The organism is Haloglomus salinum, from assembly GCF_024298825.1.
Lineage (GTDB): Archaea > Halobacteriota > Halobacteria > Halobacteriales > Haloarculaceae > Haloglomus > Haloglomus salinum.
In genome coordinates, this window is the sequence record NZ_CP101153.1 from 3977634 (window position 1) to 4190378 (window position 212745).

The 212745-nt window shown below is 68.9% G+C and carries 209 protein-coding genes, 3 tRNA genes and 1 pseudogene (1 of these 213 cut by a window edge); 97 read left to right on the forward strand and 116 right to left on the reverse strand.

The window, feature by feature from the left end; translation table 11 throughout:
* The 5 genes from NL115_RS19510 to NL115_RS19530 form a co-directional block, all read right to left on the reverse strand.
* Positions 1–56, reverse strand: partial view of a 30S ribosomal protein S13 gene (locus NL115_RS19510; RefSeq protein ID WP_254830987.1) — the 5' end (the start) only. 478 nt of this gene lie to the left of the window's left edge; 56 of the gene's 534 nt are visible here — the first part of the coding sequence; it begins with the start codon at positions 54–56; its stop codon lies beyond the left edge, outside the window.
* A gap of 21 nt (positions 57–77) precedes the next feature.
* Positions 78–159, reverse strand: a tRNA-Ser gene (locus NL115_RS19515).
* A gap of 150 nt (positions 160–309) precedes the next feature.
* Positions 310–1413, reverse strand: coding sequence for an HNH endonuclease (locus NL115_RS19520; protein ID WP_254830988.1), 1104 nt, complete (start codon positions 1411–1413; stop codon positions 310–312).
* Between the two features lie 53 nt (positions 1414–1466).
* Entirely contained in the window at positions 1467–1715 is a 249-nt protein-coding gene (locus NL115_RS19525) for a DUF7976 family protein (RefSeq protein WP_254830989.1), read from the reverse strand.
* Positions 1712–2770 carry an Mrp/NBP35 family ATP-binding protein gene (locus NL115_RS19530; RefSeq protein WP_254830990.1) on the reverse strand — a complete coding sequence of 353 codons (1059 nt, stop codon included), beginning with the start codon at positions 2768–2770 and terminating at the stop codon, positions 1712–1714. The genes NL115_RS19525 and NL115_RS19530 overlap by 4 nt, the downstream gene beginning before the upstream one ends.
* Before the next feature lie 209 nt (positions 2771–2979).
* Here NL115_RS19530 and NL115_RS19535 point away from each other — a divergent pair, with 209 nt between their 5' ends.
* Complete coding sequence (locus NL115_RS19535; protein WP_254830991.1) at positions 2980–3774, forward strand: Ntn hydrolase family protein; 795 nt, start codon at positions 2980–2982, stop codon at positions 3772–3774.
* Complete coding sequence (psmA, locus tag NL115_RS19540; RefSeq protein ID WP_286668378.1) at positions 3771–4529, forward strand: archaeal proteasome endopeptidase complex subunit alpha; 759 nt, start codon at positions 3771–3773, stop codon at positions 4527–4529. Before NL115_RS19535 ends, psmA begins: the two co-directional genes overlap by 4 nt.
* A 16-nt stretch (positions 4530–4545) precedes the next feature.
* Here psmA and NL115_RS19545 read toward each other — a convergent pair whose 3' ends face one another.
* Positions 4546–5715 carry a DUF7351 domain-containing protein gene (locus tag NL115_RS19545; protein ID WP_254830993.1) on the reverse strand — a complete coding sequence of 390 codons (1170 nt, stop codon included), beginning with the start codon at positions 5713–5715 and terminating at the stop codon, positions 4546–4548.
* A gap of 131 nt (positions 5716–5846) precedes the next feature.
* On the opposite strand from NL115_RS19545, the gene moaA reads away from it, so the two are divergent.
* Positions 5847–6842: a GTP 3',8-cyclase MoaA gene (gene moaA, locus NL115_RS19550; protein WP_254830994.1), complete on the forward strand. Its 996-nt coding sequence runs from the start codon at positions 5847–5849 to the stop codon at positions 6840–6842.
* Between the two features lie 3 nt (positions 6843–6845).
* Here moaA and NL115_RS19555 read toward each other — a convergent pair whose 3' ends face one another.
* From NL115_RS19555 to NL115_RS19565, 3 genes are read right to left on the reverse strand one after another with little or no spacing between them, the layout of a single operon-like run.
* Positions 6846–7925, reverse strand: a complete 1080-nt coding sequence (locus tag NL115_RS19555; protein ID WP_254830995.1) for a hypothetical protein — start codon at positions 7923–7925, stop codon at positions 6846–6848.
* Positions 7922–8578 carry a CAP domain-containing protein gene (locus tag NL115_RS19560; RefSeq protein ID WP_254830996.1) on the reverse strand — a complete coding sequence of 219 codons (657 nt, stop codon included), beginning with the start codon at positions 8576–8578 and terminating at the stop codon, positions 7922–7924. The genes NL115_RS19555 and NL115_RS19560 overlap by 4 nt, the downstream gene beginning before the upstream one ends.
* 46 nt (positions 8579–8624) lie before the next feature.
* On the reverse strand, positions 8625–10703 hold the full coding sequence (locus NL115_RS19565) for a PKD domain-containing protein (protein ID WP_254830997.1): 2079 nt from the start codon (positions 10701–10703) through the stop codon (positions 8625–8627).
* A gap of 126 nt (positions 10704–10829) precedes the next feature.
* On the opposite strand from NL115_RS19565, the gene NL115_RS19570 reads away from it, so the two are divergent.
* On the forward strand, positions 10830–12365 hold the full coding sequence (locus NL115_RS19570) for a sensor histidine kinase (protein WP_254830998.1): 1536 nt from the start codon (positions 10830–10832) through the stop codon (positions 12363–12365).
* A 35-nt stretch (positions 12366–12400) separates the two neighbouring features.
* On the opposite strand, the gene NL115_RS19575 is transcribed toward NL115_RS19570, so the two are convergent.
* The 8 genes from NL115_RS19575 to NL115_RS19610 all read right to left on the reverse strand — a co-directional run bounded on the left by NL115_RS19575 (position 12401) and on the right by NL115_RS19610 (position 18380).
* Positions 12401–13012 carry a response regulator gene (locus tag NL115_RS19575; RefSeq protein ID WP_254830999.1) on the reverse strand — a complete coding sequence of 204 codons (612 nt, stop codon included), beginning with the start codon at positions 13010–13012 and terminating at the stop codon, positions 12401–12403.
* A 134-nt stretch (positions 13013–13146) separates the two neighbouring features.
* Complete coding sequence (locus tag NL115_RS19580) at positions 13147–13596, reverse strand: DUF7960 family protein (protein ID WP_254831000.1); 450 nt, start codon at positions 13594–13596, stop codon at positions 13147–13149.
* Between the two features lie 90 nt (positions 13597–13686).
* Complete coding sequence (locus NL115_RS19585; protein WP_254831001.1) at positions 13687–14703, reverse strand: PLP-dependent cysteine synthase family protein; 1017 nt, start codon at positions 14701–14703, stop codon at positions 13687–13689.
* Between the two features lie 73 nt (positions 14704–14776).
* Positions 14777–16057: a sensor histidine kinase gene (locus NL115_RS19590; protein ID WP_254831002.1), complete on the reverse strand. Its 1281-nt coding sequence runs from the start codon at positions 16055–16057 to the stop codon at positions 14777–14779.
* 78 nt (positions 16058–16135) lie between these two features.
* Complete coding sequence (locus NL115_RS19595; RefSeq protein ID WP_254831003.1) at positions 16136–17053, reverse strand: 1,4-dihydroxy-2-naphthoyl-CoA synthase; 918 nt, start codon at positions 17051–17053, stop codon at positions 16136–16138.
* 67 nt (positions 17054–17120) lie between these two features.
* Complete coding sequence (locus tag NL115_RS19600) at positions 17121–17456, reverse strand: hypothetical protein (RefSeq protein WP_254831004.1); 336 nt, start codon at positions 17454–17456, stop codon at positions 17121–17123.
* A 199-nt stretch (positions 17457–17655) separates the two neighbouring features.
* Complete coding sequence (locus NL115_RS19605; RefSeq protein WP_254831005.1) at positions 17656–17949, reverse strand: DUF7521 family protein; 294 nt, start codon at positions 17947–17949, stop codon at positions 17656–17658.
* 74 nt (positions 17950–18023) lie between these two features.
* Entirely contained in the window at positions 18024–18380 is a 357-nt protein-coding gene (locus NL115_RS19610) for a winged helix-turn-helix domain-containing protein (protein WP_254831006.1), read from the reverse strand.
* A 131-nt stretch (positions 18381–18511) separates the two neighbouring features.
* Here NL115_RS19610 and NL115_RS19615 point away from each other — a divergent pair, with 131 nt between their 5' ends.
* A complete protein-coding gene (locus NL115_RS19615; RefSeq protein ID WP_254831007.1) occupies positions 18512–18949 on the forward strand; it encodes a universal stress protein in 438 nt (145 codons plus the stop codon).
* A gap of 17 nt (positions 18950–18966) precedes the next feature.
* On the opposite strand, the gene NL115_RS19620 is transcribed toward NL115_RS19615, so the two are convergent.
* The 10 genes from NL115_RS19620 to NL115_RS19665 all read right to left on the reverse strand — a co-directional run bounded on the left by NL115_RS19620 (position 18967) and on the right by NL115_RS19665 (position 35371).
* The gene (locus NL115_RS19620; protein ID WP_254831008.1) at positions 18967–20565 is read right to left on the reverse strand and encodes an Ig-like domain-containing protein; all 1599 of its coding nucleotides are present in this window, start codon (positions 20563–20565) and stop codon (positions 18967–18969) included.
* A 193-nt stretch (positions 20566–20758) separates the two neighbouring features.
* Positions 20759–22795, reverse strand: a complete 2037-nt coding sequence (locus NL115_RS19625; RefSeq protein WP_254831009.1) for a type II secretion system F family protein — start codon at positions 22793–22795, stop codon at positions 20759–20761.
* On the reverse strand, positions 22792–24843 hold the full coding sequence (locus NL115_RS19630) for a type II/IV secretion system ATPase subunit (RefSeq protein ID WP_254831010.1): 2052 nt from the start codon (positions 24841–24843) through the stop codon (positions 22792–22794). Before NL115_RS19630 ends, NL115_RS19625 begins: the two co-directional genes overlap by 4 nt.
* Positions 24844–25141: 298 nt before the next feature.
* Positions 25142–26875, reverse strand: coding sequence for an Ig-like domain-containing protein (locus tag NL115_RS19635; protein ID WP_254831011.1), 1734 nt, complete (start codon positions 26873–26875; stop codon positions 25142–25144).
* 25 nt (positions 26876–26900) lie between these two features.
* The gene (locus NL115_RS19640) at positions 26901–29426 is read right to left on the reverse strand and encodes a type II secretion system F family protein (protein ID WP_254831012.1); all 2526 of its coding nucleotides are present in this window, start codon (positions 29424–29426) and stop codon (positions 26901–26903) included.
* On the reverse strand, positions 29426–31276 hold the full coding sequence (locus tag NL115_RS19645) for a type II/IV secretion system ATPase subunit (RefSeq protein ID WP_254831013.1): 1851 nt from the start codon (positions 31274–31276) through the stop codon (positions 29426–29428). The genes NL115_RS19640 and NL115_RS19645 overlap by 1 nt, the downstream gene beginning before the upstream one ends.
* A 101-nt stretch (positions 31277–31377) precedes the next feature.
* Positions 31378–32106 carry a fumarylacetoacetate hydrolase family protein gene (locus tag NL115_RS19650; protein ID WP_254831014.1) on the reverse strand — a complete coding sequence of 243 codons (729 nt, stop codon included), beginning with the start codon at positions 32104–32106 and terminating at the stop codon, positions 31378–31380.
* Positions 32107–32163: 57 nt separating this feature from the next.
* On the reverse strand, positions 32164–34221 hold the full coding sequence (locus NL115_RS19655; protein WP_254831015.1) for a hybrid sensor histidine kinase/response regulator: 2058 nt from the start codon (positions 34219–34221) through the stop codon (positions 32164–32166).
* 157 nt (positions 34222–34378) lie between these two features.
* Positions 34379–35035: a triose-phosphate isomerase gene (gene tpiA / locus NL115_RS19660; RefSeq protein ID WP_254831016.1), complete on the reverse strand. Its 657-nt coding sequence runs from the start codon at positions 35033–35035 to the stop codon at positions 34379–34381.
* A gap of 90 nt (positions 35036–35125) precedes the next feature.
* Complete coding sequence (locus tag NL115_RS19665) at positions 35126–35371, reverse strand: DUF7511 domain-containing protein (RefSeq protein WP_254822582.1); 246 nt, start codon at positions 35369–35371, stop codon at positions 35126–35128.
* 135 nt (positions 35372–35506) lie between these two features.
* On the opposite strand from NL115_RS19665, the gene NL115_RS19670 reads away from it, so the two are divergent.
* On the forward strand, positions 35507–35692 hold the full coding sequence (locus NL115_RS19670; protein WP_254831017.1) for a hypothetical protein: 186 nt from the start codon (positions 35507–35509) through the stop codon (positions 35690–35692).
* 153 nt (positions 35693–35845) lie between these two features.
* Here the strand turns inward: NL115_RS19670 and NL115_RS19675 are convergent, their stop codons facing one another.
* Positions 35846–36046 (reverse strand): DUF7511 domain-containing protein, encoded by a 201-nt coding sequence (locus tag NL115_RS19675; protein WP_254831018.1) that lies wholly within the window; start codon positions 36044–36046, stop codon positions 35846–35848.
* Between the two features lie 79 nt (positions 36047–36125).
* A complete protein-coding gene (locus NL115_RS19680; protein ID WP_254831019.1) occupies positions 36126–36668 on the reverse strand; it encodes a multiprotein bridging factor aMBF1 in 543 nt (180 codons plus the stop codon).
* A 159-nt stretch (positions 36669–36827) separates the two neighbouring features.
* Between NL115_RS19680 and NL115_RS19685 the strand changes: the two genes are divergently transcribed.
* Positions 36828–38273, forward strand: a complete 1446-nt coding sequence (locus NL115_RS19685; RefSeq protein WP_254831020.1) for a prolipoprotein diacylglyceryl transferase — start codon at positions 36828–36830, stop codon at positions 38271–38273.
* Between the two features lie 153 nt (positions 38274–38426).
* The gene (locus tag NL115_RS19690) at positions 38427–39401 is read left to right on the forward strand and encodes a biotin--[acetyl-CoA-carboxylase] ligase (RefSeq protein ID WP_254831021.1); all 975 of its coding nucleotides are present in this window, start codon (positions 38427–38429) and stop codon (positions 39399–39401) included.
* A gap of 21 nt (positions 39402–39422) precedes the next feature.
* Here NL115_RS19690 and NL115_RS19695 read toward each other — a convergent pair whose 3' ends face one another.
* Together NL115_RS19695 and NL115_RS19700 are read right to left on the reverse strand one after the other, a co-directional pair.
* Positions 39423–40064 carry a hypothetical protein gene (locus NL115_RS19695; protein ID WP_254831022.1) on the reverse strand — a complete coding sequence of 214 codons (642 nt, stop codon included), beginning with the start codon at positions 40062–40064 and terminating at the stop codon, positions 39423–39425.
* A 17-nt stretch (positions 40065–40081) separates the two neighbouring features.
* Positions 40082–40543, reverse strand: a complete 462-nt coding sequence (locus NL115_RS19700) for a universal stress protein (protein WP_254831023.1) — start codon at positions 40541–40543, stop codon at positions 40082–40084.
* Between the two features lie 167 nt (positions 40544–40710).
* Here NL115_RS19700 and NL115_RS19705 point away from each other — a divergent pair, with 167 nt between their 5' ends.
* Positions 40711–41775 (forward strand): NAD(P)/FAD-dependent oxidoreductase, encoded by a 1065-nt coding sequence (locus NL115_RS19705; protein ID WP_254831024.1) that lies wholly within the window; start codon positions 40711–40713, stop codon positions 41773–41775.
* A gap of 96 nt (positions 41776–41871) precedes the next feature.
* On the opposite strand, the gene NL115_RS19710 is transcribed toward NL115_RS19705, so the two are convergent.
* The gene (locus NL115_RS19710; RefSeq protein ID WP_254831025.1) at positions 41872–42828 is read right to left on the reverse strand and encodes a zinc-dependent metalloprotease; all 957 of its coding nucleotides are present in this window, start codon (positions 42826–42828) and stop codon (positions 41872–41874) included.
* A gap of 308 nt (positions 42829–43136) precedes the next feature.
* On the opposite strand from NL115_RS19710, the gene NL115_RS19715 reads away from it, so the two are divergent.
* From NL115_RS19715 to NL115_RS19730, 4 genes are all read left to right on the forward strand, one after another.
* Complete coding sequence (locus tag NL115_RS19715) at positions 43137–44516, forward strand: DNA polymerase Y family protein (protein WP_254831026.1); 1380 nt, start codon at positions 43137–43139, stop codon at positions 44514–44516.
* A gap of 40 nt (positions 44517–44556) precedes the next feature.
* Complete coding sequence (locus NL115_RS19720; protein WP_254831027.1) at positions 44557–44832, forward strand: hypothetical protein; 276 nt, start codon at positions 44557–44559, stop codon at positions 44830–44832.
* Between the two features lie 60 nt (positions 44833–44892).
* The gene (locus tag NL115_RS19725; RefSeq protein ID WP_254831028.1) at positions 44893–45114 is read left to right on the forward strand and encodes a hypothetical protein; all 222 of its coding nucleotides are present in this window, start codon (positions 44893–44895) and stop codon (positions 45112–45114) included.
* 87 nt (positions 45115–45201) lie between these two features.
* Positions 45202–45423 carry a hypothetical protein gene (locus NL115_RS19730; protein ID WP_254831029.1) on the forward strand — a complete coding sequence of 74 codons (222 nt, stop codon included), beginning with the start codon at positions 45202–45204 and terminating at the stop codon, positions 45421–45423.
* A 9-nt stretch (positions 45424–45432) separates the two neighbouring features.
* Here NL115_RS19730 and NL115_RS19735 read toward each other — a convergent pair whose 3' ends face one another.
* The gene (locus NL115_RS19735) at positions 45433–47124 is read right to left on the reverse strand and encodes an acetate--CoA ligase (RefSeq protein ID WP_254831030.1); all 1692 of its coding nucleotides are present in this window, start codon (positions 47122–47124) and stop codon (positions 45433–45435) included.
* 142 nt (positions 47125–47266) lie between these two features.
* On the opposite strand from NL115_RS19735, the gene NL115_RS19740 reads away from it, so the two are divergent.
* The 5 genes from NL115_RS19740 (at position 47267) to NL115_RS19760 (ending at position 53541) form a co-directional block, all read left to right on the forward strand.
* Positions 47267–49741, forward strand: coding sequence for a helicase HerA domain-containing protein (locus NL115_RS19740; RefSeq protein WP_254831031.1), 2475 nt, complete (start codon positions 47267–47269; stop codon positions 49739–49741).
* Between the two features lie 89 nt (positions 49742–49830).
* Positions 49831–50637, forward strand: a complete 807-nt coding sequence (locus NL115_RS19745) for an enoyl-CoA hydratase/isomerase family protein (protein ID WP_254831032.1) — start codon at positions 49831–49833, stop codon at positions 50635–50637.
* A gap of 56 nt (positions 50638–50693) precedes the next feature.
* Positions 50694–51584 carry a beta-keto acid cleavage family enzyme gene (locus NL115_RS19750; protein ID WP_254831033.1) on the forward strand — a complete coding sequence of 297 codons (891 nt, stop codon included), beginning with the start codon at positions 50694–50696 and terminating at the stop codon, positions 51582–51584.
* A 101-nt stretch (positions 51585–51685) separates the two neighbouring features.
* Positions 51686–52000: a DUF7116 family protein gene (locus tag NL115_RS19755; RefSeq protein ID WP_254831034.1), complete on the forward strand. Its 315-nt coding sequence runs from the start codon at positions 51686–51688 to the stop codon at positions 51998–52000.
* Between the two features lie 326 nt (positions 52001–52326).
* Positions 52327–53541 carry an acyl-CoA dehydrogenase family protein gene (locus NL115_RS19760; RefSeq protein WP_254831035.1) on the forward strand — a complete coding sequence of 405 codons (1215 nt, stop codon included), beginning with the start codon at positions 52327–52329 and terminating at the stop codon, positions 53539–53541.
* 165 nt (positions 53542–53706) lie between these two features.
* On the opposite strand, the gene NL115_RS19765 is transcribed toward NL115_RS19760, so the two are convergent.
* From NL115_RS19765 to NL115_RS19785, 5 genes are all read right to left on the reverse strand, one after another.
* A complete protein-coding gene (locus NL115_RS19765; protein ID WP_254831036.1) occupies positions 53707–54207 on the reverse strand; it encodes an SCP2 sterol-binding domain-containing protein in 501 nt (166 codons plus the stop codon).
* A 346-nt stretch (positions 54208–54553) separates the two neighbouring features.
* Complete coding sequence (locus NL115_RS19770; protein ID WP_254831037.1) at positions 54554–55339, reverse strand: SDR family NAD(P)-dependent oxidoreductase; 786 nt, start codon at positions 55337–55339, stop codon at positions 54554–54556.
* Between the two features lie 158 nt (positions 55340–55497).
* Entirely contained in the window at positions 55498–56214 is a 717-nt protein-coding gene (locus NL115_RS19775; protein WP_254831038.1) for an HAD family hydrolase, read from the reverse strand.
* Between the two features lie 51 nt (positions 56215–56265).
* Positions 56266–56739, reverse strand: a complete 474-nt coding sequence (locus tag NL115_RS19780; protein ID WP_254831039.1) for a hypothetical protein — start codon at positions 56737–56739, stop codon at positions 56266–56268.
* On the reverse strand, positions 56736–57950 hold the full coding sequence (locus NL115_RS19785; protein WP_254831040.1) for an outer membrane protein assembly factor BamB family protein: 1215 nt from the start codon (positions 57948–57950) through the stop codon (positions 56736–56738). The genes NL115_RS19780 and NL115_RS19785 overlap by 4 nt, the downstream gene beginning before the upstream one ends.
* A 159-nt stretch (positions 57951–58109) precedes the next feature.
* Between NL115_RS19785 and NL115_RS19790 the strand changes: the two genes are divergently transcribed.
* From NL115_RS19790 to NL115_RS19800, 3 genes are read left to right on the forward strand one after another with little or no spacing between them, the layout of a single operon-like run.
* Positions 58110–59228: a hypothetical protein gene (locus tag NL115_RS19790; protein ID WP_254831041.1), complete on the forward strand. Its 1119-nt coding sequence runs from the start codon at positions 58110–58112 to the stop codon at positions 59226–59228.
* Entirely contained in the window at positions 59225–60292 is a 1068-nt protein-coding gene (locus NL115_RS19795) for an ABC transporter permease (protein WP_254831042.1), read from the forward strand. The genes NL115_RS19790 and NL115_RS19795 overlap by 4 nt, the downstream gene beginning before the upstream one ends.
* A 1-nt stretch (position 60293) precedes the next feature.
* Positions 60294–61019, forward strand: a complete 726-nt coding sequence (locus NL115_RS19800) for an ATP-binding cassette domain-containing protein (RefSeq protein WP_254831043.1) — start codon at positions 60294–60296, stop codon at positions 61017–61019.
* A gap of 22 nt (positions 61020–61041) precedes the next feature.
* Here NL115_RS19800 and NL115_RS19805 read toward each other — a convergent pair whose 3' ends face one another.
* Positions 61042–61707 carry an HD domain-containing protein gene (locus tag NL115_RS19805; protein ID WP_254831044.1) on the reverse strand — a complete coding sequence of 222 codons (666 nt, stop codon included), beginning with the start codon at positions 61705–61707 and terminating at the stop codon, positions 61042–61044.
* 197 nt (positions 61708–61904) lie between these two features.
* Entirely contained in the window at positions 61905–65042 is a 3138-nt protein-coding gene (locus NL115_RS19810) for an FAD-binding and (Fe-S)-binding domain-containing protein (RefSeq protein WP_254831045.1), read from the reverse strand.
* A gap of 136 nt (positions 65043–65178) precedes the next feature.
* Between NL115_RS19810 and NL115_RS19815 the strand changes: the two genes are divergently transcribed.
* A complete protein-coding gene (locus NL115_RS19815) occupies positions 65179–65580 on the forward strand; it encodes a DUF5518 domain-containing protein (RefSeq protein WP_254831046.1) in 402 nt (133 codons plus the stop codon).
* A 47-nt stretch (positions 65581–65627) separates the two neighbouring features.
* The gene (locus NL115_RS19820; protein ID WP_254831047.1) at positions 65628–66287 is read left to right on the forward strand and encodes a DUF4352 domain-containing protein; all 660 of its coding nucleotides are present in this window, start codon (positions 65628–65630) and stop codon (positions 66285–66287) included.
* Positions 66288–66297: 10 nt separating this feature from the next.
* Here NL115_RS19820 and NL115_RS19825 read toward each other — a convergent pair whose 3' ends face one another.
* From NL115_RS19825 to NL115_RS19840, 5 genes and pseudogenes are all read right to left on the reverse strand, one after another.
* Positions 66298–66486: a hypothetical protein gene (locus NL115_RS19825; protein WP_254831048.1), complete on the reverse strand. Its 189-nt coding sequence runs from the start codon at positions 66484–66486 to the stop codon at positions 66298–66300.
* Positions 66487–66512: 26 nt separating this feature from the next.
* A pseudogene (locus NL115_RS20745) lies at positions 66513–66986 on the reverse strand (hypothetical protein); the annotation flags it as partial.
* Between the two features lie 30 nt (positions 66987–67016).
* Positions 67017–67760, reverse strand: coding sequence for an FAD-dependent thymidylate synthase (gene thyX / locus NL115_RS19830; protein WP_254831049.1), 744 nt, complete (start codon positions 67758–67760; stop codon positions 67017–67019).
* 53 nt (positions 67761–67813) lie between these two features.
* Positions 67814–69250, reverse strand: coding sequence for a hypothetical protein (locus tag NL115_RS19835; RefSeq protein ID WP_254831050.1), 1437 nt, complete (start codon positions 69248–69250; stop codon positions 67814–67816).
* 117 nt (positions 69251–69367) lie between these two features.
* A complete protein-coding gene (locus NL115_RS19840) occupies positions 69368–71455 on the reverse strand; it encodes a hypothetical protein (protein WP_254831051.1) in 2088 nt (695 codons plus the stop codon).
* A 128-nt stretch (positions 71456–71583) separates the two neighbouring features.
* Between NL115_RS19840 and NL115_RS19845 the strand changes: the two genes are divergently transcribed.
* Both NL115_RS19845 and NL115_RS19850 read left to right on the forward strand, forming a co-directional pair.
* The gene (locus NL115_RS19845; protein ID WP_254831052.1) at positions 71584–72378 is read left to right on the forward strand and encodes a creatininase family protein; all 795 of its coding nucleotides are present in this window, start codon (positions 71584–71586) and stop codon (positions 72376–72378) included.
* A gap of 61 nt (positions 72379–72439) precedes the next feature.
* Positions 72440–72862, forward strand: a complete 423-nt coding sequence (locus NL115_RS19850) for a dual specificity protein phosphatase family protein (RefSeq protein ID WP_254831053.1) — start codon at positions 72440–72442, stop codon at positions 72860–72862.
* Positions 72863–72994: 132 nt separating this feature from the next.
* Here the strand turns inward: NL115_RS19850 and NL115_RS19855 are convergent, their stop codons facing one another.
* Positions 72995–73885, reverse strand: a complete 891-nt coding sequence (locus NL115_RS19855; RefSeq protein ID WP_254831054.1) for a DUF7537 family lipoprotein — start codon at positions 73883–73885, stop codon at positions 72995–72997.
* A 96-nt stretch (positions 73886–73981) separates the two neighbouring features.
* Between NL115_RS19855 and NL115_RS19860 the strand changes: the two genes are divergently transcribed.
* The 3 genes from NL115_RS19860 to surE all read left to right on the forward strand — a co-directional run bounded on the left by NL115_RS19860 (position 73982) and on the right by surE (position 77283).
* Entirely contained in the window at positions 73982–74854 is an 873-nt protein-coding gene (locus NL115_RS19860; RefSeq protein ID WP_254831055.1) for a prephenate dehydrogenase/arogenate dehydrogenase family protein, read from the forward strand.
* Positions 74854–76383, forward strand: a complete 1530-nt coding sequence (locus NL115_RS19865) for a DUF8157 domain-containing protein (RefSeq protein ID WP_254833121.1) — start codon at positions 74854–74856, stop codon at positions 76381–76383. The genes NL115_RS19860 and NL115_RS19865 overlap by 1 nt, the downstream gene beginning before the upstream one ends.
* A gap of 93 nt (positions 76384–76476) precedes the next feature.
* Positions 76477–77283: a 5'/3'-nucleotidase SurE gene (gene surE / locus NL115_RS19870; protein ID WP_254831056.1), complete on the forward strand. Its 807-nt coding sequence runs from the start codon at positions 76477–76479 to the stop codon at positions 77281–77283.
* Between the two features lie 153 nt (positions 77284–77436).
* Here surE and NL115_RS19875 read toward each other — a convergent pair whose 3' ends face one another.
* Positions 77437–79230 (reverse strand): CocE/NonD family hydrolase, encoded by a 1794-nt coding sequence (locus NL115_RS19875; RefSeq protein ID WP_254831057.1) that lies wholly within the window; start codon positions 79228–79230, stop codon positions 77437–77439.
* Positions 79231–79342: 112 nt separating this feature from the next.
* On the opposite strand from NL115_RS19875, the gene NL115_RS19880 reads away from it, so the two are divergent.
* On the forward strand, positions 79343–80077 hold the full coding sequence (locus NL115_RS19880; RefSeq protein ID WP_254831058.1) for a proteasome assembly chaperone family protein: 735 nt from the start codon (positions 79343–79345) through the stop codon (positions 80075–80077).
* A gap of 389 nt (positions 80078–80466) precedes the next feature.
* Here NL115_RS19880 and NL115_RS19885 read toward each other — a convergent pair whose 3' ends face one another.
* The 3 genes from NL115_RS19885 to NL115_RS19895 form a co-directional block, all read right to left on the reverse strand.
* Entirely contained in the window at positions 80467–81330 is an 864-nt protein-coding gene (locus NL115_RS19885) for a hypothetical protein (protein WP_254831059.1), read from the reverse strand.
* Between the two features lie 194 nt (positions 81331–81524).
* Complete coding sequence (locus NL115_RS19890) at positions 81525–82082, reverse strand: hypothetical protein (protein WP_254831060.1); 558 nt, start codon at positions 82080–82082, stop codon at positions 81525–81527.
* A gap of 169 nt (positions 82083–82251) precedes the next feature.
* Positions 82252–83382: a DUF7345 domain-containing protein gene (locus tag NL115_RS19895; RefSeq protein WP_254831061.1), complete on the reverse strand. Its 1131-nt coding sequence runs from the start codon at positions 83380–83382 to the stop codon at positions 82252–82254.
* A 456-nt stretch (positions 83383–83838) separates the two neighbouring features.
* Between NL115_RS19895 and NL115_RS19900 the strand changes: the two genes are divergently transcribed.
* Genes NL115_RS19900 through NL115_RS19915 form a run of 4 tightly spaced genes read left to right on the forward strand, consistent with a single transcriptional unit; the run spans position 83839 to position 87327 of the window.
* Positions 83839–84003 carry a DUF7331 family protein gene (locus NL115_RS19900; RefSeq protein ID WP_254822626.1) on the forward strand — a complete coding sequence of 55 codons (165 nt, stop codon included), beginning with the start codon at positions 83839–83841 and terminating at the stop codon, positions 84001–84003.
* Complete coding sequence (locus NL115_RS19905; protein ID WP_254831062.1) at positions 84004–85188, forward strand: DUF6517 family protein; 1185 nt, start codon at positions 84004–84006, stop codon at positions 85186–85188. It abuts the gene before it with no gap.
* A 42-nt stretch (positions 85189–85230) separates the two neighbouring features.
* Positions 85231–85689 (forward strand): hypothetical protein, encoded by a 459-nt coding sequence (locus tag NL115_RS19910; protein WP_254831063.1) that lies wholly within the window; start codon positions 85231–85233, stop codon positions 85687–85689.
* Between the two features lie 24 nt (positions 85690–85713).
* Positions 85714–87327 carry a tail fiber domain-containing protein gene (locus tag NL115_RS19915; protein ID WP_254831064.1) on the forward strand — a complete coding sequence of 538 codons (1614 nt, stop codon included), beginning with the start codon at positions 85714–85716 and terminating at the stop codon, positions 87325–87327.
* Between the two features lie 216 nt (positions 87328–87543).
* Here NL115_RS19915 and NL115_RS19920 read toward each other — a convergent pair whose 3' ends face one another.
* Positions 87544–89187: a class I adenylate-forming enzyme family protein gene (locus NL115_RS19920; protein WP_254831065.1), complete on the reverse strand. Its 1644-nt coding sequence runs from the start codon at positions 89185–89187 to the stop codon at positions 87544–87546.
* Positions 89188–89316: 129 nt separating this feature from the next.
* A complete protein-coding gene (locus NL115_RS19925) occupies positions 89317–89799 on the reverse strand; it encodes a metal-dependent hydrolase (protein WP_254833122.1) in 483 nt (160 codons plus the stop codon).
* Positions 89800–89930: 131 nt separating this feature from the next.
* On the opposite strand from NL115_RS19925, the gene NL115_RS19930 reads away from it, so the two are divergent.
* Complete coding sequence (locus NL115_RS19930) at positions 89931–90305, forward strand: hypothetical protein (protein WP_254831066.1); 375 nt, start codon at positions 89931–89933, stop codon at positions 90303–90305.
* A 24-nt stretch (positions 90306–90329) separates the two neighbouring features.
* Complete coding sequence (locus NL115_RS19935; RefSeq protein WP_254831067.1) at positions 90330–90938, forward strand: peroxidase-related enzyme; 609 nt, start codon at positions 90330–90332, stop codon at positions 90936–90938.
* A gap of 101 nt (positions 90939–91039) precedes the next feature.
* Here NL115_RS19935 and NL115_RS19940 read toward each other — a convergent pair whose 3' ends face one another.
* Positions 91040–91687, reverse strand: a complete 648-nt coding sequence (locus tag NL115_RS19940; RefSeq protein ID WP_254831068.1) for a hypothetical protein — start codon at positions 91685–91687, stop codon at positions 91040–91042.
* A gap of 126 nt (positions 91688–91813) precedes the next feature.
* Positions 91814–92299, reverse strand: coding sequence for a DUF456 family protein (locus NL115_RS19945; protein ID WP_254831069.1), 486 nt, complete (start codon positions 92297–92299; stop codon positions 91814–91816).
* A gap of 186 nt (positions 92300–92485) precedes the next feature.
* Here NL115_RS19945 and NL115_RS19950 point away from each other — a divergent pair, with 186 nt between their 5' ends.
* On the forward strand, positions 92486–93013 hold the full coding sequence (locus tag NL115_RS19950; protein ID WP_254831070.1) for a hypothetical protein: 528 nt from the start codon (positions 92486–92488) through the stop codon (positions 93011–93013).
* A gap of 21 nt (positions 93014–93034) precedes the next feature.
* Here NL115_RS19950 and tmcA read toward each other — a convergent pair whose 3' ends face one another.
* Entirely contained in the window at positions 93035–95392 is a 2358-nt protein-coding gene (gene tmcA, locus NL115_RS19955; protein WP_254831071.1) for a tRNA(Met) cytidine acetyltransferase TmcA, read from the reverse strand.
* A 186-nt stretch (positions 95393–95578) separates the two neighbouring features.
* On the opposite strand from tmcA, the gene NL115_RS19960 reads away from it, so the two are divergent.
* The 3 genes from NL115_RS19960 to NL115_RS19970 all read left to right on the forward strand — a co-directional run bounded on the left by NL115_RS19960 (position 95579) and on the right by NL115_RS19970 (position 97236).
* Positions 95579–96487, forward strand: a complete 909-nt coding sequence (locus NL115_RS19960) for a nucleotidyltransferase domain-containing protein (protein WP_254831072.1) — start codon at positions 95579–95581, stop codon at positions 96485–96487.
* Between the two features lie 131 nt (positions 96488–96618).
* A complete protein-coding gene (locus NL115_RS19965; protein ID WP_254831073.1) occupies positions 96619–96888 on the forward strand; it encodes a hypothetical protein in 270 nt (89 codons plus the stop codon).
* 57 nt (positions 96889–96945) lie between these two features.
* Entirely contained in the window at positions 96946–97236 is a 291-nt protein-coding gene (locus NL115_RS19970; RefSeq protein WP_254822639.1) for a DUF7545 family protein, read from the forward strand.
* Between the two features lie 25 nt (positions 97237–97261).
* On the opposite strand, the gene NL115_RS19975 is transcribed toward NL115_RS19970, so the two are convergent.
* Together NL115_RS19975 and NL115_RS19980 are read right to left on the reverse strand one after the other, a co-directional pair.
* Entirely contained in the window at positions 97262–97933 is a 672-nt protein-coding gene (locus tag NL115_RS19975; RefSeq protein WP_254831074.1) for a 2,5-diamino-6-(ribosylamino)-4(3H)-pyrimidinone 5'-phosphate reductase, read from the reverse strand.
* Positions 97934–97986: 53 nt separating this feature from the next.
* Positions 97987–98721 carry a GNAT family N-acetyltransferase gene (locus NL115_RS19980; protein WP_254831075.1) on the reverse strand — a complete coding sequence of 245 codons (735 nt, stop codon included), beginning with the start codon at positions 98719–98721 and terminating at the stop codon, positions 97987–97989.
* A gap of 151 nt (positions 98722–98872) precedes the next feature.
* Here NL115_RS19980 and NL115_RS19985 point away from each other — a divergent pair, with 151 nt between their 5' ends.
* Positions 98873–100678, forward strand: a complete 1806-nt coding sequence (locus NL115_RS19985; protein WP_254831076.1) for an acyl-CoA dehydrogenase family protein — start codon at positions 98873–98875, stop codon at positions 100676–100678.
* Positions 100679–100855: 177 nt separating this feature from the next.
* Here the strand turns inward: NL115_RS19985 and NL115_RS19990 are convergent, their stop codons facing one another.
* The gene (locus NL115_RS19990) at positions 100856–101011 is read right to left on the reverse strand and encodes a hypothetical protein (RefSeq protein ID WP_254831077.1); all 156 of its coding nucleotides are present in this window, start codon (positions 101009–101011) and stop codon (positions 100856–100858) included.
* 154 nt (positions 101012–101165) lie between these two features.
* Here NL115_RS19990 and NL115_RS19995 point away from each other — a divergent pair, with 154 nt between their 5' ends.
* A complete protein-coding gene (locus tag NL115_RS19995) occupies positions 101166–104123 on the forward strand; it encodes a penicillin acylase family protein (protein ID WP_254831078.1) in 2958 nt (985 codons plus the stop codon).
* A gap of 120 nt (positions 104124–104243) precedes the next feature.
* Positions 104244–107195 carry a penicillin acylase family protein gene (locus tag NL115_RS20000; protein WP_254831079.1) on the forward strand — a complete coding sequence of 984 codons (2952 nt, stop codon included), beginning with the start codon at positions 104244–104246 and terminating at the stop codon, positions 107193–107195.
* A gap of 83 nt (positions 107196–107278) precedes the next feature.
* On the opposite strand, the gene NL115_RS20005 is transcribed toward NL115_RS20000, so the two are convergent.
* The 5 genes from NL115_RS20005 to NL115_RS20025 form a co-directional block, all read right to left on the reverse strand.
* Complete coding sequence (locus tag NL115_RS20005; RefSeq protein ID WP_254831080.1) at positions 107279–108277, reverse strand: PAS domain-containing sensor histidine kinase; 999 nt, start codon at positions 108275–108277, stop codon at positions 107279–107281.
* A 77-nt stretch (positions 108278–108354) separates the two neighbouring features.
* Entirely contained in the window at positions 108355–108945 is a 591-nt protein-coding gene (locus NL115_RS20010; RefSeq protein ID WP_254831081.1) for a DJ-1/PfpI family protein, read from the reverse strand.
* A 109-nt stretch (positions 108946–109054) separates the two neighbouring features.
* Positions 109055–111325, reverse strand: coding sequence for a PAS domain S-box protein (locus NL115_RS20015; RefSeq protein WP_254831082.1), 2271 nt, complete (start codon positions 111323–111325; stop codon positions 109055–109057).
* Between the two features lie 69 nt (positions 111326–111394).
* Positions 111395–112300 carry a mechanosensitive ion channel family protein gene (locus tag NL115_RS20020; RefSeq protein ID WP_254831083.1) on the reverse strand — a complete coding sequence of 302 codons (906 nt, stop codon included), beginning with the start codon at positions 112298–112300 and terminating at the stop codon, positions 111395–111397.
* On the reverse strand, positions 112297–113331 hold the full coding sequence (locus NL115_RS20025; RefSeq protein WP_254831084.1) for a hypothetical protein: 1035 nt from the start codon (positions 113329–113331) through the stop codon (positions 112297–112299). The genes NL115_RS20020 and NL115_RS20025 overlap by 4 nt, the downstream gene beginning before the upstream one ends.
* Positions 113332–113480: 149 nt before the next feature.
* Here NL115_RS20025 and NL115_RS20030 point away from each other — a divergent pair, with 149 nt between their 5' ends.
* Positions 113481–114251: an MBL fold metallo-hydrolase gene (locus tag NL115_RS20030; RefSeq protein ID WP_254831085.1), complete on the forward strand. Its 771-nt coding sequence runs from the start codon at positions 113481–113483 to the stop codon at positions 114249–114251.
* Positions 114252–114305: 54 nt separating this feature from the next.
* Positions 114306–114725, forward strand: coding sequence for a hypothetical protein (locus tag NL115_RS20035; protein ID WP_254831086.1), 420 nt, complete (start codon positions 114306–114308; stop codon positions 114723–114725).
* A 3-nt stretch (positions 114726–114728) separates the two neighbouring features.
* Here the strand turns inward: NL115_RS20035 and NL115_RS20040 are convergent, their stop codons facing one another.
* Positions 114729–115796, reverse strand: coding sequence for an mRNA surveillance protein pelota (locus NL115_RS20040; protein ID WP_254831087.1), 1068 nt, complete (start codon positions 115794–115796; stop codon positions 114729–114731).
* Positions 115797–115894: 98 nt separating this feature from the next.
* On the opposite strand from NL115_RS20040, the gene NL115_RS20045 reads away from it, so the two are divergent.
* Positions 115895–117235 (forward strand): hypothetical protein, encoded by a 1341-nt coding sequence (locus tag NL115_RS20045; protein WP_254831088.1) that lies wholly within the window; start codon positions 115895–115897, stop codon positions 117233–117235.
* Positions 117236–117357: 122 nt separating this feature from the next.
* Here the strand turns inward: NL115_RS20045 and NL115_RS20050 are convergent, their stop codons facing one another.
* Both NL115_RS20050 and rqcH read right to left on the reverse strand, forming a co-directional pair.
* The gene (locus NL115_RS20050; RefSeq protein WP_254831089.1) at positions 117358–118062 is read right to left on the reverse strand and encodes a DUF4013 domain-containing protein; all 705 of its coding nucleotides are present in this window, start codon (positions 118060–118062) and stop codon (positions 117358–117360) included.
* A 162-nt stretch (positions 118063–118224) separates the two neighbouring features.
* Complete coding sequence (rqcH, locus tag NL115_RS20055; RefSeq protein ID WP_254831090.1) at positions 118225–120402, reverse strand: ribosome rescue protein RqcH; 2178 nt, start codon at positions 120400–120402, stop codon at positions 118225–118227.
* Between the two features lie 398 nt (positions 120403–120800).
* Here rqcH and NL115_RS20060 point away from each other — a divergent pair, with 398 nt between their 5' ends.
* Both NL115_RS20060 and NL115_RS20065 read left to right on the forward strand, forming a co-directional pair.
* Entirely contained in the window at positions 120801–121055 is a 255-nt protein-coding gene (locus NL115_RS20060; protein WP_254824751.1) for an MTH865 family protein, read from the forward strand.
* A 198-nt stretch (positions 121056–121253) separates the two neighbouring features.
* The gene (locus NL115_RS20065; protein ID WP_254831091.1) at positions 121254–123269 is read left to right on the forward strand and encodes an AMP-dependent synthetase/ligase; all 2016 of its coding nucleotides are present in this window, start codon (positions 121254–121256) and stop codon (positions 123267–123269) included.
* A 323-nt stretch (positions 123270–123592) separates the two neighbouring features.
* Here the strand turns inward: NL115_RS20065 and NL115_RS20070 are convergent, their stop codons facing one another.
* The 3 genes from NL115_RS20070 to thiC form a co-directional block, all read right to left on the reverse strand.
* Entirely contained in the window at positions 123593–124243 is a 651-nt protein-coding gene (locus NL115_RS20070; RefSeq protein WP_254831092.1) for a helix-turn-helix domain-containing protein, read from the reverse strand.
* Between the two features lie 635 nt (positions 124244–124878).
* A complete protein-coding gene (locus tag NL115_RS20075; protein ID WP_254831093.1) occupies positions 124879–126072 on the reverse strand; it encodes a pyridoxal-phosphate-dependent aminotransferase family protein in 1194 nt (397 codons plus the stop codon).
* Between the two features lie 76 nt (positions 126073–126148).
* Entirely contained in the window at positions 126149–127819 is a 1671-nt protein-coding gene (thiC, locus tag NL115_RS20080) for a phosphomethylpyrimidine synthase ThiC (protein ID WP_350355263.1), read from the reverse strand.
* Here thiC and NL115_RS20085 point away from each other — a divergent pair.
* Both NL115_RS20085 and NL115_RS20090 read left to right on the forward strand, forming a co-directional pair.
* Positions 127713–128660: a thiamine-phosphate synthase family protein gene (locus NL115_RS20085; RefSeq protein WP_254831095.1), complete on the forward strand. Its 948-nt coding sequence runs from the start codon at positions 127713–127715 to the stop codon at positions 128658–128660. The two genes, thiC and NL115_RS20085, sit on opposite strands and share 107 nt — an antisense overlap.
* 358 nt (positions 128661–129018) lie before the next feature.
* Positions 129019–129399, forward strand: coding sequence for a DUF7522 family protein (locus NL115_RS20090; RefSeq protein WP_254831096.1), 381 nt, complete (start codon positions 129019–129021; stop codon positions 129397–129399).
* A 12-nt stretch (positions 129400–129411) separates the two neighbouring features.
* Here NL115_RS20090 and pyrI read toward each other — a convergent pair whose 3' ends face one another.
* Together pyrI and pyrB are read right to left on the reverse strand one after the other, a co-directional pair.
* Positions 129412–129879, reverse strand: a complete 468-nt coding sequence (gene pyrI / locus NL115_RS20095) for an aspartate carbamoyltransferase regulatory subunit (protein WP_254831097.1) — start codon at positions 129877–129879, stop codon at positions 129412–129414.
* Positions 129876–130793, reverse strand: a complete 918-nt coding sequence (pyrB, locus tag NL115_RS20100) for an aspartate carbamoyltransferase (protein ID WP_254831098.1) — start codon at positions 130791–130793, stop codon at positions 129876–129878. Before pyrB ends, pyrI begins: the two co-directional genes overlap by 4 nt.
* A gap of 224 nt (positions 130794–131017) precedes the next feature.
* Here pyrB and NL115_RS20105 point away from each other — a divergent pair, with 224 nt between their 5' ends.
* From NL115_RS20105 to NL115_RS20115, 3 genes are all read left to right on the forward strand, one after another.
* Positions 131018–131644 (forward strand): RAD55 family ATPase, encoded by a 627-nt coding sequence (locus NL115_RS20105; protein ID WP_254831099.1) that lies wholly within the window; start codon positions 131018–131020, stop codon positions 131642–131644.
* An 86-nt stretch (positions 131645–131730) separates the two neighbouring features.
* Positions 131731–132153, forward strand: a complete 423-nt coding sequence (locus NL115_RS20110) for a DUF488 family protein, N3 subclade (RefSeq protein ID WP_254831100.1) — start codon at positions 131731–131733, stop codon at positions 132151–132153.
* A gap of 67 nt (positions 132154–132220) precedes the next feature.
* Positions 132221–132646 (forward strand): TlpA family protein disulfide reductase, encoded by a 426-nt coding sequence (locus tag NL115_RS20115; protein WP_254831101.1) that lies wholly within the window; start codon positions 132221–132223, stop codon positions 132644–132646.
* Between the two features lie 116 nt (positions 132647–132762).
* On the opposite strand, the gene NL115_RS20120 is transcribed toward NL115_RS20115, so the two are convergent.
* A complete protein-coding gene (locus NL115_RS20120) occupies positions 132763–134973 on the reverse strand; it encodes a thioredoxin domain-containing protein (RefSeq protein ID WP_254831102.1) in 2211 nt (736 codons plus the stop codon).
* Positions 134974–135083: 110 nt separating this feature from the next.
* On the opposite strand from NL115_RS20120, the gene NL115_RS20125 reads away from it, so the two are divergent.
* The 5 genes from NL115_RS20125 (at position 135084) to NL115_RS20145 (ending at position 140544) form a co-directional block, all read left to right on the forward strand.
* Positions 135084–135980 carry an esterase/lipase family protein gene (locus NL115_RS20125; protein WP_254831103.1) on the forward strand — a complete coding sequence of 299 codons (897 nt, stop codon included), beginning with the start codon at positions 135084–135086 and terminating at the stop codon, positions 135978–135980.
* Positions 135981–136037: 57 nt separating this feature from the next.
* On the forward strand, positions 136038–137354 hold the full coding sequence (gene purD, locus NL115_RS20130; RefSeq protein ID WP_254831104.1) for a phosphoribosylamine--glycine ligase: 1317 nt from the start codon (positions 136038–136040) through the stop codon (positions 137352–137354).
* 182 nt (positions 137355–137536) lie between these two features.
* Positions 137537–139456, forward strand: a complete 1920-nt coding sequence (locus tag NL115_RS20135; protein ID WP_254831105.1) for a DEAD/DEAH box helicase family protein — start codon at positions 137537–137539, stop codon at positions 139454–139456.
* A 1-nt stretch (position 139457) separates the two neighbouring features.
* Positions 139458–139916: an SRPBCC family protein gene (locus tag NL115_RS20140; protein WP_254831106.1), complete on the forward strand. Its 459-nt coding sequence runs from the start codon at positions 139458–139460 to the stop codon at positions 139914–139916.
* A 79-nt stretch (positions 139917–139995) separates the two neighbouring features.
* The gene (locus NL115_RS20145; RefSeq protein WP_350355330.1) at positions 139996–140544 is read left to right on the forward strand and encodes an acyltransferase; all 549 of its coding nucleotides are present in this window, start codon (positions 139996–139998) and stop codon (positions 140542–140544) included.
* A gap of 12 nt (positions 140545–140556) precedes the next feature.
* Here the strand turns inward: NL115_RS20145 and NL115_RS20150 are convergent, their stop codons facing one another.
* Positions 140557–141354 (reverse strand): mechanosensitive ion channel domain-containing protein, encoded by a 798-nt coding sequence (locus tag NL115_RS20150; RefSeq protein ID WP_254831107.1) that lies wholly within the window; start codon positions 141352–141354, stop codon positions 140557–140559.
* A 3-nt stretch (positions 141355–141357) separates the two neighbouring features.
* Positions 141358–142167 carry a diadenylate cyclase DacZ gene (gene dacZ, locus NL115_RS20155; RefSeq protein WP_254831108.1) on the reverse strand — a complete coding sequence of 270 codons (810 nt, stop codon included), beginning with the start codon at positions 142165–142167 and terminating at the stop codon, positions 141358–141360.
* Positions 142168–142301: 134 nt separating this feature from the next.
* On the opposite strand from dacZ, the gene NL115_RS20160 reads away from it, so the two are divergent.
* Complete coding sequence (locus NL115_RS20160; RefSeq protein WP_254831109.1) at positions 142302–143123, forward strand: alpha/beta fold hydrolase; 822 nt, start codon at positions 142302–142304, stop codon at positions 143121–143123.
* Positions 143124–143153: 30 nt separating this feature from the next.
* Here the strand turns inward: NL115_RS20160 and NL115_RS20165 are convergent.
* Positions 143154–143238: transfer RNA gene (locus tag NL115_RS20165), tRNA-Ser, on the reverse strand.
* 58 nt (positions 143239–143296) lie between these two features.
* Complete coding sequence (locus NL115_RS20170; protein ID WP_254831110.1) at positions 143297–144058, reverse strand: hypothetical protein; 762 nt, start codon at positions 144056–144058, stop codon at positions 143297–143299.
* A 59-nt stretch (positions 144059–144117) separates the two neighbouring features.
* On the opposite strand from NL115_RS20170, the gene NL115_RS20175 reads away from it, so the two are divergent.
* Both NL115_RS20175 and NL115_RS20180 read left to right on the forward strand, forming a co-directional pair.
* On the forward strand, positions 144118–144333 hold the full coding sequence (locus NL115_RS20175) for a hypothetical protein (RefSeq protein WP_254831111.1): 216 nt from the start codon (positions 144118–144120) through the stop codon (positions 144331–144333).
* 222 nt (positions 144334–144555) lie between these two features.
* The gene (locus NL115_RS20180; RefSeq protein ID WP_254831112.1) at positions 144556–145005 is read left to right on the forward strand and encodes a hypothetical protein; all 450 of its coding nucleotides are present in this window, start codon (positions 144556–144558) and stop codon (positions 145003–145005) included.
* Positions 145006–145012: 7 nt separating this feature from the next.
* Here NL115_RS20180 and NL115_RS20185 read toward each other — a convergent pair whose 3' ends face one another.
* The 3 genes from NL115_RS20185 to NL115_RS20195 form a co-directional block, all read right to left on the reverse strand.
* Entirely contained in the window at positions 145013–145981 is a 969-nt protein-coding gene (locus NL115_RS20185; RefSeq protein WP_254831113.1) for a ferritin family protein, read from the reverse strand.
* A 141-nt stretch (positions 145982–146122) separates the two neighbouring features.
* A complete protein-coding gene (locus tag NL115_RS20190; protein ID WP_254831114.1) occupies positions 146123–146590 on the reverse strand; it encodes an RNA-binding protein in 468 nt (155 codons plus the stop codon).
* A 10-nt stretch (positions 146591–146600) separates the two neighbouring features.
* Positions 146601–146813 carry a DUF1918 domain-containing protein gene (locus tag NL115_RS20195; protein ID WP_254831115.1) on the reverse strand — a complete coding sequence of 71 codons (213 nt, stop codon included), beginning with the start codon at positions 146811–146813 and terminating at the stop codon, positions 146601–146603.
* A 299-nt stretch (positions 146814–147112) separates the two neighbouring features.
* On the opposite strand from NL115_RS20195, the gene NL115_RS20200 reads away from it, so the two are divergent.
* Positions 147113–147682: an NUDIX hydrolase gene (locus NL115_RS20200; protein WP_254831116.1), complete on the forward strand. Its 570-nt coding sequence runs from the start codon at positions 147113–147115 to the stop codon at positions 147680–147682.
* 8 nt (positions 147683–147690) lie between these two features.
* On the opposite strand, the gene NL115_RS20205 is transcribed toward NL115_RS20200, so the two are convergent.
* Both NL115_RS20205 and NL115_RS20210 read right to left on the reverse strand, forming a co-directional pair.
* Complete coding sequence (locus NL115_RS20205; protein WP_254831117.1) at positions 147691–148086, reverse strand: Ig-like domain-containing protein; 396 nt, start codon at positions 148084–148086, stop codon at positions 147691–147693.
* A gap of 106 nt (positions 148087–148192) precedes the next feature.
* Positions 148193–149035: a hypothetical protein gene (locus tag NL115_RS20210; RefSeq protein WP_254831118.1), complete on the reverse strand. Its 843-nt coding sequence runs from the start codon at positions 149033–149035 to the stop codon at positions 148193–148195.
* 273 nt (positions 149036–149308) lie between these two features.
* On the opposite strand from NL115_RS20210, the gene NL115_RS20215 reads away from it, so the two are divergent.
* Together NL115_RS20215 and NL115_RS20220 are read left to right on the forward strand one after the other, a co-directional pair.
* Entirely contained in the window at positions 149309–149797 is a 489-nt protein-coding gene (locus NL115_RS20215) for a DUF5796 family protein (RefSeq protein ID WP_254831119.1), read from the forward strand.
* Positions 149797–150039 carry a DUF7508 domain-containing protein gene (locus tag NL115_RS20220; RefSeq protein WP_254831120.1) on the forward strand — a complete coding sequence of 81 codons (243 nt, stop codon included), beginning with the start codon at positions 149797–149799 and terminating at the stop codon, positions 150037–150039. The genes NL115_RS20215 and NL115_RS20220 overlap by 1 nt, the downstream gene beginning before the upstream one ends.
* Positions 150040–150462: 423 nt before the next feature.
* On the opposite strand, the gene NL115_RS20225 is transcribed toward NL115_RS20220, so the two are convergent.
* Entirely contained in the window at positions 150463–151362 is a 900-nt protein-coding gene (locus NL115_RS20225; RefSeq protein WP_254831121.1) for a KaiC domain-containing protein, read from the reverse strand.
* A 186-nt stretch (positions 151363–151548) separates the two neighbouring features.
* Here NL115_RS20225 and NL115_RS20230 point away from each other — a divergent pair, with 186 nt between their 5' ends.
* Positions 151549–152373, forward strand: coding sequence for an NAD(+)/NADH kinase (locus NL115_RS20230; RefSeq protein WP_254831122.1), 825 nt, complete (start codon positions 151549–151551; stop codon positions 152371–152373).
* Positions 152374–152469: 96 nt separating this feature from the next.
* Positions 152470–153405, forward strand: coding sequence for a GTP cyclohydrolase MptA (gene mptA / locus NL115_RS20235; RefSeq protein WP_254831123.1), 936 nt, complete (start codon positions 152470–152472; stop codon positions 153403–153405).
* Between the two features lie 30 nt (positions 153406–153435).
* On the opposite strand, the gene NL115_RS20240 is transcribed toward mptA, so the two are convergent.
* On the reverse strand, positions 153436–154641 hold the full coding sequence (locus NL115_RS20240) for a methionine adenosyltransferase (RefSeq protein WP_254831124.1): 1206 nt from the start codon (positions 154639–154641) through the stop codon (positions 153436–153438).
* Positions 154642–154731: 90 nt separating this feature from the next.
* Positions 154732–155331, reverse strand: coding sequence for a class IV adenylate cyclase (cyaB, locus tag NL115_RS20245; RefSeq protein ID WP_254831125.1), 600 nt, complete (start codon positions 155329–155331; stop codon positions 154732–154734).
* A gap of 118 nt (positions 155332–155449) precedes the next feature.
* On the opposite strand from cyaB, the gene NL115_RS20250 reads away from it, so the two are divergent.
* Positions 155450–156445 (forward strand): FKBP-type peptidyl-prolyl cis-trans isomerase, encoded by a 996-nt coding sequence (locus NL115_RS20250; protein ID WP_254831126.1) that lies wholly within the window; start codon positions 155450–155452, stop codon positions 156443–156445.
* Positions 156446–156702: 257 nt separating this feature from the next.
* On the opposite strand, the gene NL115_RS20255 is transcribed toward NL115_RS20250, so the two are convergent.
* Complete coding sequence (locus tag NL115_RS20255) at positions 156703–157584, reverse strand: homoserine kinase (RefSeq protein ID WP_254831127.1); 882 nt, start codon at positions 157582–157584, stop codon at positions 156703–156705.
* Positions 157585–157729: 145 nt separating this feature from the next.
* On the opposite strand from NL115_RS20255, the gene NL115_RS20260 reads away from it, so the two are divergent.
* The 8 genes from NL115_RS20260 to NL115_RS20295 all read left to right on the forward strand — a co-directional run bounded on the left by NL115_RS20260 (position 157730) and on the right by NL115_RS20295 (position 165639).
* On the forward strand, positions 157730–158200 hold the full coding sequence (locus NL115_RS20260) for a DUF7283 family protein (RefSeq protein WP_254831128.1): 471 nt from the start codon (positions 157730–157732) through the stop codon (positions 158198–158200).
* Positions 158181–158609, forward strand: a complete 429-nt coding sequence (locus tag NL115_RS20265; RefSeq protein ID WP_254831129.1) for a DUF7285 family protein — start codon at positions 158181–158183, stop codon at positions 158607–158609. The genes NL115_RS20260 and NL115_RS20265 overlap by 20 nt, the downstream gene beginning before the upstream one ends.
* Complete coding sequence (locus tag NL115_RS20270) at positions 158606–159505, forward strand: DUF7284 family protein (RefSeq protein WP_254831130.1); 900 nt, start codon at positions 158606–158608, stop codon at positions 159503–159505. The genes NL115_RS20265 and NL115_RS20270 overlap by 4 nt, the downstream gene beginning before the upstream one ends.
* Positions 159499–162585 carry a DUF7286 family protein gene (locus tag NL115_RS20275; protein ID WP_254831131.1) on the forward strand — a complete coding sequence of 1029 codons (3087 nt, stop codon included), beginning with the start codon at positions 159499–159501 and terminating at the stop codon, positions 162583–162585. Before NL115_RS20270 ends, NL115_RS20275 begins: the two co-directional genes overlap by 7 nt.
* A gap of 103 nt (positions 162586–162688) precedes the next feature.
* On the forward strand, positions 162689–163114 hold the full coding sequence (locus tag NL115_RS20280; protein ID WP_254831132.1) for a DUF5791 family protein: 426 nt from the start codon (positions 162689–162691) through the stop codon (positions 163112–163114).
* Between the two features lies 1 nt (position 163115).
* Positions 163116–163994 (forward strand): SDR family oxidoreductase, encoded by an 879-nt coding sequence (locus NL115_RS20285; protein ID WP_254831133.1) that lies wholly within the window; start codon positions 163116–163118, stop codon positions 163992–163994.
* 120 nt (positions 163995–164114) lie between these two features.
* Positions 164115–165428 carry a DHH family phosphoesterase gene (locus tag NL115_RS20290; protein ID WP_254831134.1) on the forward strand — a complete coding sequence of 438 codons (1314 nt, stop codon included), beginning with the start codon at positions 164115–164117 and terminating at the stop codon, positions 165426–165428.
* A 61-nt stretch (positions 165429–165489) separates the two neighbouring features.
* Positions 165490–165639 (forward strand): 50S ribosomal protein L40e, encoded by a 150-nt coding sequence (locus tag NL115_RS20295; protein ID WP_254822701.1) that lies wholly within the window; start codon positions 165490–165492, stop codon positions 165637–165639.
* Between the two features lie 151 nt (positions 165640–165790).
* Here NL115_RS20295 and NL115_RS20300 read toward each other — a convergent pair whose 3' ends face one another.
* On the reverse strand, positions 165791–167272 hold the full coding sequence (locus tag NL115_RS20300) for a sensor histidine kinase (RefSeq protein WP_254831135.1): 1482 nt from the start codon (positions 167270–167272) through the stop codon (positions 165791–165793).
* 97 nt (positions 167273–167369) lie between these two features.
* The gene (locus NL115_RS20305; RefSeq protein WP_254831136.1) at positions 167370–167990 is read right to left on the reverse strand and encodes an MBL fold metallo-hydrolase; all 621 of its coding nucleotides are present in this window, start codon (positions 167988–167990) and stop codon (positions 167370–167372) included.
* Between the two features lie 123 nt (positions 167991–168113).
* Here NL115_RS20305 and NL115_RS20310 point away from each other — a divergent pair, with 123 nt between their 5' ends.
* The 4 genes from NL115_RS20310 to NL115_RS20325 all read left to right on the forward strand — a co-directional run bounded on the left by NL115_RS20310 (position 168114) and on the right by NL115_RS20325 (position 171837).
* Positions 168114–169934: an ABC1 kinase family protein gene (locus NL115_RS20310; RefSeq protein ID WP_254831137.1), complete on the forward strand. Its 1821-nt coding sequence runs from the start codon at positions 168114–168116 to the stop codon at positions 169932–169934.
* Between the two features lie 80 nt (positions 169935–170014).
* A complete protein-coding gene (locus NL115_RS20315; protein ID WP_254831138.1) occupies positions 170015–170365 on the forward strand; it encodes a DNA-binding protein in 351 nt (116 codons plus the stop codon).
* Position 170366: 1 nt separating this feature from the next.
* On the forward strand, positions 170367–171128 hold the full coding sequence (locus tag NL115_RS20320) for a DUF7411 family protein (RefSeq protein WP_254831139.1): 762 nt from the start codon (positions 170367–170369) through the stop codon (positions 171126–171128).
* A gap of 22 nt (positions 171129–171150) precedes the next feature.
* Positions 171151–171837, forward strand: coding sequence for a potassium channel family protein (locus NL115_RS20325; protein WP_254831140.1), 687 nt, complete (start codon positions 171151–171153; stop codon positions 171835–171837).
* 341 nt (positions 171838–172178) lie between these two features.
* Here the strand turns inward: NL115_RS20325 and NL115_RS20330 are convergent, their stop codons facing one another.
* From NL115_RS20330 to ybiA, 4 genes are all read right to left on the reverse strand, one after another.
* The gene (locus NL115_RS20330; RefSeq protein ID WP_254831141.1) at positions 172179–172508 is read right to left on the reverse strand and encodes a cupin domain-containing protein; all 330 of its coding nucleotides are present in this window, start codon (positions 172506–172508) and stop codon (positions 172179–172181) included.
* Between the two features lie 88 nt (positions 172509–172596).
* Entirely contained in the window at positions 172597–173988 is a 1392-nt protein-coding gene (locus NL115_RS20335) for an APC family permease (protein ID WP_254831142.1), read from the reverse strand.
* Between the two features lie 125 nt (positions 173989–174113).
* Positions 174114–174911: an SAM hydrolase/SAM-dependent halogenase family protein gene (locus NL115_RS20340; RefSeq protein WP_254831143.1), complete on the reverse strand. Its 798-nt coding sequence runs from the start codon at positions 174909–174911 to the stop codon at positions 174114–174116.
* 113 nt (positions 174912–175024) lie between these two features.
* Complete coding sequence (gene ybiA / locus NL115_RS20345) at positions 175025–175495, reverse strand: riboflavin biosynthesis intermediates N-glycosidase (protein WP_254831144.1); 471 nt, start codon at positions 175493–175495, stop codon at positions 175025–175027.
* 136 nt (positions 175496–175631) lie between these two features.
* Between ybiA and mre11 the strand changes: the two genes are divergently transcribed.
* Together mre11 and rad50 are read left to right on the forward strand one after the other, a co-directional pair.
* Positions 175632–177068 (forward strand): DNA double-strand break repair protein Mre11, encoded by a 1437-nt coding sequence (mre11, locus tag NL115_RS20350; RefSeq protein WP_254831145.1) that lies wholly within the window; start codon positions 175632–175634, stop codon positions 177066–177068.
* The gene (gene rad50 / locus NL115_RS20355) at positions 177065–179791 is read left to right on the forward strand and encodes a DNA double-strand break repair ATPase Rad50 (RefSeq protein WP_254831146.1); all 2727 of its coding nucleotides are present in this window, start codon (positions 177065–177067) and stop codon (positions 179789–179791) included. Before mre11 ends, rad50 begins: the two co-directional genes overlap by 4 nt.
* Before the next feature lie 91 nt (positions 179792–179882).
* Here rad50 and NL115_RS20360 read toward each other — a convergent pair whose 3' ends face one another.
* From NL115_RS20360 to NL115_RS20370, 3 genes are all read right to left on the reverse strand, one after another.
* On the reverse strand, positions 179883–180317 hold the full coding sequence (locus NL115_RS20360; protein WP_254831147.1) for a DUF7346 family protein: 435 nt from the start codon (positions 180315–180317) through the stop codon (positions 179883–179885).
* A gap of 65 nt (positions 180318–180382) precedes the next feature.
* Positions 180383–180796, reverse strand: a complete 414-nt coding sequence (locus tag NL115_RS20365) for a DUF7322 domain-containing protein (RefSeq protein ID WP_254831148.1) — start codon at positions 180794–180796, stop codon at positions 180383–180385.
* A gap of 46 nt (positions 180797–180842) precedes the next feature.
* Positions 180843–181019, reverse strand: a complete 177-nt coding sequence (locus NL115_RS20370; RefSeq protein WP_254822715.1) for a DUF7331 family protein — start codon at positions 181017–181019, stop codon at positions 180843–180845.
* 195 nt (positions 181020–181214) lie between these two features.
* Here NL115_RS20370 and NL115_RS20375 point away from each other — a divergent pair, with 195 nt between their 5' ends.
* The 6 genes from NL115_RS20375 (at position 181215) to NL115_RS20400 (ending at position 191661) form a co-directional block, all read left to right on the forward strand.
* Entirely contained in the window at positions 181215–185297 is a 4083-nt protein-coding gene (locus tag NL115_RS20375; RefSeq protein WP_254831149.1) for a DNA polymerase domain-containing protein, read from the forward strand.
* Positions 185298–185541: 244 nt separating this feature from the next.
* Positions 185542–186459 carry an ABC transporter ATP-binding protein gene (locus NL115_RS20380; protein ID WP_254831150.1) on the forward strand — a complete coding sequence of 306 codons (918 nt, stop codon included), beginning with the start codon at positions 185542–185544 and terminating at the stop codon, positions 186457–186459.
* A 58-nt stretch (positions 186460–186517) separates the two neighbouring features.
* Positions 186518–187948 carry a Fe-S cluster assembly protein SufB gene (gene sufB / locus NL115_RS20385; RefSeq protein ID WP_254831151.1) on the forward strand — a complete coding sequence of 477 codons (1431 nt, stop codon included), beginning with the start codon at positions 186518–186520 and terminating at the stop codon, positions 187946–187948.
* Positions 187948–189162, forward strand: a complete 1215-nt coding sequence (sufD, locus tag NL115_RS20390) for a Fe-S cluster assembly protein SufD (protein WP_254831152.1) — start codon at positions 187948–187950, stop codon at positions 189160–189162. Before sufB ends, sufD begins: the two co-directional genes overlap by 1 nt.
* 178 nt (positions 189163–189340) lie before the next feature.
* Complete coding sequence (locus NL115_RS20395; protein ID WP_254831153.1) at positions 189341–190684, forward strand: right-handed parallel beta-helix repeat-containing protein; 1344 nt, start codon at positions 189341–189343, stop codon at positions 190682–190684.
* Positions 190681–191661, forward strand: coding sequence for a hypothetical protein (locus NL115_RS20400; RefSeq protein ID WP_254831154.1), 981 nt, complete (start codon positions 190681–190683; stop codon positions 191659–191661). The genes NL115_RS20395 and NL115_RS20400 overlap by 4 nt, the downstream gene beginning before the upstream one ends.
* A gap of 24 nt (positions 191662–191685) precedes the next feature.
* Here NL115_RS20400 and NL115_RS20405 read toward each other — a convergent pair whose 3' ends face one another.
* Positions 191686–192144 (reverse strand): DUF7992 family protein, encoded by a 459-nt coding sequence (locus tag NL115_RS20405; protein WP_254831155.1) that lies wholly within the window; start codon positions 192142–192144, stop codon positions 191686–191688.
* 117 nt (positions 192145–192261) lie between these two features.
* On the opposite strand from NL115_RS20405, the gene NL115_RS20410 reads away from it, so the two are divergent.
* Both NL115_RS20410 and NL115_RS20415 read left to right on the forward strand, forming a co-directional pair.
* Positions 192262–193518 (forward strand): glycosyltransferase family 87 protein, encoded by a 1257-nt coding sequence (locus tag NL115_RS20410; RefSeq protein WP_254831156.1) that lies wholly within the window; start codon positions 192262–192264, stop codon positions 193516–193518.
* Between the two features lie 29 nt (positions 193519–193547).
* The gene (locus NL115_RS20415) at positions 193548–193964 is read left to right on the forward strand and encodes a DUF8146 domain-containing protein (RefSeq protein WP_254822724.1); all 417 of its coding nucleotides are present in this window, start codon (positions 193548–193550) and stop codon (positions 193962–193964) included.
* Between the two features lie 33 nt (positions 193965–193997).
* Here NL115_RS20415 and NL115_RS20420 read toward each other — a convergent pair whose 3' ends face one another.
* The 10 genes from NL115_RS20420 to NL115_RS20460 form a co-directional block, all read right to left on the reverse strand.
* Complete coding sequence (locus NL115_RS20420) at positions 193998–194237, reverse strand: hypothetical protein (RefSeq protein WP_254831157.1); 240 nt, start codon at positions 194235–194237, stop codon at positions 193998–194000.
* A gap of 58 nt (positions 194238–194295) precedes the next feature.
* Positions 194296–195342, reverse strand: coding sequence for a hypothetical protein (locus NL115_RS20425; RefSeq protein ID WP_254831158.1), 1047 nt, complete (start codon positions 195340–195342; stop codon positions 194296–194298).
* A gap of 155 nt (positions 195343–195497) precedes the next feature.
* Positions 195498–195570, reverse strand: a tRNA-Gln gene (locus tag NL115_RS20430).
* Positions 195571–195606: 36 nt separating this feature from the next.
* The gene (locus NL115_RS20750; RefSeq protein ID WP_350355331.1) at positions 195607–195834 is read right to left on the reverse strand and encodes an HNH endonuclease; all 228 of its coding nucleotides are present in this window, start codon (positions 195832–195834) and stop codon (positions 195607–195609) included.
* Complete coding sequence (locus NL115_RS20435; protein ID WP_254831159.1) at positions 195816–196373, reverse strand: hypothetical protein; 558 nt, start codon at positions 196371–196373, stop codon at positions 195816–195818. The genes NL115_RS20750 and NL115_RS20435 overlap by 19 nt, the downstream gene beginning before the upstream one ends.
* Positions 196374–196433: 60 nt before the next feature.
* Positions 196434–196889 carry a metal-dependent transcriptional regulator gene (locus NL115_RS20440; protein ID WP_254831160.1) on the reverse strand — a complete coding sequence of 152 codons (456 nt, stop codon included), beginning with the start codon at positions 196887–196889 and terminating at the stop codon, positions 196434–196436.
* Positions 196886–197371, reverse strand: coding sequence for a ferritin-like domain-containing protein (locus NL115_RS20445; RefSeq protein WP_254822730.1), 486 nt, complete (start codon positions 197369–197371; stop codon positions 196886–196888). Before NL115_RS20445 ends, NL115_RS20440 begins: the two co-directional genes overlap by 4 nt.
* 602 nt (positions 197372–197973) lie before the next feature.
* Positions 197974–198120: a rubrerythrin-like domain-containing protein gene (locus NL115_RS20450; protein ID WP_254831161.1), complete on the reverse strand. Its 147-nt coding sequence runs from the start codon at positions 198118–198120 to the stop codon at positions 197974–197976.
* Positions 198121–198246: 126 nt separating this feature from the next.
* A complete protein-coding gene (locus tag NL115_RS20455; protein ID WP_254831162.1) occupies positions 198247–198798 on the reverse strand; it encodes a class I SAM-dependent methyltransferase in 552 nt (183 codons plus the stop codon).
* A 79-nt stretch (positions 198799–198877) separates the two neighbouring features.
* Positions 198878–199474 carry a YbhB/YbcL family Raf kinase inhibitor-like protein gene (locus NL115_RS20460; protein ID WP_254831163.1) on the reverse strand — a complete coding sequence of 199 codons (597 nt, stop codon included), beginning with the start codon at positions 199472–199474 and terminating at the stop codon, positions 198878–198880.
* 90 nt (positions 199475–199564) lie between these two features.
* Here NL115_RS20460 and NL115_RS20465 point away from each other — a divergent pair, with 90 nt between their 5' ends.
* Positions 199565–199753, forward strand: coding sequence for an HEWD family protein (locus tag NL115_RS20465; protein WP_254831164.1), 189 nt, complete (start codon positions 199565–199567; stop codon positions 199751–199753).
* A gap of 30 nt (positions 199754–199783) precedes the next feature.
* Complete coding sequence (gene cutA, locus NL115_RS20470; protein WP_254831165.1) at positions 199784–200095, forward strand: divalent-cation tolerance protein CutA; 312 nt, start codon at positions 199784–199786, stop codon at positions 200093–200095.
* Positions 200096–200102: 7 nt separating this feature from the next.
* Here the strand turns inward: cutA and NL115_RS20475 are convergent, their stop codons facing one another.
* Positions 200103–201290: a DUF7973 family transport facilitator gene (locus tag NL115_RS20475; protein ID WP_254831166.1), complete on the reverse strand. Its 1188-nt coding sequence runs from the start codon at positions 201288–201290 to the stop codon at positions 200103–200105.
* Between the two features lie 101 nt (positions 201291–201391).
* Here NL115_RS20475 and NL115_RS20480 point away from each other — a divergent pair, with 101 nt between their 5' ends.
* Positions 201392–201568, forward strand: coding sequence for a hypothetical protein (locus NL115_RS20480; protein ID WP_254831167.1), 177 nt, complete (start codon positions 201392–201394; stop codon positions 201566–201568).
* Between the two features lie 192 nt (positions 201569–201760).
* Here the strand turns inward: NL115_RS20480 and rpl12p are convergent, their stop codons facing one another.
* The 6 genes from rpl12p to NL115_RS20510 all read right to left on the reverse strand — a co-directional run bounded on the left by rpl12p (position 201761) and on the right by NL115_RS20510 (position 205707).
* Positions 201761–202123, reverse strand: a complete 363-nt coding sequence (gene rpl12p, locus NL115_RS20485) for a 50S ribosomal protein P1 (protein ID WP_254831168.1) — start codon at positions 202121–202123, stop codon at positions 201761–201763.
* A gap of 5 nt (positions 202124–202128) precedes the next feature.
* Positions 202129–203211, reverse strand: a complete 1083-nt coding sequence (locus tag NL115_RS20490; RefSeq protein WP_254831169.1) for a 50S ribosomal protein L10 — start codon at positions 203209–203211, stop codon at positions 202129–202131.
* Positions 203211–203852 (reverse strand): 50S ribosomal protein L1, encoded by a 642-nt coding sequence (locus tag NL115_RS20495; protein ID WP_254831170.1) that lies wholly within the window; start codon positions 203850–203852, stop codon positions 203211–203213. Before NL115_RS20495 ends, NL115_RS20490 begins: the two co-directional genes overlap by 1 nt.
* Before the next feature lie 191 nt (positions 203853–204043).
* A complete protein-coding gene (locus tag NL115_RS20500) occupies positions 204044–204745 on the reverse strand; it encodes a TMEM165/GDT1 family protein (RefSeq protein ID WP_254831171.1) in 702 nt (233 codons plus the stop codon).
* A 221-nt stretch (positions 204746–204966) separates the two neighbouring features.
* Complete coding sequence (locus NL115_RS20505) at positions 204967–205455, reverse strand: 50S ribosomal protein L11 (RefSeq protein WP_254831172.1); 489 nt, start codon at positions 205453–205455, stop codon at positions 204967–204969.
* Positions 205456–205539: 84 nt separating this feature from the next.
* On the reverse strand, positions 205540–205707 hold the full coding sequence (locus NL115_RS20510; RefSeq protein ID WP_254831173.1) for a hypothetical protein: 168 nt from the start codon (positions 205705–205707) through the stop codon (positions 205540–205542).
* Positions 205708–205862: 155 nt separating this feature from the next.
* On the opposite strand from NL115_RS20510, the gene NL115_RS20515 reads away from it, so the two are divergent.
* Together NL115_RS20515 and NL115_RS20520 are read left to right on the forward strand one after the other, a co-directional pair.
* Positions 205863–206975 (forward strand): OBG GTPase family GTP-binding protein, encoded by a 1113-nt coding sequence (locus NL115_RS20515; protein WP_254831174.1) that lies wholly within the window; start codon positions 205863–205865, stop codon positions 206973–206975.
* 138 nt (positions 206976–207113) lie between these two features.
* Positions 207114–208277 (forward strand): NAD(P)/FAD-dependent oxidoreductase, encoded by a 1164-nt coding sequence (locus tag NL115_RS20520; RefSeq protein WP_254831175.1) that lies wholly within the window; start codon positions 207114–207116, stop codon positions 208275–208277.
* Between the two features lie 23 nt (positions 208278–208300).
* Here the strand turns inward: NL115_RS20520 and NL115_RS20525 are convergent, their stop codons facing one another.
* Positions 208301–208867 (reverse strand): Hsp20/alpha crystallin family protein, encoded by a 567-nt coding sequence (locus NL115_RS20525; RefSeq protein ID WP_350355265.1) that lies wholly within the window; start codon positions 208865–208867, stop codon positions 208301–208303.
* Positions 208864–209016, reverse strand: a complete 153-nt coding sequence (locus tag NL115_RS20530; protein ID WP_254822747.1) for a DUF7559 family protein — start codon at positions 209014–209016, stop codon at positions 208864–208866. Before NL115_RS20530 ends, NL115_RS20525 begins: the two co-directional genes overlap by 4 nt.
* A 99-nt stretch (positions 209017–209115) precedes the next feature.
* On the opposite strand from NL115_RS20530, the gene NL115_RS20535 reads away from it, so the two are divergent.
* The 4 genes from NL115_RS20535 (at position 209116) to NL115_RS20550 (ending at position 211637) form a co-directional block, all read left to right on the forward strand.
* Entirely contained in the window at positions 209116–210027 is a 912-nt protein-coding gene (locus tag NL115_RS20535; protein WP_254831176.1) for a DUF429 domain-containing protein, read from the forward strand.
* A 161-nt stretch (positions 210028–210188) separates the two neighbouring features.
* Entirely contained in the window at positions 210189–210386 is a 198-nt protein-coding gene (locus NL115_RS20540; RefSeq protein WP_254831177.1) for a DUF5786 family protein, read from the forward strand.
* Position 210387: 1 nt separating this feature from the next.
* A complete protein-coding gene (locus NL115_RS20545) occupies positions 210388–210966 on the forward strand; it encodes an endonuclease dU (RefSeq protein ID WP_254831178.1) in 579 nt (192 codons plus the stop codon).
* Between the two features lie 59 nt (positions 210967–211025).
* Positions 211026–211637 (forward strand): uracil-DNA glycosylase, encoded by a 612-nt coding sequence (locus NL115_RS20550; RefSeq protein ID WP_254831179.1) that lies wholly within the window; start codon positions 211026–211028, stop codon positions 211635–211637.
* Between the two features lie 20 nt (positions 211638–211657).
* On the opposite strand, the gene NL115_RS20555 is transcribed toward NL115_RS20550, so the two are convergent.
* Together NL115_RS20555 and NL115_RS20560 are read right to left on the reverse strand one after the other, a co-directional pair.
* The gene (locus NL115_RS20555; RefSeq protein ID WP_254831180.1) at positions 211658–212290 is read right to left on the reverse strand and encodes a hypothetical protein; all 633 of its coding nucleotides are present in this window, start codon (positions 212288–212290) and stop codon (positions 211658–211660) included.
* A gap of 71 nt (positions 212291–212361) precedes the next feature.
* Positions 212362–212652 carry a winged helix-turn-helix domain-containing protein gene (locus NL115_RS20560; protein WP_254831181.1) on the reverse strand — a complete coding sequence of 97 codons (291 nt, stop codon included), beginning with the start codon at positions 212650–212652 and terminating at the stop codon, positions 212362–212364.
* Positions 212653–212745 lie beyond the last annotated feature (93 nt).

Consider the following 212745-nt stretch of genomic DNA (forward strand, 5'->3'; position numbering starts at 1 on the left):
TCCTCCTCTTCCTCGGACTCCGTGTCCTCCGCCGCGTCTGGGTCTTCTGCACTCATGTCTTGTTGTGGTGTGGCTAGCGCGGCGGCGGGGATTCGAACCCCGGAGGCTTGCGCCACAGAGTTAGCAACCCTGCGCCTTAGACCACTCGGCCACCGCCGCTCAGCCGTTGTGTGTGTTAATTTCGCCCCGGTCGAGCCGGAACTCGCGGGTGCCAGACACCCGCTACAGTGTTTGCGTCTCCTCGTACCGGGCAGGTGCATAAAAACGTAGTGATGCTGCCCGCGTGTGCGAGGGCGTCTCTCGGGACAGTCACGGCTGTAGTCGGCGGTATCGCTCCCGGGAGTCAATGGCCCACTTGTAGGCGAACCCCGGTGGGGCTGGACCCAGCCAGTCGAGTAGTTCCTGGTGTTCCACCTTCGGGAAGCGCAGGCCATACGGCTCCACAGTGGGGTGAAACCCGTGACTTTCGAACAGTGAGCGTACCCGCACTGGGGCGTGGTCGACGTAATCGGCACAGTAGAGTCGGAGGCTGACACCGTCCCCCCACGAGAGTGATCCATCAGAGACGTACCATACCATAGCTGCCACAGGAGTAAGAGTGTAGGTCTCCGGAACGATCGTCCGGCCGTTGCGGTACCAGTCGTGGTATCGGTCGAGCCAGGGGAGCGACCGTGTCCGGATGGAGTGGACGGCACATCGGTGATCGGTTGCCTTCCGGTTGAGTCTAGCACCAGTCGAGATACCGCCGAACTGTCGGTCGAGCCAGGCGACGAACCTGGAGTTCGTCATCCTGACCTGGAGGTAGCCGGGGCGTTGAGAACCAGGAAAACGTACATGTCCATCACCGAGAACTAGCCCATCAACCAGCTTCCGAATAGACGGAGACGGGGTCGGAGGGTCGCACTCCGTCCGGTTCCAGTGCGTCCCGACCGAGAGGAACCGTTCCTCGCAGTCCGGACAGACCGTGGTCGCGCGTCGGGTCGTCGGCTCGTGTGAGTCTCCAGAGCGCTCCGGTGAGTGGATGCGTCCGTGCTCGGAGGGACCGACCAGCGCGAGGTTCTCCGGACGGTTATCCCAGTGAACGCCGTTGCGGTGGTGAACCTCGCAATCTCGAATGCTGCTCAGCCCGTACTCCGCGACGGCGAGTAGTCGGTGGTGACGGACGCAGTGGTCGTCGTGCCAGACGAGTTCGTACCCCTGGTTGGTCGAACCCGGGGAGGTGACCGTCAACGGCCGCGGGAGCCGTTCCGATTTCTGGGTACGTCGCTCGATGTCGTGTTTCTCCATCCAGTTGAGAACGGTCACGTCCGAGCAGCCCAGACGGTCGGCAATGCCGTCGAGCGACAGTCCCTCGCCCCAGTAGAGCCGTTCGAGCGTCGCGGCATCACGCCAGGGGGCGTCGGCCTCGGACACACGGGCGAGTGCTGCGCGACCGGATATGAATCTACGCCCCGCCGAGCAGACTCCTAGTCCCGGTCCCGCTCCAGCGTCCCCCGCTCGCTCACCTGCAGGATGGTCCGCATGTTCCGGTAGATGGCCTCGGGGTCGGTCTCCTCGTCGGGGTCGTAGAGGTCCGACACCCGGAACAGGACGGCCGCGACCCGCTCGGACTCGTCGCTGTCGCCCCGAACCTCGCGGGCCACGTCGCGGAGCATGGCCGCACGCTCGGGGTCGTCGCTGGGCTGCTCGGGACTCCCGGAACCGTCGTCGCTCACTGCTCCGGGGCGCCGGCCTGCTGCTGGTGTCGCCGCCGGTGGACGATGCCCTGCATGTCGGCGGTCGTGCGGACGAAGTCACGGAACGACTCGCCCGTGTCGCTGTCGTCGTCGAGGACGACCGGTTTCCCCGCGTCGCCGCCCTCGCGGACGGACGTATCGAGCGGGATGCTCCCGAGGAACGGCATGTCGTTCTCCTCGGCGAAGCGCTCGCCGCCGCCCGAGCCGAAGATGTCGTGCGTGCTGCCACAGTCGGGGCAGTGGAACCCGGCCATGTTCTCGACGATGCCGAGGACGGGGGTGTCGTGCTTGCCGAACATCCGGAGCCCCTTGCGGGCGTCGTCGAGCGCGACCTCCTGGGGGGTCGTGACGATGACCGCCCCCGACACCGGAACCGACTGGAGCATCGTCAGCTGGGTGTCACCCGTGCCGGGCGGCAGGTCGACTACCATGTAGTCCAGCGCGCCCCACTCCACGTCCTCCCACAGCTGGGTGATGACCTTGTGGACCATCGGCCCCCGCCAGATGACGGGGTCGTCCTCGCCCAGCAGGAAGTCCATCGACATCAGCTTCATGCCGAACTTCTCGGGGGGGACCATCGTCTCGTCCTGTGTCGCCTTCGGTGCCTCGCCGGCGTCCAGCATCCGTGGGACGTTCGGGCCGTACACGTCGGCGTCGAACAGCCCGACACGGGCTCCGCGGTCGGCGAGGCCGGCTGCGAGGTTGACGGCCACCGTCGACTTGCCGACGCCACCCTTGCCGGAGGCGACGGCGATGATGTTCTTGACGCCCGGGAGAATCTGGTCCTCGGCCGCGACGCCGCGGTCGACGTTCGCGGACAGTTCGACCGACAGCCCGAACCCCGAGAGCGCTGTCCGGACGTCCTCGGCGATGCCGGTCTCGGTCGGCGAGTACGGGGCCCCGAGCGCCAGGTCCACATCGATGGCGTCCCCGACGGTCACGTCGTTGACGAGTCCGAGCGAGACGATATCCTCCCCGAGGTCGGGGTCCTCCACGGAGCGCAGCGCATCGAGAACCTCGTTCCGGTCTACCATTACCGGCGATAGGCCCCGTGCGGGCGATAAGGATTGTGACGCCGACCGGACAGGGGCGACCGGCACTGGGGAGACAGTATCCCACGGGAAGCACAGACAAAGGTCGAGAGACAGATGTTCGGATGGAATGTGCTGAGTTACTGACCAACCCGCAGCTAAATGAAATTTTAGCGAGAAGATATCCCTCCCTCGGCCTTCCCCTCGGGTGCATGAACCCCAACGACCGCCCGAGCCTCGACCTGGACGGGTCGCTCGACCCGCTCGGCGTAGCGCCGGGCACGAACGCGGCCGGCAGCAGCGGTGGCGGCATCCCCGCAGCTGGCGGGAGCGACACCCCCGCGGCCAGCGGCGAGAACGCGGTGGAGTACAGCACCGGGACGACGACGGTCGGCCTCGTTGCCCACGACGGCGTGGTCCTCGCGACGGACCGACGAGCGTCGCTGGGCGGCCGCTTCGTCTCCAACAAGAACGTCGTGAAGGTCGAGCAGGTCCACCCGACCGCGGCCGTCACCATCGCCGGCTCCGTCGGCGCGGCACAGGCGTACCTGAAGCAGCTCCGTGCCGAGGCCGACCTCTACGAGAACCGGCGCGGGCGCCGGATGAGCATGGAGGCGCTCTCCACGGTCGGGAGCGCCATCCTCCGCGGGCTCCCGGTGAGTCCGCTCCTCGGCGGCGTCGACCCGGCACGCGACGCTGAAGCCGACGCCGAACCTCGCCTCTACCAGCTCGACGGCGCGGGCGGCCGCATCGAGGAGTCGGCGTTCGCGGCGACCGGCAGCGGGATGACGGTCGCGACGGGTGCCCTCGAACGCGAGTACGACCCCGAGGGCGATGTCGAGTCGGCCGTCCCCACGGCCGTCGACGCCGTGCTGGCGGCCAGCGAGCGGGATACGGCCTCCGGGAACGGGGTCGTCGTCGCGCGCGTGACCGCCGACGGCGTGGAGACGGAGCTACGTGACGCGACCGGTGCTCTCATGAACGGGGCGGCCGGAGGTGTCCGATAATGCAGAACAGCCAACAGCAGGCGTACGACCGCGGTATCACCATCTTCTCGCCGGACGGCCGGCTCTACCAGGTGGAGTACGCCCGCGAGGCGGTGAAGCGCGGCACGGCGGCGGTCGGCATCCGAACGCCCGAGGGCGTCGTCCTCGCGGCGGACGGCCGGCTCCGCTCGGAACTGCAGGTCGCCGAGAGCGTCGAGAAGATCCACAAGGCCGACGACCACCTCGGTGTCGCGACCGCCGGCCACGCGGCCGACGCGCGCCGGCTCGTCGACATGGCCCGCCGGCGTGCACAGGTCGAGAAGCTCCGCTACGGCGAGGCCGTCGACACGGAGACGCTCACGAAGGCCATCACGGACAACATCCAGGAGTTCACCCAGACCGGCGGGGCGCGCCCGTTCGGCTGTGCGCTCCTCATCGCCGGCGTCGACGACGGCGGCGAGCCCCGCCTGTTCGAGACGGACCCGTCCGGCACGCCGTACGAGTGGAAGGCGGTCGCCGTCGGCGGCAACCAGCGCGAGGCACAGGACCGTCTCGAGGAGGGCTACGACGACCTGCAGACGGTCGACGACGGCCTCCGACTGGCGTTCGAGGCCCTCGCCGCCACGGCCGACGGCGACCTCACGCCCGAGGGGATGAGCGCCGCGACCATCGACGCCGAGACGGCCACCTTCGAGGCGCTCGAGCGTAGCGAAATCGGCGACCACCTGGACGAGCACGGCCTGCTCGACGAGGAGAACGGCAGCGAAGAGGAGTAACGGCCCGACGGGGAGCTCACGCGGTCGCCGAATCCGGCTCGCCGACGGCGGGCTGGTCGGCCCCCGCGTCCGTATCTTCTGTCTCGCCGCCCGCGCTCTCGACCGACTGGTCCGCCCCAGCACCGGCGCCCGGAACGTCGGCGCCGGAGCGGCGGCCGTCGCCGTCGTCGTCCGGCGTGACGCGGTCCGTGTAGACCACCGAGAGGTCACGGCCGACGAAGCAGGCGAGTTCACCATCCCCGACCTGCGCGGTTACGCGGACTGCGAGCGGGTCCGTCGAGACGACGCACTCGCGCCACTCCGGGCCGACGTTCCACAGTGGTCGCTCCGAGAGGTCGATACCGGCGGCGTGGAAGGCCGCGACGACGGCTGGCTCGTCCAGCACCGTCAGCGTCACTGGACAGCGGAGCCGATAGCCACACGCGTCGCAGGTCATGCGCGCGTGGGCGACGGGCTCCCCGTCGTGGTCGTCGGAACGGTCGTGTGTGTCGCCACCGTCGGCGCCGGGACCGTCCCCGCGGTGGTCGTGCCGGGCCAGTTCGGCGGCTGTCTCGACGACCCCTCCGCACTCCGGGCAGGTCCCGTCACGCATCGTCGCGATTCGGCCCCGATAGTAGCTGTCCACGGCGGCCGGGAGGGAGCCGTCGTCGTGAGCCCGATAGCCGGCCGGCGGGAACGGCAGCGCGAGGACCTCGCGCTCGCACGCCCCACAGGCGACCGTGAGGACCGTGTCGTCGCCGGCAGCCACCAGGTCCGTCTCGGCACAGAACGGACAGGGGGCCTCGAGGTCGACCGGGTCCCGGTCGGCGCTCTCGGTCAGCGTGCCGGCCGCGATGGCCCGGGCGACCCGGCGACCGGCGGCCGTCAGGCGGTAACCCGCCTCGTCGTCGGCGGTGTCGGCCGCCGTCGGTTCGGTCTTCCGGAGGTACGTCTCGGGGAGCTCTCGCAGGTGGTAGGCGAACCCGGCGGTAGTCTCCTCGTCGCTGGCCTCGAACAGTGCCGAGAACGAGCACGTCACCGGGCGTCCCGCGTCGCGCTCGGCCTCGAACAGCGTCCGGACGATACCCATCCGCGTCTCGCCGCCGAGTGCGGCGAAGGCGTCGCTCGGAGCCACGACGGGGCCGGTTGCGGCCGACCGCTCCCCATCGTCACCGGTTCCGGCTTCGTCCGAAACGGCGTCACTCATTGCCACGGATTGGGCGGCGAGTCGGTTAAGCAGCGTGGCACCCGCAACCCCCACCTCGATGTGACCGAATCCGGTTACGTATTGTCGAATCGTGGCCACACGATTAAGCGTCGTCGGGCGAACGGTCAGGTATGCTGGTCGACGGGCACGGGCGCGAGCTGACGGGGGTCCGGGTATCACTGACGGACCGCTGTAACTTCGACTGCGTCTACTGCCACAACGAGGGCCTGGGGGACACGCGAGGACCGATGGAACCGGCCGACGGTGAGATGAGCACCGACGACGTGGTTCGGTTCCTTGAGGTCGCGGCGGAGTTCGACGTGGACAGCGTGAAGTTCACTGGCGGCGAGCCGATGCTCCGCGAGGACCTGGAAGAGATCGTCCGACGCGCGCCGGACGAGATGGAGACCTCTCTTACAACGAACGGGACCTTCCTACCCGGTCGTTCCGAGGCACTCCACGAGGCCGGGCTCGACCGCGTCAACGTCTCGCAGGACGCACTCGACCCAACTGCCTTCCAGGAGGTCACCCAGAGCACCCAGTACGACGCGGTGCTGGAGGGTGTGCAAGCGGCCGTCGATGCCGGACTCACGCCGGTGAAGCTCAACATGGTCGTCTTCGAGCAGACCGCGGGCTACGTCCCCGAGATGGTCGACCACGTCGCCGAGAACGAGGGACTCCAGCTCCAGCTCATCGAGTACATGCCCGAACTGGCCGGGCGCCCGGAGTGGGCGGTCGACATCGACCGCGTCCACGACTGGCTGGCGGACCAGGCCGACCACATCGAACACCGCGAGATGCACGACCGCCGTCGCTACTGGGTCAGTCCCGACGACTCGGAAGCGACCGAGACGGGGATGGTCGAGATTGTCGACCCCGTCGGCAACGAGGCGTTCTGTGCCAACTGCCACCGCGTCCGCGTCACGCATCAGGGCTTCCTGAAGGGCTGTCTCAACCGCAACGACGACCTCAAGCCGATGGGCGAGATGACGAAACCCGAAATCCGCGAAGCCCTCCGCGAGACCGTCGACGAGCGCGTCCCCTACTACGGCGAGTACATGGTCCGCGACGACGACGGCGAGTGGGTCGTCAACGAGGAATACCTCGACGACTACGTGAAGGCGTAGCGCTCAGAGATCGATTCCACACTCGGCTTCCGTCGCCTCCAGCGCGTCCTTTGCCGCCCGATACCGCTCGCGACCCGTCTCCGCCTGCCCCTCACGGTACGCTCGCGCTGCCGACTGGTAGTGCTCTCCAGCGGTGTGCAGTCCGTCACAGAGACAGCGGTCCTGCTCGAACACGTCCCGGAAGTGCCGAACGTCCCGCTCGAACGCGGTGGCGGTGAACCGACGCCCGTTCTCCGCCGCAGTCACGGCGTTGGTCGCGAACTCCTCGGCCTGTGCGTACTCGCCGCGCTCGATAGCCGGGGCCGTCGCACTCGTGAGCCCGTACGCCCGTAGCATCGAGCGCGTGCCCGCGAACGCCGGTTCGAACTCCCGACCGATGGACTGGAACACGCGCTGTCGCTTCCGGGCCGACCGGAGGTCGAACCCTTCGACGCCGAGCGCATCGGCTCGCGGTTCGACACGGTCCAGTAGCTCCCCGGCGGTCCGCGCCCGCTCCTGTAGTGCCTGCATGTCTCCGATAGCCGCCGACGCAGCATCCAGTTTCAATTCGGCCGGGAACGCCCGGTTCGCCTGATAGAACGACGAGAACCCGTCGACGATACGGTCGTGTTCGACGGCCCGCGTATCGAGGTACTCACAGAGGAACAGCAACCCGTTCACGCTCCGTCCGCGGTCACCGGTCGCCCGGTCGGAGACGAAGTCGAGGCGCTCGCGCGCCTCCCGAACCGGCGACCGCGGGTCCTTCGCCGCGGCGTACTCGGCGAACGCGTCCTCCGTCACGAGCGCGACCCGCCCGTCCGCGACGACCGCAGCCGACTCGAGTCGAGCGATCGCCGTCTCGATGTCTCCTCGGGCCGCTGCGAGCGCCTCCGCGACGGGGTCGGGCGTCTCGGTCGGCTCGTCGGTCGGAGTCTCGGTGGGTGTCGCTGTGTCCTCGGCAGTGGGCGTGGGCGTCGTGAAGGTGACCGACGGAGTCCCGCCGTCGCGGGTGGGCGTACTCTCCCGTTCGGATGCACCACACCCGCCGAGCAGGGTCGCGCTGCCCGCCAGTGCGGTCAGCAGCGAGCGCCGACTGCGCGTCACGGGCGCTCACCCCCGTAGTAGCAGTCCTCCGAGGGGGTTCCCGTGGCAGCGTCCTCGGCGTCGGCCGGGTCGTGCGTGCAGAACAGGTTGGTGACGTAGATATCGTTGTCTCGGGTGATGTAGCAGCCCACACCGGCGACTTCGACCGGTTCGCTCCACATTGCTCGCCGATGTGGTGGCGATTCTTCCCACCAAGCTACCGCTTCTCTACCTATGGGAAGTATATCATGGTTATACTCCGAATAATATCGATAAATTCGGAATATATTCTCTGAAAAGGAATGCTGGCACCCGTACCGAAATCCGCGAATCCTATCCCCGGGGCCCCTACCTGACGTATCCTCGTGGGCCAAGTACCCGTTCCTCGCCATATTCCGGCTATGCAGTCGAGAGATGTAGGCCAGCACTTCGTCCCACTCAACGGGCTCGATTCCCTGTGACCGACGCGATTCGTTCACCCGCTCGAAGACGGCTCGCTCGAACGGTTCGATACGGTCGTACTCGTCGCTGGCGACGGCATCGAACCGGGGCATCGGACAGGGGGTGGGTTGTTCGGTAGTATCGTCACCGATACCGAAGCGCTCGGTACAACCGCTGGCGAGTCCGAACGCTACGCTCGCTCCGGACGCACGGAGGAGTGCCCGCCGTTTCATACGATTTCACCCGGTTGAGGTACTGGCTGTGCGAATCGGTGTAGAATCATATGATGCCACCCCAGCTATCGCTGCCGTCGATGGTCGGTTCGTCGGACGAGTCGGATGAGCCGGACGAGTCGGATGAGCCGGACGAGTCGGATGAGCCGGACGAGTCGGATGAGCCGGACGGGTCAGATGAGCCGGACGAATCCGAACCGATGCCGTCGGATTCGTCCGCGGAGGTGTCGACGATACCGTCGAGTGCAGGGACGGTGCCTCCTCCGGAGGAGCCAGAATCGTCGTCCGCGGCGGACTCCGAACTGTCAGCAGACGAGGCTTCGGTCTCCGGGTCCCGGCTCTCGGTGTCGCTGCCACCGCTGCCCGAATCAGATTCCGCATCGTCGCTCCCGAGTAAGCTCCCGACACTCTCAACTGCGTCTCCAACTGGATCAGTGATATCCGACACGGTATCGGCGATTCCGGGGTCGTTGTCGATTACGGTCTGGTCAGTGTTGGAAGACAGCTCGGGCGAGGGCGACTCACCCGATTGGCTGGCCTGGGAGCGTTCGGACGACGAGTCGACGGCTGCAGCGGGGTCACTATCAGTCCGATTCTCTCCGGTGAACCGGTCCGGATTTCCGGTGTTATCTTTCCCGAGGCGAACGACGACCTTGACCCTGCCACGCTCCGTCTCCACTCGGTCCTCGACACGGGCGTTGCGCAGCCGTTCGTGTTCGTTGATCCGAGGACCATTCGCCCCTGCGACGACTTCGTCGTCAGGGGTCGTGCGGATGTTCTGACCTAATCGACTGGCATTCTCAGCGGACATGTAGAAGACGAGCGTCTCCTCGTTCCCAGTCGCGTGCTCGGCGGCCCCCTCGCCGACACGACCGAGACCCGCGCCGACGTCAGCAAGTTTCTCGACCGGACCCGAGTCCGGTACGTTCCCGCGTGCCCGCATGACCGAGGAGATTCTGCTACCTTCCACCAGGTTGTCATCGGCAGCTCTGATGAGGAGTTTGTCTGTGGCGTTGTTCCCACCGCCAGTACGGCCACCGAGAGGTTCACACACCCGCTTCTCTCGAACCGCCACGGTATGCTGGGTACGCGCCGTCTGAGCCTGCGTGTCCTGCGCGGAGAACCCGACGACGTACTGTCCGGGATGCTGTGGGACGAACGTCGGGTCGCCGTGCCATGTCGTCTCGACGACCTCGTCGTGTTGCTCGGAGGCGATAGCGTACCCCTCGAGTTCGACCGGTTCGCCGACACAGGTCGCGACTGGGCCCTCGATACGGACCTCCGGCGGAGCGTTGTCCGTGACGACGTGGACGACGACGGCATCCGAGGAGGTGTGCCCCTCGCCGTCGTCGACGGTGGCTGCGATGCGGACAGTCGACCCCGGTGGCTCCGTGAAGAGGTGGGTCGCCGAGTACCCGGAGCCGAGGCCACCAGACCAGGAGATATCGGCGATACCCTCCGGAGGGTCGCTGACGGTCGCAGTGTAGGTATGGACGCTTCCCTGCCGGACGTAGAGTGCCCCGGAGACCTCGACCGTGGCCGGTGGGTCTCCCTCCAGACAGTCGGACTGGCCGTCTGAGGTCGCTCCTTCCGGACAGACGCCCGTGCCCGCCGCGCCACTGCCGTCGGAATCAGCCGGGTCGACCGAGAGCGGCGCGTCCGGGGTGGCCGGGTCGACGACGCCGTCGGAAGCCGGCTCTGCAGAGTCCGTGAGTCCGGGCGTCGTGTCCGAAGCCGCCGGGGACGACGGGGATGTGGCAGCTGGGTCCACGTCGACGTACAGCGTGTCCGATGCCGTCTGTCCCTCGTCGTCGGTGACGGTGACGGTCACCTCGTACCGACCAGTCCGTTGGGCGACGAACGATGTCCGGGGCGCATCCGCGTCGCGAGGCTGGACCGTCCGGCCGTCCGGCGTCTCGATGGTCCACCGGTACGAGCGGATGGTTCCATCGGCGTCGCGAGAGCCGGCAGCGTCGAGCAGGACCGTCGCGTTCCGTTCGACCTGCTGGTCGAGGCCGGCGTCGGCAAGCGGCGGTTCACCCCCTGCAGCGACACCACCTCCACCCAGCAGAAGGACCGTGAGGAGCAACAGGTACGCAACCTCCCGAAGGTGTGTTGATTTCATCGAAGGTCTGCGCGATTTTACTGACGGCACCTCTTATAAGATTTCACACTCTGGCGCGCGAGTACAACGTCGGACAGTGACCACTAGGGTTTAGACGGCGTGGTCCAGAGTGAGACGTAACGCGAGATGGGGACGGGGATCGTACTGCTTCCGGCGACCGCCGCGATGGACGACGTGGCGGCGGCGCTGGACGTGTCAGCAGCGCGCTACGAGGGCGTCCACGACGCGAGGGCCCGACTTCGGGCCGGAGGCGTCATCTGCGTCGTGGTCGATACGGGGGCTGACAGCGGAGCGGCAGACGGGAGGGTCCGGCGGTTCCGCCGGGAATCGAGCGCGGCAGTGGTGCTGGCCGTCGACCCCGACGGCGGTGCCGCGGCGATCGGCGCCGACGCGGCAGCCGTCGTCGACCGGACCGCGCCAGCAGCAACCGCCCGGAGGCTCGAAGAGATTCGCTCCGACGAACTGTTCGACCGCTCGGCACGCCGGAGCGCCGGAGCGGAGACACTCCTGCGAGCGGCGGCCGAGACCATCCGGAGCGGCGACGAGGACGACATCGAGCCGCTGGCGGACGACATCGTCACGTCGATCGGTGGAACCCGTCCGTACCCAGTGGTCTGGGCCGGCCAGCACGATGCCGAACGGCAGGTGGTTCGACCGCTGGCCGCCGTGGGAACGCCGAGGAACCATCTCCGGGCTGTTCCAGTCGGAGGCAGGGCCGGCAGCGACGGCGGCATCGGGGACGAAACCGACGGGGAGGGGGCCACGTGGGCGACGAGGAACGCAGTGACCGCTGACGGCGGTGCAGCGGTGTTCACCGTGCCGCTCGATGGGAGCGACCGTTCGTCCACCGACGGTGGCGGAACCCATCTGGTGGCGTTACGGGTTCCCACCAGCCCGGTGGTGGTGCTCCATCTCGTCGCCGAGCGGCACGGGGGCATCCCGGTAGTGGAGCGGCAAGCGCTCACGACCCTCGGGTCGGCACTGGCGGCCGCCGTGGCAGACGGCGCGGCCGGCGGAGGAAACGAGGACCGACTCCGGCTGCTGGCCGACGTACTGGCCCACGAGTTGAGCAACCAGCTCGGTGCCGCGAGCCTGCAGCTCGACCTCGCGCAGGAACACGGTGACGACGAACATTTCGACCATGTCGCCCGAGCGCTCGACCGACTGGAGGGGCTCACCGCGGAGACCCGAGCGCTGGCCCGGCCCGAGCCCGACCGCGAATGGACCGACCTCGGGACGGTGGTCGACTCGGCGTGGGCGGCGATATCGACATCGAACGCGACGCTGCAGGTAACGGACGCCACACTGAACGTCGACACCCCGCTCGTTCGCCTGGCGGCCATCAACCTCCTGCGGAACGCGGTGGAGCACGGGCGGGCGGACACCGGAGCCGGCGACGAGGACGACGACGCCCCGGGTCTCCGGGTCGAGGTCGGCCCCGTCGGCGACGACGAGGGGTTCTACGTGGCCGATAACGGCCACGGTATCCCGGAGGCCGAGCGCGACCGGGTACTGGAGTGGGGGTACTCGAGTGGCGACAGCACGGGCGTCGGACTCGGCCTGGTCCGTGTCGTGGCGGAGCGACACGGCTGGGAGGTCGCGGTCGAAGAGAGCGAGGCAGGAGGGACACGTGTGGCGCTGGGGCCCGAAGAATCGCTGTGACATCGGGGAGCGCTCTCCTATCGCGGCGTGACCACTCAGTCACCGCCCGCGCACGGCTCCCGGCCAGTCCGCTCTTCGGTGACGATATCGTCGACGGCGACGGCGTATCCCTCGGTCGTCCGGAGTTCGTCCAGCGTGTCGTCCAGGTGGGAGCGGAGTACCTGCCGCCGGTCAAGGAGCCGCTGGTATGCCTCGTTCCCGTCGAGTTCCTGTGGGTCGTGGTCGGCCTCTATCAGCGCGACACGGCGCGCGACGGAGTAGAACTCCCGTAGCCCCGCGTCGTAGGCCTGCCGCGCGACGAGTTTCTCCACGACATCGAACAGTGAGGCCTCGTCGACGGGTTTCCTGATGTAGTCGTCGAACCCCATCTCGGCGATGTCGAACGAGGGCTCGACCCCCGTGAGCATGGCGACCCGACAGTCGTATCCCTCCGAACGGAGGCGCTCCAGCACCTCGTCACCGGAAAGATCCGGCATCCGACGGTCGAGAAGGGCGACATCGACCGTCTCGTCCAGCCGTTCGAGTGCCTCACGCCCCCCGTAGGCCCGTCGGATTCGGTACTGTCGCTCCAGCCGGGAGGCCTGGCCGTCGACGATGGCGGGCTCGTCGTCTGCAATCAGGACGGTCGGGGGTTCACCATCGGACATGGGCGGAAGGCTCCTGTGAGAACCACCTGCACGGCGACTGGATAGTTCTTCCGTCAGACAAATGTAATATATATTGAAGTTAGACAATAATAGCCGCTTCAGCCCGGGGACGTGGCCGATATTATTTCACGGCATCAGGCGGTCGGCTGGTGGCCGAGTTCGTCGAGTGCCCACTGGACCACCCGGGCCTCGACGAGGTCACGTTCGGAGTGGAGCGCATCCGGGTCGTCGTACTCGTCGACGACCCGCTCGGCGTCGGCCAGCATCTCCTGCTCCAGCGGGGTCTGGTCCGGCTCGTCACGGACGTCGTTCAGTAGCGCCTCGAAGTCCTCCCGGAGGACGAAGTCGGCCCGGGCGGCGTTGCATCGAGGGAGCGGCGTCATCCCCGCATCCAGCACCACGTCATGGACCGTCGTCCAGTCGGACTCACAGAAATGCAGCGAGACATCCCCCTCGATGTCACGCCAGGCGATGGGACCCGAGTTGTCCAGCAGCTGGACCGCCCGCGGCGGGATATCCATCCGGACCGCCGTCTCCTCGCGGCCACAGAGACAGCACGGCTGCTGGGTCTTCCCCGTGTACATACGTAGACGAAGGAGCGTCGGGCGCAAAGGTCCCGCGCTCCCGGCGGGGACCACCCGTTCCGGAATCGACATCCGCCACCGGGACGCGGCTCAGTCCTCGTGGTCGAACAGGCCCGTCGACATGTAGCGCTCGCCCGAGTCCCAGAACACCGTCACGACGAGCGGGCAGTCGTCCGGGATGCTCGCACCGCCGGCGGTGCCGCCGATGGGCGACGGGTCGTCTTCCAGCACCCGGGTCTCATTGTCCGGTTCGGGGCACTCGCCACCGGCCGCCGGGTCCATGTCGACGAGGGCTCGAGCCCGTCGCTTCGCGGCCAGGTTCGACGCCGCCGAGGACTGGCCCACGAGAATGCCCTCCTCGCGGGCGAGACGCCGGACCTCGGCCTCGGCTGCCTCGATGCTAACCGTCTCGACGCCGTCGAGCAGGTCCGTATCGAGGTTCGGGCTGACGAAGCCAGGGCCCATCCCCTGGAAGTCGTCGTCGCTGGGCTCGTCACCCGTCAGAACGGCGTTCTCGGCCGGCTCGACGCCGAGGATATCCATCTCCGGGAACTCCTCGCGAAGCCGCCGGCCGATACCAGTGATGGTACCGCCCGTCCCGATGCCGGCGACCAGTGCGTCGATCTCGGCGTCGCCGACCTGCTCCAGTATCTCCGGGCCGGTCGTCCGGTAGTGTGCCTCGGGGTTGGCGGGGTTCTCGAACTGACGCAGCTGGACCGCCCCCTCCTCCGCTTCGATCTCGTCGGCGCGCTCTTTCGCCGCGGAGATGTCCCCATCGACGAGTTCGAGATCTGCACCGTAGGCCTGCATGATATTGCGCCGCTCGGGCGATTTCGAGCCGGGCATCACGAGCGTCGCGTCGTACCCCTTCGCGGCCGCGACCAGCGCGATGCCGATACCCGTGTTCCCGGAGGTCGGCTCGACGATACGGTCGCCGGGTTCGAGCTCCCCGTCTCGCTCTGCGGCCTCGACCATCGCCACGGCCGGGCGGTCCTTCGCGCTCCCGCCGGGGTTCTTCGATTCCACCTTGGCGGCGATGACGCTCCCCGGTGGCGACCGGACCTGTACCAGCGGCGAGCCGAGCGTATCGAGGATTCCGCGCTTCATGATGATGCGCCGGTTCGGGACCGGGAGGTTTGAACCCGACGGAGGCTGACGCGGGAGGCGATGGTCCGTCCCGTCACTCGGTGCGCTGGAACTCGAAGACGAACGCCGCGCCACCCAGGTCGGCGTCCTCGATGCGTAGGCCACCGCCGTACTGCTCCATCATCCGGTCGACGAAGAAGAGACCGAAGCCGCCATCACCGCTGGACTCGCCGCGGTGGAACACCTCCGACTTCCGGTCGTCGTCGATTCCCGGCCCGTCGTCGGCGATGCGGACCGTCACCGTCTCCTCGTCCTCGGTGACGGTTATCTCGACGGTCGGGGCGGTCCCACCGTGGTGGACGACGGCGTTGGTGAGCACGTTTCCGAGCACGTCCGGGAGGACCTGATTGGCGAGGACGGACGGCCCGTCACCGTCGTCGAGGCCGTCGACTCGGAGGTCCACGTCGAACGAGTTCCGGACGGTCGTCGCCTGTTCCTCGATGGCAGCCCCGAGGTCCGTGGTCTGCAGGTCCGGGTCCTCGTCGGTGATGGTCTCGATGACCGCACCCGTCCGCTCGACCTCGCGCTCTATCTCCTCTGCCTGCGCGACGATGGTATCGAGGAACTCCCCGGCCCGGTCGTCGATATCGTCGGTCGCCGCGCCCTCGAGGTCGTCACCGAGGAACTCCGCCCGCGACTCGATGACCATGATACTATTCTTGATATCGTGGCGGAGGACGCGGTTGATGAGCCGGAGGTCGTCCCTGGTCTTGCGGGCCTCCGCGAGCAGGCGCTCGGTCTCGGCCTGTGCCTCCTCGAGCTGTTTCCGGTTCTCCTCGGCGTCAGCGCGGGCACGCTCGGCACGGTTCTGTGCCTGCTCGGCCTCGGCACGCGCGAACTCGGCGACGCGAGCGTCCCGGCGGGCCTTGGCGTAGAGGCCCCCCACGAGGCTTCCCGCGATGCCTCCACCACCGGTGGACGCGAGCAGCACGAACGGCGCCTCCGAGACGGGACGCCCCTCGGCAACCCGGATGAGCATGGTCAGGATGATGATGCCGGCGAAGACGGCGCCACCGCCGAGCGTGCTCTGGGCGACCAGCCAGCGTTCGTCCTGGTCGAGCCCGGACCGTGCCAGCCTGGTGCCGGCGTACAGCAGCCCGCTCGCCAGCACGAGGCCGAGAAGCGCCGCAGCCAGCGGCGGCAGGTCGGCCGAGACCGTCCGCTGCTCACGCAGGAAGTTCCACGCTGTCACGGTCAGTATCCCGAGCCCGAAGGCGACGACCGTCAGCGACGGGGTCCGCGCCTGAACCGACCCGACGGGCCCCTCCGGGTCGACATCGTCGGGCGACGTGTTCGTCTCGACGCGGGTACCCATTCGGTCCAGACCACTGCCCGACACCACTTCAGACCTGCGGCCGCCCGTGGACCGGGGACACAGCCGCCGAACGACGCCTCAGTAGTGCCAGGGGAATCCGGAGAAGTCGGGTTCGCGCCCCTCGTTGAACGCGTCCCGGCCCTCGGCGGCCTCCTCGGTCATGTACCCCAGCCGCGTCGCCTCGCCGGCGAACACCTGCTGCCCCACGAGTCCGTCCGTGTCCATGTTGAACGCGTACTTCAGCATCCGCATCGCCATCGGTGACTTGCTGGTCATCTCCGCGGCCCACTCCAGCGCGACCTCCTCCAGTTCCTCGTGCGGGACGGCGGCGTTGGCCATCCCCATGTCGACGGCCTCCTCCGCGGAGTAGGTCTTCCCCAGGAAGAACACCTCGCGGGCCCGCTTGTGGCCGACCTGATTGGCGAGATAGGCACTCCCGAAACCGGCGTCGAAGCTCGCCACGTCGGGGTCCGTCTGGAGGAACTTCGCGTGCTCCTCCGACGCGAGCGTCATGTCACAGACCACGTGCAGCGAGTGACCGCCGCCGACGGCCCATCCCGGCACCACGCACAGGACGGGTTTTGGGATGTGCCGGATGAGCCGCTGAACCTCGAGGATGTGGAGCCGAGGGGCCTGCTGCTGGCTCTCGGTCGGCGCCCCGCCGGCATCCGGGTCCTCCCCGGCGGTGTACTCGTACCCCGCGTCGCCGCGGATGGCCTGGTCGCCGCCCGAGCAGAACGACCGGCCGCCGTCCTTCGGGGCGGGACCGTTCCCGGTGAGGATGACACAGCCGATGTCGGTCTGGCGCTTCGCGTGGTCGAGCGCGGTGTAGAGTTCGTCCACCGTCTCGGGCCGGAAGGCGTTGCGCTTCGCCGGGCGGTCGAAGGCGATGCGGACGGCCGCCACGTCCGTACCGCGGTGGTAGGTCAAATCGCGGAAGTCGAAGTCCGCGACGGGCTCCCATCGGTCGGCGTCGAACGTCTCCGAGACTGACATACAGTCTCTGGTGCCGGGACGGACCAAAAGCACCCGGACGGCGGCGATTCGGGCCGGGGTCGGGCCGTCACCGAGTGGACCAACGGTCCATCAGCGACGGGCCAGTGAGCCAGACGGCGAGCAGGAACAGGCCGCCGGCGAGGGCACCGAGCGCCGGGCGCCCCGTGAGCGCCGCCTGCAACGCCACGGCCAGTTCGACGGCGACCACCGCCGGCACCGCACGCACCGGTACGGTCCCGACGAACCCGTTCGGCCCGTGCGCTCGCTCCCCGGCGACCACGAGCGACCCGACCAGCACCGCGACCAGCGGCCGCGCGACCACCAGCCAGTAACAGGACGTGAGCCCCCCGACCGCGAGCCCCGCCGCCCAGCGGTCGTCCGTCCCGGTCGCGGTGACGCCCATCGGTCCGGAGTCCGGCCCACCCGAGCAAAACCGTACTGCCGAAGGCTTCCGGCGGTTTATCCAGCATCGCGCGATACGGCTCCGGTATCTTCAGCAGGAGCAACGATTAGCTTCGAGGACGCCAGATACACAGATTGTGAAACAGTTACTACCTTTATTGGCGACCCCCAGAGATAATCGGGTAGACAAGGTGGTTACGTCACCGGTACAGCGAGAGATATATCATCGCGAACCCGATGATGAAGGGTACCGTCTCGGAGATCTGGATCAGGACCAGTTCCGTCCCGGCGGCCGCCCCGGAGGTTCCGATCTGTGTCGAGAGGTTCGTGACCGCGACGCCCATGCTGATGAATGCAAAGCCGATGAAGGCGTACTGGAGCCGCTGCGACTGGCGGCGCTGGTAGGACTGGAAGCTGATGACGGTCAGGCCGAGTGAGAGGCCGAACAGAATCAGTCGCATCAGCACCAGCACCGCATTCAAGATATTGACCATCCTTGCGGGGTAGGCGGCGCAATACCTCAAAAAACCCCCGTTCGGTTACTCGTCGTGAGAGAGCCGGTGTCGGGTCACTCCGACTCCGAGCCGAGCTCGTCCCAGAGCTGGCCGAACCGGTCGGGGAGGTTCTCCTTCCGGTAGATGCGGACCTTGTACTCCTGGTCCTCCAGCGTGATGACCGTGGAGTCGAAGTTGCACTCGTAGATGTTGTAGTGGTTCCCGTCCTCCGCGACCGCAGTGCGCTCGGTGATGAGGTCGTGCTCCTGGAGGAGCTCCAGTCGCCGGTAGATGGTCGGAAGCGAGAGGTCACACTCCTCTGCGAGCTCCTTCGCAGACCGAGGGTTACGACTGATGGCCGCGAGGACCGTCCTAGCGTGCTCGTCGCCGATGGTATTCAGTATCTCCTCGATACTGCGGTTCTCGTCCACGAGCACCCGTCGGGTGGCGCCGGACAAAGGCTTTTCTCCCACGGCCAGCACGCCGCCGCCCGCCGGCAGCCGTTTCCCGACCGCCGGCAGCGAGAGTCGGTTTCAAGTACGCCCCCGGCCTGCCGTTCGGTATGTACGACGCCATCCTGTTCGCGACCGACGGGAGCGAGGCCGCCGCGACCGCCCTCGACCACGCGATTTCGACAGCCGACGCCCACGGCGCGACGCTCCACGTGCTCTCCGTGGCCGACGAACGCCTCGCGCTCGCGGCCGACGACACCGAGGCGACACGCGATGACCTCCGCGAGCGCGCACAGGAGGCCGTCGATGACGCCGCCAACGCGGCCAGCGGCTCCGGCGTCCACGTCGAGACGAGCGTCACCGACGGGGTGCCGTTCCGGGAGATTCTGGCGTACGCCGAGTCCGAAGGCGTGGGATTAGTGGTGGTTGGCACGCACGGGCGCGAAGGGCGCGAGAAGCGGGTGAATATGGGGTCGACGGCGGAGCGGGTGGTGAATCAGGCTGACCGACCGGTGCTGGTGGTACGGGAGACGGAGGAATCGGGGTAGTAGATTCGGGGGCGGGTCTACGACTGGCCGTCCGGGACCACGAAGTACCGGGAGATGGACCCGTCCTCGAACTCGATGGAGTAGATGAAGAAGTCGCCTTCATCGACATCGAACGGGTTACCGTCCTCGTCCCAGAACTCCATGCGGTAGGTCTTCTCCTCGCCCGGCTGGTAATCGATCTTGAACCCGGTGGCGAAACTGTTGATGTAGTCGCCCCCGACGAACACCTGCGTCCCGTTGATGACGGCGTAGTCGGGGTGCTTCTTGTTGCTCGCGGACTGGGAGTTATCGACGAACGAGTTGATACGGACGGCCTCGATGCTCACCTGGTCCCCCTTGTTCTCGAACGTCACGTACGCGACGCCGATGTTGTTCTTGTTCCCGACCTTCTCCTGGGTCAGGGTGGCGGACTTGAGCTCGAAGGCCTCACTGGCGGCCGGGTTGATCTCCGAGTCGCCCCCACCGTCACCACCGCCGCCGCTGATGACTGCGATATCCTCGAAGATGATAATCTCGTTGTCGTCGGGGTTGGCCCCGGGGTAGCCGAAGTCGGCCGTCGCGGAAATCGTGGCGGTGGTGCCGCCGGTCGGCTTGAACACGACTTTCGCGAGCCCGTTCTCGTCGCTCGTCACGACGTGGGTCCCGCCGACGTTGGTTCCCTGGCTGTCGATGAAGTACCCCTGTCCGTCGTCGAGGTTGTAGGTCACGTCGACACCGGGCTTGACCGTGTTGAACTGGTCGCGGACCTCGACCGAGATGGTGTTCCCGCCGAGTTCGACGAACCGCGGTGCCACCGCGCCGTTCGCGAGATAGATCGGCTGTTCGTCGGTGTAGCCGCTCCCGACGCCGATCTTCGCCAGCCGCATGTCGTAGATGACGTCCTCGTCGAGAACGATGGTGAGCTCGCCACCCGAGAGGGACCAGCTATCGATGTTGTTCGGTTCGTCATCGAGGAGTTCGGACCAGGCCTTCTGGGTCATTCCCGTCTGTAACGTGAGGATGATATTGTCGCCCGTAACGTCCGGGTTATCGCGTACGCTGACACTCTGCATAGGAGCACTCAGCGGTTCCGATTCCAGAGCCAGCGCCGAGGCGCTGGCCGTTGAGAGGGACCCGTTCACCGCGATGAGGGTGATTCGGTTCCCGTCGATGACCTCGGCAGTCCCCATTAGCGTCGTCTCACCGTTCGGGTGCCTGTTGTAGGCGACGCCGTGCTCGTAGGCAGTCTCGGGCGCACTGTCGTAGACGTTGTAGTTCGGGCGGAAGACGACGACACTCGAGTCGTACTCCCGGAGGCTACCTGCCCAGAACTGTGCGGTCTCAGAATCGACCGCCCGGGCGTTCTCGATGCTGAAGCCCGAGACCTCGGTCGTGATGCTTCCAGCTGCCTCGGGAGGGTTCCGGAGCAGGAACCGGTTCGGGTAACGGGTGCCCGCCTCGACGTTCACGGACCGAGCGGACCCCTGCGTCGCGGTCACGTCGGCCGCCTGCTGGAACTCGAGGAAGTCGTTCTGCACTCGCTGGTTGTGATTGAACTCCACCTCCTCGTTCGCGGCCGGGACTCCGCTGAGCTGCACGATTGCAAGCACTGCAAGGACGAGGCCGAAGATCAGCATCGAACCGAGGACTTCGGATACACCTCGCAAGTCACTCTGATCGACATCGAATGTCGAGAATCGAATATTCATGAGATACTATCGCCTTCTGTATTAATAGCACTTGCTATCCAAATGAATACCAGAATCGGCGAGATAGCCCCCGTAGGGGACAATACTGCAGAAGGGCCGAAGCGCGGTAGCCGTCCTCGTTTCAGACGAGGATGAACACGACCATCGTCAGCACGACCAGCCCGATGGCGTATTTCAGGCCCGCGAGGGCGTCGTTCTCGGCGAGTTTGCCTGCCAGCAGCCCGCTCCCGATAGCCTGGATGAGTGCCGAGTGCAGGAACAGCATCCGGTAGAGGTCCACCGGGATGTTCTCGAACGACAGCGGCAGGTCCTGACCCGTGCCGCCCGTGTCCAGCGTGGCGATGGGTCGGAGGTAGCTGGCGTCGAGGATGACGATCACCATCAGGTAGACGAGGAAGCCGATGACGACGACGGCGATGTAGGCCGTCAGCTCGCGGCGGCGCGCACGCTCGATGCGGGCGCGGTCGCGGGCGTCCTCGGCGGCGATGCTGAGGACCCGCGCGAGGTCGCCGGACGAGCGCAGGCCGTCCGCGAGGAGCTTCATGCTCCGGGAGAGCTGCGGCGTCTTGAGCCGAGCGCCGAACGATATCAGCGCGCGGCTCACATCGTGGTTCCACGCGATGTCGTTCTTGACCGACCGGAGCTCCTGGGCGACGGGGCCGGTCTGGTACCGGGAGATGAGCTCCAGCGCGTCCGGGAGCGGGATGCCCATCTTGTTCGCCGAGGCGAGGATGTTCAGCGTGTCCGGGAAGCGCTCGGTGATCGCCTTCTGCCGGGCCGCTCGCATCTCGACGAACACCGAGAGCGGGACCGCGACCAGCAGGAACGGCGCGACGACGAGCCAGCCGGTCGTACTGACGGGGTCACTGCTGAACGCCGCAATCGAGGGCTCCACGAGTCCACCGAGGATGGCCCCGGCTACCGCCAGCACCGCGAGCGGGACCGTCAGGAACAGCGTGTTCACGGGTTCGTCCTTGAACGTCGCTGCCGGGTCCGAGAACATCTCCCGGAACGCGAGTCGGCGCGCACGGCTCTGGTAGGAGCCATATCGCTGGTCCTCGTCGAGGTTCTCGTGGTCGAACGGCAGTTCCTCGGTGGGCTCCGGGGGCGTGGTCGTCGAGGGCGTCTCGAACGGTGCCGAGAGCACGTCGATGAAGACGAGGAACGCCAGCATGCCCACGGGCAGGACCAGGTAGATGAGCGAGCTCATCGCGCTGATGGTGCTCCCACCGATGAGGCTGATGACGACCATCGTCACGACGAGGAACAGCGGCGCGGCGACGAAGCCGACGACGAAGACCTCGGCCATGATGGCCAGCGTCTCGAGGAAGTCCGACTGCTCCTCCTCGGCGGCGCGGAGGTAGGACTCGGCCTCGCTCTCGAAGAACGTGGTGACGTCACCACCCGCATCGAGGACACCGAGCATGTCGTCGAGGAAGCCCTCGAAGCGATCCGAGGGCGTCAGGTTGCGCGCACTCTGGAGCGCGCTGTACATGTCGCTGCCGAACAGGTCGATGTCGTTGACGACCATCTCGAACTCGTTGGCGACCTCACCGTACACCTCCTCTGCGTCCGCGATATCCCGCAGCACACTGAGCAGGTCCTGCCCGCCGTACGACAGCGCGTACATGTAGACGATGGCGTGTGGCAGGGTCACGTCGATGGCCTGGCGGCGTGAGGTGACCACGCTGGCTGGGTAGTAGTACCGCCCGAACCAGATGCCGGCTCCGACGAGCCCGGTCAACACGCTGGTGATGGCGACGCCGGCGAACAGCGACCGGTTGGCCTCGATGTAGCGCGCGAGCCCACCGCTGAACTGGATGGGACTGCGCAGGTCAGAGAGCACGCCGAACTGGACGAGGAGGGCCGTCAGGAACACACCGAACACGGCGCCCAGGAGGCCACCGAAGAGGGCGAACCAGAGACTCCGTGCGAGGTACTCGTCGTAGGTCGCCCCGATGCGAGCCTGGTTGAGGGAGCGCTGGATGCCTGCGTAGCGGGATGGGTGCAGCTTGAAGTACGTACGGACACGGCCGTACTCGGCGCGCATCCGGCGACGCTCCTCGGCCGTGACGGGGCGGTCGCTGGGCCGGGAGACGAGCCCGATCTCGGTCATCTCCGTGTCCTCCAGGGGCGTCCCCTCGAACTCGCTGCTCATCGCTCCTCACGCTCTTGGCTGTCGGTGCCGTCGTTCGCGACGCTGGCGCCGTCGGTGGCGGACTCCGGTTCGAAGAACCCGTCGTCCGCCGGCGTGTCAGACGACGCTCGGCCGTCACCATCGGTCTGCTCGGCGTCCGTCGTTTCTGGACGGTCCTCGGAGACGTCTTCGGACGTGGCCTGGAGCAGTTCCTCGTAGGTCGTGGCGTCCAGCGCCGGCGCGGTGCCGGCACCGGGGGGAGCCGCTCCGTCGCCCGTGACCATGTCGTGGACCGCGGCACCAGCCCCACCGTGGGAGCGGACGTCGAAGTCGGTCGGGTCGAAGGTCCCCTCGATTACGGCCTCGAGCACCTCGTCGGGGCTGCGGGCGTAGGTCTGGACCGCGGTCGCCACCGCCTCGTACTCCCGGATGTCCTCGTCGACGAGGTACTGGAGGATGCGGCGGCGGGCGTCGAACTCGGCGTCGAGTTCGTCGTCGGTCCAGCCGCGCTCGCGAGCGATGTCGGTCAGGACGTCGGAGTCACCGACACGGTCGTGCGTGTCGGTCTCCGGGTCCCACTCGAAGATCTCCTTCCACGCGACGCGGTCCTGGTCCGTCTCGTCGACCTTGATCTCCGCGACGGTGGCGTTCCGGCGAACGCGGCGGTCGCCGAGGAACGTCTGCCGCTGGATACTGATGACGTCGAGGTCCTGCAGCATCTGCGTCGGCACCGACAGCGGCGGGTTCTGCAGCCGCGAGATGGCTGTCTCCACGCTGTCGGCGTGGATGGTCGTGTACGCGGTGTGTCCGGTCCCCATCGCCTGGAAGAACGTCAGGGCGACGTTCTGCTCGGTCCGTATCTCGCCGACGAGGAGGTACTCGGGCCGCTGGCGGAGCGCGGCCTGAAGGAGGTTGTACATCGTGACCTCGCCGCGGCCCTCGCCGCTGGCCGAGGACCGGGTCACGGACTGGATCCAGTTCTGGTGGGGCAGGTCGATCTCGCGGGTATCCTCGATGGAGACGACCTTCGAGTGCTGCGGGATAAAGAAGGACACCCCGTTCATCGAGGTAGTCTTCCCCGAACCGGTGCCGCCGGCGAAGACCAGCGACTTGTTGTTCTCGATGGCGAGCCAGAAGTACGCCATCTCCTCGACGCTGAACGTGTTCCACGACGCGAGGTCGACCGGCGTGTACGGCACGTCGGCGAACTTGCGGATGGTGAAGTTCGCGCCCCGGGTGGAGATGTCGCCGCCCAGCGTGAGCTGGACCCGCGAGCCGTCCGGGAGCGAGGCGTCGACGAGCGGGTCCGCGATGCTCACCGACCGCCCGGAGCGCTGGGCCAGCTGGACGACGAACGCGTTGAGCCGGCGTTCGGTGAACGTGACGTTCGAGGGCAGGTCGCGGTACTCGCGGTGGTAGACGTACACCGGGACGCCGGTCCCATCACAGGAGATGTCCTCGATGTTCGGGTCCCGCATGATGGGGTCGATGGGGCCGAAACCGAGGAACGTTCGTCGGAGATGGTAGAGGACCTTGTGGAGCGTTCCAGGGGCGACCGTGGCCGCGTGCTCGTCGATGAGGTCGCGGGCCTGGGCCATGAAGGCGCCCTCCCGGTCGCCGGGCGCGAAATCCATGTAGATGAGCTCGTTCCGGAGCAGGGTCACCAGGTCCGCACGGACGTACTGTTCGAACTGGTCGAGCGTCGGCTCGACAACGTGGTAGCGGTACTCGTTGCGGTTCGCGTCGTACAGCACGGAGATGTAGGCGAACGGCTCCCTGACCCACTGGCGGTCGACCTCCTCGTACCGTTCGAGGTAGGAGAAGTCGAAGAACGACGCCGAGACGAACGCGTCGGTAGGCGCGCCGAACGGCTCGGCGCCCTCGTCGGCGAAATACTCACGCACGTCCGCGAGAACGGCCTCGACAGTCGGGTGGAGCGGCTCCATCTCGGGCTGTGGCTCAGGGTCGACGACCACCTCGTCGGCCGGTTCGACCCGCCGGATGGCCGGCCGGGGAATCTCGTCGACCCCACCGTCGGTGAGTGACGCGGGTGGCTCCCGGACCGTCATCGCCGGAAACCCCCCTCTCCACGTAGATTTTGCGAAGTAGACATACCTGTTTTAAGTCATCAGTGGGTAGTAAGCATTGCGGCGTGGTATGTCCCCACACAGGGACAGAATGGCCGTATTGGTCCTTCAATTTCCCATTCTGCCCCACGTGGTACAAGATATTACAGAGGGCAGCCCTCCCTGGATGGACCGCTGGAGCGGTAAGCGAGAAGTCCCCCGTGGTCGTCACCCGTCACCTCGTCGGACGACTGCCGCGAGGGTACTCTCTTCACGGTCGCGGCGTCACCATCGTCTCGTCTCACCCGGAGTCGGCAGTGAGTGTCACCGCCCCGTCGTTCTCGACGACGCGGATGGTGACCGTGTTCTGCCGCAGGAAGTTGCGGAGTTCGACGATGCCCGGGTCGGTCCTCCGATAGGAGCTCCCGTCCAGAAGGTCGAGCGAGCCCCCCTGATAGAAGTTATCGAGTGCGCCGTCGGTCAGGTCGGTGTCGGCGATGCGTCGATACTTCCCGTCGCCGGCGCGCTTGAACACGTGTACCTTCTTGTTGCCCCAGTTGCCGTCGTCGAACTGGCGCGAGACGCCCTCCCTGTTGTCCGGGACCTCGAGCAGGTACGTGGTGTTGCCGTCCGTGACCACCATGGCGAGCCGGAGGTACTGCTTGCCCGGGTCGACCGTACCGTCCGCCTTCAGCGGGGTCATTGCGGGGTTCGAGAGCGACAGCCTGTCGACGCGCCCCACGCCGCTCCAGGTGCACTCCTCTGCGTTCTCGAGACGCAGGCTCGTGGTGGTGCTCGACCAGTCAGGGACCGAACAGGCCGCCCCGGCGCTACCGCCGCCGCCATCGCGACCAGCCGAACTGGCGGTCAGGTCGTACACGACACTCAGCGGGTCACCATCGGCGCCGGTCCCGCCATCGACGGTCGCCGTCACCGTCACGGACTCTGACGGCGTGTACGAGAGACTCGCACGCCCCTCGTCGTCCGTAGGCACCGTCTCCGTCGTGGGGGCGCCGTCGCCGTCGTCCACGGAGAAGGTCACCTGCTCGCCGGCCACGGGCGCGTTGTACTGGTCCCTGACCTCGACGGTCAGGTCGGTCGCCGTACCGACGGTGACCGTCCGGGTCGTCGGGCCGACCGAGGTGACGTACGCCGGCGTCGCGGTGTACGGTGCGGACCCGACAGAGACCCGGGCGAGTTCGAGCTCGTAGGTGACGCCCTCCTCGAGGACGACCTTGACCGTTCCCGGCTCGACGTCGGGGGCGTCACCGGCACCGAGGACCGCCTCGACGTGCTCCTCGTCCTCGAGGAACCGGGTCCAGTTGGTAGCCGTCGCCTCCGTCCGGAGCGTGAGATTGACGTTGTCGCCTCCCGGGCCGTCGCTGACGCGGACGGTCTCCGTGGGCGCGGCCTGTGCCGTGACCGGCACCGAGACGACACCGACCCGTGACTCGTTGCGTCGGCCATCGAGTGCGGTCAGTTCGATGGAACGGCCGTCGACGAGGCCACCGGCATCGATGCGGCGGGTCGGCCCGTCCTCGAAGCGGTCGTAGACGACGCCGTGGGCGAGGACGGTCTCCGGCGCCTCGTCGTAGACGTTGTAGTCGACGCGGTAGACCAGTCGCCGGGAGGTGTACTCGTGGGGAACCGATGACTCGGTACTGTTCCAGTAGTCGTCGGTCTCGTTGTCCTCGACTGCGACCGCGTTCTCGATGGTGAATCGCGAGGTCTCCGTCGTGAGGCTGCCGGAGACGGGTGGCGGGTTCCGGAACAGGAACCGCGTCGGGTAGTCCATCCCGACGGTGACGACGGCGGTGCCGCCGTGACCGCTGGCGGCCGCGTCGCTCAACTCCGCGTCCAGACCGATGAGGTCGGACTGGACCTCCTGGTTGTGGTCGAACTCCACCTCCTCGTTGGCCGAGGGGACGGCGTTGGTCTGGAAGATGACCAGCGAGAGGACGACCAGCCCGAACACCAGTATCGCCCCGATTATCTCCGAGACACCCCGGTTGTCGGTTTTAGCGCGCAATTTCATTGATATGAACGTATTCTGGATGTTGTCAGATGATTGCGAACACGACCACGGACAGCGCGACGAGTCCGAGCCCGTACTTGAGCCCGCTCCGGATGCTGTTGTCGGCCAGTTTCCCCGCGAGGAGTCCGCTCCCGAACCCCTGGATGATGGCCGAGTGGAAGAAGAGGAGCTGGTACTCCTCGATGGGGACGTCGCTGAACGAGATGGGGGCGCGCTGTTCGCCGACGTACTCGACCTGTTCGGCCGCGGTCTCGGAGACGGGGGCGAGATAGCTCGCCTCCAGCGCCACCACCACGAGCAGGTAGACGAGGAAGCCGATGACGACGATGGCGATGTACGAGACCATCTCGCGCTGGCGGTCGCGTTCGAGCCGATAGCGGCCGCGGGCGTCCTCCGCCGCCACCGACAGCACCCGTGCGAGGTCGCCCGAGGAGCGCAGCCCCTCGGCCAGCAGGCGCGTAGTGCGGGCGAGCTGGGGGACCTCCAGTCGGGAGCCGAACGCCAGCAGCGCCTCTCCGGTGGAGGCGTTCCAGATGATGTCGTTGCGGACCTTCCGGAGCTCCTCGGCGACCAGCCCGGACGAGGAGCGGACGACCAGCCCCAGCCCCTCCGTCAGCCCGATACCCATCTTGTTCGCGGAGGCGAGGATGTTCAGCGTGTCCGGAAACCGCTCGGCGAGTTTCCGCTCGCGCCGGGTCTTGCGCTCGTGGTAGTAGGTCAGCGGGAGCGTGGCGAGGAACAGCGGGAGCACCACCAGCCCGGTGGTCGTGAAGACAGGAGCGTCCAGCAGCGCCCCGTAGGTCGTCTCGACAACCCCCGTGACGACCAGCGCGGCGGCAACCAGAACCGCCACCGGGACCGAGACCAGAAGCGTCGCGTTGGGGCGCTGGCGGAACAGGCCCATCGGATTCGACGCGATGCTCCGGAGCGAGTCCAGTTGCCGCGCACGCCGGTACGACCGGATGCGCTCGTCTGGTGGCTCGGCGGCGGCCTCCTGCTGGTCCGCTTCCCCCTCCCCGGAGCCGTCCGTGGCTCCGTCGGCGGGGCCGTCAGCGGTCGGACCGGACCGGTCGGCCGGTCTCGCCGGCATCGAGGGGGGTCCCCCCTCGTCACTCACGGCCGCTGTGGTCCGTTCCAGCAGCGACTGCTCGTGTGTGGTCGGCTGGTCCGCCGCGGTCCGTTCGAGCCGTTCCGTGTCGGCCGTCGGTGCGGTATCCCCGGCCTGTGAACCCGAGAACGGCCCCCGATGGGGCTCGTCCTCGTCCGCCCAGGCAGCGGCGCCGATGGGCTGGAACTCCCCGGCCCCGGCCCCGCCGTCGAACGCCCCCCTGTCGGGCGCCTCCACGTGGCCCGTCTGGACGAACGGCGAGGAGAGCACGTCGACGAGGACGATGAACGACGCCATCCCCACCGGGATGACCAGGTAGACCAGCGAGGCCACCTGCAGGAGCGTCTGCCCGCCGACCAGACTGATGACGACGAGGATGACGATGAGGAAGAGTGGCGCGGCGACGAAGCCGACGATGAACACCTCGCTGAGGATGGCCAGCGTCTCGAGGAAGTCCGCCTGCTCGTCGCGGGCCTCCTCGAGGTAGTCCGCGGCGGCGTCCTCGAGGAAGACCGTCACGTCGCCGCCCGACTCCAGCAGGCCCAGCAGGTCGTCGAGGAACTCCTCTAGCCCGTCGCTGGGCGTGCTGTTCCGGAGGTTCTGGAGCGCGGTGAACGTGTCGTTGCCGAACAGTTCGAGGTCGCGCAACACCGTGTCGAACTCCGCTGCGACCTCGCCGTAGGTGTCGTCGGCCTCGGCCACGGCCCGGAGTATCTCGGTCAGGTTCATCCCCCCGTACGAGAGGGCGTACATGAACACGATGGCCTGTGGCAGGGTGATCTCGATCTCCTGCCGGCGCCCGGAGACGGTCAACACCGGCGCGTAGTAGAAGCCGGCGAACGTGAGCCCGCCGAGGACCGCGGCCAGGACGACACCGAGGCCGACGGCCGCGAACGGGAGGCGGTACTGCCCGACGAACGTCCCGAACTCGCCGCCCAGCCCCGTCGTGATACCGGCGAGGACGCCGGTTCGCGCGAGCAGGACGGCCAGCAGCACACCCAGCAACGCACCGGCCAGCCCCGCCGCCAGCGAGACCAGCGTCGCCCGGGTGAGATACTCATCGTAGGACCGGGCCATCCGGGCCTGATTGAGGAGGCGCTGGTAGTCGGCGAACTCCCGATGCCGGGACCGGAAGAACGTCTCGAGGTAGCCGATGTCGGAGCGGTACCGCTTCTGGAAGGACTCGTCCGGGCCGCCCGGGCCGGGGAGCCCCTCGATTATCTCCTCCGGGTTCTCCTCGTCAGGCGTCGACGGGGGGGATTCGTCGTCCAGTTGGGGGTCCTCCTCCCGGTCACCGTCCGGGCGACGGCTCCCCGCGCTCGCGTGGCGGGACGAGAGCCCGTCCGGGTCACCGGGAACGGGGTCCGCCGTCGGCGCGCCGGGGCGATCGTCGACGGGGTCATCCGGCGCTGGCTCGTCCTCTGGTGCTGGCTCGTCGGTCATCAGGCGACCTCGTAGCCGCGGCTGCGCACCTGGTCGAGGACGTAGTCAGGGTCCTTCTGGTAGAGGTGGATGACGGAGGCCACGTCGCGGTAATCGGTGATGTCCTCCTCGACGAGGAACTCCAGAACAGCCTCGCGGCGGTCGATCTCCCGGCGGAGTTCCGCGTCGGTCCACCCGCGCTCGTCGGCCACCTGGGCCATCACGTCGGACTCGCCGACCCGCTCGTGGGTGTCGGTCTGGGCGTCCCAGTCGAAGATGTCGCGCGTCCGCACGCTCGTCGGGTCGGGCTGGTCGTCGACCACCTCCACGATGGTCTGGTTGCGCCGGACGCGCTCGTCGCCCAGGAACGACTGCTTCTGGATGCTCACGATGTCGAGGTCCTGTATCATCGCCGTCGGCACCGACAGCGGCGGGTTCTGGAGCCGGTTCAGCACCGTGTCGATGCCGTCCGCGTGCATCGTCGTGTAGGCGGTGTGGCCGGTGCCCATCGCCTGGAAGAAGGTCAGTGCGACCCGCTCCTGGGTCCGTATCTCGCCGACGAGGAGGTACTCGGGGCGCTGGCGGAGCGCGGCCTGCAGCAGGTCGTACATCGTGACCTCGCCGCGGCCCTCGCGGGTCGTCGACGAGCGCGTGACCGACTGTATCCAGTTCGAGTGGGGGAGGTCCACCTCGCGGGTGTCCTCGATGGAGATGACCTTGCTGTTGGGCGGGATGAAGAAGGAGATGGCGTTCATCGAACTCGTCTTCCCCGACCCCGTGCCACCCGCGAAGATGAGCGACTTGTTGTTCTCGATGGCGAGCCAGAAGTAGACCATCTCCGCCAGCGAGAACGTGTTCCAGTTTATCATGTCGACCGGGGAGAACGGCACGTCGGAGAACTTCCGGATGGTGAAGTTCGCACCCCGGGTGGCGACCTCGCCGCCCAGCGTGAGCTGGAGGCGCGAGCCGTCCGGCAGCGTCGCGTCCAGCAGCGGGTCGGAGACGCTGATGGTCTTGCCGGCCCGCTGGGCCAGCCGGACCGTGTACGAGGAGAGCCGCCGGGCCTCGAAGACGACGTTCGTGTCGAGGTCTCGGTAGGCCCGGTGGTAGACGAAGACGGGCACCCCGGCGCCGTCACAGGAGACGTCCTCGATGGCGGGGTCCCGCATGATGGGGTCGATGGGACCGAACTCGAGGAAGTCACGGCGGAGATAGTAGAGCAGTTTCCGCCGCGCCAGCCGGGATGCGCTGCGGGCCCGGTCGGCGACGATATCGGTCACCTCGGACTCGAACACCTCCCGCCGGTTGGCCACGGAGTCGACGTCCTTGTACAGCAGCGTGTTCCGGAGGTACTCGACGAGGTCGGTCCGGACGTAGCTCTCGAACTCGTCGAGGTCCGGCTCGGTCACCCGGTAGCGGTACTCGCGCTCCGACGGGTCGTACACCACGGAGACGTACGCGTACGGCCGGTTCACCCATCGCCGCTCGACCTCCTCGTACCGTTCGAGGTAGGAGAAGTCGAAGAACTCGGAGATATCGAGCGAATCGGCATCGATTTCTGGGTCCTTCAGGAGCGACTCACGGACGTCCGACAGTACCTCCTCGCGGACCGCCTCGAGGTCGCTGTCGAACGAGTCGGGTTCGTCCGGCGTCTCGTCACCCAGGACGCGGGCCGCCCGCTGGCCACCGATGTCGGCGTCCTCGTCGGGAACGTCCCCATCGCTGTCGAGCGAGGCCTCGGCCACCCCCGGCAGTGGTTCCTCACCCACGGCGCTCCCGCCCTCGCCGTCGGCAACGACGCCCCGGGAGTCAGCTCCGACCTCGCTGCCGTCCGGCGAACTGCCATCACTCGCCGGGTCCTCGTTACTCATTGGAGGGTACGGACACGGAACGCTGATAAAGACTGGCCCACGCCCGGTTTCGACCCGTTCCACTATCCCCGGGTAGCGTCGTGCGGGACCGACGGAACCGGTCAGGCGTCCCGCTCGTCGACCGTGTTCCGGAGGGTGCCAATCCCCTCGTAGCGGATCTCGATGGCGTCGCCCGGCTCGACCAGTCCCGGGTTGGCCGGCGACCCGAAGGAGATGACATCGCCCGGCTTCAGCGTGAACCGCTCGGACATGAACGCGACGACCTCGCGGGGCTCGATGAACATGTTCTCGGTGTTGTCGTGCTGGCGGCGCTCGCCGTTGATGTGGGTCTCCATCTCCAGCCCCACCGGGTCGACATCCGTGTCGACGACCGGCCCCAGCGGGCCGCTCGCGTCGAACGCCTTCCGCGCGGTGCGGCGCTCCTGGTCGAGGCAATCGAGGTCGTTGAGGATGGTGTACCCCTCGACCACGTCGTCGACCTCGCTCTCGTCGACGTCCTTGCAACGCTCGCCGATGACCGCGGCCAGCTCGCCGGCGTAGGTGAGTTCGTCCGAGAACGTCGGGTACGGGATGGGCTGCTCGGGTGGGTGGAGCGAGACGGGCGGCTTGATGAAGAAATCCGGCTCGTCGGGGATGTCGTAGTCCATCTGGTCGACCTTCTCGCCGAAGTTCCGGCCGACACAGTAGAACACCGACGGCTCACAGGGCGCCAGCAGTGTGGCCTCGTCGGTCGTCGTGTCGTACGTTCCGGAGTCGACCGTGACGACGCCGTCCTCGTACTCGCCGCGCTCGACACCCGCGTCGGTTTCGATCCGTGCAAGCTTGGGCATTGTCGGCCTGCCGACCGACGCGGGTACGAGTCTGTCGGTTTCCGGTTCGGACCGGTGTCAGTCGATGACATCGACGCCCGTGAACTCGAACCGGGCGCCGCCGGCAGCCGAGTCGGTCACGGCGACATCCCAGCCGTGAGCCGCCGCGATCCGCTGGACGATACGGAGTCCGAACCCGGTCCCGTCGTCGCTGGTCGAGTAGGCCTCCTGGAAGACGAGCTCCCGGCGCTCCGGCGGGATGCCGGTGCCGTTGTCGGCCACGGAGAACCCGGAGCGTCCCGGGGCGAGTGGCTCGACGGTGACGACCAGGCGGTCGCCGCATGAGTCACCTCCGCCGGAACTCCCGCCGGCCGGGACCGCCGGGGTCGACTGGCCCGCATCCTGTGAGGACCGGCCGTGGTCGACGGCGTTGGCGAACAGGTTCTCGAACAGTTGGCGGAGCCGGGTCGCGTCGGCGAACACGGTCTGCTGGGAGTCGATACGGAACTCGACGGCCGGCGCCTCCACCAGCCCGGCCGCTTCCGTCGCAACCTCGCCGAGCGCGACCGGCTCGAACGTCGAGACCGCCTTGCCCTCCTGCGCCAGCGTCAGGAGGTCGTCGATGAGCGTCCGCATCCGTTCGACCCCCCGGCGGGCCCGGTCCAGTTCGTCCACGTCGTCCGTGGCCTGCGCGAGGTCGACCGAGCCCCGAACCACGTTCAGCGGGTTCCGGAGGTCGTGGCTCACGACGGACGCGAACTCCTCGAGCCGTTCGTTCTGTCGTTCCAGTTCCCGCTCGCGTTCCTTCCGCCGCGAGATGTCACGGACGACGCCGACCGTCCCCCGGAACGACTCCTCGAACGGGAGTAGGGAGACGTGGTTCTCGCAGGCCCGGCGCTCCCCGTCGGCCGTCACGATGGTCATCTCGTAGGTGCCGCGCTGGCCGCCGCTCTCGAGCAGCGACCGGATGAGCACCTCCCCCTGTGCCACGTCGTCCGGCGGGAGGACGATATCGACCGTCTCGCCGACGAGCGTCGCCTCGTCGTATCCGGTCATCTGGACCAGCCGGTCGTTCACGTAGCGGAACCGCCCCTCGTCGTCGATGACGTACACGGGGTCGCCCGAGGCCTCGACGATGTTCTCGTAGCGCTCCAGTTCCCGCTCGCGCCGTTCCAGGCGGCGTCGGGCCGCGGCGCCGTCGAGGGCGCCAGCGATGGTGTCGGCCAGTTCCTCCAGCACCGTCAGTTCGCCCTCGTCGAAGGCGTCACGGCGGTCGGCGTACACCGCGAGGATGCCGTGCCACGACGCTGGCCCCTGCAACGGCAGCACGGCGACGGACCGGAACCCGTAGTCCGCGGCCGCGTCCCGCCACGGGGCGAACGTCGGGTCCTCCGGAATCGCCTGCGCGACCTGCGTCTCGCCGGTCCGAACGGCCCTGCCGGCCGGGCCACCACCCTGCGGGCTCTCGTCCGCACGGATGTCCACGGCGTCCACGTAGTCGGTCGCGTCACCTCCGGTGGCCCGGACGCGTATCTCGTCGGTCGGCTCGTCGCGGTCACCGAGCCAGGCGAAGCGGTACGGCTCCGCCCCGGCGATGGTCTCGCAGATGGTCCGCTCGATGCCCCCGGCGCTGTCGAGCCGGGCGATTCGACGGTTGAGGCGGCGGATGAGGCGATTGACACGTTCGAGGTCGTCCGCCCGTGCGCGCTCCCGTGCCCCGTCGACGGCGTTACGGATGCGGTTCGCGAGCACGGCGTACTGTTCGGCCTCCCGACCCTTCTGGATGTAGTCGGTCACCCCCGCGGCGATGGCCTCGCTGGCGACCGCCTCGCTGCCGCTCGCCGTGAACAGGACGAACGGGAGGTCCCCGTGCGACGCCCGGACCTCGCGAAGCAGTTCCAGCCCGGTCAGCCCGGGCATCTCGTGGTCGCTGACGACCGCGTCGAACGACTCGTCCGCGAGTCGGTCGAGGACCCGGGTCGGGTCGGCCTCCGCGACGACCGTCAGTGACCCATCGGCTCGTTCGAGCTGCCTGGCGGTCAGGTCGGCGAACGTCGCATCGTCGTCCACGTGGATGACGCGAACGTCCTCCCCGGCCCCCGAGATGGACCCATCCCCCACGCTCGAGTGGCGCATGCTCCGACCGTTTCGGACAGTGCAGTATAAACGAGCCGTCTATCCCGGGGAGGCTCGCCGGGACGCGGCATACTCCGGTGGAATGTCGTTCGACCGCCCGCCGGCGGCGGGTCGAATGGGGACCGCCGCCGCGGACCGGATACCGCCTGGCACCGGATTACAGCGGCGCGACGAGGTCGGCCAGCGCCGCCCGCGGGTCGTCGGCCTTCGCGACGCCCGAGGCGAGCAGGACGCCCTCCGCACCGAGGTCACGGGCCGCGACCACGTCCTCGCCGGTCGAGATGCCCGCACCACAGAAGACGGAGACGTCCTCGTCGACGGCGTCCACGGCGGCGACGGCGTCCTCGACGATATCGGGGTCGGCGGCCGAGACGGGCGTGCCGGTACCGATGAGTTCGGGCGGTTCGACGGCGACGGCGTCCGGCCCCAGGGCCGCGGCGGCGGCGACCTGTTCGGGGGTGTTCCCGCAGACGACCGTCTCCAGGCCGACGCGCTCGGCGGCCGCCACCGCGCCGTCGATGCGGTCGAGCCGGAGGCGGCGCTCGGAGTGGTTACAGAGCGTCCCCGTGGCACCAGCGTCGGCGACCGTCTCGGCCAGGGTGTGGCCGGTGTTGCTCCCCGGCTCCACGGGGTCGACGTGCTGGGCGAACGCCTCGGCCGCGGTCCCGTCGAGCACTGTCGCGACCCGCCGGAGGTCGGTCGCCTCCGGCGCGACGGCGACGCGCGCGTCGGTGTCGGCGGCGACGTCGGCGGCCGCCTCGGCCACCGCGACGGGGTCACACGGGTACGTCTTGAGGTTGACCAGAACGAACATACCGGCAGCCCGGCCGCTCGGCGCAAGTAGATACCGCTTCGGGACCGGCGGGAGCGCCCCGCGGCCCCGACACGACCGCGTCCGGAGCCGTTACCGCATCTCCGACGGCTCCAGACAGTCGTCGGCGTCGACCGTGATCCAGGTGGACATCCGCTCGATGCTGCTCATCCCCGGCGGGTAGACCGTCACCTGGTCGGGTTCGCCGTCGTACCGCACCAGGGTACTCGCGAGCTGGGGGAGTTCCTCGGCCGCCGGCTCGCCGGTCGCGTCCCCCGCCTCGCTCGCGGCGCTTCCGTCGTTCGTCCACTGTTCACCCGTCTCGTTCGGTTCGTTCATCGACATACGTCCCGTGTCCCTTCCCCCACGGTCGGCTGGGGCCGCTCCCCGCACGACCGCGAGTTGGTAGGAGGTTCGGGCCGCCGGGTAAGGCGTTGGCGCTTGATATTTACGGGTCGCGACCAACGACCTGCCATGACCGACCTCGACGGGGCGACAGTCGCGGTGACCGTTGACGGGCAGCAGCGGACGGGTACGGTCCTCCGGACGACGTACACGACGAAGTACGGACAGCCGCTGGTCGCGGTGGCGCTCGACGAACCGCTTCCCGACGGACGCGAGCAGTACCTCGCGCGGGCGGACACGGTCGAGCGAGTGTAGGAACCCGCAGACAGGAGAATTAGTGTCGATATACGCCGACAAGTCACTGTACAGTGCTTCAAACCCGCAGATATCTGGATAACCGATATCGTTCGGTCCGGGCGCCGGCGAGCACCGACGCGACTGGCCGGCACCGTTCCGGTCGATGCCGGCCTACCGCATCGATTCGAGGGCGACGAACGCGTCGGCGTCGGCGGTGAGCCAGGTCGACATCCGGGCGACGCTCGTCGTTCCGTGTGGGTAGATGGTTCGGCGGTCGGGACGGTCGGTGTACGCCACGAGCGTGGCGGACAGCCGTTCGACGGGGGGCGAGTCGTCGGGAGCCTCCACTTCCGTGCGGCGGGACGCGGGCATCGGGTGCACCTCCCGAGGGGGTGCTGATAAGCGCTGCTAGGAGGGCTATGGACCGCTCGATACGAGTGGGGACACCGGGTCAGTCCTTGCGTTTGACCACGTCGCCGAGCGTGGTGGTCCCGGCCGAGGAACTCCCCTCCCACTCCGTCTCGCCGTCGTCGCCACCCTCGGTCAGCGTGATGTCGAGGGCGCGCTCGAGCTTGTTCTGGACGGAGTCGCTGGGGAGGACATCACCGCGCTCCAGCTTGCGGATGAGGCTGGCCTTCTCGTTGAGCTGGTTCGCGAGTTCCTCCTGGCTCAGCCCCTCGGACTCCCGGGCCGAGCGGATACGCTGGTCGTAATCCTGTGCGACCTCGTCCATGTCGTCGAACATGTCCCGGCGGCGCCCCTTCGAGGAGCCGCCGCCCGAGGACGACGAGCTGGAGCTCGAACCGCCCCCGCCGGAACTGGACGAGGACGAGGACGACGATGTCGAGTACTTCGTCGACCCGCTGGAACTGCTCTCGGTGCGGACCTCGGTCCCGAAGTCGGCGCAGTCGGCACAGACCTCGAGTTCGGCCCCCTCGACCTTCACCGTCTTCGGGGCGCCAGTCTCGGCCCCGCACATCTCACACTGGACCATACCACGGGGTTGGCCACGCCGACGCATAAAACGTGTGCCGCCGGGTCGACGGCTTCCGGCAGACGAGCGTCCGACATAAACGCCCGTCCGATTCCGGGGGCTCCCGGCCACGCCCGGGTACGCCAACGGTACATCACCAAGCGGCGCCTGCGTCGTGGTATGTCATCCAGTGCGACCGGTGCAACGGGGCGGGATTCGGGGGACGGGACTGACGGGGGGCCGGTGACGCTCCACCGGACGGTCGAGCGGCTCGACCAGGGAATCGTGGTCACCTACGAGCTGACCGCCGAGGCGGACACACCGGTCGCGGTCGACCTGACACAGCCCCTCCCAGACGAGCTGGCGATGGCCGATGTCGGCTTCCGGACGGACGCGGCGCCGGGGGAGTGGTCGGTGGACGGGGAGACGGTCCACGGAACCGGGACGGTCCCCGACGACGAGGCCGTGGAGTACGTCCTGGGGCTGAAACTTCCCGAGGCGCCGGACCGCCTGCCGACGTTCCCGGAGCCGGACCTGTCGGACGCGGACGCCGGAACGGCGGCGGCCGATGCCACAGCGGACTCGGAGCCGGGCGCGGCTGCGGAGTCGGACGACGACACGGAGCCCGAAGCCGGGGCGTCGACGGCAGCGACCGACGAGACACCGGACGACGAGGGAACCGACACGGGGGACGATGACGGCCCGGCGCTCGTCGGGAACACCGACGGCGCGCTGGCGGAGTCCGTCCGGCAGGTCATCGGGGACGATTCCGACGAGGGGAACGGTACGCCCGGAACAGCCGCGACGGACGGCGGTCCGGAGACGGTGGGGGCGGGCGGCTCCGGAGACACCCCAGCACCCCGGGGAACCCCCGAGGACACCGACTCCGGACTGGAAGCGGCCGTCGCCGCCGTGGAGTCCGAACTGGACGAGGCGGCTGATGACCCGCTCTCGGCGGGTAACGATACCGCCGACGAGGACCCACCCGAGCTGGACCTGTCGCCGCCCGAACCGGATGCCGCGGAGGGGGACGAGGAGGCGGAGACGACGGAGAAGGAAGGCGGGGCAGCCGAGGAGCCCGACGCCGGCGGCTCGACGGCCGACGCGCCCCACGACGGCGAGTCGACCGGGACTACCGCGGCAGCCGGGGCGAGGGTCGACGAACTGGCCGACCGCCTCGCGGCCGCGGACGAGGCCGACCAGCGCGCTATCCGGAGCGCGCTTGGACTCGACGACGAGGGCGGAGCCGACCACGGCGGGACGGTGACGGTCCGGCTGGAGCAGCTGGAGTCACGGCTCTCGGCCTTCGAGGCCTACGAGGACGCGCTGGCCGACTTCATCGAGGATACCGGAACGGTCGAGTCGGTGGCGGCGACGGCGACCGAGGCCGCCGAGGCCGCCGAGGAGCTCCAGGCCGAGGTCGCCGACCTTCGCGAGGAGGTGGCGGCGGCGCGGGAGTCGGTCGAGGAAGCCAGCGAGGAGCGTGCGGCACTCCGCGAGGACGTGGCCGCGCTCCGGGCCGATGTCGAGGAGGCACGCGGCCTGCGCCAGCAGCTCCTCGGAGCGCTCCAGAACGCGGGCAGCACGGACGACGCCGCCTCGGGGAGCGCCGGCGGCGGAGAGTAGGCAGCGGAGAGTAGGCAGCGGAGAGCACCGGCGGCAGCGAGCAGGCGGCGGAGAGCGAACGGCGGTTTCGGGGAGTACCGTCTCCCGAACGGACCACGGCTCCAGCTCGTCACGCGGGCTACCATTACAACCCATCCCCCTGTAGCGGCGCGTATGCAGGAGACACGGAGGCGGGTGCTGGACGCACTGTCGGCCGGCCCAGTGACGGGGCCGGAGCTGGCCGAGCAACTCGATGTCTCGCGGGCCGCCGTCTGGAAACACGTCGAGGCGCTCCGCGAGGCCGACTTCGAGGTCGAGGGGACCGACGATGGGTACGTCCTCCAGTCCATCCCGGAGTACGGGGGGGCGGCCATCGAGTACGGCCTCGAGGCCCCGTTCGAGGTCGAGTTCCACGACTCACTGGGGTCGACCAACGAGCGGGCCCGCGAGCTGGCGGCCGACGGGGCCACGGACACCGTCGTCGTCGCGGCCGAGCAGACCGGCGGCCGGGGGCGACTGGACCGGGAGTGGTCCTCGCCGGCGGGCGGCGTCTGGCTCTCGGTTGTCTGCCGCCCGGACCTCCCGCCCGCACAGGTGCCCGTCTACACGCTCGCGGCCGCCGTGGCCGTCGCGCGGGCGGCCCGCGAGGCCGGCGTCGAGGCGCGCATCAAGTGGCCCAACGACGTGCTCGTACCGGTCGGCGACGGCGAGGACGCCGAGGAGCGAAAGCTCTGTGGTATCCTCACGGAGATGGAGGGCGAGGCCGACCGCGTCTCGTGGGTCGTCGTCGGCATCGGGGTGAACGTCAACTTCGACGAGAGCGACCTGCCGCCCGAGGCGAACGCGACGACCCTCCGGGCCGCTCGCGAGCGCACCGGCCACGACGAGGCGGACGTTCCCCGGCGACTGTTCGTCCAGCGGCTGCTGGAGACGTTCGACGAGCTTCGCGCGGCTCCCGAGCGCGTCCTGCCGGCGTGGCGCGAGTACGCCAGCACCCTCGGCCGACGCGTGCGCGTTGAGACGCCCGGCGGCGAGGTGGTCGGCGAGGCCGTCGACATCGAGTTCCCGGGCACGCTCGTCGTGGAGACCGACGAGGGGACCCGGCGCGTCTCCGCCGGCGACTGCGAGCACCTGCGCCCCGCGGAGTGAGCCGGGCGTGAGGGTGGCAGGTCAGGTCGGCCGGTCGCGGTCGCCGGGGGTCCCGCTCCCGGTGACCGTCCCCGGGTCGGAGAAGGCGCCGCTGGCCGGGTCGGTCTCGGCCTCCAGCAGCAGCTCCCCGTCGATGGAGAGCCCGGCCTCGATGCCGCGGACGCCGGCGTGTGCCCGGACGCCGAGCACGCGGCGCCGGTCGGCGGCCTCGACGGTGACCCGGTAGTCGCCCTGCTCGGTCACGGCGTCCTCGGCGGCCGCGAACTCGGGGCCGGGGACCACGGTGCGGTTCTCGCCGTCCCCGAAGACGAGCGAGACGCTCATCCCGGAGTACGAGCCGTCGTCGCCGGTGTCGAACCCCGGCGCACGGAGCGTCCCCTCGTACACCGTCTCGCCGGGGCCGTCGCAGGCCGACCCGTCCGCTGTCGGCCGGGCTCCACAGGAGAGCCGCTCGATGGTGACGGTGAACGTCGCGGTGGTGTCGGCCCGGCCGTTGATGGCGCGAACCCAGAGTGGCCCCTCCCAGAACGACCCACCCGGCGAGTAGGTCGGCGTCCCGGTCTTCGTCGGCGTCCCCTCGAACTCGTCGGCGTAGCGGAGGGTTCGACCGCATCCGGCGGTCACGGTCAGGGCACCGGTAGCCAGGAACGTGCGACGGCGCATCGATGGGTCCAGGCTGGCTACTCCTCGGACTCGTCCGGAATCTCGCCGACCCGAACCGTGAGCACCGGGACCGGCGATTTCCGGACGACGCGCTCGGCGACGCTCCCGAGCAGGAGGCGATTGATACCACCCCGGCCGTGGGTACCCATCGTGATGACATCGCACCCGCTGTCCGTGGCGTACGAGACGATCTCGGGCGCGGGCGACCCCTCGCGGATGGCGCGCTCGACCGTCACGTCGGGCGCGACCCGTTCGACGGTCTCCGCGGCGTCGTCCAGTGCGGTTTCGCCCTCCTGTTCCAGCATCGAGGCGACCCCCTCGTACGAGGACTCCATCGGGAGATTGGCGAACGACGCAGTGTTGACGACGTACAGGAGGTGAAGCGTCGAACCGTGCTCGTCTGCGAGCGCGGCCGCGTGTTCCACGATGCGGTCTGTGCCCGGGGAACCATCGGTCGGAACGAGGATATCGGCGTACATGCGTACGCTGGCGTAGCACGGGTGGGGATTTAATCGTGTGCCACGTTTCCCAGCAGCACGATTTCGGGCCGCAACGGGCTCCAGCCCCGCCATTTAGCCGTTGTGCGTGTGCGCCAGGGGCACCGGAGGGGCGTGATTTATTACGGCTTCGTGGCCTACTGTCGGGCATGAGCGAGGACGACATCGAACACCGGCGGCTCATCGTCGCCGGCACGGGAATGGCAGGACTGACGGCGGCCATCTACGCCGGCCGGTCGAACAACGAGCCGCTGGTGCTCGAGGGGGACGAGCCCGGCGGCCAGCTTACGCTGACGACCGACGTGGCCAACTACACCGGCTTCCCGGACGGTATCTCCGGCCCGGACCTCATCAACAACGCGAAGGAGCAGGCCGAGCAGTTCGGCGCCGAAATCGACCACGGTATCGTGACGAACGTCGAGAAGCGCGCGGACGACACGTTCCGGGTCGAGCTGAAGGACGGCACCGTCTACACGGCGGACGCGTTCATCGCCGCCTCCGGCGCGTCGGCGCGTACCCTCGGCGTCCCCGGTGAGGAGACGATGATGGGCTACGGGCTCTCGACCTGTGCGACCTGCGACGGCGCGTTCTTCCGCGACGAGGACATGCTCGTCGTGGGCGGCGGCGACGCCGCGATGGAGGAGGCCCACTTCCTCACGAAGTTCGCCGACACCGTCTACCTCGCCCACCGCCGCGAGGAGTTCCGCGCCGAGGACCACTGGATCGAGCGGGTGATGGAGAAGGTCGACGCCGGCGACATCGAGATCATGCGCAACACCGAGCTTCTGGAGATCCACGGCACCCAGGAGGAAGGCGTCGACCACGTCACACTCGCCCGGAACGAGGCCGGCCACCCGAAGGAGAACCTCGACGACCCCGAGACCGAGCAGTTCGATATGGACGTCGGGGCCGTCTTCTACGCCATCGGCCACACACCGAACACGGAGTACCTCCAGGGGACGGGCGTGGAGATGGACGAGGAGGGCTACCTGGAGACGCTGGGCGGTGACGGGGGCGGGCAGACCCGCACCGCCGTCGAGGGAATCTTCGGCGCCGGCGACGTGGTGGACTACCACTATCAACAGGCTGTCACGGCCGCCGGGATGGGCTGCAAGGCCGCCATCGACGCCGACGGCTACCTCGAGGACCTGGAACGGGCCGGCGAACTCGGCGTGGCCGACGCGGAAGTCGAACCCGCCGCGGGCGACGACTGACGACCGCGAGGCCGCACGTTTCTACGCGGAGCAGAGGTACCGAGAACCGAGAACAGGGAGCGGAGCGACCCGACACCAGCGAGGGGGCCGGCGCGACTACTCGGGCACCCGCGCCAGCCACTGCTCGGGGTTGTCGAGTTCCTCATCGGTCGGCAGGAGGTCGGGGTCCGACCAGACGACGCCCGCCGCCTCGACGGAGCGGGCGTCGGCAACCGCGTCGAAGAACGCCTTCCCGCGCTCGTACTGGCGGCGCTTCATCCCGAGGCCGAGCAGGCGGCGGAGGAGTTTCGAGAGCGGCCCGCGACCGGAGCGCCGGGCCTCCAGCTTCGCACGCAGGTCCTCGTACTCGTCGTCGAACGCGCGGTCCATCACGAGCTCGGCGTACCCTTCGACGGAGGTCATCACGGTGTCGAGTTCGCCGATGGCGTCGCGGTTGAGGCTCCCCTCCGTGAGGTCGTCGACGGCGTCCTCCATCCGTGTCTCGAGGTGCTCGGAGAGCCACGGCGCGGCACCGAACTCGGCGGCGTGGGTCACCTCGTGGAAGGCGATCCAGCGGCGGAACCGCTCGGTCTCGACATCGAGCGACTCGGCCACGTGGTCGATGTTGGGGTGGACGAAGTAGAGCGCGTGGTCGTCGCCATCCGCGAGGAGGAGTGGGTCGTACTGCCCGAGGACGTTGTTGGCGAGGAACGAGAGCATCACGGCCATCGACCCGGTGTTCGTCGTGCGCGCGATGCCGAAGGCGTCCGTCTCGAGGTCGGCCAGCGGCCCCATCACGCGTCGGAAGGTCGCGATGTTGGCGTCGATCCAGTGGTGGCGATGCTGGACCTCGACGGTCTCGGGCAGGTCGAAGCCGAGTCCCGTCACCTCGCGGACACGGTTGCGTGCGTCGCGGACATCGGTCGCGTACCCCTCGCGTTCCGCCGGTGTGAGTTCGATGTTGCCGGGGCTGACGGTCGCCTTGGCAGCGTCGGCGGCGCCGTTCCAGTCGACCGGCCCGTCACCGCTCCGGGGAGCGTCCGCGACAGCGCGTATCGCGCCGAAAATCGTCATACATCCGATAGCCGTGTTCGGGTCAAAGGCCTTCCGGCAGGTACGTGGCAGGTATTCGCAGGTATCTCCGTCGTCGTTCCCATCGTTAGAGAGCGCGAGGGCTACGTAGGCGTTCCTGATGTCGACAGGCCAGTCGTCAGGGAGTATTCAATCGTTACAGAACACGTAATGCTATAATTCCAAAATTACTGAACGAAATCCGTATTAAGATTCTGGAGAGAGGACTTTAGACCGAACGGTCCATCCCGTTCCACTTCCACTCCGGGGTGCCAAGCTTCAGACCCCCTCGCCGGCATACAACCGCATAGATGCCCGAGCGCGCGGAACTCCCGGGAGCGCCAGAGCCCGAGGACCGAGTGGTGGCCCACCTCGACCTCGACTGCTTCTACGCCAGCGCAGAGCGGCTCCGCGAGCCCGAACTCGAAGGCGAACCTGTCGTCGTCGGGATGGGGTACGAGCCGGGCGACACCATTGGTGCGGTCGCCACCGCCTCCTACGAGGCCCGGGAGTTCGGCGTCGAGAGCGCGATGCCCATCGAGGAGGCGCTCGAACGGCTACCGCGGCGCGCGAACGTCGACAGGTCGGCGCCACGGGCCGACGGAACGGACGACCCCGATGCCCCGGCCCCCGACGAATCCGGGTTCTACCGTCCCGTGGACATGGCCTTCTACGAGGAGACCGCGGCCGAGGTGAAGTCAATCCTCCACGACGAGGCCGAGACCGTCCGCGAGGTGAGCATCGACGAGGCGTACCTGGACCTGACCCCGGAGGGCTGGGACGGCGCTCGCGCGGCCGTCGAGCACATCCGCGAACGCATCCGCGAGGAGGTGGGCGTCGTCGCGAGCGTCGGCGTCGCGCCGAACATGTCCACGGCCAAGGTCGCCTCCGACCACGACAAGCCCGACGGTCTCGTCGTCGTCGGTCCCGACGAGGTCCGTGAGTTCCTCGCGCCCATCCCCGTCGACGACCTGCACGGCGTGGGGCCCGTGACGGCCCGGACGCTGCGCGAGCGCGGCATCGAGACGGCAGGCGACGTGGCCGAGGCGGACCTCGTCGAACTGGAGCGCGAATTCGGCGAGCGGGGTCGGGAACTGTACGACCGCGCGCGGGGACGCGACGACCGGGCGGTCGAACCACGGGGACGGCCCAAGAGTCTCTCCAGCGAGTCCGCGCTGGAGGCGACCGACGACGGGGCGACGAAACGTGACCTCGTGCGCTCGCTTGCGGCCGACGTGAGCGAGCGCGCCCGGGCGAAAGACGCCCTCTACCGCACCATCGGCATCAAGGTCGTCCAACCACCCTTCGACGTGAACACGCGCGCCCGGTCGCTCTCGGGGCCCGTCGACGACCCCGAGCTGGTCGAGGCGGTGGCGCTGGACCTCCTCGGCGAGTTCTCGGACGCCGAGGTCCGCAAACTCGGTGTCCGGGTGTCGAACCTCGATTTCACGGCAGCCGACCAGGCGACCATCGACGGCTGGGAAGGTGGCGGGGAGTCGGCGCCCCGCGACGAGCCCACTCGGACCGGTGCGGCGGACACATCGCCGGACGGGGAGGTTCCGACCGAGGCGGAGCAGGCGACCATCGGCGGCTGGGAGCACGGGACGGCGGACGACGGCACGGAGGAGGACTCTGCCTGGCACATCCGCCGGGGACAGACCCGGCTCCCGGAGTTCGTCGACGAGGAGTGACGACCGACGGCCTTTCGACGCTGGCCGACCGACCACTGGCGTGAACAAGCTCCCCGTCGCCGGCGAGGACGCGTGGCGGCTCCCGCGACACGCCCACATCATCGTCTACGAGACCGAGGACGGGAACGAGTTCCTCACCATCTACGACTGCGGCGCGGCCCAGAAACCCCCCTCCGCGCAGGTCATCGGCAACCTCGTCCGCGTCGACGCCGCCCACGAGACCGAACGCCAGCCGACGGGCTACGTGGTGCGGATGCGCGAGGAGTCGCGGCTCGAACGGCTGGACGAGGACCACTGGGTCGTCCGGGCGGAGTGATGGCCTGCCGGACGCGACCCGTCCCGAAGACCTATGCGGAACACCGCCGCAAACCCGACCATGGCTGCACCCTCCATCGAGGACACGTTCGTGGCCCGCCTCTTCCTCGGACTGCTCGTCATCGCAGCGATGTTCGCTGGCGGTGGCGCGCTCGCACAGGTCCTCCTGGCCCTGGGCGTTCCGTTCGGTGACTGGATCGGCGCGGGCGTCGGGGCGTTGGCGGTGTTCCTGGGGTTCGCCGTCCTGTACAACCGCCTCTTCGAGGCGCCCGAGACGGCGTAGTGACGGTCACGCCCGGCCCCGTGTTCCTCCCCGGCCGTGGCCCGGACCAGCCGAGGACGTATCCTCATCACGCTGCGACGACCCGCTATGGCGGGGCCCTCCATCGTCGACACCCTGGCCGGTCGACTCGTGGCCGGCGCCGCTACCTTCGTGACAATGGTGGTCGTCGCGGCTGCGGTCGCTCCCCACATCCGGGCGACAGGCGTCCCGTACACGGACCTGGTCGCCACCGGAATCGGTGGGCTCGTGGCCTTCCTCGCCGTGATGGGACGGTACCGAATCTACCGGGGGTCCATCGGAGGCGGCTAGCCAGCGCGGTCAGTCCTCGGTCGGGTCCTCGGTCCGGTCGCGGAGCTCGGTCCGGCGGATCTTCCCGGTGACCGTCTTCGGCAGCTCGTCGACGAACTCGATCTCGCGGGGGTACTCGTGGGCCGCGAGTTCGTTCCGGACGTGCTCCCGGATGTCCTCCTTCAGGTCGTCGGTGCCCTCGGTGCCCTCGGCCAGCCGGATGTAGGCCTTCACGATGGTCCCGCGCTGGCGGTCCGGCTTGGGAACGACGGCGCCCTCGGCGACCGAGGGGTGCTCGCCGAGCGCCGACTCGACCTCGAACGGGCCGATGCGGTAGCCCGACGAGATGATGACGTCGTCCGCGCGCCCCTCGAACCAGAAGTAGCCGTCCTCGTCGACGTGGCCGAGGTCGCCGGAGAGATACCACTCGCCGTCCGGGCCGTCGACGAAGCAGTCGGCGGTCTTCTCGGGCTTCTCCCAGTAGCCCGCGAAGAAGCAGGGGTAATCGCCCCGTTCGGCGATTTCACCCGTCTCGCCCGGGTCGAGTACCTCGCCGGTGTCGGGGTCGACGACGGCGGCCTCGACGCCGGGAAGCGGGCGGCCCATGCTGCCGGGCTTCAGCTCCATCGACGGGTAGTTGTTGATTATCATGTTCCCCGTCTCGGTCTGTCCGTAGGTGTCGTGGATGGTGACGCCGAGCGTCTCCTCACCCCACTCCACGACGCCCGCCGAGAGCGGTTCGCCGATGGAGAGCGCGTGGCGAAGGTCCAGGTCGACACCGCCGAGGACGGACTCGTGCTCGCGGAGCATCCGGTACGCGGTGGGGACCGAGAACAGGACGGTGATGGGGTAGTCGTCGAGCAGCGCGGCCCACTCCTCGGGGTCGAACTCGTCCTCGTAGGTGAACAGCGAGGTGCCCCAGAACCACGCGCCGAGCGTGTTGATGGGGCCGGTCAGCCATCCGAGGTCGCCGGTCGACCAGTAGAGGTCCTCGCCCGGTTCGAGGTCGACGGCGAACTGCTGTGTGGCAGCGACGCCGGCCACCCAGCGGTGCTTGTGGCGGACGCCCTTCGCGGGGCCGGTCGTGCCCGAGGTGTAGTAGAGGAGCGCGTCGTCGTCACCGCTGGTCCGGACGGTCTCGAACTCGTCGTCCGCGGCGTCGACGGCCTCGTGGTAGTCGATATCGCCCTCGCTGGCCTCACCCTCCTCGCTGTCGACCACGATGACCTGCTCGACGCTCGGGATCTGCTCCATCGCCTCGGCGACGGTGTCGCGGTTGCCCGTCGTCGTGACGACCACCTTCGCGTCGCAGTCGCCGAGCCGGTAAGCGATACCGTCCGGACCGAACCGCTCGTTGACACTGCCCCAGACGGCGCCGGTCTTCAGCGTCCCGATGAGCGCGGCGTAGTGCTCCGGGACGCGGGGCATGTACGAGAACACGCGGTCGCCCCGCTCGACGTACTCGTCGAGGACGTTGGCGAAGCGGTTCGACTCCGCCGCGAGGTCGGCGAAGGTGACGGTCTCCTCCTCGCCGTCGGCACCGACGTACTGGAGGGCGGTCCGCTCGGGGGTCGCCGCTGCGTGGCGGTCGACGGTCTCGTGCGCGATGTTCAGTTCGTCCGGTGCGGACCAGTCGGCCTCGGCGTACAGCCGGTCCCACTCGAACGACTCGTACTCCTGCTCGTAGTTCGCAAGGTTCGGCTGGGACTCCTGTTGTGACATCAGCGGCGTGTATTGCCGGCAATGTCTTAAACTTCGTTCCACTTCCCGCGACACGAGAAGAGCCGGGACACGCCAGTTCGAGCCGCGTCGGTCGTCCGTCTGACGCGGGTTCTTGTGCCCGGAGCGCCCCGCTCGTAACAACATGGGCGACGAGGACACCGAAGCGATTCGGGTCGGCGAGACGAGCGAGGGCGTCGCGGCCGACGCGCCAGCCGGGAACAACGTCGAACTCCCGGTCGTGGAGCTGATGACCGGGCGCGGGTTCGTGACCGGGAAGAGCGGAGGAGGTAAGTCGAATACAGCGAGCGTTGTCATCGAGAAACTGCTCGATAGGGGACTACCCGTCATGATTGTCGATATAGATGGCGAATATTATGGCTTGAAGGAAGAATACGAGATTCTCCACGTCGGCGCCGACGAGGAGTGCGACCTCGTGGTCAACGAGGAGCACGCGGGGAAACTGTCCGAACTCGCCCTCGAACAGAACGTCCCCATCATCCTCGACGTCTCCTCGTTCCTCGACGAGTCCGACGCGCGGGACCTGCTGACCGCCGTGGCGCGCAACCTGTTCGCGAAGGAGAAGAAGCTCAAGCAGCCCTTCCTGCTCGTCGTGGAGGAGGTCCACGAGTACATTCCGGAGGGCGGTGGGCTCGACGAGTGCGGGCGGATGCTCATCAAGGCGGCCAAGCGCGGCCGCAAGCACGGGCTGGGGGTGGTCGGCGTCTCCCAGCGCCCGGCCGACGTGAAGAAGGACTTCATCACGCAGTGCGACTGGCTCGTCTGGCACCGCCTCACCTGGGAGAACGACACGAAGGTCGTCAGCCGCATCCTCGGGCGGGAGTACGCCGACGCCATCGAGGACATGGACGACGGCGAGGCGTTCGTCCTCACGGACTGGTCCGAGCGGGTGCGGCGGGTCCAGTTCGACCGCAAGGAGACGTTCGACGCCGGTGCGACCCCCGGGCTCGACGACTTCGAGCGCCCGGAACTCAAGTCCGTCAGCAGCGACCTCGTCCAGGACCTCGAGGCCATCTCGGAGGCCGAGGAGCGCCGCGAGTCCCGCATCCAGGAGCTCGAGCGCAAGCTCGCCGACAGGGACGAGCGAATCGAGGAGCTCGAAGAGCAGCTCGCCGAGGCGAAGGACCTCTCGAAGATGGCCGAGCGGTTCTCGCGGGCGATGATCGAGCACGCCTCCGGCCGCGCCTTCCGGACGGACGTGACCGTCGGCACCCAGACCGAGATGGACGACTGGCGCAAGCAGGCACTCCGGGGCGAGCACGTGGAGGCGACCCGGCGGCCGGCCAACCCGACCGACGAGTACCTCGAGGCCGAGGCGGAGGCACGGGCCGAGGTCGCCGCCGAGGGGCCGACCGACGCCGGAACCGAGACGGACGACGACCCCGTCCCGGACGAACCACAGACGGAGACGACCGCGCCGCCAGGCTGGCCCGAGGAGGCCGACGACGGGGCGAACGGGGACGCGGAATCCGGCTCGGGCAGCGCCCCGGACGGGACCGGGAACTCCTCCGCGGGGAGTACCGCGGCCGAGATCGATGCGGCGTTCGAGGCGCTGACGGGCGCCGAGGAGCCGACGGGCGCCGAGGAGCCGACGGGCGCCGAGGAGCCGACGGGGGAGCGTGAAGGGACGGCCGAGGTCAGTCGCGAGGACCCGGCGACCGGAAAGACATCGGCGACCGAGTCGCAACCAGGGGCGACCGAGCCGGGGGCTGAATCCGAGGACGGGACCGTCGGGTCCGCCACCGGTGTCCCGGGAGCGGACGGCGGTGACGACGGCTGGCCGGAGTTCAGCGCGGACGCCGCGGAGTCAGCTACCACGACAGACGAGTCGTCGACCGTCGAGACCGTCGTCGAGGCCTCCGACCCCGGCTTCGAGCGCGAGGTGGTGCGCGAGGTCAAAGCGACCATCCGCGGGTTCGACGAGGTGACCCGGCGGATGCTGGCCCACTACCGGGAGCAGGGCGCCTGCGACCCGGTCGACGCCCACGTCGCGGCGGGCGGTGACGGCAACCGGACCCGCGCGTACAGCCGGAACCGGACGCTCCGACAGGCCGACCTCGTCGCACACGCGGGCCGGGGACGGTACGGCTGTCGCCTCGCCGCCCACCTCCGAGAGGCTCACGGCGACCGGCTCTCGGAGGCGGAACTCGCGGCGGCCATCGAGACGGTCGAGGCGGCGTTCGTCGAGGGCCGCCAGTGCGTGACAGGGTCGGTGGCCGAGGCCGAGACATCCCCCGAGCCAGCGACGACCGACTCACCCGAGGACGAGCCAGCCTCGGCGGGGGAATCCGCTGGCGAAACAGGCAACGCGGGGACCGACGTGGCCGACGACGTACTCGCGCCGGACGACGACGCGGAGTTCATCGACGCCGAGGCGGTGCAGGCCGACGAGGAGTCGGCAGTCGGTGCGAGCACGGCGGCACTGGACGACGACCTGGCCGACGTGCCTCGGGGCACGGAGGACGTGGACCCCGACCAGAGCGTCGCGAACGCCAGCGGCGACGGTGGCGACGGGAGCCGACAGTTCCAGCCACCCGAGGAGCGAACCGCCTCGGACGGCGGCGAGTCGGACGACTTCCCGAAGTGGCCCGGCGAGTAAACAGTTAGCAACCTACTTACAGTTCAACGAGTGGTCTATTTTCGGGGTTCCGAAATCGTATAGTGGTAACCCGTCGCAAGCCCTGACACATGGTAGACGCCGACGAACTGTCGAACGAGGACCTCGACGTCTCCGTCAGCGACGACGGGCTGGTGGCACGGGCCACCATCGACCGGTACGAGGACCGGAACTCACTGAACGACGCCGTCATCGGCGGGCTGGAGGACACCCTCGCGGCGGCCTCCGAGGACGGGACCCGCGTGGTCGTCATCCGCGGTGCCGGTGGCACGTTCTGCGCCGGCGGCGACATCAAGGGGATGGCCTCGAACATGGGTCAGGGGCCGATGGCGTACCGCGACGGCTTCTCCGGGATGGCGAACCTCATCGAGGCCATCGTCGACGCGAACGTCCTCGTCGTGGCGGCCGTCGAGGGCTACTGTCTCGCCGGTGGGATGGGTCTCGCAGCCGCCTGCGACGTCATCCTCACGAGTGACGGCGCGACCTTCGGCACTCCGGAGGTCGACATCGGCCTGTTCCCGGCGCAGGCACTGGTCCCCATCATGCGCACGGTCAACGAGAAGCAGGCGCTGCACCTGCTGTTCACGGGCGAGCACATCGACCCGGAGAAGGCCTACGAGATCGGCTTCGTCACGGAGGTCGTCGAGGCGGACCACTTCGAGGAGGAACTGGACGACCTCGTCGACTCGCTGGCCAACTCCTCGCCCGTCATGATCGAGGTTGGCAAACAGTCCTACTACAACCAGCGCGACATGGGGTTCGACGAAGCGCTCTCGTACATGCGCGAGATTATCTCGCTCATCGCGATGAGCGACGACACCGAGGAGGGCATCAACGCGTTCCTCACCGACAGCGAGCCGGACTGGAAGGGTCGCTGAGACCACCCTGCCGAAGCATCGCCCGCTAACCACCACGAATCCCCCACGACACCACAATGGCAATCGAGCAGGAATCCGTCAAAGGCAACGACCCGGACAAGGCAATCATCAGCGCGTCGCTCACCGGCGCGCTCACCACGCGCGACCAGTGCGAGGCGATTCCCTACACCCCCGAGGAGATCGCCGAGGACGCCGCCGCCGCCCGCGAGAACGGTGCCGCCGTCGCACATATCCACGCCCGCACCGAGAACGGCTCACCGACGTTCGATACGGAGGTCTACCAGCAGATCTACGACGAGGTGCGCGAGCGGACGGACATCCTCATCAACTTCTCGACGGGCGCGATGCACGAACCAGTCGAGTCCCGCACCGAGTACATCCGCGAGGTCCAGCCCGATATCGCGGCGCTCAACATGGGCTCGATGAACTACGCGAAGTACAGCGAGAACCGCGACGACTTCGTCTTCGACATGGTGTTCGAGAACCCGTTCAACGAGATCCGGGAGTTCCTCACCACCATGGCCGACAACGGTGTCAAGCCGGAACTGGAGTGTTTCGACACGGGGCACATCGGCAACATCCGGCCGTTCGTGGAGAACGGCGAACTGGAGTCGCCCGTCAACTTCTCGCTCGTCATGGGTGTGCTGGGCGGCATCCCGCCGACGGTGGAGAACCTCGCCCACCAGGTCCGGCAGCTCCCCGACGACGCGACCTGGCAGGTCATCGGTATCTCGCGCGAGCAGTGGCAACTGGTGTCGGCGGCGCTCGCGATGGGTGGCAACATCCGTGTCGGACTCGAGGACAACTTCTACTTGCCGAACGGCGAGATGTCCACCAATCCCGAACTCGTCGCGAAGGCCGCCGAGATGACGCGCAACGTCGGGCGCGAACCCGCGACGCCCGCGGAGGCCGCGGACCTGATGGAACTCGAGCCGCCGCACCTGTAGCCGCGCGGCAGCTCCGGTGAGTCCGACCGGAACGCGAGGCGTTCCCGAACCGTGGGAGCCGTGCAAAAGCTTATCACACCGGCAGCGTAACCCACGTCTGAATGGGTGTCGTTAGCACACCACTGCTCGACGAGGCACGGACCATCTTCTCCGACCTCGGCTACGAGGTCGAGAAAGAGGGCGAGGAACTCCGCGCGGAGCGCAAGTGGCGGACGGTCTTCGTGACGACCGCCGACCCGGAGGAGGCGCCGACACACGGCCGTTTGCGCTGTTTCGTGGCCGAGTCGGACCGGGCCAGGGAGGTCCGGGACCAGCTCGTGTCGCTCGCCCCGGACTACGACTGGGCGGTCGTCGCTGTCGACAGCGGGGACTATCGCATCCTCCACCCCAACGCCGAGGCGCTGTCGGCACCGTAGTATCGATAACCCAACTCCCCAACTATCCACCCAATCCGCGTAGTAACATCTTTATTGGCCGATTTAGAGCCGAAAACCAGAGTCTTCTGCATAATCGCCCAGTATCACGCGTCCCACCGACGGAGCGACGCCGGCGACCACGTTCGGAAACGGACTCGGTGTTTGCTATAAAGACCCGCGCAACTGATGGGACAGGACCAATCCATCTGATGCCCCTAGATGGTATCAGACGGGCGAGAGCCCGAGACCACGATGGCACCGAACATCACCTACACGCCCGAAGCGCTTCCGAACCGCCTCCGCCGGCTCGTCCAGAGGTGGCGCTGATGCAGTTGACCGACGACCAGCAGGCCTTCAAGCAGGACCTGCGCGACTACCTCGAGACCGAGGTCGAGCCCGACGTCGACGAACTCGACCGGAACGGGCCGGTGAGCCGCGACCGGATGCTCGGCTACATGGACGACCTCCGCGAGCTGGGCATCGGCCACGACCCCGACACCGTCCAGGAGTACTTCGGCGACCTGTGGCGGTTCGCCATCGCCAGCGAGGAGATCTCCCGCGTGTGGCCGTCGCTGAACGTCGCCCTGCAGATGTCGTTCCCGGCCGTGTTCGTCGAGCACGCGTCCGAGCGGACCCGCGAGACGATGCTCCCGCGGCTGGAGGACGGCCAGTGCATCGGCTGTCTCGCCGTCACGGAACCGGAGGGCGGCAGCGACACGGCCCGCCCGAACGTCGTCGCCGAGTACGACGAGGACGAGGAGATGTACACGCTCCGGGGACAGAAGACGTGGGTCGGCAACGGCGGTATCGCCGACGTGGCGCTGGTCGTCGCCGAGGACGAGCAGACCGGCGTCTCGGACATGTTCCTGGTCGACTACGAGCACCAGCCCTGGGAGGCAGAATCCATCCAGAAGCTCGGCTGGAAGGGCGTCAACAACGCCCGGATGGACTTCACCGGCTGCAAGGTCCCGCCCGAGAACAAGCTGATGAACATCGTCGGCAACGCGATGGCCGAGGGCGAGGAGATGACCGACATCGTCCCGTTCCCGGAGAGCGTCACCGACCTGTTCGCCCGGCAGAAGCCGCTGAACGCCACCTTCTCCTTCATGCGGACGGGGATGGCGTTCATGGCCGTCGGCATCATGCAGGCCGCCTTCGAGGAGGCGCTGGAGTACGTCGACGAGCGCGAGACCTTCGGCAAGCCCATCGCCGGCCACCAGCTCGTCCAGGAGAAGCTGTACGACATGAACGCGGCGCTGGTCTCCTCGCGGCAGACCGCCCGACGCGCTGCGGAGGCGCTGGAGGCGGGCGCCCCGGAGGCCCGCCGGCTCACCTCGCTCGCGAAGGGGTACTGCTGTGAACGCTCGAAGGACGTCACCGACGAAGCCATCCAGGTGTTCGGCGGCGAGGGCCTGAAGACCGAGCGTCGGCTCGAACGGTACTACCGCGACGCCCGCGTCATGACCATCCCCGACGGCACCACCGAGATCCAGAAGCTCATCGTCGGCAAGGAGCTGACCGGCACGGCCGCGTACAAGTAACCGAGCGGGAGGAATCGACGCTCGCGGTCGGAACTGGAACCGCTGGCGCCGACGCTGACGCTGGAGTGGGAGCACGACACCACCGAAGAACGGCGCACGGGCCGCGTCGAACGCGGTGCGCCGGCGGCCGAGAGCGGCCAGTCGGGTGCTCTCGAACGGAGTGCGTTACGCCGAGTACTTCTCGTCGACGAAGTAGCAGTCGATGCCGGAGGAGATGTCGGTCAGCGTCGCGGCGGCCTGCGAGTACTGCATGACCTTGTTCATGTCGCCCTCGAGCTCGAACTTGCCGGACATCATGCCGTCGATGGCGCCGATGTTGCCACGGAGGAGGTCCTTCCAGACGTCGTAGTCCGCGCGCAGGATGAACCCGGCCTCGACATCGTCGGGGTCCTCGATGAGTCGAGCGTCCGTGCACTTGCCGCCCTCAAGCGCGACGAGCGTGTAGCCCGTGTCACCGTCGACGTACTGGTCCATCTCCTCGCGGAGCTCATCGGGGAGCGCGTCCATGTCGATATCGTCGATGGGCATCCCCTCGGTGATGAAGAGGAAGTCGCCGTCGAAGCCGACGCCCCAGTCGGCCGCCGCCTCGGCGTACTCCTCGTCGTTGTTGATCGCTTCCTTGTACTGGTCGAACCAATCCTGGCTGGGGAACGGAACTTCGCTCATCCGTTACGTGTCTCGCGTTACCACCACCTGACCGTTGTGGATTCAATCACCGGGTGATTTAAGACCACCAGCAGTGGCTGGGTCGGACAGCGACCCTCTGGTCCCGTACTGCTGTCGCCACCCGGAGAAGTGACTGTGCCCCCCGTGTCGGGGCCGCTCTCGTGACACAGACAACAGGACCGTGCCCGTGACACAGACAACAGGCCGTTGCATCCGCGCGAGCGCAGCGAGCGCGGTTCACCGGCACGAGGGCGCGTAGCGCCCGAGTGGCGGTTTTTCTGGTGCAGATTTTTTGCGTGAGTGGTTCCGCGCCGCAGGCGCGGAACCCGAGCGCAAAAAAGGTGCGTTAGAAGGAGAAGAGGTCGATACCGCCCGTGACACCGACGACCTGACCGGTGACGTAGTTGGCCTGCTCGGAGCAGAGGTAGGCGATCATGTTCGCGACGTCCTCCTCCTTGCCGAGCTGGCGCATCGGCGTGGCCTTCGCGATACGGGCGAAGTGCTCGTCGGTCTGTTCGAGCATCTCGATGTCCATGTCCGCGAGCGCACCGACGACGATGCTGGGTGCGATGGCATTGGACGTGACGCCGTGCTGGGCGCCCTCGAGCGCGAGCGTCTTCGCGAAGCCGATGAGCGCCGCCTTCGTCGCGGAGTAGGAGGCCTGGCCGAAGCCGCCCTGCCAGCCGGCCATCGAGGACATGTTCACGATGCGGCCCCACTCCTGCTCCTTCATGCGGGGGTAGACCTCGCGCGTGATGTTGTACGCGCCGGTGAGATTGACCGCCATGTCGCGGTCCCAGATGTCGTCGTCGAAGTCCTCGACCTTGTCACGCGCATCGACCATCCCGGCGTTGTTGATGAGGATGTCCGTCGACCCCATCTCTTCCTCGATGGCCTCGACGGTCGCCCCGACATCGTCGCGGTCGGTGAGGTCGCACTCGACGGCGAGAGCGTCGCCGCGGTACTCCTCGCCCTCGTTGATCTCGTCGGCGACGTTCTCGGCCTTCTCCTGAGCCACGTCGAGCACGACCACGTCGGCGCCCTCCTGGGCGAGTACGCGGCAGTCCTCGCTTCCGATACGTCCGGCGCCACCGGTGACGATGGCGACCCTGTCCTCGATTCCGAAGTCCATTACGACCGGCGTATCCCGTGGGCGTCGCTTAAACGTTTATCCGGCACACCAGCGGCCGTTTATCCCGTGAGGGCTCGGTGACCGACACACCAGCTAACCGACAACCACGCGAGCGATGTTTTCTCGGCGGGCAGGAGGGCTCGGACGACGCGAGGGAACTATCCATCGATTCCGACGATTTCCGGAATCTCCCGGAGGTCCGCGACGACGTGGTCGGCTGCCTTGCCGGCCGCTTCCTCGCCGTAGGCGATGGCCGAGAGTCCGAGCGCGCTCGCCCCCTCGATGTCGTGGCCGTAGCGGTCACCCACCATCACGCCCTGCTCGGGGTCGATACCGTGCTCGGCGGCCTTCGACAGCGCCGTCTCGAACATCCGGCGGTCCGGCTTCTTGTAGCCGACCGCTTCCGAGGTGGTGACGTGTGCGAAGTGCTCGTCGAGGCCGAGCGCACTGAACATGGACTCGGCCTCGGCCGCGTCCACGTCACTGATAACGGCCTGGTAGATGCCGGCCTCGTCGAGCGCCCGGATGGTCTCGACCGCCCCCGGCTCCGTGCGGAGCGTCGCGTCCGAGCACCGGTCGAGGATGGGTCGCCACTCGGATTCCGGCGGCGGGTCGCGACCCTCGGCCTCGAAGACGGCCTCGGTCGCGACGCGGTAGCCCGCACTGGCGGTCCGATACTCGGTACCGTCCCCGGCCCGGAAGTGCTCGCCGAGGGCGGTCTCCCACCGCTCGCGGGTCAGCTCCGGGTCCAGGTCGTACGCGTCGGCCAGTTCCGCGAGGAAGGCGGCGTACCCCTCTCGTACCGAGGCGAGTTCGACGATGACGCCGCCGATGTCCCAGAAGACGGCGTCGTAACGGCGCGTGGTGTCGCTCATGGTCGGGACTGGGACCGGCGGCGTGAAATCGGTGTCGCGTCCCGGCGGCGGTCAGTCGCGCTCCCCGCGGAGGTGGGCACGGAGGTGACCGCGGGGGCCCGACCAGTCCACGCCGACGACGAGCGCGTAGGCGAAGAGCAACGCCGCGAGCCACGTCAGCCCCACGTCGGTCGCCAGGTACACCGACCCCTGGACCTCGCCGGCCGAGCGGACGAGCAGCGTCCCGAGCCCGAACTGTAGCGCGACGGCCGTGACCGAGAACGCCAGCACGCGCGCCGTCGACGGCGGCTGCCGGATGCCGGAGAGGACCCCCGCGACGACCGCCGTGGCGAGCGTCCCGAGCGCGCTCGTTGCCCCGAGCGCCGGTGAGAGCAACAGCGCGTCCGTGACGGCCCCCACCGCCCCGCCGACGGAGAACCCGAGGAGCAGGAAGTACGCGACGGCGTACCCGACCCGCATCGCGGTTCCCGGCGGGTCCGTCGACTCGTCGTCGGTCGGGTCTGCCCCGTCGGTCGGGCCGGTCATCTGTCACCCTCCAGCGCGAACACGCCGCGTTCGTTGCGGACGTACAGGACGCCGTCGGCGACGGCCATCCCCGAGGGCTCCCCCCCTGGGAACGATACGTCGAACACCCGCGTGCCGTCGCCGGTCGCGAGCGCCGTCACGCCGTCGTCCACGGGGACGTACAGCCGGTCGTCCGCGATGGCGGACGTGGCGAAGCCCCGGTCCGGCAGGTCGGCGACCCACCGCTCCCCGCCGGTGGCCGCATCCAAGGCGACGACCCCCCGGTCGTTCGTGACGTAGACGCGGTCGCCGTCGGTGACGGGCCCGCGGAGGTCCTCGGTGTCGAACGGCGCGCGCCAGAGCTCCGAGCCGTCCGCGGCGTCGAAGGCGTAGACGGGCCCGTTGGCGACGAAGACGCTGCCGTCCACCACTGCGGGTGCGGTCACGTCGAGGAACGGCAGGTCGAGGCGGTCGGTGGTCCACTCGACCGCGCCGGTGTCCGGGTCACGGCCCTGGAGGACACCGTTGTCGGCCCCTGCGGGCTGCCGGGCCGTCAGCAGTATCCCGTCGTCGGGCGCGTACGCCAGTGGCACCGCGACTGTCTCGGCCGTCCAGTACGGCAATCCGGTCTCGACCGACAGCGCGACGAGCCGGTCGGTCCCGTCGACCAGCGAGCCGAGGAAGACGGTGTTCCCGACCGCCAGTACCTCCCGGAAACTGCTGTTCGTCGCGTACGCCCAGTCGCCGTTCCCGGTCCCGGCATCGAGCCCGTAGAGGGAGACGTCGGCGACGGTGAGCGCGTGGCCGGCCGCCAGCTGCGGCCCGGACTGGACGAACTCGGTGCTCGCGTCGCGGCCGATGGGGTCGCGCTCGCGGTGGCCCGTCTGCCAGACGAGCGAGCCGTCGTCGGGGCGGAGCGCGAAGGTGGACGACGGGCGCACGGCGAGTACCTGCTCGGGCGTCGCGACGACGCCGGGCGAGACAATCGGATCGCGGGGCGTCAGGAACCGCCAGCGGACGCTCGCGCCGGTCCGGGGCCCCGGCTCGGGCTGGTACCCGGTCCGTCGAGGGTCGCGCTTGCGGACCGGCCACGACCCGGTTGGGACGGTCGAATCGAGCCGCATCTCGGGGCGGACCCGGTCGGGGGAGAGTCCCGCCGCGGCGAGGCTGGCGAGGAGCCCGCCCCCCGCCGCGAGTGCGCCGCGGCGGCTGAGGGTGGAGGGCGCCGTCATCGTCGGTCCGTCGCGGCGCTCCGGTATGTGTCTCCCGGCTCCCGTGGGCGTCGTTCCCGACAGGCATAAACCGCGACCCGACGACCGCCCGGCCATGGCAGGTTCCCCGCCCGCCGCCCGCTCCCCTCCCCCAGGACGCTCCGAGCGAGGTGGCGTGCGATGAGCCCCGACCGCCAGGCCCTCGCGGTCGCGGGTGCCGTCGCACTCCTCCTCGCTGGCGTCTGTGGTGCGGCCGTCGTCCTCTCGTACGAGCCACCGCCCCCGGAGCCCTACGAGCCGACCGAGAACGTCCCGGCCGGCACCGACTACGTGGGGACGCTGAACACGACCGAGTACCGCTCGGACCCCGCCGTGCGGAACGGGACCCGCGCCTCGCTCCGCTTCCAGAGCGCCGTGCAGTTCTACGACGGTCCGCCGTACCTCCGGGCACTGGCGGTCAGCCCGCCGTCGAACGCGTCGCTGAACACGTCGGCCGCGAGCCAGGTCACCTACTTCGGCCGGAGCGGCGAGCCGTACGGCGCCCGGCTCGTGGTGGCGAACTGGACCGCGAGCGACGCCACCGAGGCGCTCCGTGCCCGACACAGTGTCGAGTTCACGACCGAAACTCGGCGCGGGTTCACCATCTACCGCTCCGACCGCGGGCCCGCGGTCGCGGTGCTCGACAACGGCGCCGAGGGGGGCCCGATTCCGCGCGAGGGCCCACGCCTCCTCGCCATCGGGAACGAGAGCGCCGTCTCCGACGCCGTCGACGTGGCCATCGCCCGGGCCGACCCGGAGACCACTCCCGAGACGGTCGGGGGCGAACTGCTGCGGCGCTACGACGGCACCGACGACGGCTACGTCCGGTTCGCCTACCGGTTCCGCCCCTCGACGGTCCCGGACTACCCCTTCGTCGGCCCGGCCGTCCGGACCGTGGAGTACGTCGGAACCAGGTACACGCTGAACGAGACGGCCGCCGCGGCCAACGAGACGGCACCGCCCGACGTCCGCGTCCGCATCCGGATTACGAGCGAGGATGCCGAGAGCGCCGACGACGTGCGCAACATCATGAGTGCCGGGAAGTCGTTCTACCTGCTCCAGTCCTCGAACGCGACGCTGAAGACGGAACTTCGGCGGACCGCGTTCGATATCGAGGGACGAACGCTTCTCGCGGACTACGAATCCTCGCCGAGCGGCCTCCGGGTCCTCGTTCGAGGGCTGTTCCGGAACCAGCCCGAGCCCCAGTCGCTCGCCCGTCCCAGCCCCGCAATCGACACCGCCCACCAGGAGCCCGCATGAGCCTGCGCACCATCCTCCGGAAGGAACTGCTGTGGAGCCGCCACCGGATACTGGCGCTGCTGTTCGTACTCGTGCTCCTGCCGGGGGCGTTCGCCGGGGCGTCGGTGTTCTTCCAGCACGTCCTCCCGAAGGACGCGCCCGTGGCCGTGGTGGCCGGTGAAGATGTCTCCGAGGAGGAGTACGACGTGGTCGCGGCCTCCTTCCGGCTGTTCTCGAAGCCCATCCAGTACGACTCCGAGGCCGCGGCGATGCGGGACCTCGAGCGCGAGTCGGTGTACGCCGTCGTGAGCGTCCCACCCGACCTGGGCGACCCGGACGTCAAGCGGGTGAACATGACCGTCACCATCGACGGCGACATGACGCCGTACCGGGAGCCGTCGCAGGCGCTGGTGAGCGTGGTCGCGTCGACGATGAACCGGCAACTCGACAAGCGCGTGGTGGTCCAGCGCGAGATCAGCGGCGAGGAGCGCAAGCTCTCCTCGTACCTCCTGCCGACGTTCCTGACCATCATCGTCCTCACCTTCGCGTTCGCGTACCTGCCGTACAACCTCGCCCGCGAGGAAGCCGTCCTCGACCGGTTGCGCGTCGAGACCTCGCTCGATACGGTGGTCGCGGGGAAGCTCGCCTTCTTCACCGCCCTGCTCGCGGTGCCGTTGCTGGTCTTCCACGCCGTCGGGCTGGGGATGGGCTACGACGTGAACCTGCTCGCGCCCGCCGCCGTCGCCGCGCTCGCGCTGACCTTCCTCGCGTGCGGCGCCATCGCCACCGCCGTGACGTTCGCCTCCGGCTTCGGGACGACGGGCCGGCTGTTCAACGTCCTCCTCCTGTTCGCCTTCCTCGGGTTCTCGGGGCTGGTCTACCCGGTCGGCTTCTTCTCGCCGCTCCGACGGGATATCATCCGCCGGGTCCCCACCCACTACGCGATGCTCACGGTCCGGGGGGCCACCCTCCGTGACCTCCCCGTCGCCGAGTTCGGCCCCTGGCTCGGTGGCGTCGCGCTGTTCGCGCTCGCGATGCTCGTGCCGCTGAAGCTCTCGCTGCTCGCCTACGAGCGGGGGACCTGAGATGAGCGACCAGATGCCGACGCTGGATGCCACGACGGTCGCCCCCATCCGGGTCTCCGGGCTGCGCAAGCGCTACGGGCGCGTGATGGCGCTCGAGGGCGTCGACGTGACCGTCGAACCGGGCACCGTCCACTGTCTCGTCGGACCGAACGGCTCCGGGAAGACGACGCTCCTCCGGACGTTGCTCGGCCTCGTGGAGCCATCGGCCGGCGAGGTGTCCGTCCCGGACGTGCGCCTCGGGACCGCGTTCCAGCGCCCCTCCCACTACGACCAGCTGACGGTCGCGGAGAACCTGGAGGTGTTCGGCGCGCTCGCGGACGCCGATTCGGACTGGGCCGAGACGGTGCTGGACCGGCTGGGGCTGGACGTGGTCCGGAATCGTATCGCCGGGGAGCTGTCGGGCGGCTACAGCCGCAAGCTCGACCTCGCGCTCGCACTCCAGAAGGAGCCCGCCTACCTGCTACTGGACGAGCCACTGGGCGACCTCGACGACGTGACGAAGCTGCGGCTGGTCGAGTTCCTGGAGGCGTACCGGGATGCAGGCCACGGCGTGGTCGTCTCGACCCACAACCTCGGACAGTTCGCGGGGAGCGTGGACCACCTCACCATCGTCTACGACGGCGAGGTGCTGCTGGACGCGCCGCGCGAGGACATCGACGTGGCCGACGACGACCTGCAGGAGTTCTACGTCGAGCGGGTGCTGGGGGCGGCGTCCGACTCCGAGTAGGTCGTCGGTCCGGACCCGTGTGTCAGGCCTCGCCGTCGAGTCCGGCTTCGCGCTCGAACCGGTCGAGGAACTGGTCCATGAACTGCCGACGTGACTCGCCGAGCCGACGCGCGGGCTGGGTGTGCAACCGGTCCAGGCGCTCCGCGGCCCACTCGCGGAGGAGCGTGATGTCCGGGCGGTCCGGCGCCGGCGCGTCCGACGCGGAGGGGTCGTCGATGACCGCGTAGCGTTCGCCGGCCCGCCCCGACCGCTCGCCGACGATGCACGCCAGCCGAACCAGTCCGCGGGCCCCGGCCGCATCCAGTTTGTCGGCGTCGAACAGCAGTTCCGCCTCGATGGTCTCCGGCGTCGGTGAACTCGACCGGATGCTGTGGGCCCGGATGCAGTGTTCGACCGCCGCGGCGTGCTCGGGCGCGACGCCTTCTGCCTCGAGCAGTTCCACCGCTCTCGTGGCACCCCAGGCATCGTGGTCGTCGATATCACCAACCCGCTCACGAGGGCGCCCGATATCGTGGAGCCACGCGGCCGCGGCGAGTACGTCCTCGTCGACGGCGGCATCGCATTCGCGGGCCAGCCTGAGCGCCACGTCGCGGACGCGCCTGGCGTGGAACTGGTCGTGTGCCGGGAGGGCGTCTTCGTAGTAGGAGACCGACAGCTCGCGAGCGAGGGGACCGAGTTCCTGCGTCATTGGAGGGGGACGGGTGTCGGCCGCCGGCCGGCATAGGCGATGTGGAATCAATCGACCATCACAGGTCGGTACAGCCGACGCTGGGGTGTGGACGCCGAACTCCACCCGCAAATAATTCTATAATACAGGCCATATCCGAGTAATATGGAAGTTACGCAGCAGGCATGCGTACCTTGGACACAGAGTTTGAGAATCGGTTACTCTGCCAGCGACGCAGCCAGCACCTCCACGGGATGCGGCGGCCGCTCGTCGAGCCCCTCCCAGTCGTCGAGTTGCGTCCGGCAGGACGCACCGGGAGCCACCACCGCCTCGGCGGGACTCGCCTCGACCTGTTCGAACAGCAGTTCCCCGACCGCCTTGCTCATCGAGTAGTGTTCGGCCTCGTAGCCGAAGGAGCCGGCCATCCCACAGCAGGTCGAGTCGAGCGGGTCCACCTCGAACCCCGCCCGTCGCAGGACGCCCACGGCGTGGTGGTCCTTCTTCGTAGCCTTCTGGTGGCAGTGGCCGTGGTAGGCCAGCGACTCCGCGATGGGGCCGTGGCCCGCACCGGCGGCACCGTCGCCGACCGCTCCCGCGGCGTCGAACGCCACGTCCCGGTCGAGGTCGTGGCGGTCGAGGTACTCGCAGACGCCGAAGGTGTACTCGCGGACCATGTCGACGGCCGTACCGGAGAGCAGGTCGCCGTAGTCAGACTGCACCATCACCGCGTCCGTCGGCTCGACGACGACCACGTCCCGGCCGTCCTCGACGTGCGGTGCGAGTTCGGCCACCACGTCGCGAGCGCGGTCGCGGGCAGTGTCGAGGAAGCCCTTCGAGTGGGCCGCCCGGCCCGAGGGGAGCGGCGCTGCGAGTTCGACGTGGACGCCGGCCGCCTCCAGCACCGCGACGGCGGCCCGTGCGACCTCGGGCGTGACGTACGTCGAGTACGGGTCCGGCAGGAGGACAACCCGATGGGCGGCCATCTCGGCCTCGATAGCGGGGTCGTGGGTGTCGAACCACTCGACGAACGACTCGCTCGCGAACGATGGGAGGTCACGTTCGCGAGCGATACCGAGCGTCTTCTCGGCCAGCCAGCCGCTCCCGGGCAGCGACCCGAGCGCGTTGAGGAGCGGGGCGAACCGCGAGCCCGTCGCGGAGAGGTCGAACACGTTGGCGAAGAGGCGGTCGCGGCGGTGGGGCGTCCCACCCTCCTCGTGGGCGGCGTGCTCGACCTCGGCTTTCAGCTTCGCCATGTCGACCTGCGACGGACAGTCGCGGGCACAGCCCTTGCAGCCGACACAGAGGTCCAGCACCTCGCTCAGGAACTCGTGGTCGGCCGCCTCCACGTCGAGTTCGCCCGAGAGGACCCGCCGGAGCGAGTTGGCCCGGCCGCGAGTGGACTGTATCTCCTCGTCGGCCGCGCGATAGGTCGGGCACATCACGCCACCGGTCGTCTCCTGCGGGCCGCGACAGCCCCCACACCCGTGGCAGAGCTCGACCATCCCCTGGAACCCGTTCTCGTTCTCCCAGCGGAGTTCGGGCTCGAAGTCGGAGAGCGCGTTGTCGGCGTCGAACTCGTACTCGGGCGAGAACCGGAGGTTCTCGGTCATGTCCACGTCGCCACAGACCTGTCCCGGATTCAGCAGGCCGTCCGGGTCGAACTCGGCCTTCAGGTCGCGGAATATCTCGTATACGTGGTCGCCGTACAGCTTCCGGTTCCAGCCACTCCGGGCGCGACCGTCGCCGTGCTCGCCCGACACCGCGCCGCCGTACTCGACGACGAGGTCCGTCACGTCGTCGGCGATGGACTGCATCCGGTCGACGCCCTCGACGGTCTTCGTGTTCACCAGCGGCCGGACGTGGAGACAGCCGGGGCCGGCGTGGGCGTAGAAGGATGCGTACGTGTCGTGGGCGTCCAGCACCTCGCGGAAGTCGGCGACGTACTCGGGCAGGCGCTCGGGCGGGACCGCACAGTCCTCGACGAAGGAGATGTGCTTCGCGTCGCTCGTCCGCCCGAGCAGGATGGGGAGCCCCGACTTCCGGAGCTTCCAGAACCGTGCCCGCTCGTCGTCGTCGTGGGCCTCGCGTGCGAAGGTCGCCCGCGGCCGGTCGTCGCTGACCGGCGCGTCGCCGGGTGGGTCGGCCGTGGCGTCGTCGTCGAGCTGGCGTGCCCGGTCGGCGAACAGGCCCGCGACCTGCTCGCGGCCAGCCGCGTCGTGCTCGGCGTAGAACTCGACGAGGAGCACCGCACCCGTGCCGCCGGGCGCGAGTTCGCGAACGAGGTCGCCGAACTCCGTCGTGTCCCGTGCCAGGTCGAGCAACACGTCGTCCAGCACCTCGACGGCAGCCGGGTCGTGGTCGAGGATGGGCGCAACGTCGGCCATCGCCGTCACGAGGTCGTCGTACCCCAGCAGCGCGACCGACTTCGTCTCGGGCACGGGCTCCAGCGACACCGTGACCTCCGTCACCACGGCGAGGGTCCCTTCCGAGCCACAGAGCAGTTTCGCGAGGTTCACGGTCGCGTCCTCGGGGAGCGGCCCCTCGTCGTCGCCCGGCTCGCGGTCGAGGCCCTCGTACGCGTCCGCGACGACAGCGTCGAGGTTGTACCCCGAGACGTTCCGTTTCAGGTCCGGGAAGGTCGACTCGACGACACCGGCGTCCTCCTCCAGGAGGGTGAGGACGCGCTTCGCGACGCGGGCCCGGACCGACCAGTCGCTCTCGGCCCGGCGCCGGAGCTCGCCGAACGTCACCTCACCGAACGTCACCACGTCCCCGTCCGCGAGCACGACCTCGCAGGACTCGACGTAGGCGTCGGTCTTCCCGTACTGCAGCGAGTGCGCGCCGGTCGAGTTGTTGCCGACGGCGCCGCCGATGGCGGACTTGTCGCCCCACGCGGGGTCGGGCGCGAACTTGAGGCCGTGGTCGGCGAGTCGGGCGTTCAGGTCGCCGAGCAGACAGCCCGGTTGCGTCGTCGCCGTCCGGCGCTCGGGGTCGATGTCGACGATGGCGTCCATCTCGGCCGTGAAGTCCAGCACCACCGCCTCGTTCACGGACTGCCCGGCGAGCGACGTACCACCGCCACGCGGCAGGACCGGCACGCCCTCCTCGGCGCAGAACTCGACCGTCGCCGCCACGTCCTCGGTGTCACGCGGGAGGACCACCCCGACGGGCGTCACCTCGTAAGCGGAGGCGTCCGTCGCGTACAGCGAGCGCGTGAACGCGTCGAACCGGACCTCGCCCGCCACCCGTTCGCGGAGGCCCGCCACGAGGTCGGCGTGCTCCTCGGGGACCGCACCACCGGCGTAATCGTAGTCGGCCCGCGGGTCCGCCGCCGGGTCCGACTCCTCGGTTGCCATATCCCGCTCTCCGACCGCCGCCCACGTTAATCCCCGCGCCGAACCGTGGTTCCGAGCGAGGGAAGGCGCCCCACGACCGCACCGGCCTGCTGGCACCACCGTGGATTTCTTGCCGTCCGGGATGGAAAAATCGCGCATGTCTCACGGCACCGGCGAGGCGGCGACACGGCGCGACGGCCGGGGGGCGCCGGTCTCGGCGCTGACGGGTGGCCTCGTCAGCTTCGTCACGATATTCCTCCCCTTCGCACCGGTCGTCGGGGGCGCGATCGCCGGCTATCTCCGCGCCGGCGACGCCCGGGCGGGCGCGCTGACGGGGAGCCTCGCCGGCCTCGTCGCGGTGCTCCTGCTCGCGGGACTCGCGAGCGGGGTCCTCGCGCTGCTCCCCGTCCCCATCGATGCGGCCTCGTTTCCGGACCCACTCGGCCTCGCGCTCGGTGTCGGTGGCGTCCTGCTGGCGGCCTACGTCCTCGTGTTGAGCACGGTCGGCGGCGTCTGTGGCTCGTTCGCCGCCAGCGAGGTCGACATCATGGGCCGGTGACCCGGCCGAGGCGGAACCTTCCTGTCGCTCGGACGAGATGAGCCGGTATGCACAGCCGCCGTCGGGTGCTCCGCGCGCTCGCGGCCGGAGGCATCGTCGCGCTCGCCGGCTGTGGCGGTGGTCCGGGTGGGTCCCGGGATGCCGGTGGGTCCCGGGATGCCGGTGGGGCGTCCCCGGCCGCGAGCCCGACGGCCGCCCCCAGCCCCACGCGCCGTCCGGGCCCGGCCCCGTCGGAGCGGGTTCTGGGCGCGGCCGCCACTGCGGTCGACGGCACCCGTGTCTCGGCCCGGCGCTGGACGGCGTTCGAGTCGGTCGAGTACGAGCACGAGGACGGGGCCGGCACGGCAACCGTCGAACCGCAGCGCGGCCGCTTCGTCGCGTACGACTTCCTCGTCGAGAACACCGGTGACGAGCGACTGCCGGCCGTGTCGGACACCGTCTTCCGGCTCCAGCTGGCCGGCGGCACCTACCGACACCTCCACAGTCTTGACGGGGTCGCGTTCGACCGGGTCGTAGAGCCCGACACCGGACCGGGTATCCGGCCGCTCGCGTGGTACGACGGGCTGGCTCCGGGGGCATCGGTCAGCCTGCAGCTCGTCTTCGACGTGCCCCATCGCCCGCGGTTCCGCCACTACCTCGCGTGGGACCACCCCACGCCGGTGGCGGGCGTCGAGGGAGTGGTCTTCCTGTGGCCGGGTGGAGGATGAGGAGCCGGATTCAGGTATCGGGCCACTTGTACGCGAATCCAGGTGGTGGCTCGCCGAACCACTCGAACAGGCGCTCCGTGTCGCTCCGGCTGAACTGGAGCGCATCGCGACTGAATCCGGGCTGGAAGCCGTGGCTCTCGAAGAGCGAACAGAGGAACTCCGCACGGTCACGTTCGTTGCCTTGATCATAGCCCGGCATCGGGTACCCTCTCTAGCTAGCCAGCCGTCACAGACGTACCACGCCCTCGCCGTGGTCACGGTCAGATCGAGGTCCGATGGAAACCGTTTCCGTCCGCTTCTGTACCAGGCCGCGAGGTCGTGGAGCGCGGGATGGGACCAGGTCCGGAACCCGTACAGGTCGCTGTAGTTCGATTCGTTCACAGTCCGGAACCGCTCGTTGTCGGTCTTGCGAGCCTGTTGTGCCTGGTATGCTGCAGTTCGTTCGAGGAACACGTCGGTACCCAGCGGTCCGTAACGTTCGCGAAGGAACTGTAGATACGGGCGCGTCGTCATCCGAATCCGGAAGTGGGGGTTCGCATCGTTCCGGCCGTGGATGTCTCCGTCACCCATCAACAGGCCGATGAGTCGCTCCATCTCCCTCTCGGTGAACTCGGGGCGGTCGCAGTCCGCGCGGGCCCAGTGTGAGCCGAGTCGCCCGAAGGACGTATCGCAGCCAGGGCACCGGTCGTAGTCGGGCATGGTGACGCTGGCTCCTGATTCGGTATAGAATCAGGGTGCGAGTCGGTTCTTCCGGTTCTTCATATGCTCCTCGTAATGCTGGAACGTGATGGGGCACCACTCCTCGGCGAGGTCGAGCACCCGCTCGGTCATATCGCGGATCTCCCACTGGCTATCGGCCGCGGCCCGCATGTCGGCGACGTGCATCAGCATCCGTGCGTTCATCGTCATCACGACGTTGACCTCGGTTCCGATGGGGAGGACGAACCGTGCGTCCTCGGGAGGCATCCCCAGATCGAGCAGGCGCTGGTACTCCTCGACCGACCGGGTGACCGACTCCCGGAAGATGCGCTCGCGCTCTGCCACCGTCTCCTCGTCCACGGAGCCCGTGGACTGGTTCCGACCCACCCAGTTCGGATCGCTGGCTGACGGTGGGGTCACCACCATCGCCCCCTCTCGAACCTCCTCCGGGTCGACATCGTCGAACGCCACGTACCGCATCGACTGGACATCGAAGGAGACGTGCCGGTGACGGGTGAGCTGTGCCATGCAGGAGCGGCTCATCCCCTCAACGGCGAAGGTGGCATGGGGGTGCTCGAACGGCCCGAAGTGGCCGTGGTCGAGCAGGTGACCGATGAGCGTCTGCTTCTTGTCCTCGATGTCGTCCCCCTCGATCTCCGCCATCGTCTCCTCGAACGTCTGGTCACCGACGAAGGTCGGACTGTAATCGTTGCGGGCCGCAGTACAGATGACCCGCTCGGGGTCGTCGGTCGCTTCCAGCAGGCGAACGTCCATACCACGTGGCGGAAGGCGAACGGAATAAGTCTAGTTGGTGCCGGCTCGAGGACCTACGGCGCCTCGAACTGTGCCAGCACCGCGGCCGCGCCGTCCCCTTCCCAGATGACCGTCACCTCGCTGCCGGAGTCGACCGCCGCGTACGTCGTGAAGCTGTCGCCGGCGGCGATGCCGTCCCCGCCAGCGGTCCAGGTGTCGACCTTGGTCTGTCCGTCGCTCGTGTACCTGACCCGGAGGTCCACGTTCACCGTGTCGCCGCCCTCGTGCTGGATGGTCACGGTCCCCTCGGCGTTCTGCTCGAAGCCGAACGCGACCTGCGGGGCCTCGGCGGGAGTGCCGCGGGCGCTCCCGCCCCCGCTGGCCTCACCGAAGCCGAACTCGTCGGCCAGGCGCTGCGGGTCGCCCGTGATGGTGAGCACCACGGCCCGGCCGTCGGCCGTGACCTCCGTCTCCGGCGGGGTCACGTCCTCGGAGCGTGATTTGGCGGTCTCGATAGCCGAGCGGAGCGTCTCCGCCCGATCGCTCACGACGCCCTCGTCGTCGTAGTAGAGGCGGACGGTCACCTCGCTGGAGGTGGACTCCGGTGCCGTGCCGCTCCCGCCGACGCCGACGATGCCCTGCGTGAGCGCCTTCACGTCCTGCGCGAGTTCGTCATCCGGCTCCCGGGTACCACCCTGACCGTCGCCGAAGTACATCGAGCGGACCGTCTCGCCGCTTGCGAGCGTCCCCGCGATGAACGGCGCGTCACCGAGGTCGGTCAGTATCTCGCCCACGAGGTCGTCGTCCGCGAGCGGGCTGCCGCCGCCGCCCGCGGTGTCGACCTGCGTTTTGACGGCGTCCAGTGCCGTCGGCACGCCCGAGGGGGTGGCCGTCAGTTCGCCGCCGCCCCGGTAGTCGCCGCCGGAGGTCGGGGTCTCGCCGGGGTACGCCACGTCGACCGTCGCGCCGGCGAGCGCGTCGGCCGATATCGCCGCGGCGACCGTCCGGGTCTTGTCGTACTCGGCCGCGCCGCCGTAGAGCGTGAAGCCCTCGTACTCGCCACGCTCGGTGAGCTGCTCGTTCTCGGCGAGCTGCGAGCGGATCCGTTCGGCGTCGAAGTCGCCGGTCAGGTAGCCGGCGTAGACGCTCCGGTCGTCCTGATACTTCCTGGGCTCGCCGCGGTCCGTCCCGACGACGCCGCTGAGCCGGTCGGCGTCGGACGGCGCCGCTCCCTCCACGTCGCCGGCGGTGTCCTCGACACCCTTCCGGAAGGACTCGGGGAGTGCGGCCTTCTGCTGGCGGTACGCGCTCGCGTCGACCGAGACGAACGACCGCGTCTGCACGTCGAAGACGGCAGCGGGGTCGAACAGGGCCGTGGCGTACGCTGGGGCGTCGGAGCCACTACCGCCGTCGGTCACGTCGGAGAGCTGTTCGGTACAGCCGGCGAGGCCGGTCAGGAGGGCTGCGAGTCCGCCGCTCGCGCGGAGGACATCGCGTCGTTCGGGGGCCATGAGCGGTCGTTCAGGACCTCCCGGCAAACGTCTTGTGTTCGGCACGTCCATCGCGAGAGAAGCGTCGGTCCGGCGGTTCCGGGAGAACCGCGGCCGAGGCCCCGGCCGACAGCGGCGTCAGCTCCCGGAGGTCGGCGTCCCGTCCTCGACGGGCGTCGGGGTCCGGGTGCTGGTGGACGTGCTCGTCTCGGTGGGCGTCGCGGTGCCGGATTCGGCTGGGGTCGCGGTGGCCGAATCCGTCGGTGTCGCGGTGCTCGATTCGGCCGTGGTCGGAGTGCCGGATTCGGTCGTCGTCGCGGTGCTCGACTCCGTCGGCCGCGGCGTCCGCGTCGGTGTCTCGTCCGGGGTCGCGGTGCCCGTCCGCGTCTCGGTGGCTTGCTGGGGGGGCTGCGTCTCCGTCCCCTCCGCGGACGCCGTTCGGGTTCGGCGGGGCGTCCCCGTTGGTGCGCTGCGGTACTCGGCGAGCGTGACTGCCCCCTCACCATCCCAGATGACACGGACGGACCCGTCCTCGGCGAGGGCGAGTTCGGTCGTGTAGGTGTCCCCGGCCGCGATGGCGTCGCCCTCGGGCTCCCAGACCTCCTTCCGGCCACCTTCCACCGAGTCGTAGACGACGACGAGCGGCTGCTCCACGTGGTCGCCGCTCTCGTGCGTGATGGCGACCCGGTTCTCGCTCCGGGTTTCGAAGCCGAAGGCGACCTCCGGAGCGTCGGACGGCTCCGGCGGCCGGTAGAGGCCAAGCGTCGCCGAGGAGCCACCCTCTGGGGAGGTCCAGATGACGCGGAGGATACCCGTGACGGGCTGGTCGGTGGTGACCGAGTCGCCGGCGGTGATGGAGCCGTCGTCGGGTTGCCACTGGCGCTCGATGCCCTCGCCGTTGGACTCGTACAGCAGCCCGATGGTGCCCTCCGTGCCGACCTCGTCGCCGCCGTCGTGGGTGACGGTCACGCGGCCGTCCTCGCGGCGGTCGAAGGTGAACGAGACCTGCGGGGCCCGTGCATTGGGCTCGTTGCTGTCGCCGAAGCCGAGTGCCTCGTAGAACGCCGACGGGTCGCCGGTGATGGCGACCGCGACCGCCGTGCCGTCGGTCTCGACCGTGACCTCCGGCACGGTGAACGCCTCGGACTCCGCCCGGAGCGCATCGCGGAGGTCCTCGACGGCCGCGGCGCCGTCGCTCGCGGCGGACTCGTCCTCGTACAGCAGCCGGAAGTCCACCGCGCCGCTGCTGGCGCCGTCGGCGTCGGCACTCCCGCCGAACGCGGTCAGGCCCATCGTGACCCGGCGGAGGTGGCGTTCGACGGGGCTCGGCTCCGGCTCGCTCACGGTCGGGGTACTGGCGCGCCGGTCGTCGGCCCCGCCGTTGTCGTTCCCGTCCCGGCCGTCGGCCTCCGGGGTAGCCGTCGTCGCCTCCGGCGAGCGGAACCCGAGCCGCTCGCGGAGCGTGGCGGCGTCGAACGCCAGCCCGCCGACGATGGGGCCGTCGAGTGCCTCCGCCAGCCGGTCGAGCCGGTCGTTCCCGGCGAGGAGGCCGCCGGACCCGCTCGCGCCGGCATCGACGTGGTGGACCACCGCGCGCTCGGCGCTGACGCCACCAGCCGGCGTCCCGGAGGGTGAGGGGGGTGTCTCGCCGCGCGGCGGGTTGCGGTACTCGCCGCCGGCGTCGGCCACCGTGAGAACGACCGCCTCGTCGCCGACGGCCGCGGCCGCCGTGTTCCCCGGCGAGTAGCGGTCCCGTCTCGTGTAGAGGTCGTACCCCTCGTACTCGCCGTCGGCACTCACCTCCGAGTTCGACCGGATGGCGCTCGCCACGGCGTCACTGTCGAACGACCCCGTTCCGACGGTCGTCAGGATGAACTGCTCGTCGCCGTAGTCGTCCGGATTCGGGTCGGCGAAGGCGCCGAGGCCGGTCACGCGGTCGAAGTCCTCGACGGCGACCCCATCGTACTCGTCGGCCGCCCGCTGGACGGCCTCGTTCGCCTCGGCCGGGAGCGCGGCCTGCTGCTCGCGATACGCCGCGACATCGACGGCGTAGAACCCCTGGAACGAGGCGTCCAGCAGGGTATCGGTGTCGAACAGCCAGTCGGCGTACGCGGGTCGTTCCTCCCCGGGTGCGTCCGTGACGTCCTCGATACAGCCGGCGAGGCCGCCACTCAGGAGGGCTGCGACGCCTCCGGCACGGAGCACGTCGCGACGTTTGGGTGACATCATTGGTCGGTGTCGATGGCATCGGTAAGTGTCTTCGGTGTCTCCACCTCGGGAACTGCCGGGCGACGGGAGCCGCAACCGATACCTGTGGGACCACCTTCATGCCACCGCCGCCCGTCGACTGCTCTATGTATCTCGCTGACGAGGCGTGGCCGGACCTCGAATCGTACTTCGAGTCCGAGTCGCTGGCCATCGTCCCGCTGGGGTCGACCGAACAGCACGGCCCGCACCTCCCCGAGGGGACCGACCATCTCATCGCCGAAGGGCTCGCCCGCGCCGCGGCCGACAGGACGGGCTACCTCTGCACGCCGACCATCAACATCGGCGTCAGCCCCCATCACAAGCAGTTCCACGGGACGATGTGGGTCGACGCGCCGCAGTTCCGCGACTACGTCGAGTCGTTCACCCGCAACCTCACCTACCACGGCATCGACCGCGTCGTCTACGTCAACGCCCACGGCGGCAACATCGAACACCTCCAGGAGGTCGGCCGCCGCCTCTACGACGACGAGACCGCCTTCGCCGTCGAGTGGATGTGGGACGAGTCCATCCCGGACCTCGTGGACGACCTGTTCGAGCACAACGGGCCCCACGGCGGCCCGAAGGAGACCGCAATGATACAGCATCTCCACCCCGACCTGGTCCACGACGACCGGCTGGAGGAGGCCCGCGACACCGGCGTCCTGATGGAGGAGGTCGAGAACGCCGAGCCCGACGGCCGCCGCCGCGGGATGGTCCACGGCGCCCGCGCGTTCTACGACGCTGCCGACAACACCGACAACGGCGTCCTCGGCGACCAGACCGACGCCACGGCCGAGAAGGGTGCCGAGCTGTTCGAGGCCTCATGCGACCAGCTCGTGAAGCTCTGTGACTGGCTCGCCGCACGCGAGCCCGAGGAACTGCGCCCGAAACCCCACGTCTGAGCGTCTCGCGTCGGCGGATGTCTGACTGACCTTCTTGTCGTACCCGTCCGTGTGCCCGACCATGCATCAGGTCGCCGAGAGGCTGTACGTCGGGGGAATCGGCGCCGCGAGCGAGGAGCCGGCGCTTCACGACGCGGCCATCGAGGTCGTGGTCGGACTCACCCACGACCCCCCGGCCGGCGGCTACCCCGACGCCGTCCGCGTGGTGCGTGAGCCGATGATGGACGGTCCCAGGAACGAGGTCCCGGCTTTCGAGCGCGCGGTCGAGGCGACCCTCGACGCGCTGACGAGCGACGAGCGCACGCTGGTCCACTGCTCGGCTGGCGCCTCGCGGAGCGTCGCGGTGGCCGCGGCGGCGCTCACCGAGACGACCGACCGCGACCTCGAAGCCGCCTTCCGGCAGGTCGTCGACCGACGACCGCCTGCCGACCCACATCCGGCGCTGGTCCGGCATGCGGCCGACTACGTCGGCCTGGAGGACTGAGGGACGCTTCCATGTAACATGACCCATTATACATATATGTGGGTCAGAAGGCATTAATCTGAATACTATCGGAGAAATAGTCGATGGAGGATGTTATTCGAGAGTTAACCGACAGGCGCATCGTAGCAGGCTTCAGCTCTCTGATGCGGCCTCGGCCTCGCTCAGCCACCCCGGCTCCGCGACGGTCACGTCGCTGGTCGCCGTGGTCCGGAGTTCGATGAACAGCCGGCGTGGCGTTCCGTCGCGGGTCCCTCGGATGTCGACCACGCCGCGATGGATGACGCCACGCTCGTCGACCAGCAGCACGCCGGTGGCGTCGGTGATGGTCGTGCTCTCGTTGACCGCCGAGCCGTTCACCTCGGCGAGCGTGTATCGGGCCATCGTCCGGCCGTCGCGCTCGACCACCTCGGCACCCGAGAAATTGGCGAACCGGAACAGGCTCTCCGCCGAGCGGGCCACGTCGGCACGGCGTTCGTGGTACTGCTCGAACGTGCCGCTGCCGTTCCGAACCCGGTAGCTCGTCCGACCATCCACCGCCTGGCGCCGGGAGAGGGTCGTCGCGTTGCGGTAGATGTCGACGGTGGTCTCCCCGCTGGGGGAGGTCACGCTGAACTCGCCGAGCGAGCGTTGCCCGTCGAGGTCACTCCGGACCACCGAGACCGACCGGGTTCGGCTCCCGTCGAGCATCGCGACCTGTGTCACGTTGAGAGCGTAGTCCGTGTCGGCGAGGCTGTCGACCTTCGCGTCCAGCAGGGCCGTGGGGTCCGCTACGCCCGACTCGCTCGTCCCAGCCGGATACGAGAACGCGGTCGAGCCGCCGTCGCCGCCGTCGCTGCCACCCCCACCGCCATCGGCGCCGTCACTGCCGTCGCCGCCGTCGCTTCCGCCCCCGCCACCGTCCCCGCCGTCGAGAGCCGCCGACCCGGTCGGGGATGGTGTCGGTGTCGGTTGCGTGCTCGTCCCACCACAGCCGGCGAGGACGACGAGACAGCACAGGCCCACCACCAGCAGGCTGTGTCGCATGCGCGCCAGTGCAACCCCACCCCGGATAGTGCTGGCGGCGGCAGCCCGGCCCCCGGGAGCGAACGGCTTTTGCCGGGGCGTCGGGAACCAGTCCGCATGAACCTGCTCGTGGTCGGGGCCGGGACGATGGGCCGCTGGTTCGCCCGGAGCGTCGCCCCCGCCGTCGACCGCGTGACCTTCGCCGACGACGACGCGGCCGCCGCCCGGGCAGCCGTCGCGGCCTTCGAGGAACGAGTGGCCGACCAGTCCGACCCGCCGGCGGCGGCCGTCGACGGGCAGCATGCCGACAGCGCGGCGGTCGACCTCGTCTGCGTGGCGGTCCCCATCTCGGCGGTCCCGGACGCCGTCGCCGAGCACGGCCCCCGCGCCGAACGCGCCGTCGTGGACGTCTCCGGGGAGATGGCGACCGCGGTCGACGCGCTCGCCGACGCGGCGCCCGACTGCGAGCGTGCCTCCTTCCACCCGCTGTTCGCGCCCGACAACGAACCCGGCAACTGCGCCGTCGTCGTCGACCGTGGCGGGCCGGCCGTCCGCGCGATCCGCGAGGCGCTGACCGACCGCGGCAACCACGTCTTCGACACGACCCCCGAGGAACACGACCGCGCGATGGCGACCGTGCAGGCCCGCACCCACGCCGCCGTCCTCGCGTTCGGCCTCGCCGCCGAGGACGTGCCCGGGGAGTTCCACACGCCCGTCTCCGGGCCGCTGGCCGACCTCGTCGAGAACGTGACCGGCGGGAACCCCTCGGTGTACGCCGAGATACAGGCAGCCTTCGAGGGCGCGGACGCGGTGGCCGACGCCGCCCGCCGCATCGCGGACGTGGCCGACGACGCCGAGGCGTTCGCCGAGATGTACGACGAGGCCAGCGCGGGAGCGTTCGGCGCAGGAACCGGGGAAGCGGCGGCCCCCCCAGACACCGACGCGCCCGGCCACGACACCGACGCGAACACGGACGGTGACGACGCATGATGGACGAGTCCCAGCGCTCCGACCTCCGGGACACGGCGCGCTACCTCCGGAGCGTCCGCCCCATCGACCCCGAGGAGGTGTTCGAGTACGTCGAGGGGCAGCCCCACCCCGGTATCGTGAAGCAGGGACTCCGGACGCTGGCGCCCGAGCTGGGGCTGGTCGAGACCGACGACGGGACCTTCGCCCCTGCCTCCGAGGAGCCGGTTCCGGCGTGGCGGGCCCGGGGTGTCGACGAGCACGTCACCGCGCTCCCGGACGCCCACGCCACCCGGCTGGAGGACCTGCTCGTCGAGCGCTACGGCGCCGGCTGGCCGGACGGCGACAGCGGCGACCGACTCCGTGCCCGGCTGCGCGAGGTCAAGGAGCACTACCTCCACGGCGGCGACGTGGAGTACGACGACGAGACGGCGCTCGCGTACGCCATCTACCACCTGCCGGGCTACTATGCGAGCGTCCAGTACGTGCTGGACGACCTCGCGAAGGCCGACCTGCTGGACCACCATCTGCGCGTGCTGGATGTGGGGGCGGGCGTGGGCGGGCCCGCGCTCGGCCTCGCGGACTACCTCCCCGACGACGCGCTCGTCCACTACCACGCCGTCGAGCCCGCGGCCGCGGCCGACGTGCTGGACGCGGTGCTGGAGGGGACGGGGCGGAACGTCCACTCGACGGTGCACCGCGAAACCGCCGAGGCGTTCGACCCGACCGGGCCGCTCGACGGGGCCGCCGCGGACGGCGGGAACGACGACGACGCGGCGGACGGCTGGGACCTCGTCCTGTTCTCGAACGTCCTCTCGGAGCTGGCCGACCCCTCGAAGACGGCCCGGCGATATCTCGACGCGCTCGCGCCCGACGGCTCGCTGCTCGCGCTCGCACCCGCCGACCGTAACACGGCGCTGGGCCTACGCGGCGTCGAGCGCGCGCTGGCCGACCACTCCGGCGAGGACGCTGCGACCGTGTGGGCGCCGACGCTCCGGCTGTGGCCCGACGCCGCGCCCAGCGACACCTGCTGGTCGTTCGACGTGCGCCCGGACCTCGACGTGCCGGGCTTCCAGCGCTCGCTCGACCGCGGCGAGCGTGGGCCCGACGCCGCCCCGACCGGGAGTGGGGACCGGGAGCCGGGCGACGGCGAGTTCGTCAACGTCGACGTGCAGTTCTCGTACAGCGTCCTCCGGCGGGACGGCCGCCGGGCCATCGACTACCAGCCCGCACACGACCGGTTCGCCCGCCTCGCGGACTCCGAGTCCCACGTCACCGACCGCGTCAACGTCGCCGCGGCGAAGTTGAGCCACGACCTGACCGAGGACCCCAGCGCCAACCCGCTGTTCCGCATCGGCGACGGCTCACAGGCGGCCGACCACTTCGCCGTCCTCGTCGACGAGGACGCGCTGAACGCGCCGCTGCGCGAGGCGGACTACGGCGACCTGCTCACCTTCGAGCAGGTGCTGGTCCTCTGGAACGACGACGAGGCCGCGTACAACCTCGTCGTCGACGATGAGGTCGTGGTGGAGTCCGTCCCGGTCCCACCCTGACCGGTGGGACACCGGGCAGTCCACGGGAGTGGACCACGAGCCACCCGCCGCCCGCAGGCACGGCTTTTTGCCCCGGCCGGCCGGAGGCGTGGCATGGAGGTTCTCCTCACCAACGACGACGGCATCGACGCCACGGGCCTGCAGGCCATCCGCGAGGCCCTCTCGCCGGTGGCCGACGTGACCGTGGTCGCGCCCGCCGCCGACCAGAGCGCTGTCGGGCGGAAGATGTCCAGCGAGGTGACCGTCGAGGAGCGCGAGGACGGCTTCGCCGTCCACGGGACGCCGGTCGACTGCGTGGTCGCCGGAACCCAGGCACTGGACCTCGAACCGGACCTCGTGGTCGCGGGGTGCAACCGGGGCGCGAACCTCGGTGGCTACACGCTCGGGCGCTCGGGAACCGTCTCCGCGGCCGTAGAGGCGGCGTTCTTCGATATCCCCGCCATCGCCGCCTCGCTCTACTTCCCCGGGAGCGACGAGCGCTACCGGGAGTTCGACCCCGACGTGCCCGCGTACGCGGAGGCCGCTCGGGCGACTCGCTTCCTCGTCGACCACGCCCCCGAGGCCGGCGTCTTCGAGCACGCCGATTACCTCAACCTCAACGCCCCGCTCCCGGCGGAGTACGAACCCGACGCCCCCGAGAGCGAGCCCAGCGCCCCGATGCGGGTCACGCGCCCGTCCCACGTCTACCGCATCGACGCCGAGCGCGAGGGCGAGCAGGTCGTCATCCACGACCACATCTGGGAGCTGATGGCCGAGGGAACCATCCCCGACCCCGACGGGACCGACCGCCGCGCCGTCGTCGAGGGCGAGGTATCGGTCACACCGCTCGCCGCGCCACACACCACCGAACACCACGAGGCGCTCGACGGCCTGGTCGCGGCGTACGGCGACGTCGAGTGACGGCCGACGGGCGGTCATCGCGACGAGCCGGGCGTCGCCACTCGACGGGTGAACGAGGGGCCGGGACAATCGCCCGACCCGCGAAGACGGGGCCGCAGAAGGCGTCGAGTCAAAGGTGTCGTCGTACGGCGCTCGCGCGCCGCCGCCGTGGTATCAGAGCGTCCCGGGGAACGATTCCAGCCCGGTGACCGGGTTGGACGCACCGGACGTGGACGACGACGCTGCCGCGAGACCGTCGGTCCCCTTCACGGGAATCCGAACCTCCGAGCCGTCGTTGTCGATGCTGACGCCCGCCGACGTGCGCGAGTTGAAGTACGCGATGTCGGTCGTCGAGAGGGTGACACGAAGCGTCTCGCCCGCCTCGAACTGGCGCTGGACGCCGGCCAGTTCGAACGAGATGTCCTGCGGTTCGCCAACCGGCCCCTCGACGCGGTAGGGCGTCGACTGGTTGTAGAGGAGTTCCGCGTTCCCCGCCGAATCGACGTGGTAGACCTTCGCGAAGACGAGCGGGTCGCGCCCCAGCGGCGTCACGTTCAGCGTGATTTCGGGCACGCCCAGGAGCTCCATCTCCTCCTCGACCGGGAAGTCGAAGTCAGCGAACGTCCCCGGCGCGTAGTCGTCGTTGCACTGGACGAGAATCTCGGAGTTGGAGCCGCCGACCGGGCCACCGGCGAGGTCGGTCGTCCCGCTACTGGCGTTCGTGGCCTCGGCCAGCGTCCGGGACGGACCCTCGGCCGCGCTCGGAAGCGCGTCCGCCTCGGCGAACGCCTCGGCCTCCTGCTGCCAGTAGGTGACCTCGGCGAGGTCGGCCCGTTTGCCGCCGGCGACGTGCTCGGTCATCCAGTCGAGCGCCATCGCGTCGATCTCCCCCTGCTCGAGCGGCGCCTGCTGCTCCAGCGAGTGGCCACCGCGGATGAACACCATCCGGCTGTCCTGCCCGCCGCCCTCCAGCAGTTCGTGGTTCCGAACCGCCTCGGTCGCGGTGAACAGCGTGTCGTTCCAGCCGGTGATGAGCAGCGACGGCGGCGCGTTCTCCGCGAGCCCGGCCGCCTTCGTCGACGGCGAGCGGAGCCTGAAGAACGACCGGGCCGCCGGCGAGAACTCGTTGGTCGCGACGCTCTCGGTGTAGAACTTGTACAGCCGCGGGTCGACGCCGTTCCGGACGTCGCGCGCGTCGATATCGTTGTCGCTGTCGCCGCCCGTCTCGATGTCACGCGAGCCCTGCGCGCCGAACTCCTGCAGGATAGTCGTCCAGCCCGCCTTGATGCCGCCGTTCGGGGCCAGCGAGTAGGTCAGGTCGTTCCACGCCCACCGTGGGACGATGGCGTCGAGCCGGTCGTCGACCGCAGCGAGGTTGAGCTGGATACCGCCGGCGTAGGAGAGTCCGTCCATGCCGACCTTGATGGACGGTCCGGAGCCGGGGTTGTCCACGTCGCGCGTGCCGTTCCGGCCACCGTCCGACTCGTCACCCTGCACGAGCAGGCCGGAGCTCTCGCAACCGACGTCCGCCTGACGTGCGTAGCCCAGCCAGTCGAGGAGCGACTGCGCATCCTTGACCTCCTTCGGCCCGTTGACGCCGACCTCGCCGTCGGACTCGCCGAAGCCACGCGAGTCGTAGGTGAGGACGACGAAGCCCGCTTCCGCGTATTTCGTTCCCGTCCGGACGAGCGCTGCATCCTCCTTGTCGCTCCCGTAACCGTGCGTCATCAGGACAGCCGGCGCCGGGCCCTTCGTATCCGGCAGGTAGAGCTGCGTCGCCAGTTCCTTCCCGTCCCACGTCTCGATGCGCTTCGTCACCGTCTCGACCTGCTCGCTGGCCGCCGCCGCGTTCGTGACGCTCGTCCCGAGCGCGCCCGCCGCGAGTAATGTCGTCGTCGCACCTTTCAGAAACGAGCGTCGGCCCGTCCCACCCGACCCACCACGGGCTCGCTGCCTGTCCTGTTCCATACCATACAATGCCGTACACCAACATAAAGGGAAATTGACAGTCCCGTCAAAACGTCGGCCGGCGCGGCGCGCCCCCCCTCACGTTGAAGCCCCTGCCGAGCGACGCGCCGGTATGGCACACGTCGACATCGAGGCCGACATCGACCTGACCGGCGCGACGCTCGTAGAAGGACTCCCCGGGGCCGGACTCGTCGGAAAGATCGCCGCCGACCACCTCGTCGACACGTTCGAGATGCCCTGCGTGGGGGGACTCCACTGCGACGGGATTCCCGAGGTGGCCGTCTACCACAGCGACGATTCCGAACTCATGCCGCCGGTCCGGTTCTACGCCGACGCGGACCAGGACCTGCTCGTTCTCCAGAGCGACATCCCCGTCTCTCCCCAGCGGGCCACCGGCTTCGCCGACTGCGTGACGAGTTTCGTCGTCGAACACGACATCACGCCGTTCTACCTCAGCGGCCTCCCCGGGGAGAAAGACGGTACCCCGGAGCTGTACGGCGTCGCGTCCGGTGACGCTGGAGGCCGCCTCGACGAGGCCGGCATCGTCCCGCCACGGCAGGGCGGCCTGGTCAGCGGCCCCACCGGCGCGCTCCTCTCGCAGGCACAGCGCCAGGACCTCGACGCTGTCGGCCTCATCGTCGAGACGGAGGCGCAGTTCCCCGACCCCGAATCCTCCCGCGTCATCATCTCCGGCGGCATCGAGCCCCTCACCGACCTCGAGGTCCCGACAGAGAACCTCGTCGAGCGTGCCGAGGAGATCCGCGAGGCCCGGGAACAGCTCGCCCAGCAGATGCAGCAGGCCGACGAGGAGTCGAGCCAGGCACAGCCGCTTCGAGGGTTCCAGTAGCGCTTCGTTCGAGCGTTTTTGCGGTTCGAGTTCGCTGGCTGCGCCAGCGAACCGCTCACCGCAAAAAACGTTCAGAAAACCGGCCGCGCCTCGCTACGCTCGGCGCGGTGAACGGTACGCCTGCGGCGCGCCGACGCACGTCCGGTTCCCTGAGCCGCTTTCCGCTACAGGACGTGCCTGGTCCATCGGCCGCGTATACAACTGAAACCACAAATTACATGATAATCATAGGAACAAATAATAAATGCCGAGTATTTTTGACATATTTAGGATGCATTGAATTTGTATCCCGTATCCACCCCCTGTCAATGACCGGGGCTATCGGTTCGTCGTGACCGATGAGCGCGGGCGAGGGGACTGTGGTCGGCGGTCCCGTCCCGCTGCCCGTCTCAGTCCGTCGTCACGCGCACCCGGTAGAACCCGGCGAGCGTCATGACGTGGTCGAACTCCCGGAGGCGGGACCTGTCGTGTCCGGTGTAGTCCGTGAGCGGTCGTTCCGCTTCCGCGCGGGCGTCGGCGGCGATGGTGTCGGGCTGGTTTACCGTCGCGAGCGAGAGCGTCCGGTCGGCGCCGTCGACGGACGAGAACCGCAGGGCGACGTAGTAGTCGCAGGGCGGCGTGATGGTCGGCACGTCCGGGTGGACCCGGTAGGTGGTGCCGTCCCGCCGGACCCACAGCTCGGGATAGCTGCCGTCGCCCTGCCGGCCCTCGCGCCTGATGTACTGGTAGGGCCGGTTCTGCGGCGGGAGGTCGACGGCCATCCCGTCCAGAATCCGCCCGACCGGGTCGCGGACGGCCGCCGGGAGGTCAGCGAACCGGTGGACCGTCGTGTCCTCGGGAGGTGTGGCCTGTGCGGCCCGGTACTGGACGATGTAGTGGCCGCCGGTATCGCCCTCGACCGCGTAGCTGCCGGACAGGTCGCCGGCGTGGCGGAGCCGGACCGTCCAGCCCGGCTGGACCGGCGAGCGGCCGCAGTCCTCGGGTCGGATTCTCCCGCGAGCAGTATCGCCACTCGCGGCCGTCCGGAGCCAGTCTCGCCACTGCCCGGGGAGGACCAGCGCGCGCTCGCCCGTCGGCAGGTCGTCCGTCCCGACGTACTCGTAGGTGACCGTCGCCCCGGCGTCGGTGGGCGACGTGTCGGTCGGGGAATCCGTGGGCGCATCGTCGCCATCAGCGGGCGAACCGGAGGAGAACGGACTCGTACATCCGGCGGTCGCTGCCAGCATCGCGAGGTAGGCACGTCTGGAGGGCATATCCGCCGGATGACGGTGTGCGGAAAAACGTCTTCTGGATGCTCAAAGGGGTGCTTGTTTCTGGGGCCGGGACTCGCTTTCCGCCAGGGGATTTCGGCCGGGAGAGAGCCTTCACTTCGGGGTGAACGGCGGGTCCTGTGGGGTCGAGTCCTCCGTCTCCCGGCTGCAGGGCTCGGCACGCCGGAACGCCCACCTCAGAGCAGCCCGCCGATACTCCGGAGCAGGTTCACCACTCCCCAGAAGAGCCCGCTGACGACGCCCCGACCACCGATCCGGATGTCGCGGGACGCCAGCGCCTCGCGGAACGCGACCCCCGGTGAGTCGGCGGTGGCGATGCGGTCGAACGTCTCCTTGTCCGTGGTCATCCGGATCGAGGCGTCGCTTCGGGCGCCCGCGCGCAGGTCCTCGATGCGGTTGTCCCCGGTCAGCCGGAACGAGAAGACCGCCGTCTCCCCGTCCGCGGTGGTCACGTGGAAGTTGACCACGTTGTCGGTGGCCAGTCCCCCGGCGAGCCCCAGTTCGGGCTGCTCATCATTGTAGGCCGTGGTGACCGACGAGACCCGCAGGTAGAACCGGCTGCCGAACGTCGTGTCCGGCGACTCGACCGGGCTCCCGAGGGCGTCGCCGCCCTCCCGGACGCCGTCGCCGGCCACTGCGCCGGGGTCGGCGGTCGCGTTGCCTTCCTGTGCGACCACGGCGCCGGCCGGTGTGGCCCCGCCGCTGGCCACACCACCGGCCAGGAGGAGCAGCACGCAGCTCACCACCACGAGACCAGGATGCGTGCGCCGACTCGAGTTCACACCCGTCCTTCGGGCGAGACCACCATCAATCGCCGACTCCCTTTGGCCGAATCCGGGCCATTTCAGCACTGTTTTCATCGCCGAAACGGTCCGTTTACCGGTTGCTGTCCCGCGACTCCGGTCAGACATCCATCTCCCCCGGCAGTGAGAGCACGTTCTCGCGGCCGATGCGGTACACCTCGATGGTCCCCTCATCCTGCATCTCGTTGACGACCTGGCTCGTCTTGGTCTCGGACCAGCCAAGCTCGCTCACCACCTCCTGCTGTTTCATCCGCCCCCCTCGCGACTCCAGCAGGTCGAGGACACGTTCGGGGTCGCTGAGGAGCTCTTCGGGAACCGCCGCCGCAGCGCCGTCACCGTCGCCGGACGGCTCCTCGGTCGCCGACTCCTCGGCCGCGGTGGCTGGGTCGTCCGCAGTGGACGGGTCGTCCGGTGTGGTCCCGGTGCGGTCCTCCGACGAAGGCCACGGCAGCAGACGCCCGTCGGGGTCGCGTCGGCGCCACCAGTACACGCCGACACCCCCGGCGCCGGTAGCCGCGACGAGGCCGACGACGGCCCCGATGGTCGCGAGCGTATCGGGGGCGAGGAGTGGACCGCCACCGACGGTGACCCGTGGCTCGTAGGGCGCGAACTCGACCGGACCTCGCCAGACGACCGCCCTGTCGCGCCAGGTATCTGGGTCCGGGCTGACCTGCTTCGCGTCGAACCCGGCGGGCCACTGCACCACGAGTCGGGTGTCCGCGTCCGAGAGCGGCAGCCGGGTGATGGCGTCGCCGATGACCATCCGCCCACCCGACCGGGAGGCGAAGCCGGTCCACACGAACCGGTACACCACCACGCCCTCCCCGGTCGGGAGCTCCCTGGCCTGGACGGTGACGTTCCGGATCTCCATCGACCGCCCGGTCCGGCTGGCGGCGACCTCGGCGGCCTCGGCCATCATCTCCCGGTAGGGGCCGGTGTACTGGAGCGGCCGGGCCTCGATGCGGTCGTCGACGGTCTCGAACCGCGACCGCGTCTCCTCGTCGTCCAGGGCGACACGGTAGCCGACCTCCCAGACCGCCGAGCCGTCGGGCTGGACGGCGATGCGGATGGCGGTGGTGTCCGCCGCCAGCCCGCTGGTGTTGCGCTGGACGGCGGGGACGCTGTCGGTGGTGCTTCCCCCCGGATTCGGGGACGGCGACCCCCCGGCGACGGTGGCCAGCAGTGCTACCACCAGCAGGGCCAGCACGGTCGAACCGCGGTAGCGGTCCATCCTCCTTCTACCGGGGCATTACCAGCCGCTCTCATAATCCCTCGGTCGGCCGTCGGGACTGGGAGCGTCCGAACCGGCGGCGCCGGACCGGGAGCATCGCCCTGAGCCGGGATGTCCGATGACTTCCCCAACTGCGCGCGAGGCCGAACGCCGTCCGGTTCACCACGGCGGTGCTCCCCCGTCACAACCGAGGGCGAAATTCTAGTATTTGAATCCAGCGACTGTTTTGACGAGAATCCGGCAAGGATTCACGAGAATCGCACGACGTGGAGGGTATCAAATCCGGACAAATCCACGCGGAACCGCCTCGATTCACCACCAGCGCCGGGGATTTATACAGAACTCCAGGGGGCATGTGCAGTCACGATGCGAGGAACCGCATCGGCACGCTCCGGTCCTGTCACGGCGGTCACGGCCCGGTCGACGGGTGCGGATGCGTGCACACGGAGACAGCCCATGACCCGGAACCACGAACCGAAGTTCGACACGGACGAACCGCACACGACCGACGACCAGTACGCGAGCTTCTCGACCGAGGCGGGGCTCGTCATGTACGACCCCGACGACCCGGACGCGTGGCTCGAGGCCGACACCACCATCGACCCCGCGGAGGTGGCGTAGATGTCTCGAGACGACGCCACCACGGGCGGCACGTCGCGGCGGAGCGTGCTCAAGACGCTGGGCGCGGCCGGCGCGGCCGGCGCCGTCGGCCTGGCCGGCTGCAGCGAGGTCGCGGCACGGGAGTACGAGGCGGCCCCGGTCGCGCTGGACGCCGCCGCCGAGGAGCGGGGCTTCCACGCCGTCGACGTCGGCAGCTGGGAGGAGACTCGCAGCGCCGAGGCGCTCGGCATGGAGGTCGACGCGACGCTGACGAACCAATACGCCGCCTACGGGGGCCAGGATGCCCACCTGGGGCTGGTCGCGATGCCCGCGGTCGAGGAGGGCGGGGAGGCCCTGAACCCGCTCGCTGAGCGACCGCTCCCCGACCTGGTCGACTCCGCTGCCGCCCGGTCGCTGCTCCGCCGGCTCAACATCGAGCCCGAGGGGGAGCTGGCATGGCGGCGCGGCCCGGAGCGGCTCGGAGTCCGTGAGACCGCCTTCCTCGGCCGGGAGGCCCGTGCGATGGCGTTCACCGGAACCACCGGCGGCGGCGAGGAGGTCCTGCTCCACGTCGCTCGCATCCGCCACGAGGGCGACGCCGTCTTCGGCGTCCGGGTCGATACCCGGCCCCTCGAACGCGACCAGGAGCGCGCCACGCCGACGGATGGCGGCAGCGAGGACGAAGACGGCTCCATGGACTCGGGCTCCGGCGGCGGCTGGTCGCCCCCCGAGGCCTGGGAGCGCTTCGATATCGGTCTCGGACACGGCGAGCGCATCGACCCCTGCGCCGGTACGCCCGGTCGCTGGGTCGAGATCACCAAGCCCGAGGACCGTGGGCTCGTCACGCTGGACGGCTCGACGAGCGGCGGCTACCAGTTCCCAATCGAGTACGACGGCGGGAAGCCGTACGCCGAGGTGACCGCCGAGGCCGACACGGGGAAGGTCCTCGGGGTCTGCGGCGGGTGGCCGGACGACTTCGACCACTACGAGTGGAGTTACCGTCGCATCAGCCAGCACAGGGGGCACTGCGGGCCGACGCTGAACAGGTGGATCTCCGCTGGCACGGGGACCTCGGTGACCATGCCGCTGGAGGACTGCGCGTGCGGGTTCACGATCTACGAGATCCGCGTCGAGGCGTACGACTCGCAGGGCAACGTCGCCTCCAGCGACACCATCCGCTACAACGTCAACGTGTGGGGGTGCTGAGATGACGGACTCGCGACCTCCCCGGCACGGAGGTGACCAGGCGTGACCGACGAGGCCGACACCACGGTCTCCGGCGAGACCTCCGACAGCCGGGTCGCGCTGAGCCGGCGGCAACTGCTGGCCGGGACCGCCGCGGGCGCCGTCGTGCTGGCCGGCTGCTACACCGCCGTCACCGAGCTGGACGACGGGGCCGGTGAGTCCGGCGGAGGCGGCACGCCGACCCCGACGTTCGGCTACGGCGGGTCGCCGGACGGCGGGGACGCCTCCTCGACCGGGACCCCGGACCAGCGTGGCGAGTGGACCCCCGGGGCCACCGAGACGGGGACCCGCCCCGACATCGACTGGCCCACGGACACCCCGACGGCGACAGCGACACCCAGTCCCACGCCGTCACCGACCCCCAGTCCGACCCCGACGGCGACGCCCACGTCGCCCCCGATTCAGGACGACTTCGGCGAGCAACGCTACGGCGAGTACGGCTACGGGGGCGTCGGCCCGTAATCCGGCGCACACGAGGTGAACACAATGAGCAAGACTCCGAACCACGGCTACAACGTTCCGCAGAAGGGCGCGAAGAACTGGCACAAACCGCTGAACGACAACTTCCGGCAGTACGACATCGACATCGAGGTCCGCGACGCCGCGTCCAACCGCGGGAACTACACGCCCAAGCAGGGCGCGAAGTTCCTCGCGACCGACCTCGGCGTGGTCTACCTGGGCGATGGGTCGAACTGGCTCCCGATGCTGGCGCTGTCGCGGCTCCGGACGCCTGCGACGACGGGCGCCGCGGCTAACCTGATCGCCGGCCACCCGGGCAACAGCGTCGCGAGCGGCATCAGCGGCGCGACGGTCGCCGGCGGTGGCTTCGACGACGGGAACACGGTCGAGCCCAACGAGGTGACGGCCCCCTTCGGGACCGTTGGCGGTGGTCGCGGGAACGCCGCCGGCGCCGAGAACGCCACGGTCGCGGGCGGCGAGGCCAACTCAGCCAGCGGCCAGGACGCGAGCGTCGGGGGCGGCACCTCGAACGTCGCCTCCGGGCAGCACGCCACGGTCGGCGGCGGCGACCTCAACCGGGCCACCGGCCAGGATGCCATCGTCGCGGGTGGGATGCGCAACGAGGCCACCAACCAGTGGTCGACCGTCGGCGGCGGGAACAACAACGTCGCGAGCGCCGGCAACTCGACCATCGCCGGCGGCTCGAAGAACACCGCCGAGTTCGACGCGGCGACCGTCGCGGGCGGCTACGACAACACCGCGAAGTACACCGCCACCGTTGGTGGCGGGGCCGAGAACAGCGCCGGCGGCGACCACTCGACCGTCGGCGGCGGGGAGAAGAACACCGCCAGCGCGGAGTACACGACCGTCGGCGGCGGCGGACGGAACGAGGCCACCGACAAGATGGCCACCGTCGCCGGGGGCGTCGGCAACACCGCGGACAGCACCGGGACCGTCGGCGGCGGCCTCGGGAACTCGGCGGGCTACGTCGCCACCGTCCCAGGGGGGCGGAACAACGCGGCCAACGGGAGCTTCTCGTTCGCCGCTGGCCGGCAGGCGACCGCCGACGGCGACGGGAGCTTCGCCTGGGGCGATAGCACCCAGCGGAGCGTCACGGCCTCGCGGGCGGACCAGTTCCTGGTCCAGGCCGGCGGCGGTGTGACCGTCTTCTCCAGCAGTGATGCCTCCACGGGTGCGGAACTCCCCCCCGGCGGCGGCTCCTGGTCCTCGCTGAGCGCGAGCTCCGCGAAGACGAACATGCAGCCGGTCGACCCCGGCGCGGTCCTGGACCGGGTCGCGGACCTGGATGTCAGTCGGTGGGAGTACGACAGCCAGGAGGACGCCACCCACATGGGCCCGATGGCCGAGGACTTCCACGACGCGTTCGGGCTCGGTGCCGACCGCGACCGCATCGCCACCGTCGACGCCGACGGCGTCGCGCTGGCAGCCATCAAGGGCCTCGACCAGCGGGTGGACGACTGCGAGGCGCGTGTCGCGGACCTCGAACGCGAGGTCGAGAGACGCGACGAGCGCATCGCGGACCTGGAGGCCACGGTCGCGGAACAGTCGTCGGCACTCTCGGACCTCCGCGACGAGGTCGCCGACCTCCGCGAGACGGTCGGCGAAACGGACGCGGCGTGAGCTATCACCCCCGCTGCCCATCTCGGCCCTCCCACGACCCGCCTACCGGACGACCGGACACACTGGCTGCGCCTGAAATACTGGGTGTCCCAGCCATGAGTCCTTGATGCATATTGAACATTCTTGTCTAGTTATTCTGCAGTTATTACGATTATTCCGGATATATTCCAGCCTATTACGATAGGAGCGGAAAATCGGACGGGGTGAAACGGAGCTCTACAGCTCGCCGCCGCTCTCGAGCTGGCCGCCGTCCAGTCGCTCCTTGGCCATCTCCTCGAGCTGGAAGCGCTGGACCTTCTGGGTGGCGCTGCGCGGGAGTTCGTCGACGAACCAGATGCGCCGCGGGTGGGCGTAGGTGGCGACGTGGTCGAGCGTGAACTTCCGGAGTTCCTCCTCGGTCACGTCCGACCCCTCCTCGAGGACGACGAACGCGACGGGTGCCTCGCCCTTGACAGCATGCGGGGCCGCACAGACACCGGCCTCGGCCACGTCGGAGTGCTCGTAGAGTGCGTCCTCGACCTCGGCGGGGTAGATGTTCTCCCCACCCGCGATTATCATGTCGTCCGAACGGTCGACCATCCAGAGATAGCCGTCCTCGTCGACGCGCATGATGTCCTCCGTGAGGAAGTAGCCCTCGTCGTCGAAGACGGCCGCCGTCTTCTCGGGGAGCTTGAAGTAGCCCTCGAAGACGTTGGGGCCCTTGATGGCGAGTTCGCCGGTCGTGTCCTCGCTCTCGAAGTCGAGGTCCTGGTCCGGGAAGGGGCTGAGCTGGTCGTTCGTCACCTTCGTCTCGCGGGTGTCGGGGTCCACGAGTTTCACGTCGCAGACCTCCAGCACGGGGCCGATACAGCCCGCGGCCTTGCGGACGCCGTGCGAGGGCTCGATGGTGCCCGCGGGCGCGGTCTCGGTCATCCCCCAGCCCTCGATCATCGGGACCCCCCAGGCCTCCTCGATGGTCCGGCGGACGTTGTCCGGGAGCGGCGCGGCGGCGCAGTTGACGTAGCGCAGCGCGGAGAGGTCGTACTGGTCCTCGTTGCCGCGGTACTCCTGCCACATCATCGTGTACATCGCCGGGACCCCGGCCATCGTCGTCACGTCGTGCTCGTCCAGCGCCGTCAACATGTTCTCGGCGTCCGGTTCGGGCTGGAGGTGCATCGTCGCGCCCTTGTAGAGGTACGTCGACATGATTGCGTTCAGGGCGAAGATGTGGAACAGCGGCAGCACGAGGACGATGGAGTCGTCGGCGTCGACGGCGAGCCCGCCCTTGGTGTAGGCTTCGACCGCAGAGAGGAGGTTCTCGTGGCTCAGGAGCACACCCTTCGGCTTGCCGGTCGTCCCGGAGGTGTACGGCTGGCAGGCGATGTCGGAGATGTCACGCTCCGGCCGGTCGAACTCGGTGGGCTGGTCGGTCATCGCCTGCGAGTAGTTGACGATGCCGTCGTCCGTGACGCCGGGCAGGAGAAGTGTCTCGATGTCGGTCGCACCCGCGAGCTGCTTCGCCTCGTCGGCGAGAACGGGCGAGGCGATGACCACGTCGGCCTCGGAGTTGTTCACGACGTAGCCGAGCGTGTTCGGGTCCATCCGGAGGTTGAGCGGGACCGCGACCGCCCCCGCGCGGATGATGCCGAAGTACGCCGGCGGGAACTGGTTCGTGTTCGGAATGAACAGCCCCACGCGGTCGCCGGGTTCGACGCCCTGCTCGACGAGGAGGTTGGCGACCTGGTTGGCCTGCTGGTCGACCTCGGTGAAGGAGAGTTCCTGCCCGAAGGAGGTGAAGGCAGTCTTGTCGCCGTACCGGTCCGCGGCCATCGTGGCGACATCGCCGAAGTGGCGCAGCGGTTCGCCGTTGTGGTGTTCCATAACAGAGGGAGGAACCGCCGGTCACGGCATAAAGATTGGCGCCCGGCACGGCTGCCGGACTAAAAGCGTCCGGCAGATGCAGGGCCGAGAAGGTCATCGGAGGGGTGACGGGGACGCGGCATCACCCGCTCAGGCAGGGGCCGCGACGAGCAGCACGGCCGCCGTCGCGAACGCACCCAGTCCGAGGAGGGCGTAGTTGGCGACGGTGTTGTCCGCCCGGGCGATATCGAAGGTGAACGAGTCGGCGGGGAGCGGCCAGAAGAGGTTGACGCCAGCGGGCGTCAGCATATCCGCGAAGAGGTGCGACCCCACCCCGAGCACGCCGATTCCGGCGCCGAACACCGCCGCACGCGTCGGGCCACCGAGCGGTTGCCACGACCCCTGGCCGACGGCGTACCCGACCGCTCCCAGTGCCCCGGCGACCAGCGCCAGGAACAGCAGCGAGTGGGTCGGCCCCCGGTGCGGGACGAGCGGGAGGTCCATGTCCACGTCCGGGAGCGTCGCGAGCGCGAGCACGCCCGCCCCGCCCACGAACGCCAGGAACGGGTCCGCCTGCACGAGGATGTAGCCGACAGGTGCGTAGACGAGCAACGCCATCCCGTAGTGACCCATCGCGTACACACCGGCGGTTCGGCGGCTCCGGATTTGAACCTGTGGACGGACCGTCACGCCACCTCGCCGACCGTCGGGCGACCGTCGGCCGATGCCCACAACTAAACCGCTGCCCACCGTACCGGTCGGCGATGGTCGGGGTCCAGTCGGTGGTGGAGGGAGTGGTGGAGACGTTCGGTCCCTTCCTCATCCCGGTGACCGTCTTCGCCATCGGAATCGTCGGCTACACCGTCCTGTACCTGGTGAGCCGGCAGTTCCGACCGGATTCGGAGGAGGGCGTGGTCAACCTCTCGGCCGGGACGCCCGAACGCTCCGCCACCGACAACGACTACGGCGCCAGCACCCGCGGCGTCCGCCCGTACGACGACGATGAGGAGGGCGCGACGACCGACGGGACCGAAGCCGACGGTACGGGGCGCTCCGGAGGCGGGAGCAGTGCCGGTACCGGGCCGGAACACGAGGGGGACGACGGCCGGACCAGTGACGCCCCCCGGCACAACGACTAACTCGGTTCCAGACGGAATCGCGGTATGGCTCCAGCCGACGAGACGCCGACGCTCCGGGACAACGCGATGACGCGCTTCCCGGTGCCCGACTTCGAGGACCTGCCAGATGACCTCCAGGAGCGAATCACCGAGGAGGCCGACCAGGCCGGCTTCACGCCGAACGTCTTCTCCGCGATGGCCCACCGCCCCGAGCAGTTCCGCGCCTTCTTCGGCTACTACGACGCCATCCACGAGAGGAGTTCGCTCGCGCCCGAGGAGATCGAGATGATAATCGTGGCCGTCTCGGGGACGAACGACTGCTACTACTGCATCGTCGCGCACGGCGCCCTGCTCCGCATCTTCGGCGAGGCACCGCTGCTCGCGGACCAGATTGCGGCCAACCACCGCCTCGCCGACATCTCGGAGGAGCACCGGGCGATGCTCGACTTCGCGGTGAAACTCACCGAGTCGCCGGGGCGCGTCGACGAGTCCGACCTCGACCGCCTCCGCGAGGCCGGCTTCGACGACGAGGCCATCTGGGACATCGGCAGCGTCGTCGCCTACTACAACCTTGCCAACCGGATGGCGCTCATGACGGATATGCGTCCGAACGAGGAGTTCCATACGATGGGGCGCACGCAGAACAAGGACTGAAAGGGCCGATTTCATCCCTTCCGGCATAGCCCTGTTACAGAGGTTCGAAATCCCGGATTCGAACGTCGGCGAGAAGTAACGCGACTGTGCTCTGTACTGTCTCAGGAATAGATATCCTCTCCGATATGAGTTCGGTTGCCGTCGAAGGCTGCATCTACGCCACTCAGATGGTTGCTCCAGCCCCAAGAGCCATCAGAGTACTTCTCTACAAATCCCTCGGCCGCCAGATTCTGTATGTCTCCGATATGATCACTATACTCCGTGTCCATCGGATAGAACAGGATATCATCCCAGGAGTAGTTTCGTGAGATCTGTCCCCAATCGATACCGTTGCTCGAATAGAAACTTCGGAGCCCCTCCTGGATACCGGTACTACTCAGTCCTTCGCTCTCAGGGAATCCGACCTCGATCAATGCGTGAACTCGGTCGTACTGAGGGCTTTCAACGTTCACAATCCGCCACGGATACCCGTAGCTGGAGAAAATCGAGGCCGCCAAGATGCATTGGTCGCCGCACCTCCCTCCGCGCTCCCACGTTGTTCTCGGCTCCCGGTATCCCTCATGTTGGTCATAATAACTGACCTGAGTACGAATGTAGTTATGAACGGCTCCTGCAAAATAGGCCCAATGCTCCGCTTCATCCGAGTAGTCCATCCGGTACTGTTCGAAGATGTGCTCCCCCAGGTCTCGGATGTCCGCCTCGATATACTCGATATACCCGCGGAGGTCCTCGGTCGTCCACTCGGTCATCGTAGCATAAGCATCCGTGTATGTCGATAAACAATTTTCCACAGGTCGGCCGAGCGGAAGGCAGCGAATCACTCTCCGGACGAATGGAGCCACAGAGACCGGACTGGTTGGAACCTCTGCGCCAGGTCAGGCCACCAGCAGGAACCCGACCAGCATCGCCCCCGTCACGACCAGTTGTGCGAGCGCGCTCCCGAGGACCGCGACGGTGGCCGTGCCGGCCGCGCGGAGCGACCCGCGAGGGTCACCCGACCCCCGGAGTTCGAGCAGGAACACCGTGCCGGCGACGCCGACGACGACGCCGAGCGGGCCGAGGACGAACAGGAGCACGAAGCCGACGACGCCCGCGATGGCCGTCGTCCTGGTCGAGGCGCCGCCCGCCTTCGCACCCAGCGGGGCCGCGAACCAGTCGGCCGCGAGGCCGAGCAGTCCGAGGGCGACCAGCCCAGCGAGCGCGAGCGTGCCGGGCGTGGTGTAGTCCGTGGCCCACCAGTAGGACAGGACGCCGGCCAGCGACAGCGCCGGCCCCGGGAGTCCGGGGACGAGACTCCCGAGGATGCCGACGAGCAGGAGCGCGAGCGCAGCCAGCCACACCGCCTCGACGGTACCCAGCATGGGGACCGACACCGACGGCCCTACCGCGGCGAGGGCGACGGATGCGGGAACGGGAACAGCGGGGAGCGGGGACACGTGTGCCGTGAAGGTTGCGCGTGGGGCGGCTTACGTCCCGTGGTCGGTGGGGCGCGTTTCAGCGTTCCGAACAGGACGCGCCCTTATGCCCGGATGGAACGGTTCTCGACCATGGACGATACGTACCGCTCCACCGTGGGCGTCGTGGCACTCGCGGTCCTGCTCGTCGCCGCGGGGTGTGGGCAGGTCATCGGCGGCGGACCGGCGGGGCCCCAGTACCAGGGCGAGGCGAGTGACTACCTCCTCACGGCGGAGGAGGTCGGCGACGGCTGGACGGAGAACGTGACCCGCGACCCGAACATCAACTCCTCGCGGATCGAGTCCGGGCGGGTCATCGAACTGACCAACGGGAGCGCCGACCTCCAGATTACGGTGCTCGTGTTCTCCTCGGCGGCGGACTCGGGTGCGTTCCTCGACGAGCAGCGACAGGCGTACAACGCGAGCGGCCTGAACGCGACCAACGTCTCGCTCGGCGACGAGGGCATCGGTGCGACCGTCTCCACCGGGACCTTCCTCGAGGCCCGGCAGGACAACGTCTACGTGCAGGTCGTCGGCAACGTCCAGCCGAAGACCGCGGAGGGGTACGTCGAGGCGCAGTTCGAGAAACTCCGGGTCGCGGGCGGGTCCGACGACGAGTAATCGCGGCGAGCCGTCCCTTCCTCAGCCGTCCTCGTACCGCGCTGCTTCCTCGCGAGCCGCCTCGGTCCCGTACGCGTCCACGAGCGCGACGCAGGCGTCCCCGAACGCACGCATGCAGGCGCGGCGGGAGACGAAGTCGAGTTCCTCGGCCACCTCCTCCCAGGGACGGGCCTGACACGCCTTCCGCACGAGGAGGCGCTCTGCGGTGTCGCTCAGGCCCGCCGCCGAGCCCCCGAGGAGGTCGTGGAGCGCGAGTCGGCGGAACGGCCGCGGTGCCGGGGCGTACATCCCGGGCCCGTACGCGGCGGCCGCGACGGTCCGCCACTCGCGGTCGGTGAGGTCCAGCGGGACCGTCGCGTCGGCCGCGCGGAGCGTCGCCCTGACCACGTCCGGGGCCGCGTCCTGGAGCGGGTCGCCGAGAACGCTCCCGATTCGCCGCGCGAACCAGTCCGCGCTCCGGTCGTGGAGGGTGGCGCCCGCCTCCGTGAGCGGACGCATCATCAGCGCGGAGTACTCGCCGGAGGTGTCGTTGCGCGTCGTCGAGAGATGGACCGTCCGGAAGTCGTTGCGCCGCCAGAACCGGAGGAGTTCCGGGGTCGCACCGTAGCCGACACCGAGGTAGTCGACGGGCTCGGCGGGCCAGCGCGGTTCCGGTGGGTCGGTGTCGCCCCTGTCTGCCCCGTCCGCTCCCTCCGACCCGTCCGGCCCGAACTCGTCGGCGACCTCGCGCAGGAGCCGGCTCCCCAGCCCCTCCGAGCGGACGGCGTGATGGGTCGCGATGCGGAGCACCCGGACCCCGACCGGGTCGGCGGCCGCCTCGTCGCGCAACTGCGTTGTCAGCACGTCCGGGAGCATGTTGCCGCGCACGCGCTCGCCCTCGTACATCCGGGCGCGGCGCTCGGCCGGGAGCCCGCCCTCCCGCGCGAGGAGCGCCACGGCGACCGGGTGGCCGTCGTGGGTGAGCGCACGGACGGCGACGTTCGGCGCGTCGAGCAGGCGCGCGAGGTCGTCCGGCTCCGTGCGGTAGTGGGCGAGCACGAGCAGGCCGAACGCCTCGGCGAGGCGCCACTCCTCACCCGGCGCCGCGAGCGTCGCGGGGTCGAGACGCTCGTACGTCGCCGTCCCGGGTGTCGCGTCGGCCACGAGGTCGTCGACCGGCGGCCGCGCGCCCAGCATGAGCGCCCGGAAGGACCACACCTCCACGGGGTCGCCGCCGGCGTACCGGATGGGGTCGTCCAGCGTGCAGTCCGTGACCTCGTAGTCGCTGTCGGCGAGGCGACCACGGAACCGCACGTCGAAGCCACGGCCGGCACCCTCGTACCCGTGGACGGTCGTCGCGAACGCGACCGGAACGCCCGTCAGGAAGCGTTCGAGCAGGCGGACCGGGAGCGAGGCAGCCTCGTCGACCAGCAGGACATCGGGGGCCGTCGCCGCGTCGGGGTCGGCCACCGCCTCGGCCGCGTCCGGCGGGCCCGCGAACCGGACCCTCCCCTCGTCCGTGGCGAGGGTGTGGTCCTCGTCGTCCCACTCGGCGTCCGTGCCGACCGTCGCGAGCAGTTCCCGGGCCCGGGCGAACACCTCGCTCGCGTTCCGGTAGCCCGGCGCCGCCACCAGCACGTCCCGGCCGTCGAGTGCGAGCGCGCCGGCCGCCAGCCCGATGGCGCTCGACTTCCCCCGGCCCCGGTCGGCCGTCAGGACGACGGCCTCAGGGGGGTCCCGGAGGTGTTCACACGCTGCGACGGCGTCGGCCTGGTCGCGTGTCAGGCACGCATCGTAGGCCGCCGCGGGGAAGGCGGCGCCGGCCGGCGGCTCGACGGGCCCTGTCGTCGTCGCGAGCCGGGGCGCCGGGTCCGTCAGCCCGTCGCGCTCGATGGTGGCGGTGACACCCCCGTCGGTGTCCGTGACCGCGGCGATGGCCACGCCCGGATGCGCGCGGAGCGTCCGCACCAGCCGCCGTCGGAAGACGCCGGTCACATCGTCGAGACCGAACGGCGGGACCGCCAGCGACTCGTCGAACCCGTCGCGGCGGTCGGGCCACTCGGAGAGCGGCGGCGCGAGCAACACGAGGAGGCCGCCCCCGTCGACCGTGCCGGCGGCGCGGCCGAGCGCGTTCGGCTGGCACGCGTCGTGGCAGTCCACGACCGTCGCGTCGTACGTCTCGCCGAGGAGGTCACCCGAGCGGGTCGGCGGCCGCCGGGTCGTCGCGTCCAGCGTGTCACGCTCGCTCAGGAGGGCGACCCGGTCGAGGCCAGCGGCGTCGAGCGCACGGCTCGCTGCCGTCTCGCAGGCATCGCGCGAGCCGTGGAGCACGAGGAGCCGGCGCTCGTCGGTGGCACGGGCCTCGGCGACGAGCCGGGTGGCCAGCTCCGGGAGGTCCATACCGGTCGGGGTGGCCCCGAACGGCAAGGGTCCGTCGGTCGGTGGAGACGGCGTGTATTTCGAACATAACGCAGATATTATCCAGAAGTCCAGATTTTTCGACATCTGTGCTCGGTTCCTGCCCATTATGTCATGCGTTCGCACGCCACCGAACACGCTTACCCGTCCGGCCAGCACGGTCCACGCATGACCAGCGACGACCCGCCGGGGTTGGCCGATGCGCTCGCGGCGGTCGAGCGTGACCACGATGCACGTGTCGTGGCCGCTCGCGACATCGGCAGTCGGGCGTGGAACCTCCACTCGCCCTTGAGCGACCACGACGTGGCCGCGCTGTTCGTCCAGCGCCCGGCCGCGTACGCACGTCTCGGCGACGTGGTCGACTCCGTCGAGCGGACGGAGGGCGAGACGGAACTCCGGGCCTGGAACGTCCGCCGGTTCGGTGAACTCCTCGCCGACTCCAACCCGACGGCGCTGGAGTTCTGCCACTCGCCGCTCGTCTACCGGGCCTACGAGCCGCTGTCGGCGCTCGTCGCGGACGTGGCCGAGGAGTTCGGCCCGATGTCGGTCTACCACCACTACCGCTCGCTGGCGACCCGGCAGTACCACAAGTACCTCCAGCAGCGGCTGCTCGACGGCGGCGAGCCAGTGTTCGTGGTCGTCGCGGACCTCGACGGCGCGTACCGCGTCCGACCGGTCGACGACCCGGACGGGCCGACCGAGCGCGTCCCGACGGACCGCTACGAGGTGGCGACCACGGACCGGACGGTCAAGCGGGCGCTGTACGTCGTCCGGGGCATCCTCTACGCCGAGTACGTCCGGGACACCCACCGGTTCCCGCCGCTGGATTTCGGCGCGTTCCTCGACTCGATCGGGGAGGTCGAGGGGTTCGACCCGGACCCGGAACTGGTCGCGACGGCCCGTGACCTCGCCGAGCGCAAGCGGGCCGGCGACGGGGATGCGCTCGTGGGCGACCCCGTCGGGCCGGGCGCGTTGCCCCCGGAGCACATCGACCCGGAGACCCACGCCGTCCGTGGCATCCCCCGCGAGCGGGTGAACGCGTTCATCGAGCGGGCGCTGGCCGACGCGCCCGAGTGAGCCGTCTGCTGGGAGACCGGGGACCCACGCGGGCCGTCACAGGAGTCCGCAGAACCCGCCGGTTCCCGCGACAGCCGGCAGGTCCCGCGGGGGCCGTCGGGCCCAAACCGCGACCGTGACAAGCCCGTCTCATGAGCTACGCCGAGCAGGTCGCGAACACGATCGATGAGTTGCGGACGGTCGCCGAGGAGCACGACTGCGAGGTCGGCCGGGCCGGGAGCTACGACTGCATCGTCGTCGGCGGGACCGGCGAGACCGTCCGCCCGGTTCCGACGGCGGTGTTCCGGACGGCCCGGGAACTGGGGCTGGAGGCAGCGGGGGTCGAGGTGGGCGAGCCGACGGGTCGTCCGCAGGTCGGCTTCGACTTCGTCGAGCCGCCCGAGCGCGGCGACGAGGAGTGAGAGCGCGCCGCGGGCCGACCCACCAGAGTCATACCGGAGGCCGCGCTACCGGAGTGCATGTCAGACCAGTCCGACGCGGTCACGCTCACCATCGACGGTCCCGACGGCGACGACGAGGTCACGCTCCCGGAGGGCCTCCTCGAGATGCTCGCCGAGGGCGACGAGTCCGCGGCCCAGGTCGTCGGTGACCTCGCGATGTTCGGCTGCGCACAGCGCATCCACGCCACCGTCCACCACTCCGAGGGCGGCGTGGACGAGGAGCTGGAGGCCATCGAGGAGACGACCATGGACCTGTTCGAGGAGCGCTTCGGCGCCACCTACGGCGAGCTGACCGGCCACCAGCACTGACCCGGCCGCACGTTCCCTTCTCCGCTCAGGCGACGTCGTACGACAGCAGGACGCCGTCGTCCAGCCGCTCGACCGCCTCCAGCGACAGCGACGGGAACGAGTCGACGAACCCCTCCCCGTCGGCGAGCGTCGGGGCGTCCCGACCACCGATGACCAGCGACCCGACGTAGAGCGTCAGCCGGTCGACGAGGCCGGCGTCGAACAGCGAGAAGATGACCTCACCGCCGCCCTCGACCATGAGCCGGTCGACACCCCGCTCGGCGAGCGCATCCAGCCCGGCCGCGAGGTCGACGCGCGCTCGGTCCCCCTCGCTCGACGCGCGAACGACCGTCGCCCCCGCCGTCGCGAGCGCCCGCTCGCGGTCGGCCGAGAGCGCGTCGCTCGCCAGCAGGTAGGTCGTCGGCTCGCCGTCGAGGATAGCGGCGTCGAGCGGCGTGCGCCCCCGGCTGTCGACGACGACCCGTGCGGGTGGGCCGTCCGCATCCGCCCGCTCGCTGGCGCGGTGGGCCTCGTCGTGGCGCACCAGCGAAGGGTCGTCCGCGAGGACGGTCCCGACGCCGACGAGCACGGCGTCGGCCTGGGCGCGGAGGCGGTCGACGCGGGCGAAGTCCTCGTTGCCGGAGATGCGGACCTGCTCGCGCCGGCGGGTCGAGAGCTTCCCGTCGACGCTGGTCGCCGCGTTCGCGTGGACGTACACACCGGCCGTGCGGTCCGGGGGAGAAAACGGGTTTCGGTGCGGGGGTCCGTGGCTCAGACCTCGACGGCCAGCATCAGCTCGTCCACCGGCTCGTCGTCGATACGGTAGTGGCCCTCTCGGACGGCCTCGACCTCCCAGCCGTGGTCCTCGAGGAACTCGACGGCGGCCCCGTTCGTCGCCGGGACGGAGTTGTAGACGCGGTCGTAGCCGTTGGCCGCCGCCCAGCCGACCCCGCGGACGAGGAGGTGACTGCCGATGCCGAGCCCCTGGTACTGGTCGACCACGCCGACGGTGAGTTCGGCGGTGTGCGATAGCTTCGCGAGGTCGTTGCCCTTCACGCCGGCCCAGCCCACCACGTCGCCGTCGACGGTCGCGACGAAGAAAACGCGCGTCTCGACCTCGTTGTGCCGCAGCAGCGTCTCCTCGTTCTCGACGATGTCCGCGACGGACTCGGCCTCGACGTAGGGCGCGGTCTCGGTGGTCGAGCGGATGGCCCCGATGAGACCGGTCAGGTCGTCCTGTCGGGCCTGTCGGATACAGAACAGCGTGTCGTCGACCTGGTACTCCTCGATGGCCCCCGACTCGAACGCCACCTCCAGGGCGCCCTCCTCGGTCCGGTTCAGGGCGCCATCCCGGGTCAGCATCGCGACGTGGTGCCCGAACATCTCGTGGTCCATCCGCAGGTCCTGCCGGGCCTCCTCGTAGTCGACGCGCCCGTGGCGCTCGACGAGGTCGTATATCTCCTGTCGCTCCGGCCGCTCGAACGTGGGCTGCTGGCGGAACTCCATATCATACCCGTTAATCGACGGTGGACTTAATGATATGGTAACGTTCGACAACCCTCTAGGACTGGCGGCCTGCGGGTGACCGGAGTGGGCCCCTTCCCGCGAACTGAACTCAAGCAGGCCATTTATCTGGAATCGCGGCGACGGTCGAGGTATGGCAACGGACCCCATCGACTACGGTGCCCTCGAGGAGTCGGCGGACTGCAACTACTGGGAGTACGACCCCACGTTGCAGGCCGTCGCCGAGCGGCTCTACCCCGACTCGGACCTCGACTGGGCGCAGAGCCAACTCGAGGAGTTCGGCGAGGTACTGGGCCACAGCGTGGCCCACAACGCGGCCCTCATCGACGAGAACCCGCCGGAGCTGCACACCTACGACAACTACGGCGAGGTCCAGAACCACGTCGAGTACCACCCGAAGCAGTTCGAGAACGAGCGCATCACCTACGAGGAGTTCGGCCTCAGTCACGACGTCTTCCACGCCCCCGAGGGCCGGGACGAACCGCTGAACATCTCGCACGCCCTCCTGATGCAGACGTTCCTCTCGTACGCCGACCAGGGGTTCACCTGTCCGGCGTCGATGACCGTCGGCGCGGCCATCGTCCTCGAGAAGTTCGACGACGGCCCGCTGGAGGAGTTCTTCCAGGGACTCACGGCCGACGACTACGACGAGCACATCGAGGGCGCCATGTTCCTCACGGAGAAGCAGGGCGGCTCCGACGTGGGTGCCAACGAGACCCGCGCCGAGCCGGCCGACCCCGAGACGGTCTCCGACGACGCGCCAGAGGACGCCGAGGTCTACCGGCTCCACGGCGAGAAGTGGTTCTGCTCGAACATCGACGGGCAGGGCGCGCTCGCGCTGGCCCGGACCCCGGACGCCGACGAGGGGACCGCCGGCCTGTCGCTGTTCCTCGTCCCCCACGAGGTCGACGGCCAGCCCAACGGACAGGTGTACCGCCGGCTGAAGGACAAACTCGGGACGCTCTCCGTGCCGACGGGCGAGATCGAGTTCGAGGGCGCCGAGGCCTACCTCGTCGGCGAGGCGGAACGCGGCTTCAAGTACATGGCCGAGATGATGAACTACGAGCGGCTCTCGAACGCGGCCGCTTCGGTCTCGGCCATCGGCCGCACCCTGCTCGCGGCGAAGGTCCGGGCCGCCGACCGCGAGGCGTTCGGTGACGTCATCCAGGAGTACCCCCTGATGCGGCGTGACCTCGTCGAGATGACGGTGGACTACGAGGCCGCCGCGACGTTCACCTTCGAGGCCGCCCGGCTGATGGACCGCCGTGAGGAGGAGGGAGACGAGAGCGAGGCCTACCGCCTGATGCGCCTGCTCATCCCCATCGCGAAGTACCGGACCGCGCGGATGGCCGTCGACAACACGAGCTACGCGATGGAGGTGCTGGGCGGCAACGGCTACGTCTCCGGCTTCGTCACGGAGCGGTTCTTCCGCGACGCGCAGGTACTCCCCATCTGGGAAGGCCCGTCCAACGTCCTCTCGCTGGATGTCCTCCGCGCGCTCGAGCGCGAGGGGGCCGCCGAGGCGCTGCTCCCGTACGTGCAGGCAAAGCTCGACGCCGTCGAGCATCCACACCTCGAACCGCTGGCCGAGGAGGTCGAGGCGGCCTTCGGCGACCTCCAGCGCGGCCTCGGCGCGCTCGCGGGCGAAGACGGCGACTACGCCCAGTACCAGGCCAAGAAGCTCGCGGACCTCATCTTCGACGTGGTGACGGCCACGCTCCTGCTCGAACAGGCCCAGGACGACATCGACGCCGGTGAGGGCCGCCGTGCCCTCGTGGCGGAGGGCTTCGTCAACACCCGCTTCCGCGACGAGTCACGCGTCATCGACTCCGGCGAGCGCTTCGCCATGACCGACGAGGTGTTCGACGGCGTCGCGCGGTACGCGAGCGTGGCGCCCGACGCGCTGGTCGATACCCCCGAGCCGACCGCCGACGACTGAGGCCGGGCGGCACTGCCACGTGCGACGTCGGCACACGGCCTCGGGCACCTTTTACGCGCACAATTCGATAACCTAGACGATAAAGTAGCTACTAGCGATTTCTGTGTCAGGAATCGAGAATCGTGTGTGAATCCTCGTGTTCGTCGAGCTGTGCAGTCGGTAGCGAGTGTTCCGGTTTCACTCCGCCTCCTCGTGTTTCTGGTAGCTCCGGTAGCTCATCGCGTCGCCGTCGACGATGACCGTCTCGGTGCCGTGGTCGCTCTCCGGGTCCACTTCCAGCCCGCCGTCGCCGGTCTCGTCTCCGAACACGTATGGATTGGTGTGTTCCGCCATACCACACCATGGGCCACGCGGCGGTATATACGTTGTGGCGACGTGTGCCGGGCGTCAGACACGGGGGCGAAGCGTTTCTTCCGCGGTTGATTGGCTTAAACGACCTGCCATCCCGGGGGAAGACGCTACGCCCCTGATTGATGGTTCGTTCAGCATGAAGCGACGAACGTTCACGCAGGGACTCGGCGCCGCCGTCGGCACCGCACTCCTGGGCGGTATCGCCAGCGGCCGAGCGGACACGCTGGCGGAAATCGAGATCCAGACGACCGAACACGGCGAGAGCCACGTCTACGCCGACGACCTCTACGCGCTGTCGTACGGGAACGGCTACGTCCAGGCCCGCGACCGGCTGTTCGAGATGGACGCTCTCCGGCACGTGGGCTACGGGGACAGCGCGGCCATCATCGGCCCCTCGCAACTCGGGTCGGACATCTCCGTCCGCCGCGACCTCTACAGCGAGGCCGAGATGGAGTCGATGTACGAGGACGCGAGCGAGACCACGCGGACCGCGCTCGAGGGGTTCGCCGACGGGGTGAACCGCCGCATCGTCGAACTCGCCGGGACGGGCGACCTGCCCGGGGAGTTCGCGGCGCTGGGGCACGCTCCCGAGCCGTGGGACCCGGTCGACTCCATCGCGGCCATCAGCTACGCCATCGGCTACTTCGGCGTCTCCGGCGGCGGCGAACTCGGCAACGCGAAGACGCTCGCCCACCTGTTCGAGGAGTTCGACGACCCGGCCGAGGCCTACGAGGCGTACGGCGACCTGAACACGCTCCGGACGCCCGAGGCCCACTACGCCAGCATCCCCGCGACCGACAAGACGGTCGAGGCGGGCGAGACGATTCCGGACGCGCTGGAGGAGTTGCCCGAGCGCCAGCGCGAGTTCGTGTCGGCCGCCGCGGACGCCGAGCCGTGGGGCGTGCAGACGGAGGTGGACCTCCCGGAGGACCTGGCCGACGCGGTCCCGCAGGCCCGGGGCATCATGGAGGGGTTCAAGTTCGGCTCCAATGCACTCGTCGTCGACGGCGAGCACACCGAGACGGGCGAGCCGATGCTGGGCGGCGGCCCGCAGATGGGGTACTTCAAGCCGCCCGTCATCCACGAGATCGGGCTGCACGGGGCGGGATTCGACGTGACGGGCGTCGGCGTCGTCGGGGCGCCGTCGGTCGTCATCGGACGGAGCGACCACCTCGCGTGGACGGTCACCTCCGGGCGAGACGACATGATAGACACCTACGCCGTCGAACTCGACCCCGACGACCGCCACCGGTACCGCTGGAACGGGGAGTGGCACGAGATGGACACGGAGACGGTCGTCCACCGCGCCTCGCTGCCGGGGAGCGTCGTCGAGGGGGACCCGTCGGTACAGGTGGTCGAGCAGGAGGTCGCGCGCGTCGAGCAGAACGGCGACACGATGCCGGTCGTCGCGTGGAACCCCGACGAGAACGTCGCCTGGTGCCAGCGCAAGACCACGCGCTATCAGGAGCTCTCGGGGGCCTTCCGCTGGGCCGAGGTCGGACGCGCCGACACGCTCGACGAGTTCGAGGACGCCCTCGCCGAGTTCCCGTTCACCTTCAACTTCCACGTCATCAGCGACCGAGACGACGAACCCGACATCAGCTTCATCCACACCGGGGAGGTCCCCGACCGTATCGGTCCGTGGGACGGCCGGCTGCCCGTTCCGGGTGGCGAACCCCACTGGAACAGCACACGTCTCGCCCAGCTGGAGGGAACGGTCGCGCACGGCTCCTCGCGGGGCTACTTCGTCAACTGGAACAACGGCCCGGCGGTCGGCTGGCGGGCCGACGACGCCGAGCGCTCCTGGGGCACCACCCACCGCGTCGCGGTGCTGGACCGGTTCACGCGGCAGGCTATCGAGACGACCGGCGGCGCGCTCTCGCTCGACGACGTGAAGTCGGTCATCGAGCTGGCGGCGAAGCACGACTCGGCGGCGCCCCAGTGGCTCGAACCGGTCGTTGCCGCAGGCGCGGAGAGCGACGACCAGCTGGTCCGTGAGATGGCGGCCGAGCTGGAGTCGTGGCTGGCCGACGGCTGCTCCTGGCGGACCGCCGACGGCGGGTTCGGCGGCGAGCGCTACGCGGGCGGCGGGATGGCCATCTTCGAGGCCGTCCGACGAGCCCTCAGCGAGCGCGCACTCGGCGACGAGCTCGGACCACACCGCCACGTGGCGGCCTACGACCCCAGCGGCGGCGGCGGGGCATCGCTCGGCAACGGGCCGGACCCCCACGCCGCGGACCACGGGAACGCGAAGCAGGACCAGCTGCTCGCCGACGCGCTTCACCTCCGGACGGAGTACGACTGGTTCCGGGGGGCCACGAGCGACGAGGGGCCCGGCCGCGGCCGGGGTCGGGGTCGGGGACGAGGGGAGGGGCGAGGCACCAGAGCACGGCGCCGTGACCGCGTCGTCCGCGCGGCACTGGCCGACGCCCGCGACGAGCTCGTCGACCGGTTCGGCACCGTCGACCCGTCGACCTGGCAGCTGCCCCGGTACAGCAGCACCTTCTCGGCACTCGGAGCGACACCCACGGAGGCCATCCCGATGTCGAACCGGGCGTCCTACATGCAGGCCATCGCGGCGGGCGAGGGGCTCGATGGGGCCGGGGACGCGCTGCCCCCGGGGAACTCGGGACACGTGAACGCCGCCGAACTCGTCGCAGCACAGGCGGGCCGCGGCCCGGAACACCTGACCGACCAGCTCGAGCTGTACGCGAACTACGAGTACAAACCACACCCGCACACCCGCGAGGAGGTGGCCGAGACGGCCGTCGAATCGACCACGGTCCGCGCGACGACGCCCTCACTCACCGGCCCGGCAGAGCCCGTCCGGGACCTGCCGGCGGACGTCCTCTCGCCGCTGCTCGAACTCCAGTCGGCCAGCCAGCCCGGGGACGTGACGGACGCCGTCTCCGAGACGACGGGGGCCGTGACCGGCGCCGCCGAGTCGGCGAGCGAGGCGGACCCGGGCGGAACGGCGGACGACGCCGGCGGGTCGATTCTGGGCAGCGGAGCAGCAACCGACGATTCGGCGGCGGAATCCGGCGGTGACGGGCTGACCGATGGGGGACTCCTGGGCGGACTACTGGACCGCTGACGCCGGAACGGACCGTCACCGGGTTCGAGCCCCTAGAATCCTGACCCATCGTTCAATCAATAAACACCCCTCTAAAGGCGGCGTCACGGCTACCCCGGGGTACGAGAACAGTGGGGGCACATGCAGCGACGAGACTTCACGAAACTACTCGGTGGGCTGGCAGGGACGGGACTGGCTGGGACGGCCGCGGCCGAGACCGACGGCTTCGCCCCGAACCTCCAGGAGGACCCGCTGGAACAGATAGAGATACTCACCACGGAGTACAACGAGAGCCACATCTACGGCGACAGCGTCTACGCGCTGGGCTACGGCAACGGCTACGTGCAGGCGCGCGACCGGCTGTTCCTGCTGGATGCCGTCCGGCACATCGGCTACGGCAACAGCGCGCAGGTGCTGGGTCCGGCACAGCTCTCCTCGGACATCCAGGTCCGGCGGGACCTCTACAGCCCGGACGAGATCCGGCGCCAGTGGGAGAACGCCTCGCAGACCATCAAGGAGGCCGTCCGGGGCTACACGGACGGCGTCAACCGGCGGATGACGGAGATGGCGGCGGCGGGCGAGCTGCCGGGCATCTTCGCCGCGCTGGGTCACGCCCCGGAGCCGTGGAAGCCCGAGGACACCGTGGCGGCCATCAACTACCTCATCGGCTTCTTCGGCGTCAGCGGCGGGAGCGAACTCGGCAACGCGAAGAGCCTCGCGAGACTCAAGCAGAACCTGGGTGACGAGCGCGAGGCGTTCGAGGCCTACGGCGACCTCAACTGGCTGGAGACGACCGACGACCACTTCACCAGCATCGCGCCGGGCGACGAGGACTACGACCCGGACCTCGTCGAGACGGTGCCGGACTACGAGGACGTACCACAGGAGCAGCTCGACCTCGTCGACGCCGCGCTGGGTGCCGAAACCTGGGGTATCGAGACCGACCTCAGCATCCCCCCGGACGTGCAGAACGGCATCCGCTCGGGCCAGGGGCTGATGACCGGGTTCAAGTGGGGTTCGAACGCGTACGTCTTCAGCGGCGAGCTGACGGAGACGGGGACACCGATGCTGGGCGGCGGGCCGCAGATGGGCTTCTTCAAGCCACCCATCCCGTACGAGATCGGCCTGCACGGTGCCGGCTTCGACATGACCGGGATGGGCGTCGTCGGGGCGCCCGCGCTGGTCATCGGCCGGACGGACACGCTCGCGTGGACGGTCACCTCCGGGCGAGACGACCAGATCGATACCATCGCGGTGGAACTCGACACCGAGGACAAGCACCGCTACAGGTGGGACGGGGAGTGGTACGAGATGTCGACGGAGACGGTCGTCCACAGGGCCAACCCAGCGGGGGCGGTCCTCACGGGCGGTTCGGGCACCCGCGTCGTGGAGCAGGAGGTGGCCCGGGTCGAGCAGGACGGTGCCTCGATGCCCGTCGTCGCGTGGAACCCCGACGAGAACATCGCCTGGTGCCAGCGCACGACGACACGGGGCGACGAGCTGGAGGGTGCGTTCGCGTGGGCAGAACTCGGCCGCTCCGACGACCTGGAGGACTTCGAGCACCGCCTCTCGGAGTTCCCGTTCACCTTCAACTTCCACGTCGTCGAGTACGAGGAGGACGACCAGGGTAACGTCGAGCGCGAGAACATCGCGTACATCCACACCGGAAAGATCCCCGAGCGCTTCGACGGCCGGGACTACCGGCTCCCGGCGACGCCGGAGACCCACGAGTGGACGGCCACCTACTCCGGGACCGGGCTGGGAACGACCGACCGGAACTCCTCGCGTGGCTACTACGTCAACTGGAACAACGGCCCGGCGGCGGGCTGGCGGGCCGGTGACGGCGAGCAGAACTGGGGCTCGCGACACCGCGTCGAGACCCAGAACCACTTCATCCGGCAGAAGCTCGACATCCCCGAGGGGGTCCCGGTCGGCAAGGAGAAGGCCGAACAGGCACGCTCGACGGTCTCGCTCGAGGACGTCCGCGACATCGAGTACCAGTCCGCGAAGCACGACGCCACCGCACAGGTGTCGGCACCGTACCTCCGCGACGCCGCGGCCGACGCCGACGACCTGCAGGACGTGGCCGACGTGTTGACCGAATGGCTCGAGGACTTCTGCTCGTGGAAGGACCTGACCGACGACGACCGGATGGACTACCCGGGGCACTCGGTGTTCCTCCGGGCCCGGAAGAAGCTCCAGCAGCGCGTCTTCGACGACGAACTCGACGGCGAGCAGGGGACGCTGGACCTGCGGCCGGTGACGAGCCGGCACGCCTCGGACTCGGGCAACGCGACCAGCGACGTGACGTTCATCGACGCACTGGCCGGTGAGACGGAACACGACTGGTTCGCCACAGCCAGTAACGACGGTCTCGCCACGTTCGACCCGGAGCGCCGCGACGAGGTCATCCGGGGCGCGCTCCGCGAGGTGAAGGCCGAACTCCGCGAGGAGTACGGCTCCGACCCGGCCGACTGGCGGGACGCCATCCTCGAGAGCAAGTTCCTCTCCATCGGCGCCTCGAACCAGACGGTCATCGACATCCAGAACCGCTCCTCGTACAACCAGGCCATCGACATGGGATTCGCACTGAGCGACGACACCCAGACCTGGCAGGACAACGCCCAGGACGTGCTGCCGCCGGGCCAGTCCGGCCACCAGAACGCACAGGAACTCGCTCAGACCCAGGCCACCGGCGAGGAACCGGAACGCCTCCACGACCAGCTGGAGTTCTACGTGAACAACGGGGAGTACAAGCCCCACCCGCACACGCGGACGCAGGTCGAGGACGTGGCCGTCGAGTCGACGACGGTCCGGGTCACCCCGGAGCACGACTACACGCCGGTCGTTCCGGCGGCACCGCGGCCGCTCCCGATGCCCATCAGCGTCCCGAATCCCGACGGGCCATCCCCCGGTGACACTCCCGCGCCGCCGGAGGGTGGCGTGCCCTCACGCACGTCCACGGACAGAGGGGACGGCAGCGACGCGACCGATACTGCCAGCGACGCGACCGATACTGCCAGCGACGCGACCGATACGGTTGACCGACCCACAGGCCACGTCACTGACAGCGACCTGGACGACCTGCTGTAGGCCTGGGCAGGGAGAGAAATTTCCCAGGCATTCCACGTCGAATCGCGTAGGAGAGACGCTATCGATAGCGCTTCGCAGATATCTCAATCGAGCTCGACATCCCGGAACTCGAACCGGGCCCCGCCGTCGCGCCCCTCCGTGACCGTGATAGTCCAGTCGTGGGCCTCGGCGATCTCCTTGACGATAGCGAGGCCGAGACCGACGCCGCGTTTGCCCTCCGACCGGGTGGGTGAGAACACCGCTTCGCGCTCTTCTGGAGGGATACCGGGGCCGTCGTCCTCGACGAAGAACCCCTCGTCGTCCGCGAGCGCGCCGATGGTCACGGAAGGGTCCCCCTCCTCGCTCGCGTGTTCCACCGCGTTGCGGATGAGGTTCTCGAGGAGCTGCTGGAGCCGGCTCCCGTCGGCCAGGAACCCGAGGTCGGAAGCGACGGTGACCGTGGCCTCGCCGGTCGCGACCGTCTCGCGGGCGGCGGTCCCGATGGCCATCAGCGACACCGGCTCCTTCGCGTCCACGGCCTGTCCCTCGCGTGCCAGCCGGAGCAGGTCGTCGACGAGGATGGACATCCGTTCCAGCGAGCTCTCGACCAGCTCCAGCTCGTCGCGGTCGATATCCTCCTGCAGGATGTCGACGTAGCCCTTCGCGACGTTGAGCGGGTTCCGCAGGTCGTGACTGACGACGCCGGTGAACGCCTCGAGCCGCTCGTTCTGCTCGCGAAGCTCCTGTTCGCGCTGTTTCAGCTCGGAGATATCCTGGATGGTGCCGAAGTGGAAGGGGACCCCCTCGATGCGTCGTCGCGTCGTCACCGCCGAGATGGGGACGCTGGTTCCGCCGTACTCGTGGACCGTCTCGGCCGTCCGGGTCTCCCCGTCCGTGAACGAGTCCCAGTAGTCGTCGAACCGCTCCGCGTCGAAGTCGGGAACCACCTCCCAGATGGGCGTCCCGACCAGAGACTCCCGCTCGGTATCGAGGAGGTCCGCGTACGCGTCGTTGACGTAGACGTACCGCCCGTTCTCACCGTAGACGCCGACGCTGACTCCCACCGACTCGACCATCTCCTTGAGCAGTTCCGACCGGTCCATGCCATAACTCCGGGACGACAGGGCAAAAACCGGTCGGCGAGAGCGGTCCGACGCCCGGAAGCGCCGCCCCACGCGGTTCAGTCGGCCGCGACCGGTTCGCCGTGCTGGATGTCGGTCCCCAGCACGTCGAGGAACTGTGCGATCCACTCCGGGTGGTCGGGCCACGCCTGTCCCGTCACCAGATTGCGGTCCGTGACGACGCCGTCGACCCACGAACAGCCCGCAGCCTCCACCTCGGCCCGGACAGCGGGGTACGCGGTCATCTCGTAGCCGTCGAGAACATCGGCGGCCGCGAGGATCTGCGGCCCGTGGCACAGCGCGGCGACGGGTTTCCCCGTCTCGAAGAAGTGCCGGACCGTGTCGAGGACGGCGTCGTACGTCCGGAGGTACTCCGGGGCGCGCCCGCCCGGGACGACGAGCCCGTCGTAGTCGGCCGGGTCCACCTCGCTCATCGTCGCGGTGACCTCGAAGTCGTGACCACGCTCCTCCAGATACGTCTGGTCGCCACGGAAGTCGTGGATGGCGGTCTTGACGCTGTCCCCGGCTTCCTTCTCGGGGCAGACGGTGTGAACCTCGTGGCCGACGGCCTGGAGTGCCTGGAACGGGACCATGACCTCGTAGTCCTCGACGAAATCACCGACAATCATCAGGAGCTGTTTTCCTGTCATGAGTGAACACGCACCGTGCAGTGCGTCCGATGCATGGGCCGGAGCGGACATAGTTCTTGACCCAGTCAAGAGGACACGAGGAACGACCGCCACGCGGTGGGTGGAGCGGCTACTCGGCGGGGAACTCGACGCCGTGTATCTCGAAGGCGGCGCCACCCTCGTCGGCCTCCGAGACAGAGATATCCCAGCCGTGCGCCGAGACGAGCTGGTCGACGACGACCATCCCGAACCCCGTCCCCTCCTCGTGGGTCGTGTACCCCGGTTCGAATATCTGGTCACGCTCGTCGGGTGGGATACCGGGGCCGTCGTCCGCGACGTAGAAGCCCTCGTCGTCCGGGAGCGTCCCGAGGTGTACGGTCACGTCCGAATCACCGTGGACGACGGCGTTGCGGAGGAGGTTGTCGAAGACCTGCCTGAGGCGGGAGGCGTCGGCAGCGACCATCGCGGACTCCTCCACCTGGAGGGAGGCCCCGTTCGTGTCGATACCGGTCCAGACGTCGGTCGCGAGCCGGCGCAGGTCCACGTGGTCGGTCCGGTCGACCTGCCCGCCCGACCGTGCGAGTTCGAGCAGGTCGGTGATTATCTCGCGGATTCGCTCGTGTGCAGTCTCGACCCGCTCGAACTCCGCCGGGTCGCCGGACTCCCTGGCGAGGTCCAGCCAGCCCATGGCGGAGGTGAGGGGGTTCCGCAGGTCGTGGGCGACGAGTTCGGCGAACCGGTCGAGGCGCTCGTTGCGCTCGGCCAGTTCCTCCTCCCGGGCCCGGAGCGACTGCTCGGCCCGCGCCCGGTCGAGTGCCGTCCGGGTGTTGGCCGCGAGAACCTGCATCAGTTCGACGTCCTGTGCCGAGAACGCCCCCGGTTCCGGCGAGCCGACGATGACCACCCCGTTCGTCCCGAGCGGGAAGATGGCCTCGCTATCGATGGGGGAATCAGGGTCGTAGACGTTCGCCGCCTTGCTGACCCGGCCGTGAACCTGTGGCTCGCCGGTCTCGTAGACCTCCCAGGCGAGTGACTCCCCGGCCGGGAGTACCGGAACCGTGTCGAAGAGTTCCCCCGCTCCCCGACTCGTCGCCACCGCGACGAGTTCCTCCCCCTCCTCCAGGAAGACCCCGCTCACGGGGTGGTCGAGGAGGTCGTCGAACGCGGCGCAGCTGCGCTGGGCGATGGCCTCGGGGTCGGATTCGGCCATCAGGTCGCGCGTGACCTCGTGCAGGGTCTGGAGCTGGACCTCGTACTCCCGGCGGTCGGAGATGTCGCGGATGACGCCGACGGTCCCCTCGAAGCCCTCGTCGGTGGTGCCCTCGTCGTCGGCCAGTGCGGTGAACCGCGTCTCGGTGGGGACCGTACTCGCGTCGCCCCGCACGAGGTCGAACTCGATGGCAGTGGTCGTCGCGGTGTTGCGGCGTATCTCCGCACGAGCCTCGACCACGCGGTCGACCGCGTCCCTCTCGAGGAGGGTGGAGAAGTGCATCCCGACCAGCGCCGCACGGTCGTACCCGGTCAGGTCGCACATCGCGTCGTTGACGTAGGTGAACTCACCGTCGGCGTCGGTGGCGTAGAGGCCGTCCCGGACCGTCTCGGCCAGTGTCTCGTACTGCTCGAGGTCCTGCCGCCGCTCCTTCTGGTCGGTGATGTCACGGAGGACGGCGAGGACGACATCGTCGTCGTGGAGGGTGGCCCGCTTGAGCGACACCTGCAGCCATCGGTAGGTGCCGTCCTTCCGTTCGATGGGCCACTCGAAGCGGTCACCGTCTCCCTCCAGCGCGGCCGTCATCTTCTGTTCTACCTGCGTCGAGTCCCGCTCCGGGTGGGAGGCGGTGATGTCCATCACGTCCACCTCCCGGAGTTCCTCGACACGGTAGCCCAGCAGGTCGACCGCCTTCGGGTTCGCGTCTCGTATCGCGAACGTCGCGGCGTCGTGGACGATGATGGCGTCCTCGACCTCCTCGAAGATGACGCGGTAGTCGTCGAGCGCAGCCGTCCGGCTGGCGTGGTCACGGTGTCGTCTGGCCGTCCCGATACCCGCGAGCGTCCCACCGAGCGTCCCCGCGGTCAGCGAGGTGAGGACGGCGAACTGCGGCGCGACCGCGCCGACGGTGAACTCGAGCCCACGGAACCAGAGGTTCATGACGAGGAACACGCCGAACCCGCCCGCGGTCCAGGCAGCCACCCGTCCGGCTTCAGTCCCCGGGAGGTCCGTCGTCGCGTAACGGAAGTACCCGACGGCGAGGAGGACGACACCCAGCAGGAGCGCCAGGCCCGCCTGGAGTGCGGCGGTGGAACTCCCGGCAGCGACGACGAACCACAGCGTAATCGCGATCGAGGCGGCAGCCAGCAGACAGGGGAACCAGCGCGAGAGGGACGCGGCTGTCCGGACCATAGATTGAGTTGTGGCTCCACCGTTCAATTTCTTTCCACCATCGGCTGGATAATCCGAGCCGTGGCGCGACTACTCCACGGCCTCGTCGGGGACGCCGGGCGTCACGCGTGGCGACCGGATGTCGTGTTCGGCGAATGCGGCGAGCGCACGGTCGGTCACGTCCGTCTCGAAGGCGAACTCGTTGCGGAGGTCGTCGACGTAGGCCTTCCCGGTCACGGTGCGGTAGTGGAGGTCGTCGGTGACCCGGACCGTCACCGGGTGGTCCTCGGTGACGTAGACGTACTGGGAGGTCTCCATCGCCTCGCGGACGATACGGCGCGCGACCCGGACGTCGGCAGCAGGGTCCAGATAGAACTCGACGGTGACGAGCATCTCCGCGGCGCCGTCGTTCGCGTTGGCGATGGATTCGTTGAAGAAGAGGTAGTTCGGGACCGTGATGGCGGTGTCGTCCGGCGTGACGAGCGTGGTCGAGCGGAGGCCGATGTCGGTGACCTCGCCGTAGTGCTCACCGACGGCGATCTTGTCGCCGATGCGGTAGGGTCGCTCCGCGACCAGGACGATTCCACCGAACAGGTCCGCCATGAGGTCCTTCAGGCCGAGGCCGAGCGCGGCACCGAGCAGGCCCGAGAAGGCCACGAGCTGGGTGCTACTGAAATCGAACACGCCGCGGAAGACGAGCCAGGCCGCCCCGGCGTAGACACCCACCTTGACGACGGGGATGAGCAGCGTCACGCGGAAGCGCTGGGTCGTCAGCCGGTCGGCCAACCCGTTCAGGAGCGCGCTCGCGGCCCGGGCCACCACGTACGCCAGAACCAGGATTGCCAGCGCGTTGAGGACCGTCTGGAGAGTGACGGGACTGACCTCGCTCACCTCCGAGCCGCTCAGCCCGCCCGTCTGCGCGACCGCGAGTGGGTGGCCGGTGGTCAGTGCGACCGCCAGCGCGTGGCCAGCCGACGACACGGAGGGACCGGTCACCACAGCAACCGCCTCCCCCGGAGGTACTCGGCAGCCGGGTGCAGCGCCGTCGGTTCGACCCAGGCGACGTCGTCGGACAGCGCGACGAGGTCGCGGTCGGCCAGGTACGTGAGCGACCGCCTGACCTGGACCTCGGGCAGTGCCGCGGCCAGCACCTCCCGGTCGACGGCGCCGTTGGTCAGCACGAGCAGCAGGACGAACCCAGCGTCGTCGTCGAGGTCGAGACTCCGGTCCAGTGCCTCGACCGAGGCCGGGCTGATGGTGCCGTCCTCGACGCTGCGCGCCCAGAGCGCCGCCGCCACGCCCGGGTTCCCCTCGGAGAGCCGTGTCAGCCGCTCGAAGACGACCGCCTCCACCTCGCCCACGTCGTCCTCCGCCCGGGCCGTGAGGTAGGAGAGGTTCAGCGTCGGGACGGTCACCTCCACGCCGACCGACCGCGTGAGCGAGACGGTCCGGGGCTCGAAGTCGAGGGTCTTCACGCGGCCGAAGGCTTTCGTCGATTCGAATCTCGGCAGGTCCGGGCCGTACATCGCGTAGATGAGGTCCCGGACCCCGCCCGCGTCGAGGGGCGGCAGCCGGACGACGATGGGGAACGCCGCGTCGACGTCACGGGTCGCCCGGAGGTAGTCCCAGGCGTAGCTGTTCCAGGCGGTGACGAACATCGCGTCGCTGTCGGTCACGCGGTCGATGAACCGCTCCAGCGGGTCGAAGCCGCCGACCCGCCGGGTGTAGAGGTAGTGACAGCCGTCGACGACGACCGCCTCGCTGTCGGGTTCCGGGGCCTCGCCCGGGTCGACAACGAGGCCGTCGAACGACCGGCGCTCGGCGGCCGCACCCAGGTACTCCTCGGCGTAGGCCAGCAGTCCCGCGCGGCCGGCGAACGGCTCGGCGACCACCGCCACGTTCGAGCGCTCTCCCTCCAGATGCCCGCCGACGGCCTCCTCGAGCGCGTCGAACTGCGCGCCCAGGCCGGCCTCCCGAAGCGCCGCCACCGGGAGGTCCGGCACCGCGTCCTCCACCACTTCCCTCATGGCTGCCCATCCCCGTCAGTGCGTGCCACCCCAGCGTGCATACCGTTCCGAGGGCCCCGCGTCGACTTCGGTGTTTCCCCGAGTGCCCGGAGCGGGAGCGTGGCCGCCCCACCGCCACGCCTTTGCCGCCGACGCGCCCGAGTCGGCGTATGCAGGTGACGTTCCTCGGAACCGGGAGCGCGATGCCGACCGGCGAGCGGATGCAGACCGGACTGCTCGTCGAGGGCGAGGCGGGCCCGCTACTCGTCGACTGTGGCAGCGGCGCGCTCCACTCGCTGGCCGCCACCGAAACGGGCTACGAGGGCGTCGACACCGTCCTCCTGACCCACCACCACCTCGACCACGTCGCGGACCTCCTGCCGCTGATGAAGGCGCGCTGGCTGGCGGGCGCCGAGTCGCTCCGGGTCGTCGGACCGCCAGGGACCGGCGAGCTGGTCGAGGGACTGCTGGAGGTCCACGACTACATGCAGGACCGCCTCGACCTCCGACTGCGGGAGGTGACCCCCGACGAGGCCCCGTTCGACCTCGCGGGCTTCTCGGTGGACGCCATGGAAACCGTCCACTCGATGTACTGTCACGCCTACCGGTTCACGCCCGCAGACGCGGCCGCGGGCGACGACGCACCCGTCTTCACCTTCTCGGGGGACTCCGAGGAAACCGACCGCCTCGCGCGCTTCGCGGACGGCTCGGACGTGTTCGTTCACGACTGCTCGTTCCCCGACGAGGTCGACGTGGACAACCACCCCACGCCGAGCGCACTCGGGCAGGTCCTGGCGGGCCACGACTACGGCACGGTCTACCTGACCCATCTCTACCCGCACACGGTCGGGACGGAGTCCGAGATGCTCGATTCACTGGAGCAGCACTACGACGGTGAGGTGCGGTTCGCGGAGGACGGGCTGACGGTCGAGGTGGAGTGAGATGACCCGAGGACCTGGAAGCATGGAACCGTCCGCCACCTGCACGGCCGGCAGATGAGCGAGGGGCTCGTGGCGCGTGCCTCGCCGGTGCTGGTCGCGCAGACGCTCGCGTTCCTCGCGGTCGTCATCGGGCTCCCCGTGGCGTTCTCGCTCGGGGGGCGACTCCGCTATCTGGCTCTCGCTGCGGTCGGGACGCTCCTGCTCGTGGGGTTCATCCTGCTGGGACTCCAGCAGGCCCATCGGTCCGGGACGCTCGTCCAGCACGCCACGTTCCTCGTGGTCTGGCTTGTCGGCGCCGCCGTCGCGGATGGGCTGGCGAAACGGGCGGCCGAGTGGTTGCCGGAGCCCCTCCCGTTCCTGCTCGGGGTCGGTATCGGACTGGGGGCGCTCTGGTTCGGCGCACGCCTCGCCTACGACGACGGCTCCGTGCGCGGGCTGCTCGCACGTTCAGAGACCGACGCTGACAGGGACTGAGTCTCAGTCGATGCGGTAGCGCAACAGCGCCGCCACACCGCCGAGGTTCTTCAGCTGCTGGCCAGGGTCGAACTCGTTGGAGAACACCGTCACCTGGCCGCCCTTCTGCTCGACCGTCTCGACGAGGTCGTTGGCGTTCACATCCCAGTCGCCCTCGCCGGCACGTTCGGCGCGCAGGCGCTCGTCGAGGATGAGCAGCTCGTCGATGGCACCGAACTCGGCGGCCTCCATCACGCCCTCGATGCCGTACGCGGCCTCGTGGCCCTGCGCGATGCGCTCCATCAGCTCGTCGATGTACTCGGCCTCCTCCGCGATGCGCGTCTCGGCCTGCACCTCGTCGACGGCACCGCGCTTGAGCACCTCGTGGACGCCGCGGTCCCCGACGCCGGCGGTGTCGACGGTCGTGATGAGCTTCGCGACATCCGGCGCCTCCTCCTCGATGTACTCCAGTGCGTCCTGTTTGGTGAAGCCGGGGCCAGCGAGGATGATGGCGTCGACGTCCATCCGCGCGAGCACGTCGGTCAGCTCGGCGAACAGCTGGGTCCGGGGCTGGGCGTACTCGCCCTTGCCCGTGGTGGCGGTGATGGCGGCGCGCTCCTCGACGCCGTACTGGGCGACGGTGTGGACGTAGGCCTCGCCCTCCTCGACGGTAGCGATGGCGACGTCGGGGTTCTCGGCGGCCTCGACGGCCTCCTGGAGGCGTTCGAGCTGGTCTGTCTTCCACCACTTGGTGATCTCGATCTCCGTGCGCTCCTCGACGTTGAGGGTGTGGTGGAGCCCGAGCTGGTCCTCGCGCGAGCAGTCGACGATCTCGCCCCCGATGCGGAGCCGGTTGGCGAACTTCGCGAACTCCGTGGTCTCGACCTCGATGGTGACGTACATGTGCTCGCGCTCGCCACCGGTGTCGCGCATCTGGTCGTCGTTGCGCTGGATGCGGCGGGTCGTGTCACCGCCGACCTCGTCACCGGGTTCGATGATGTAGGTCAGGTGCCACAGGTCGTCCAGACTCTCGGGGACCACCTCTATCTTCTCTCGCCCCTCGCCGACAGCGTGGCGGTCCTGGATTCGCATATCCGGACTCGGCGGGCCGGGCGCAAAGACCCTGCCGTTCCCGCCCGCCGGGGCGGCGCCAGCCTTTATCAGCCGGCTGGCCGCAGTCGGACACGACGATGCGCGAGACCCTGCCGTTCACCCTCATCGAGGAGATGACACACCACCTCGAGCGGCGGTTCCAGCCGCTCAACATGCAGGGCGAAATCGCGTCCTCGGCCACGGTCGACATCGACGAACTGCGGGCGGCCACCAGCACCGCGATGGAACTCCACCCTATGTCGCGGGCCCGACGCCGCCCGTCGCGCCCCACCGACAGCCGGTACTGGTGGGAGATTCCGACCGAGCCGGGCCGGGTCCCCATCTACGAGGTCGACAGCGAGGAGTACGACCTCCGGACGGTCCGGAACCGCCTCTACGGCCACCAGTTCGACCTGACCCAGGAACCGCCCTTCGGGATGGTCGTCTACCGCGGTGGCGGGGTCGACGGTGGGGACCGTATCCTCCAGTCGACCAGCCACGTGGTCGCCGACGGCGTGGGTGTACTCCGGTTCAGTCACGCCACCTGGACGGCCTACCGGGGCGAGGAGCCGGTCGGGGACACGGTCGGCCTGCACGAGTCCCGCTCGTTGCTAGAGAATCTCCGCCCCACGACGGTGGGGGACGCCTGCGAAGCGGCCGAGACGGTGGGGCGACGGCTCCGCGATGGCGTCCTGAGCCCGACCGACATCGCGAGCGACGGCGGCTCGGACCGGGCCGGCTGGGGCTACGAGCGCCGCGTGCTCGACGCCGACCTGACGGGTCGGCTCATCGCCACCCGCCCACCGGGCGTCTCGGTCAACGACGTTCTCCTGACCGCCCTCCACCTCGCCATCGAGGCGTGGAACGACGCACACGGGACACCGACCGGCTGGCTCGGCGTCATGATGCCGGTCAACGTCAGGCCCGACGACTGGTTCTACCAGGTGATGGCGATGTACACGCTGTTCGAGCGGGTGCGGACGAACCGGGCCCACAGACGGAACCCCGGCACCGCGCTGGCCAGGGTGGCCCGGCAGACGACCCGTATCAAGGAGCGCGACCTTCCCGAACGGACCTACGAGGTGCTGGCGCTGCTCCCCGACGGTCTGCCTGTCGCCCTGAAGCACCACCTCCCCGACCTCCTCCGCGACGGTGGTGCACGACTGCTGGATACGGCCGTCCTGACCAACCTCGGAAACGTCCCCGTCTCCCCGTCACTGGGCGAAGGAACCGAGAGCGAGGTCTGGTTCTCGCCGCCGACCTGGCGGCAGATTCCCGTCGGCGTCGCGGTGGGAACGTTCGACGGTGAACTCCACCTGTTCTGCCGGTACCTGCTGGAGCAGTTCGACGAGCCCGCGGCGGCGCGGTTCGTCGACACGTACGTGACCCACATCGAGCGGCTCGTGGACGAGGTGGTGCCGGCAGCGACGGCGGACTGACTCCGAGAGCAGAGAATAATAATCCAAGAACCCCGATATTGTGCTTATTGAGAACATTATTTCCCTGATTGGGGATCTGAGAAGGTAATTGCTGCCGGATGGAGGCACCCCCGTCCGAACGCTCAGATGGCCTGTCCGGCAGTGGGGTCCGGATCCGCCTCGTCGGCCCCCGGCTCGACGACGCCGACCGCTCCACCGTACAGGTAGTACGCCGAGACCATCCCGTAGAACGAGACGAACGGGACGACCAGCGCGCCGATGCCGGTTGCACTGAGGACGCTGGTGATGGCGCCGACGACGACGAGGACGCCCAGCGCGACGAGCCAGCGGACGGCGTACTCGCGGGTCGTCACGAGCGCGCGGATACGCCCGATTGCGAACCCGTCGGCCACGCTCCCCGACATCGCCACGAACGTCAGTGCCGCCGGCAGGAAGTAGTAGATGAGCAGGGTCAGGAGGCCGGCGACGACGAACCCGCCGAGGGCACCGAGGATAGCCCCGGCGGTCAGGCTCTGACTCCCGGTGAGGATCGCGACGACCAGCCCACCGGTGGTGACGCCGAAGATGACCAGGGGCACGAGGAGATAGGCCAACGAGACCACGAACAGCTTCAGGCCATCCACGAGCAGCTCGCCCCAGTCGTCGAAGACGGGGGCGCTCTCGGTCCCGGGGTCGTCCGCCGCGTCCCGGAGGACACGTGCCCCGTAGCCCAGCACCAGGAACACGGGAACGACCAGGAACGACAGGATTCCCAGAACCCCACCGATGGCGATAGTCTTCCAGCTGTCCCCTCCCTCTCGCGGATAGTTGATGGATTCCTCGAACATTGTGTCTCACCGTCCGTGCTGGCCACGCGAATCTTAACCTTTCGCGCGCGCTACGGCTGGAAGTTTCTACACTCTTCTGGGATATAAACTTATACCGGGCGACGATACGTAGTCGGGCGCCTCGATACTGACGGAAGTGACCGTTTCGTCGGGGAGAACGCCCTACTCGTCGACTACCGTGGAGCCGCCGGGCGGACAGAACTCCTGGACGCGGTCGGCGCTGGCGACCTTCCGGACGAACGACTGGTCGGCGAAGCGCTCGCGGAACTTCCGGTAGACCATCTTCGCGATATCGTTTTGGGCGTACTGCCCGGGTTCGAGGCGAACGCTGGTCACGGTCCGCTCCTCGATGGGGGCGGGCGGGCCGCCGACGACCCTCGATTCGGGTTCGACCTGGATGCCGACGGCGACCTCCGCCTCGACATCCTCGAAGTAGGTGCGGTCGCCACGGACGGCGAAGCCGCCCTTCTCCAGGTACTCGCCGGATTCGGGCGTCTTCGACACCTGGTCGGGGTCGACCATGTAGGCGTCCCCCGCGAAGCGGCCGTCCTTCCAGACCGAGGAGTAGGCGACGGCGAACTGTGCGGCCTCCTCCTTCGATCGCTGTGGGATGTCGATGTCCGTCGCGGCCTCGCTCGGGCCGGTCGCCTTCAGAATCGTGACTGGGCCGCCGTGGGCCTGCGTGTGGAAGAACAGGTCTCCGCGGTCCATGTACTTCTTGACGAGTTCCTCGTTCTGGTCGGCGTTGCGCCCACCGATGACGAGGAAGCCGTCGGAGGTGTGGAACCAGCGGAACCGCTCGTACCACTGCTCGTCGCTCCGGATGGGGATGGAGCTCCGCTGGAGCCACTCCGCGTCGCTCACCTCGTCGTCCCCGTCCCCCTCCTGGTCGTCGACCTCCTCCTCCTCGTCGCGGGCCTGCCACTCCTCGCGGCGCCGCTTCACCGCCTCGAGGTCCTCGCGGGTGTCCTCGATGGCGGCCTGTGCGCCCTCCTTCTTGTCGGCGATGCGCTTGGCCTCGGTATAGAGCCGGTCGGCGTTCTTCTCGACGCCGTCCGCGACCTCGACGGTCACCTCGTGGTCGTCCAGCGCGAGCGTAACGGTCCCCTCGGCTCCGTCCACGCCCACGACGGCCTCCGCGGCCGGAATGCCCTGCTCGGCGCCCTCGGCGAACCGCTCCTCGATAGCGTCCCAGGCGCGGTCCTCCTCGCGGGCCGCGCGCACGGTCGAGAGCACGTCGTCGACGAGGTCGTAGTTGGCGTACAGCAGTTCGGCCTTCTCGCGCTCCTGCTGGGCCTGCTCCTCGAACTCCTCGATGGCGTTCTCCTGCTGCTCGATGATGCGCTCGTGTTTGGCGATCTCCGACTCGAAGTCCGGGCGGTCACGTCCGCCACCACCGCCACCCTCTCCCGCGCCGACCGATTCGTGTTCCAGTCGGTGGAAGTAGTCCGCCAGCGCCTCGTTGAAGTCGTCGAACGCCTCGGCGTGGAGCCCCTCGGCCTCGTGTTCCTCCATCGGGACGGGCGTCACGTCCACGACGCGGCGGGGCGGTTCTTCCTCCGCTTTCCCACCCTCGGCCGCGTCCTCGACCGCTTCCGTGTACACGCGCGGGTCGAGGTCGCCCTCCTTGATGCGGGCCCGGAGGCGGTCCCAGGCGTCGTAGAGGGCGTCGTACTCCTCGCGCTCGGCGGCCGCGATGTCCTTGACCATCTCGACGCCGGCGCGCCGGCAGAGCTCCTCGGCCCAGAGGCCCCCGAAGTTGAGCTGCGTCGCGACGGTGCGGACGATGTCCGAGTCCGACTGGTCCATCCGTCGGGCGAACGCCTCCTGGTCGGCTTCGAGGGGGTCGAACCGGGAGTCGGGGAAGTCGTAGGTCGAGCCCGGAGCGACGGTCCGGGACTTCAACCGGACGGTGTCGAGCGAGGAGACGACCTCGCGCTCGGGGTCCAGCACCGCGACGTTGCCGTCACCGAACAGCTCGAAGACCAGCGTCGTGTTCTCGTCGTCGCGCTCGAACTCCACGCTGATGATGCGGTCGAACTCGAACTGGCGTACGTCGACGAGGTCGGCACCCGACAGACGGTTGCGCAGCATCATCGCGAAGTTCGGTGGCCGCCCCGGCGCGTCCGGAACGCGTTCGGGGTCGACGAGATGGACCCGTTTCGGGTCGCGTACCTCCGCCAGTAGTTCGAGGCGGCCGGCGTCGAAGTCCCGCAGCTTCAGCCGGACGAGGTCGTCCTCGTACAGGTAGGCCTTGTCCAGCTTGGCCCCCCGGTAGCTCCGGAGTTCGCGGACCAGCGCCGCACAGTCCACGCTGGTCAGGGCGCGTTTCTGCTCCATGCCCGGACTGTGGCGGTCGCTCGGATAGGCGTGTCGGGTCGGGGACCCGACTCGCCCCGGGCCGGGAAGGGGGCCTCGAATCAAAACGAACCGCAGAACTGCGGGCACAGGGTCGAGTGGATGGCTCGCCTGGAACAGGTATGAACGACGACGTACGGAGAGCGATGCGGCGGGTGGTGAAGCAGGAGGTCGAGGCGGCGGACAGCGTCGTCCGGAAAGGGGAGCTCCCCGAGCGGCGGCTCGCCGAGCGGGTCGACTCGTACGGTGACGTGGCCCGGGCGTGGCTTCGGGGGCGGGCCCGCGACCGTTTCTCACCGATGGCGACCGGACTCGGACTAAAAAACCCGCAGTTGACAGGCAGTAATGATACACCCGAGGGCGACGAGATGCAGGTTGCTATGGCGGACAAGGAGAACGTACGACAGCAGTTCCGTGAAGCGTTCGAGGGTGCGGATTACCCCGTCAACAGCCCGATGGACCTCGTGCCGGCCCTGCCGAACGGCCCCGGCACGACGTTCGAGATCGGCGACGAGACCATCACCGCGATGGAGCTCAACCAGGAGGCCTCCGGGCAGGCCGACTATCCCTACGATAGCGTCGACGAGCTGGTCGACGCCCTCGTCGACGGGATGGAAGACGAAGGCTACTTCTAGAGCCACGCGCTCTCCCGAGCGCGGACTTCTCGCCCGTGTCGTCGACCAGCGACGGCAGTGGGTGTGTCGGCACGAGCCCGCCCCAATGAGTGACCCGGTTATCCCCGGATTGTGGCGGGTAGCGGCCGCGCTCGCGCCGAAGCGCGATGTGCGAACCGAAGGACATAGGGTGCCACGGTCGACAAGCCGGGCGTATAGATGCAGGACCTGGATGGGACCATCGGATACGGACGGGGGGAGCCGGACTGGCTCCGCGCAGAACGGGAGTACGACGACGAGGTCATCGGCGACGACACGCTGGGCGAGCTCTTCGTCGCCAGCGCCCGCCGGAACGGCCGCCGGGACGCACAGTGGTACAAGGGCGGGGTCTACGACCGCACGATGGCCGGTGTCGCCTACCCGGAGGCGCTCGACGGCGAGTTCGCCTCGCTCACGTACGCGGATATGCTGGACGTGGTCCAGAACCTCTCGGCCGGCTTCGTCGACATCGGCGTCGAGCACGGCGACCGCGTCGGGATGTTCGCCAACACGCGGATGGAGTGGGCCCAGTGTGACTTCGCACTGCTGTCGGCCGGCGCGACCGTCACGACGGTCTACACGGAGTCCGAGCCGCCGCGGGTGCAGTACCTGCTGGGCGACCCCGGTGCGACGGGGGTCGTCTGCGAGAACGCGGAACTGCTGAGCCGGGTCGTCGAGGTGGAGGACGAACTGGATGTCGAGTTCGCCGTCGTGATGGACGAGTTCGAGGCGCCGGAGACGGACCTCGACGTGTACTCGCTCGCGGACGTGTACGAGCGCGGGCAGTCCGCCTTCGACGAGGACGCGTTCGAGGCGCGTCTCGACGCCTGCGAACTCGACGACCTCGCCTCGCTGGTCTACACCTCCGGGACGACCGGCGACCCGAAGGGCGTGATGTTGACCCACGGGAACTTCCGCGCGAACGTCAACCAGGTCCGCAAGCGCTTCGGCCCCCGGCCCGACAAGGACGAGGACACGCCGGTCATCGACAGGAACACCCGCACGCTCTCCTTCCTGCCGCTGGCGCACGTCTTCGAGCGGCTGGCCGGGCACTTCTCGATGTTCGCGACCGGCGGCACCGTCGCGTACGCCGAGTCGCCGGACACGGTGGGCGACGACCTGGAGAAGGTCCAGCCCTCGGGCGCGACCAGCGTCCCGCGCGTCTACGAGCGCATCTTCGACCAGATGCGCGAGCAGGCCTCCGGGTCCGACGTGAAAGAACGCATCTTCCAGTGGTCGCTCGACGTGGCCCGCGACTACGGCCGTATCAAGCGCGACCCCGACGAGGAACCGGACCTCGGCCTGCGCGTCAAGCACGCCATCGCCGACAAACTGGTGTACAGCGACGTCCGCGAGGGCGTGGGCGGGCGCATCGACTCGTTCATCTCCGGTGGCGGCTCGCTCTCGAAGGAACTCGCCCAGATGTTCGACGGGATGGACATCCCCATCAACGAGGGGTACGGGCTGACCGAGACCTCGCCCGTCGTCTCTACGAACCCGGCCGAGGCGCCCAAGCACGGCACACTGGGCCCGCCGGTCGTGGATTGTGAGGTGACGGTCGACGAGTCGGTCGTCAGCCAGGAGCGCCGCGAGAACGCCGACGGGCAGGTGGGCGAACTGCTCGTCCGCGGGCCGAACGTCACGCAGGGCTACTGGAACAAGCCCGAGGCGACCGAGGACGCGTTCACCGAGGCCGAGGACGGCGGCGACCCGTGGTTCCGGACCGGCGACATCATCACGATCGACGAGGACGGCTACCTCGTCTACACGGACCGGCTGAAGACGCTGGTCGTGCTGGACACCGGGAAGAACGTCGCTCCACAGCCCATCGAGGACGAGTTCTCCACCTCCGAGCGCGTCGAGCAGGTGATGGTGACCGGCGACGACGAGAAGTTCATCGGCGCCATCATCGTCCCGAACTTCGAACAGGTGCGCCGCTGGGCCGACAAGCAGGGTATCGACCTCCCCGACGACAGCGAGGGCATCTGCGAGGACGACCGCGTCCGCGAGTACATCGAGGAGGAGGTCGACCGCGTCAACGCCGAGTTCCCGAAGCACTCCCGCATCAAGCAGTTCGAACTCGTCCCGGTCGAGTGGACCGCCGAGAACGACTACCTCACGCCGTCGATGAAGAAGAAACGCCGCGCCATCCGCGACGGCTTCCAGGAGTACATCGACAGCATCTACGAGGACTGAGCGGGCGTTTCGGTGGTGAGCTCGGCAACGTCAGCGTGCATAGTCGAGCTTTTTTGACGGCTCGGGTACCGCTTGCCCGGCGGCCCATGGCCGCCGGGCTGCGGGTACCACTCGCCGCAAAAAACATTCAGAAAAAATGCCTGCCCTCGACTCGGGCCCGACGGCCTCCTGCCGCCAGGACCCTCGTCTCGGGCAGGAGGAACTCGCTCGCTTCGCTCGCGAGTATGCACCAGCACAGACCGGCTGCCCGGATTCATTTCGAATGGATTGGTGGTGGAACCCAATTGTAACTACACGCCCTACAGTCACAGAACCAGCCCGTTCTACGGCACGAGCCGCTTCAGCACCGTCGACTCGATCTTCCGGAGGTGCTCGCCGACCGTCCCCGAGGAGAGGTCCAGTTCGTCGGCGAGTTCCTGGTAGTTGGTCTGCCGGGGCTCCTCGTAGTAGCCCATCTCGACCGCGGTCCGGAGGATCTCCCGCTGGCGCTCGGTGAGCTGGTCGCCGGACTCGGACTGTTCGGGGTCGTACTCGCCGGTCGAGAGGAACTTCAGCCCCAGCCCGTCGGGCACGTCCTTGATGGCCTCGCGGATGGCACGCTGGTTGCCGATGGCCCGGACCTCCAGCGCCCCGCGGTCGGTGTAGCGCATCGGCGTGTCCAGCACCAGCTCGCGACGCTGGGGCACGCTGTACAGCTGCTGGAGCTCCTCATCGGCGGTGATGCGCGAGTACGAGAAGATGCCCGTCTCCGAGACCGAGAGGTCGTACGAGATGATGTCCGGGTCGTCGCCGACGAGCTCCTCCAGCCGGTCGGCGTCGCCGGAGAACTCCAGCAGCACGACCGCGGAGCCGTCTTCGAGGACGTTGAAGTGGTGGATGGCCTCCCGGTGCACGTCGGGGTCGTCGGCGACGGCCGCGACGGCCGGGTGGAGATATCGACCCCGCGGGATGAGTAGAAAATCGACGTACCTCATATCTGCGGTTCGAGGGGTCCAGCGTCTTGAGGGTTGCGGGCTGCAGGGAGGAGGAGGAGAGGTGGCAGCACACTTTCCAGACCCCGGTACTTCACCATTTATCCAGCGCATATATCCTCAGTTACTCCCACTGGAAGTGGAATTTCGTGGTACAATGATTATCGTCGGCTCGGTTCAGCACGACGGCGGGAATAGCTCCGAAGCCCTCGCACGCTGCGGGGCCGGGCCTCACTGTCTCCGGAAATCGAAGGTTTCCGGGATGACGAGAGAGCTTTGCTCTCTCGAACCACGCTCCTCGCTCACTGGCTTCGCTCGTCCGCTGTGGTGCTTACGTCGGCCGGGCTCCCGGAGAGTGCTCGCCCTTCGAGTCCGCCAGGGACCGCAGATTCGTCAGTCGGGTCGTACGAGCCTCACGCCTCCCCAACCGCCTGCACTCCTCGCTCCGGTCGCTTCGCTCCCGTCGCTGCGGTGCTCAGCCACCGGCAGAGCAAGCTCTGCCGAGCCCTCGCTCGCTTACACTCGCGAGGACCTCGCACGGTGTGCGGCGGCTGGCCTCCGGCACAGCCGCCAGCGCGCGCCCGTTCGACTGACGGAGAGTGATGGGCGGGAGAGAACATCGGTCACGCTCGGGGACGCTAGTTGCTCCGCAGCGACTCGCGGACGGTCGCGAGTCCGGCGTCGGCGTCGACGTCGACGCCCAGCGCGAGCAGCGAGTCGCCCAGCGCGGCCACGAGTGCGGTCACGTTGTCCGGCGTGGCGCCGTGGCCCATACAGCCCACACGCAGCACCTCGCCCGCGAGGTCGCCGAGGCCGCCGGCAATCTCGATTCCGTGCTCCTCCAGCATCCGGTCGATGACATCGCCCGGTTCGACGTGGGCGGCCTCGGGGAGGCGGGCGGTGTTGAGCGAGGGGAGCCACCAGTCCGGCTCGGCGACGGGGGCGAGCCCCATCGCGGCCAGGCCCTCGCGGAGCGCGCCAGCGACGCGCTCGTGGCGGGCCCACCGGTCTTCGAGGCCCTCCTCGGCGACGAGTCGGAGCGATTCGCGCAGCGCGTACACGTTGGAGACGGGCGCAGTGTGGTGGTAGGCCCGCTCCTCACCCCAGTAGTCGTCCAGCAGCGTGAGGTCGAGATACCACGAGCGCGGGCGCTCCTCGCGGGACTGCACCCGTTCCATCGCCGCGTGGTTGAGCGAGAGCGGCGACGCACCCGGCGGACAGGAGAGGCACTTCTGCCCGGCCGAGTACGCGGCGTCGACACCCCAGTCGTCCATCCGGAACTCCACGCCGCCCAGCGAGGTGACCACGTCCGCGACGACGAGCGCGTCGTTGTCGTGGGCGATGTCGGTGAGTGCGGGCACGTCGGGCTGGCGGACGCCCGTCGAGGTCTCGGCGTGGACGAACCCGAACAGGTCCGGGTCGTGCTCGGCGAAGGCCGCCTGCACGTCGTCGGGGTCGAGCGGTTCGCCCCAGGGCGCGTCGACCCGCACGGGGTCGCCACCGGCACGCCGGACCATCGCGGCCATCCGGCCACCGAAGTAGCCGTTCGAGGGCACGAGAACGGTGTCACCGGGGCGCGTGAGGTTGCCGATGGCGGCCTCCATCGCCGCGCTCCCGGTGCCCGAAACCGGGATGGTCCACTTGTTGTCGGTCTGGAGGACGTAGCGCAGCAGCTCCTGGGTCTCGTCCATCACGTCGAGGAACGCGGGGTCGAGGTGGCCGACGGGCGGGGCCGCCATCGCGCGGAGGGTGCGCGGATGGACCTCACTCGGGCCGGGACCCATCAGCAGGCGGTCCGGTGGCGACAGTTCGCCGACCTGTGGGCGTTGCATGTGCGGCCGTCCGGGACCCGGCGACATAAACGCGGCCGTTCAGGACGACCCCGGTGATTTCCGTGAGCAGGACGCCTCAATCGTCGGCTGTGCCCTCGCGCTCGTCGCCCCGTGGCCACTCCGGAACCTGGCTGGTGTCGTGGCTCCCGGTCGGGGGCAGGTTCACGGCGGCCGCCGCCGACGTCTCGAGGTCGGTCTCCTGACCGATGGCGTCCAGTTCGTCGGCGCCGTCGGTGTCACGGGCGTCCTGGTCGATGCGCATCGAACAGAACTCCGCACCGCACATCGAGCAGAAGCGCGCCTCCTTGTAGTTGTCACCCGGGAGCGACTGGTCGTGGAACGCCCGGGCACGCTCGGGGTCCAGTGCCAGCTCGAACTGCCGGCGCCAGTCGAACGCGTACCGGGCCTCGGAGAGGGCGTCGTCCCAGTCGCGGGCACCGGGCCGGCCGTTCGCAACGTCGGCTGCGTGGGCGGCGATACGGTAGGCCGCCAGCCCGTCACGGACATCCTCGCGCTCGGGCAGCCCGAGATGCTCTTTGGGCGTGACGTAGCAGAGCATCGCGGCGCCTGCACGAGCGGCCTCCGTCGCACCGATGGCACTGGTGATGTGGTCGTAGCCCGGCGCCACGTCGGTCACCAGCGGCCCGAGCACGTAGAACGGCGCCCCGTCACAGACCTCCTGCTGGCGTTCGACGTTGTCGGCCACCTCGTCGAGCGGGACGTGGCCCGGCCCCTCGACCATCACCTGCACCCCGTGGCTCCACGCGGTCCGGGTCAGCTCGCCGAGAGTCTCGAGTTCGGCGAACTGGGCGGCGTCGGAGGCGTCCGCCAGGCTCCCCGGGCGGAGTCCGTCGCCCAGCGAGACCGTCACGTCGTGCTCGACGAACACCTCGCAGATATCCTCGAACGCCGTGAACAGCGGGTTCTGCTCGCCGTGGGCCTCCATCCACTTCGCGAGGATGGACCCGCCACGGGAGACGATACCCGTCGTCCGGCCGTCGGTCAGAGGGAGATGCTCCAGCAGCACGCCGGCGTGGATGGTCATGTAGTCGACACCCTGGCGGGCCTGCTTCTCGATGACCTCGAGGAGCAGGTCGGGCGTGATGTCCTCGGGGCTGCCGGCCCGCTTGAGCGCCTCGTAGATGGGCACCGTCCCCACCGGGACGGGCGAGTGCTCGACGTTGGCCGCCCGGATGGCGTCGAGGTTCTCGCCGGTCGAGAGGTCCATCACCGTGTCCGCACCGTAATGGACCGCGGTGTGAAGCTTCTCCAGCTCCGTCTCGGGGTCGCTGGTCGTCTCGCTGTTCCCGATGTTGGCGTTGACCTTCGTCGCGAACTCGCGGCCGATGCCCATCGGGTCCAGAGACTCGTGGGCGTGGTTGCTGGGGACGACGGCCTGCCCCTCGGCGACCTGCTCGCGGACGAACTCGGCGTCTCGATTCTCGCGCGCTGCAACGCGCTCCATCGCCGGCGTGACCTCCCCGGCACGAGCCCGCTGGAGCTGGGTGCGGTTCGACATGGTACAACTAGCTTGTATTATCGAGTTATTGTAAAGCCGGCGGTGGGCGCGGTACCCGCCGTCGTCGGGGGCCCCGGCGTCGACCCGTGCGTTGAAGCGGGGTGGGGTCGACGTGTCGGCCATGTCGCTGGTGCTGCCCGAGGAGATAGTCGTCGAGCGCCTCCTCCCGACGCTACGGGTGGAACTCGCCCGTGACCTCTCGGACCGCGGCCTCACGCAGGCCGACATCGCCGACCGGCTCGGCGTGACCCAGGCCGCCGTCAGCAACTACCTCTCGGGCGACCCGGCCGTGGAGGAACGCTTCGTCGAGAACGAGCGGTTCCAGCGGACCGTCGAGCACATCGGCGCCGGCTTCGCTGACGGCTCGATGGACGGGTACGAGGCGCTCGCGGAGACGATGGAACTGGTGCGCGCGTTCGAGGACCGAGGACCGATCTGTGCCGTTCACGAGGCGGAGATGCCGGCGCTGGAGGGACTGGGCTGTGACCTCTGCGTCCGCGGCGCCGACGAGGCCCTCTCCGAGGAGCGTCGCGTCCTGGCGAACGTCCGGAAGGCGACCCGCCGGTTGCAGGACATCGAGGGCGCGGCGAGGTTCATCCCGAGCGTCGGGACCAACGTCGGGATGGGACTTCCCGCCCCCGCGGACCCGACGGACGTGGCGGCGGTCCCGGGGCGGGTCATCGCCGTCCGAGGGCGCGTGACGGTCCCTGCGAACCCGGAGTTCGGCGCGAGCGAACACGTCGCGAACGCGGTGCTCGCCGCCACGGCCGCCGACCCGACGGTCCGGGGAGCGCTCAACGTGGCGACCGACGACCGGCTGCTGGCGGCCGCACGCGAGGCGGGGTACGACCCGCTGCTGGTGGACGCGGAGGCGGACGCTCGCGACCGGTTCACGACCCCGTTCGCCGAGCACGGGGACGTGCCGCCTGTGGTCTACCACCGCGGCGCGTACGGCGTCGAGCCCATCACCTACGTGTTCGGACCGTCGGCCGTCGACGCGGTCGCCCGACTGGGCGAACTGGTCGGGCGCGCCATCGGACCCGCCGACGGCGACGGCCCCGGCGAGTAGCATACGGTCGCCGACTCGCGGAGGACGCCCCCGCTCCCCTGCCCCCGCCCCCGCTCCCCTGCCCCCGCCCCCGCTCCCCTGCCCCCGCCCCCGCTCCCCTGCCCCCGCCCCCGCTCCCCTGCCCCCGCCCCCGCTCCCCTGCCCCCGCCCCCGCTCCCCTGCCCCCGCCCCCGCTCCCCTGCCCCCGCCCCCGCTCCCCTGCCCCCGCCCCCGCTCCCCTGCCCCCGCCCCCGCCGACACCCGATGGTACACGCCTGCTTGCGGCCGTGACGCCGTGACCACGACCCCACATTTATATACGCACACAAGAGATTGGAAATATGGCTCGGAAGGGAGGCACCGAGGTGGAGCCGGGGTCATGACCGAGGCCGCTGCACGACGTATCGTGGAGTACCTCCGGGACCGTATCGGACGAGAGCTCCGGACGGTCGTCATCGTCCGGGAGGCGGACTGGGAGATCTACTACCTCCGGGACGACCTCCAGCGCGAGTACACACGTGAGTCCTTCGGCGAGGTCGTCGACCACTTCCAGCTCGACGCTCCGAAACAGCCCCCCGACGTGGCGGAGTGGCCCGTCGGGGGGCGTCGCGGGGTCGTCCACTACCACGAGACGGCGTTCGTCGTCCAGTTTCCGGTATCGGATACGGAGAGCATCCTGATCAGTCTCACGCCGGAGGTCGGCCAGGACCTGCTGGCGTTCATGGAGGCCTGCCGGAACCTCATCGAGGACGACGGCTGAGGGCAGGCGGAGTCAGTCGGTCGCGATGTGTTCCGCGAGGTCCTCGCGGAGGATGGTGTCACAGTACCCACAGCGGACGGCGTCGTCGAGCACGTCGAAGCGGGACTCGACCGGTTCGCCCTCCGTGCTGATACAGTTCGCGTTCGGACAGGAGAGGATGCCCGTCACGACCTCCGGCCGGGTGACACGGGACTTCTCGACCACGTCGTACTCGCGGACGATATTGATGCTCGCGGCCGGAGCGATGAGCGAGAGCACGTCGACCTCCGCGGGGCTCAACTCGCGTCCCTCCACCTTCACGATGTCCTTGCGCCCGAGACGGTCGGAGGGGACGTTCATCCCGACCGAAATCTCCTCGCCGCCGGAGCCGTCGATGCCGAGGATGGCCAGCACGTTGAGCGCCTGCCCGGCCGCGATGTGGTCGATGACGGTGCCGTTCTTGATCTTCGAGACGCGGAGCTCCTGGTTCGAGTCGCTCATCGCCCATCACCCCCATCACCGGGGAGCATCATGTCCAGTAGCGCCATCCGCACGGGGACGCCGTTGTGTGCCTGGTCGAAGTAGGTGGCGTACTCCGTCTCGTCGACATCCGGGGCGATCTCGTCGACGCGGGGGAGCGGATGCATCACGGTCAGGTCGTCCCTGGCGGCGTCGAGCGTCTCGGCGTCGATACGGTACTCGCCGGCGACCTGGCGGTACTCGTTCTCGTCGGGGAAGCGCTCGCGCTGGATGCGCGTGACGTACAGCACGTCGAGTTCGGGGAGGACTCCCCCCAGCTCCGTGTGCTCGCGCACGTCGGCGCCTGCCTCGTGGAGGTCGTAGCGGACGTTCTTCGGGAGGCGGAGCGACTCGGGGCTGATGAAGTGCTGGCGGACGTCGAACTCGGTGAGCGCGCCCGCGAGCGAGTGGACCGTCCGGCCGTACTTCAGGTCGCCCATGATGCCGACCGTGATATCGTCGAGGCCGGCGTTCTCCCGGATGGTGTACAGGTCGAGCAGCGTCTGGGTCGGGTGCTGGCCGGCACCGTCGCCCGCGTTGATGACCGGCACGTCGACGAACTCGCTGGCCAGTTTGGCGGCACCTTCGCTGGGATGCCGGAGGACGAGCGCGTCGGCGTAGCCCGCCACAACGCGGACGGTGTCGGCGAGCGACTCGCCCTTCTTGACCGACGAGGACTCGACGGTCCCCATGTCGACGGTGTCGCCGCCGAGGCGTTTCATCGCGGTGTCGAAGCTCATCTTCGTCCGCGTGGACGGCTCGAAGAACAGCAGCCCGAGCAGGTCGTCGTCCCGGGCGACGCGCTCGCCGGCATCGAACTCGGCGGCGCGGTCCAGCACCGCCTCCACGTCGCCCCGCGACAGCTGTCTGGCGCTGATGAGGTGATCGTGCCGCATTACCGGAACCGCCGCCCCCCGCCGCCTTGAATCTCCCGACCCCACGGACCGTATTTGAAGCCGCGTTGATGTCCGGGCGTAGCTCCGCCGTTCGCCGTCCTGGGCGCCCACCAGATATCGGCCATAGACGCCCACAGACGCCACAATTCGACAGTCCCCGGTTCGAGATATCGCCCCGAAAAGGCCAGAACTGTTAAACCGAAGTAGATAGTAACCACTCCTCAATGGCGGACCGGCTACGGACAGGAATCGAGGTGCTCGACCGCAAGCTCGATGGAGGAATCCCTGCCGGTAGCATCGTCGCCCTCACCGCCGACCCCGCAAGTCAGGCCGAACTGTTCCTCTACGAACTCACGGCCACACGCGGGACGCTCTACATCTCCCTCGACCGGACCGGCGACGCCGTCACGGACTCCATCGCCAACTCCCCCACCGCGACCGGGAGCCCGACGGTCCGCGACGTGGCCGGCGAGGCACCGCTGGACAACGCGGCCAAACTGGTCTCGGCGCTCCCCGAATCGTCGAACCTCATCGTCGACCCGCTGAACATCCTCGAGAGCCAGGAGCCCGCCCGCTTCCGGAACTTCATGAACGAGCTCCAGAACCACATCTACAACACGGGCTCGCTGGCGCTCCTGCACTGTCTCGATGGCCACTACATCCCGGACCTGCGCGATACGACACTCCACATGTCGGATATCGTCTTCGACCTGAAGACCATCGAGAGCGGCGACAACATCGAGAACCGCCTCGCCGTCCCCAAGTTCCGCGGCGGGCGGGCGCTCAACGACATCATCAAGCTGGAGCTGTCCGAGGAGGTCGCCATCGACACCTCCCGGGACATCGCGTAGGAACCCCAGACACTCGGGTGGGCCCGTCCCCTCGGGCGGTTGAACCGTCGCCAGATTCACCATCGGCGCGCGTCGACCCTCGACCGATGACCGGGACCCTGGACGAGACATACGTCGCGGCGCTCCAGCACGACCTGGTCGAGCCCGGGGATGCGACGCTCGTCGGGGTCGTCCGTCGCCCGACGGGCTGGTTCCGGGCCGCGACCGACGAGAACCGGCCGGCACTCGGCCCCCCGGAGGCACTCCTCGAGGAAGCCAAGGACCGGACCGAGGAGCTGAAGCGCCGGGGGATGTGCGACGAGGGGGCGCACAACGCTGCGTGGGAGGAGACCGACTTCGCTCGGCGCTACCGCGAGTTCCTCGACGCCGACGACACGGCACACGACGCCCTCGACAACCTCGCCGCCCGTGTCGACGACGGCGAGGACGTCTGGCTGGTCTGCTTCGAGGGCGACGGGAAGCGGTGTCACCGCCACACGCTCCTCGCGTACCTCCGCGAGCAGTTCTGACGCCGGCCGGTCGGCGGCGACTCCCGGGAGCGCGGCGCTTAACCCGCGCGGCGCCGTCACTCCGTGTATGGTCGACCAACGCAACGAGGCGACGGAGCCCGCCGGTGACCGACTGGAGACGATGCGGCCGAATCCGGCCTGGGACGAGGAGTCCTACGCCGACGCCGTGGAGACGCTGGCGGCACTCCCCGGCGATACCGTCGTGAAGGTGTGGGGCGGCGACTGGTGCAAGGACTGCCGCAAGCAGCTCCCGGACTTCGGCGCCGCCCTGGAGGCCGCCGGCATCACCGGCGACCGCGTCGAACACCACCCCGTCGAGAAGGCCGAGGACGGCTCGAAGGTCGGCCCGCAGGTCGAGGCGTACGACATCGAACTCATCCCGACCGTCGTGGTCGAAGCCGGCGACGGCGAGGAGCTCGCGCGCTTCGTCGAGGAGGAGCCCGTCCCCATCGTCGTCGCGCTCGCCGAGCAACTCGGCTCCCGGGATAGCTGACGACGACACAACAGCTGCCGAGCCATATTCGTAAACCGATAATAGTTTTAATTACTTGCCTATTTCTCTTTTTCCCGTCCGAATATCGAGACATCAGCAGAACGCAGCGGGACGGCTCAGTCCTCGCTTCCAGGCCCGAGGTCCGCTGCCCACTCCAGGGCTTCCGCGAGGTCGTGGGTCGGCGGCGAGCAGGTCCGCGACCGGCAGGCGTACACCGTCGGCTCGCCGTCGCGGGCCTCGCGGCCGGCCCAGATGGGCGGTGCCGCGTCGACGCCGAGGGTGTCGAGCCAGTCGCCGAGCGCGCCGTCCGCCGCGGGCCGTCGGGCGAGCAGGCGCTCGGGCAGGTAGGTGGTCGCGAGCGTGGTCCGCCACGCCTCGGGCAGGTCACCAGCGACGGTGAGTTCCAGCGGCCCGACGGCCACGTCGTCGGCCGCCAGCGTCAGCGTCGGGTGCTTGAGCGGGTTCTCCTCCAGGGTAGTGGCGTGGGTTCCGACGACGCTCGCAGCGACCTCGCCGAATCGGTCGTGGTCGACGAAGCCGTCGAGGGCGGCGAGCAGGCGGGTGGCGACGCCCGCGCTGGACGGTGTCGAGGAGTCACCGAGCTCCTGCGGCCGCGCGACCAGCGACTCCCCGCCGGCGGGCGTGAAGTAGAGCGTTCCCTGCTCCGCGTCCCAGAAGGAGTCCTCGATGCACCGTGCCAGGTCGAGTGCGAACGCGAGGTGCTCGACATCGCCGGTCGCCTCGTAGCACGCCAGCGCGCCGCGGCCGAGGAAGGCGTAGTCCTCGAGGTAGCCGTCGATGCCGGCGTCGCCGTCCTTCCAGCGCCGCTGGAGGCGACCGACCGTGTCGTCGGCATCCGCGTCGGCGCCGGCGGCCGGCACGCCCTCGGGGTCCCACAGTCGCTCGTGCACGAACGCGAGCGCGTCCGTGGCGAGGTCGGCCCAGCGGTCGTCCTCAAGGACGAGCGCCCCCTCGGCGAGGGCGGCGACAGCGAGGCCGTTCCAGCCCGCGAGGACCTTCTCGTCGCGTCGCGGCCGGGGTCGGTCGGAGCGAGCTGCCTGCAGCGTCCCGGTGGCCGCATCGAGACGCTCGCGGGCCGCTGCCTCGTCGAGACCGTGCTCGTCGGCGAGGGCCGGGACCGACGTGGCGAGCGTCAACACCGATAGCCCAGCCTCGAAGTTGCCGGGCTCGGTCACGCCGAAGCGGTCACAGCAGAGGTCGGCGTCGAGGTCGTCGTGGTCGCCGTACTCGTCGAGGGCGTTCCGTATCTCGTCGGGTGTCCAGGCGTAGAAGGCGCCCTCCTCGACCTCACCGGCCCCGCCCTCACGGTGGTCGAGTGGCGGGCTCCGGGCGTCGAGCGTGGCGTAGAAACCGCCCTCGGGGTGGCGCATCTCGGCGTCGAGGAAGTCGAACGTCTCCCGGACGACCTCGGCGTAGCGCTCGTCGCCCGTGACCTGGTAGCCGGCGAGGAACGCGCGGGGGATCTCGGCGTTGTCGTACAGCATCTTCTCGAAGTGGGGAACCGTCCACGAGCGGTCCGTACAGTAGCGGTGGAAGCCGCCGCCGAGGTGGTCGTACAGGCCACGGTTCGCCATCGCGACCAGCGTCTCCTCGACGACCGCGCGGTAGGGTCCGCGTCCCGTGCGCTGGTGGGCACGCAGGAGGACGTGGAGGCGGCCGGGCTGGGGGAACTTCTGTCCCCGGCCGAAGCCGCCGTGCTCGCGGTCGGCCGACCGGAGCGCCGCGGACGCGGCCACGTCGAGGAAGTCGGCGTCCGGCGACTCGGCGGGCTGGTCGGGCACCGCCTCCAGTTCGCCGCGGGCAGCGGCAGCCCACTGCTCGGCGCGGTCCTCGATATCCTCGCGCTCCGCGGGGTCCGACCAGTTCTCCCGGACGTCGCGCAGCAGCTGCAGGAAACCGGGCTGGCCCCGTTTCGGTTCCTTCGGGAAGTAGGTTCCCACGTAGAACGGCTTCCCCTCGGGCGTGAGGAACACGGAGAGGGGCCACCCCGCCTGCCCGCGGACGAGCTGGCAGACGGTGATGTACAGCGAGTCGATGTCCGGGCGCTCCTCGCGGTCGACCTTGATGGGAACGAACGACTCGTTGAGAACCTCGGCCACCTCCTCGTCCTCGAAGCTCTCCTCTTCCATCACGTGACACCAGTGGCAGGCCGAGTAGCCGATAGAGAGGAAGATGGGGACGTCCTGCTCGCGGGCGGCCGCGAGCGCCTCGTCGTCCCAGGGCTGCCAGTTGACGGGGTTGTCGGCGTGCTGCTGGAGGTACGGGGAGGCGGCGTCGTCCAGACGATTGCGGTCGACGGTGGGCATGGACGGGGGTTCGGCGGGGACGCGCAAAAGGCATCTGCCGAGCAGTTGCCAGCGGCCGACAGCCGCCGAGTGAACGAAACACATATACGGCCCGGGCGTGCCGTGCGAACGTGTCTCTTGCCAACGGCTCACAGACCTGGCCGTTCTCTGCCGACCTGCGGGCGAACCTGCGGGAACTGAAGCGAGCACGGCGGCACGGTGGCTGTCACGTCGAGTGCGACCGCGAGCGGGGCAACGCCACGCGGCTCCCCTGGAACACCGGCGGACTGTACGGCGGCTGGGGTGGGCACGCCCACCACGGCACCGAACCGGGGACGGAACGGACGCCCGTCGTGTTCGTCCACGGGAACCAGCGCGACGCCTGCGACTGGGAGGCCCACGCCGAGTTCTTCCTGCAGCGCGGCTATCTCGGCGACGAGTTGTGGGCCGTGACCTTCCGCGACGGGAGCCCCAGCCACCGCGAGATGGCGGCATCGCTGGCGGACTTCGTCGACCAGGTCCGCAACGAGACGGGTGCCGACGAGGTGTCGGTGGTAGCCCACAGCCTCGGGGTGACCGGCGTCCGGTGGTGGCTCTCGGAGTACGACGAGCACGACCACGTCGACAGCATGGTCGGCCTCGCCGGCGCCAACCATGGCTCCGTACTGAACCGGTGGGCCGACCGGGCCGGGATGTCCGATGGGACCTACAAGATGAGCCCGTTCCTCCGGGACGATTACCACCGTGACGAGGACCACCCGCTCGCGCGGCTGAACGCCGACGAGACGCCGGGCGACGTGGACTACTACACGCTCCGCGGGACCGAGGACCCGCTGTTCTGGGGCTGTCCGGAGAGTCCCGAGCTGGAGGGCGCGACCAACGTCGCGCTGGAGACCGACCACGACGGCGTCCGGACCGACCGGCGCGCCCGGGAACTGGTCTTCGAGTGGGTCGCCGGCGAGCATCCGTACGACCTCACCCTGCAGGTCGGCCTCCCCGACGGGGCGACGCGGTCCGACGACAGGTGACGCGGCCGCCACGGTCGGAAAGCAACCCTTAGGGGGCACCCGAACCCCGACTCGCCTATGAGCACGAGCAAGCACGAGCGGGTCCTGCTGGTCGGCGGCGGCGGGCGCGAGCACGCCGTCGCTCGGGCCGTCGACCGCGCCCAGGACGCCACGCTGTACGCCTGCGCGTCGAATCGAAATCCGGGCATCGACGCGCTGGCCGAGGAGTACCACCTCGTCGAGGCAGAGACCGACCCCGACGCGGTGGTCGGTGTCGCGCAGGACGTCGGCGCGACGCTGGCCGTCGTCGGGCCGGAGGCACCACTGCAGGCCGGCGTCACGGACGCCCTGGACGAGGCCGGCATCTACGCGTTCGCGCCGAAGGCCGACGAAGCCCGCATCGAGACGGACAAGCGCTTCCAGCGCGAGTTCATGCGCGATGAGGACATCCCGGGCTGCCCGGCGTTCGAAGCGTTCGAGGACGCCGACGAAGCCGCCGACTACGTTGCCTCGGTGGACCACGACGTCGCGGTCAAGCCCCGCGGACTCACGGGCGGCAAGGGCGTCCGCGTGACGGGCGACCAGCTCACCCAGTCCGAGGCCGTCGACTACGTCCGCGAGAGCGACTACGACGAGTGGGTCGTCGAGGAGCGCCTCGTCGGCGAGGAGTTCACCGTCCAGGCGTTCGTCGCCAACGGCTCGGTTCGCACCTCCCCAGCGGTGCAGGACCACAAGCGCGCCTACGAGGGCGACGAGGGGCCCAACACCGGCGGGATGGGCTCGTACACGGACGCCTCGTTCGAACTGCCATTCATGACCGGCGCCGACTACGACGCCGCCGTCGAGGTCATCGAGGCCGTCGTCGAGGCGCTGCCGGACTACAAGGGCATCCTCTACGGTCAGTTCATGCTGACCGCCGAGGGGCCGAAGGTGGTCGAGTTCAACGCCCGCTTCGGCGACCCGGAGGCGATGAACACGCTGCCCGTGCTGGAGACGGACTTCGTGGACCTCCTGCGTGACGCCCGCGCCGGGACGGAGCTCCCGGAACTCGCGTTCGACGCGCAGGCCACCGTCTGCAAGTACGCGGTGCCCGACGGCTACCCCACCGACCCCGAAGCGGGGGCGGAGGTCCGCATCGACGAGGCGTCCGCCGCTGACGTGGGAGCCCAGCTGTTCTACGCGAGCGTCGACGCCCGCGACGACGGCATCTTCACGACGACCTCCCGGTCGTTCGCGGTGGTCGGCGTCGCCGACACCATCGCCGCGGCCGAGGAACTCGCCGAGGCCGCGCTCGCCGAGGCCGGCGAGGAAGGACTGCGCGTGCGCCACGACATCGGGACGGCCGACCTCGTCCAGTCGCGTATCGACCACATGAACGAGCTGCGCGGCGAGTAAGTCTGAGGGGTACGCTCTTCTCGATTTTTCTTCCAGATTCTCGTCGAAATCTCGCCGTATATCGAGAATCCTCTGCTGCCATCGATACCTGAACGGCGGCGGCACGACCACCCGAACCAGTCACTCCCAGTGCCGCCCTCGACACGTCGGGCTTTTGCGCACCGACCACCTACGATGCTCCAGTGACCGATTCGCAGGAGGAGGCCGACTCCGACCCCGACGGGGACGAGTCCCCCGAGGAACCCCACGCCGACTTCCCCATCGACGCGTTCTACGACCTGCTGGAGGACCGCGAGCGGCCCGTCGTGACGGCCACGGAGGTCGCGACGGCGCTGGACTGCTCGCACGCGACCGCCGAGGACGCCCTGGCCGAACTCGTCGCGGAGGGCCGCGTCGAGCGCCAGTCCGTCGAGAACGACCCGGTCGTCTTCTACCCGACCGACTGGAAGGAGACGCAGGGGCGCGAGCGGACCGTCGTCTTCCCGAACCGGCGCGAGGTCATCATCGACCAGCCGAGCCAGTTCACCCGCGCACAGCTCTCGACGTTCGCGCGGCTGGAGGATGTCAACGGCGAGCGCGGCTACCGCTACGTCGTCCGCGAAGACGACATCTGGCGCGCGCCCCAGGAGACGTTCGAGGGGCTCCAGCGCTCGATGCGGCAGGCGCTCGGCGGCCAGTACGAGGCGCTGGAGGAGTGGGCCGAGGGGCAGTGGGAGCGCGCCCGCAAGTTCCGGCTCTACACGCACGACGAGGGGTACGTCGTTCTCGCGGCGGCGAGCGCCGACCTGCTCGGCAACGTCGCCGAACAGCACCTCGAAGAGGGTGTCCTCCGGGCGCGCATCGACGACACGGAGGCGTGGGTCGCCGAGGACCGCACCGCCGAGGTCAAGCGGGCGCTGTACGAGGCCGGCTACCCGGTGCTGGACGAGCGCTCGCTCGACGAGGGCGATACGTTGCCGATGGACCTGCACCTGCAGCTACGCGACTACCAGAACGACTGGGTCAAGCGGTTCATCTCGAAGGGCTCGGGCGTCCTCGTCGGGCCACCGGGCTCCGGGAAGACCGTCGCCGCGATGGGCATCATGGCGGCCATCGAGGGCGAGACGCTCATCCTCGTCCCCTCGCGCGAACTCGCGAGCCAGTGGCACGACGAGTTGCTCACCCAGACCTCGCTCACCGAGGAGCAGGTCGGCGAGTACCACGGTGGCCGCAAGGAGGTCCGGCCGGTGACCATCGCCACCTACCAGACCGCCGGGATGGACCGCCACCGGCACCTGTTCGACGACCGCAAGTGGGGCCTCATCGTCTACGACGAGGTGCATCACATCCCGGCGCCCATCGCCCGGCGGAGCGCACAGTTGCAGACCAAACACCGGCTCGGGCTCAGCGCGAGCCCCATCCGGGAGGACGAGAAGGAGGACGAGATATTCACCCTCGTCGGGCCGCCCGTCGGGACGAACTGGGAGGCGCTGTTCGAGGCCGGCTACGTCGCCGAGCCCGAGGTGGAGATCCGCTTCGTCCCGTGGGCCAGCGACCTCCACGAGGACGAGTACGCCGCCGAGCACGGCCACGAACGCCGGATGGTCGCCGCCACCAACCCGGCGAAGGCCGCCGAGATAGCGGCCATCCGCCGCGACCACGTCGGCGAGAAGACGCTCATCTTCGTCGAGTACATCGACCAGGGGAACCGCCTGGCCGACGAACTCGACATCCCGTTCGTGAGCGGCGAGACGCCACACGCGCGCCGCCGCAAGCTGTTCGAGGAGTTCCGAACGGGGCCACGCGACGCGCTCATCGTGAGCCGCGTCGGCGACGAGGGCATCGACCTGCCCGGCGCGGAGGTGGCCATCGCCGCCTCGGGTCTGGGTGGCTCGCGACGGCAGGGCGCCCAGCGCGCCGGGCGGACGATGCGCCCGGTCGGGAAGGCCCGGATGTACGTGCTGGCGACACGGGGGACGAAGGAGGAGGAGTTCGCCCGCCAGCGAACCCGCCACCTCGCCGCGAAGGGCGTCCGGGTCCGGGAGCGCGACAGCGTCGCGTGGTCGTTCGAGGCCGGCGAAGCGACACAGGTCGAGGACCGGGACGCGTCGGCGGAGGACTGAGATGGGCCACGTCCACCGCCGGACCCGAATCGCCGCGCCGCGCGAGCGCGTGTTCGACCTCGCGCGACACGTCGAGGCGCACGTCGCCACGATGCCCGAGGAGGAAGCCGTCGAGGGGACCGGCCTGCTCGAACTCGGGGACCGGGTCACCTTCCGCCAGCGGCAGTTCGGCGTTCCCTTCGAGCTCACGGCCGAGGTCGTCGCGATGGACCGCCCGCGCTCGTTCCGCGACGAACAGGTGAGGGGCGTGTTCAGCGCACTCACGCACGAGCACACGTTCGAGCGGGATGGCGACGGGACCGTGATGGTCGACGAGGTGCGGTTCGAGCCACCCTTCGGCCCGCTGGGACCGCTCGTCGAGCCAGTCGCCGAGCACCGACTCCGGCAACTGGTGGATTACCACGCCGAGGCGCTGCGGCGGGTCGCCGAGGGCGACGACTGGCGTCGCTTCCTGGAGTGAGAGGGGGCGGCCAAACTACAAGCCACCACCCCATCAACGGCGGGACGTGAGCGACGACACCGAGTCGGACGGCGGCGACATCGACGCCGGCGAGCGGTCGGGGGACGGCGACCCCGGACGCGGCCACCGCCACGAGCGACTGGAACGCCACGCGACACCGGGGCCGAAGAACTCGCTCCAGCACTGGCGCGAGGCCAAATCCATCCCCACCATCGTCGTCAACTACCTCCTCGTCCTCGTGGCGCGGCTGGCGCCCGCGCTCCCGGTGAAGGCGTGGGCGCTCCGGCGCCTCGGCGTCACCGTCGGTTCGGGCGTCTCGTGGGGGCTCGAAGCGACGCCGGACGTGTTCTGGCCGGAGCACATCACCCTCGAGGACCACGTCATCGTCGGCTACGACGCGACCCTGCTCTGTCACGAGTTCCTGCAGGACGAGTACCGGACCGGCGAGGTCGTGCTCCGCGAACGCGCGATGCTCGGCGCGGGCGCCACCGTGCTCCCGGGCGTCGAAATCGGCGAGGGCGCCCAGGTCGCGGCCAACTCGCTGGTCGCCGAGGACGTTCCCGCCGGCGAGACGTGGGCCGGCGTGCCCGCCGAGCGGGTCGATGCGGACGGAACAGCGTCGGAGTGAGGGGTCACCGGGTCAGTCCCGGACGCGGACGATGCCGTTCTTGAACACCTGCCGGTTGGGCAGGATGAACTCGCGGCCGTCGCTCTCGATGCGCGTGACGAACACGTCCACCTCCTGGACGATGCCGCGCTGCCCGTCGATGACGACCTCGTCGCCGATGGTGTACGGCTCGTTGAGGACGAGGTAGAAGCCGGCCGCCGCCGAGGAGAGCATATCCTTGAACGCCAGCCCGCCGATGAAGAACACGCCGAAGGCGTAGGCGGCGAGCAGCACCAGCAACGCGGCGGTCGCGACGCCCAGCTGGCCGAGCGCGACGAGTGCTGCGACGTAGAAGATGCTGTACTTGACGACGAGCGGGAGCGCGTTCACCTCGGGGAGTTTCACGGAGCGGAGCCGCTCGCCGACGACGAGTTCGGCCTTGTCACCCAGAACGAGCCCGAGGATGACGACCAGCGCCGCCACGAACAGGCTCGGGAGGAAGTCCGCGAGCCGCTCGATGAGCAGCCCGGCGTTCACGACGCCCGCCACGCGGAGTGCGAAGACGGTGCCGACGGCGACGATGAACAGGCCGGAGAGCCGCGAGACGAGATTCACCGTCGAGGTGCCGAGCCGGCGGGCCGTCCGATCGAACAGTGTCCCCTCGACCTCCTCCGGAACGCCAGCATCCGTGAGCAGGCTGTTCAGGAGACGGGTGACGGCCAGCCCGAGCAGGAGCGCGGTGACGACGATGAGGCTGGCGACGAACAGCTCCAGCTCGCTCGTGAGCAGGCGCCGTAGGAGCCGGCGGAGCGCGGCGATCTGTCCGACCATGGCTCAGTAGTCCTCCGGGTCGATCTCCAGGACGAGTTCCCCGCCCGAGAACGCTCGCACCAGCCCGTCGGACTCGGAGAGGACGATGGCGACGGCGTTCGTATCGCGCGTGATGGCGCCGCCGGCCATGTGGCGGGCCCCGAGCCCCTTGGGGATGTCCACGCCCTCCGCGGACGGTTCGAGGTAGCGGTACGCCGAGACGATCTTCCCCGAGTCCGAGATGATGAAGGCCCCGTCCAGCCGCGAGAACTCCTTCAGCATCACGTTCACGATGGGGTCCCCGACGTGGACGTGGCTCTTCTCGAACGGGTTGTACGAGAGGGGCCGGGACTTGTTCATCACCTTGCCCGCGTCGCCGACGACGAACAGCGCGCCGACGGGCTTCCCTTTCTGTCCCTTCTTGCCGAGTTCGATGGCCACCTCCAGCACGTCCCGGATGACGGAGGCTTCGGCCCGCGAATCGGCGAACAGCCCGTAGACGCCCGAGCGGACGAAGTCACCCGCACGCACGCGGACGAGGCTGTCGATGTCCTCGGCGAAGGTTTTGGCCGCGCACAGCACGGCGTCGCCCTCCTCGATGACGCCGTTCTCGAGGGCGCCCTCCAGTCCGAACCGGATACGCTGGGCCACGTCCGAGAACTCCAGCGGCAACTCGACGTAGTGTTCCGCGTCGACCGTGTTCTCGCCGGAGACCACCACGACAGGCTGGTCCGCCTCCACGACCCGCTCGTAGTAGGACCCGCTCGGGCTGAACAGCAACACGGCTTCCACGCCGTCCGTCATCTCGCCGACCAGGTCGGGCAGGTCGCTCATCGCTCACTACCTCTCGCACGACACGTAAGAGGTTTATGGGCCGTCAGGCGCGCGTCTCACGCGTACCAGTCAGCGGACAGATCGGCGTCCCGGTTGCACCACGATATTTGGTAGCGGGGGCCGAGCCATCCGGCATGACCACCGACGAACCACCGGCCACCCGGATGTACCGTCACCGCCACGACACGCTCGTCACCGAGCGCGGCGACCCCTCGGACCCCTCGCTTGTGTGCGCCCACGGGACGCTGATGGACCGGACGATGTTCGACCCGCAACTCGATGCGCTCTCGGACGACTACCACGTCCTCGCGTACGACCTGCGGGCGCGGACGGAGCAGTACGCCACCGAGTACGACCTGTACGACCTCGCGGACGACTGCGAGGCCCTGCTCGACGCCCGCGGCATCGACTCGTGTACGCTGGCGGGGATGTCGATGGGCGGGTTCACCGCGCTCCGGGTCGCCGACCGCTACCCCGAGCGGCTGGACGGCATCGTCATGGTCGACTCCATCGCACAGCCCCACGAGGAGAGCGACATCGAACAGTACGGGCAGATGATAGACACCGCCCGCGAGATGGGCGAGGTGCCCGAACCGATGGGGGAGACGGTCCGGCACATCCTGTTCGGCGCCACCTCCAATCAGGAGCGGACGGACCTCGTCGACCGCTGGGTCCAGCGATGGCTCACCTACCCCGGGGAAGCCGTCTACCAGGAGGTCTCCTCGTGGCTCGAACGCCCGGATTTCACCGACGAACTCGCCGACATCGAGGTGCCCGTGCTGGCCATCCACGGCGAGGAGGATACCGCGCTGGAGATGGCAAAAGCCGAGGACATGGTCGAACACCTGCCGGACGCGTCACTGGAACCGATTCCGGAGGCCGGCCACTCCTCGAACACGGAGAACCCCGAGGCCGCGAACGCCGCCATCCGGGAGTTCCTCGGAGAAGTGTACTGAGAGTTCAGTGGCGAACCGGTCCGCAGGATGCGGTGGGGATGGGATTTGAACCCATGAGGCGCGAAGCGCCAGTTGCTCTCAAGGCAACCACCTTGGGCCACTCGGTCACCCCACCTCGTGCCGATATAGCGCCGGGGGTCGCTAAGACCTGTCGGTGACGCCCGCCCGTGGGACTACTCGCCGGCCAGTTCCAGCCCGCCCTCGCCGTCCGCGACCACCGTCAGCCCCGAGTCGTCGAGCCACTCGGCGACGTGCGTGGGGACGGGGCGCCCCGCGGCCCGGCGCGTCTCGACCTGCAGCAGGGCCTCGGCGAGGTCGGCGCCGGTCTCCAGCACCGGGAGCGAGTTCAGGAAGTCCACCTCATGGCCGGCGTCCCCCGCGCGGTCCGTCAGCGTGCGGAGCGCGGGCGGCGTGTACGCCCCCTCGAAGTCGATGGTATCGGTGAAGCCGGCGAAGTACACCCGGCCCCCGGTCGAGGGGCCGAGGACGACGGGGGTGCGCCGGAGTTTCATCGCGGCCTCGTCGACCTCCTGCCGCGAGCAGAAGGCGGCCGCCGGCTCGGTCACCGCGGCCGAGGCGACCTCCTCCTGCTCCAGCAGGTGCGTGACGGTGTTCCCGGCGCGCCCGGCGAACGTCTCGCCGACCTGTACCTCGAACCGCGCCTCGCCCGGTGCGTCGAGCGCCGGTTCGAGAGCGTCCCGGACCTCCCCCTCGGCGTCGGCATCCGCCGGGACGTGCTCGTCCGGGATGGCGTCGTCCGGGCGGTAGTTGACCAGCAGGTCGCCGCCGCTCCCCTCGACGGCGGTACAGACATCCCGTAGGGCAGCCGCGTACAGTTCGGCCACGTCGACCTCGGAGAGGGGCGACGTGTCGACGAGGTCGGGGAAGACGAGACCAGAGCGGGGCGGGTCGGCCAGTACGCAGACGACGGTCATACCGACCGGTGACGCCGACGAGTCTTGAGTTTTATACTCCAGCGGCGTCAGCCAGGGGTATGGACTGGACCCAACCACTCGGCTTCCTCTGTGCCCTCGGAGTCGGCCTGACCGTCATCGGCGCACTGCTCTCGCTCGTCACCGGCCCGCTCGCAGGGTCGCGAGCGGTCGCCGCCATCGCCACCGTCGCCGTCGTCGTCGTCAGCGTGGTTGCGATGGTCGGTATCGGCACGCGCTTCAGCGGCGAGTGGCTGGCGAACAGCGGCTACTGGTGAGCCTGCTGACCGCATGACGCAGTTACCGGCGAAGGGCGCCACTATTTTCCATATATCAGATATATATCCAGAAAGCCCAATCACCCCGACATATCGGGTGAATATCTCATTGATGGATAGCTGAGGTGGTTACGAGCGGATTCGGCGACCATCGCCGGACCGTCGACAGGCCGGTAGTGGAGCGGTTCCAAGACTTATGCCGGGCCGTCGACAGACTCCGATATGCGATTCGAAGCCCTCCTGCTGGCGGCACTCCTGCTGCTAGCCGGTTGCAGTGGATTCATCGGCGGCACACCGACAGCGACCTCTGACGGGGCCGACGAGCCGGTCCGGTACGGCATCGCGGTCCAGAGCGACTACCCCGACGAGCAGACGTTCGGCGTCCGCGTCCGCGACGGCGAGACGACGCGGTTGAACCGCTCGAAGCGGCTCGCGGGCGGCGAACGGTGGCACGTCGCCAACCTGAGCGCCGAGAACTACGGCGACCGGGAGTACGAACTGCAGCTCCTCGTGGACGGTGAGGTGCGCGGCACCTCGTCGTTCAGCTTCCGGGAGTCCGAGAACGTCGAGCGACGGAGCGGCGCGACGTTACTGGTGCAGGGCCCATCGTCGGCCGAAACCCACGTCTGCGGCGGGAACGTGACCTGCTACCGGATGGCGGTGGACGGGTAGGCCGGGCTCAGTCGGCGCCGACCCGGTCGGCGCCCTCGATGTGGACCAGTTCCTCGACCGGCGGCAGCTCGGCGTCCCGGGAGGTGATGATCTCGATACGCTTGGAGAGCTTCTCGCTGGCGTACTCGACCAGCGGCGTCGAATCGAAGTCGGTGTCGTACTGGTCGTCGTCGACGACGCCCGCGATGTGGGGGAGGAGTTCCTGCAGCGTCTCCTGGATGATGGCCTCGTCGACATCGCCGGCCTCGACGTGCTGCTGGACCTTGTGCATCCCGAACCCGACGTGACGACCCTCGTCGGAGCGGATACGGGTGATTCCCTCGATGAGCCCATCGAGCATCGTCTGCTCGCGCCCCTCCTCCTCGAACTGCTCGAACTGCGGCCCGGTGTCGGAGTACTGGGCCTGGTAGCCGTAGTAGGCCGTCTGTGCGAGCACCGACTCGACCGCGAGGTGGTAGTGACAGTAGGCGATGACACGGTTCCGGGCCGTGTTCTCGCCGTCCTCGAGCAGTTTGTGCATCGCGGCCTCGGTCCTGTCGAACAGCTGCTCGTAGGCCTCGTTGAAGAACTCGTCCGCCGTCGGCGGGAGCCGCTCGATGCCCCGGGCCTCGGCGACCGGGTCGATGACCTCGCGCCAGTAGCGGTCGAAGAAGACCGCGTGCTTTGCCTCCTCGTAGATCTGACTGGAGACGAACATCTGGTCGTTGATGTCGTCGAGCGCGATGGCCAGCGGCGCGAGGTCCTCGGTCACGGCCTCCTCACCGGCGCCGAACTTCGCGATGGAGGAACGGAAGCCACGGAACTCCTCGTCGGTCCAGTCCGAGTCGAGGATGCGCTCGCGGTCCTGTTCGAGCAGCTCCCCCGGGATGTCCTCGTACGGGTCCCAGTGCCGGTAGACGGCGTTCTTGAAGTACCCACCCGCGAAGGAGTCGGGGTCCAGTCGCATCGTCCGCTCGCTGTCCGCGTAGCGTGACATACCATCACGTACGGGGTGGTCAGCATCAAGCCTTCGCCGTGCAATCGAGAGTGGTTAAATATGGGGCGTCGATATCCGGTCGTCCGTGGACGTTCGGGGACTCCGACCACCGATACCCTGGATGGAGCCCCGACGGGTCCGTCAGTCGGCGCCCTCGTCGGCGAGGTCGGCGAACGTCTCCCGGGCGTTCTCGATGGCGGTCTCGCGTTTGGCGGGGTACGCCTCGACCTTCGCGCGGAGGGTGATTCCCTCGCCGAGTTCCGTGCGGCCGCCGAACGCGGCCTGCTTGTCCAGCGAGAGGAAAAAGGAGCAGTTGTCGTCGACCCGGTCGTCGAGTTCGTCGAGGACCCGGTCCATCGCGTCGGCCTCGGCCAGCACGGAGAGGACCTCCCGGACATCGTCGGCCCGCTCCAGTCGCGTCGAGAACACGAGGATGCGGTCGCCGTTGAACCCCTCCGTCTCCGTCCGCTCCAGCTCCGGCGGGTCCCGCGGGTCGTCGTCGCCCCGCTCGGGGAGGAAGTGGTCGAGCGCGTCCGCCACGCGGTGCTCGTCCTCGGTCGCGTAGCAGAACGTCCGCAGTTCGACGTAGTGGAAGGGGACCGACGCCATCGAGCGTGCGCTACTCCTCCTCGTCTTCGTCGCCGAGCTCCTCGTCGGGGGCGGCCTCGATAGCGTCCTCGGAGATGCCGGCCTCCTGGCCGTCCTCGAACTGGATCATGTAGGTGGCGTCGCCGAACATCGTCTCGGAGACCTGCGAGACCTCCCCGACCTGCCCGTCGTACTCGCTGTGTTCGTCGTGCAGCACGACCGTGTCGCCCTTCTCGAAGCTCATGCCCGCGAGTTCTCCACGGCGGCGCAAAAACACGTTGGTTCGTGGCGCGCGGCCGAGCGACGGCGGCCGTGCGTCCGCCTGTGCGTGGTGGTGCGCGTGGGTAGGCGGTTCGCAAGCGAGAGCGCGGGCGCGTGAACGACCAGGGAGCCGGAGTGCCTGGCGACTGTCGAACAGTTTTTGCGACGGCATACCGTACCTGCGGCCATGCACGCTCTCGCTCGCCCTCTCCCGCGGTTCGCGACCGCGGGGCCCCCGCCAGCCTCGCCGCCGACCCGTCCCGCACCGAGCGGGGTGGCCTGATGGCGCTCGACGACCTGTGGTACCTTGCTGACGAGGCCGACCAGCACGCAGAGCAGGCCTACCACCGACTCCGGGAGCGCCACGACGCCTTCCTCGAGCGGACCCGAGAGAAACACGTCTCTCGCGGGCGCTTCCGGACGCTCGCGCGCCGCATCCGCGAGACCGGGACCCCGTACGGCGCACACACCATCGTCTACCGGCCCACGGGGGAGCTCCTGCTCGTCCGACACGACGGGGTCGACATGTGGGTCCTTCCGGGCGGCGAGGTGGACCCGGGCGAATCCTTCCGTGAGACAGCCCGGCGCGAACTCGGAGAGGAGGCCGGTATCGAGGCCGAGTACGAGGGACTCGGCGTCCTCGGGCGCGTGGAGGTCAGCGCCGGGAGCTACGATACCTGGGGCGTCCTCCCGGTGTACGCAGCACGCGCGGCCGAGGGCGGCGCGAAACCGCGGGTCCGCGACCCCGACGACGAGATAAGCGACGCCCGCTGGTTCGACGCCCTCCCCGAGGACACTCGTGACCGCGACATCCTCCGCGCGTGGCGCAGGACGTGGCTCGGGGAGCGGTAGCTGTCCCGCTACCGGAGCCCCGCACGTGAGACCAGCACCCCGTCACGGCTGACCGCGACACGGATGTAGCCACGGACGCCGCTCCCGTCCTCGGCGGCCGGGAACCGGAGCGTCCGCTCCGAGCTGTCGCCGTCGACGGCCGTACGGACCCGGTACTCGCCGGCCGCCGGCATGACCACGGCCGAGGTCTCGCGGGACCCGGACGGGACCGTGAACGTCCGGTCCAGCAACGACTCGCCATCCGCCGCGGCGACCCGCACATCGACCGCTTTCTCGAAGTTCGTCTGGTTGAACAGGTGGACGGTTCCGTCGGGTGGCCCCTCGGCCTCGGTGCTACAGCCGGCTGTCAGCAACGTCCCGGCGGCGAGCCCACCCAGCAACGCCCGGCGCGTGGTCGGTGCCACGCGACGGGTGGGGTGGGCCATCGACAAGTGCGTTCCGGGGCGCCGTTGCGGACGGTGTCCGGGATGTGGCAGACGGGGGCGGTCCAGCCCGGGGGCGGACCCGCGGTCACGCCCCCCCGCCGTGGTCGACGCCCGGCCGCGACTCGGCGTCCATCCGGCGGAGCGTCGCCCGCGCCTGGGACGCATCGTACCCGAACAGCACCCGGTCGCTGTACTCCCCGGCGACGCGGACGGCCTTCGTGAGGTTGTCCAGGTCGACGTTGACGGCGTACAGCTCGACCGAGAACGGCGTGTCGAGTTCCTCGCACCGGTCGGCCCACGCGGAGGCGAGAATCTCCAGCCAGTAGGTTGTCGAGTACGCCATGTCGTAGATGGGGACGACGAACTCGTCGACGTACTCGGCGAGCGCGTCGAGGTCGAGCCCGCTCCGCTCGTACAGGTGGCCGGGGTAGGGGTCGGGATAGACGGTGAGGTAGAGGTCGCCCGGGACGTGCTCACGCGCCGTGGCGACGAAATCAGTGATGACCTCGGCGCGCCACGCCTCGCGGTCGTCGAAGCCGCTGTCCGCGAACGCCTCGTCACAGCGGTCACAGTGGCAGAACTCCCCCCGCGGCCAGCCCACGTCGTCGAGGCGGACATCACCGTTCACGTCCGCACAGTCCTCGATGATGTCGAGCAGGCCGCGCTTGTAGTCCGCGACGGAGGGGTCGATGTAGTCCCAGTCGAAGTAGTCGCGTTCGCGGGTGGCCTTGCGCCCCTCGGGGTCCTCGGGAACGAGGTCCGGATTCCCGGTGGCGGCGGCGTTGTCGGCGAAGCAGGATACCATGTTGACCGCCTCGGGTTCCGGCTCGGAGGGTTTGCCGGCGACGGACTTCACCTCGTAGAACCCGACATCGAACTCCGGCCACTCCAGCTCCTCGGCGTTGCGCGTGACGACCCCGTACTCCATACCCGTCGGTGGCGGGGGCGGACGGTAAGTAGTGTCGTTCGCCGGCGCGGGCAGGGACCCGGCGCCGGGACCAGTACGGGAGCGTCGGTCCTACCGGCGCACGAGGTAGATAGCGACGACTGCGAGCAGGACCACCGCGGCAAGTACCTTTTTGGACATACCTGATGGGTCGTCGGGTCGCGACATAATCCTTGTGGAGGACCCACTCACCGGGCACGCCGAACTCGTCGGTCGCCCGCGTCCCTTTTCAGGCCGAGCGATGTATCGCCGCCCATGAGCAGTGCCAACCGGAGCGACGTGCCACCGGAGACGGTCGGCGTCTCACTCGAACCTGAGGGCGTCGAGGTGACCTACACCGACGGGCGGTCGGTGTTCTACCACGGCGTCCCGGAGCGGGCCGAGGAGCGGGTCGTCTCCGCCCCCGGCAAGGAGGTCCACGTCCTCGTCACCGACCCGACGGAGACGGAGGGCGTCATCGTGTACGTCAACGACCGGAAGACCGACGACGAGATCCTCGAGTCGACCGGCGTGGGGCGGGTCATCCTCGAACGCGGCGAGACCGACTCCATCTTCCCGGGCGTCGAGGCCACCAACAAGGGCTACCGTGTCGAGGTGGCGGCCGACCCCGAACAGGCCCGCGGCCGCGTGTTCGTCTTCGTCGAGGACGAACTCTCCGAGCAGGCCTACGAGATCGTCGCCCCCGAGGAGGACGCCGATGGTGCCGACGAGTCATCCAGCGATGAGGACGACGGGGCCGCCTGATGCCACTCAAGAAACGCTGGGAGCCCCTCGAACGGGGGACCATCGGCAAGGTCCCGGACCGGTACGGGGTGTACGAGCTCGGCGACGAGGACGGGACGGTCGTCGCCGTCGACTACGGTCCGCTCCGCGACGAACTGAAGGAGATTCTCGCCTACCGTGACGCCCCGAAGGTCCGCTGGGAGGCCTGTCAGAACCGTGAGCACGCCGAACGGCTGGCCGAGGAGCACCGCGAACGGCTGTGACCGAAGTCCCCGCGACAGCCCGACGCATTGCGCCAGGGCTGTGAGAAGGGTGACCGAGGCATGGATGAGAAGCACTGTATTACGGTCATAATCAACCATCTGACTACATTCAGCCCCTATTCAGAATATATTCGATAAAACCAGGCCTTCGGATGGAAATGGGACGTTAACGGAGACGGGCGCGCCGCTCCGTGACACAGACAACAGACGCCGCTCCGTGACACGTATACCAGTTCTCGCATCCGCGCGAGCAGGGCGGGACTCCGTCCCGCTTGCAGTCGGACGTAGTCCGACGACGAAGCGAGCGCGGTTCACCGCCACGGAGGTCGCCGAAGGCGACCGGAGTGGCGGCTTTTTTGGTGCAGATTTTTTGGCCGAGTGGTTCCGCGCCTCCGGCGCAGAACCCGAACCGGAAAAAGCTCCCTAGAAGATATTCGCCTGCTGGTACACCGAGATGCCGTCGCTGGTGATCTCGTAGGGCTTGGTCTCGCGGGAGTGGTTGGCGTTCCGGATCTTCTGGATCTCGACGGCCAGGCGGGTCTCTCGGAACTCCGAGCGGACGTACTGGAGGACGAACACGCCGTCGGTGAGGTACTCGATGATGCCGTGGCGTGAGGCGTAGGGGTTGTTCTGGTCGGCCTCGGAGGTAACCATCGTCGTGACGCCGGCGCTCTTGAGCGCCTTGGTGAAGTCGAACACCTCCGTCCGGCGGTCGGGCTGGTTGTCGTACATCATCTCGAGCAGTGAGACCGAGTCCAGCACCAGCCGTTCGGCCTCGAACTCGTCGATGAGCCGGGGCAGGTCGCTCCGGATGGAGGCCAGCGAGTTGGCCATCTCGACCGGGTCGAGGTCGATGATAGCGAGCTGGTCGTTCTCGAGGTACTCGTCGAACCCCCAGCCCTTCTCGGTTGCCGCCTCGACGATGGCCTCGCGGGACTCCTCGAGGGTGATGTAGACGGTGCGCTCGCCCTCCTCGAGGCCCTTCTGGAGGAACTGGAGGCCGAACGTCGTCTTCCCGGTCCCGGCCGAGCCGATGACGACCAGTAGCGACCGCTCCGGGACGCCACCCTGGATCATGTCGTCGAGGCCGGTGATTCCGAGGTCGATCCGCGGGATGTCGGACTCGAACTCCTCGTCGAAGCCCGAGGAGCCGCCCCCCTCGAACGCCGAGGCGAAGTCCTCCTCGAACAGTTCGTCGCCCTCACCCCCTGGAGGACCACCACCCATCCCGCCGCCGCCAGCATCCGGGGCACCGCCCTCGCCGAAGGAGGCGTCCTCGTCGAGTCCGCTCTCGAACCAGTCGTCGTCCCCCTCGTCGCTCACGGCCCCACCTCTCCGTCAGCGCGATCGTTCATGCGGTCGGGTTGGATGTGGTAACTGATTAACTTTGCCCGCCCAGCGGCCAGCGGGCCTCGGACTCGACCGCCACCGAGAGCCGCGTCCCGACGACCACCGGCCGCCGGGTCGCTCCCGCGGGGTTCTTGACGGCGGGGGGCGAACGCCCGGCCGATGCATCTCGGCATCGTGGCGCAGCGCGACAACCCCCGGGCCGTAGAGCTGGCAGAGCGCATCCGGGGTGCGGTTCCGGAGGCGCGCATCGCGCTCGACGAGACGACTGCCGAGGCCGTCGAAGAGCCCGACATCGGCGTGCCGGTCGACCGGATGTCGGCCTGCGACCTCGTCGTGAGTATCGGCGGCGACGGGACCTTCCTGTTCGCGGCTCGCGGCGCCGACACGACGCCGATGATGGGCGTCAATCTCGGCGAGGTCGGCTTCCTCAACGCCGTTCCACCCGAGGAGGCTGTCGATGCCGTGCGGGGTGTGGTCTCCGAGATTCGTGGGCGGGGCGAGCCGTCCGTCTACGAACTCCCCCGCGTCGTCGCCGAGAACGACGACTGGGCGCTCTCGCCGGCACTCAACGAGATCGCGGTGATGGGTCCCCAGCGAGGCCGGGCGAACGGTATCGGCCTCGAGATCCGGGTCGATGGGTCACTGTACGCCGGGAGCCGGGCCGACGGCGCCCTCGTCGCCACGCCCGCCGGAAGTACGGCGTACAACCTCAGCGAGGACGGCCCGCTGGTCCATCCGGGGACCGACGCGCTCGTCCTGACGGAGATGTGTGCGCGCTCGCCGATGCCGTCGCTGGTACTGGGGCCCGGCAGCGACGTGACGATCAGGGTCGAGGAGGCCGACCACGCCATCGTCGTTGCCGACGGGCGGCGCTCCGAGGAGGTGACGCCACCCACGCAGATCGCCGTGCGTCGCGCCGACGAGCCGCTCCGGGTCGCGGGGCCGCCGCTGGATTTCTTCGCCGCGCTGGGCAAGCTGGACTGACGCGCCGTTCAGCCCGTGGAAACCACCGGACGGTATCGAGATAGCCAGTCTCCGGTGTCGTAAGTGCTAACAGCGTCGCGGCCCTCCTTCGGCGTAATGAGTGAGCAACTCCCGGACGTGCAGGCCTCGCGTCCGGAGGTGAGCGTCGGCCTGAACCGGGTGGGTGTGACGGGTGTCGAGAAGCTCGTCAAACTCGACCGCGACGAGCGCCGGCCCATCGTCCTGATGGCGGAGTTCGAGGTGTACGTCGACCTTCCGAAGTGGCGCAAGGGCATCGACATGAGCCGGAACATGGAGGTCGTCGACGAGATCATCGAGGAGGCGCTGGAAGACCGGCACGTCCGGATCGAGGACCTCTGTGGCGACGTGGCCGAGCGCCTGCTCGACAAGCACGACTACACCTCCCGCGCAGAGGTGACCATGGACGCCGAGTACGTCCAGCGCGAGGAGACCCCCGAGAGCGACCGCCCGACGCAGTTCACCGCCGACATCCACGCCTCCGCCACCGCCAACGGCGGCGGCACCCACGAGGAGGTCGGCACTACGGTGACGGGGATGACGGTCTGTCCCTGCTCACAGGGGATGAGCGAGGCCCGCGCCCGCGAGACGCTCGCGGACCTCGGCGTCGAGGACGAGGTCGTCGAGTCGTTCCTCGACGAGGTGCCCCAGCCGGGCCACTCCCAGCGCGGGCACGCCACGCTGAAGGTCCGGAGCAAGGGCTCGCCGGACGTCGACCTCGAGGACCTCATCGACGTGGCCCGTGACTCGATGTCCGCACGCATCTACAACATGGCCAAGCGCCCGGACGAGGACCACATGACGTACCACTCGCACGCGAACGCGAAGTTCGTCGAGGACTGCGTGCGCTCGCTCGCCGAGGGAACCGTCGAGCGCTTCGATCTCCCCGACGACGCCATCGTGACGATGAAGCAGTCCAACGACGAGTCCATCCACCAGCACAACGCCCACGCAGAACGCGTCGCCGAGTTCGGGCAGCTGAAGGACGAGCTGAACGGGAGTCTGGACGACTGAATCGTCCCCTTTCCTGCAAGAGCGACGACCCTAGAACGTCGTCAGCTCGCCCGCGATGACGCGCTCGGTGATGCTCGTCACGTCGGCGAGTTCGCGGTCGATGATGCGGCTCACCTCGTCCTCGATATCACCGACGGAGACGCCGTCCTCGGTGACGAGCGATGCGTCGGCCACGTGGGGGTCGTCGATGGGCTCGCCGATCTGGCTGAGCAGGCGGATGCGGATCTCCCGGATGCCGTCCACCTCGGCGACGACGCTCTCGGCGATCTGGGTCGAGAGGAGGTTGTAGATCTTGCCGATGTGGTTGACGGGGTTCTTCCCGGAGGTGGCCTCCATGCTCATCGAGCGGTTCGGGGTGATGAGACCGTTGGCGCGGTTGCCACGGCCGACGGAACCGTCGTCGCCCTGCTCGGCCGAGGTACCGGTCGTGGTGAGGTAGATGGAGCCCTCGTCGTAGTCGTCGGCGGTGTTGACGTGGACGCGGACCTCGCGGTCGGTGATGTCGGCGGCGAGGTCGCTGACGAACTCGCGGATGCCGGCGACGGCGTCGTCGTAGTCGTCGTAGCCCTCGACGTAGCTGTCGATGATGGCGACCGCGACCGTCACGTCGATGTGGTCGCCCTCACGCTTGCCCATCACCTTGATGTCGGGGCCGACGACGGGGTGCTCGTCGGCGTAGTGGCCGTTGAGCTGGCGCTCGGTCTCCAGCACGACCTGCTCGGTCTCGGTGAGCGGCGCGTGGCCCACGCCGAACGAGGTGTCGTTGGCCATCGGAATCCGTCGCCCTTCGTCGTCGAAGACGTCCTGCAGGTCGCCGCTCCCTTCGCCCAGCTTGATGTCGACGACGACGTCCGTCCCGAAGTCCAGTTCGGGGAAGTTCTCGGCGAGGTACTCGCGGGCAGCCCGGAGCGCGATGGTCTCGGCGGGGATCCGCTGGCCGTCGTACTTCTTCGTGGCGCGGCCGGTGATGAGGAGATAGATCGGTTCCAGCACCTCGCCACCACCGAAGGTCGGCGCCGCGCTTCCGGCCACGAGCTGCGTCTCGTCGGTGTTGTAGTGGAGAACCTCACCGAACCGCTCGAGATAGGTCCGTGCCAGCGCTTTCGAGACGGCCTCGGCGATCCCGTCACAGATGGAGTCGGGATGGCCGAGCCCCTTCCGTTCGACGATCTCCACCTCCTGGTCCTCGACTGCACGGCCCACGACGGGCTCTACGCGGATGTTCCGGTCGGTCATTACCAGCAGTTTCGCTGGCGCGGACATATAACCTACGGAAACACCAGCATCAGAATTAATAACTGGGGTGCATAAACCGAGCCGCGACCGCTATCCGTCGGCGAGCAGCAGGCCGAGATACGACGTGCGTATCTGCTCGCCCGGGTCGAGCCCGAGGTCAGCCATCACGGCGATGGCCCCCTCACGGGCCGCTTCGACGGCCTCGGCCTCGGCCTCGGCCTCGACCTCGACGAACTCGCCCAGTCCGTCGACCCGGTCCAGCGTCACCGTGTACCCCTCGTACCGGAAGAATCGGCGGTGCTTCTCGACGGTGGCCGCCGGCTCGAAGCCCAGCCCCGAGAGGATAGCCATCGCCTCGTCGTCGTCCAGCACCTCGGTCTCGTGTTCCCGGCGGGTCTTCGACTCGGCCTCGACGAGCGGGCCCTTGTAGGTGAGCTTCGTCACCGTCTCCCCGTCCACGTCGGGCACGGCGCCCCCGCCGCCCTCGTCGCGCTCACCGCCCGCTCCGCCCTCGGCCGGCCGCTCCCGCCGGAGCCGCAGGGCTTCGTCGGTGCTGGCGAAGTCGCGGTGGGGGGCGTCGTAGTAGGTATCGACCTGCGTGACGCCACCGGCGTCCGTCGCCTCCACCTCGGCCAGTCGCTCCCGGACTCGGTCGTGGTCGGCCCGGACCTTGAGTTCGACCTCGTACATGGGCGCTGGGAGGCGGCGCGGTGGCAAAAACACCCGGATGCGACCGCCCCGGTCGCGGAAATGCGGTTTGTAGGCCCGAAACGTGACCGTTAAGGATGCGTCGGGAGTCGGTCGTGCTATGAGCGAGGAATCCGACGAGGACGTCGAAGAGACAGAAGCGGAGACCGAAGAGGAAGTAGCCGAGCCGGAAGCCGAGTCGGAGGCCGACGAGGAGGAGCCCGAGGGACTCCAGGACGGGGACTTCGTCCGCATCGACTACACCGCGCGCACGGTCGAGGGCGACCAGCTGGTCGACACCACCGACCCCGAGGTCGCCGAGGAGGAGGGCGTCGCCGACCAGGGCACCTTCGAGCCCCGCGTCATCGTGCTCGGCGCCGGCCACCTGTTCGAGTCGGTCGAGGACGACATCATCGGCGGTGAGGCCGGTGACTCCGGGACCGTGACCATCCCCGCCGAGGAAGCTTTCGGCGAGTACGACGAGGAGCGCGTCCGCACCGTCTCGGCCGACAAGATCGACGAGGACGACCGCTACCCCGGCGCCCGCGTCCAGATCGACGGCGAACAGGGCGTCCTCGAGACCATCGTCGGCGGCCGGGCCCGGGTCGACTTCAACCACCCGCTCGCGGGCGAGGAGATCGAGTACGACTACGAGATTCTCGAGGAGGTCACCGACCAGCTCGAGCGGGCACAGGGCCTGTTCGGCATGTTCCTCGATATGGAGCTGGAGATGCACCTCGAGACCGACGAGGTCGAGGAGACCCACGTCGAGGAGCCCGACGAGGACGACGAGGACGCAGAGCCCGAGACGGTCACGGAGACCGTCGAGAAGCTCACCCTCTACGTCGAGTCCAACCCGCAGCTCTCGATGAACCAGCAGTGGATGATGCAGAAGACCCAGATCGCCCAGGAGATCATCGAGAAGACGGGCATCGACCGCATCATCGTCCAGGACATCCTCGACGGTTCCGGCGGCATGATGGGCGGCATGGGCGGCATGATGGGCGGCATGGGCGGCGGCGCCCCCGGCGGCGAGGACGTCGACGAGGCCGACATCGAGGCCGCGCTGGAGGAAGCGGACATCGACGCCGACGAGATCGCCGAAGAGATCGAATAGAGCTTTTTTCCGACTCGGGTGGCCTTCGGCCACCACTCGTCACAAGAAACGTTCACAAAAAGGCCGCGCCTCGCGACGCTCGGCGCGCCGCAGGCGCGCCGATGCTACATACGGTTTCTGCGTCACCGAGCCAAGCCTGTTGTCTGCATCACCGAGCGAATCTCATCCTCAAAACCACTCAGCAAGATTCGCTATTCCTGTCAAACCTATATCTGCGGAACATACAGAACGAACCACAAATGGCATATATTGGAGTATTACTCGTCGAACATCTCAGCACCACGGCCGACTCGCGTCTGGTAGGCGCGGGCTTCGGTGCCGCGGTCGTCGAACGCGTCGAGCATCGCGTTGGCGATGTCGCGGCGGTCGCCCGCGTCGCAGGCGGCGATGACGGTCGGACCGGCACCGGAGATGGTGACCCCGCAGGCGCCGGCGGCCATCGCGGCGGTGCAGACCTCGTTGTAGCCGTCGATGAGTTCCGCGCGAGCCGGCGTGACGACCGAGTCGCTCATCCCACGGCCGACGAGTTTCGGGTCGTCGCGTGCCATCCCGGCGGTGAGGGTGGCGGCGTTCGCGACCGTCTCGACCAGCTGGTCGACGGTCGCCGTCTCCGGAACGACCCGGCGGGCGTCGCGTGTGGAGACGACGATCTCGGGGAGGACCGCGACGAGCGGGATGTCGGCGTCGATACCGGTGACGCCGTCCTCGCGGGCGATGGTGAAGCCGCCGATGATGGAGGGCGCAACGTTGTCGGCGTGGGCAGTGCCTGAGACGACCGCCTCGCCCTCCGCGGCGATGGGGACCAGTTCCTCGCGGGTGAGGCCGCGGTCGTACAGTTCGTTGAGCGCGACGGCCGCGGCCGCAGCGCTCGCCGCGGAGGAGCCCAGCCCCGACGCCGGGCGGACGCCCTTGTCGATCTGGATGTGCGCGGGGGCATCGAGCGCCTCCGCGACGGCCCCGACGGTGTTCTTCTCCGGGTCTTCGGGGATGTACTGCGAGCCGACGCCGGACACGTCGATGGTGGTCCGGTCGGCCCGCTCCACGCGGATGACGTCTGCCGGGCGCTCGAGGGCGACCCCGAACACGTCGAACCCGCTCCCGAGGTTCGCACTCGTGGCCGGCGCCCGGACGGTCAGCATGAGGCCGGATTGTCGGTAGCGTCGCAAAAACTTGGCGACATGTCGGGTGCCTGCTGGCGTTCGGTCGCACGACCCCCGAACCGTTCGCTGGAGTCTCCGGGAGCGCCGGCGAAGGTTCAAGTACCGGAACGGGACCAGCACCCCCATGCTCGGAACCCCTGCCGATTCGTGGTACGTATGGCTCGGTCTCGCGACCGTGAGCGTGGCAGTCCTCGGAACGGCGACGGGACTCCCTACGGCAGCCCCGCCCGACCCCACGCCCGTCGCCCGGACGGTCGACGCGGTGGCATCGAGCCCGCGGCCGGCGACCGCCGAACACCCGCTCGAAGCGACCGCCGTGCGGGTCGACCCGGACGGCATCTCGCTCCGGACGGACGGTGGGTCGGCCCGTGAGTCGCTGGCCTACGGTCCGGTGACGCCGGTCCCGCCGGACGCGTCGCCCTTGCGTGCCATCCTGACCGGCGACCGACCGGGTCGGGTTCTCGGCTCGCCGACGGCACTCGCGGGGCGTGCTGCCGCCGCCCGACGAACCGACCCGGACTGGCGACCAGCACCCGACAAGCTACTCGTCCGACGTGTCATCTGGAGGGGGGTCGATGTCACGCTCGTCGGCTGAATGCAGTGGTCCGTACGGCTGGGCACCCGTCAGCCGCGGGCAGGTGGAACCGCTCGCGGCCCTGGCGGCCGTCTTCGCGGTGACGGCCGCGCTCGGTCTCTACACGGGGGCACTCCAGGCCGCGATTCCAGAACCGACCGGTGCCGACCTCGCGCCGACCGCGCTCGATGCGGTCGCCGAGGCGGTGAGCGACCGGACCGGCGTCGTCGACCCGACGCGCCTGTCCGCCGCGCCGGGCGCCGGACCCGAGGGACGCCGACTGAACGCGACGCTCACCGCCGCCGACCGGCGGTGGTGCGCCGGTCCGCCGATACCAGCCGCTGCATCCGACCGGGCTGCTCGTCGCATCGCCGTCGACACCGCCGTGAGCCGGACTACCGTGGGCCGACTCCGGGTGGTCGTCTGGTGATCCGTAGCGCCCGCGCCGGGACCGACCGTGCCATCAGCACCGTCGTCGACGTGAGCCTCTGTCTGCTGCTGGTGTCGGCGGCCATCGGGACGCTCGTCCTACCGCAAGCGGTTCCGGGTACACCCCACGACGGCCCCGACCCGTCGGCCACCGTCGAGGCGCTCGCGACGGGGACCGTCTCGGTTGCCTACGAGCTCGAGACCGGCCATCTGGAAGCCCCCGTCGACCACGCGAGCGGGGCCGGCGAGGCGGAGCGGGTCGCTCACGGGAGCTACGCGGAGTTGCTCGCCGAGGCGGCGGTCGAGAACGCGACCCTCCACGGGCGCGCACTCTCCGGCGCCAGTGACGGGTTCGAGCGACGGGTCGCCACCGCCATCCGGAACGCGACCCGCGCGACCGGCGGTCGAACACGCGTCACCGCGACCTGGGCCCCCTACCCGGGAGCGCCGACACGAGGTGTCGCGAGCGCGGGCCCCCGGCCGCCACCGGAGGCGAGCGTGGCAGCCGCGACACTCACCGTTCCGAGCCGGTTCCGGGCCACGCGCGAGCGTGCCCGCCGGCTGGCACGACGCGACGGCTACCCCGGCGTCGCCCGGGCGCTCGCGCGAGCCACGATCGCCGGCTGGTTCCCGCCACAGGACGCCCGGCTCGCGCTCCGGGGTGACCACCCCGTCGACGCGCTGCTGACGCGCCGCTACCGGCGGACAGCCACAGGACTCGGGACCAGCGTGGCCGACCCCGTCCGGGCGGTCGAGCCACGGCGGGCGAACGCACGGCTCACGACCGCGCTCGCCCGACGGTACGAGACGGACCTGCGGAAGCGGTTCGACTCCCCCGCCGCGGCCGCCCGCGCGGTCCGTATCGGCGAGGTCCGGGTGGTGGTCGCCACGTGGTGACCACCCTGGGGACCGACGACCGTGCCCGGGTTCCGTTCGCCCTCGTCGGCGTCGTCCTGCTCGTGACGAGTACCGCGTTCCACGCCTCCCTGGGGGCAGCTCCGGCGGTTCGGGAACCAGCGACGGAGGCCGCACTGGAGCGGGCCGGCGCGGCTACCGTACCAGCGCTCCGTGTCGCCGTCCGGCGGGCCGCCCGCGCGACCGCGGCGGACCCGGTTCTGACGACGGCGAACACCACGGCCGGGCGAGCGCTGAACGACTCGCATGCCTTCCGAGACGCCCTCCGGCTCCGGATATATCTGTCAGCCGCCAGGAGGCTCGACACCGTTCATATCCGGGAGGCGTCCGTCCGTGCCAGCACCACGCTACCGGCGGTCGAGGACGACGGAACGAGTGCCCTTCGCCGGGCCATCGAGCGGGTCGAACTCCGCCGAGCCGGGGCGAACGGGACCCGGCTCCGTGTCCGGGTGCAGAACGTGCAGCTCCGCGCGACCCGCGACGGCCAGGTAGTTGCCCGCGAGTCGCTCACACCGAACGTGACCGTCTCGACCCCGGTCCTCGCCGTCCATGACCGCACGACGCGGTACCAGCGCCGCCTGGACGCCCGAACGCTGTCCCCCGAGAGTGCCGGGGCACGTCTCACCTTCGGGACCTATCTCACTGCGTATGGCCGCGGCACGGCGCAGTGGGCCGGCGCCCCGATCAGCAACGTGCTCGCCAACAGGCATCTCGCCCTCGCCACCGACGCCGCGGTGTACGACGCGCAGGCCCGGGCGTTCGGCGCGAGGGACCCGGCGTGGAAAGAGGCGTTCGCCACGACCGCCGCACGGACGCTCGGCAAGGACGCCGTCGCCTTCGGCTTCGGGCAGGTCAAGCAGAATCGCTCCCGCGGCACCGCCCGCGCGATGGACATGCTACGGACGTTCCTGGTGAGGCAGAGTCGGAAGGGAAGTCGGAGCGCGGGGCCGTTCGAGGACGAACCCGTCACCGTCGATGTCGGCGAGAGTGCCGACGGTGCGCTGGCCGCGATGCTTCGGCGACCGACCAGCGGAACGCGAAACCTCACCGACGTACTCCGGGCGTCCTACACGGTTCGGGCCCGGCTCACGACGACGACCCGGCGGGTCGGCACGAGCCAGTCCGGACGGCGCCGACCCGTATCCCCCGGCGACTGGCGCCTCGTCGACCGCGACCGACAGGTAGACAGACGGAGCCGTGGGGGGACCGACAACGAGCGTGCCGAACTTCAGGCCCCCCCGGAACCATGGCACCGCCTGTCCACGGCCCACCGTCACGTCGTCGTTCGGGAGACGGTCGCCCGTCACTGGCGCGACGGGAACCGCACGGTGACGACCAGCCGTGACACTACGACCAGATACGCGGTGGCCGTCGCGGTGCTGGGTCAGCATCCCCCGTCGAGCAGTTCGATTCCCCGGCGCCCGGTGCGTCCGGTCCACGAACGCGGTGGCGCCCTCGGCGGTCCGAACCTCGCGGGCGTCGCGGAACAGGCCACCGCCAAACTGGTGGCGGCCCGTGGTGGCTACGACCGGCTCGCGGCGCGAGCCACGGCTGATGCGGTGAATACGACCACAGTGCGGGTGGTGGGGCGGCGGCCGCCCGGGCTGGAGCGATGGGTAGTGCGCGACCTCACAGCCCTCAACCGACGTGTTCGAAACGTCTCCGTCCGGACCTCGCGCCGTGACCTGGGAACGCTCGCGGCGAGCCCCGCAGCCGACCTCGCGGCCACGCTGCGACAGCGGCGGCGGTCGTTGCTCGACCCCCCACGGGCCTACCACGGTGTATCCGAGCGGGCTCGCGTCGCCGTCCGGGCGGCCTACCTCGACCGCGTCATCGAACGGCTCGAGGACCAGGCCGACCGCCGGAAGCGTGCCCGGCGGCAACTGAACGACTCGCTCGTCTCCCGGGGGCTCCCCTCGCTGGCACGTATCGAGCGCCAGCGAGCGGTCGCCGCGAACGCGACGGCAGACGGGAAGCGGCCGTCATCCGCCGTGGCTTCGTCCCGGTTCGTCCCGGACGTGACGCCGAATCGGCTCACGCTCACGGCGGTTTCACGGTCGGCAGTCGGTCTTCGGGGTGGCGGGACGGTCCGACCACTCGCTGCCCGGAATCTGAACGTGTTCACGCTGCCGTACGTCGACATCGCGTCGTTCGTCCGGAGTGGGGGGCGAGAGACGGTGTCGCTTCGAACGGCCGCACGGACCCTGCAGGCCGCGACGGCAGTGAACGGTACGCATCCGGCGAACGGAACGACATCAGTGAATGCGTCGCTCCCGGCCGCACGCGACCACCTTCGGGGTGCCGTACGCGACGCGAACGAGGCGCTCGGCGACCGGGCCAGGGCGCTCCTTCGTCGGGAGGGGGTAGAGGGAGCCACGCGACGGCAGGCCGTGGTCACGTCCGCGCTCGCCCGGTGGGACACGCCGGCAGCCCGTGCGCTAGCGCTGGTGAACGGGTCGGCAGCGAGCGCCATCGCGGAGACGGCGGTCGACCGGGACCCGACGCTCGGCCGCACGAGTGCCGGCCGGCTCGGCCTCCTGCTCCGGGACGAACTCCGGCGGGCCAGCGAGGGGGCGGCAGGCCGTGTTCCCCGACGGCCGACCGAGCGGACGGGTCGTCTCGCACGCGACCTGGTCGACGTGGCGGCCACCGAGGCCGTGAAGACGACCGCCGAGCGCGGTGCGACGGTCGCCCGGGAGCGGCTCTACGAGGGCCCAGCGCGGACGGTGCCTGCCGGGCTCCCGGTCCTGCCGCCGGTGCAGCCGTGGTACGCGACGGCCAACATCTGGTACGTCCGCGTACGCGGTGTCCATCCGTCGCTGGTGGTCAGAGCGCGCGGCCGAGGTCGACCGGGGCCACCGCTGGCGTACGAGCGCGACGGCCGGCCGGTCCGGCTCGATGTGGACGACGACGGAACGAGCGAGCGGCTCGGCCGAGCGGCCCGTGTGTCGTTCGACATCGAGACGACGGTGCTCGTCGTGGTTCCGCCGGGCGGCCGCGGCGTCGGCGACACGAACGGGAAGGCCGACGAACGGACCGGCTGGCCGACCCCTCGCCCGTGAGTGCTCGAGCGGCGGGTGGCGCGCCCGTCCGGGACGTGACGTGACTCGTGACCCGGCGACCCGTGACCCAGCGACCTTATACGTTCACCGCGTACGCCCTCCCGTGTTCCACGACGTTGTGCCGAACCCCGGCGAACTGGGGCCAGACGAACTGTACGAACGGTACGTGGCCGAACTGGTGGCGGTCATCGAGGGCCACGGGGTCGAGACGGTGGCCGCCCGAAGCGGCGTCGGCACGGCGACCCTGCGCGCGCTGCGCGATGGAGAGTCCCCCGAACTCGACCACGAAGACGCCGTGGCGATACTCGCAGTGGACGCCGACATCGACCCGGACACGGCCGTCCAGCTCGACCGCGACGCCCTGTTGATGGGGATGACCAACGCCGTCCTCGACGTGGAGGCACTCGCCGCGGAGACCGACGGGGCCCTAGAGGGGCGCGAAATCCAGTCGAAGGTCGAGGGGCGCTTCCCGATGACGCTCCGGGAGTTCGCGCTGCTCCACGCAACCATCCAGGCGCGGGGCCCCTGACGTGCGCGTCTGCATCCTCGGCTGTGGCTACGTCGGGCTGGAGCTCGCCCGACAGCTCCAGCCGGACCACGAGGTCGTCGGCGTCAGGCGGTCCCCGTCCGGCGTGGAGGCCGTCGAGGCGACCGGGGCGACCGCAGCCCGGGCGGACGTGACCGACGCGGACGACCTGGCGGCCGTGCCGGACGCCGACGCACTCGTCTTCGCCGCCAGCTCGGGCGGGCGCGGTGCCGCGGCCGCCCGCGAGGTCTACGTCGACGGCCTCCGGACGGCCATCGAGGCGTTCGGCACGCGTGACGGCGCGCCGGACCAGCTGGTGTACACCTCCAGCACGGGCGTCTACGGTGACCACGACGGCGGCTGGGTCGACGAGACGACACCGCTCGACCCGACGACGGAGAAGACGCGCGTGCTCGCCGAGGCCGAACGGGTCGCCCAGGAGGTCGCTGCCGACTACGGCATCGACGGTCGGGTCGCACGGTTCGCCGGCCTCTACGGGCCGGACCGCTACCGGCTGGAGCGCTACATCGAGGGACCGGTGACGGCGGGGTATCTGAACATGCTTCACCGTGACGATGCCGCCGGCATCGTCCGGTTCATGCTGGAAGCCGTCGACGAGGACATCCTGCTCGCCGTCGACGACGAACCGGTCGACAAGCACGCGTTCGCGGACTGGCTGGCCGACGAGTGCGGTGTCGACCACCCGCCGAAGCGGAGCAAGGACGAACGGCTCGACGACTCCGGCCTCTCGGCGGCGGCACGGCGGCGCATCCTGACGAGCAAGCGCTGTTCGAACGACCGCCTCCGTGAGCTCGGCTACGAGTTCCGGTTCCCGACGTTCCGTGAGGGGTACCGGGCGGCCATCGAGGCGTATCGCGACTGAGAGCGATTCGTCGGCCTCCAGGCTTTTTCCGGGCCGTTTCCGCCGAAGTCAGGGGTGCGTTTCAGGTGGAGGGGAAGCTTCATTTCCCCTCGACGACAAGCCGCACGGGAGATGGGTCTCGTGAGTGGGAGGACCGTACCAGCGGCTGCGGACGCAATCGGTCCACCACTCGTAGCCGAGCCCGTTCTGCTCGGTGGCGTCGCCGTGGCCGTCCTCGCAGCAGTCGGCGTCGTCCTCTTCGTGAAGGTTCGCGGGGCCCGGACGCCGGGGCGTCGGCTCCGCGCCACGCTGGCGGCCAGCGACGAGATCGCGGTGCTGACACACCCGAACCCGGACCCGGACGCCCTCGCCTGTGCGCTGGCGGTTCGGGAGCTGGCCGAGACGGTCGAGACGGAAACCACCATCTACTACCCCGGCGAGATACGCCACGAGGAGAACCTCGCACTCGTCAGCGAGCTGGGTATCCAGGCGACCCGGCTCCGGGACGCCAGCGACCTCGCCGAGCGGGACGTGGTGCTGGTCGACCACAACCAGCCCCGCGGGTTCGCGGGCGCCGGCGGGGTCGAGGCATACGCGGTCATCGACCACCATCCCGGCGACGGCGAGGGGGCGGCGTTCACCGACGTTCGGTCGGAGTACGGCGCCTGCGCGAGCCTGATGGCCGAGTACCTGCAGAGACTGGGCTGGCGGACCACCGACGACGGCGCGGACGAATCGCGGCCGTCGATGCCGGAATCGCTGGCGACGGCACTGGTGTACGGTATCCGAACCGACACAGCTGGCTTCACACGCGGCTGTACGGCGGCGGAATTCGACGCGGCAGCGTACTGTTCCTCGCGCGCCGACCCCGACACAATCGAGCGCGTGTCGAACCCACCGATGCCACCGGAGACGATGGACGTGCGGGCCCGGGCCGTGCTGGACCGCGTCCAGCGGGGGGCGTTCGTCTGTACCCACGCTGGGGAGGTCCCGAGCCCGGACGCGGTGACCCAGGCCGCCGACGACCTGCTCCGGATGAAGGAGGTCCGGGCGGTTGTCGTCGGCGGAACGTGTGACGGGACGCTCCATCTCTCCGGCCGCGCCATCGAGGGGAGCGTCGATATCGGCGAGACGCTCTCGACGGCCATCGAGGGCATCCCGATGGCGGACGCGGGCGGCCACACCCGGATGGGTGGTGGACAGCTCTCCGTCGACCACATGGCCGGGCTCGGCCCCGGCGACGGCGTGAGCATCGAGCGGTTCTTCGAGAGCATCTTCGCCGTCATGGCGAGTCAGGACCCCGAGGGCGCCCCCGACGAGATGGCCGAGCCGGTCGACCCGGGGACGGTCGGGGCGAGCGATGTGGATGCCAGGGAAGCGCTGGCGGCCGTCGACAGCGACGACGAGGGGGATGCCGGAGGGCCCGTCGACAGGCCCGAAGCCAGCGGCGGCTGATTCCGGTTGGGCGCTCGACCGGACCCGGAAACGTTTAACCGCCGCGCACGGAAGCCAGGGTATGGCCCAGTTCGACAAAGCGGAGGACCGCATGCTGAAGAAGATGATCTGTATGCGCTGTAACGCCCGGAACCCGGAGCGGGCCGACAGCTGCCGGAAGTGCGGTTACAAGAACCTCCGTCCGAAGGCGACCGAGCGGCGCGCGGCCTGAAGCCGACCGCCGCGGCCGCTCGCCAGGCGCGGACAGACGCCTGCATTTCTACATCGTCAAGGGAACAGTAGAATAATCTACACGATTCCTGATCGGACTGTACTGTTACCGCACAATAGCAGAGGTTCGAGATGTGTCCGACACCCCCAGGTCAGTGGGCCGGGGGGTCACTCGGGTCGAACCGGAGCGCGACATCCGCGCCGTCGCTCGCGGGGGCGAAGTCGAGGCGGCCGCCGGCAGCGTCGACGACCCAGCGGACGATCCAGAGCCCGAGGCCGGTCGAGTGGTCGAGCTGTGACATCTCTCGGGAGCCGGTCAGTACCTCACGTTCGCGCGCCGGGATGCCGGGGCCATCGTCGCTGATGTGGAGGACGATGCGGTCGTCCTGCTCGGTCAGCCAGACGTGGACGTTGTCAGCCCCGTGGACGATGGCGTTCTCGACGACGTTGTCGATGGCACGCCCGAGTTCCGGGATGCCGACGACCCAGCACTCCGACGGCAGGTCGGTACTGAGGGTCGTCTCGGACGCCACGTCCTGGTGCCCTTCGACGATACGTCGGGCGAGTGCGGCCAGTTCGACTGGAACCGTTCCAGGCTGGCGGTCGATGAGCCGCTGGAGGTCACGCGCCTGTTCGGAGAGGTCCGCGACCGAGCGGGCGGTCTCGACGATGCGACTCGCCATCCGGGCTGCCTCGCCATCGAGGTCGTCGACGAGGTCGGTCGCGTTCCCGATGATGACGCCCATATCGTTCCGGAGGTTGTGCCGGAGGACGCGGTGGAGCACCTGGAGCTGGCGCTCGCGGAGTTGCTGGTCGGTGATGTCCGTGTAGATGGCGAAGCCACGGGTCACGTCGGGTGAAACGTGGTACGGAACACCGGAGAAGAGGAACTGGCGGAGGCCATCGGCCGTCAGCCGTCTGACCTCCTCGCGGACGATCTCCCCATCGCCGGTCCGGCGGTCCAGGTCCCGCCCTTCGGACGTGTGGCTCGCCGGGAGGATGAAGTCGTTGAGCGACTCGCCACGGATGGTCGCGGTGTCCCAGCCGAACAGCTGTTGGAACGCGGGATTGACCGCCAGTACGCGCGGTTCACCGTCGACCTGCTCGATCTCGACGACGGCGTCCTGGGCCTCGTCGAACAGCGCGCGGAACCGGTCACTGTCGGCGGCAACCCGGGCGACCGCCGCCCGGATGCGGTCGTGGAATGACTCCCCGTGCTCGGCCAGCAGGTCGAGCGGTGCGTACTCGGTGACACCACACCGGGTGGCTACGGCCGCGAGGCGGCCATCGGCAGCCTCGCCCCACAGGACCGTCGCCACGCCGTCGTACTCCTCGGCCACGCTGTCCAGCACGGCGAGCGCCTGGTCGTCGTGGGCCGTCGCCTCCGCACAGACGCAGTCGGGGGACCTCGTGGCGATGGTCCGGCGCAACTCGCTCGGTGTCCGGACCACCGCCACCTCGATCGGCGGGAGGCCCGGAGGCGAGTCAGCGACACCACTCTCGCTGTCTGCCTGCTCCCGGTCGCTGCCCGCCCCGGCGGAAGGGAGTGCTGCCCCCCCGTTGGGCTGGAACGAGACGACACTGATGGAACCACCGGCAGCGACCGAGTCCATCCGGGGTCCGTAGCCCCCCATATTGCGGTGTGTTATCCCCCAACAGGCAAAACCGTACCGGCAGGTACGGTAGCACCACGCGGATTCTGATTCCTGGACACTGGCTCTCCAGTACGCGTCAGTCGTCGGGGTACTTCGGCTCGTGCTGCTCGGCGCGTTCGAGGGCCGTCTCGACCACGTCACGCACGTCGCCGTGGAAGACGCCGCCGTGGCCGGCGTACATGTGTTCGACGCCCTCCGGGAGCCGGTCGAGGAGGTCGCGGATGGACTCGATGAGTCGCTCGCGGGACTGCCCGGCCATGTCCGTGCGGCCGAAGGAGCCGTAGTCGAACGCGCCGTCGTCGTGGACCACCACGTCGCCGGAGTAGAGGCTCGTGGGCGAGACGAATGAGACGTGGTCGTCGGCGTGACCGGGCGTGTAGACCACGTCGCAGTCCTCGTCACCGACCTGCACCGTGTCACCGTCGTCGATGGCGTGGGTTCGGCACGAGTGGTCGGCGTAGGCGTACACGTCCGGGTCGAAGGCGTCGCAGACGGCGTCCAGCTGCGCGACGTGGTCGCCGTGCTGGTGGGTCATCACGACCCGGTCCAGGCCGTCGACGTGCTCGCGGACGGCATCGACGACGCCGTCCCAGGCGCCCGCGTCGACCAGCGTCGTGACCTCGCCCGGCACCAGATAGGCGTTGCAGGTGAACGTCTCGGCCTCGTTCGTCACGCAGACGACATCGGGGTCGCTCATGGGCGGTCGTGGGGCCGGCGAGCGCAAAGGCGTTTGCCCCGGACTGGGGGGAGTCCACAGCGGCCCCCGGCCGGGGCTGCCCCGAGCAGGCCCTTTATCCGGTCGCCGCGCCCCAGTAGTGACGTGAGCAGTGCGGCCGAGGAGTCGACGGCGGAGTTCCCAGAGGATGCCGAGAGCGACGCGCTCGACCCGGCGCTCCCGGAGCCGGAACTCGTCGGGGGCGTCACGGACGAGCGGCTCCCGCTCCGCGTGCGGCTCCGGTCGCTGTACCGGTTCTTCGTGGTCATCGGAGCCTTCCTGCCGTTCGTCGTCGCCTTCCTGCGCGACCGGCGGCGGTGGCTGCTGTTCGGTGACGGCCGCGAACCGACCGACGAGGACGACCGGCGCCGGGCACGCAAGCTCCGCGAGACGTTGCTGGAGCTGGGCCCGGCGTTCATCAAGTTCGGGCAGATGCTGTCGACGCGGCCGGACGTCCTCCCGCCGGCGTACGTCGAGGAGCTGTCGGCGCTCCAGGACCGGGTGCCGGCGGCCCCCTGGTCCGAGGCACGAGAGGTGCTGGAGGGTGAACTCGGGCCCGTGAACGAGGTGTTCGCCGAGTTCGAGCACGAGCCCATCAGCGGTGCGAGTATCGGGCAGGTGTACGTCGGACGCCTGGCCCCCGACAGCGTCGGGGCCGAGTCGCCGACCGACGTGGCGGTGAAGGTGCTCCGGCCGGGCGTCCGACCGCGCGTCGAGGCCGACCTGCGCGTCATCCGGACGCTGCTGCCGTTCGTGACCCGGCTCGCGCCGCCGGGCCAGCGGTTCACCCTGGAGAACCTCGCCGACGAGTACGCCGCGACCATCCGCCAGGAGATGGACTACGCCCACGAGGCCCGCCGACAGGAACTGGTCCGGACGAACTTCGCCGACACACCGGAGGTCCGCATCCCGCCCGTCGTCGCCGAGTTGACGACCGACCGCGTCATCGTCTCGGAGTACATCGAGGGCACGAAGATATCGAACGTCTCGACGCTCCGGTCGATGGGCATCGATACGACCGACCTCGCAGACCGGCTCCTCCGGGCGTACATCCGGATGATAATCGAGGACGGTGTGTTCCACGCGGACCCGCACCCCGGCAACCTCGCGGTCCAGTCCGACGGGACCATCGTCTTCTACGACTTCGGGCTGACGGGGACGCTGAGCGAGCGTCGGCGGAACGAACTGTTCGAGTTCTACGTCGCCGTCGCGAGCGAGGACATCGAGGGCGTGCTGGACGCGTTCGAGGGGATGGGTGCGCTGGACCCCGACGCCGACCGCGAGTTCATGCGCGCCGGGATGGAACTCGCCTTCGACAACCTGCGGGGCGGCGAGGTGGATGTGAGCGAGGTACGGGAACTCGTGGAGGGGTTCCAGGGGACGCTCCGGGAGTTCCCGATGCGGCTGCCGCGCGACCTCGCACTGATGGTGCGGACATCCACCATCCTCGAGGGGGTGTGCTACACGCTCGACGACGAGTTCGACTTCGTCGCGGTCGTGACCGACTACGTCCGGAAGGAGCAGGGACAGGAGTCGGCCCAGCGCCTCCTCGAGGCGGGCATCGACGAGGCAGCCAGAATCGGGCTCGCGGTCTTCCGGGCACCGACGGGTGCGGAACGCGCTCTCGACCACATCGTCCGCGGGAACGTCGCGGTCCGGGCGACCGTACGCGACGACGGGCGCGTGGTCAGCCGGTTCGGTCGCAGAATCGTACTCGGAGGGCTCGCGACCGGTGGCATCGTCATGACGGCGCTCGCCTACGGCTTCCGGGCGACGGTGGGGAACGAGGTCGTCCTGCTGGCGGCCGCTGGGACGCTCGGGCTGCTGGGGCTGACCGGGCTCGCCTTCCGCCGCGACCGTGGCATCAGCGCGACCCCGCAGTTCACGCGGCAGAACATGCGCGAGCGCCAGCGCGGCGAGGAGTGAGGTCGGCGCGGCGGCCGGTGTCGAGATCGGCGTGTGCCTGCGGCGAAACGGTTTTCCTGCGAACGACACAACGGTCGTCCATGAGTGGGAACGAAGAGGAGATCGACGAACTGCGACAGAAGAAGATGGAGGAGCTGAAGCAGCGCCAGCAGGAGGGCGGCGCTCCGGACGGGGAGGCCGCCGAGGCCCAGCGCGAGCAGGCCGAGGCCCAGAAGAAGGCGATGCTCCGGAAGGCGCTGGACGACGGCGCGCGCAAGCGACTCAACACCATCCGGATGAGCAAGCCGGAGTTCGCCGAGAAGGTCGAACAGCAGGTCATCGCGCTCCACCGCTCGGGCCGGCTCCAGGGCCGCATCGACGAGGAGCAGATGAAGGAGCTCCTGCAGGAGCTCAAGCCGGAGAAGCAGAGCTTCGACATCAAGCGCCGGTAACGTGGCCCCGACCGAGACGGCGTCGGCCGCCCAGCCGCCGGCGTGGGTCCTGTTCAGCGGCGGCAAGGACTCCGCCCTCGCCGCACTCTGCCTCGAGCCGTTCTACGACGTGACGCTGGTCACCATCGGGTTCGGTATCGACGCGGCGCCCGAGCCAGGCTGGGGAATCGCCCGCGCGACGTATCACGCCCGCGAGGCCGCCGAGGCCATCGGCCTCCCGCACCGCGTGGTGTCGCTGCCCGAGTCGGTGGCCCACGAGGCCGCCGAGCGGACGCTGGCCGACGGCTACCCGCGGGAGGCCATCCAGTCGGTCCACGAGCAGGCGCTGGAGACGGTTGCGGAGGAAGCCGTCGCAGCGGGCGACGACTCGCCCCCGACCATCGCCGACGGCACCCGCCGCGACGACCGGGTTCCCCGGCTGGACCGGCCGGCGATACAGAGCCTGGAGGACCGCCACGGTGTGGACTACCTCGTTCCGTTGCGCGGTTTCGGCCGGGACGCAGTCGACCGCCTCGCCCGCGACCAGCTCGAGGTCGCCATCGGTCCCAGCGACGAGCTGGCGAAGGCCGACTACGAGGCGGCCATCCGGACGCTCATCCGCCGCGAGCACGGCCACGACCGCGTCGACGAACTGTTCCCCGACCACGTCCAGTCGCGGGTCGTCGGGCGGACCGACGGGTCGGCCCCGGAGTCGGGAGACGGGCCGGGCGATGGGTCGGACGGCGAGCAGGCCGGCGGGTCGAAATCGCGGAAAACCTCTTGACGTGGGGGGCTGAAGGGCCGGTATGCGATTCCTCATCGTCGGCTACGGTCGGGTCGGACTGCGGACCTCCCAGATTCTCGCCTCCGAGGGCCACGAGGTCACCATCGTCGAACAGAACGCCGAGAAGGTCGCGAAGGCCTCCGACGACGGATTCCAGGCCCACCAGGGCGACGGCCAGGACGAGCGCCTGCTGGAGCAGGCCGGCATCGCCGATGTCGACGCGATAGCCGCGCTCACGGGCGACCTGAACGCCAACTTCGCCGCCTGCATGGCCGGCAAGGCCCACGACATCCGGACGGTCATGCGCATCGACGAGGACTACCGCGAGGAGATATACGAGAAGTACGCCGCGGACGTCGACGAGATCGTCTACCCCGAGCGCCTCGGTGCGGCGGGCGCGAAGACGGCGCTGCTGGGCGGCGACCTGAACGTTCTCGCGGACCTCACCGAGACGCTGACGGCGGCGACCGTCGACGTCCCGGCCGACTCACCGCTCATCGGGAGCCGGGTCGTCGAGGTGGAGTTCCCGTCGGGAGCGCGGGTGTACGCGCACGGCCGAGTGAACGAGCCGCTGAACATCCCGCTGCCGCAGGCGACCATCGAGGCCGGCGACCGGCTGGCGATCATCGCAGACGGGAGTTCGCTCGGCGACGTCCGGGCGATGGTTCGCGGGGACGACCCGGACGCCGACGCGGAAGCCGGCGCCTGAGCGGGCAGTGACGGCGGTCGGTTCTCGGCAGCGACGGACCGGCGAGCGACCGCTGCGAGAGCTGTGGCTCCGGGTCGAGGTCGCAGGGAACAGAGAGTGTATGTGGCCTCTGCATCCCCGGAAAGGAGATAGGTCCGGGCGCGCGGTGGGGAGGATGGGGATGTGTTGAGGCCGTCAGTGCGCGCCCACCGATAGCCATCCCCGGGAGGAACATAAATCCGCGTCAGACAGTCGTGTGACCGACGCAATTCGTCGGACGTTCGTCGTGCCTCCGTCTTGCGGTTTCACGGGAGAGGAGCCGCCCGATGGACCGGCGCCACCACATCACGAAGGTACATAAGTCAGCTTCCACCGGGAAGGGGGCAGAGGCTGGCCGTGAGGACCGCCGGGTCCTCGCCGTCATTCCGGGCCCCGTGGACGACTCCCCGTTCGTTGAGGACGACGCCCGGCGCGGGGACCCGCTCCTCCTCGTCGTCTCGGACGACCGTGACGGTCCCCCGCAGGACGTGGAAGACGTTGGTAGCGTCGTCGTGTTCGTGCGGGTCGACGCGGGCGCCGGGGCCGAGCGCGAACGCCTTCACGAGCACGTCGTCGGTGACGACGAGTTCTGCCGTGAGAACCTCGCCTTCCTCGGGGTCGAGCGCCGCCGCCTCGGGGTATCGGTCCAGCATACCGGACGCGAGGACCGGACGGGACTTAGTCCCACGCGCCGGGACCGTTTCCGGGGACCCACCGGGTACAGCCCGGGTGCGGTGCCGGTCACTCGGCGCCGGGGAGGTAGTCCGCGGCGTCGTCGACGGCGCCGTCGATGCGCTCCTCCTCGATGGGGACGACCGTCTCCTCCAGCAGGTCGCGCTTGAAGTAGAGGAGTTCGACGCCCACGACGGCGACCGCCACCACGAGCACCATCACGAACGTGTTCGGTTCGCGGGTGTAGAGGTTGTAGGCCATCAGCGGGAGGAACGCGGTCGTGCCGAGGAAGCCGACGGCGGGTGGCACCGGGTTGACGGCGTCGTGGTCGCGCTCCCGGAGACAGAGAAGGCTCATCGCCCCGAAGACGAGGATGAACGCCAGCGAGGCGAAGGAGGTGATTGCCCCGAGGCTCCCGACGGCGGTGAACAGGGCCGTGACGCCGCCGATGGCCAGCAGCGTCCGCTCGGGGATGCCGTCGGCGTCGGCGTCGCCGATGTCGTCGGGTAGCAGGTCTTCGGCGAGCATCCCCTTCGCGAAGTGTGCCGCCGAGAACATGGTCGCGTTGATGGCACTCCCGGTAGAGAACAGCGCCGAGAGTGCGAGCGCGACGCCGCCGGCCGTCGCGAGCCCGTAGGGCGACAGCATCGTCCGGGCGGCATCCTTCAGGGCGACGTGTGGATGTTGCTGGAGCGCCTGCGGCGCGAGGTTGACCGTCACGACCCCGACGAGGACGTAGATGGTGACGGCGACCGGGATGGAGATGTAGACGGCCTTCCGGATGGTCGACTCGGGGTCGGTGATGGAGGCCTGGTCGTAGAACAGGAGCTGCCAGCCCTGGAACGCGACGAACGAGATGGCCGCGGCCACGACGGGGCCGACTCCGACCAGCGAACCGGTCCCGAAGCGGAGCCCGCCGCTCCCGGGGGCGAACCGGGACGCGTAGACGACCCCCAGGACACCGAACGCGACGAGGATGAACACCTTGAGCGCGACGAGGACGTTCTCGGCGGTCCCCGTGGTCCGCGCGCCGGCGAGATTGAGCGCGACGAACCCCGCGACGGCCAGCACGGAGATGGCCGGGCGGGCCGGGAGGCTGGCCACACTCGCCGGGACGACCGACAGCGAGACGGTGAACTCGGCGAACGCGAAGGCGTACATCGCCATGGAGCCGATGTACCCGACGAGCAGCGTCCAGCCGACCATCCCCGCGAGGTCCGAGCTCCCGAGATAACACTGGACGAACGTGACCGACCCGCCGCAGTTGTCGGTCATCCGGTCGAGCGTGATGTAGGAGTAGCCGGCACAGAGCGCGACGATGCCGGCCGCGACGAACGCGGCCCACGTCGCGAATCGCGTGATGCCGGCCACGACCCCCATGACGGCGTAGATGCCGCCGCCGATCATCCCCCCGAGCGCGATGGAGACCGACTCCGTCAGCCCGAGTTCTTCGGCGGACATACTCGCCCGGCAGGTCCGCCGGAGAGACGGAAATATCTGGTGTAGTGGCCCGTTTTTAGAGATGCCGAATAGTTTGACGCCATATACACATCTTTTCCCGAATCGTCGGACGGCGGAGCGGTACCTTACCAGGACAGCCGGACCGTATCACGGGGCGCAAGGCCGAACGCCTCGTCGCCCCGGCCCTGGTTGACCGCGAACTCGACGTTGCCGTGGCTGCCGACGGTGACCAGTCGCTCGCCGGTCTCGCGCTCGGCGTAGGCCCGGACGACCGGCGCGTCGACCCCGTTCACCTCGAGCTGATTGCCGACGTGGTCGGCCAGAGTCTCTCCGGGGATGTTCGTCACGACGTTGCCGAAGTCGTCGACGACCATGACCTCGCCATCAGCGCCGGCCTCGTCGAGCGACGGGTCGGGAAAGGAGACGGCCTCGTACTCGTCGGTCGGCGTGAGCCGATCGGCTGCGCCGAGGTCGTCGACGCCGATCTCGTGGACCGCGGCGGCCGCGGGCGCGAACACGTCCCGGCCGTGGAACGTCCGGCTCGCGGGGTCGCCGTACGCGTAGTCGAACACCTCCACCTCGCCGTCGCCGTCCCCGTTCCCGCCGTTCGCGGCACCGGCGGCGGTCGCCAGGCGCCGCGCCGCCGGGAGGAGGACACCGTTGTCCGGGCCGACGAGCGCGTGGTCGCCCGCGCGAACGACGAGCGCCCGGCGGTCCGTGCCGACACCCGGGTCCACGACGACGAGATGGACCGCCGGCGGGAACCAGGGGAGAACCTCCCGGAGCCAGAACGCCGCCGCACGCACGTCCTGCCGCGGGAACTCGTGGCTCACGTCGACGAGCCGGGTGTCGACGCGCTGCAGGATGACGCCCTTCATCGCCGCCGGGTACGGCGCCCCGAAGTCCGAACTCAGGGTTATCATGTGCGGGACTGGGACGGGCGACAACGTAATCGTGGGGGGTCAGCCGGGATCCCACTCGTGCGTTCCGCCGATTTCGATGCCGGCGAACGGTTCACCGACAGCCTTGACCGTAGTCACGGTCCGCGGTCGAATCGGAGCGTGGACCGGACCCCCATCAGGATCCGGCCGAGCACGTTCCGGCCCAGCCCCGTCTCGATATCGGCGCCCCAGTACGTGTCGTCCCACGAGTTCAGTTCCACGATCGTCCGCCGTCCCGTCTCGAGCAGGCGCTCCCTGTAGTCCGGGTGCTGCCCGAACTTCGCGGTCACCACCTCCAGCATCACGTACCGTTTCCGGTCCTCCCAGTCGTCCGGGAGTGCGACCCGGCGACCCAGGCGTTTGGCCTCGTCCGGGTCGGTCGCCGCCGCAATGCGGTCGTAGATATCGGGCTTGTTCCTCGCCTTGGCGGCCTGGTACGCGTGTTCTGCCGTCGCGAACTCCGTCCCGTCGTACCGCACGCCGATGGGAGCGAAGTTGGAGAGGAAGCGGGAGTCGCCCTCGAACGGCCCGACAACGTCCTGGGTCGGCCATCGAACGGTCGCCATAGGAGGGAACCGTGCCCGAGCCAGTATGAAACGTCGGCCCGGTCCCCCAGTCGTCGACCGGGCCTCGTGGGCACAGGGATTCCACTTCCACCGAGCCCACGACACGTTCTTACGGGGACCCGACCAACCCGCGGCCATGACGCGGTTGCTCCACACGGGGGACACCCATCTCGGCTACCGGCAGTACAACGAGCCGAAACGCCGAGGGGACTTCCTGGCGGCCTTCCAGCAGGTCATCGAGGACGCCATCGAGGCGGACGTGGACGCAGTCGTCCACGCCGGCGACCTGTTCCACGACCGCCGGCCGGAACTGGTCGACCTGATGGGCACCATCGGCGTCCTGCGCGACCTCGCCGAGGCCGGTATCCCGTTCCTCGCGGTGGTCGGGAACCACGAGACGAAGCGGGACGCGCAGTGGCTCGACCTGTTCGCCTCGCTGGGCTACGCAGAGCGGCTGGGCGACGAGCCCCGCGTGGTCGGCGGCGTCGCGCTGTACGGCCTGGATTTCGTCCCGCGGTCACAGCGCGAGGACCTCGAGTACGAGTTCCACGACCACGACGCCGCGCACGCGGCGCTGGTCACGCACGGCCTGTTCCAGCCGTTCGACCACGGCGACTGGGACGCCCGCGAGGTGCTCGCCGAGGCCAGTGTCGACTTCGACGCGATGCTGCTGGGCGACAACCACAAGCCCGGTCGGGAGCGGCTCGACCCCGACGGCGAGGACGGCATGGACGACGCTGTGGACGCGTGGGTCACCTACTGTGGGTCGACCGAGCGCGCGAGCGCGGACGAGCGCGAGGACCGCGGCTACAACCTCGTCACCTTCGACGGCGACGGGGCCGACGGCGTCCACATCACGCGCCGGTCGCTGCCGACGCGTGATTTCCAGTTCATCGACGTCGAGTTGCAGGAGGGCGAGGGCGTCGAGCGCGTCAACGAGCAGGTGACCCAGTACGACCTCTCCGACGCCGTGGCCATCACGACCATCACGGGCGAGGGCGAGCGGGTCGCGCCCGCGCAGGTCGAAGAGCGGATGCGCGAGCAGGGGGCACTCGTCGCGCGGGTGAACGACCGCCGCGAGTTCGACGCGGCCGGTGAGGAGGTCGAGGTGTCGTTCGCGGACCCCGACGAGGCCGTCCGCGAGCGCGTCCGCGACCTCGGACTGAGCAGCGCCGCACGCACGCTCGACGAGACCGTCCGCGAGAGCAAGACCCCCGACTCGCGGGTCGCCGACGACGTGGAACAGCGCGTGCGCGACCTCGTCGACGAGGGTGACGAGTCGGCCTTCCGACCCGCGCCGGACGTCTCGGAGACGACGGCCGAGCAGACCGGGACGGCCGCGGAGAAACTGGCCGGCGACGGTGGCGCCGAAGGAGGCGATACCGGCGACGCGGAGAGCCCCGATACCACGGGGACAGACGGCGACGAGCCGACTGCCGCTGACGAGACAGCCGCGAACGGGGACCCGAACGACGCCGACACGAGCGCGACGGCTGAGGACGACGACCCGACCGGAGCCGAGACCGATAGCTCGGCCGACGACGGCCAGGGTTCCCTGGGTGATTTCGCGTGAGGTTCCGGCGCGTCGCGCTGGAGAACTTCAAGTGCTACGCCGACGCCGACCTCACGCTCGAGGGGGGCGTGACGGTCGTCCACGGCGTGAACGGGAGTGGGAAATCCTCGCTCCTGGAGGCGTGTTTCTTCGCGCTGTACGGCCACCGGGCGCTGGACGCCAACCTCGACGAGGTGGTGACGACCGGCGCGGAGGAGGCGACGGTCGAACTCTGGTTCGCGCACGGGGGTGCGGACTACCACATCGAGCGCCGGGTCAAGCTCCGCGGCGGCGGCGCCACCAACGACAAATGCGTGCTGGAGACACCGGAGGGCCCCGTCGAGGGCGTGAAGGACGTCCGGGCGTACGTAACCGACCTCCTGCGGATGGACACGGACGCGTTCGTCAACTGCGCCTACGTCCGGCAGGGAGAGGTGAACAAGCTCATCAACGCCGACCCGGGCACGCGACAGGACATGATAGACGACCTCCTGCAGCTCGGGACGCTGGAGGAGTACCGGGAGCGGGCCTCGGACGCGCGGGTCGGCGTCAAGCGCGTCCGCGATGGGAAGCGCGAGGTGCTCGCGGACGTGGAGTCACAGATAGCGTCGAAGGAGGACGAGAACCTCCACGAGCGCCTGAACGGGCTGAAGAGCGACCTCTCGGAGGTGAGCGACGAGATAGAGACACTCGAGGAGGGGCGCGCGACGGCCGTCGAGACGCGCGACCAGGCCCGCGAGATTCTCGAGAACCACGAGGCGAAACGCGAGGAGATCGCGGCGCTGGCCGACGACATCGAGGAGCTGGAGGCCGAGATAGCCGAGACGGAGCAGGAGCGCGAGCAGGCCGCCGAGCGCATCTCGGGGCTGACGACGGCCGCGGAGGAGCACCGAGAGACGGCGCGCGAGGCCGTCCGCGAGGCGGTCGACGCGAGCGATGCGGACGACCTCGACGTGGCGCCCGCGAATCCGGACCCGGCGTCGCTCGCGGCCGCCGTCGACGACCTCGAATCGCGCATCGAGGACGTCGACGACCGCATCCAGGAGCGTCTGCTCGAGCGACAGGAGCACGCGGGCGACGCGGAGACGGCCCGGGAGCGGGCCGAGGAACTCGCATCGGAGGCCGAGGAGAAGCGCGAGGAGGCCGACGAACTCGCGGCCGAACTGGAGGCGGCCCGCCAGACGGTCGCCCAGCAGCGTGAACAGCTCGCCGAACTGGACGAGCGAATCGCGGAACTGGAGGCCAGTTTCGAGGACGCTCCCTGCGACCCCGGCGGTGCGGACGCGCTGGTCGAGCAGCGACGCGATGCGCTCGCGGAGGCGCGCGCGCAGGTCACGTCGCTGGAAGGCGACATCGAGCACGCGCGCGAGCGGGTCACGGAGGCCGAGGAGTTGCTGGCCGAGGGGAAGTGTCCCGAGTGTGGCCAGCCGGTCGAGGACTCCCCGCACGTCGAGCGCGTCGACGAGGACCGCGAACGCGTCGCGGAACTGGAGGCGGAACTGGCGGCGGCCCGCGAGACCGTCACCGAGCGTGAGGCCGCGCTGGAGGCGGCCGAGGACCTGGCCGACCGCGCCGACGAACTCGAACAGCGCCGCAACGACCGCGAGAGTGCGCAGGAACTGCTGACCGAGCGCCAGCAGGGCCTCGACGACGAGGCAGAGCGCGTCGAGGGACTGCGCGAGCGTGCCGCGGAACTCGACGACGAGGCCGCGGCGAAGCGCGAGGCCGCCGAGACAGCCGAGGCCGAAGCCGAGGCCGCGAAAGCGGACATTGGCGAACTGAACGGCGAGAAGGCGTCGCTGAAACAGCAGCGGAACCTGCTCGAGGAGGCGACCGACGCGCTCGACGCGGCCGACGAGGTCGAGACCGAGGCCGAGCGCCTCCGCGAGCGCCGCGAGTCACTGGCCAGCGAGAACGAACTCCGGCGGGAGTCGCTCGCGGAGAAACGCGACCGCAAGGCCGAACTCGAGGAGGCGTTCGACGAGGAGCGCGTCGAGCACGCCGAGGGGGAACTCGAACGCGCCGAGCAGTACATCGAGCAGGTCGACGGGAAGCTCGAGGGCCTGCGCGAGCGCCGCGACGACCTGCAGGGTGCCATCGGTGCGACGGAGCAGGAGCTCGAGACGCTGGAGGAGCTGCGCGAGCGCCGCGACGCCCTCGCCGAGACGGTCGACAACCTCGACTCGCTGTACGAGGAGGCCGAGCAGCTGGAGTCGATGTACGCCGACCTGCGCGCCGAACTCCGCCAGCAGAACGTCGAGAAGCTGGAACGGCTCCTCAACGAGACGTTCGACCTGGTGTACACGAACGACGCCTACTCGCACATCGAACTCGACGGCTCCTACGAGCTGACCGTCTTCCAGAAGGACGACGAGCCGCTCGAGCCCGAGCAGCTGTCGGGCGGCGAGCGGGCGCTGTTCAACCTCTCGCTGCGCTGTGCCATCTACCGCCTGCTCGCCGAGGGTATCGAGGGGACGGCACCGATGCCGCCGCTCATCCTCGACGAGCCGACCGTGTTCCTCGACTCGGGCCACGTCTCGAAGCTGGTCGACCTGGTCGAGTCGATGCGTGACCTCGGCGTCGAGCAGATTCTCGTCGTGAGCCACGACGAGGAACTCGTCGGGGCGGCCGACGACCTCGTCCGCGTGGCGAAGGACCCGACCAGCAACCGCTCGCGCGTCGAACGGACGAACGCCGTCGAGCCAGGGGCGCTGGAATCGGAAGCCGTGGAAGGCGACGACTGACGTTCAGGATGTCGAGTTTGCAGGATAGTCCCGAAATTGCCAGTTTCTATCGGAATTTTCCTTCCGTAGCGTGGTATATCTCGATAACCGATTACTCCCTCGCCTCGTCCTCTCGAAGCAGGTCGAGGCCCTCGCTCGCGACATCGGTGGTCTCGTAGCCGCGCTCCCCCAGGACATCCGCCTCGACGACGAGGCCGGCGGCGCGGAACTCCCCGAGGAGGCCGTGGAGGTCGGACTCACAGAGGTCGGTCCGGTCGAGGAGGTCACGGACACTCGTCGGTCCGCGGTCGTCGAGCGCCAGCAGGAGCCCCAGCGCGCGGTCGTTGTGGACGGCGCGCAGGACCCGGCGGACCGGCGCGGGGACCGCCTCGGCCGCGAGTTCGAGCACGGACGCCTCGACGGAGCTGAGCTCCTCGTTCGGCAGGTACGCCTCGCTGCCGGTGGTCGGGTCGCGGACGAGGCTGGACTCCCCGGAGCGTTTCACGAGGAGGTAGCGACGGCCATCGGTGTCCTCGACGGGCTGCACGAGGCCCCGTAGCAGTTGGACAGGCGTGAGGATTGCGGTGCCGCTGGCGGCCCCCGGCGGTCGCGTCAGTCGTCGGCGGGCGGGCGACCCTCGGCGTCCGTGTCGGCGTCGCCCTCGTCGGCCTCGGCATCGTCGTCGTAGTCGGTCGACTGGACCTCCCGGTACTTCCAGCCGGCGTAGGCGAGTGCGGCGACGCCGAGCAGGAAGACGGCGCCGCCGTTGCGGAGTTCGCCGCGGAAGACGACGAGCATCAGCCCGAGGCTGGCGGCGAACAGGCCCAGGTTGATGGTCGCGACGAGCCCCCAGAACGCACGGAACAGTCCCTCCGGAACGTTGCTCTCGTCCGGGATATCGGGCGCGAGGTCGGCTTCCGGGTCAGGTTCCTCGGCCTCGCGCTCGGGGTCGAACCGATCGAGATACTTCTCGCCGGGATTGGTGGGCTCCTCGGGTTCGTCCGGCCACGGGTCGCCGTCGCTCACGCGTCGGTCGAGGGGGTGCGGCCGCAAAAGCGTTTATCGGCGTGGTTCAGGCCATCTCCTGCACCTGGCAGGCGTTGTCGGCCTGGATCCACGCGAGCGGGTTCTCAGCGTCGTAGAGCACCACGCCCGAGTCCGTCTCGTAGGCCTCTGTCGTGGCGACAGCGTCGGCCTCGCTCTCGGGGCTATCCCACTCCGCATCGACGTCGGCGTCGGGGTCAGGCATGGTGGTTCTACCCAGTCATGGGAAGTATTGACACACATATATCCCTTGTGGGCATTTTCGGAGCGTGAACCCGACCCCGGACCACCGTCTGGACGGGGAGCGTCTGGCGGAGCGTCGACCGGGAGAACCGTCCCACGGAGCCCGGGCCGTCGTCCGATACGTGCCTTTTTCACCCCGTACGACGGAACGCCGACAATGGCCGAGGACTCCCAGCAATCGCTGACCGACTTCGGGAGCGCCGGCGCTGACGACGACAGGGACGAGGGCGGGGGCCCGGACAACGAGACGGAGGCGGAGATCGCCGAGGCGGTCGCCGGGAACGGCGCCGGCAACGGCGACACGGCAGTCGTTGACATGGCAGAGCGGCGCTACCCCGACGCCGACGGGACGACCACGCTTGCGGTGACGCAGGTCGACTACACCATCGAGGGCCGTGGTGACGAGGAACGACCCGTCCTCCACGTGTTCGGGCGCGATGCTGACCGTGAGGCCGTCCACGTCCGCGTCCACGAGTTCGAGCCGTACTTCTACGCGCCGCTGTCGAACTTCGTGACCGACGCCGCGGCCGCCGAGAAGGACCCGGCGGAGTGGACCGAGGACGACCTCGACCCGATGCAGGACCCCGAGCAGCAGTTCGACCGGCTGACGGGGCGCTATCTCACCGGCGCGGACGGGGAACCGTTCGAGAGCATCCGTGGTGAGCGCCTGCTGAAGATAACCGGGCAGACCCCCCGAGACGTGGGGCAACTTCGCGACCGCTTCGACCATTACGAGGCGGACATCCTCTTCCCGAACCGGCTGCTCATCGACCGAGACATCCGCTCGGGCGTGCGCGTGCCGGTGCGTCGCGAGGACGACGAAGGCGACGGCGACAGCGACAGTGACGGACACGGCGACACCCCCATCGACGTCCACCACGCGGAACTCGAGCCCGTGGAGATGGACGTCGAGCCCCGGGTCTGCACGTTCGACATCGAGGTCGACGACCGGCGCGGGTTCCCCGAGGACGGGGAGGAACCCATCGTCTGTCTCACCTCGCACGACTCCTACGACGACGAGTACGTCGTCTGGCTCTACACCGCGCCCGACGGCATCGAGGGCCCGGACGGATTGCCGGGGTACGAGCCCATCGAGGACGACCTCGAGGTCGAGGTCCGGTCGTTCGAGCGCGAGGAGGCGATGCTGAGCGAGTTCGTCGACTACATCCGGGAGACCGACCCCGACGTGCTGACGGGCTGGAACTTCACGGACTTCGACGCCCCCTACCTGCTGGACCGAATCGAGAAACTCGCCACGCCCGAAAACGACCTCGCCATCGACCCGACCTCGCGCGTGAACGAGGTGTGGCGCTCGGACTGGCAGGGGCCGAACGTGAAGGGGCGCGTCGTCTTCGACCTGCTGTACGCGTACAAGCGCACGCAGTTCACGGAACTCGACAGCTACCGGCTGGACGCGGTCGGCGAGACGGAACTCGACGTGGGGAAGGAGCGCTACCCCGGCGACATCGGCGACCTCTGGGAGGAGGACCCCGAGCGCCTGCTGGAGTACAACCTCCGGGACGTGGAGCTGTGTGTCGAGCTGGACCGCAAGCAGGAGATCGTCCCGTTCTGGCAGGAGGTCGCCTCCTTCGTCGGCTGCAAGCTGGAGGACGCCACCACGCCCGGAGACGCCGTGGACATGTACATCCTCCACGAGGTGTTCGGGAACTTCGTCCTCCCCTCGAAGGGGAGCGTCGAGGCCGAGGACTACGAGGGCGGTGCCGTCTTCGACCCCATCACGGGCGTCAAGGAGAACGTCTCGGTGCTGGACCTTGCGTCTTTGTACCCCATGTCGATGGTGACCATCAACGCGTCGCCCGAGACGAAGGTCGGCGACGACTACGACGGGGAGACCTACCACGCCCCCAACGGGACGCAGTTCCGCAAGGAGCCGGACGGCATCATCCGGACGATGGTCGACGACCTGCTGACCGAGCGCGAGGAGAAGAAGGGCCTCCGCAACGACCACGAGCCCGGGACGGACCCGTACGAGCAGTACGACCGGCAGCAGCAAGCTGTCAAGGTTATTATGAATTGTTTCACGCCGGACACGGATGTCCTGACGCCCGAGGGCGTTCGGAACATCCGTGACATGGAGGTGGGCGACGAGGTGTACTCGCTGGACCCGGAGACGATGCGGATGGAAGTGAAGCCGGTGGTGGAGACGCAGGCGTATCCCGACTACCGCGGGGAGCTTGTCGACATCCAGACCAGCAAGGTCGACTTCAGTGTGACGCCGAACCACCGGATGCTGGTCCGGAAAGACGATAAGAACGGTGCGTCGTGGGACGACTATCGATTCGTCGAGGCCGGCGATCTCAACGAGTCGTCGCACTACGAGTTGCCGCACGACTGGGAGGGGCCGAGCGGGTCACGGCTGGGGCGGGTCGACATCATCGAGTTCCTCGACTGTGACTTCGAGGTCTGGGCAGACAACGATGTCCACGGCCATACCCTCGCAGCGGAGGTGGGCTGGTATCCGGACAAGATGGAGAAGCAGGGCGAGGACGGAACTGGGTACGTGTTTTCGGTCGACGAGTTCGAGGAACATCGCGAGTACCTCGACGAGCACTGCTCGGCGTTCTACGTCCACGCCGACCGCGGCCGGAAGTGGATTCCCCGGTTCTACGACGGGGACGACTTCCTTGACCTGGTGGCCTGGTACATCACCGAGGGGAACGTCTACACGTCCGAGGACAAGCAGTTCGGGGAGAACTTCCGTGGGAGCGCGACCACGGTTAAAATCGCACAGGATGCGATTGCCGACGGTGGCACCGGCGAGAGTGACCACGCCGCGATAGGCGCCCTCCTCGACCGGATGGGTTTCGACTACTACGTCGACGACCAGTGCTACCAGTTCACCTCGAAGCTCCTCGGCAGGTGGCTGGAGGACCTCTGTGGGGGCGACAGCTTCGAGAAGCGGATTCCGGAGTTCGTCTTCGAGGTGAGTCGGGAACAGAAAGAGCGGTTCCTGAACACGCTCATCGCCGGGGACGGTGACCGGCAACCCAACAGTTGGCGGTACACGACATCGAGCGAGTCACTCCGGGACGACATCCTCCGTCTCTGCGTCCACCTCGGCCTCACACCGAGCGTCAACCACGACAGCGGTTCGTGGCGAATCTACTGCACGGAAGACGGCAAGAACAGTTTCCGCATGCACCGTTCGGGGGGAACCAGTACCGCCGATGACGGCGTCTACTGTGTCACGGTCGAGGACAACCACACACTGATGGCCGGGCGGGACGGCAAGTTCCAGTTCGTCGGTCAATCGCTCTACGGCGTTCTCGGCTGGGACCGCTTCCGACTCTACGACAAAGAGATGGGGGCAGCGGTGACGGCCACAGGACGAGATGTTATTGAATATACAAGCGATATAGTAGAAGAAAACGACCAGGAGATAGTTTATGGAGACACTGACAGCGTTATGGTCGAATTCGGCGGCGATATCGACAACGAGACCGCCATCGAGAAATCGTTCGAACTGGAGGAGGTCATCAACGAGTCCTACGACGAGTTCGCCCTGGAGCAACTCGACGCCGCCCACCACCGCTTCCAGATAGAGTTCGAGAAGCTCTACCGGCGGTTCTTCCAGGCGGGCAAGAAGAAGCGCTACGCCGGCCACATCGTCTGGAAGGAGGGCAAGGACGTCGACGACATCGACATCACGGGCTTCGAGTACAAGCGCTCGGACATCGCGCCGGTGACGAAGCGCGTCCAGCACCGCGTCATCGAGATGATCGTCACGGGCGCGGACCTGGACGACGTGCGGACGTACGTCCACGAGGAGATCGAGTCGTTCAAAGAGGAGAACGCGGACCTGGACGACATCGGCATCCCCGGCGGCATCGGGAAGAAGCTGGACGCGTACGACACCGCCACCGCACAGGTCCGCGGAGCGAAGTACGCCAACCTGCTGCTCGGGACGAACTTCGGGCGCGGGTCGAAGCCCATGCGACTCTATCTGGAGAACGTGGACGCCTCGTTCTTCGAGCGCATCGAGGAGGAGGAGGGGCTGGACCCGCACGCCGACCCGCTGTACGGCGAATTCAAGCGAGACCCGGACGTCATCTGCTTCGAGTACGCCGACCAGGTGCCCGAGGAGTTCCACGTCGACTACGAGAAGATGCTGGAGAAGACACTGAAGGGTCCCATCGCGCGGATTCTGGAGGCTCTCGGGGTTTCCTGGCAGGAGGTCGAAAGTGGGCAGGAGCAAACCGGCCTCGGCTCGTTCATGTAAGGTACCAAACGCCGAAATATAATTATTACATCCAGGATATTCCGACTCTCGTCGGTATTATATACATACCGGAGCCAGTCGCCACTGGGCTCGCCGAAGGCGGCGCGCCCCGGTCAGCAACGGCCGTGTGATACCCGGTTTCATAGACAGAAGATTTCGTTTTCGAATCGCGAACACTGACGTGGAAACCCGAAAGCATTATGCACGTCAGACCCGGAGTTTTGGTCGACCGAAGGTACTCATCATGGCAACGCTAGAACTCAAGAATCTGCACGCGGAGGTCGCCGAGGAGGGTGGGGAGACCATCCTCCGCGGTGTCGACCTGGAGGTATCGTCCGGCGAGATCCACGCCCTGATGGGCCCGAACGGCTCCGGGAAGTCCACCACGGCGAAGATCGTCGCCGGCCACCCGGCCTACGAGGTGACCGAGGGCGAGGTCCTGCTCCACCTGGAGGAGGGCGACTTCGGAGAGGACTTCGAGATCCCCGAGGACAAGCGCACCTGGAACCTGCTGGACCTGGAGCCCAACGAGCGCGCGGCGCTCGGTGTCTTCCTGGGCTTCCAGTATCCGGCCGAGATCGAGGGCGTCACGATGGTGAACTTCCTCCGGACCGCGCTCAACGCGAAGCTCGAGGAGCGCGAGGAGCTGTTCGAGGACGAGGAGGAAGCAGACGCGGCCGACGAGGAGGAGGACGAGGGGTACGACACCTCCCCGATGGAGGGCCCGGCCGACGAGGGCGAGGTCGGTGTCGCCGAGTTCCAGGAGCTCCTGGCCGAGAAGATGGAGCAGCTGGACATGGACGAGCGGTTCGCCCAGCGCTACCTGAACGCGGGCTTCTCCGGCGGCGAGAAGAAGCAGAACGAGGTCCTGCAGGCCGCCATCCTCGAGCCGTCCGTCGCAGTGCTGGACGAGATCGACTCCGGGCTGGACATCGACCGGCTCCAGGACGTCTCGAAGGGCATCAACGCGCTCCGTGACGAGCAGGGCACCGGCATCCTCCAGATCACGCACTACCAGCGCATCCTCGACTACGTCGAGCCCGACCACGTCCACATCATGCTGGAGGGGCAGGTCGTCAAGAGCGGCGGGGCCGAACTGGCCGAGCAGCTCGAGGACGAGGGCTACGACTGGGTCCGCGAGGAAGCGTTCGAGACGGCGTAACTTCAGATGGTTACGCACAGGCTAATGAGCATACAGACGTAAACAAGAGACACACATCATGAGTTCAGATCAAGACCACCTGAAGGAGACTGACACCGAGGCCCGCTTCGAGTTCAAGAAGGAGGAGGCCTCGGCGTTCAAGTCCGAGAAGGGCCTGACCGAGGAGACCATCCGCGTCATCTCGGAGGACAAGGACGAGCCCGAGTGGATGCTGGAGCGGCGCCTGCGCGCGCTGCGCCAGTTCCAGGAGATGCCGATGCCGACCGACTGGCCCGGCCAGCCGGACCTCTCGGAAGTGGATATCGACGAGATCGTCCCGTACATCCGCCCCGACATCGACGTGCGCGGCGGCGTCGACGACTGGGAGGACCTCCCCGACGACATCAAGGACACGTTCGACAAGCTGGGCATCCCGGAGGCCGAGAAGAACGCCCTGTCGGGCGTCGGCGCCCAGTACGAGTCCGAGATCGTCTACCAGAACATGCAGGAGCAGTGGGAGGAGAAGGGTGTCATCTTCATGGACATGGACCGCGCAGTCCAGGAGCACCCGGAGATCGTCAAGGAGCACTTCATGACGAAGTGCGTCCCGCCGAGCGACAACAAGTTCGCCGCGCTCCACGGCGCCATCTGGTCCGGCGGCTCGTTCGTCTACGTCCCCGAGGACACCACGGTGAACATGCCGGTCCAGGCGTACTTCCGCATGAACTCCGAGGGGATGGGCCAGTTCGAGCACACGCTCATCATCGCCGAGGAGAACTCCGAGGTCCACTACATCGAGGGCTGTTCCGCCCCCAAGTACTCCTCGTTCAACCTCCACAGCGGGGGCGTCGAGGTCTTCGTCAAGGAGGGCGCCCACGTCCAGTACTCGACCGTGCAGAACTGGTCGAAGAACACGTACAACCTGAACACGAAGCGCGCCATCGCCGAGAAGGACGCCACGATGGAGTGGGTCTCCGGTTCGATGGGCTCGAAGGCGACGATGCTGTACCCGTCGACCATCCTCAAGGGCCCCGGCGCGACGGACAACCACATCACCATCGCGTTCGCGGGCGAGGGTCAGGACATCGACACCGGCGCGAAGGTCTACCACAACGCGCCGAACACGAAGTCAACCATCGAGTCCAAGTCCATCGCGAAGGACGGCGGCCGCACCAACTACCGCGGCCTCGTCCACATCGCCGACGGCGCCGAGAACTCCTCGACGAGCGTGGAGTGTGACGCGCTGATGTTCGACAACGAGTCCACCTCCGACACGATGCCGTACATGGAGATCGAGGAGTCGAAGGTGGACGTGGCTCACGAGGCGACCGTCGGCAAGATCGGCGACGAGGACGTGTTCTACCTGCAGTCGCGCGGCCTCGACGACGACGACGCCAAGCAGATGATCGTCGCCGGCTTCATCGAGCCCATCACGGAGGAACTGCCCATCGAGTACGCCGTCGAGCTCAACCGGCTCATCGAGCTCGAGATGGAGGGGTCGCTGGGCTGATGTCGGTACAACTGGAGACCATCAGCGAGGAGACGGTCCGCGAGCTGAGCGAGGGCCGCGACGAGCCCGAGTGGCTGCTCCAGCAGCGCCTCGACGCTCTGGAGGCACTCGACGAGCTCCCCTTCCCGGACGTCATCCAGACGCCCGGTCGCAAGTGGACGGACCTTGCCGACCTCGACTACGAGTCGATGGTCGACCCGTTCTCACAGACCGAGGAGAAAGAATGGGAGGCCGACGACGGCATCGACGTCCTCCCGTTCCACGAGGCCGTCGAGCGTGAGGAGTCCCTCGTCCGCGACGCCTTCGGCTCCGTCGTCGACCCTGAGACCAACTACCTGACCGCGCTGTCGACGGCGCTGTTCAGCACGGGCACGGTCATCTACGTCCCGGAGGGCGTCGACGCAGAGGATGTCACCATCCGGACCACGATGAACGGTCGGTCGCTGTTCAACTACACGCTGGTCGTCACCGAGAAATCCTCGTCGGTCACCATCCTGGAGCGCCAGGAGACGGGCGAGGACCTGGACGGCTCGCGGTACTACTCCGGGCTGACCGAAATCGTGGGCGGCGAGAACGCCTACGTTCAGTACGGCAGCCTGCAGGACCTCGACCAGGAGACGTACAACTACCAGCTGAAGGAGGCCGAGGTCGACACCTACGGCCAGGTCGACTTCATCGACGTGAACATCGGCTCGCGCCTGACGAAGTCCTCCGTCGAGACCCACCTGAACGGTGACTCCTCGGAGACGAAGATGGTCGGTGCCTTCTACGGCCACGACGACCAGCACTTCGACATCGACGCCCGTGTCTGGCACAACGCCGAGCACACCACCGCGGACCTCGTCACGCGCGGCGTCATCGACGACGAGGCGCGCTCGGTGTACGAGGGTGTCCAGAACGTCGGCCGCGAAGCCTGGGACACGAACAGCTACCAGCGCGAGAACACGCTGATGCTGAGCGACGAGTCCGAGGCCGACGCCTCGCCGAAGCTCATCATCAACAACCACGACACCGAGGCCAGTCACTCCGCGACGGTCGGACAGGTCGACCAGCAGGACCTGTTCTACATGGAGTCCCGCGGTGTCAACGAGCGCCTCGCCAAGAACATGCTCGTGGAGGGGTTCTACGTGCCCGTCCTCGAGGAAATCGAGGTCGAGGAACTGCGCGAGGACCTCACCGAGCGCGTCCGCGAGCGTCTTCGAGCCCGAGCGTAGCGAGGGCTCGAACGGCTCGTGGGAGGTCGTTCCCACGGCGTCTTCGAGCCCAGGGGAACGGGCTCTCGCTACTCCCCTTTCTGCCCCTGCTTCTCCGGTCCACTTACACGCTGGTAAGCGCCCCGGGTTAGTTGTCGGTTATCGAACAGTTATGGGTGGTGAGTAGCTCCCTACAGGTATGCAAGGCACGCCGCCGTCAGCAACTCGCCGATCGTTCCTCAAGACCACGGGGGTCCTCGGGGCCGTCGGGATGTACGGACAGCAAGCATCCGGGGCCACCGGGTCGTCCTCGGCATCGCTGGCAACCACCACCGCTACCAGTGAGGAGCCCCACGCCCGGGCCTGTGTGCTCGGGTCCGACCGAACGATTCTCGGTGGCGACATGATAGTGGGCCGTGACGGCTACGACACCATCCAGTCGGCCTGGAACGACGCCCACGACGGTGACACGGTCTACGTCCACTCCTCGTACGACGCCGAGGCGTCGGGCGAGGCGTTCCCCATCGTCCTCGACTACAGCGAGAAAGAGGTCATGGTCTCGGGCGGGCATCCCTCGGGGTCCGTCGTGGACGCGAGCCACGCCAGCGAGGACATCTTCCACGTCGAGGGCGTCGCGCAGTACGACTACCGGAACCACCCGATGCTCCAGAACCTGAAGCTGGTGGGGGGGAACGTCGGCCTGCGTATCAAGGGGGCGCCACACAACCTCTTCCAGAACCTCGTCGTCTACGACACGGGGAGCCACGGCATCACGCTGGAGGAGGGAACCGGTCCCGACGGCGACTCGCTGGGTTCGTTCGGGAATACGTTTCTGAACTGTCAGGTCTGGAACGCCGGCGGCGACGGCTTCCGCGAGTTCACGGCCGCGAGCCCACACGCCACGAACTACGCCTACTGCAAGGCGATGGCGTGTCAGGGCGTCGGCTTCCGGCTCCGCGGCTTCATGACCAAGGTGCAGGGTGGCGACGCGGAGTTGAACCACAGTTACGGGTTCGACATCCGGAGCGGGCAGGGAATCCACCTGAGCAACGTCTACATCGAGGGGAACGCCCGCGACGAGGACTACCCGCTGGAGGTGTACGGGAAGAACGCACACGGCCTCGTCATCGAGGGCTGCTACCTGCACGGCATCAACCCGCGCACCACGACGCACTCCTACGACTGGGTGCAACGGGCCATCAACGTCCACGACTCCCGGCACGTGGTGGTCCAGAACTGCACGATGCGTCGGTACGGCGACGGCGGTATCGCGCTGTTCGGGTGCGCTGACGCCGACGTCCACATCCCGTCGCACAACTGCTCCGAGGTCGAGCTGCTGGCGAAGGACCCCATCGCGAACGGCTGCACCCGGGTGCGAAGTGACGGTGTCATCCTCCCGCAGGACCTCGCGCCGGTCGAGGGCAGCTTCGAAGGGGACCAGGGGTACCACGTCGACGGGAGCGACATCTCGCCGGCCGTCTGGTACAACGGGGAGTGGCACGTCGCCGCAACCCAGACCCTGAGCGAGGCGACCACGCAATGACCCGTCCCGACGAGTCGACGCCGGCCGAAGCCGACGCCGACGGCACGGAAGGCGGCACGCTGGCGCGGTACGCGGGCGTGGTGGCGACGGCCGTACTGGGTGGCTGTTCGTTCGTCGCCGACCAGGCCGCCCCGCTGGACCGTGAATCGGTCGGCGCCGAGGACGGACAGTTCTCGAATCGGATGGGACAGCCGGGCGGCACGAGTCCAGCACCCACCGAGACGGCGACCGGGACGACATCCCCCAGCCCGACGAGTACCGCGTCCCCGACGCGGACCGCCTCGCCCGAGCGAACCGACACGCAGGTGTCCCCGGACGGCTGGGGCGACCACGCGACCCCGGAGCCAACCGGCGAGTCACCGACCCCGACGGAGACGGCACGGCCGGCACCGAAGACGGACTCGACGTACGGTGGCGCCGGGGGCGGGAGCAGTAGCGGGGGCAGTGGCGGGAACGGTGGCGGGAGTTCTGGTGGAAGCTACGGCGGGAGCGCAGCTGCTGGTGGCGGCAGCAGTGGCACCGGTGGCGGGAGCACGGCCGTCGCCCCCTCGACGACCACGCCCCGACCGACGACGACCGAGACAGCGACCCAGACACCGACACCAGCCGGCCCGCCGACACCGACGGCCCGGACTCCGTTCGAGACGGTGAGCGAGAGCCCGTCCGAATCGCTGACGGGGACGGTCGTCGTCTCGGACCGGGAGACGGGGTACCTCTGCCGGGTCGACACCGGAACCGCCGTCTCCATGGCCTTCGCGGGCGAGGCGGTCGACGGCGGGTCGGTGAACTGGTATCTGGGTGATGCCAGCGCGCTGGCGTCCTACTGGGACGGCAGCGAAGAGAGCCTGTTCGCCTCGTTCCACGGATGGTCAGCGTTCGACTTCGGGCCGTTCACCACGGGCAACGGGGCGACCGCGCTGCTGGTCGAGCCAGTCGACGACCCCGTGACGCTCTCGTACGCCATCACGGTCCAGTGACACGCACCGGTCCGTATCCGCCGCTCAGTCGAAGTCGGGCAGGTCCTCGGGCGGCTCGTAGTCGGCCTCCCAGTCGATGTACTCCTCCTTCAGCACCTCGCAGACCACCTGCCCGAGTTCCGTGAGCCCGGCGTTGATGGCCGAGACGGTGCCCCACGAGTCGAGGTCGGGGTGGAGGTCGCGGACCTTCCAGTCTTCGGGGAGGCCGGGCGCGTGGTACCCGACGCGGTCGGCGAAGTCGTCCCAGAAGAAGTCGAAGCGCGAGGGCAACTCGAGGTCGAGCGCGATCTCCCAGTCGGCCGCGTCCATCTGCGCGGTCTCGGTCCACTCCGCGAACGCCTCGTCCCAGGCCCCCTCCTCGAGGAACGTCTGGAGCTCGTCGCGGCGGTAGTCGTCGCCCTGCACCTCGGCGTCGTCGTACTCGTCCGGGTCGAGGTTCGGCTCCAGTTCTGGCGGCGCCGGCGGCTCGACGTCCAGTCCCATGCGTGCGGGTTGCACGTGGTGGGCGATAAACCCGCGGGCACCGGCGGGACAGCGGAGAGCGGCGTGGGTCGACCGGGGACCGGCAGCGCGAAGTGCCACGCCCGTCACCGGCCGGTCGTGCCCCGTGATTCGCCGGACCCCGGCGCCCGGGTCGTCCTCGCGCTCGGGACGGTGTTCGGCCTCGCCTCGCTCGTCCGGACCGCCGTCGTGACACCCGGCGAGGTCGCGCTGAACTTCCAGGTTTACTACGGGACTGCCGAGGCGTTCCTGGCCGGGGGGGCGCTGTACGGCCAGTCGCCGGTCGGAGTCGACTGGCTGGTCTACCTCTACCCGCCGCTCACCGTTCTCGCGTTCGTCCCGTTCACGCTGTTGCCGCTGGGGGCGGCGTACGCCGTCTTCACCGCGCTCTCGGTGGCCGGCGGGCTGGCGCTTGCGTGGCTGCTCGTCCGGGCTGTCGAGCGACACGGCCAGTCGCTCGGGCGTGTCGACCGAATGCTCGTGGCTGGCTTCGTCGTCTGTGGCATCTACACGGTGCCGTCGCTGGTGTTCGGGCAGGTGAACCTGCTGCTCGCGCTGGCCGTCGCCGTCGGATTCGTCGCGCTGGCGTCCGGTCGGGACGACTTCGCGGGGAGCGCACTGGGGCTGGCGGCGTTCGTGAAGGTGTTTCCGGCCGGATTCGGGCTGTGGCTCGTTCGTCGGCGGGCGTGGCGCGCGGTGGGAGCGGCGGTCGCGACGGGGGGCGGACTGCTCGCTGCGGGCCTCGTCCTCGGGCCGGAGGTGACGGTCGCGTACGTGACGGAGGCACTCTTGCCGCGAACCGCCCGGGGAGCGTTCACCGGGGGGCTGGGACCGAACGCGACCTTCCTGACGGTTCGACGGCCGCTGTCGCTGCTGTTCCCGGATTCACCGGTGGCGCGAACGGTGGGGGCGGTCGCGCTGCTGGCACCGGTCGTCGCAGTCGGGTGCTGGCGGGTCGACACGACGCGCCGGCGACTGGTCGCCACGTTCACTATCGTCGCCGGCATCCTGCTGGCGCTTCCCTCGTATCCCATCTACTACGTCGTCCTCGCGTATCCGCTGGTCCCGCTGCTCTACCTGTTCGAGGGGCCGGGGCGGCGGCTGTTCACGGTCGGCGCCGCGCTGGCGATGGCGACGGTGTACCTGAACGACGTTCGTGCCGGCCTGACAGCACTCGGACTACCGGCGCCGATGCACGATGCGCTCCTGTCGGTGCTGACGCCGCTCCTGACCGTCGGGACGGTGCCGCTCTACGGGTTCACGCTCTGTCTCGCCGGCTGCCTGCGGTATCAGGTGGCCGGGGGGCGGGACGACCCCGCAGCCACGCGCGGCAGACGCGCGTCTGACGAACGTTGAAGTAGGAAGAGCGACGAAACATTGGCACGATGGGCAACAAGAACAAGACCATCTCCTTCAGGGTCAACGAGGAGTCGTTCGAGGCCCTGCAGAGCATCGCCGAGGAGCGCGACATCTCGCTCTCGGCGGTCTTCCGTGACTACGTCGAGATGCTCGTTGCCCACGACGGACAGGTCCAGGTCGTGCCCGAGCACCAGCTCGACGACTCGACCACCTCGCCCGCCGAATCCTTCCCGCCGAAGGTCGAGGTCCCCAAGTCGTTCGTCCGCGAGCACGAGCGCCTCGAACTGGAGTCCGAGCACCTCCGTGAACAGCTCGACGAGTACAAGAAGTACGTCACGAAGCTCTCCCAGCGCCTCGAGGAGGAGGAGAACGAGGAGGTCATCCACCTCGAGGACCTCGACGACGGCGAGGAGGAAGAGGAGCCGTCGTTCCGGCTGGGTTGAACGCGACCCCCGGGCCCGAGCCGTTCTGCGATATCACTCGGTAGCCGTCTCCGTCTCGGCGTCGTCGCCGCCCGAGCTGGTGGTCCGCGCCCGGACGAGCGCCACCAGGTACGCCGCCACGACGATGGCAAGCGCCGCCGCCGCGGCCGCGAGGAAGGGGTTCTCGGTGGCGAGCCACGTACCGCCTGCGAGGTACGGGTAGAGCAGGAGCACGAGGATGTACCACTGGCGGCGTTCGATACGGTCGAGCTTCTCGTGGAGGGCGTCGTCCATATGCGAGGGCTGTCCGGCGTCGCCTCTATAAGTCTTCCCGGCAGTGACAGGGCCCCAGCTACCACTCGGGCGGGTACTCGCGGTCCGGAAGCGGCGGCTCCGCACCTACCCACTCTGCCCGGCCGGCGGACGATTCGAGCGTCACCGGCGCATCGCCGTCGAGGGTGTAGGTGAGCGTCACGTCGGCCAGCGAGCAGTGGGCGTTGTAGCGCAGCGACTCGTCGGGCGCCATGTAGGAGACGGTCTGCCACTTCACGTCCTCGGGGGCGCGCACCGTGACGCGCAGGTCGACGCCCTCGCCGCTGCCGGAGAACCGCCAGAATCCCGGCTCGTCGTGTTCCGTGGTGTTCGATTTCGGGCCGACGACGTGTTTCAGCCGGTTGAGCGCGTGGACCTCGCCGTCCCGGCGCAGGCAGATGGAGAGCGTCCCCTCGATGTCGAGCGCCTCCAGCACGACCGAGCGGTCCTCGAAGTCGTTGCACTGGATCCAGGTCCACGAGTCCGGCGGCGAGGAGCCGAGCGTGTGCCCCTGATGGCCGGGCGCGTCCTCGAACTCGATGGTACGGTCACCGACGGTCACCTCGCCGTCCATCCGGACGGCCTCGTTGGCGCTCCAGTGCTTGCCCGTGCCGACGGTCTTCGCCAGCGCGTTCGTCAGGCGCTCGCTCCGCAGCGGCGTGAACGAGTATGGGTCGGGGTCGTACGAGAGGTCCCAGGATACCTCGCCGCCCTCGTGGCCGGGGTCGCCGTGGTCGGCGTCCTCGCCGTCACCGTCCGCGTCGAGCGGAATCGAGCCGACCGCCGACGCAGACGTGAGTTCGTCGTCGTCGATGGTCAGCGAGAACGAGGGCGTGCCGCGTGCGCGGACCTGCTCGAACGGGACCGACCGGGTGACGAACACGGAGCGGTCGGGGTCCTCCCGGTCGGTCAGCGCGGCCCACAGTCGGCCCTCCTGCCGGCCGCCCTCCGTCGACAGCAGCGTGTACCGGTACCAGAACGCGACCGAGTCGTCGGTCGGACTCACCAGCGAGTACCACACCTCCCGCCCCGGCTCCCCGACCGGCAGCGGCCAGTCGAGTACGGGCTCGTTGTCCTCGGGTGCCATGGGCTACGTCACCGGGCACCAGCGAATAAGGGTGGTGAAAGCGGGAACGGTCTCTACCTCCATTCGATACGGCCCGCTGCAGATTTTATTCCCAGCACCAGGCACAGATATAATACGGACATATCTTTGGATATAAAGCACGTATAATCGAAATGTAGCCCTGAGCGGATTCGAACCGCTGTCAGAAGCTCCAAAGGCTTCTATGATTGGCCACTACACCACAGGGCTTCGCGTTAATGTTTCCGGGTTCTGCTAAAATAGGTCTTACTCAAACGCTCCAGTCTCGGGGACGGGGACCGTGCCGTGTTCGACCTTCTTGTGGCACGAAGGGCACAGCGTGATGAGATTATCTAACTCCTGTGCATCGTTGTAGTTGTCGAACTCCCGGATCGGCGTGATGTGATGAACGTCCGGGTTCCGACCGATTTCCGACTCGTCCGCACCGCACCGTTGGCACTCGTAATCGTCCCGTGTCAGTGCTTTCCGGCGCAGAGCGTGCCAATCGCCGACATACGAAGTTCCAGCGTCTCAACCGCCCCACGCGGGGTGGTCCTCTCTCCGCCAATTCTCTGACATCCAGTTGTTCTGACACTCGTTGCAACAGAATCGTCCTCCCCGTAGACGGCATCGCACTCCAAGACAGTGAACTCAGTCCCGCAGTAGTCACACTCCCGTTCCAGACGTTCCACGTCCCTGAGTTCGTACGAAGGCGTTCCGACGAAGGTGTTCATCTCATCCACACACGTTGGGGCAGTAGACCCCTCCTTGTCCGAGGGATAGAACTCGAACGCCGCTTCGCACCGCTCACAGGTAGTCGTCTCCTTCGCGTCTTTCCAGTTGCCGTTGTGTTCACCGGCTTCCGGATTGCAATCGTCACAGAACGCCAGCCTCGCCTTCTCGTCGTAGAACTCCGTCCCACATCCCTTGCACGTCCGGTTCGGGAGTGACTCGTCGTGGACCTTCGTGTGATGCTGGCGCATCCCCCGCTCGGCCGTCAACTCCTTCTCACAGGTCGGACATCGGTGACCCATAGATTCGGGTCGCTCGGAATCGGATTTAAAATCAGCCAGGCGGAGTGAAAGTGGAACGAATCAGTCCGCCGCCTCGGACTCGACCTCGCGGTCGATATCGAGGTCGGAGACGAGGTGACAGCAGACGTCGAGTTCGGCGTCGAAGCAGTCCGGGCACGCGGGGTCCCGGTCGATGATGGTGTCGAGGCGGTCGCCGACCGTTTCGTCGATGACCGACTCCAGCTGGCGGGCCTCGGCGCGGAACTCCTCGACCTCCAGCACCTCGACGAGGAAGCGCTCGATGATGCAGTAGGTCTGGAGCGCGTCGCGGGCCCGTTTGATGCCCTCGTCGGTGAGGTCGACGCCCTTGTACTTTTCGTGGTCGGCGAGGCCAGCAGCCTCGAGCTTGCCGATCATCTCGTTGGCCGAGGCCGGCGAGACATCGAGCGCGTCCGCGACCTTCCCCGTCGAGGCGGGGCCGTCCTCCTGCTCCTGGACCAGGTAGATCGCCTTGAGATACTGGTTCTGTGTGTTCATGCGCGGGCCTCCATCAGTCGGGTGACCTCCTCGACGCCCTCGGCCTCGTCCTCGCGGATGCCCCGGAGCGTCTCGAGCAGTCGGTCGCGGTCGACGCTGAACCGGACGTCCGAGCCCTCGATGGCGGTGATGAGGTCGTCGTAGAACTTGTAGGCGGTCTCCTCGCTGGCGAGCTGGTCGTAGAGGACGCCGTCGGTGTCCGTGTCGGACTCGTAGCGGGCCGCGACCAGCTGTTCGATCTCCTCGTAGGCGACCGGGTCGCCCTCGAGCTCGTCGACGAGCGACTCCAGTTCGGTACGGTGGCCGGCGGACTCCTCGGCGGCCTCCTCGAGGAGCGCCTCCAGCTCTGCATCACGTTCGTCGTCGTCGAGCGACTCGAAGTGCTTGTGTGCGCGCGCCTCGACGACCTCCTCCAGCACCATTCCGATCTGGAGGAGCCGGGCGAGCTGGTGGTCGGAGGCGACCGGGTACGAGAGGCTCACGCGCTCCCACCGCGCGGGCGCGCCTGTACTGACATACCGTCCTGTCGGGTATCCGCGGACTTAAGCGGTTCCCTCGGCGGGTTCGTGCCCTCGGCAGAATAGCGGGTGGGCGGAACCGGAATCGTACGGCGCAGTGCTGGCGCTCGACGGGTGGAATCGGAAGAAGCCGGAGCCGGCACGGATAGGACCCGGACGGGAGACGTTTTCCACGGCCCGTACGGCACGTCCGTCGGCACGGACACGTTAGCCGGGCTCGCACCGGCCTGCCCAGATGAGCTTTCGTCGGACTCGCACCGACCGTTGTGCTCGTGTCGTCGGTTTCACGAACGTCGCTCACACGACGTCCGCTACTTTGCCTTCGCGTCCGGCCATCCGGATGGCCGGATGGTGGGCCGCTGTGGTTCTCCTTCGAGGCGTTCTCCTCGTGACCCTGTTACAGGACCTTCGGTGGTTGCCCCCAACTCGACCTCGCTGATCGCTTCGGTCGAGTCGTCCGGTGTGTCCCCGTGGACTCCGGCAGCAATCCGTATCGAGGGGCGCCGAGGACATAAGCATTTTGGTAGGCGGTACCATACCCCACGATTGGCCAGTCGGTGCCGTTCTCACTCCCGCGCGACGGCGATGTTCCGGACGGGCCCACGACACTCCGGACAGGCGTCCTGATGGCCGTCGACGACGACGCGACAGCCACAGTCGTAGCACTCGTAGGTCGCTTCGCGTGGGGTGTACGGGTCGGTGAAGTGACTCACAACCACATTTCGCACACACTGCAGTAAATCGTTACCCTATAATTCCACTCTAGCCGCTATATACCCTTAATCAACAGTTTGTTTCGGCATATTATTGGACAAACATCCAGTGAAGTCGCCAACCAGTCACTCCAGCACTGCGCGAAGCACGAACGTCTCCCGGCGTTCCCTGGCCCGCTCGACGGTGAACCCCGCGTCTTCGAACGCCGAAACCGCGTCCGCGACACCGAACCGCTCGCTCCGTGGTGGGCCCGACTCGCCTTCACCCTCGGCAGACCAGTCCGCGATGCCGACCAGCCCTCCCGGGCGGACGACGCGGGCGAGTTCCGTCAGCGCCGCGGCGGAGGCGAACTCGTGGTAGGTCATCGTCGAGAACGCGCGGTCCAGCGCGCCGTCCGCGAACGGGAGGTCCTCGACCCCGGCGGTGACGAAGCGGACGTTGTCGGGGGTACCCTCCTCGCGGTAGAAGTCGTGCATCTCGTCCTGCACGTCGACGGCGTGGATGGTTTCGGCGTACGGTGCCACGTCGTCGGTGTAGAAGCCGGTCCCGCTGCCGAGGTCGGCCACCTCACCCTCGGGGTCGAACAGGGCCAGCAGTTCGTCGACGGAGACGTACTCGTACCGGCCAGGGTCCTCGAGCGCGTCCGCCCGCTCCGCGTCGTACGTGTGGAATCCCATACTCGGCGTTCGGGCGCTACCGGCATAACGACAGTGTCGCGGTGGCGAGAATCACCGCGGGAACGAAGCCGACGGGGGCTCACCGTCCGCGGGCGGTCCCAGTGACCTCGTCGGGACGCGCGTAGTAGCCGACGTAGCGAACACTCGAGAGTACGGTCCCTTCGAGTGCCTCCTCGAACCGCTCCTGATTCGCCCCACCCGGGAGGTCGAGCGGTCGCCGCAGGGCGTAGACCCGGAACCGATACTCCTCGGCACCCAGCGTCGGTGGAGGGCAGACCGGGAGGTACCCGACCTCGCCGATGCCGTTCACACCCTGTCGGGCGCCCCCGAGTTCGGAGATCGTCTCCGAGTCCGGAAGCCCTCCCGGAATCTCGCCACGCTCGGGCGGGACGTTCCAGAGCAGCCAGTGGTCGAAGTTCTGTGCGAGGCTGTTGGGGTAGCGACAGGTCAGCGCGACCGCCTCCGTCGGCTCGGGGAGGCCGCCGAACGTGAACGGTGGGGACCGCCCGGCCCCGTCACACGTGTACTCGCGAGGGATGGTGCCGCCGTCGTCGAAGGCGGGTGAACTGACGGCCAGTCCATCCGGAGTCGGTGGCTCCCCCCCGATGGTGATACAGCCCGCGATGCCGGTGGTCGCCGCGCCTCCCAGCGTCGCCAGCAGCGCGCGCCGCTCCATGGCTATGTTACGTGGGAGCGCGGGAAGCACCTTGCGTTCCGCACGCGTCCCGCCGCGGGATTGAAGCCCCCCAGCGTCCTCCAGTCAGCCATGGTCGAAATCACGCCACCCACGGAGCGCTCCTGCGAGCGATGCGGCCGGATGGACATCTGGGACGAAGAGCAGGGCAAGTGGACCATCCAGGTCGAGGACGGGGAGCGCCTCGTCGGCGACCGGCACTGCATCCACGAGTGGGATATCAACGGCCACTACAGCCCCATCACGAACACCGAAGCCTGATTCTTTACGGCCCCGATTCAACGGGCGTCCATGCCGACCGCCTACATCACCGCACCGGAAGAGGCCGCGGCCGACCTCGCACGGACGCTCGTCGAGGAGCGCCTCGCGGCCTGCGTCAACCGCGTGGCCTGTGACTCGACCTACCGCTGGGAGGGGGAGGTCGTCACCGACGAGGAGGTCATCCTGCTGGCGAAGACGACCGACGAGGGATACCCCGCGCTCGCGGCTCGCGTGGCGGAGCTACATCCGTACGACGTACCGTGTATCGAGCGCTTCGAGGAGGCCGACACGGCCGACGCGTTCGCGGGCTGGCGGTCCGAGTCAGTGTCCGTGAAGGACTGAGAACCCCTCAGAGCCCCGGCACCGGAATCAGCGACTGTTCGAGGACCCCCAGGGCATCGAACAGGGCGATGAGGAACGAGGTCAGGAGGAGGGCCGCGAACGGCGGGTCGAGATGGGTGTCCGCGTGGGCGTACAGCACCCGCCCGCAGAGCTCTCCGATACCTCCCGCGAGGAGCCCCATCGCGCCCCCACCGACGAGGGCCAGCCACAGCGGTACGGCGGCCCGGAGCCCCGCCACCGGCGCGCCACCCCCCGACGCGCCGGGGGCCAGTGCGGCAACCAACAGCCCCGCCGGGAGCGCCATGTGGTAGGTGACGGGGACCCGGTCGACGCCGAGGAGGACGGCGAGCAGCGAGGCCGCGGCGAGTCCGAACCCGAGGAACGGGTTGGCGGTGAGCCAGGTCAGGCCCGCACTGACCGCGCCGACCCCCACACCGACAGCGGGGAGGGAGACGTACGGTCGGTCGTACTGCGCTGGACGCCACGGTTCGACGAGGAATCGTGGCGGTGGCGGCTTGGCCCCGGGTGCCTCGGCGCCGCCCGCGTCCGCGTCGTCGACGACCGGCTCCCGGCGTACCCCACGCTCGAACGGGGAGATGTCGAGGCGGCCCGCCGGAGCCGCGCCCAGGAGCGGGTAGCCGAAGGCGATGCGGTGGAGCAGCGCCGAGGCGACCACGGCGAAGGCCACCGGGTCGACGGGCAATCCGAGTCCGGAGGCGAGGCCGAACAGGAGGAGGCCGACCACGCCGAACGCACCCCCGGCGAGCAGCGCCCCCGGCGTCGCACCCAGTGGCTTCGTGATCTGCTTGGCGGCGTGGTAGTCGAACCTCGCCCCGAGGCGGTCGTGGCGGGCGGCGTACGCGGCCGCGGCCGCGCCCCCCGCGAACGCGACGTGGGGAGCGAGACCGACACCGACGAGACCGGGGACGCCGTACACGCCCCCTGCAACGGGGGCGGCGGCACCGCGGACGAACCGGAGCGTCTCGCTCGCGACGACGGCAAAGCCGGTCACGGCGAGCGACGGCAGCGCCCCGACGGCTGCGCCGGCGGCCCCGCCCGCGAACGCGACGGCCACCAGCAGCAACGCCGTCGTCAGGTCGACCATCCGGCCGACACCTCCGTCGCCGTGCAGCGTGGCATCACCCGTCGGTGTGCCCACCACCTGCAAAGCGTTGTCCATCTCGGTCGTGGCCACCGGCCCCACCCCTGGACCGCCGACGCCCGGTTCACGTCCTGCGGTTTCACTTTCACTCAGGGTGGCTGGCGTTCATACCCGTCGCATCCCTGGGTTCGTGTATGTCGATAGATACCGTCCGCGTGCGCACCGACACCACCAGCACGCCGCGCCCCGACCGCCGCCGGTTCGAGGTGAGCGAGCGATCCCCCGCGGAGATCGTCGAGTACGCCAGCGACACGGTGGACGACTGCTACCTCGAACGGAAGGGCGGCCGGACGTTCCTCGTCGCGGACTGAGAGGGGCACCAGACGGCCGAGGGAGTGGCCCTCGTTTTCCGGATTCCCCGATCATCAGCCAGTCGTACCGGAACTAGTCGGCGGATACTATTGCCCGGCTTCGAACCTGCCCGCTGTTGGGGAGCGGTGCGTACCGCCGTGGCTGCCGCTGGCGGCTGGTGTCGAAAGAAGTGGTGCGTGGTCGGAGCCGGTTCAGCCGAACAGCTCGCCGAGGCCCTCACCGTCGGCCTCGTCGTCATCGTCGTCGCCGCCCTCGTCGGCCTCGGCTTCCTCGGCCTCGTCGCCGCCCTCGTCGCCACCTTCGTCAGCCTCGGCCTCCTCGGCCTCGGCACCGCCCGCGGCACCACCAGCGGCGCCGCCGGCACCGCCGGCGGGCACCGCGGCGGCCCCCTGGACGGCCTCCTCGATGTCGACGTCCTCCAGCGCGGCCACGAGGGCCTTGACGCGGGACTCCTCGACGTCAGCACCGGCGGCCTCGAGGACGCCGGTCAGGTTGTCTTCGTTGATCTCTTCGCCCGTCTCGTTCAGGATGAGTGCTGCGTAAACGTATTCCATTGTTGTCAGAACATCGCACCGAGTGCTTCGCCACCGTCGTCACCGTCGTCATCGTCGTCGGTGTCGTCGGCGTCGGCCTCGGCGTCTTCGGTCTGGTCGTCCGCCTGTTCCTCCTCGCCTGCGTCCGCGGTGGCGTCCGTCTCGGCGCCAGCGTCACCCGCGGGCTCGGGGGCCGTTCCCCGGAGCTCCTCGGGCAGCGCCTCCTCGTCGTCGATGACAGCCGCGAGCGACCGGAGCTGCGAGTCCGCCCGTGCGACGAGGTCCTCGGCCACGTCGGGCGACTCGATGGCCGCCTCGATGGCCAGCGAGCGCGCCTCGTTCGAGGCCTTGCCCAGCATGCTGGGTGCCGTCCGTGCGGTCGGGTAGCCAGCGTTGATGGACAGGTTCTGCCCGCGAGCGGCCGCAGTCTCGATGTCGGCCTGGTACTCCTCGACGTCGATGTCGAGGTCCTCGGGGTCGAACATGACGCCGTCGGAGACGACGCCACGCAGGTCGAGCCCGACCTCCTTGGGCTCGATACCGAGCTCGCTCAGGACGTTGGACAGCTCCGTACTGACCTCCTCGCCCGTCTCGAGGACGGTCGAGTCGGACATGACCTGGATGGAGCCCTCCTGGATGCGCGCGTCCGCGCCGACCTGCTGGAGCTCGCCCACGAACGGACCGGGGTCGATGCCCGTGTCACCCTCGGGGATGACGATGTCGTTGGGCGCGACCTCACCAGCGTTGATGGGCGCGGGCGTCTTCGACTCTTCGAGCTGTTTGTACAGGCCGAACGGGTTGTCGTTGGTCCCGATGAGCCCGACCTGTCCGGAGACGAACTCCGTCAGGTCCTCGAGCCCCTCGTCGACCTCCTCCAGTGCCCGGACGAGCAGGGTGTTACGGGAGACACGCAGTTCGGCGGTCCCGTACAGTTCCCGACGCATGTCCTGGAGCTGTCGCGAGGGAATCCCCGCGATGTCGACGACGCCGACGCTCTCGTAGGACTCGATGGTCTCGACGAGGTCGTCGACCTCCTCCTGCTTCCATTCGGGGATGTGCTCGGTCTTCCGCTCGGCGGCCGCCTGGGCCTCGGCTTCGTCGGCGCTCATCAGATGGGCACCTCCATCGCCGGCCCCATGGTAGTCTTGACGAAGATGCGGTCGATGTTCTGGGGCCCCTTCTCGAGGTCCGCAGTCATCCGCCGCACGATGACGTCGATGTTGTCCGCGATCTCGTCCGCGGACATGTCCTCGGCGCCGACACGGGTGTGGAAGGTCCGTCGGTCGCGCGAGCGGACCTGTACCGTGTTCTTCATGCGGTTGACGGTCTCGACCACGTCCTCGTCCGGACCGAGGGGGGTCGGCATCTTCCCGCGCGGGCCGAGCACCGTCCCGAGGTAGCGACCGATGTCCTGCATCATCGCCTGCTCGGCGATGAAGAAGTCGGTCTCCTCGGCGAGGTCCTTCGCCTGGTCGTCGTCGTCACCGAGGTCCTCCAGGTCGTCGCCACCGAGTACCTGGTCGGCAACATCCTCGGCGCGCAGGGCGGTCTCACCCTCCGCGAACACGACAATACTAGTCTCCTGACCCGTGCCCGACGGGAGCACGATGCTCTCGTCGATACGATTGCTCGGGTCGTCTAGGTCGATGTCGCGCAGATTGATGGCGAGGTCCACGGTCTCGCGGAAGTTCCGCGGGGGGGCCTCCTCCATCGCTTGCGCGACTGCGTTCTCTATATCCTGATCTGCCATCGTTCACCTCCGTAGTGCGCCGTAGGGCTACTACGGTGTGAAACAGGGTCCGACGGACGCCTGTCTCGTCGGAACCACGATGATGGGACAGTTAAGTGCGTCGAAGCGAGGAGGCCTCGTGACGCACTGACGCGGTCGAGGGGACCCGAGACGGGCCCACGGGCATCCCGCGGACAGCCCATGGGGCCGTCTCAGATGGGGAGGAACCCGCCCCCGAGCAGGTACTGCGCGGCCGTATCCGCGGCGAACAGGAAGAACAGCCCCGCCGACACGGCATAGATGTACCGCCGTCGTTCGACGGTGAACAGGTGCGAGAGGTGGTGGGAGACGAGTGCTGTCGTCAGACTGACGGGGATGATGACCAGCATCTCACCGACCCAGATGGCCGGATGCGCCCCGTACTGGACCGCTAGCCCGATGGTGACGAGCTGGGTCTTGTCACCGAACTCGCCGAACGCGCTGATGGTGAACGCCGGCACGAACCCCCGATACCCCTCGGGGACCCGCTGGGTGATGGTGTCGGTTCCTGGCCCCGGCAGGGAGCTGTCACCCTCCGAGGTCACACCACCGCTCCCGCCGCCGTCCGTCGCGACTCCATCGGCATCGCCGGTATCGAGTTGTAGTGCGGTGTACGTGAGGATGGCCCCGAACAGGAGGAACAGTCCGCCGGTGATGGTATCGAGGTAGACGGCCGGCAGCGCCCCACGGAGCGCCTCGCCGAAGGCAATCTCGAGGGCGGTCCAGCCCGCGAACGCGGTGCCCGCGCCCGCGACGACGATGTAGGGGTTGTACTTCGTGGAGAGCCCGGCGATTATCATCTGGACCTTCTCGCCGGGAAGGGCGAGCAACTGGAGCGTCGCGGCAGCCACGAGAACCTCCAGCCAGCCAGCCATCGCTCAGCACCTCACCGGGCAGCTCATCGGTGTCCACGTGCGCATCGACTAGACGTGTCTAACCGGAGGCCGTGGCGACTGAAAAGTAGTTCGGGCCACGCCTCGAACAGGTGCGGGAGCCGGGAACGTCGATCGAAGGCGGCGGCGAGAACAGGTCGCCACGCTATCGCATCGCTCGCGAACACGTCGCACCTCTCGCGTTCGTCCCGGTCACCGGCTGCTTATGCAGCAGCCCCCTCAGCAAAGATGTCGTCGTACTCGCCGTCGTCGATCTTCTCCTTGAAGTCGCGGGGGTTCTCGCCCTCGATGGTGACGCCCAGCGAGGTGCAGGTGCCCGCGACCTCCTTGGCCGCGCCCTTCGCGTCGTAGGCGAGCAGGTCGGGGAGCTTCTGCTCGGCGACCTTCTTCAGCTGCTCGACGGACATGTCCGCGACGAAGTTCTCCTGGGGTTCGCCACTGCCCGTCTCGAACCCGAGCTCGTCCTTGATGAGCGCCGCCGTCGGCGGAACACCCACGTCGATGGAGAACGAGCCATCGTCCTCGTACTCGACAGTGACGGGGACTTCGGTCCCGTCGAACGCCTCGGTCTGTTCGTTAATCTCGTTGACGACCGCCTGCACGTCCACCGGGGTCGGCCCGAGTTCGGGGCCGAGCGGCGGGCCAGGGTTGGCCTGCCCCCCGGGAACGAGGACTTCGATAGTTCCAGCCATACGTGTGTGCACCGACGCGGCGGGTTTAAGCGTTATTTCTTCGCCCCGTCCGTGTGGCCACGGTCCAGCGTGCTTCGTGGCCGGTCACGGTCGGACGTTCACCAGCACGATGCCGACGATGCAGGTGGCAGCGACGAGGAGGCCGACCTGCTCAAGCCCCGTGTCGAAGGCGTACGCGAGGACGGTGTGAAGCAGACCGACGAAGGCGATACCGCCGAGGAGGAGACTGAGCGCGAGCGCCCGCTTGTCCATACCGACAGGAATCGCCGCGGCAGCATAACGGCCGCGGAAGCGGCCGAGGGCGCGCTGGTGGTCCCATCCCGCGACAGCGGTCGACCCCTGTACGACTGTCGCATCCGGGGTCCGAACGGGAACGCCTTTGAGTCCGCGTGGCCGACACGGGAGTAATGGGCCTGGAAGAGGAGATCGAGGCGATCGAGGAGGAGATCGCCGAGACGCCGTACAACAAGTCCACGGAGGCCCACATCGGGCGGCTGAAGTCGAAGCTGGCGAAGAAGAAGGAGAAACTCGAACAGCAGTCCGGCTCCGGCGGCGGTGGCGGCTACGCCGTCGAGAAGACCGGCGACGCGACGGTCGCGCTGGTCGGGTTCCCGTCGGTCGGCAAGTCGACGCTGCTGAACGCGCTCACCAACGCCGACAGCGAGGTCGGCTCCTACGAGTTCACCACGCTCGACGTCAACCCGGGGATGCTCAAGTACCGCGGCGCCAACATCCAGCTGATGGACGTGCCGGGGCTCATCGAGGGCGCCGCGTCCGGGCGCGGCGGCGGCCGCGAGGTCCTCTCGGTCGTCCGGACCGCCGACCTCGTCCTGTTCGTCCTCTCCGTCTTCGAAATCGACCAGTACGAGCGCCTCAGCGAGGAGCTCTACAAGAACAAGGTCCGCCTCGATACGGAGCCGGCCTCCGTCTCCATCACCAAGACCGGGCGCGGCGGCATCAAGCTCACCACGTCCGACAAGGTGAGCCTCGACGACGAGACCATCGAGGGCGTCCTCCGGGAGTACGACTACATCAACGCCGACTGCACCATCCGCGAGGACCTCACCATCGACGAGTTGGTCGACGCGCTGCAGGACAACCGCGTCTACCTCCCCTCGCGCGTGGCCGTCAACAAGACCGACCTCATCGAGCCGGACTACAAGGACCAGGTCGATGCGGACCTGCGCGAGCACGGCATCGACCCCGAGAACGCCGTCTTCATCAGCGCGGAGGCCGAGAAGGGCCTCGGCGCCCTGAAGGAGGCCATCTGGGAGTCGCTCGGGCTCATCCGCATCTACATGAACAAACCCGGACGCGGCACCGACTACGAGGAGCCGCTTATCCTCACCGAGGACGCCAACACTGTCGACGACGCGCTCGACCGCCTCGGCGGCTCCTTCGACGAGCGGTTCAAGTTCGCCCGCGTCTCGGGCGAGTCCGCCAAGCACGACGAACAGCAGGTCGGCCGCGACCACGAACTCGCCGACGAGGACGTCCTGCGCATCGTCGCGCGGAAGTAGTCACCCCCTCTCCCGTTCCGCTCCCGGGTGGCACGTCTCGCCCGGAACGACGCGCTCACCGGACCGACACCACGGACGACAGTAACACGGCCACCACGCCGTCGGTGAACTGAAGCCGCTCGGCCGCGGCTCGTACGTATGGACGAGCGACGGGTCGCGGTCGTCGGCGCCGGTGCGGTCGGCACGACGGCTGCCCACGACCTCGCCGACCGCGGCCGTGCGGTGACGCTGTACGAGGCCGAGACGGTGGCCGCGGGTGCGAGCGGCCGCGCAGCCGGTATCTGTTACGACGCCTTCGCCGAGGATATCGACGCCGCGGTCGCCGACCGGGCGCTCTCCCGGTTCCGCACCCTCGACGCCGACCCGTCGTTCGACTGGTCGTTCACGCCGCGCCCGTACGTGTGGCTCGCCCGCGACGGTGACGCTCGCCGCGCAGCCGCCATCAGCGAGCAGGTGCCGCGGATGCAGGCACACGGCCGACGGGTCGAGTTGCTCGACGGGGATGACCTCGCCACCGAGTTCCCAGCGCTCCGGGCCGACATCGCGGTCGCCGCCGTCGCCCGCGACGCCGGGTCCGCCGACCCCGGCGCCTACACGGACGCGATGGCCGAGCGGGCCGTGGCTGCGGGCGTCACGCTCCGCGAGGAGACGCCAGTCGAGTTGCGTGCCGGCGACGAACACCCACACGTCGTCACGGCCGACGGGTCGACGACCTACGAGACGGTCGTCGTGGCGGCGGGCGCACACACGGCGCGCCTGCTGGGCGACGCCGGCCTGCCGATACCGGTCAAGCCGTACCGCGTGCAGGCGGCAATCACGGAGTCGACACCGCTGGCCGAGCGGTCGCCCCAGCTCTACGACGCGACGGGCGGCTACTACTGTCGCCCCCGCGGCGACGGACTCCTCGTGGGCGACGGGACCGAGCCGGTGGAGCGCGACCCGGACGACTGGGACCGGGACGCGGACGACTGGTTCCGGGCCGACTGCATCGAGCACCTTCGAGCGGCGTTCGGCGGGTCGACAGCCGACGGGGACAACGCTGCCGTGCCGGAACTCGACCGCGCGTGGGCCGGCCTCTGCACCGCGACACCCGACGGGAACCCACTGCTGGGCGAACGCGCGCCCGGCGTGGTCGTGGCTACGGGGTGGCAGGGCCACGGCTTCATGCGCGCGCCGGCGCTGGGCGAGCGTGTCGCTCGCGGGGTCTGCGACGGCGAGTGGCTCGACCCGTTCGACCCGGCGCGGTTCGACGGCGACGAGTCGTTCGATATCGTCGAGGGGATGGTCGTCGAGGAATCGTGAACGGGGGCGCCGCGCGAGGGGCGCTACTCGTCGATATCGGGGTCGTCGGGAGACGCGGCGTCGTCGTCTTCGTCGCCCGCGTCGATCTCGACCGGGTCGTTCTCGCGCTTGGGGACGAGGATGCGGACGGTCCCGTTCTCGGTGAGCGTCGCCTCGGCGGCGTCGACGTCGACGCCGGCGTCCTCCGGGAGCGCGACCTCGCCGGACAGCGAGAGCCCGCGGCCGGGGACGTGGGTCTCGAAGCCCTCCTGGAACTCGCGGAAGCGGTCGATGCGGACCGCGACGACGTTGCCCTCGTAGCGGACCTGCACGTCCGCTCCCTCGGCACCGGGCGCGTCGAAGACGACGAGGTAGGCATCGTCTGACTCCAGCAGGTCGGCCGCGAGCGGACGACGCTCCTGAACGCGAGCCGAGGCGCGCCCGATGCCGTCGAGGACCGCCTCCCCGACGGACTCCCCGACCTCGCGGAGCGACGGCAGGTCGATGCCGGAGCCGGAATCCGAGCCCGAGTCGGCCGTCTCGAACTCCTCGTCGAACGCCTCCTCGAACGATTCGTCGAAGTCGTCGTCGAAGTCGTCGGCGTCGCTCACGCGTGGATCGCCTCCACCTCGCCACCGCAGTAGGGGCAGCTGAACGCCTCGGCACCCGTCCCGTCTGGCATGTTGTAGGTGTAATGGAGTTCCGCCATGTCGAGGTCACAGCCGTCGTCCGCACACTTGATTTCGAGCGTCTTCGGCATACCCACCCGTAGGCCCGCGCAACGTATCAAACTCCCGGGCGGGGCAATCCACGGCACACGAGCGACGGGTTCTCGGTGGCCGCGGCCCCAGCCAACCCTGTGCGCGTCCACGGCGTCGACTTCAGCGGGAGCGCGGAACCGGGCGACGACATCTGGCTCGTCTCCGGGTGGTGCCCCGGAGCCGAGGGGCGGACTGCGTCCGGGAGTGCGCGGGAAGGGAGCAGTGCTCCGGGGGCAGGCGACGACATCGACCTCCGGGTGACCGACGCCCGCCCGGCGAGCGAGGCGTTCGGCGTCACGGCCCGGGAGCCGGTCCTGCGTCACCTCCGCGAGTTCGTCACCGGTGCGGCCCCGGACGCCACGCCGACACAGGTCACGGGTCTGGACTGTTCGTTCGGGCTACCACGACCGGTGCTCCCCAGCGAGGACACCGCGAGCGACGACTGGCGGGCCACGCTTGACTGGGTCCACGAGACGTTCGCGAGTGACGACGGCCGGTCGTTCCAGTCGGCGTTGAAGGAGCGCGCCCGGGCGAGGGACGCCGAGGGTGTCGAACTGAAGCGTTCCACGGACGGGCCGACCGGCGCCTCCTCACCGTACTCGTTCATCACGCGCTACCAGACGCTCCACGGCCTGCGCGACGTGCTCCGCCCCCTCGTGGAGCGGGGTGCCGTCGCCATCCCGCCGATGGTCCCCCGAGACGGCGAGCGTCCGTCGCTCGTGGAGGTGTACCCGGCCGGCACCCTGCGCGACCAGGGGCTCCCCGACCGGAAGTACAAGGACGACCGCACGTATCCCGAGGCCCCGGCACGGCGCGAGCGCATCCTCGACGGCCTGCTCGACCGTGGCGTGCGACTCGAGGGCGTTCCCCGAGAGCGCCTGCTGGCCGACTCGGGCGGCGACGCGCTCGACGCGCTCGTCGGCGCGGTCGCCGTGGCACGGAACGCACGCACGGGGTTCGCGACAGCGCCGGAGCGCTACGACCCGGTCGAGGGGTACATCTACGTTTGATATCCTCCCCACGCTGAAGCGCGGGGCTTTCTCCTCGGTCCTCCGTAACCGCCCTCGAACCGGTCCGACGGCGGGCGTGGGAGATTCCCCGCTCGCATAACAGTGACGACCCATGACCGGCGCACCATTTATCACGAACAATTCACTAGAGTCGCCTGGACATGGGCTTCGGGAGCTACGACGAGTCGGAACAGGAGAACCAGGAGATAGACACCGACTTCGAGGACGAGGAGGGGATGAACACGGCCGAACACGACCACCGCGGCGACGTGGAGTACGAGTTCGGCGACACGGACCGCGACGAGTTGCTGAACAAGCTCGAGGAGATCAAGGACCAGAAGAGCGAGCAGGGGTCCTGAGGTGAACCAGGGGGTCCGGGCGCTGGGGGTCGCCGAGTCGACCGGCGGCGGCCGCCGTGCGACCGTCGCGGGAAGCGTCGTCCGCGCGGACCGCACCTTCGACGACCTCGTTCTCGACTCGTGGACGGTCGGGGGCACGGACGCCACCGACACCGTCATCGACTGCTGGGAACACCTCGACCGCGAGGACGTTCGCTACCTGCTGGTGGCGGGCATCGCGCCCGCCTGGTTCAACGTACTCGACCTGCGGGCCATCCACGACGCCACGGAGCGCCCGGTCCTCTCGGTCTCGTTCGAGGCCAGCGAGGGGCTGGAACCCGCGCTCCGGGACGCGTTCGGCGACGACCCCGAGGCGCTGGAGGTCCGGCTGGCAACGTACGACCGCCAACCGCCGCGCGAGCGCGTGGAGGTGAACGGGGAGACCTGCTTCGTCCGGGCGGTCGGCTGCGAGGCCGCGGAGGCCCGCGAGGTCATCGACGCGTTCACGCCAGAGGGCGGGCGTCCGGAACCCGTTCGCGTGGCGCGGCTCTGTGCCCGCGGGGGCGACGACTTCCGCCACCGGCTGCCCGACGGCGACTGACCCCGGTCCGTCCCGCCGCGACCGCGGGGGCTTAGTGACGGCCGCGAGTCCGTCACCCCATGAGCGGATCGCCCCCCGGAGAGATGGAGGGACTCGAGGTGACCGACTGTGAGGCGTGCACGGAGCTGTGCGAGTCGCGCTCGCGCATCGTCAACGGCGTCGGGCCCGCTGACGCGGACCTGGTGTTCGTCGGCGAGGCACCGGGCGCCAACGAGGACGAGCAGGGCGAGCCGTTCGTCGGCCGCTCGGGCGACGTGCTGACGGAGGCACTCCGCGACCGCGGACTGGCGCGTCGTGACATCCGCATCACCAACTGCGTGCGCTGTCGCCCGCCGGACAACCGCGACCCGAGGAGCGACGAACTTGCCAACTGCAAGGGGTATCTCGCGGCGGAGCTGGAGCGGGTCGACCCCGAACTGGTCGTGACGCTGGGCAAGGTCCCCGCCCAGCACCTGCTCGAACGGTCCGTGGCGGTGACGAAGGAGGCCGGGACCGTCCACGACGCACGCGTCGGGGAGGGGAGCTATCGTATCCTGCTCTGTGTCCACCCGGCCGCGACGCTGTACGACCGGAGTCAGGAGAGCACGTTCGCGGACGCGCTGGACGAGGCGGTGGCGCTGGCGGGGCTTGACGGGAACGGCGGGGGGCAATCACGGCTCGGGGAGTTCTGAGCCGGTCAGGTAGCCCGGAGTCAGTTCGCCCGGGTGACGACGACGCGGATGTGGCTGCCGGTGCTCGTCTGACCCCTGCTGGGAGACCGACTCTCCCCCCGGAGAACGTAGCTCGACGGGTCGATGTCCTCCCCACCCACCGTGACCTCCACGTTGTACTCGGGGTCGGAGTCCTCGTAGGTCGTCCCCTGGAAGGTGATGGAGTCGTCGGTCACGCCGATGCCGACCGTGTCCATCGCGTACTTGAGGCTGACGCCCTCGCCGTGAACGTGCCAGATGCGTCCGTTCCCGCCCTCGAAGTGCCAGTAGTCGTCCCGCAGCTGGTACTGGTCCGTCGAGAAGTCGGGACTCTGACCCAGTACGGACACGTTGATGGTCCCGTGGCCGTGGACCCCTCCGAGGTTGTGGGGCGTGGTCGCGCCGCTGGAGCCCGCGAAGAAGACGAGATAGCCGATGATGGCGGCGGCGAACACGACGATGGCCCCGAGGGCGATGGGGCCAGCGGCGTCTGACAGGGTGCTCTCGTCGTTGCCCTCCAGACCGACCCGTCGCCGGTCGATAGGTCCTAGCTCCCCCTCGTGTTCCGCTTTCAGATGTTTGTGGTAGGCCTTCTCGTTCCCGAAGGACTCCGCACAGTAGTCACAGTCCGGCATTCGTTGCCGCCCGTTCGCTGCCGACCGATTCAAGCGTTACGGTGGTGTGTGCGCCGGACGAGGCCGATTCCTCAGTCGATCCGGAGCTCGTAGCGCTTCTCGCGTGCATCCCGGAGCGAGAACGACTCGGTGACGACGCCGGCCTCCCCCAGTCGCCCGACGGCGTACCGGACGGTCCGGGGCGGGAGCCGGGTCTCCTCGGCGATCTCGGTTCCGCTCAGCGTGCCCTCGTGCTCCAGGACGCGGGCCACCAGCTTCGCACTCGCCGGGAGGTCGGCGACGGTCTCCCAGTCGGGGGCGCGCTCGGCACCGGCCCCGGGGTCGCTCCGCTCGTCCACCGCCAGCGCGTCGGTTCGAGCCATGGACGGTCCTTCAGGCGCACCCACAATAATAATTTCGAGATGTAAAATAACTCTGAGGAATAACGGCGGCAGCAGGTGGCTATCCCCTGAAGG

Bases quoted from the DNA above. Each gene is read 5' to 3' on its own strand.
- NL115_RS19530 (WP_254830990.1), bottom strand. From the start codon at position 2,770: ATGGTAGACCGGAACGAGGTTCTCGATGCGCTGCGCTCCGTGGAGGAC.
- NL115_RS19535 (WP_254830991.1), top strand. From the start codon at position 2,980: ATGAACCCCAACGACCGCCCGAGCCTCGACCTGGACGGGTCGCTCGAC.
- NL115_RS19545 (WP_254830993.1), bottom strand. From the start codon at position 5,715: ATGAGTGACGCCGTTTCGGACGAAGCCGGAACCGGTGACGATGGGGAG.
- moaA (WP_254830994.1), top strand. From the start codon at position 5,847: ATGCTGGTCGACGGGCACGGGCGCGAGCTGACGGGGGTCCGGGTATCA.
- NL115_RS19560 (WP_254830996.1), bottom strand. From the start codon at position 8,578: ATGAAACGGCGGGCACTCCTCCGTGCGTCCGGAGCGAGCGTAGCGTTC.
- NL115_RS19565 (WP_254830997.1), bottom strand. From the start codon at position 10,703: ATGAAATCAACACACCTTCGGGAGGTTGCGTACCTGTTGCTCCTCACG.
- NL115_RS19570 (WP_254830998.1), top strand. From the start codon at position 10,830: ATGGGGACGGGGATCGTACTGCTTCCGGCGACCGCCGCGATGGACGAC.
- NL115_RS19575 (WP_254830999.1), bottom strand. From the start codon at position 13,012: ATGTCCGATGGTGAACCCCCGACCGTCCTGATTGCAGACGACGAGCCC.
- NL115_RS19580 (WP_254831000.1), bottom strand. From the start codon at position 13,596: ATGTACACGGGGAAGACCCAGCAGCCGTGCTGTCTCTGTGGCCGCGAG.
- NL115_RS19585 (WP_254831001.1), bottom strand. From the start codon at position 14,703: ATGAAGCGCGGAATCCTCGATACGCTCGGCTCGCCGCTGGTACAGGTC.
- NL115_RS19590 (WP_254831002.1), bottom strand. From the start codon at position 16,057: ATGGGTACCCGCGTCGAGACGAACACGTCGCCCGACGATGTCGACCCG.
- NL115_RS19595 (WP_254831003.1), bottom strand. From the start codon at position 17,053: ATGTCAGTCTCGGAGACGTTCGACGCCGACCGATGGGAGCCCGTCGCG.
- NL115_RS19600 (WP_254831004.1), bottom strand. From the start codon at position 17,456: ATGGGCGTCACCGCGACCGGGACGGACGACCGCTGGGCGGCGGGGCTC.
- NL115_RS19605 (WP_254831005.1), bottom strand. From the start codon at position 17,949: ATGGTCAATATCTTGAATGCGGTGCTGGTGCTGATGCGACTGATTCTG.
- NL115_RS19615 (WP_254831007.1), top strand. From the start codon at position 18,512: ATGTACGACGCCATCCTGTTCGCGACCGACGGGAGCGAGGCCGCCGCG.
- NL115_RS19620 (WP_254831008.1), bottom strand. From the start codon at position 20,565: ATGCTGATCTTCGGCCTCGTCCTTGCAGTGCTTGCAATCGTGCAGCTC.
- NL115_RS19625 (WP_254831009.1), bottom strand. From the start codon at position 22,795: ATGAGCAGCGAGTTCGAGGGGACGCCCCTGGAGGACACGGAGATGACC.
- NL115_RS19630 (WP_254831010.1), bottom strand. From the start codon at position 24,843: ATGACGGTCCGGGAGCCACCCGCGTCACTCACCGACGGTGGGGTCGAC.
- NL115_RS19635 (WP_254831011.1), bottom strand. From the start codon at position 26,875: ATGAAATTGCGCGCTAAAACCGACAACCGGGGTGTCTCGGAGATAATC.
- NL115_RS19640 (WP_254831012.1), bottom strand. From the start codon at position 29,426: ATGACCGACGAGCCAGCACCAGAGGACGAGCCAGCGCCGGATGACCCC.
- NL115_RS19645 (WP_254831013.1), bottom strand. From the start codon at position 31,276: ATGAGTAACGAGGACCCGGCGAGTGATGGCAGTTCGCCGGACGGCAGC.
- NL115_RS19650 (WP_254831014.1), bottom strand. From the start codon at position 32,106: ATGCCCAAGCTTGCACGGATCGAAACCGACGCGGGTGTCGAGCGCGGC.
- NL115_RS19655 (WP_254831015.1), bottom strand. From the start codon at position 34,221: ATGCGCCACTCGAGCGTGGGGGATGGGTCCATCTCGGGGGCCGGGGAG.
- tpiA (WP_254831016.1), bottom strand. From the start codon at position 35,035: ATGTTCGTTCTGGTCAACCTCAAGACGTACCCGTGTGACCCCGTCGCG.
- NL115_RS19665 (WP_254822582.1), bottom strand. From the start codon at position 35,371: ATGAACGAACCGAACGAGACGGGTGAACAGTGGACGAACGACGGAAGC.
- NL115_RS19670 (WP_254831017.1), top strand. From the start codon at position 35,507: ATGACCGACCTCGACGGGGCGACAGTCGCGGTGACCGTTGACGGGCAG.
- NL115_RS19675 (WP_254831018.1), bottom strand. From the start codon at position 36,046: ATGCCCGCGTCCCGCCGCACGGAAGTGGAGGCTCCCGACGACTCGCCC.
- NL115_RS19680 (WP_254831019.1), bottom strand. From the start codon at position 36,668: ATGGTCCAGTGTGAGATGTGCGGGGCCGAGACTGGCGCCCCGAAGACG.
- NL115_RS19685 (WP_254831020.1), top strand. From the start codon at position 36,828: ATGTCATCCAGTGCGACCGGTGCAACGGGGCGGGATTCGGGGGACGGG.
- NL115_RS19690 (WP_254831021.1), top strand. From the start codon at position 38,427: ATGCAGGAGACACGGAGGCGGGTGCTGGACGCACTGTCGGCCGGCCCA.
- NL115_RS19695 (WP_254831022.1), bottom strand. From the start codon at position 40,064: ATGCGCCGTCGCACGTTCCTGGCTACCGGTGCCCTGACCGTGACCGCC.
- NL115_RS19700 (WP_254831023.1), bottom strand. From the start codon at position 40,543: ATGTACGCCGATATCCTCGTTCCGACCGATGGTTCCCCGGGCACAGAC.
- NL115_RS19705 (WP_254831024.1), top strand. From the start codon at position 40,711: ATGAGCGAGGACGACATCGAACACCGGCGGCTCATCGTCGCCGGCACG.
- NL115_RS19710 (WP_254831025.1), bottom strand. From the start codon at position 42,828: ATGACGATTTTCGGCGCGATACGCGCTGTCGCGGACGCTCCCCGGAGC.
- NL115_RS19715 (WP_254831026.1), top strand. From the start codon at position 43,137: ATGCCCGAGCGCGCGGAACTCCCGGGAGCGCCAGAGCCCGAGGACCGA.
- NL115_RS19725 (WP_254831028.1), top strand. From the start codon at position 44,893: ATGGCTGCACCCTCCATCGAGGACACGTTCGTGGCCCGCCTCTTCCTC.
- NL115_RS19730 (WP_254831029.1), top strand. From the start codon at position 45,202: ATGGCGGGGCCCTCCATCGTCGACACCCTGGCCGGTCGACTCGTGGCC.
- NL115_RS19735 (WP_254831030.1), bottom strand. From the start codon at position 47,124: ATGTCACAACAGGAGTCCCAGCCGAACCTTGCGAACTACGAGCAGGAG.
- NL115_RS19740 (WP_254831031.1), top strand. From the start codon at position 47,267: ATGGGCGACGAGGACACCGAAGCGATTCGGGTCGGCGAGACGAGCGAG.
- NL115_RS19745 (WP_254831032.1), top strand. From the start codon at position 49,831: ATGGTAGACGCCGACGAACTGTCGAACGAGGACCTCGACGTCTCCGTC.
- NL115_RS19750 (WP_254831033.1), top strand. From the start codon at position 50,694: ATGGCAATCGAGCAGGAATCCGTCAAAGGCAACGACCCGGACAAGGCA.
- NL115_RS19755 (WP_254831034.1), top strand. From the start codon at position 51,686: ATGGGTGTCGTTAGCACACCACTGCTCGACGAGGCACGGACCATCTTC.
- NL115_RS19760 (WP_254831035.1), top strand. From the start codon at position 52,327: ATGCAGTTGACCGACGACCAGCAGGCCTTCAAGCAGGACCTGCGCGAC.
- NL115_RS19765 (WP_254831036.1), bottom strand. From the start codon at position 54,207: ATGAGCGAAGTTCCGTTCCCCAGCCAGGATTGGTTCGACCAGTACAAG.
- NL115_RS19770 (WP_254831037.1), bottom strand. From the start codon at position 55,339: ATGGACTTCGGAATCGAGGACAGGGTCGCCATCGTCACCGGTGGCGCC.
- NL115_RS19775 (WP_254831038.1), bottom strand. From the start codon at position 56,214: ATGAGCGACACCACGCGCCGTTACGACGCCGTCTTCTGGGACATCGGC.
- NL115_RS19780 (WP_254831039.1), bottom strand. From the start codon at position 56,739: ATGACCGGCCCGACCGACGGGGCAGACCCGACCGACGACGAGTCGACG.
- NL115_RS19785 (WP_254831040.1), bottom strand. From the start codon at position 57,950: ATGACGGCGCCCTCCACCCTCAGCCGCCGCGGCGCACTCGCGGCGGGG.
- NL115_RS19790 (WP_254831041.1), top strand. From the start codon at position 58,110: ATGAGCCCCGACCGCCAGGCCCTCGCGGTCGCGGGTGCCGTCGCACTC.
- NL115_RS19795 (WP_254831042.1), top strand. From the start codon at position 59,225: ATGAGCCTGCGCACCATCCTCCGGAAGGAACTGCTGTGGAGCCGCCAC.
- NL115_RS19800 (WP_254831043.1), top strand. From the start codon at position 60,294: ATGAGCGACCAGATGCCGACGCTGGATGCCACGACGGTCGCCCCCATC.
- NL115_RS19805 (WP_254831044.1), bottom strand. From the start codon at position 61,707: ATGACGCAGGAACTCGGTCCCCTCGCTCGCGAGCTGTCGGTCTCCTAC.
- NL115_RS19810 (WP_254831045.1), bottom strand. From the start codon at position 65,042: ATGGCAACCGAGGAGTCGGACCCGGCGGCGGACCCGCGGGCCGACTAC.
- NL115_RS19815 (WP_254831046.1), top strand. From the start codon at position 65,179: ATGTCTCACGGCACCGGCGAGGCGGCGACACGGCGCGACGGCCGGGGG.
- NL115_RS19820 (WP_254831047.1), top strand. From the start codon at position 65,628: ATGCACAGCCGCCGTCGGGTGCTCCGCGCGCTCGCGGCCGGAGGCATC.
- NL115_RS19825 (WP_254831048.1), bottom strand. From the start codon at position 66,486: ATGCCGGGCTATGATCAAGGCAACGAACGTGACCGTGCGGAGTTCCTC.
- thyX (WP_254831049.1), bottom strand. From the start codon at position 67,760: ATGGACGTTCGCCTGCTGGAAGCGACCGACGACCCCGAGCGGGTCATC.
- NL115_RS19835 (WP_254831050.1), bottom strand. From the start codon at position 69,250: ATGGCCCCCGAACGACGCGATGTCCTCCGCGCGAGCGGCGGACTCGCA.
- NL115_RS19840 (WP_254831051.1), bottom strand. From the start codon at position 71,455: ATGTCACCCAAACGTCGCGACGTGCTCCGTGCCGGAGGCGTCGCAGCC.
- NL115_RS19845 (WP_254831052.1), top strand. From the start codon at position 71,584: ATGTATCTCGCTGACGAGGCGTGGCCGGACCTCGAATCGTACTTCGAG.
- NL115_RS19850 (WP_254831053.1), top strand. From the start codon at position 72,440: ATGCATCAGGTCGCCGAGAGGCTGTACGTCGGGGGAATCGGCGCCGCG.
- NL115_RS19855 (WP_254831054.1), bottom strand. From the start codon at position 73,885: ATGCGACACAGCCTGCTGGTGGTGGGCCTGTGCTGTCTCGTCGTCCTC.
- NL115_RS19860 (WP_254831055.1), top strand. From the start codon at position 73,982: ATGAACCTGCTCGTGGTCGGGGCCGGGACGATGGGCCGCTGGTTCGCC.
- NL115_RS19865 (WP_254833121.1), top strand. From the start codon at position 74,854: ATGGACGAGTCCCAGCGCTCCGACCTCCGGGACACGGCGCGCTACCTC.
- surE (WP_254831056.1), top strand. From the start codon at position 76,477: ATGGAGGTTCTCCTCACCAACGACGACGGCATCGACGCCACGGGCCTG.
- NL115_RS19875 (WP_254831057.1), bottom strand. From the start codon at position 79,230: ATGGAACAGGACAGGCAGCGAGCCCGTGGTGGGTCGGGTGGGACGGGC.
- NL115_RS19880 (WP_254831058.1), top strand. From the start codon at position 79,343: ATGGCACACGTCGACATCGAGGCCGACATCGACCTGACCGGCGCGACG.
- NL115_RS19885 (WP_254831059.1), bottom strand. From the start codon at position 81,330: ATGCCCTCCAGACGTGCCTACCTCGCGATGCTGGCAGCGACCGCCGGA.
- NL115_RS19895 (WP_254831061.1), bottom strand. From the start codon at position 83,382: ATGGACCGCTACCGCGGTTCGACCGTGCTGGCCCTGCTGGTGGTAGCA.
- NL115_RS19900 (WP_254822626.1), top strand. From the start codon at position 83,839: ATGACCCGGAACCACGAACCGAAGTTCGACACGGACGAACCGCACACG.
- NL115_RS19905 (WP_254831062.1), top strand. From the start codon at position 84,004: ATGTCTCGAGACGACGCCACCACGGGCGGCACGTCGCGGCGGAGCGTG.
- NL115_RS19915 (WP_254831064.1), top strand. From the start codon at position 85,714: ATGAGCAAGACTCCGAACCACGGCTACAACGTTCCGCAGAAGGGCGCG.
- NL115_RS19920 (WP_254831065.1), bottom strand. From the start codon at position 89,187: ATGGAACACCACAACGGCGAACCGCTGCGCCACTTCGGCGATGTCGCC.
- NL115_RS19925 (WP_254833122.1), bottom strand. From the start codon at position 89,799: ATGGGTCACTACGGGATGGCGTTGCTCGTCTACGCACCTGTCGGCTAC.
- NL115_RS19930 (WP_254831066.1), top strand. From the start codon at position 89,931: ATGGTCGGGGTCCAGTCGGTGGTGGAGGGAGTGGTGGAGACGTTCGGT.
- NL115_RS19935 (WP_254831067.1), top strand. From the start codon at position 90,330: ATGGCTCCAGCCGACGAGACGCCGACGCTCCGGGACAACGCGATGACG.
- NL115_RS19940 (WP_254831068.1), bottom strand. From the start codon at position 91,687: ATGACCGAGTGGACGACCGAGGACCTCCGCGGGTATATCGAGTATATC.
- NL115_RS19945 (WP_254831069.1), bottom strand. From the start codon at position 92,299: ATGCTGGGTACCGTCGAGGCGGTGTGGCTGGCTGCGCTCGCGCTCCTG.
- NL115_RS19950 (WP_254831070.1), top strand. From the start codon at position 92,486: ATGGACGATACGTACCGCTCCACCGTGGGCGTCGTGGCACTCGCGGTC.
- tmcA (WP_254831071.1), bottom strand. From the start codon at position 95,392: ATGGACCTCCCGGAGCTGGCCACCCGGCTCGTCGCCGAGGCCCGTGCC.
- NL115_RS19960 (WP_254831072.1), top strand. From the start codon at position 95,579: ATGACCAGCGACGACCCGCCGGGGTTGGCCGATGCGCTCGCGGCGGTC.
- NL115_RS19965 (WP_254831073.1), top strand. From the start codon at position 96,619: ATGAGCTACGCCGAGCAGGTCGCGAACACGATCGATGAGTTGCGGACG.
- NL115_RS19970 (WP_254822639.1), top strand. From the start codon at position 96,946: ATGTCAGACCAGTCCGACGCGGTCACGCTCACCATCGACGGTCCCGAC.
- NL115_RS19980 (WP_254831075.1), bottom strand. From the start codon at position 98,721: ATGGAGTTCCGCCAGCAGCCCACGTTCGAGCGGCCGGAGCGACAGGAG.
- NL115_RS19985 (WP_254831076.1), top strand. From the start codon at position 98,873: ATGGCAACGGACCCCATCGACTACGGTGCCCTCGAGGAGTCGGCGGAC.
- NL115_RS19990 (WP_254831077.1), bottom strand. From the start codon at position 101,011: ATGGCGGAACACACCAATCCATACGTGTTCGGAGACGAGACCGGCGAC.
- NL115_RS19995 (WP_254831078.1), top strand. From the start codon at position 101,166: ATGAAGCGACGAACGTTCACGCAGGGACTCGGCGCCGCCGTCGGCACC.
- NL115_RS20000 (WP_254831079.1), top strand. From the start codon at position 104,244: ATGCAGCGACGAGACTTCACGAAACTACTCGGTGGGCTGGCAGGGACG.
- NL115_RS20005 (WP_254831080.1), bottom strand. From the start codon at position 108,277: ATGGACCGGTCGGAACTGCTCAAGGAGATGGTCGAGTCGGTGGGAGTC.
- NL115_RS20010 (WP_254831081.1), bottom strand. From the start codon at position 108,945: ATGACAGGAAAACAGCTCCTGATGATTGTCGGTGATTTCGTCGAGGAC.
- NL115_RS20015 (WP_254831082.1), bottom strand. From the start codon at position 111,325: ATGGTCCGGACAGCCGCGTCCCTCTCGCGCTGGTTCCCCTGTCTGCTG.
- NL115_RS20025 (WP_254831084.1), bottom strand. From the start codon at position 113,331: ATGAGGGAAGTGGTGGAGGACGCGGTGCCGGACCTCCCGGTGGCGGCG.
- NL115_RS20030 (WP_254831085.1), top strand. From the start codon at position 113,481: ATGCAGGTGACGTTCCTCGGAACCGGGAGCGCGATGCCGACCGGCGAG.
- NL115_RS20035 (WP_254831086.1), top strand. From the start codon at position 114,306: ATGAGCGAGGGGCTCGTGGCGCGTGCCTCGCCGGTGCTGGTCGCGCAG.
- NL115_RS20040 (WP_254831087.1), bottom strand. From the start codon at position 115,796: ATGCGAATCCAGGACCGCCACGCTGTCGGCGAGGGGCGAGAGAAGATA.
- NL115_RS20045 (WP_254831088.1), top strand. From the start codon at position 115,895: ATGCGCGAGACCCTGCCGTTCACCCTCATCGAGGAGATGACACACCAC.
- NL115_RS20050 (WP_254831089.1), bottom strand. From the start codon at position 118,062: ATGTTCGAGGAATCCATCAACTATCCGCGAGAGGGAGGGGACAGCTGG.
- rqcH (WP_254831090.1), bottom strand. From the start codon at position 120,402: ATGGAGCAGAAACGCGCCCTGACCAGCGTGGACTGTGCGGCGCTGGTC.
- NL115_RS20060 (WP_254824751.1), top strand. From the start codon at position 120,801: ATGGCGGACAAGGAGAACGTACGACAGCAGTTCCGTGAAGCGTTCGAG.
- NL115_RS20065 (WP_254831091.1), top strand. From the start codon at position 121,254: ATGCAGGACCTGGATGGGACCATCGGATACGGACGGGGGGAGCCGGAC.
- NL115_RS20070 (WP_254831092.1), bottom strand. From the start codon at position 124,243: ATGAGGTACGTCGATTTTCTACTCATCCCGCGGGGTCGATATCTCCAC.
- NL115_RS20075 (WP_254831093.1), bottom strand. From the start codon at position 126,072: ATGCAACGCCCACAGGTCGGCGAACTGTCGCCACCGGACCGCCTGCTG.
- NL115_RS20085 (WP_254831095.1), top strand. From the start codon at position 127,713: ATGTCGCTGGTGCTGCCCGAGGAGATAGTCGTCGAGCGCCTCCTCCCG.
- thiC (WP_350355263.1), bottom strand. From the start codon at position 127,819: ATGTCGGCCTGCGTGAGGCCGCGGTCCGAGAGGTCACGGGCGAGTTCC.
- NL115_RS20090 (WP_254831096.1), top strand. From the start codon at position 129,019: ATGACCGAGGCCGCTGCACGACGTATCGTGGAGTACCTCCGGGACCGT.
- pyrI (WP_254831097.1), bottom strand. From the start codon at position 129,879: ATGAGCGACTCGAACCAGGAGCTCCGCGTCTCGAAGATCAAGAACGGC.
- pyrB (WP_254831098.1), bottom strand. From the start codon at position 130,793: ATGCGGCACGATCACCTCATCAGCGCCAGACAGCTGTCGCGGGGCGAC.
- NL115_RS20105 (WP_254831099.1), top strand. From the start codon at position 131,018: ATGGCGGACCGGCTACGGACAGGAATCGAGGTGCTCGACCGCAAGCTC.
- NL115_RS20110 (WP_254831100.1), top strand. From the start codon at position 131,731: ATGACCGGGACCCTGGACGAGACATACGTCGCGGCGCTCCAGCACGAC.
- NL115_RS20115 (WP_254831101.1), top strand. From the start codon at position 132,221: ATGGTCGACCAACGCAACGAGGCGACGGAGCCCGCCGGTGACCGACTG.
- NL115_RS20120 (WP_254831102.1), bottom strand. From the start codon at position 134,973: ATGCCCACCGTCGACCGCAATCGTCTGGACGACGCCGCCTCCCCGTAC.
- purD (WP_254831104.1), top strand. From the start codon at position 136,038: ATGAGCACGAGCAAGCACGAGCGGGTCCTGCTGGTCGGCGGCGGCGGG.
- NL115_RS20140 (WP_254831106.1), top strand. From the start codon at position 139,458: ATGGGCCACGTCCACCGCCGGACCCGAATCGCCGCGCCGCGCGAGCGC.
- NL115_RS20150 (WP_254831107.1), bottom strand. From the start codon at position 141,354: ATGGTCGGACAGATCGCCGCGCTCCGCCGGCTCCTACGGCGCCTGCTC.
- dacZ (WP_254831108.1), bottom strand. From the start codon at position 142,167: ATGAGCGACCTGCCCGACCTGGTCGGCGAGATGACGGACGGCGTGGAA.
- NL115_RS20160 (WP_254831109.1), top strand. From the start codon at position 142,302: ATGACCACCGACGAACCACCGGCCACCCGGATGTACCGTCACCGCCAC.
- NL115_RS20170 (WP_254831110.1), bottom strand. From the start codon at position 144,058: ATGACCGTCGTCTGCGTACTGGCCGACCCGCCCCGCTCTGGTCTCGTC.
- NL115_RS20175 (WP_254831111.1), top strand. From the start codon at position 144,118: ATGGACTGGACCCAACCACTCGGCTTCCTCTGTGCCCTCGGAGTCGGC.
- NL115_RS20180 (WP_254831112.1), top strand. From the start codon at position 144,556: ATGCGATTCGAAGCCCTCCTGCTGGCGGCACTCCTGCTGCTAGCCGGT.
- NL115_RS20185 (WP_254831113.1), bottom strand. From the start codon at position 145,981: ATGTCACGCTACGCGGACAGCGAGCGGACGATGCGACTGGACCCCGAC.
- NL115_RS20190 (WP_254831114.1), bottom strand. From the start codon at position 146,590: ATGGCGTCGGTCCCCTTCCACTACGTCGAACTGCGGACGTTCTGCTAC.
- NL115_RS20195 (WP_254831115.1), bottom strand. From the start codon at position 146,813: ATGAGCTTCGAGAAGGGCGACACGGTCGTGCTGCACGACGAACACAGC.
- NL115_RS20200 (WP_254831116.1), top strand. From the start codon at position 147,113: ATGGCGCTCGACGACCTGTGGTACCTTGCTGACGAGGCCGACCAGCAC.
- NL115_RS20210 (WP_254831118.1), bottom strand. From the start codon at position 149,035: ATGGAGTACGGGGTCGTCACGCGCAACGCCGAGGAGCTGGAGTGGCCG.
- NL115_RS20215 (WP_254831119.1), top strand. From the start codon at position 149,309: ATGAGCAGTGCCAACCGGAGCGACGTGCCACCGGAGACGGTCGGCGTC.
- NL115_RS20220 (WP_254831120.1), top strand. From the start codon at position 149,797: ATGCCACTCAAGAAACGCTGGGAGCCCCTCGAACGGGGGACCATCGGC.
- NL115_RS20230 (WP_254831122.1), top strand. From the start codon at position 151,549: ATGCATCTCGGCATCGTGGCGCAGCGCGACAACCCCCGGGCCGTAGAG.
- mptA (WP_254831123.1), top strand. From the start codon at position 152,470: ATGAGTGAGCAACTCCCGGACGTGCAGGCCTCGCGTCCGGAGGTGAGC.
- NL115_RS20240 (WP_254831124.1), bottom strand. From the start codon at position 154,641: ATGACCGACCGGAACATCCGCGTAGAGCCCGTCGTGGGCCGTGCAGTC.
- cyaB (WP_254831125.1), bottom strand. From the start codon at position 155,331: ATGTACGAGGTCGAACTCAAGGTCCGGGCCGACCACGACCGAGTCCGG.
- NL115_RS20250 (WP_254831126.1), top strand. From the start codon at position 155,450: ATGAGCGAGGAATCCGACGAGGACGTCGAAGAGACAGAAGCGGAGACC.
- NL115_RS20255 (WP_254831127.1), bottom strand. From the start codon at position 157,584: ATGCTGACCGTCCGGGCGCCGGCCACGAGTGCGAACCTCGGGAGCGGG.
- NL115_RS20260 (WP_254831128.1), top strand. From the start codon at position 157,730: ATGCTCGGAACCCCTGCCGATTCGTGGTACGTATGGCTCGGTCTCGCG.
- NL115_RS20265 (WP_254831129.1), top strand. From the start codon at position 158,181: ATGTCACGCTCGTCGGCTGAATGCAGTGGTCCGTACGGCTGGGCACCC.
- NL115_RS20295 (WP_254822701.1), top strand. From the start codon at position 165,490: ATGGCCCAGTTCGACAAAGCGGAGGACCGCATGCTGAAGAAGATGATC.
- NL115_RS20300 (WP_254831135.1), bottom strand. From the start codon at position 167,272: ATGGGGGGCTACGGACCCCGGATGGACTCGGTCGCTGCCGGTGGTTCC.
- NL115_RS20305 (WP_254831136.1), bottom strand. From the start codon at position 167,990: ATGAGCGACCCCGATGTCGTCTGCGTGACGAACGAGGCCGAGACGTTC.
- NL115_RS20315 (WP_254831138.1), top strand. From the start codon at position 170,015: ATGAGTGGGAACGAAGAGGAGATCGACGAACTGCGACAGAAGAAGATG.
- NL115_RS20325 (WP_254831140.1), top strand. From the start codon at position 171,151: ATGCGATTCCTCATCGTCGGCTACGGTCGGGTCGGACTGCGGACCTCC.
- NL115_RS20330 (WP_254831141.1), bottom strand. From the start codon at position 172,508: ATGCTGGACCGATACCCCGAGGCGGCGGCGCTCGACCCCGAGGAAGGC.
- NL115_RS20335 (WP_254831142.1), bottom strand. From the start codon at position 173,988: ATGTCCGCCGAAGAACTCGGGCTGACGGAGTCGGTCTCCATCGCGCTC.
- NL115_RS20340 (WP_254831143.1), bottom strand. From the start codon at position 174,911: ATGATAACCCTGAGTTCGGACTTCGGGGCGCCGTACCCGGCGGCGATG.
- ybiA (WP_254831144.1), bottom strand. From the start codon at position 175,495: ATGGCGACCGTTCGATGGCCGACCCAGGACGTTGTCGGGCCGTTCGAG.
- mre11 (WP_254831145.1), top strand. From the start codon at position 175,632: ATGACGCGGTTGCTCCACACGGGGGACACCCATCTCGGCTACCGGCAG.
- NL115_RS20370 (WP_254822715.1), bottom strand. From the start codon at position 181,019: ATGCCTGACCCCGACGCCGACGTCGATGCGGAGTGGGATAGCCCCGAG.
- NL115_RS20375 (WP_254831149.1), top strand. From the start codon at position 181,215: ATGGCCGAGGACTCCCAGCAATCGCTGACCGACTTCGGGAGCGCCGGC.
- NL115_RS20380 (WP_254831150.1), top strand. From the start codon at position 185,542: ATGGCAACGCTAGAACTCAAGAATCTGCACGCGGAGGTCGCCGAGGAG.
- sufB (WP_254831151.1), top strand. From the start codon at position 186,518: ATGAGTTCAGATCAAGACCACCTGAAGGAGACTGACACCGAGGCCCGC.
- sufD (WP_254831152.1), top strand. From the start codon at position 187,948: ATGTCGGTACAACTGGAGACCATCAGCGAGGAGACGGTCCGCGAGCTG.
- NL115_RS20395 (WP_254831153.1), top strand. From the start codon at position 189,341: ATGCAAGGCACGCCGCCGTCAGCAACTCGCCGATCGTTCCTCAAGACC.
- NL115_RS20400 (WP_254831154.1), top strand. From the start codon at position 190,681: ATGACCCGTCCCGACGAGTCGACGCCGGCCGAAGCCGACGCCGACGGC.
- NL115_RS20405 (WP_254831155.1), bottom strand. From the start codon at position 192,144: ATGGGACTGGACGTCGAGCCGCCGGCGCCGCCAGAACTGGAGCCGAAC.
- NL115_RS20415 (WP_254822724.1), top strand. From the start codon at position 193,548: ATGGGCAACAAGAACAAGACCATCTCCTTCAGGGTCAACGAGGAGTCG.
- NL115_RS20420 (WP_254831157.1), bottom strand. From the start codon at position 194,237: ATGGACGACGCCCTCCACGAGAAGCTCGACCGTATCGAACGCCGCCAG.
- NL115_RS20425 (WP_254831158.1), bottom strand. From the start codon at position 195,342: ATGGCACCCGAGGACAACGAGCCCGTACTCGACTGGCCGCTGCCGGTC.
- NL115_RS20435 (WP_254831159.1), bottom strand. From the start codon at position 196,373: ATGGGTCACCGATGTCCGACCTGTGAGAAGGAGTTGACGGCCGAGCGG.
- NL115_RS20440 (WP_254831160.1), bottom strand. From the start codon at position 196,889: ATGAACACACAGAACCAGTATCTCAAGGCGATCTACCTGGTCCAGGAG.
- NL115_RS20455 (WP_254831162.1), bottom strand. From the start codon at position 198,798: ATGGGATTCCACACGTACGACGCGGAGCGGGCGGACGCGCTCGAGGAC.
- NL115_RS20460 (WP_254831163.1), bottom strand. From the start codon at position 199,474: ATGGAGCGGCGCGCGCTGCTGGCGACGCTGGGAGGCGCGGCGACCACC.
- NL115_RS20465 (WP_254831164.1), top strand. From the start codon at position 199,565: ATGGTCGAAATCACGCCACCCACGGAGCGCTCCTGCGAGCGATGCGGC.
- cutA (WP_254831165.1), top strand. From the start codon at position 199,784: ATGCCGACCGCCTACATCACCGCACCGGAAGAGGCCGCGGCCGACCTC.
- NL115_RS20480 (WP_254831167.1), top strand. From the start codon at position 201,392: ATGTCGATAGATACCGTCCGCGTGCGCACCGACACCACCAGCACGCCG.
- rpl12p (WP_254831168.1), bottom strand. From the start codon at position 202,123: ATGGAATACGTTTACGCAGCACTCATCCTGAACGAGACGGGCGAAGAG.
- NL115_RS20490 (WP_254831169.1), bottom strand. From the start codon at position 203,211: ATGAGCGCCGACGAAGCCGAGGCCCAGGCGGCCGCCGAGCGGAAGACC.
- NL115_RS20495 (WP_254831170.1), bottom strand. From the start codon at position 203,852: ATGGCAGATCAGGATATAGAGAACGCAGTCGCGCAAGCGATGGAGGAG.
- NL115_RS20500 (WP_254831171.1), bottom strand. From the start codon at position 204,745: ATGGCTGGCTGGCTGGAGGTTCTCGTGGCTGCCGCGACGCTCCAGTTG.
- NL115_RS20505 (WP_254831172.1), bottom strand. From the start codon at position 205,455: ATGGCTGGAACTATCGAAGTCCTCGTTCCCGGGGGGCAGGCCAACCCT.
- NL115_RS20510 (WP_254831173.1), bottom strand. From the start codon at position 205,707: ATGGACAAGCGGGCGCTCGCGCTCAGTCTCCTCCTCGGCGGTATCGCC.
- NL115_RS20515 (WP_254831174.1), top strand. From the start codon at position 205,863: ATGGGCCTGGAAGAGGAGATCGAGGCGATCGAGGAGGAGATCGCCGAG.
- NL115_RS20520 (WP_254831175.1), top strand. From the start codon at position 207,114: ATGGACGAGCGACGGGTCGCGGTCGTCGGCGCCGGTGCGGTCGGCACG.
- NL115_RS20530 (WP_254822747.1), bottom strand. From the start codon at position 209,016: ATGCCGAAGACGCTCGAAATCAAGTGTGCGGACGACGGCTGTGACCTC.
- NL115_RS20540 (WP_254831177.1), top strand. From the start codon at position 210,189: ATGGGCTTCGGGAGCTACGACGAGTCGGAACAGGAGAACCAGGAGATA.
- NL115_RS20550 (WP_254831179.1), top strand. From the start codon at position 211,026: ATGAGCGGATCGCCCCCCGGAGAGATGGAGGGACTCGAGGTGACCGAC.
- NL115_RS20555 (WP_254831180.1), bottom strand. From the start codon at position 212,290: ATGCCGGACTGTGACTACTGTGCGGAGTCCTTCGGGAACGAGAAGGCC.
- NL115_RS20560 (WP_254831181.1), bottom strand. From the start codon at position 212,652: ATGGCTCGAACCGACGCGCTGGCGGTGGACGAGCGGAGCGACCCCGGG.